This is a genomic window from Janthinobacterium sp. GW823-FHT06H09, assembly GCF_058794735.1.
Window position 1 is genome coordinate 170,391 of sequence record NZ_JBXAHC010000002.1, and the last position, 230,686, is coordinate 401,076.

165 protein-coding genes and 2 pseudogenes (2 of these 167 only partly in view) are annotated in these 230,686 nt (G+C 63.6%); 56 read left to right on the plus strand and 111 right to left on the minus strand.

Going from position 1 to position 230,686, the window contains the following annotated elements; genetic code table 11:
- Together AC1Q6X_RS03330 and AC1Q6X_RS03335 are read left to right on the plus strand one after the other, a co-directional pair.
- Nucleotides 1-2,465 carry the 3' portion of a response regulator gene (locus AC1Q6X_RS03330; protein ID WP_492495094.1) on the plus strand. It extends 973 nt beyond the left edge of the window, so only the last 2,465 of its 3,438 coding nucleotides appear in the window; the start codon falls outside the window, past its left edge; its stop codon occupies nt 2,463-2,465.
- Between the two features lie 33 nt (nt 2,466-2,498).
- The gene (locus tag AC1Q6X_RS03335) at nt 2,499-2,624 is read left to right on the plus strand and encodes a hypothetical protein (protein WP_268994148.1); all 126 of its coding nucleotides are present in this window, start codon (nt 2,499-2,501) and stop codon (nt 2,622-2,624) included.
- 7 nt (nt 2,625-2,631) lie between these two features.
- Here the strand turns inward: AC1Q6X_RS03335 and AC1Q6X_RS03340 are convergent, their stop codons facing one another.
- The 9 genes from AC1Q6X_RS03340 to AC1Q6X_RS03380 all read right to left on the minus strand — a co-directional run bounded on the left by AC1Q6X_RS03340 (nt 2,632) and on the right by AC1Q6X_RS03380 (nt 15,169).
- A complete protein-coding gene (locus tag AC1Q6X_RS03340) occupies nt 2,632-3,843 on the minus strand; it encodes an NnrS family protein (protein WP_492495096.1) in 1,212 nt (403 codons plus the stop codon).
- A gap of 133 nt (nt 3,844-3,976) precedes the next feature.
- Nucleotides 3,977-4,639 carry a response regulator gene (locus tag AC1Q6X_RS03345; RefSeq protein WP_034781594.1) on the minus strand — a complete coding sequence of 221 codons (663 nt, stop codon included), beginning with the start codon at nt 4,637-4,639 and terminating at the stop codon, nt 3,977-3,979.
- 24 nt (nt 4,640-4,663) lie between these two features.
- Entirely contained in the window at nt 4,664-6,550 is a 1,887-nt protein-coding gene (locus tag AC1Q6X_RS03350) for a type IV pili methyl-accepting chemotaxis transducer N-terminal domain-containing protein (protein ID WP_492495097.1), read from the minus strand.
- Nucleotides 6,551-6,687: 137 nt separating this feature from the next.
- Complete coding sequence (gene moaA / locus AC1Q6X_RS03355; RefSeq protein WP_070313637.1) at nt 6,688-7,674, minus strand: GTP 3',8-cyclase MoaA; 987 nt, start codon at nt 7,672-7,674, stop codon at nt 6,688-6,690.
- A 102-nt stretch (nt 7,675-7,776) separates the two neighbouring features.
- Nucleotides 7,777-8,523, minus strand: coding sequence for a peptidylprolyl isomerase (locus tag AC1Q6X_RS03360; RefSeq protein ID WP_492495100.1), 747 nt, complete (start codon nt 8,521-8,523; stop codon nt 7,777-7,779).
- 15 nt (nt 8,524-8,538) lie between these two features.
- Entirely contained in the window at nt 8,539-9,225 is a 687-nt protein-coding gene (narI, locus tag AC1Q6X_RS03365; RefSeq protein ID WP_072453802.1) for a respiratory nitrate reductase subunit gamma, read from the minus strand.
- A gap of 27 nt (nt 9,226-9,252) precedes the next feature.
- The gene (gene narJ, locus AC1Q6X_RS03370; RefSeq protein WP_083287560.1) at nt 9,253-9,897 is read right to left on the minus strand and encodes a nitrate reductase molybdenum cofactor assembly chaperone; all 645 of its coding nucleotides are present in this window, start codon (nt 9,895-9,897) and stop codon (nt 9,253-9,255) included.
- Between the two features lie 21 nt (nt 9,898-9,918).
- Complete coding sequence (gene narH / locus AC1Q6X_RS03375; RefSeq protein ID WP_492495103.1) at nt 9,919-11,469, minus strand: nitrate reductase subunit beta; 1,551 nt, start codon at nt 11,467-11,469, stop codon at nt 9,919-9,921.
- Nucleotide 11,470: 1 nt separating this feature from the next.
- The gene (locus AC1Q6X_RS03380) at nt 11,471-15,169 is read right to left on the minus strand and encodes a nitrate reductase subunit alpha (RefSeq protein ID WP_492495105.1); all 3,699 of its coding nucleotides are present in this window, start codon (nt 15,167-15,169) and stop codon (nt 11,471-11,473) included.
- 243 nt (nt 15,170-15,412) lie between these two features.
- Here AC1Q6X_RS03380 and AC1Q6X_RS03385 point away from each other — a divergent pair, with 243 nt between their 5' ends.
- Complete coding sequence (locus AC1Q6X_RS03385) at nt 15,413-15,784, plus strand: ribonucleotide reductase subunit alpha (RefSeq protein ID WP_070223625.1); 372 nt, start codon at nt 15,413-15,415, stop codon at nt 15,782-15,784.
- A gap of 140 nt (nt 15,785-15,924) precedes the next feature.
- On the opposite strand, the gene AC1Q6X_RS03390 is transcribed toward AC1Q6X_RS03385, so the two are convergent.
- The 3 genes from AC1Q6X_RS03390 to AC1Q6X_RS03400 are packed head-to-tail and all read right to left on the minus strand — an operon-like array spanning nt 15,925 to nt 19,300.
- Nucleotides 15,925-16,617, minus strand: a complete 693-nt coding sequence (locus tag AC1Q6X_RS03390; RefSeq protein ID WP_492495107.1) for a carbonic anhydrase — start codon at nt 16,615-16,617, stop codon at nt 15,925-15,927.
- 56 nt (nt 16,618-16,673) lie between these two features.
- Nucleotides 16,674-18,059, minus strand: a complete 1,386-nt coding sequence (locus AC1Q6X_RS03395) for a NarK family nitrate/nitrite MFS transporter (protein WP_230506046.1) — start codon at nt 18,057-18,059, stop codon at nt 16,674-16,676.
- Nucleotides 18,056-19,300 carry an MFS transporter gene (locus AC1Q6X_RS03400; protein ID WP_492495396.1) on the minus strand — a complete coding sequence of 415 codons (1,245 nt, stop codon included), beginning with the start codon at nt 19,298-19,300 and terminating at the stop codon, nt 18,056-18,058. Before AC1Q6X_RS03400 ends, AC1Q6X_RS03395 begins: the two co-directional genes overlap by 4 nt.
- 287 nt (nt 19,301-19,587) lie before the next feature.
- On the opposite strand from AC1Q6X_RS03400, the gene AC1Q6X_RS03405 reads away from it, so the two are divergent.
- Together AC1Q6X_RS03405 and AC1Q6X_RS03410 are read left to right on the plus strand one after the other, a co-directional pair.
- On the plus strand, nt 19,588-20,034 hold the full coding sequence (locus AC1Q6X_RS03405; RefSeq protein ID WP_492495110.1) for a GNAT family N-acetyltransferase: 447 nt from the start codon (nt 19,588-19,590) through the stop codon (nt 20,032-20,034).
- An 86-nt stretch (nt 20,035-20,120) separates the two neighbouring features.
- Nucleotides 20,121-20,498, plus strand: coding sequence for a SirB2 family protein (locus tag AC1Q6X_RS03410; protein WP_492495112.1), 378 nt, complete (start codon nt 20,121-20,123; stop codon nt 20,496-20,498).
- 15 nt (nt 20,499-20,513) lie between these two features.
- On the opposite strand, the gene AC1Q6X_RS03415 is transcribed toward AC1Q6X_RS03410, so the two are convergent.
- The 3 genes from AC1Q6X_RS03415 to AC1Q6X_RS03425 all read right to left on the minus strand — a co-directional run bounded on the left by AC1Q6X_RS03415 (nt 20,514) and on the right by AC1Q6X_RS03425 (nt 24,547).
- Nucleotides 20,514-22,976 (minus strand): TonB-dependent siderophore receptor, encoded by a 2,463-nt coding sequence (locus AC1Q6X_RS03415; protein WP_492495114.1) that lies wholly within the window; start codon nt 22,974-22,976, stop codon nt 20,514-20,516.
- A gap of 84 nt (nt 22,977-23,060) precedes the next feature.
- The gene (locus AC1Q6X_RS03420; protein ID WP_492495116.1) at nt 23,061-24,035 is read right to left on the minus strand and encodes a FecR domain-containing protein; all 975 of its coding nucleotides are present in this window, start codon (nt 24,033-24,035) and stop codon (nt 23,061-23,063) included.
- A complete protein-coding gene (locus AC1Q6X_RS03425; RefSeq protein ID WP_492495118.1) occupies nt 24,035-24,547 on the minus strand; it encodes a sigma-70 family RNA polymerase sigma factor in 513 nt (170 codons plus the stop codon). Before AC1Q6X_RS03425 ends, AC1Q6X_RS03420 begins: the two co-directional genes overlap by 1 nt.
- Before the next feature lie 249 nt (nt 24,548-24,796).
- On the opposite strand from AC1Q6X_RS03425, the gene AC1Q6X_RS03430 reads away from it, so the two are divergent.
- Nucleotides 24,797-25,309 carry a hypothetical protein gene (locus AC1Q6X_RS03430; protein ID WP_070223641.1) on the plus strand — a complete coding sequence of 171 codons (513 nt, stop codon included), beginning with the start codon at nt 24,797-24,799 and terminating at the stop codon, nt 25,307-25,309.
- A gap of 10 nt (nt 25,310-25,319) precedes the next feature.
- Here the strand turns inward: AC1Q6X_RS03430 and AC1Q6X_RS03435 are convergent, their stop codons facing one another.
- From AC1Q6X_RS03435 to AC1Q6X_RS03455, 5 genes are all read right to left on the minus strand, one after another.
- Complete coding sequence (locus AC1Q6X_RS03435) at nt 25,320-26,627, minus strand: DUF3472 domain-containing protein (RefSeq protein ID WP_492495120.1); 1,308 nt, start codon at nt 26,625-26,627, stop codon at nt 25,320-25,322.
- A 129-nt stretch (nt 26,628-26,756) separates the two neighbouring features.
- Nucleotides 26,757-28,148 carry a Gfo/Idh/MocA family protein gene (locus AC1Q6X_RS03440; protein ID WP_492495122.1) on the minus strand — a complete coding sequence of 464 codons (1,392 nt, stop codon included), beginning with the start codon at nt 28,146-28,148 and terminating at the stop codon, nt 26,757-26,759.
- Nucleotides 28,149-28,214: 66 nt separating this feature from the next.
- Nucleotides 28,215-31,256 (minus strand): TonB-dependent receptor, encoded by a 3,042-nt coding sequence (locus AC1Q6X_RS03445; RefSeq protein ID WP_492495124.1) that lies wholly within the window; start codon nt 31,254-31,256, stop codon nt 28,215-28,217.
- 491 nt (nt 31,257-31,747) lie between these two features.
- On the minus strand, nt 31,748-34,708 hold the full coding sequence (locus tag AC1Q6X_RS03450; RefSeq protein ID WP_492495126.1) for a TonB-dependent receptor plug domain-containing protein: 2,961 nt from the start codon (nt 34,706-34,708) through the stop codon (nt 31,748-31,750).
- 98 nt (nt 34,709-34,806) lie between these two features.
- Nucleotides 34,807-38,157 carry a TIM-barrel domain-containing protein gene (locus AC1Q6X_RS03455; RefSeq protein WP_492495128.1) on the minus strand — a complete coding sequence of 1,117 codons (3,351 nt, stop codon included), beginning with the start codon at nt 38,155-38,157 and terminating at the stop codon, nt 34,807-34,809.
- Nucleotides 38,158-38,514: 357 nt separating this feature from the next.
- Here AC1Q6X_RS03455 and AC1Q6X_RS03460 point away from each other — a divergent pair, with 357 nt between their 5' ends.
- The 8 genes from AC1Q6X_RS03460 to AC1Q6X_RS03495 all read left to right on the plus strand — a co-directional run bounded on the left by AC1Q6X_RS03460 (nt 38,515) and on the right by AC1Q6X_RS03495 (nt 48,634).
- On the plus strand, nt 38,515-39,651 hold the full coding sequence (locus AC1Q6X_RS03460) for an AgaS family sugar isomerase (RefSeq protein WP_492495130.1): 1,137 nt from the start codon (nt 38,515-38,517) through the stop codon (nt 39,649-39,651).
- Nucleotides 39,638-40,591 (plus strand): ROK family protein, encoded by a 954-nt coding sequence (locus AC1Q6X_RS03465; RefSeq protein ID WP_492495132.1) that lies wholly within the window; start codon nt 39,638-39,640, stop codon nt 40,589-40,591. The genes AC1Q6X_RS03460 and AC1Q6X_RS03465 overlap by 14 nt, the downstream gene beginning before the upstream one ends.
- A complete protein-coding gene (locus AC1Q6X_RS03470) occupies nt 40,591-41,934 on the plus strand; it encodes a D-tagatose-bisphosphate aldolase, class II, non-catalytic subunit (RefSeq protein WP_492495398.1) in 1,344 nt (447 codons plus the stop codon). Before AC1Q6X_RS03465 ends, AC1Q6X_RS03470 begins: the two co-directional genes overlap by 1 nt.
- A 35-nt stretch (nt 41,935-41,969) precedes the next feature.
- Entirely contained in the window at nt 41,970-42,737 is a 768-nt protein-coding gene (locus tag AC1Q6X_RS03475; protein WP_070223655.1) for a DeoR family transcriptional regulator, read from the plus strand.
- 3 nt (nt 42,738-42,740) lie between these two features.
- Nucleotides 42,741-43,835, plus strand: a complete 1,095-nt coding sequence (locus AC1Q6X_RS03480; RefSeq protein WP_492401625.1) for an N-acetylglucosamine-6-phosphate deacetylase — start codon at nt 42,741-42,743, stop codon at nt 43,833-43,835.
- Nucleotides 43,836-43,885: 50 nt separating this feature from the next.
- Complete coding sequence (locus AC1Q6X_RS03485) at nt 43,886-45,679, plus strand: MFS transporter (protein ID WP_492495135.1); 1,794 nt, start codon at nt 43,886-43,888, stop codon at nt 45,677-45,679.
- 211 nt (nt 45,680-45,890) lie between these two features.
- Nucleotides 45,891-47,288 carry a branched-chain amino acid transporter BcaP gene (bcaP, locus tag AC1Q6X_RS03490; RefSeq protein WP_492495136.1) on the plus strand — a complete coding sequence of 466 codons (1,398 nt, stop codon included), beginning with the start codon at nt 45,891-45,893 and terminating at the stop codon, nt 47,286-47,288.
- A 59-nt stretch (nt 47,289-47,347) separates the two neighbouring features.
- Nucleotides 47,348-48,634 carry a DUF445 domain-containing protein gene (locus AC1Q6X_RS03495; RefSeq protein ID WP_492495138.1) on the plus strand — a complete coding sequence of 429 codons (1,287 nt, stop codon included), beginning with the start codon at nt 47,348-47,350 and terminating at the stop codon, nt 48,632-48,634.
- Between the two features lie 34 nt (nt 48,635-48,668).
- Here AC1Q6X_RS03495 and AC1Q6X_RS03500 read toward each other — a convergent pair whose 3' ends face one another.
- The gene (locus AC1Q6X_RS03500) at nt 48,669-50,327 is read right to left on the minus strand and encodes a methyl-accepting chemotaxis protein (protein WP_492495140.1); all 1,659 of its coding nucleotides are present in this window, start codon (nt 50,325-50,327) and stop codon (nt 48,669-48,671) included.
- A 472-nt stretch (nt 50,328-50,799) separates the two neighbouring features.
- Between AC1Q6X_RS03500 and AC1Q6X_RS03505 the strand changes: the two genes are divergently transcribed.
- The 7 genes from AC1Q6X_RS03505 (at nt 50,800) to AC1Q6X_RS03535 (ending at nt 60,760) form a co-directional block, all read left to right on the plus strand.
- Complete coding sequence (locus tag AC1Q6X_RS03505; protein WP_070288158.1) at nt 50,800-51,702, plus strand: GGDEF domain-containing protein; 903 nt, start codon at nt 50,800-50,802, stop codon at nt 51,700-51,702.
- 60 nt (nt 51,703-51,762) lie between these two features.
- Nucleotides 51,763-52,266 carry a chemotaxis protein CheW gene (locus AC1Q6X_RS03510; protein ID WP_070313615.1) on the plus strand — a complete coding sequence of 168 codons (504 nt, stop codon included), beginning with the start codon at nt 51,763-51,765 and terminating at the stop codon, nt 52,264-52,266.
- A gap of 49 nt (nt 52,267-52,315) precedes the next feature.
- The gene (locus AC1Q6X_RS03515) at nt 52,316-53,374 is read left to right on the plus strand and encodes an HD domain-containing phosphohydrolase (RefSeq protein WP_070288156.1); all 1,059 of its coding nucleotides are present in this window, start codon (nt 52,316-52,318) and stop codon (nt 53,372-53,374) included.
- Nucleotides 53,375-53,388: 14 nt separating this feature from the next.
- On the plus strand, nt 53,389-54,531 hold the full coding sequence (locus tag AC1Q6X_RS03520) for an FIST signal transduction protein (protein WP_492495143.1): 1,143 nt from the start codon (nt 53,389-53,391) through the stop codon (nt 54,529-54,531).
- Complete coding sequence (locus AC1Q6X_RS03525) at nt 54,528-58,022, plus strand: PAS domain S-box protein (RefSeq protein ID WP_492495145.1); 3,495 nt, start codon at nt 54,528-54,530, stop codon at nt 58,020-58,022. The genes AC1Q6X_RS03520 and AC1Q6X_RS03525 overlap by 4 nt, the downstream gene beginning before the upstream one ends.
- Before the next feature lie 62 nt (nt 58,023-58,084).
- Nucleotides 58,085-59,890: a PHA/PHB synthase family protein gene (locus AC1Q6X_RS03530; RefSeq protein WP_492495147.1), complete on the plus strand. Its 1,806-nt coding sequence runs from the start codon at nt 58,085-58,087 to the stop codon at nt 59,888-59,890.
- A gap of 24 nt (nt 59,891-59,914) precedes the next feature.
- Nucleotides 59,915-60,760: a universal stress protein gene (locus AC1Q6X_RS03535; RefSeq protein ID WP_070288151.1), complete on the plus strand. Its 846-nt coding sequence runs from the start codon at nt 59,915-59,917 to the stop codon at nt 60,758-60,760.
- A gap of 456 nt (nt 60,761-61,216) precedes the next feature.
- Here the strand turns inward: AC1Q6X_RS03535 and corA are convergent, their stop codons facing one another.
- From corA to AC1Q6X_RS03555, 4 genes are all read right to left on the minus strand, one after another.
- Nucleotides 61,217-62,203, minus strand: coding sequence for a magnesium/cobalt transporter CorA (gene corA / locus AC1Q6X_RS03540; RefSeq protein WP_070313610.1), 987 nt, complete (start codon nt 62,201-62,203; stop codon nt 61,217-61,219).
- A 111-nt stretch (nt 62,204-62,314) separates the two neighbouring features.
- Nucleotides 62,315-64,720 (minus strand): TonB-dependent siderophore receptor, encoded by a 2,406-nt coding sequence (locus tag AC1Q6X_RS03545; protein ID WP_492495150.1) that lies wholly within the window; start codon nt 64,718-64,720, stop codon nt 62,315-62,317.
- Between the two features lie 95 nt (nt 64,721-64,815).
- Nucleotides 64,816-65,790, minus strand: a complete 975-nt coding sequence (locus tag AC1Q6X_RS03550) for a FecR family protein (protein ID WP_492495152.1) — start codon at nt 65,788-65,790, stop codon at nt 64,816-64,818.
- Nucleotides 65,787-66,305, minus strand: coding sequence for a sigma-70 family RNA polymerase sigma factor (locus AC1Q6X_RS03555; protein WP_070313604.1), 519 nt, complete (start codon nt 66,303-66,305; stop codon nt 65,787-65,789). Before AC1Q6X_RS03555 ends, AC1Q6X_RS03550 begins: the two co-directional genes overlap by 4 nt.
- 166 nt (nt 66,306-66,471) lie before the next feature.
- Between AC1Q6X_RS03555 and AC1Q6X_RS03560 the strand changes: the two genes are divergently transcribed.
- Nucleotides 66,472-67,086 carry a class I SAM-dependent methyltransferase gene (locus AC1Q6X_RS03560; protein ID WP_492495154.1) on the plus strand — a complete coding sequence of 205 codons (615 nt, stop codon included), beginning with the start codon at nt 66,472-66,474 and terminating at the stop codon, nt 67,084-67,086.
- Nucleotides 67,087-67,263: 177 nt separating this feature from the next.
- Here the strand turns inward: AC1Q6X_RS03560 and AC1Q6X_RS03565 are convergent, their stop codons facing one another.
- From AC1Q6X_RS03565 to AC1Q6X_RS03615, 11 genes are all read right to left on the minus strand, one after another.
- Nucleotides 67,264-69,780 (minus strand): ATP-binding protein, encoded by a 2,517-nt coding sequence (locus tag AC1Q6X_RS03565; protein ID WP_492495156.1) that lies wholly within the window; start codon nt 69,778-69,780, stop codon nt 67,264-67,266.
- 10 nt (nt 69,781-69,790) lie between these two features.
- Nucleotides 69,791-70,813: an ABC transporter substrate-binding protein gene (locus AC1Q6X_RS03570; RefSeq protein ID WP_492495158.1), complete on the minus strand. Its 1,023-nt coding sequence runs from the start codon at nt 70,811-70,813 to the stop codon at nt 69,791-69,793.
- On the minus strand, nt 70,810-72,447 hold the full coding sequence (locus tag AC1Q6X_RS03575) for a response regulator (protein ID WP_492495160.1): 1,638 nt from the start codon (nt 72,445-72,447) through the stop codon (nt 70,810-70,812). Before AC1Q6X_RS03575 ends, AC1Q6X_RS03570 begins: the two co-directional genes overlap by 4 nt.
- 125 nt (nt 72,448-72,572) lie before the next feature.
- Nucleotides 72,573-74,771 (minus strand): aldehyde oxidoreductase molybdenum-binding subunit PaoC, encoded by a 2,199-nt coding sequence (gene paoC / locus AC1Q6X_RS03580; protein ID WP_492495161.1) that lies wholly within the window; start codon nt 74,769-74,771, stop codon nt 72,573-72,575.
- A gap of 4 nt (nt 74,772-74,775) precedes the next feature.
- On the minus strand, nt 74,776-75,735 hold the full coding sequence (locus AC1Q6X_RS03585; protein WP_070300446.1) for an FAD binding domain-containing protein: 960 nt from the start codon (nt 75,733-75,735) through the stop codon (nt 74,776-74,778).
- Nucleotides 75,732-76,388, minus strand: a complete 657-nt coding sequence (gene paoA, locus AC1Q6X_RS03590; protein ID WP_070224338.1) for an aldehyde dehydrogenase iron-sulfur subunit PaoA — start codon at nt 76,386-76,388, stop codon at nt 75,732-75,734. The genes AC1Q6X_RS03585 and paoA overlap by 4 nt, the downstream gene beginning before the upstream one ends.
- 76 nt (nt 76,389-76,464) lie before the next feature.
- Nucleotides 76,465-77,190, minus strand: a complete 726-nt coding sequence (locus AC1Q6X_RS03595; RefSeq protein WP_492495164.1) for an RNA polymerase sigma factor — start codon at nt 77,188-77,190, stop codon at nt 76,465-76,467.
- Complete coding sequence (locus tag AC1Q6X_RS03600; RefSeq protein WP_492495166.1) at nt 77,187-89,807, minus strand: filamentous hemagglutinin family protein; 12,621 nt, start codon at nt 89,805-89,807, stop codon at nt 77,187-77,189. The genes AC1Q6X_RS03595 and AC1Q6X_RS03600 overlap by 4 nt, the downstream gene beginning before the upstream one ends.
- Nucleotides 89,808-89,960: 153 nt before the next feature.
- On the minus strand, nt 89,961-90,935 hold the full coding sequence (locus AC1Q6X_RS03605) for a FecR family protein (protein ID WP_492495168.1): 975 nt from the start codon (nt 90,933-90,935) through the stop codon (nt 89,961-89,963).
- A gap of 8 nt (nt 90,936-90,943) precedes the next feature.
- Complete coding sequence (locus AC1Q6X_RS03610; RefSeq protein ID WP_492495170.1) at nt 90,944-91,519, minus strand: RNA polymerase sigma factor; 576 nt, start codon at nt 91,517-91,519, stop codon at nt 90,944-90,946.
- Nucleotides 91,516-92,256, minus strand: a complete 741-nt coding sequence (locus AC1Q6X_RS03615; RefSeq protein WP_492495172.1) for a hypothetical protein — start codon at nt 92,254-92,256, stop codon at nt 91,516-91,518. The genes AC1Q6X_RS03610 and AC1Q6X_RS03615 overlap by 4 nt, the downstream gene beginning before the upstream one ends.
- Nucleotides 92,257-92,463: 207 nt before the next feature.
- On the opposite strand from AC1Q6X_RS03615, the gene AC1Q6X_RS03620 reads away from it, so the two are divergent.
- The 3 genes from AC1Q6X_RS03620 to AC1Q6X_RS03630 are packed head-to-tail and all read left to right on the plus strand — an operon-like array spanning nt 92,464 to nt 95,314.
- Complete coding sequence (locus tag AC1Q6X_RS03620; protein WP_492495174.1) at nt 92,464-93,480, plus strand: M14 family zinc carboxypeptidase; 1,017 nt, start codon at nt 92,464-92,466, stop codon at nt 93,478-93,480.
- Nucleotides 93,477-94,277 (plus strand): alpha/beta fold hydrolase, encoded by an 801-nt coding sequence (locus tag AC1Q6X_RS03625; protein WP_492495176.1) that lies wholly within the window; start codon nt 93,477-93,479, stop codon nt 94,275-94,277. The genes AC1Q6X_RS03620 and AC1Q6X_RS03625 overlap by 4 nt, the downstream gene beginning before the upstream one ends.
- Nucleotides 94,268-95,314: a serine hydrolase domain-containing protein gene (locus tag AC1Q6X_RS03630; protein WP_492495178.1), complete on the plus strand. Its 1,047-nt coding sequence runs from the start codon at nt 94,268-94,270 to the stop codon at nt 95,312-95,314. The genes AC1Q6X_RS03625 and AC1Q6X_RS03630 overlap by 10 nt, the downstream gene beginning before the upstream one ends.
- A 3-nt stretch (nt 95,315-95,317) precedes the next feature.
- Here the strand turns inward: AC1Q6X_RS03630 and AC1Q6X_RS03635 are convergent, their stop codons facing one another.
- Complete coding sequence (locus AC1Q6X_RS03635) at nt 95,318-96,448, minus strand: YbfB/YjiJ family MFS transporter (RefSeq protein WP_492495180.1); 1,131 nt, start codon at nt 96,446-96,448, stop codon at nt 95,318-95,320.
- Nucleotides 96,445-97,320, minus strand: coding sequence for a LysR substrate-binding domain-containing protein (locus AC1Q6X_RS03640; protein WP_492495400.1), 876 nt, complete (start codon nt 97,318-97,320; stop codon nt 96,445-96,447). The genes AC1Q6X_RS03635 and AC1Q6X_RS03640 overlap by 4 nt, the downstream gene beginning before the upstream one ends.
- A gap of 87 nt (nt 97,321-97,407) precedes the next feature.
- Between AC1Q6X_RS03640 and AC1Q6X_RS03645 the strand changes: the two genes are divergently transcribed.
- Complete coding sequence (locus tag AC1Q6X_RS03645) at nt 97,408-98,469, plus strand: NAD(P)H-dependent flavin oxidoreductase (protein WP_492495182.1); 1,062 nt, start codon at nt 97,408-97,410, stop codon at nt 98,467-98,469.
- A 42-nt stretch (nt 98,470-98,511) separates the two neighbouring features.
- Here AC1Q6X_RS03645 and AC1Q6X_RS03650 read toward each other — a convergent pair whose 3' ends face one another.
- The gene (locus tag AC1Q6X_RS03650) at nt 98,512-99,912 is read right to left on the minus strand and encodes an aminotransferase-like domain-containing protein (RefSeq protein WP_492417104.1); all 1,401 of its coding nucleotides are present in this window, start codon (nt 99,910-99,912) and stop codon (nt 98,512-98,514) included.
- A 294-nt stretch (nt 99,913-100,206) separates the two neighbouring features.
- On the opposite strand from AC1Q6X_RS03650, the gene AC1Q6X_RS03655 reads away from it, so the two are divergent.
- Nucleotides 100,207-100,452 carry a hypothetical protein gene (locus tag AC1Q6X_RS03655; RefSeq protein WP_070224327.1) on the plus strand — a complete coding sequence of 82 codons (246 nt, stop codon included), beginning with the start codon at nt 100,207-100,209 and terminating at the stop codon, nt 100,450-100,452.
- A gap of 127 nt (nt 100,453-100,579) precedes the next feature.
- Here the strand turns inward: AC1Q6X_RS03655 and AC1Q6X_RS03660 are convergent, their stop codons facing one another.
- From AC1Q6X_RS03660 to AC1Q6X_RS03670, 3 genes are read right to left on the minus strand one after another with little or no spacing between them, the layout of a single operon-like run.
- Nucleotides 100,580-101,029, minus strand: coding sequence for a VOC family protein (locus AC1Q6X_RS03660; protein ID WP_492495184.1), 450 nt, complete (start codon nt 101,027-101,029; stop codon nt 100,580-100,582).
- 35 nt (nt 101,030-101,064) lie between these two features.
- The gene (locus tag AC1Q6X_RS03665; protein WP_492495186.1) at nt 101,065-101,865 is read right to left on the minus strand and encodes a TOTE conflict system archaeo-eukaryotic primase domain-containing protein; all 801 of its coding nucleotides are present in this window, start codon (nt 101,863-101,865) and stop codon (nt 101,065-101,067) included.
- 47 nt (nt 101,866-101,912) lie between these two features.
- Nucleotides 101,913-102,086, minus strand: coding sequence for a hypothetical protein (locus AC1Q6X_RS03670; RefSeq protein WP_492495188.1), 174 nt, complete (start codon nt 102,084-102,086; stop codon nt 101,913-101,915).
- Nucleotides 102,087-102,183: 97 nt separating this feature from the next.
- On the opposite strand from AC1Q6X_RS03670, the gene AC1Q6X_RS03675 reads away from it, so the two are divergent.
- The 6 genes from AC1Q6X_RS03675 (at nt 102,184) to AC1Q6X_RS03700 (ending at nt 107,297) form a co-directional block, all read left to right on the plus strand.
- Nucleotides 102,184-102,903 carry an SDR family oxidoreductase gene (locus tag AC1Q6X_RS03675; protein ID WP_492495190.1) on the plus strand — a complete coding sequence of 240 codons (720 nt, stop codon included), beginning with the start codon at nt 102,184-102,186 and terminating at the stop codon, nt 102,901-102,903.
- Between the two features lie 185 nt (nt 102,904-103,088).
- Nucleotides 103,089-103,703 carry a glutathione transferase GstA gene (gstA, locus tag AC1Q6X_RS03680; RefSeq protein ID WP_121669246.1) on the plus strand — a complete coding sequence of 205 codons (615 nt, stop codon included), beginning with the start codon at nt 103,089-103,091 and terminating at the stop codon, nt 103,701-103,703.
- Nucleotides 103,704-103,771: 68 nt separating this feature from the next.
- Entirely contained in the window at nt 103,772-104,878 is a 1,107-nt protein-coding gene (locus AC1Q6X_RS03685; RefSeq protein ID WP_492495192.1) for an acyl-CoA dehydrogenase family protein, read from the plus strand.
- A 150-nt stretch (nt 104,879-105,028) separates the two neighbouring features.
- Nucleotides 105,029-105,826 carry an HDOD domain-containing protein gene (locus AC1Q6X_RS03690; protein WP_227741955.1) on the plus strand — a complete coding sequence of 266 codons (798 nt, stop codon included), beginning with the start codon at nt 105,029-105,031 and terminating at the stop codon, nt 105,824-105,826.
- A 92-nt stretch (nt 105,827-105,918) separates the two neighbouring features.
- A complete protein-coding gene (locus tag AC1Q6X_RS03695) occupies nt 105,919-106,350 on the plus strand; it encodes a hypothetical protein (RefSeq protein WP_070224319.1) in 432 nt (143 codons plus the stop codon).
- Entirely contained in the window at nt 106,347-107,297 is a 951-nt protein-coding gene (locus tag AC1Q6X_RS03700) for a DUF2145 domain-containing protein (RefSeq protein WP_492495194.1), read from the plus strand. Before AC1Q6X_RS03695 ends, AC1Q6X_RS03700 begins: the two co-directional genes overlap by 4 nt.
- Here the strand turns inward: AC1Q6X_RS03700 and AC1Q6X_RS03705 are convergent.
- The 4 genes from AC1Q6X_RS03705 to AC1Q6X_RS03720 all read right to left on the minus strand — a co-directional run bounded on the left by AC1Q6X_RS03705 (nt 107,294) and on the right by AC1Q6X_RS03720 (nt 111,211).
- Nucleotides 107,294-108,583, minus strand: a complete 1,290-nt coding sequence (locus tag AC1Q6X_RS03705; RefSeq protein WP_492495196.1) for a glycosyltransferase — start codon at nt 108,581-108,583, stop codon at nt 107,294-107,296. The genes AC1Q6X_RS03700 and AC1Q6X_RS03705 overlap by 4 nt on opposite strands.
- A 163-nt stretch (nt 108,584-108,746) precedes the next feature.
- Nucleotides 108,747-109,208: a GNAT family N-acetyltransferase gene (locus AC1Q6X_RS03710; RefSeq protein ID WP_492495198.1), complete on the minus strand. Its 462-nt coding sequence runs from the start codon at nt 109,206-109,208 to the stop codon at nt 108,747-108,749.
- 47 nt (nt 109,209-109,255) lie between these two features.
- Nucleotides 109,256-109,885 (minus strand): Rossmann-fold NAD(P)-binding domain-containing protein, encoded by a 630-nt coding sequence (locus tag AC1Q6X_RS03715; RefSeq protein WP_492495200.1) that lies wholly within the window; start codon nt 109,883-109,885, stop codon nt 109,256-109,258.
- Between the two features lie 45 nt (nt 109,886-109,930).
- Complete coding sequence (locus tag AC1Q6X_RS03720; RefSeq protein ID WP_492495201.1) at nt 109,931-111,211, minus strand: arsenic transporter; 1,281 nt, start codon at nt 111,209-111,211, stop codon at nt 109,931-109,933.
- A gap of 193 nt (nt 111,212-111,404) precedes the next feature.
- On the opposite strand from AC1Q6X_RS03720, the gene AC1Q6X_RS03725 reads away from it, so the two are divergent.
- Nucleotides 111,405-112,880 carry a phage tail sheath family protein gene (locus tag AC1Q6X_RS03725; protein WP_492495203.1) on the plus strand — a complete coding sequence of 492 codons (1,476 nt, stop codon included), beginning with the start codon at nt 111,405-111,407 and terminating at the stop codon, nt 112,878-112,880.
- A gap of 198 nt (nt 112,881-113,078) precedes the next feature.
- Here the strand turns inward: AC1Q6X_RS03725 and AC1Q6X_RS03730 are convergent, their stop codons facing one another.
- Entirely contained in the window at nt 113,079-113,837 is a 759-nt protein-coding gene (locus AC1Q6X_RS03730) for an IclR family transcriptional regulator (RefSeq protein WP_070312871.1), read from the minus strand.
- A 134-nt stretch (nt 113,838-113,971) separates the two neighbouring features.
- Here AC1Q6X_RS03730 and AC1Q6X_RS03735 point away from each other — a divergent pair, with 134 nt between their 5' ends.
- Together AC1Q6X_RS03735 and AC1Q6X_RS03740 are read left to right on the plus strand one after the other, a co-directional pair.
- The gene (locus AC1Q6X_RS03735; RefSeq protein ID WP_492495205.1) at nt 113,972-115,153 is read left to right on the plus strand and encodes an MFS transporter; all 1,182 of its coding nucleotides are present in this window, start codon (nt 113,972-113,974) and stop codon (nt 115,151-115,153) included.
- A gap of 4 nt (nt 115,154-115,157) precedes the next feature.
- On the plus strand, nt 115,158-115,844 hold the full coding sequence (locus AC1Q6X_RS03740) for a DAPG hydrolase family protein (protein WP_492495207.1): 687 nt from the start codon (nt 115,158-115,160) through the stop codon (nt 115,842-115,844).
- 8 nt (nt 115,845-115,852) lie between these two features.
- On the opposite strand, the gene AC1Q6X_RS03745 is transcribed toward AC1Q6X_RS03740, so the two are convergent.
- Genes AC1Q6X_RS03745 through AC1Q6X_RS03755 form a run of 3 tightly spaced genes read right to left on the minus strand, consistent with a single transcriptional unit; the run spans nt 115,853 to nt 121,563 of the window.
- On the minus strand, nt 115,853-117,226 hold the full coding sequence (locus tag AC1Q6X_RS03745; protein WP_492495209.1) for an efflux transporter outer membrane subunit: 1,374 nt from the start codon (nt 117,224-117,226) through the stop codon (nt 115,853-115,855).
- The gene (locus AC1Q6X_RS03750) at nt 117,226-120,372 is read right to left on the minus strand and encodes a multidrug efflux RND transporter permease subunit (RefSeq protein ID WP_492495211.1); all 3,147 of its coding nucleotides are present in this window, start codon (nt 120,370-120,372) and stop codon (nt 117,226-117,228) included. The genes AC1Q6X_RS03745 and AC1Q6X_RS03750 overlap by 1 nt, the downstream gene beginning before the upstream one ends.
- A gap of 33 nt (nt 120,373-120,405) precedes the next feature.
- On the minus strand, nt 120,406-121,563 hold the full coding sequence (locus AC1Q6X_RS03755; protein ID WP_070221490.1) for an efflux RND transporter periplasmic adaptor subunit: 1,158 nt from the start codon (nt 121,561-121,563) through the stop codon (nt 120,406-120,408).
- A gap of 133 nt (nt 121,564-121,696) precedes the next feature.
- Between AC1Q6X_RS03755 and AC1Q6X_RS03760 the strand changes: the two genes are divergently transcribed.
- Nucleotides 121,697-122,446 (plus strand): response regulator, encoded by a 750-nt coding sequence (locus AC1Q6X_RS03760; RefSeq protein ID WP_070221491.1) that lies wholly within the window; start codon nt 121,697-121,699, stop codon nt 122,444-122,446.
- The gene (locus AC1Q6X_RS03765) at nt 122,446-123,528 is read left to right on the plus strand and encodes an ATP-binding protein (RefSeq protein WP_492495214.1); all 1,083 of its coding nucleotides are present in this window, start codon (nt 122,446-122,448) and stop codon (nt 123,526-123,528) included. Before AC1Q6X_RS03760 ends, AC1Q6X_RS03765 begins: the two co-directional genes overlap by 1 nt.
- Here the strand turns inward: AC1Q6X_RS03765 and AC1Q6X_RS03770 are convergent.
- The gene (locus AC1Q6X_RS03770; RefSeq protein WP_492495216.1) at nt 123,525-124,415 is read right to left on the minus strand and encodes a LysR family transcriptional regulator; all 891 of its coding nucleotides are present in this window, start codon (nt 124,413-124,415) and stop codon (nt 123,525-123,527) included. The two genes, AC1Q6X_RS03765 and AC1Q6X_RS03770, sit on opposite strands and share 4 nt — an antisense overlap.
- A gap of 114 nt (nt 124,416-124,529) precedes the next feature.
- Here AC1Q6X_RS03770 and AC1Q6X_RS03775 point away from each other — a divergent pair, with 114 nt between their 5' ends.
- Nucleotides 124,530-125,528, plus strand: coding sequence for an aldo/keto reductase (locus tag AC1Q6X_RS03775; protein WP_492495218.1), 999 nt, complete (start codon nt 124,530-124,532; stop codon nt 125,526-125,528).
- 108 nt (nt 125,529-125,636) lie between these two features.
- Nucleotides 125,637-126,275, plus strand: a complete 639-nt coding sequence (locus tag AC1Q6X_RS03780; RefSeq protein ID WP_492495220.1) for an NAD(P)H-dependent oxidoreductase — start codon at nt 125,637-125,639, stop codon at nt 126,273-126,275.
- Nucleotides 126,276-126,330: 55 nt separating this feature from the next.
- Here the strand turns inward: AC1Q6X_RS03780 and AC1Q6X_RS03785 are convergent, their stop codons facing one another.
- The 5 genes from AC1Q6X_RS03785 to AC1Q6X_RS03805 all read right to left on the minus strand — a co-directional run bounded on the left by AC1Q6X_RS03785 (nt 126,331) and on the right by AC1Q6X_RS03805 (nt 130,261).
- Nucleotides 126,331-127,641, minus strand: a complete 1,311-nt coding sequence (locus tag AC1Q6X_RS03785) for an ATP-binding protein (RefSeq protein ID WP_492495222.1) — start codon at nt 127,639-127,641, stop codon at nt 126,331-126,333.
- Nucleotides 127,635-128,300, minus strand: a complete 666-nt coding sequence (locus AC1Q6X_RS03790) for a response regulator transcription factor (RefSeq protein ID WP_070221497.1) — start codon at nt 128,298-128,300, stop codon at nt 127,635-127,637. Before AC1Q6X_RS03790 ends, AC1Q6X_RS03785 begins: the two co-directional genes overlap by 7 nt.
- Nucleotides 128,301-128,550: 250 nt before the next feature.
- Entirely contained in the window at nt 128,551-129,213 is a 663-nt protein-coding gene (locus tag AC1Q6X_RS03795; protein WP_070221498.1) for a DUF799 domain-containing protein, read from the minus strand.
- Nucleotides 129,210-129,569 carry a DUF4810 domain-containing protein gene (locus AC1Q6X_RS03800; RefSeq protein WP_205602385.1) on the minus strand — a complete coding sequence of 120 codons (360 nt, stop codon included), beginning with the start codon at nt 129,567-129,569 and terminating at the stop codon, nt 129,210-129,212. The genes AC1Q6X_RS03795 and AC1Q6X_RS03800 overlap by 4 nt, the downstream gene beginning before the upstream one ends.
- A gap of 17 nt (nt 129,570-129,586) precedes the next feature.
- Entirely contained in the window at nt 129,587-130,261 is a 675-nt protein-coding gene (locus AC1Q6X_RS03805) for a CsgG/HfaB family protein (RefSeq protein ID WP_070313143.1), read from the minus strand.
- A gap of 306 nt (nt 130,262-130,567) precedes the next feature.
- On the opposite strand from AC1Q6X_RS03805, the gene AC1Q6X_RS03810 reads away from it, so the two are divergent.
- Nucleotides 130,568-131,767: a YbfB/YjiJ family MFS transporter gene (locus tag AC1Q6X_RS03810; protein ID WP_492495224.1), complete on the plus strand. Its 1,200-nt coding sequence runs from the start codon at nt 130,568-130,570 to the stop codon at nt 131,765-131,767.
- Nucleotides 131,768-131,806: 39 nt separating this feature from the next.
- Nucleotides 131,807-132,241, plus strand: a complete 435-nt coding sequence (locus AC1Q6X_RS03815) for an ankyrin repeat domain-containing protein (RefSeq protein ID WP_492495226.1) — start codon at nt 131,807-131,809, stop codon at nt 132,239-132,241.
- Between the two features lie 400 nt (nt 132,242-132,641).
- Here AC1Q6X_RS03815 and AC1Q6X_RS03820 read toward each other — a convergent pair whose 3' ends face one another.
- From AC1Q6X_RS03820 to AC1Q6X_RS03865, 10 genes are all read right to left on the minus strand, one after another.
- Entirely contained in the window at nt 132,642-133,427 is a 786-nt protein-coding gene (locus tag AC1Q6X_RS03820) for a hypothetical protein (RefSeq protein WP_492495228.1), read from the minus strand.
- Nucleotides 133,428-133,590: 163 nt separating this feature from the next.
- Nucleotides 133,591-134,385, minus strand: a complete 795-nt coding sequence (locus AC1Q6X_RS03825) for a hypothetical protein (RefSeq protein WP_492495230.1) — start codon at nt 134,383-134,385, stop codon at nt 133,591-133,593.
- A gap of 142 nt (nt 134,386-134,527) precedes the next feature.
- Entirely contained in the window at nt 134,528-135,319 is a 792-nt protein-coding gene (locus tag AC1Q6X_RS03830; RefSeq protein ID WP_492495232.1) for a putative type VI secretion system effector, read from the minus strand.
- Between the two features lie 17 nt (nt 135,320-135,336).
- The gene (locus AC1Q6X_RS03835; RefSeq protein WP_492495234.1) at nt 135,337-138,240 is read right to left on the minus strand and encodes a T6SS effector BTH_I2691 family protein; all 2,904 of its coding nucleotides are present in this window, start codon (nt 138,238-138,240) and stop codon (nt 135,337-135,339) included.
- Nucleotides 138,241-138,285: 45 nt separating this feature from the next.
- Nucleotides 138,286-139,224, minus strand: a complete 939-nt coding sequence (locus AC1Q6X_RS03840) for a DUF4123 domain-containing protein (protein ID WP_492495236.1) — start codon at nt 139,222-139,224, stop codon at nt 138,286-138,288.
- Complete coding sequence (locus tag AC1Q6X_RS03845) at nt 139,211-142,027, minus strand: type VI secretion system Vgr family protein (RefSeq protein ID WP_492495237.1); 2,817 nt, start codon at nt 142,025-142,027, stop codon at nt 139,211-139,213. Before AC1Q6X_RS03845 ends, AC1Q6X_RS03840 begins: the two co-directional genes overlap by 14 nt.
- Before the next feature lie 122 nt (nt 142,028-142,149).
- Nucleotides 142,150-143,424 carry a T6SS immunity protein Tli4 family protein gene (locus tag AC1Q6X_RS03850; RefSeq protein WP_492495239.1) on the minus strand — a complete coding sequence of 425 codons (1,275 nt, stop codon included), beginning with the start codon at nt 143,422-143,424 and terminating at the stop codon, nt 142,150-142,152.
- A 109-nt stretch (nt 143,425-143,533) separates the two neighbouring features.
- Nucleotides 143,534-146,584 (minus strand): phospholipase D-like domain-containing protein, encoded by a 3,051-nt coding sequence (locus tag AC1Q6X_RS03855; RefSeq protein ID WP_492495241.1) that lies wholly within the window; start codon nt 146,582-146,584, stop codon nt 143,534-143,536.
- A 55-nt stretch (nt 146,585-146,639) separates the two neighbouring features.
- The gene (locus AC1Q6X_RS03860) at nt 146,640-149,918 is read right to left on the minus strand and encodes a type VI secretion system Vgr family protein (protein WP_492495243.1); all 3,279 of its coding nucleotides are present in this window, start codon (nt 149,916-149,918) and stop codon (nt 146,640-146,642) included.
- The gene (locus AC1Q6X_RS03865) at nt 149,915-150,679 is read right to left on the minus strand and encodes a hypothetical protein (RefSeq protein WP_492495245.1); all 765 of its coding nucleotides are present in this window, start codon (nt 150,677-150,679) and stop codon (nt 149,915-149,917) included. The genes AC1Q6X_RS03860 and AC1Q6X_RS03865 overlap by 4 nt, the downstream gene beginning before the upstream one ends.
- A 217-nt stretch (nt 150,680-150,896) precedes the next feature.
- Here AC1Q6X_RS03865 and AC1Q6X_RS03870 point away from each other — a divergent pair, with 217 nt between their 5' ends.
- The 7 genes from AC1Q6X_RS03870 to tssA are packed head-to-tail and all read left to right on the plus strand — an operon-like array spanning nt 150,897 to nt 160,278.
- On the plus strand, nt 150,897-151,742 hold the full coding sequence (locus AC1Q6X_RS03870) for a M15 family metallopeptidase (RefSeq protein ID WP_230506120.1): 846 nt from the start codon (nt 150,897-150,899) through the stop codon (nt 151,740-151,742).
- Nucleotides 151,743-151,757: 15 nt separating this feature from the next.
- A complete protein-coding gene (locus AC1Q6X_RS03875) occupies nt 151,758-152,027 on the plus strand; it encodes a PAAR domain-containing protein (protein WP_230506121.1) in 270 nt (89 codons plus the stop codon).
- 31 nt (nt 152,028-152,058) lie between these two features.
- Entirely contained in the window at nt 152,059-153,495 is a 1,437-nt protein-coding gene (locus AC1Q6X_RS03880) for a hypothetical protein (RefSeq protein ID WP_492495248.1), read from the plus strand.
- A 46-nt stretch (nt 153,496-153,541) separates the two neighbouring features.
- A complete protein-coding gene (gene tssM, locus AC1Q6X_RS03885) occupies nt 153,542-157,438 on the plus strand; it encodes a type VI secretion system membrane subunit TssM (protein ID WP_492495403.1) in 3,897 nt (1,298 codons plus the stop codon).
- A complete protein-coding gene (gene tagF, locus AC1Q6X_RS03890; protein WP_230506123.1) occupies nt 157,435-158,415 on the plus strand; it encodes a type VI secretion system-associated protein TagF in 981 nt (326 codons plus the stop codon). The genes tssM and tagF overlap by 4 nt, the downstream gene beginning before the upstream one ends.
- 2 nt (nt 158,416-158,417) lie before the next feature.
- Nucleotides 158,418-159,212 carry an OmpA family protein gene (locus AC1Q6X_RS03895; RefSeq protein WP_492495250.1) on the plus strand — a complete coding sequence of 265 codons (795 nt, stop codon included), beginning with the start codon at nt 158,418-158,420 and terminating at the stop codon, nt 159,210-159,212.
- Nucleotides 159,213-159,231: 19 nt separating this feature from the next.
- Nucleotides 159,232-160,278, plus strand: coding sequence for a type VI secretion system protein TssA (gene tssA, locus AC1Q6X_RS03900; protein WP_492495252.1), 1,047 nt, complete (start codon nt 159,232-159,234; stop codon nt 160,276-160,278).
- A gap of 58 nt (nt 160,279-160,336) precedes the next feature.
- Here the strand turns inward: tssA and AC1Q6X_RS03905 are convergent, their stop codons facing one another.
- From AC1Q6X_RS03905 to AC1Q6X_RS03990, 18 genes and pseudogenes are all read right to left on the minus strand, one after another.
- Nucleotides 160,337-162,142, minus strand: a complete 1,806-nt coding sequence (locus AC1Q6X_RS03905) for a T6SS phospholipase effector Tle1-like catalytic domain-containing protein (RefSeq protein ID WP_492495254.1) — start codon at nt 162,140-162,142, stop codon at nt 160,337-160,339.
- A 376-nt stretch (nt 162,143-162,518) separates the two neighbouring features.
- Nucleotides 162,519-162,929: a DUF3304 domain-containing protein gene (locus AC1Q6X_RS03910; RefSeq protein ID WP_492495256.1), complete on the minus strand. Its 411-nt coding sequence runs from the start codon at nt 162,927-162,929 to the stop codon at nt 162,519-162,521.
- Nucleotides 162,930-163,233: 304 nt separating this feature from the next.
- On the minus strand, nt 163,234-163,644 hold the full coding sequence (locus AC1Q6X_RS03915) for a DUF3304 domain-containing protein (RefSeq protein ID WP_230506128.1): 411 nt from the start codon (nt 163,642-163,644) through the stop codon (nt 163,234-163,236).
- A gap of 140 nt (nt 163,645-163,784) precedes the next feature.
- Nucleotides 163,785-164,195 (minus strand): DUF3304 domain-containing protein, encoded by a 411-nt coding sequence (locus AC1Q6X_RS03920; RefSeq protein ID WP_492495258.1) that lies wholly within the window; start codon nt 164,193-164,195, stop codon nt 163,785-163,787.
- A gap of 139 nt (nt 164,196-164,334) precedes the next feature.
- Nucleotides 164,335-164,829 (minus strand): DUF3304 domain-containing protein, encoded by a 495-nt coding sequence (locus tag AC1Q6X_RS03925; protein ID WP_492495260.1) that lies wholly within the window; start codon nt 164,827-164,829, stop codon nt 164,335-164,337.
- Nucleotides 164,830-164,886: 57 nt separating this feature from the next.
- Nucleotides 164,887-165,297, minus strand: coding sequence for a DUF3304 domain-containing protein (locus AC1Q6X_RS03930; protein WP_230506134.1), 411 nt, complete (start codon nt 165,295-165,297; stop codon nt 164,887-164,889).
- 140 nt (nt 165,298-165,437) lie between these two features.
- On the minus strand, nt 165,438-165,938 hold the full coding sequence (locus tag AC1Q6X_RS03935) for a DUF3304 domain-containing protein (protein WP_230506135.1): 501 nt from the start codon (nt 165,936-165,938) through the stop codon (nt 165,438-165,440).
- Nucleotides 165,939-166,009: 71 nt separating this feature from the next.
- Nucleotides 166,010-166,471: a hypothetical protein gene (locus AC1Q6X_RS03940; RefSeq protein WP_492495263.1), complete on the minus strand. Its 462-nt coding sequence runs from the start codon at nt 166,469-166,471 to the stop codon at nt 166,010-166,012.
- Nucleotides 166,461-167,384 (minus strand): DUF4123 domain-containing protein, encoded by a 924-nt coding sequence (locus AC1Q6X_RS03945; RefSeq protein WP_492495265.1) that lies wholly within the window; start codon nt 167,382-167,384, stop codon nt 166,461-166,463. The genes AC1Q6X_RS03940 and AC1Q6X_RS03945 overlap by 11 nt, the downstream gene beginning before the upstream one ends.
- Nucleotides 167,381-170,183 (minus strand): annotated as a pseudogene (locus AC1Q6X_RS03950) (type VI secretion system Vgr family protein). Before AC1Q6X_RS03950 ends, AC1Q6X_RS03945 begins: the two are co-directional and overlap by 4 nt.
- 165 nt (nt 170,184-170,348) lie before the next feature.
- Nucleotides 170,349-173,021, minus strand: a complete 2,673-nt coding sequence (gene tssH, locus AC1Q6X_RS03955) for a type VI secretion system ATPase TssH (RefSeq protein WP_492495267.1) — start codon at nt 173,019-173,021, stop codon at nt 170,349-170,351.
- Between the two features lie 45 nt (nt 173,022-173,066).
- Entirely contained in the window at nt 173,067-174,161 is a 1,095-nt protein-coding gene (gene tssG / locus AC1Q6X_RS03960; protein ID WP_230506829.1) for a type VI secretion system baseplate subunit TssG, read from the minus strand.
- The gene (gene tssF, locus AC1Q6X_RS03965; RefSeq protein WP_230506830.1) at nt 174,125-175,969 is read right to left on the minus strand and encodes a type VI secretion system baseplate subunit TssF; all 1,845 of its coding nucleotides are present in this window, start codon (nt 175,967-175,969) and stop codon (nt 174,125-174,127) included. Before tssF ends, tssG begins: the two co-directional genes overlap by 37 nt.
- Nucleotides 175,970-175,971: 2 nt before the next feature.
- The gene (gene tssE, locus AC1Q6X_RS03970; RefSeq protein WP_230506831.1) at nt 175,972-176,460 is read right to left on the minus strand and encodes a type VI secretion system baseplate subunit TssE; all 489 of its coding nucleotides are present in this window, start codon (nt 176,458-176,460) and stop codon (nt 175,972-175,974) included.
- A 146-nt stretch (nt 176,461-176,606) separates the two neighbouring features.
- The gene (locus AC1Q6X_RS03975; protein WP_230506832.1) at nt 176,607-177,098 is read right to left on the minus strand and encodes an Hcp family type VI secretion system effector; all 492 of its coding nucleotides are present in this window, start codon (nt 177,096-177,098) and stop codon (nt 176,607-176,609) included.
- Between the two features lie 29 nt (nt 177,099-177,127).
- Nucleotides 177,128-178,612 carry a type VI secretion system contractile sheath large subunit gene (gene tssC / locus AC1Q6X_RS03980; RefSeq protein ID WP_230506833.1) on the minus strand — a complete coding sequence of 495 codons (1,485 nt, stop codon included), beginning with the start codon at nt 178,610-178,612 and terminating at the stop codon, nt 177,128-177,130.
- A 4-nt stretch (nt 178,613-178,616) separates the two neighbouring features.
- A complete protein-coding gene (gene tssB / locus AC1Q6X_RS03985) occupies nt 178,617-179,126 on the minus strand; it encodes a type VI secretion system contractile sheath small subunit (protein WP_492495271.1) in 510 nt (169 codons plus the stop codon).
- 69 nt (nt 179,127-179,195) lie between these two features.
- On the minus strand, nt 179,196-179,774 hold the full coding sequence (locus AC1Q6X_RS03990; RefSeq protein WP_230506835.1) for an outer membrane protein assembly factor BamD: 579 nt from the start codon (nt 179,772-179,774) through the stop codon (nt 179,196-179,198).
- 359 nt (nt 179,775-180,133) lie between these two features.
- Here AC1Q6X_RS03990 and tssK point away from each other — a divergent pair, with 359 nt between their 5' ends.
- The 4 genes from tssK to AC1Q6X_RS04010 are packed head-to-tail and all read left to right on the plus strand — an operon-like array spanning nt 180,134 to nt 186,542.
- Complete coding sequence (gene tssK / locus AC1Q6X_RS03995) at nt 180,134-181,480, plus strand: type VI secretion system baseplate subunit TssK (RefSeq protein ID WP_230506836.1); 1,347 nt, start codon at nt 180,134-180,136, stop codon at nt 181,478-181,480.
- A 9-nt stretch (nt 181,481-181,489) separates the two neighbouring features.
- Nucleotides 181,490-182,269 (plus strand): type IVB secretion system protein IcmH/DotU, encoded by a 780-nt coding sequence (gene icmH, locus AC1Q6X_RS04000; RefSeq protein ID WP_230506837.1) that lies wholly within the window; start codon nt 181,490-181,492, stop codon nt 182,267-182,269.
- Nucleotides 182,269-186,054 carry a type VI secretion system Vgr family protein gene (locus AC1Q6X_RS04005; RefSeq protein WP_492495274.1) on the plus strand — a complete coding sequence of 1,262 codons (3,786 nt, stop codon included), beginning with the start codon at nt 182,269-182,271 and terminating at the stop codon, nt 186,052-186,054. Before icmH ends, AC1Q6X_RS04005 begins: the two co-directional genes overlap by 1 nt.
- Nucleotides 186,055-186,104: 50 nt before the next feature.
- Complete coding sequence (locus tag AC1Q6X_RS04010; RefSeq protein ID WP_230506839.1) at nt 186,105-186,542, plus strand: hypothetical protein; 438 nt, start codon at nt 186,105-186,107, stop codon at nt 186,540-186,542.
- Nucleotides 186,543-187,686: 1,144 nt separating this feature from the next.
- Here AC1Q6X_RS04010 and AC1Q6X_RS04015 read toward each other — a convergent pair.
- From AC1Q6X_RS04015 to AC1Q6X_RS04040, 6 genes are all read right to left on the minus strand, one after another.
- Entirely contained in the window at nt 187,687-188,160 is a 474-nt protein-coding gene (locus AC1Q6X_RS04015; RefSeq protein WP_492495276.1) for an immunity protein RhsI2 family protein, read from the minus strand.
- Entirely contained in the window at nt 188,157-188,483 is a 327-nt protein-coding gene (locus AC1Q6X_RS04020) for a hypothetical protein (RefSeq protein ID WP_492495278.1), read from the minus strand. Before AC1Q6X_RS04020 ends, AC1Q6X_RS04015 begins: the two co-directional genes overlap by 4 nt.
- A 449-nt stretch (nt 188,484-188,932) precedes the next feature.
- On the minus strand, nt 188,933-189,328 hold the full coding sequence (locus tag AC1Q6X_RS04025) for a hypothetical protein (protein ID WP_492495280.1): 396 nt from the start codon (nt 189,326-189,328) through the stop codon (nt 188,933-188,935).
- Between the two features lie 176 nt (nt 189,329-189,504).
- Nucleotides 189,505-190,278, minus strand: coding sequence for a hypothetical protein (locus AC1Q6X_RS04030; RefSeq protein ID WP_492495282.1), 774 nt, complete (start codon nt 190,276-190,278; stop codon nt 189,505-189,507).
- A 627-nt stretch (nt 190,279-190,905) separates the two neighbouring features.
- A complete protein-coding gene (locus tag AC1Q6X_RS04035; protein ID WP_492495284.1) occupies nt 190,906-191,274 on the minus strand; it encodes a hypothetical protein in 369 nt (122 codons plus the stop codon).
- Between the two features lie 4 nt (nt 191,275-191,278).
- Nucleotides 191,279-207,697, minus strand: a complete 16,419-nt coding sequence (locus AC1Q6X_RS04040; protein WP_492495405.1) for a hemagglutinin repeat-containing protein — start codon at nt 207,695-207,697, stop codon at nt 191,279-191,281.
- Here AC1Q6X_RS04040 and AC1Q6X_RS04045 point away from each other — a divergent pair.
- The gene (locus AC1Q6X_RS04045) at nt 207,599-207,823 is read left to right on the plus strand and encodes a hypothetical protein (RefSeq protein ID WP_492401706.1); all 225 of its coding nucleotides are present in this window, start codon (nt 207,599-207,601) and stop codon (nt 207,821-207,823) included. The genes AC1Q6X_RS04040 and AC1Q6X_RS04045 overlap by 99 nt on opposite strands.
- Before the next feature lie 201 nt (nt 207,824-208,024).
- Here the strand turns inward: AC1Q6X_RS04045 and AC1Q6X_RS04050 are convergent.
- The 7 genes and pseudogenes from AC1Q6X_RS04050 to AC1Q6X_RS04080 form a co-directional block, all read right to left on the minus strand.
- Nucleotides 208,025-209,023: pseudogene (locus AC1Q6X_RS04050) on the minus strand (two-partner secretion domain-containing protein); the annotation flags it as partial.
- Between the two features lie 57 nt (nt 209,024-209,080).
- On the minus strand, nt 209,081-209,629 hold the full coding sequence (locus AC1Q6X_RS04055) for a toxin-activating lysine-acyltransferase (protein ID WP_070221506.1): 549 nt from the start codon (nt 209,627-209,629) through the stop codon (nt 209,081-209,083).
- A gap of 16 nt (nt 209,630-209,645) precedes the next feature.
- A complete protein-coding gene (locus AC1Q6X_RS04060) occupies nt 209,646-211,418 on the minus strand; it encodes a ShlB/FhaC/HecB family hemolysin secretion/activation protein (RefSeq protein WP_492495286.1) in 1,773 nt (590 codons plus the stop codon).
- Nucleotides 211,419-211,676: 258 nt separating this feature from the next.
- Nucleotides 211,677-213,287, minus strand: a complete 1,611-nt coding sequence (gene guaA, locus AC1Q6X_RS04065) for a glutamine-hydrolyzing GMP synthase (protein WP_070288027.1) — start codon at nt 213,285-213,287, stop codon at nt 211,677-211,679.
- Between the two features lie 70 nt (nt 213,288-213,357).
- The gene (guaB, locus tag AC1Q6X_RS04070; RefSeq protein WP_034752206.1) at nt 213,358-214,818 is read right to left on the minus strand and encodes an IMP dehydrogenase; all 1,461 of its coding nucleotides are present in this window, start codon (nt 214,816-214,818) and stop codon (nt 213,358-213,360) included.
- Nucleotides 214,819-214,942: 124 nt separating this feature from the next.
- Nucleotides 214,943-215,239 carry an RnfH family protein gene (locus AC1Q6X_RS04075; protein ID WP_070311808.1) on the minus strand — a complete coding sequence of 99 codons (297 nt, stop codon included), beginning with the start codon at nt 215,237-215,239 and terminating at the stop codon, nt 214,943-214,945.
- A complete protein-coding gene (locus AC1Q6X_RS04080) occupies nt 215,232-215,663 on the minus strand; it encodes a type II toxin-antitoxin system RatA family toxin (protein WP_035818194.1) in 432 nt (143 codons plus the stop codon). The genes AC1Q6X_RS04075 and AC1Q6X_RS04080 overlap by 8 nt, the downstream gene beginning before the upstream one ends.
- A 93-nt stretch (nt 215,664-215,756) precedes the next feature.
- Between AC1Q6X_RS04080 and smpB the strand changes: the two genes are divergently transcribed.
- Nucleotides 215,757-216,206, plus strand: coding sequence for an SsrA-binding protein SmpB (gene smpB, locus AC1Q6X_RS04085; RefSeq protein WP_034784131.1), 450 nt, complete (start codon nt 215,757-215,759; stop codon nt 216,204-216,206).
- A gap of 305 nt (nt 216,207-216,511) precedes the next feature.
- On the opposite strand, the gene AC1Q6X_RS04090 is transcribed toward smpB, so the two are convergent.
- The 5 genes from AC1Q6X_RS04090 to ppsA all read right to left on the minus strand — a co-directional run bounded on the left by AC1Q6X_RS04090 (nt 216,512) and on the right by ppsA (nt 222,057).
- Nucleotides 216,512-216,820, minus strand: coding sequence for an H-NS histone family protein (locus AC1Q6X_RS04090; RefSeq protein ID WP_010397665.1), 309 nt, complete (start codon nt 216,818-216,820; stop codon nt 216,512-216,514).
- A 607-nt stretch (nt 216,821-217,427) separates the two neighbouring features.
- A complete protein-coding gene (locus AC1Q6X_RS04095; protein ID WP_070221509.1) occupies nt 217,428-218,372 on the minus strand; it encodes an SPFH domain-containing protein in 945 nt (314 codons plus the stop codon).
- A gap of 15 nt (nt 218,373-218,387) precedes the next feature.
- Nucleotides 218,388-218,804, minus strand: a complete 417-nt coding sequence (locus AC1Q6X_RS04100; RefSeq protein WP_070221510.1) for an NfeD family protein — start codon at nt 218,802-218,804, stop codon at nt 218,388-218,390.
- Between the two features lie 176 nt (nt 218,805-218,980).
- Entirely contained in the window at nt 218,981-219,478 is a 498-nt protein-coding gene (locus AC1Q6X_RS04105; protein ID WP_034752224.1) for a Dps family protein, read from the minus strand.
- 146 nt (nt 219,479-219,624) lie between these two features.
- Nucleotides 219,625-222,057, minus strand: a complete 2,433-nt coding sequence (gene ppsA, locus AC1Q6X_RS04110) for a phosphoenolpyruvate synthase (protein WP_070221573.1) — start codon at nt 222,055-222,057, stop codon at nt 219,625-219,627.
- A 152-nt stretch (nt 222,058-222,209) separates the two neighbouring features.
- Here ppsA and ppsR point away from each other — a divergent pair, with 152 nt between their 5' ends.
- Nucleotides 222,210-223,058 carry a posphoenolpyruvate synthetase regulatory kinase/phosphorylase PpsR gene (ppsR, locus tag AC1Q6X_RS04115; RefSeq protein ID WP_070288024.1) on the plus strand — a complete coding sequence of 283 codons (849 nt, stop codon included), beginning with the start codon at nt 222,210-222,212 and terminating at the stop codon, nt 223,056-223,058.
- A 44-nt stretch (nt 223,059-223,102) separates the two neighbouring features.
- Here the strand turns inward: ppsR and AC1Q6X_RS04120 are convergent, their stop codons facing one another.
- The 9 genes in view from AC1Q6X_RS04120 to bamA are tightly spaced (at most 51 nt apart) and all read right to left on the minus strand, a layout consistent with a single transcriptional unit that may run on beyond the window.
- Nucleotides 223,103-224,317: an aminotransferase class V-fold PLP-dependent enzyme gene (locus AC1Q6X_RS04120; protein WP_492495292.1), complete on the minus strand. Its 1,215-nt coding sequence runs from the start codon at nt 224,315-224,317 to the stop codon at nt 223,103-223,105.
- Between the two features lie 22 nt (nt 224,318-224,339).
- Entirely contained in the window at nt 224,340-225,125 is a 786-nt protein-coding gene (locus AC1Q6X_RS04125; protein WP_099411119.1) for a TrmH family RNA methyltransferase, read from the minus strand.
- A complete protein-coding gene (gene rnhB / locus AC1Q6X_RS04130) occupies nt 225,122-225,760 on the minus strand; it encodes a ribonuclease HII (RefSeq protein ID WP_492495294.1) in 639 nt (212 codons plus the stop codon). The genes AC1Q6X_RS04125 and rnhB overlap by 4 nt, the downstream gene beginning before the upstream one ends.
- Nucleotides 225,761-225,804: 44 nt before the next feature.
- Nucleotides 225,805-226,989 carry a lipid-A-disaccharide synthase gene (gene lpxB / locus AC1Q6X_RS04135; protein WP_070288510.1) on the minus strand — a complete coding sequence of 395 codons (1,185 nt, stop codon included), beginning with the start codon at nt 226,987-226,989 and terminating at the stop codon, nt 225,805-225,807.
- Nucleotides 226,973-227,764 carry an acyl-ACP--UDP-N-acetylglucosamine O-acyltransferase gene (gene lpxA, locus AC1Q6X_RS04140; RefSeq protein ID WP_492495296.1) on the minus strand — a complete coding sequence of 264 codons (792 nt, stop codon included), beginning with the start codon at nt 227,762-227,764 and terminating at the stop codon, nt 226,973-226,975. Before lpxA ends, lpxB begins: the two co-directional genes overlap by 17 nt.
- Before the next feature lies 1 nt (nt 227,765).
- Nucleotides 227,766-228,260, minus strand: a complete 495-nt coding sequence (gene fabZ / locus AC1Q6X_RS04145) for a 3-hydroxyacyl-ACP dehydratase FabZ (RefSeq protein ID WP_034752234.1) — start codon at nt 228,258-228,260, stop codon at nt 227,766-227,768.
- Nucleotides 228,257-229,312 (minus strand): UDP-3-O-(3-hydroxymyristoyl)glucosamine N-acyltransferase, encoded by a 1,056-nt coding sequence (gene lpxD, locus AC1Q6X_RS04150; protein ID WP_070221516.1) that lies wholly within the window; start codon nt 229,310-229,312, stop codon nt 228,257-228,259. The genes fabZ and lpxD overlap by 4 nt, the downstream gene beginning before the upstream one ends.
- A 21-nt stretch (nt 229,313-229,333) precedes the next feature.
- Entirely contained in the window at nt 229,334-229,852 is a 519-nt protein-coding gene (locus AC1Q6X_RS04155; RefSeq protein WP_046684967.1) for an OmpH/Skp family outer membrane protein, read from the minus strand.
- 51 nt (nt 229,853-229,903) lie between these two features.
- Nucleotides 229,904-230,686 carry the 3' end of an outer membrane protein assembly factor BamA gene (bamA, locus tag AC1Q6X_RS04160; RefSeq protein WP_070221517.1) on the minus strand. Its footprint extends 1,554 nt past the window's final position, so the window shows 783 of its 2,337 coding nt (coding positions 1,555-2,337); its start codon lies off the right edge, out of view; it ends in the stop codon at nt 229,904-229,906.

A 230,686-nucleotide genomic window follows, 5' to 3' on the forward strand; every position in this document is an offset into this window, starting at 1 on the left:
AGCAGGCCGCCTGGCATGCGGAGCAGGAAACGGAGCGCCAGGCCATGCAAGCCGTGTCCGACAGCGAAACGCGCTTTCGCACCCTGATCGAAGACGCGCCCGTGGCCATCGCCATCCTGCGCCACGGCCGCTTCATCTACTCGAATCCCCGCTACCGCAGGCTGCACGGCTACACGGCGGATGACAATCTGAACGGCCTGCCCTGGTCCGCGATGATTTCCGCGCCATCGCTGGCGGCGCTGGCCGCCAATGAAGCGCTGATCGAGGCGGATTCGCCCAGCGAACAGGTGTTCGAGGCCGTGGGCTTGGGCAAGCAGGGCCTGCCCGTGCCCATGTACAAGACCACCACGCGCGTGGTGCTCAAGGATGGACCGGCGACCCTGATCTTTGCCCAGGATATTTCCACGCAAAAGCAGGCCGAAGAGGCCATGCTGCTGGCGCGCGACGCGGCCGAATCGGCCAACCGCAGCAAGGCGGAATTCCTCGCCAACATGAGCCATGAAATCCGCTCGCCGCTCAACGCCATCCTCGGCATGGCCTGGCTGCTGGAACGCGACGGCCTCGATGGCGAAGCGCTGCTCATGGCGCGCAAGATCCGCGCCGCCGGCCAGTCCCTGCTGGGCATCATCAACGACGTGCTGGACGTATCGAAAATCGAGGCGGGCCACATGACCATCGAACGGGCGCCGTTCCGCCTGGCCGACGTGATCGAAAAGATCGCCGCCAGCATGGGCGTGGCCGCGCATGACAAGCCGATCGAAGTGCGCATCGGGCCGCTGCCCGATGGCGTCGAGCAGGTGATGGGCGACGCGCTGCGGCTGGAACAGGTGCTGGTCAACCTGACCAGCAACGCCATCAAGTTCACCGCGCAAGGCGCGGTCGAGCTGACGAGCGCGCTGGAGAGCCGCGACGGCGACGCCGCGGTGCTGTGTTTCAGCGTGCGCGACACGGGCATCGGCATCGCGCCCGAGGTGCAGGAGGCGATCTTTTCCGCCTTCGCCCAGGCCGACAGCTCCACCACGCGCCGCTTCGGCGGCACGGGCCTGGGCCTGACCATCTGCCGCCAGCTGGTGCGCCTGATGGGCGGCGCCATGCGCCTGACAAGCGTCATGGGCCAGGGCAGCACATTCAGTTTCACGGTGCCGCTAGAGCTGATGCCCGCCAGCGCCCCGTCCTCGCCCGACATGCAGGGCTTGCGCGTCTTGCTGGCCGACGGCAAGGCCGACTCGCGCGCCGCCGTGGCCGCCGTCGCGCAGGGCCTGGGCTGGCGCGTGCATGCCGTCTCCGGCGGCCAGGCGGCGCTCGAGCATGCGCTGGCCTGCGCCGAGGACGCGCGGCCCGGCATCATCGTGCTGGCCGCGCGCATGCCGGACATGGACGGGGAAACCACGGCGCGCGCCCTGCGCGAGCACCTGCCGCCGCAGGATTGCCCCATCGTGATCCTGGCGGCCAGCGGCGCACCGGCGACAGCGCCCGCGCGCCGCCATACGGACCCGGCCAATCCGGCCGATGCCATCCTCAACGAACCGGTGACGGCTTCCAGCCTGTACAACGCGACGATGGAAGCGCGCCAGCGGCGTGCTGAAGCGGCCGGCCTGGACACGGGCCACGCAGCGCTGGGCGCACGCGTGCTGGCCGGCGTGCGCGTGCTGGTGGTCGACGACAGCGACATCAACCGCGACGTGGTCAACCATATCCTGTGCGACCAGGGCGCCCTGCCCTCGTTCGCCTGCGATGGCCAGCAGGCGCTGGACTGGCTGCTGGCCCACCCGTCCGATGTCGACATCGTGCTGATGGATGTGCAGATGCCCGTCATGGATGGCTTGCAGGCGACGCGCGCGCTGCGCCAGCTGCCGCAGTTCCAGGACTTGCCCGTGGTGGCCCTGACGGCCGGGGCGTTCCGGACACAGCGCACGGCGGCGCTGGAAGCGGGCGTGAACCATTTCATCAGCAAACCGTTCGACGTGCCGCAGACCATCGCCCTGATCGCGAGCGCGCACCGGCGCCATGCGCAAGGGCTACCGGCCCTGCCGCCGGCAGCGACCGAAGCGGCGACGCCCTCGCGGGCAGGCGGCGCGGCGCCCGTGATCGACCTGGCGCAAGGGATGGCGCAGTGGCTCGACGAAGCACCCTACCGCCAGCATCTGTCGCACTTCGGCAACACTTACCGCAATACGGTGGGCGCCATGCGCGCGCTGCTGGCGGCCAACGCACGCGGCGACGCCGCCGCGCTGGCGCACAAGCTGGCCGGCGTGGCAGGCAGCCTGGCCCTGCCCGCCACCCTGCAAGCCGCCCAGCAAGCCGAACAGCTGCTGCACGCGGGCGGCGATGCGTCTGCCGCGCTCGATGCCCTGGAACAGGCGCTGGCGCACGCCATCGATGCCGTCGCCGCATTCACGGCACAGACGCCGACGCCCGGCCAGCCGACCATGCCAGAAACACAACATGGCAGCGCATGCCAATGATAGACTTGCCAATATGGAAATTTAGGAGACGCCATGATCTGGTGCAGGGATTTGCTGTTGAGAGCCTTCATGCTGGGCATGCTGCTATTCGTCGTGGGCGAATCGCTGTCCTACTGGGCGCCGGAAATCAAGAAACTGCTGGCCTGGCGCCCGTTCTGACGCCAGGCTAGCCTTCGCGGCCATCCACCCTGGCGCGCCACAAATAAGGCGCATACACGCACGCATACAGGCCAAAGGCCAGCGACCAGCACGCGCCGGCTGCCAGCAGCAGCGGCATGGACAGCGAGGCGGGACCGACGGCAGCCAGCAGGCGCGCCAGCGCGCCAAGCTGGATCAGCCAGTACATCGCCGCTTCCGCCCTGCCGCCCTTGAGCGCACGTCCCGTGTGGCCCAGGGTGGTGCGCGTCATCATGCCGATGATCAGGCCCGCCATCGATCCCACCGTCAGCGCGTGCAAGGCGGCGCTGGCCGGCAGCAGACCCAGGCTGGCAGCCGCCAGCAGCGCAAAGCCGATGCCGATCCACGCATACGACAGGTGCAAAATCCACAGCAGCGGCACGCGCACCGTGCGCTGCGGCTGCCAGGCCAGCAGATTGGCCAGCGATACGCCTGCCGCGCACAAGGCCAGCGGCGCCGTCAGCCAGGCGGGCGCACCGGCCAGCCACGCAATCGCGGCCGCCGCCATGCAGGCCACGGCGACCAGCGCGCGTTTCGGGCTGGCCACCGGCGTGCTGCCAGGTGCGCCATTGCGGGTAAACATGGGAATGACGCGCGCGCCGATCACCGATTCGATCAGCACGATGATGAAGATGGCCGCCTGCACGGGCACAAACAGCGACAGCGGCAGCCAGCCCAGCACGGCCGCGTGGAACAGGCCATTGGCCAGCGCCAGCAAGGCCAGCAGACCGACGAGAAACAGATTGCGCGTATTGCCCGAGCGGCGCAGCACCTGGTACAGGGGCCAGGCGGCCAGCGGCAGGAACAGCCAGTCGATCAGCGCCGGCAGCAGGCCGGGACCGCACAGCATGGCCACGCGTCCCGCCAGCCACAGCCCCGCCAGCGCCATCAGCGGAGCGCCGTGCGGCGTGGGCAAGCCCGTCCAGTTGCGCCCCGCCGTGTAGAGGAAACCGACGACGACGGCCAGCGCGAAGCCGAACACCATTTCATGCATGTGCCATCCCAGGCCCACCTGCAGACCGCCAGGCAGCAGGCCCCCATAGCTGGCCAGCCACAGGGGAATGGCGATGGCCGCAAACACGGCCGCCAGCAGGTAGAACGGGCGGAAGCCCAGTTGCCAGACGGCGTGGCCGGCATGCCAGGGAGCGGCGCCTGCTGTCGTGGAAGGTGGAGAAGGTTCGCTGATCGGGGTGATGGCCATGATGGAGTCGCCTTTAAAGATATATTCAATATACTACTTTAAAAGCGCAGATGCCGGCATCGGCATAAAGGACTAGAGAGATAGCGAGAAGTCACCATGGGGTCTGACCCGGCGGGTCCGACCCCGACTCGGGCTACTTGCCCTGGCGGTGCTCGACCGCGTACACGGCCGCCTGCACGCGGCTCGTGAGGTTGAGTTTTTTCAGCACGTTCTGCACGTGGATCTTGACCGTGCTTTCGGCCAGGTCGAGGGTGCGGGCGATGCCCTTGTTGCTCTCGCCGCGCGACAGGCAATCGATGATTTCCTTTTCGCGCGGGGTGAGCTTGTCGAGCTCCGACACGGGTTCCTCGCGCCGCGTGCCCGCCTGCAGCTGCGCCACCAGCTTGCCCGTCATCGCTTCGGCGATGACGACTTCGCCGGCCGCCGCGCGGCGGATGGCGCGCACCAGGTAGTCGGCGTCGATATTCTTGATCAAATAGCCACAGGCGCCCGCGCGCAGGGCCGTGGCCAGGTCTTCGGCGTCTTCCGACACGGTCAGCATGACGATGGCCGTATCGGGGCAGTCGTGCTGCATCAGCTGCAGCGCTTCCACGCCGGACATGCCGGCCATGTTCAGGTCCAGCAGCACCACGTCGGGCTGCAGCTGGATGGCGCGCTTGATGCCTTCCACGCCATCGGCCGCCTCGCCCACGACGGAAAAGTCCGTATGGCGCTGCAGCAGCGAGCGTATGCCGCTGCGGAACAGCGCGTGGTCGTCCACCAGCATGACGGTGATCGGTTTATCGGGAGTCTCCATTTTTTTATACTTTCAGATAGTGGCTTAGGCGGCGCGGCGCTGCTCGCGCGACAAATGCAGTTCGACGGTCGTGCCGCCGCCGGGGCAGGCATGCACGTCGAACGTGGCGTCGATGCGCTGCGCGCGCTCGCGCATGATATGGATGCCGACATGGCTGTCGCCCTTTTCCAGCACGGCGGCAGCGTCGAAGCCGACGCCGTTGTCGCTGATCGTCAGCGTAAAATCCTGGTGATCGGCGAGGCGCACCTCGACGTGGCTGGCCTGCGCGTGCTTGCGGATGTTCGACAGCGCTTCCTGCACGATGAATAATAACTGCAATTGCTGCTCGCGGGGGAATGGCGCGCCGTCGACGTCGGCCAGCAGCTCGGCGTCGATGCCCGTCTGGCGGCGGAATTTGTCCAGCGCCGCGCGCAGGGAGCCGATCAGGTCATCCTCCATCAGGCGGCTGCGGAAATTGGCCAGCAGTTCGCGCACGTCCTCGTAGCTTTCCTTCACGCCCGCGTGCAGGGCCGGCACGATGCCCGCCACCTCGTCGAAACGCGCATTGCGCACGGAGTCGTCGAGCATCTGCACCTGCAGGTTGAGGAAGTTGAGGCTTTGCGCGATGCTGTCGTGCAGGCCCTGCGCCACCAGATTGCGCTCTTCGGAAATGGCCATCTCGCGTTCGCGCGCGACCAGGCGCAGGTTTTCCAGCGCGATGCCCAGCAGCTGGCCCAGGGTTTCCAGCAAGGCCAGCTCGCGCGCGGAAAACACGCGCGCATGGCGGAAATGCAGGTTGAAAAAGCCCAGGTGCTGTTCGTGCGCGTGGATATGGAAAACCGAGACGGTGGCAAAGCCCTCGCGGTGGCAGCGCAGCTCGTGCGCCTTGTCGATGCGCCGCATGTCGTGCACCTTCGCCACCTTCATCTCGACGGCCGTGCCGCACAGGCAGTCGCCCACCTTCAGGCAATGCTCGGACGCCACCAGTTCTTCGGACAGGCCCGTATGCACCACCATGTGCAGGTTGCCCCGCTCGGCGTCGAGCACGCGCACGGTGGAGCCGTCGGCCTCGAAATAATCGACGATGCGCTGCATGAAACCGCCGCAGATGTCTTCCAGCGGCTGCGGGCGCTGCAAAAAGGCGGCGCTTTCATACAGCAGCGCCAGCTCCCGGTTGCGGTATTCGAGCGTGGCCGTCTTGCTGCGCACGCCCTCTTCCAGGTTGCCGTACAGCGCCTGCAGGCGGTCGGCCATCTGGTTGAAGCCGCTGGCCAGCTGGCCGAATTCGTCATTGCTCTCGACGGCCAGGCGCACGCTGAAGTCGCGCTCCTTCATGCGCTGCATGCCCAGGCGCAGCCGCGTCACCGGTTCGATGATGAGCATGAACATCAGGTAAATCATGCTGACCGTGCCGATGACGGCCATGCCGACGAGGATCAGCTGCGAGGCGCGCAGCCAGAAGGTGCGCTGTTCGCTGTCGTGCTCGATCAGGCGCACCAGCTGGTCCACCTGTCCCACGAAGGTGTCGGCGTCATGCTCGAACTGGCGCGCGCGCACAATGGAATCGGCGGCCAGGGCGGCCGGACGCAAGGCACTGCGCCAGGCGACGCCGATGCGTTCGAATTCGGACTTGATAGCCGTGCTGGGGGGCAGGAACAGGGGACGCTGCGGGTCGCCGTGGCCGATCTTGGCCAGGGTCTCGTCGATCAGCAGCACTTGCTGGCGCGCCTGCTCGCGGGCGTCGCTGGCAAGCAGCAGGGTCAGGCGGTAGGTCTGCATGCGCAGCCGGCCCGTCTCGTTGATGGCGGCCGAACTGCCTTCGAGCTGCCACGACAAAAACAGGGTGCAGCCGATGGCACTCAAGGCCAGCACCAGCATGAGCAGCAGCGCGCCGACGATCTTGGTCGACAGCTTCTGCCAGGAGGAAAACATCGCCTTGAATTTCATACTACCCCTAATGAATGCCTGTTTGTGGCCCCTATGCAGTCAAGTCAGCGACATCACTCCACCCACAGGCAAAGATCCGGGGTCAGACCCGGCGGGTCTGACCCCAGCAGTGACACCTCCACTCAGCCGCCCGTCTGCGCCATGAACCTGATAATTTTATCGGGCTGCGTATTGAAATCATGCTGCTGCGGCTTCAGTTCGATGGCGGCGCGGATCGCCGCCTCGATCTGCGCATCCGTGGCCCCGCCGCGCAGCATGGGGCCAAACGCGAATTTCTCTTCCTGTCCCAGGCACAGGTACAGGGTACCATCGACGGACAGGCGCACCCGGTTGCAGGTGGCGCAAAAATGCTGCGACATGGGCGTAATGAAGCCGATGCTCGAGCGTCCGTCGGGGGTCGCCATGTAGCGCGCTGGCCCTCCCCCCAGTTCCATCGCCTGCGGCACCAGGCCGAAGCGGGCCGCCAGGCGTTCGCGAACGGGACCCAGCGGCATGTAGCTGGCATTGCGGCCCGTACTGCCCATCGGCATGGCTTCGATCAGGCGCAGGATGAACTGCTGCTCGATGCAAAAGGCCGCCATGGCCTCGATCTGGCCGTCATTGACGCCGCGCATGGCCACCATATTGATCTTGATCGGGTCGAAACCGGCCGCCTTGCCCGCCATCAGGCCATCCAGAATGGGCTGAAGGCTGTCGCGTCCCGTGATCTGCTGCATGCAGGCGCGGTCGAGCGAATCGAGGCTGACGTTGATGCGGTCCACGCCGGCCGCGCGCAAGGCCACGGCATGCTTGCCCAGTTGGGTGGCGTTGGTCGACAGCGACAGGTCGTCCAGACCGGGCAGCGCGGACAGCCTTTGCGCCAGCTGCGGCAGGTTACGCCGCAACAGCGGCTCGCCGCCCGTCAGCCGCACGCGGCGCGTGCCGAGGCGCACGAAAATGCCCAGCAGGCGCTCGATTTCGTCGAACGTCAGCCAGTCCTTCGGCTCCTCGAAGCCGCGAAATCCCTTGGGCATGCAATAACCGCAGCGCAAATCGCAGCGGTCGGTGACGGACAGCCGTACATAATCGATCGAACGGCCGAAACGGTCCTGCAACTTGACGCTACCCATGACGCTACTCCTGATTCTTCCGTGATTGTAAAGGCTGGGGCACAATCTGGCTGTGCCCCAGAAGGCCTAGCGGCCTACGCCTTTTTAGCTACGCATTTCTACTTACTGAACCAGCGGGCTGGCTGTGCCTTCGAGCTCGATACCGGCGATGTCCGCGCGCCCCACGAGCAGGTGCAGGTACTGGTGCACGGCGCGCTGCCACGCCGCCCGCGCCAGGCGGTCGGCGATCTGCGCCTGCACCGCTTCGTACGGGATGGCCTGGCCTTCGACCCGGCGCAGCACCTGCACGATGTGGTAGCCGAAGCGCGTTTCCAGCAAATGGCCGGCCAGCGCGCCTGCCTCCAGGCGGAACACGAGGGCGTCGAATTCCGGCACGCTCTGGCCCGGCGACAGCTGGCCCAGGCTTCCGCCCAGCGCGCCGGACGGACAGTTCGAATACTGCGCCGCCAGTTCGGCGAAGCGCTCGGGCGCCAGTTTCAGGGCATCGAGCACGGCTTGCGCCGTCGTGCGCAGCAGCTCCAAAGGCGCCTCCGGCGTCACCTGAAACAGGATGTGGCGCGCCTCGACCAGCGCGCCGCTGCGAAACAGCTGCGGGCGCTGCGCATAAAAGGTGCGGCAAGCCGCATCGTCGGCGGGCGGCACGCGCACTTCCTGCGCAAACAGCGCCTCGATGCGGTCATCAATACTGCCGCCCTGCACGCCGAGGCGTTCGGCCTCGGCCAGCAGCATCCGGCGCAGCACCAGTTCATGCACGGCCTGTTTCAGCGGATTGCCGGCACCGTCGTGATGCGGCAATTCCTGCGCGATGTCGGCATCGTCGATATCGATGCCATTGACGGAGATTCCCATGATGTGATTCCTTTCTTAACGGCGGCGCACCAGTTGATAGGCGCGTCCCAGGTAACCGATGGCGCCAAAGCCGCTCCATACGTGCACCAGACGGGTGAACGGGAAGATGACGAACAGCGACATGCCCATGAACAGGTGCAGCTTGAACACCAGCGGCGCATCGACGATGAAGCTGGCGGCGTCGCCGCGGAAGGTGACGATGTGCTGCGCCCAGTTCATCAGCAAGACCATCATGTGGCCATCCATGTGCGACGCCGAGACGAAGATAGACGACAGGCCCAGGAGCAAGGTCAGCAGTATCCACACCATCACCAGCTTGTCGCCGGCCGTGGTGACGGCGCGCAGCCGGTCGTTACTGAAGCGGCGCACCAGCAGGATCAGGATGCCGGCCAGGCACAGGCCGCCCATCACGCCGCCGGCCGCCATGGCCACGCCCTGCTTCAGGCTATGCGACACGCCCAAGGTATCCCACACCCAGACTGGGGTCAGCAAGCCGGCCGCATGGCCGAACAGCAGGCCGATGATGCCGATGTGGAACAGGATATTGCCCAAACGCAGGCTGCCGCGGTGCAGCAGCTGGCTGGAATCGGACTTCCACGTGTATTGCTCGCGGTCGAAACGGATCAGGCTGCCGAGAAAAAAGATGGCCAGCGCGATGTATGGATAAATGCCATACACAAATTGATGCAAATAATTACTCATGATGTACTCTCCTCATGCGGGCGCGCTTCAAGCGGCGCGGCGCGGCTGCGGGTGAAAATGCACGGGATGGACGCCGCCCGGGGCTTGACGCAGCAAGGGCTCGACGCCATCCGCACCGGGACCGAAGGTTTCCAGCGCTTCATCCATGTCGCGCACCGGCGGTTCGGCCAGCATTTCGGCCGCCACGGGACTCAGGCGTTCGAGCACGGTGAAGACGGGCGCATACGGGCTGCCGTTGGCCGTCAGCTTGCGGCCGATGTGGGCCAGCACGTGGACGGCGTCGCCCAGCAGCGGCGCCGAGACTGCCTCGTCGAGCTGCGCCAAAAACTCCAGGAACAGGGGCACGAAGTCGGGCAAGTCGTCGCCCACCATTTGCAGGCCGTGGCGCTTGTATTCCTCCATCAGGTCGACCATGGCCTGGCCCCGGTCGCGCGATTCGCCGTGGATATGCTCGAACAGGTGCAGCGAGTGCGAGGGATTGCGGTCGAACGTGGCCACGTACTGCTGCTGCAGGTCGATCAGGCTGCTGCTTTCCAGGTGCGCCAGCAAGGGCCGCAACAGCGCCTGCTGCTCCGGCACGGCCGCCAGCGCGGCCTCCAGTTGCGGCAGGTGCGCGATCAGCTCGGGCTCGGGATACAGCAGCAGGCGCGAGAGGACTTGATAGTGATGCATAGCGTTGTTCATATCGGTTCCTTAGGCGCCAGGCGCCGTTTTGCGCGACTTCGGCATCTGCATGAAGATGGCCGAACCGTGTTTTTTCTTGCCGAACAAGGTCGGTTCGCTGCTGCCGTCCGAGCAGCCGTTGCCGAAACTGAAGCCGCACGAACCCTTCTCGTTGAAGCTGTCCTCGGCCATTTCCTTGTGGCTGCTGGGGATAACGAAGCGGTCTTCGTAATTGGCGATGGCCATGATGTGGTACATGTCCTCCACCTGCGCCTGGGTCAATCCCACTTGCTTGAGCACCGTGAGGTTCTCCACCTTCTCGACCGTCTTGCTGCGCATGTAGGCACGCATGGCCAGCATGCGGTCCAGCGCCGTGACGATGGGCGGCTGGTCGCCGGCCGTCAGCAAATTGGCCAGGTACTGCACGGGAATGCGCAGGCTTTGGGTGTCGGGCAGCATGCCGTTGACGCCCAGCTTGCCCGATTCGGCGGCCGCCTGGATCGGCGACAGCGGCGGCACGTACCACACCATCGGCAAGGTGCGGTATTCGGGATGCAGCGGGAACGCCACTTTCCACTCGACGGCCATCTTGTAGACGGGCGACTTGGCGGCAGCATCGAGCCAAAGGTCCGGGATGCCCTGGCGGCGCGCCTCGGCGATGATGGCCGGGTCGTGCGGATCGAGGAACAGGCCCAATTGCGCCTGATACAGGTCCTGCTCCTGCGGCACGGAGGCGGCAGCCTCGATCTTGTCGGCGTCGTACAGCAGCACGCCCAGGTAGCGGATGCGGCCCACGCACGTTTCCGAGCACACGGTAGGCTGGCCGGCCTCGATGCGGGGGAAGCAGAACGTGCACTTCTCCGCCTTGCCGGACGACCAATTGTAGTAAATCTTCTTGTACGGGCAACCGGAGATGCACATGCGCCAGCCGCGGCACTTGTCCTGGTCGATCAGCACGATGCCGTCGTCTTCGCGCTTGTACACGGAGCCGGACGGGCAAGACGCCACGCACGTCGGGTTGAGGCAATGCTCGCACAGACGCGGCAGATACATCATGAAGGTGTTTTCGAACGTGCCGTACATCTCCTTCTGCATGTTGTCGAACAGCTTGTCCTTGCTGCGCTGGGCAAACTCGCCGCCCAGGTCATCTTCCCAGTTCGGGCCCCACTCGATTTTCTCCATCTTTTTCCCCGTCAGCACGGAGATCGGACGGGCCGTCGGCGGCGTCTGCGACAGCGGCGCGCTTTGCAGGTGCTCGTAGTCGTAGGTGAACGGCTCGTAGTACTCGTCGATGGCGGGCAGGTTCGGATTGGCGAAGATATTGGCCAGGATCTTCAGACGGCTGCCCTGGCGCGGCTCGATCTTGCCAGAGTCCGTGCGGCGCCAGCCGCCATTCCACTTGTCCTGGTTTTCCCACTGCTTCGGATAGCCGATGCCGGGTTTGGTTTCCACGTTGTTGAACCATGCGTACTCGACGCCGTCGCGGCTGGTCCACACGTTCTTGCAGGTGACGGAACAGGTGTGGCAGCCGATGCACTTGTCCAGGTTCAGCACCATGCCGATTTGCGCTCTGATTTTCATACTATGCTCCTTCTTCCTGCAACGGGCCTTCGAGCCAGTCGACCTTGTTCATCTTGCGCACCAATACGAATTCATCGCGGTTGGAGCCCACCGTGCCGTAGTAATTGAAGCCGTACGCCAGCTGGGCGTAGCCGCCGATCATGTGCGTCGGCTTGGGCACGGCGCGCGTGACCGAGTTATGGATGCCGCCCCGCTTGCCCGTCATCTCCGCGCCAGGCACGTTGATGATCTTTTCCTGGGCGTGGTACATCATCGTCATGCCGGCCGGGATGCGCTGGCTGACGATGGCGCGCGCCGTCAGGCTGCCGTTCACGTTGAAGACCTCGATCCAGTCGTTGTCGACGATGCCGGCAGCTTGCGCGTCGGTCTCCGACAGCCACACGTGCGGTCCGCCGCGCGACAGGGTCAGCATGCGCAGGTTGTCCGAATACGTGGAGTGGATGCCCCACTTCTGGTGCGGCGTCAAAAAGTTCAGCGCCAGTTCCTTGTTGCCGTTCGGCTTGGTGCCCAGCAGCGCTTCCGTCGTCTTCGTGTTGATGGCCGGCTTGTACACGCACAGCCCCTCGCCGAAGTCGCGCATCCACAGGTGATCCTGGTAGAACTGCTGGCGGCCCGTCAGGGTGCGCCATGGGATCAGTTCATGCACGTTGGTATAGCCGGCCGTGTAGCTGACTTCCTCGCTTTCCAGGCCCGACCAGGTGGGCGAGGAAATGATCTTGCGCGGCTGCGCCTGCACGTCGCGGAAGCGGATGCTGTCATGCTCGCGCGGCAGCGCCAGATGCGTGTGCTCGCGTCCCGTGATGGCGGACAGCGCGGCCCAGGCCTTGACGGCCACGTGGCCATTCGTTTCCGGCGCCAGCGACAGAATCATCTCGGCCGCATCGATGGCCGTATCGAGGCGCGGCTGGCCCTTCGACACGCCTTCATCGAGCACCGTGCGATTGATGCCGCGCAGGACCTCGACTTCATGGCCCGTTTTCCAGGAAATGCCCTTGCCGCCATTGCCGATGGTTTCCAGCAGCGGTCCGATCGAGGTGAACTTCTTGTAGACGTCGCGGTAATTGCGCTCGACCACCGTCATGTTCGGCATGGTCTTGCCGGGAATCGCATCGCATTCGCCGGCGCGCCAATCCTTGGGATCGAAGGGCTGGCCCAGTTCGCCCGGCGTATCGTGCATCAGCGGGGTGAGGATGATGTCTTGCTGGGTGCCCAGCAGCTCGCCGCCGATTTCCGAGAATTTCTCTGCCAGCCCCTTGTAGATTTCCCAGTCCGACTTCGATTGCCACAGCGGCTGCACGGCTTCGGACAGCGGATGGATGAACGGATGCATGTCCGACGTATTCAGATCGTCCTTTTCATACCAGGTGGCCGTCGGCAGCACCACGTCGCCATACAGGCAGGTGGTCGACATGCGGAAATCCAGCACCACCAGCAGATCGAGCTTGCCTTCGGCGGCCGGGCGCACTTTCACCTGTTTCGGCGTGATGCAGTCGTCTTCGTCGCTGAGCAAACCGTTCTGCGTGCCGAGCAGGTATTTCAGGAAGTACTCGTGGCCCTTGCCCGAGCTGCCCAGGATGTTCGAGCGCCAGACAAACATATTGCGCGGGAAGTTGGCCGGATTGTCCGGATCGTCGCACGAGAACTGCAGCTGGCCCGCCTTGATCTGGTCGAGCGCATACGCGGCCGGCGCCTGCCCTGCCGCCTTGGCGGCCTTGGCCACCTCCAGCGGATTGGTCTGCAGCTGCGGCGCCGATGGCAGCCAGCCCATGCGCTCGGCCTTGGCGTTGTAATCGAGCAGGGTCAGGTCTCCCGTGCCGCCGGCCGCCGATGGCGAGGCGATGTCGCCCGTTTCCAGCTTTTCGTGGCGCCACTGGCTCGTGTGGGCATAGAAGAACGAGGTGCCGTTCATCTGGCGCATCGGGCGTACCCAGTCCTGGGCGAAGGCCAAAGGCGTCCAGCCCGTTTGCGGACGCAGTTTCTCCTGGCCCACGTAATGGGCCCAGCCGCCGCCCGACTGGCCGATACAGCCGCACATCATCAGCATATTGATGATGCCGCGGTACGTCATGTCCATGTGGTACCAGTGATTCAGGCCGGCGCCCACGATGACCATGCTCTTGCCGCGCGTCTGATCCGCGTTTTCCGCGAACTGGCGCGCCACGGTGATGACGTCGGCGCGTTTCACGCCCGTGTGCTTCTCTTGCCACGCGGGGGTGTACGGCACGTCGTCGTCATAGCTCTCGGCCACGTTCTCGCCGCCCAGGCCACGGTCGATGCCGTAGTTGGCCAGGGTCAGGTCGAATACGGTGGTGACGAGGCCCGTCGTGCCGTCGGCCAGGCGGATGGTTTTCACCGGCACCTTGCGCAGCAGCATGTCGGACGCGTCCTTGCCGCCGAAGTAGGCAAAACCCACTTCCGTGACGGCGTCGCTGTCGTTGATCACAGAGAGCATCGGCACGATGGGCGCGCCGCTGCCGCCGGCCTTCTGTTCCAGGTTCCACTTGCCCGACTCGCCCCAGCGGAAGCCGATGGAGCCGGCCGGCGCGGTGATGGCGCCCGTGGTTTCGTCGATGACGAGGGTTTTCCATTCCGGATTGTTGGTTTCGTCGAGGTTGTTGTCCAGGTGCGAAGCGCGCAGGAAGTAATCGGGCACCAGGGTGCCGTTATGCTCCTTGAGCAGCACCAGCATGGGGAAGTCCGTGTACTGGCGCGCATAGTCGCGGAAGTAGGCGCTCTGGCCTTCCGAGTGGAACTCCTTGAGGATGACGTGGCCCATGGCCAGCGCCAGCGCGGCGTCCGTGCCCTGTTTCGGCGCCAGCCAGATGTCGCCGAACTTCACCATTTCACCATAGTCGGGCGAGATGGCCACGGTTTTCGTGCCCTTGTAGCGCACTTCCGTGTAGAAGTGGGCGTCGGGCGTGCGCGTCATCGGCACGTTCGAACCCCACACCATCAGATAGGTCGAGTTGTACCAGTCGGCCGATTCCGGCACGTCCGTCTGCTCGCCCCACACTTGCGGGCTGGCCGGCGGCAAGTCGCAGTACCAATCGTAAAAGCTCAGGGCCACGCCGCCGATCAGCGACAGGTAGCGCGTGCCGGAGGCATAGCTGACCATGGACATGGCGGGAATCGGCGAGAAGCCGACGATGCGGTCCGGGCCGTATTTCTTGATCGTCAGCGCGTTCGCGGCGGCGATGATTTCATTCGATTCTTCCCACGTGGCGCGCACGAAGCCGCCCAGGCCGCGGATGGATTTGTACTGCTGCGAGCGCACGGGGTCCTGGCTGATCCAGTCCCAGGCCGTGACGGGGTCCATGGTCTTGCGCGCTTCGCGCCACATTTCCATCAGGCGGCCGCGCACCATCGGGTATTTCACGCGCTGGGCCGAATACACGTACCAGGAATAGCTGGCGCCGCGCGGGCAGCCGCGCGGCTCGTGATTGGGCAGGTCGGGCCGCGTGCGCGGATAATCGGTTTGCTGGGTTTCCCAGGTGATCAGGCCATTCTTGACGTACACCTTCCAGCTGCACGAGCCGGTACAGTTCACGCCATGCGTGGAGCGCACGATCTTGTCGTGCTGCCAGCGCTGGCGGTAGGCGTTTTCCCAGGTGCGGTCTTCGTCGACCACGGTGCCATGGCCGTTGGAAAACGGCTCGGCGGGCTTGCTAAAAAATTTAAGACGGTCCAGAAAGTGACTCATGCTACCTCCACATTGCGCCGCCGGAGCGGCGCCAGGTCATAAAAACGCTGCAAGCCGGATGGCCCACGCGTCGATACAAACAGTCTATCGACGCGCCGTGCCCGGCGGTATTGGCAAGAAGTCGGTTTCCGGCACCAGGAATGCATAGGCGCGTAGTCACCCGGATAGTCACTATTGCCTATGGGCGCCGCGACCGTGCTGCGGTATACCTGTCGTCATCGTTCAACACAGAGAAAGAGCACCATGTCGATTACTGATTACGCCAGCCTGCTGCACAGCGCCCGCAACCAGGAGCAGCCTCAACGCCTGCTGTTCACGTTTACCCAAGCACAGGCCCAGCCTGGCGGCCAGGGCAAGTCCCTCACGCCCGTGATGTGCGCCGACAAGCTGCCCGATGAACTGGGCAGCTTCGAGACGTTGAAGGAGGAGTCGAAACAGATGCAGACGCACTGGGACGTGGTCTTCGTGGCGGGACTGGCGGGTCGCGAGGGCCAGCCGCCAGCCGCGCAGGAATGCGAAGCGCCCCTGCGCGCCATGGTGACGGCCATCGAGCAAGGCCGCATCGACAGCCTGCTGGCGTTTGACCGCAGCGGGGATTTATTGCGTTTTAGCTGAGGGAAGTTGTCGGATTACGGCCTGCGGCCTCGGCGGCCCCGCCCAATCCGACCTACCTTGCGTAATTGGCGGAAGAATGCCGCGACGTAGGTCGGATTAGCGTAGCGTAATCCGACACATTGTTGGCGGCACGTTTCGGATTACCTGGCCGCATCCGGCCAAGGGCGCTCATGCAGATGGCGCGCCCGCTCTATCGGACAGACGAGCGGCAAAAACTGCTGCTGGCGCGCCGAATAGGCCATCAGTGCCCCGCTGTCGATGTCGAAATACCAGCCATGCACTTTCAATACGCCCTGCTCCACCCGGCGCTTGAGCCACGGGTAGGTGAGCAGGTTGTCCAGCGACTGCAGGATGCTGGCCAGTTCGCACGCATGGTGCTGTTCCTCCGACGAGCGGTGCGCCAGGTCACGCCGCACGCGCTGCGCCACCGGTTCGGCGATGCGCATCCACTGTCCCACGAAGTCCGTTTCCTGCCCTTCCGCGCGCGGCTGCGGTTCCAGCAGCGCGCGGATGCCGCCGCAGCGTGCATGGCCCAGCACGATGACCCTGGCCACTTCCAGCTTGCAGACGGCGAATTCGATGGCCGAACTGACGCCGGGCGGCGCGTCTGGCGTGCACGGCGGCACCAGGTTGGCGATATTGCGCACGACGAACATGTCGCCCGGGTCGCTGCCCGTCAGCAGCATGGGATCGACCCGCGAATCGCAACAGCCGATCAGCAAGGTCGAGGGCCGCTGCCCGTCACGCAGGCTGTCGTACAAGGTTTGCGGCTCGCTGAAATACTGCTGCTGAAACAGGCTGAAGCCGTTGACGAATTTTTCCAGTTCTTCCATGACATACTCTCATTTCCTCAACGTCTGGCAAGAACGACTTGCCAGACATTCCAACTTTAGCAAGGCATCGGCGCATTCTTGCGCGCATAGCACCACCAGGTGATGGCGATGCAGCTGACATAAAAGCCGATGAAGCACCACAGGGCCGCGTCGGGGCTGCCCGTCAGCGCAATCGAGGTGCCATAGCTTTTCGGGATGAAGAAGGCGCCGTAGGCCGCCACGGCCGACGTGAAGCCCAGCACGGCAGCGCCTTCCTTGTTGGCGTCGACGATCGCCTGCTCCTGCGCCGCCTTGCCCTTGCCGGCCGCCGCGCGCTGGTGCTCCGTCAGGAAGATCACGGGAATCATGCGGAAGGTCGACGCATTGCCGATGCCCGTGCCGGCGAACAGCAGCATGAACATCCAGAAGAAGCCGCTGAAGCTTCCACCCACGCCGGCTTGCGGCATGAAGTACAGCACGCCCAGCACGGCGCCTATCATCAAGAGGAAGGACCACAGGGTGACGCGGGCGCCGCCCAGTTTGTCGGAAATCACGCCGCCGGCGACACGTGCCAGGGCACCGACCAACGGTCCCAGGAAGGCGTAATCGAGCGGGTTCACATCGGGGAACTGGATCTTGATCAGCAGCGGGAACGCGGCCGAGTAACCGATGAAGGAGCCGAAGGTGCCCGTGTACAGCCAGCACATGAGCCAGTTGTGCTTGCGCTTGAAGATCACGGCCTGTTCGGAAAACGAGGCCTTGGCCGACGCCAGGTCATTCATGCCGAACCAGGCCAGTAAAGTCGACAGCGCGATGAACGGCACCCAGATGAAGCCCGCGTTTTGCAGCCACATCTCCTTGCTCACGCCATTCTTGACCCAGGTGAGCGAATCGCCACCCCAGGCGCCGAAGACGGCGAACGTGATCACCAGCGGTACGACGAACTGCACCACCGACACGCCCAGGTTGCCCAGGCCCGCATTCATGCCCAGCGCGAAGCCCTTGCTGGCCTTCGGATAGAAAAAGCTGATGTTGGCCATCGACGAGGCGAAATTGCCGCCGCCGAAGCCGCACAGCAGCGCCAGGATCAGCATGGTCGGATAACCGGTGTTCACGTCCTGCACGGCCAGGCCGATGCCGATGGCGGGAATCAGCAGGGAACCCGTGGAAATGGCCGTCCAGCGCCGGCCGCCGAAGATTGGCACCATGAACGAGTAAAAGATGCGCAAGGTGGCGCCGGACAGGCCCGGCAAGGCCGTCAGCCAGAACAGCTGGTTGTTACTGTAGGTGAAACCGATGTTGGGCAGGTTGACCACCACCACGCTCCACACCATCCACACGGCAAACGCCAGCAGCAGCGCGGGAATCGAGATCCACAGATTGCGCGCGGCCGTGGCCTTGCCCGTGCTTTGCCAGAAGCTCGGGGTTTCCGGCTCCCAGGTATTGATCATATAGCGGCTCATGCTTTAACTCCTGCAGGTTGAGTAGTTGGTGCCGCACGCAGCGGCTTGAACGAGAAATGCATCCAGACGAGGGAAACGCAGACGGTGCCGTACAGGAGCATGAAGGAGCTCGAACGCACGCCCGTGAAGTCCACCAGGGCGCCGAACATCACGGGCAGGATGAAGCCGCCCAGGCCGCCGGCCAGACCCACCACGCCCGAGACGGCGCCGATGTTGTCGGAAAAATCATCGCCGATGAACTTGAAGACGGATGCCTTGCCGACGGCCATGGCGATGCCGACGATGAACAGCAGCACGGTGAACCACAGCGGCGACAGGCCGATATGGAAGGCCAGCGGCCCGGTGACGGTTTCCACGACCATCTGCGTTTGCGGATACGACAGCAGGAAGAAGCACACCCAGCACACCCACATCACGGCCCAGGTGACTTTCGCCGCACCGTATTTGTCGGAGATCCAGCCGCCCACCGCGCGCAGCACGCCGCCCGGCAGCGAGAAGCAGGCGGCCAGCAGCGCCGCGTGCTTCAGATCAAAACCGTATTCGGCCACGTAGTACTTCGTCATCCACAGGGCCAGCGCCACGTAGCCGCCGAACACCACCGAGTAGTACTGGCAGTAGCGCCACACGCGCGGGTCCTTCAGCACCTTCATCTGCGCGGAAAAGCTTTCGCCCGATGGCGCCAGGTGCGATTTGTCCGTGTACGAAAACAGCCAGAAGATGATGGCCGTGGCCAGCATGGCCACCGCATACACCTTGGGCAGCATCTGCCAGCCGAAGGCGGCGACGATGCCCGGCGCGACGAACTTGGTCAGCGCGGAACCGGAGTTGCCGGCGCCGAAAATGCCCATCGCCAGGCCGCGGCGCTCTTTTTCGTACCAGCGCGCCACGTACGGCGTGCCGACGGAAAACGAACCGCCCGCCAGGCCCACGAACATGCCCAGCACGAGGAAATGCCAGTAGGCGGTGGCGTAGGAAATCAGGTAGATCGGCACCACGCTGGCCAGCATCAGCAGGAAGAAGACGCGGCGTCCGCCGTATTTGTCTGTCCAGATGCCCAGCGGCACGCGCACGAGGGAGCCCGTCAGCACGGGCATGGCGGCCAGCAGGCCGAATTGCGTTTCAGTCAAGCCCAGGCTGGTCTTGATGGGGATGCCCAGTACGGCAAACATCATCCAGACTGCAAAGCAGATGGTAAATGCGAAGGTACTGCTGATTAATACGGACGCCTGCTTGCGCCGCATGCCCGGTTCGACTGCCTTGTTACTGCTGTTACTGTTCTTGTTAGTGCCATCTAGGGTAGCCACGATGTTTCTCCATGAATGCACTGGCCGTCTGGCCAGCCGTCCCGACCAGCTTACGTGGCAGCGGCGAAAGGCACTATCGGCCACAGGGTGATTCTGGGAAGGCAATCTGGATAGCCGCATCGGCAAAAGTGACTAGATGACGGGGTGCGCGCCTAGCCTGGATGGCGGGTGTTTTACAAACCGGCGCATTTTTGGCACACTCGGCGCCTGGAGAAAGGAGCGGCATGCAGAACAGGCACGAAACAGACGACATCATCACGCGCGTGGCCCAAGCTGGCGATGTGAAAGCCATGCTGGCCTGCGACGCCTATGCCCAGGCGCACCCGGAGCGTGGCGAGGCCGTGCGCGCCGCCGTCGGCAAGGGCCGCTGCCAGGTGGCCATCCGGGCGGCCCACGTGGCCGGCTATGTCCTCACGCACGACGACTTCTTCGGCCACGGTTTTGTCTCGCTGGTGGTGGTCGCGCCCGCGCACCAGCGCTGCGGCGTGGGATTGCGCCTGCTGGCGGCCGCCGCTACCACGTGCAAGACAGGGAAGCTATTCACCTCGACGAACCGGTCGAACGGCGCCGCGCAACGGCTGTTCGCCGGCGCGGGCTTCGTGCGCAGCGGCCGGATCGACCATCTCGATGAGGGCGATCCGGAGTTCGTGTACGTGAAATTCCTGCGTTAGCTGCATCTCGTCCCGACGGCGTATGGCGCAGGACGCCAAAGGCGGCTATGCTGGCGCCACCATCAATCAACGCCACCACATCACGCATGGATTATCTGAGCCTCAAACATTTCCACATGGGCTGCGCCGCCGCCAGCGGCGCGCTGTTCCTGTTGCGCGGCGCCTGGATGCTGCGCGCCTCGCCCGCCTTGCAGCAGCGCTGGGTGAAAATCCTGCCGCACCTGGTCGACACGGCACTGCTGGCCAGCGCGATCGCCCTGGCCGTGTGGAGCGGCCAGTCGCCGGGCAGCCAGCCCTGGCTGGCCGCCAAACTGTGCGCGCTGGTGGCCTACATCGCGCTGGGCACCATTGCGCTGAAACGGGGCAAGACGCCGGCCGTGCGCGGCGCCGCCTTCGCCCTCGCCGTGCTGGTCTTCGCCTACATCGTCGCCGTGGCCGTCACCAAGCAGGCCTGGCCGCTGTAGCACCAGGCAAGCGCATCAGAAGATGTAGCGCAGGGTAACGCTGGCGTTGCGCGGCGCACCCCAGTACCCCTGGTTGTACATGCCGAGCTGGCTGTAGTAATGCTTGTCGAACACGTTGCTGATGTTCGCCTGCAGGGACAGCTGGCGCGACAGCGCGTATTTCGCCATCAGGCTGGCCACGGCATAGCCGCCCTGCTCCACGCGCTCCGTGCCATCCGGCCCCGTGGCATCGCGGTAGGCGCCGCTCTGCCAGTTCACGCCGCCGCCCACGGACAAGGCGCGCCAGCCGCCAGGCAGCTGGTACGTGGAAAACACGCGCGCCAAGGTCTGCGGCACATAGCTGTTCAGGCGCGCGCCCGTGTTGTCCTCGGCCGCCGCATGCGACACGCTGGCCGAGACGTTCCAGCCCTTGACCAGCTCGCCCGACACGTCCAGTTCCACACCCTTGCTGGTGGTGCCCGAGGCCGCGTAGTACGCCTGCGTCAGCGAATTGCCGACAAAATGGCCCGTGTCTTCCTGCGCCAGGCCATCCTGCGCGATGCGGAACACGGCCAGCGCCGCATTGAGTTTGCCGCCGAAATACTCGCCCTTCACGCCCGCTTCCACATTCTTGCCTTGCACGGGGTCGAGATAGCGGCCGAACCGGTCCTGGTAGCCCTGCGGCTTGAAGATCTTGCTGTAGCTGGTGTACAGCGCATGCTGCGCATCGATATCCCATACCAGGCCAGCATATGGCGTGACGGCGTGCTTGGCATACGCATAGCCGCCGCCCCAGTCGTCGACGTGGTCCGCCTTGTAGCGGCTGTAGCGCGCGCCGACGATCAGCTTCAGGGGATCGGCCAGCGAAAAACGCGCCGTGCCATAGATGCCGCGCTGCTGTACCGTGTCGAGCAGCTTCCAGCGCGAGAAATTCGGATCGTTCCAGTCCGGCTCCGGCGTCACGCCCTGCCACTGATGAAAATTGCCGTAGTCGACGCTGCCGCCGGCAATGCCGGGGTTGCTGGCGAACTGGTTGCTGCCCGAGACGCCGAACGCCAGGTCGTGCGTGCGCCCCAGCAGCTGCAGCGGTCCCTGCACATAGGCGTCGACGCTGTCCTGGCGCCGCGTCCCCGAGTAAAAGCCGGCGTAGCCCGTCACGCCCTGGCCCGTGGCCTTATCCGGCCAGGTATTGGCGAAGAGTTCGGCCGCCGAGTAATTGCCCCAGCCATGATTCAGCATGGCCGTCAGGTTCCAGCCCTTGCCCAGTTCCTGCTCCAGGCGCAAAAAGGCAGTCTGGCTGGTGCTGAACCAGCGGCTCCAGGTGGTGGCCGTGGTGGTGGAGCGGGAAAACGTGGCCCGTTCGCCATCCGCGTACCACAGCGGCAGGCCGCCGTACATGCCGCCACGCGGGCGGTTGTCCTGGTATTCATAGCCGGCGATCAGCACGCTGCCGGGCGCCAGATCCGCCTCCACGGTGGCGTAAGCCATGGCCTTCTTGCCATGATACAGATTCACATACGATTCGCTGTCCTGGTAGCTGGCCACGACTCTTCCGCGCACCTTGCCATCGGCACTCAGGGGTGTGGACAGGTCCGCGCTGGCGCGCGCATTCTGCCAGGAACCCAGGCTCAGGGCCGCATTCCCGGCCAGCTGCGTCGACGATGCGCGCTTGCGCACCAGGTTGATGGTGGCCGACGGTTCGCCCGCGCCCGTCAGCAGGCCCGTGGCGCCGCGCACGATCTCGACCCGGTCGTAGGCCGTCATGTCCAGCGTGCTGTCGCCCACATTGAACGCATTGTCGACCGTGGTGGGAATGCCGTCGTACTGGTAGCTGGCGATGGAAAAACCGCGCGCGAAGAACGAGGTGCGGTCGCTGTCGTAGCGGTTGATGGCGATGCCGGCCGCGTTTTGCAGCACCTCTTCCACCGTTTGCAGGTTCTGGTCATCCATCTGCTGGCGCGTGACCACGCTGACGGCTTGCGGCGTCTCGCGCACGGACAGGCCCAGGCGCGTGGCCGAGCGCATGGTCCGCGTCGTATAGGCGCCGCTGCCTTCCGTCGCGCCGTTCGCATCAAAGCTGGCACTGACCTTCATCTCGGGCATGGTCTGGCCGCCATCGGCCGCTGCCACGTCGAGCACATAACCGCCATTGGCCTGCGGCACGGCGCGCAAGCCCGAGCCGGCGACGATGGCGCCCAGCGCTTCAGGCACGCTGTAGCTACCGGTCAGGCCGGCGCTGCGCTTGCCCGCCAAGGCGGCGGCCTGGTAGGAAATCATGGTGCCCGTCTCCTGGCCGAAACGCACCAGCACCTGTTCCAGGGAGCCGGCCGGTATCGCCAGCGCGATGCGCGCCGCATTCGCGGCCTGGGCCGCAGGAGCGAAGATGGTGGCGCCGCCGGCGGCGAGCAGCCACAGAGCTTGGCTGACGGCCAGCACCGCCACGCTGCGGCGGCAGGTACGGGAGGCGGAAGAAACGTGAATAAGTGTTGTGCTGGGCATGCGGACTGTTTTCCTGAAAGTGAATGAAGGGTTCACTTGCTATGTCACGCGAAAATCGCAAACCCCTCACTTTCCAGAAAATATTCATGTAGGCTGCCGATGCGGTACCACGCTCACCCAGAAGCGCGTGGTCTGGCGCACGTCGACGGCCAAGGTGCGCGTCAGCATGTCGAGCACCTGCCCCGTGTCGGCCAGCGGGTAGATGCCGGACACGCGCAAGTGGGCGATGGCCGGATCGCAAGCCAGGCGCCCAGGGCGGTAGCGGGCCAGTTCGCCGATAAATTCCGCCAGCGGCATATCGTGCGCCACCAGCATGCCGGCCGTCCACGCATCCGCACCCGCACCCAAGGTCCTAACGGCGCCGATCTGCGCCGCCGTAAAGCTGGTTTGCTGGCCCGCCTGCAGCCTGCGCGCCGCATCGGACGCCTGTTCCAGTTGAATGTCGACGGCACCGGCGAACACGCCCAGCTGCGTGCGCTCTCCTTCCACGCGCACGGCAAAGCGCGTGCCCACCGGTTGCAAGCGGCCTTGTGCCGTTTGCACGACAAATGGCCGGCCGGCCTGATCGCGCGCCGTGCTGACCATGATCTCGCCTTTGACTACCGTCACCAGGCGCTGGCCCGCGTCATAGCGCACATCGATGCTGGATGCCGTATTGAGCGCGATGCGCGTGCCGTCGTCCAGCACGACGTGGTGTAATTCTCCCGTGCCCGTGCGGTAGTCGGCAAGCCAGAAGCGCGCCTGCTCATCGCCGCCTGCCAGCCAGGCGCCGCCGCCCACGGCCAGCAGCGCCAGCAGCTTGAGCGACTGCCGGCGCGCCGCATTCGCCTGCGCATGGACCGGCTTGCGCGCCAGCGTGCCGTGCGCCAGCGGCGCTGGCAAGGCACGCATGCGCGCCATGCAGCCCTCCACATGCTGCCAGGCTTGCTCATGTTCGGGGTCGCTGTCGCGCCAGGCGCGCCAGGCCTGCTCCACTTCCGGCGTGGCGTCGCCGGCCTGCAGGCGCACCAGCCATTCCACCGCTTGCAGGCTGGCCGCTTCCGGCGTGAAGGCGCCCATCACGATGCCGGATGGGCAAAGAAACACTGATGCATGGCTTTGACCAGGTAGCGCTGCACGGTCGCCAGCGAGACATTCAATTCCAGCGCGATGGCCGCCTGCGGCATGCCATCGAGCTGCGACAGCAGGAACGCGCGGCGCACGGCAGGCGCCAGGCCATCGAGGCGGCGGTCGATGTCGAACAGGGCTTCGAGCAGGATCGCCTGCGCCTCGGGATCGGGCGCGTGCTGCGCCGGCAGGCTGGCCAGCGTTTCCAGGTAAGCCGCCTCCAGGTCGCGCCGGCGGTACAGATTGCCCAGCACGCCCTTGGCCACCGTCGTCAAAAAGGCGCGAGGCTCGCGCGCGGCGATGGCTTCGTCGCGATTGAGCAGGCGCATGAAGGTGTCGTGCGCCACGTCGGCCGCGTCAAAGGCGTTGCCCAGCTTTTGCCGCAGCCAGCCTTGCAGCCACCGGTGGTGTTCGTGATACAGGCTGCCCACCTCCTGGTGAGCGCCGGGTTGGGCAGCCGACACGTCGCATACTCCCTGATTCACAAATAATAATGATTCGCATTCTATATCCATGCGCTGCTGCGGCGCAAGCGCCCTGCCAGCGCTTGTTTGACGCGCTTCTTTCCAAAATTTCCTTGCTGATCGTATCCGGTGGCGTAGCCTGCATTGCAAATTCAGCAGAACGCTCCCGGCTACGCGGCAATGATAGTATCGGCAACATCATCGACAAGCCGGCCACCCTGGCCATGCATCCCCCATTGAAAGGCGAACATGCTGCTATCCGAATTGCTGACCAAACTGACCTGCGGTGACCTCGAAGGCGAGGAGCTCGACGAGGCCGTCGCCGCCATCACCGCTGCGCCCTCCGCGCCACGCGACGAGTGGATCGACAGCGATGCCCAGGCCTATGCGCTGGAGATCCTCTCGCAGCTGGGCGGCTATATGGCGTCTAGCGACAAGCTCGATGAGCTGCACGAACAGATACAGGACATGTTCGACGAATTCCCCGACTTCCCGTACGAACTGCTCAAGGCAGGCCGCGGCAGCGCGCTGCCGTACTTCGAGTGGCTCGATACGGAACTGGCGCAGCGCGCCGTGGACGAAGGCGGCTATGAGCTGATCCAGATCGACGGCAACGGCTCCGACGAAATGGATGCGCTGCTCGTGTACCGGCGCGATACAAACGACATCATCCAGGCGGCGGCCTTGATGGGCGTGACGATAGGCCGGCCGCTTACCTACTATCGCGGCATCGAAGCGATGGCGGGCAAGCGGCCGGGCTAAGCACCCACGCCTATTGCATCGGCAAGGCGCTCACATCGACGGCGGGCGCCTGGCCTGTCGCGGGGCGCGTGAAGTTCTGGCTGCTTTTCACGACATCGGCAAAGAAGCCGCCGTTATGCAGATAGAACCTGCCGTTCTCCACGCCGCCCGCGTAATCCATGCGCTGTGCATTGGTGGCCGTGGCGTCGCCCGTGAAGCGCCCCGCCGTCACTTCCGACCAGGTGCCGGCAACGTTCCTCGCCCACTGGTTGCCGAACTGGACGCGGCGCTCCGTGTAGCCCAGGGTATCGATGAAATTTTCGAGGAAGGAATGCACGCCCGTCAAATACGTGGAAATCGCCGGCCGCTTCCAGGTGGCGATGTAGCGCCACTTGCCCGTCTCGGGCGCGAAGAACCAGGCCGAGTAATCGCTGCCGCCATTGCCGTCGGGCCGCGCGCGCGTGATGAAACGGTAGGTCGTGCCGGCCGCCCAGTTATACGACAGATAGGTCTGGCCGCCCGTGCCCTCGCCGCCGAACGCATTGTCGACCACGCCGGCGCCCTTGCTGACCAGGGTGGTTTTCGCGCCATTGTCGGCATCCCACACGGAGAACAAGATCCAGCGCTCGCTCGGCGATTTCACCTGGATGCCCATGTAGCCCTGACTGAAGCCGTTGGCCATGAAGTAGGAGCCGATCGCGTCCTGGCCCTGGGGAATCGTCATCTCATTATAGAAATACTCGGTATTGGCGGGCACCGTGTAGCCCATGTGCACGGACGGGCCGCGCCGCGACCAGTAGTAATTGGCGGGATCGTTGGCGTAGGTGAGCGCGGCGCTGGCAGTCACCTTCAGCGCGGAGACGTCGCCGAACGTGTCCTTCACGCGCGACAGTCCCTGCAAGTCGACCTTCACATAGCCGGCCGCCGCCACGTTCACCGTGCCCACGGCATAGGTCTTGCGTTCCTTGCCGGCCAGCTTGACGTCGAACGGCGTGCCGTTGACCTTCACGCGGATGGTGCTGTTGCCGCCATCGGCCAGGCTGGCGTCGAGCGCCACCTGCACGGGTCCCGCCCCGGCCACGCGGAAGTAGGTGCTGGCGACGGCAGCGGGATTGCTCCAGCCGGACAGGCCGCGCTCGCTGATGACGGCGCCCTCGTTCCCGCTGGTGATGAAGGCGTTGCCGGCCAGTTCCACGGTGGCGGACGTGGCGGGCGCGGCCACGGTGGCGGCCAGCAAGGCCGTATTGCCGTTGCCCGTGGCGGTGGCGCCGCCGCAGGCCGCCAGCAGCAAGGGCATGACGGGAAGGATGGCATGGAATAATGCACTTCTGTGTTTCATCGACGTCTCCTGGTGGTGAAGCTTTGCGACGGGCGAACACGGGCCTGCGCACCTGCGCCGCGGTTGAAAAACGCATGGGGATAGAAAAAACCCGCTACGGCAACTGGTGCGGTAGCGGGTCGTTCAGGCTTAGTACTTGCCGTCGAGGGCGAAGATCGGCTTGCGCGATTTCCACTGCCCGCCCGTGAAGTCCGGGAAGTCCAGGGTCTGGAAGTTGGCGGCGATCGATTGCTCGGACAGCGGCGTGATGGCGCTCCAGGTGACGGCATCGTAGATATCGATCGGCATCGGCGCGTTGGCCTTCAATGCTTCGACAAAGGCGTGGATGACGAAGAAGTCCATGCCGCCGTGGCCCGCGCCCTCGGCTTGCGCCGCATACTTGCGCCAGACGGGGTGCTCATACTTGTCCTGGTAAGCCTTGAAGTCATCCCACTGGTGCGGCTTGCTGACGCCCTCGATATGGATGGAATTGTTCAAGTCCATCCACAGGCCGTCCGTGCCTTGCACGCGGAAACCCAGCGAATACGGGCGCGGCAGACTCGTATCGTGCTGCAGGATGATGGTTTCGCCGTTTTCGCACGCCAGGGTGGTGGTGACCACGTCGCCCAACTTGAATTTCACCTTGACGTTCGCATGCTGCGCGCCGCCCGGCTGCTTGACGATGTAGTCATGCAAGCCGCGCGCCTTGGTGGCGAAGGCGTTGATGCGCGTAAAACGGTTGCCGCGGTTGATGTTGGTGTACATGGCGCACGGGCCGATGCCGTGGCTCGGATACAGTTCGCCGTTGCGCTCGACCGAGTGCTGCGTGCGCCAATGGGCTTCGGACCAGCCCTTTTCGCCGAATTCGACGCCGCCGCCGTACGGCTTGGCCGGATTGCCGCTGTTGAATTTCACGGCGCGCAGATCATGCTGGTAGCCGCCCTGCAGGTGCAGCAGTTCGCCGAACAGGCCGGCGCGCACCATCTGCAGCGCCGCCATCACGTCGCGGCGGTAGCACACGTTTTCCAGCAACATGTAGGGCGTGCCCGTTTTCAGCTGGGTGTTCAGGACATCCCAGTGGTCTTGCAGGGTGATGCCGGCCACCACTTCGCAGCCGACGGCGATTTTCGCCTGCATGGCGGCGATGGCCATCGGCGCATGGAATTCCCACGGCGTGGCGATGATCACGCCATCGAGGCCGCCCGCGTCCAGCATGCGCTTGTAGGCTTTCTGGTCGCGGTCTTCGCCATATGTGCGCGGGCGCGGCTTGCCGACTTTTTCCACCTGGCCCAGCGCATGTTTCAGCATGATCGGTTCGATATCGCACAGGGCAACGACTTCCACGTCGTCGCGGCGCACCAGTTCGGCCAGCAGCACCTGCCCGCGCATGCCCGTGCCGATCAGGCCCAGGCGAACCTTGTCGCGGCCGGCGGCGGGTGCGGCGTTGGCCTCGCCAGGCAGCAAGGCGCTGCCTGCCATGGCGCCACCGACCAGCGCGGCGCTGGCGGACAGGAAATTGCGTCGATTGAATTGTGTCGTCATTGGTCTCTTCTCGCTTCCATTGGTAATGATCGTCGCCGGCCCGCCGCGCGGCGGGCCGGTTGCAATTTAATAAGTGTATTCCGCCGTGAAGCGCACGGAACGCGGCGCCGTGCGGCCGGCCACCTGCAGATAGCTGCGGGCGATGGCGCCGTGGTCTTCGCGCGTTTCGTTGTAGCGGGTCACGGTCTGGCTGTTGAACACATTGAACACGTCCACTTTCAGGCTCAGGCCCTTGACGGCGCTGGGAGTATAGGCCAGATTCATGTCCAGCTGGGCTTGCCATGGCAGGCGGCCCTGGCTGCCGCGCGGCGCCGGCTTGCCATTGCAATAGAAGTAGGAATCGCCGTAGTCGTTCTCGAACCTCAGGTTATCGGGCAGCGCGCCGATGCAGTTGCGCGGTGCGCCCGAGGTCAGCGACAGGTTGGCGCCGACCGTCACGTCCGGGATCACCTGCATGAAGCCGTAGGCCTTGAACGCATGGCGGTGGTCGCCCGGCAGGTAGCCATAGGCGTTGTACATCAGTTCCTTGTGGTCGTCGCTGACCGTCAGGCCCACGTCGCCGCCGCCGATGCTGTCCGTCTGGCCTTCCATATTGCCCTTCAGCGCAGACAGGGTGTAGGTCAGCTTGCCGTACCAGCCGTTCGTGTACGGGTGCTCGACGAACAGGTTCAGGGCGCGGTAGGTGCGCGATGGCAGCGGATTGCCCCACTCGGCCGCCGAAATATCCACGCGGCGCAAGCCCTTGCCGTCGTCGAAGTCCACCATCAGGCTGTTGTCGCGGCCCGGGTTGATGATGGCGCACTGGAAGCCGCCCCAGTTGCTCGTGTCGACGCTGTTGCGCGTGGCCCAGGCTTGCAGCGGACGCGCGTCGCAGGTGTCGTCGTTGGTGTCGTTCAGCTTGCGGTACAGGACGCTGGCGCCCACCACCAGCTTCTTGCTCAGGGCCCGTTCAAAACCGAGCGAGAATTCATCCTGCGACAGCGGCTTCAAGCCGATGGCCGTCACTTCGCGCGCATCGCGGCTCTGGCCATACGCGTTGTTGGCCGAATACGGCTTGCTGATCGCGTGCAGGCCCGTCGGCGCGCCCGTGACGGGATCGACGCCCGTGTAAGTGTATATCTCGCTGGTGGCCAGGAAAGGGCTGGCCATGTTGCTCGACAAATTCGATGGCACCGGCAGGTGGTAGCGGCCGCCGTTGGCGAAGAATTTCAGGGTGCCGTCGCCCAGGTAATCCCAGGTGGCGCCCACGCGCGGAGCGATCATATTGCGCTGCGAAATGAAGGCCACGCCATCGGTGCTGTAGTTGGTGAACTGTTCGCGGCGCAGGCCCAGGTCCAGCAGCACCCGTTCCGTGACCTGGTAGTGATCCTGGATGTATTGCGCCGATTGCACGCTGGTCGGACGCGCCAGGTTGGCGTTCAAGTCCTTGCTGACGTAGTAGCCTTGCGCGCCGTAGCCGCCGCCCTGGGCCGGCGTTTCAAACGCGCCGTTGATCGGGCGGTTCGGATCGGTCGCGCGCTGGTAGCTCCAGCGGTAGCCGCCGGCCAGGCTCAGGCCCACTTTCGATTCCACGTCGATGCGGTCGATGCCGCCGCGCAGCGAATGCTTGCCCAGCTTGTATTCGAGATCGAGTCGCTTGGCTTTCTGGCGGTCTTCCGACGACGGGTCGACCAGGGTGCCCGTCACCGTCTGCGGATTGGCGTACGTCAGGCCCGGCACCTGGGTCGATGCGTTCGACGACGTTTGCGCCAGCAGCGGATTGTAGCCATTCGGCGTGCGCGTGTGCGAGGTGCGCGATTCGCCCATCATGGCCGTCACGGTCAGGTTGTCCGTCAGGTAGCCCGTGTACTTGAAGATGTCGATATTGGCGCCCGGCGCGGCCGACGAGCCACAGCAGTTGACCGTCGTCTCGCCCTTGCCTGCCTGTACGCCGTTGCTCGCATGCGTGGCGTAGCTGTAGCCATACGCCTGGCTGTCCGTCTTCGTGCGGTCATACAGCTTGGTATATTCGAAGTGATGGTCGTCCGTCAGGTTGAAATCGAGCTTGGCCGTCATGCGGTCCACCTTGCTCTGGCTCGTGCTCCAGCCGCGCGCCAGGGCCGTGCCCGAGTCGGCGGCGGCGGCGACGGCCTGGCTGTCGGTGCGCGTCTGTTCCAGCGCCACGAAGGCGAACAGCTTGTTCTTGATCAGGGGACCGCTGCCGTACAGGCCCACCACCTTGCTGGTGCTGCCGTTGTCGCGGTTCCAGTACAGCAGATTGCCGTCCGTCTTGGGATTGGCGCCCGTGTTCGGGTAATACGTGTTTTCCGGCTCGCCTTTCAGCGAACGGGGAATGATGGAGACCTTGCCGCCGAATTCGACCTTGTTGCCGCCGCTCTTGGTGGTGATATTGATCACGCCGCCCGTGGAGCGGCCGAATTCCGAACCATAGCCGCCCGACAGCACCTGCAGGTTGGAGATCGCGCCAAACGGCAGTTCCGACGCGCCCACCTGGGTCAGGATGTTGGTGATGGGGAAGCCGTTGACGTAGAACGCGTTTTCCGACTGGCCCGAGCCGCCGATCGATGGCGCATTGCCGTACACGCTATTGGTGCCGCGCGACACGCCCGGCGTCAGCTGCACGATGGAGGCCACGTCATTGCCGACTGGCAGCGCCTTCAATTCCTTGGCCGTGAAGATCACGCCATTGTTCGTGTTCGACACGTCGATCGGATTGCGCGACGCCTTCACCACGACGGTCTGTTCCTGGCCCACGGGGCCGGCCGCGCTGGCCGGGCCGAAGTTCGCTTCGGCGCCCGCGCCGATCAGGGCTTCGACTTCCTGCGACGCTTCGACCGACCCGGCGCGCAGCACGCGCACCGCGTAACGGCCCGGCGGCATGGAGTTGGCCACATAGCGGCCCGACGTATCCGGCGTCAGGGTGCGCTGCACGCCCGTCGCCAGGTTTTCCAGCACCACGGTGGCGCCGGCGGGCGCGCTCACTTCGCCGAAGATGGTGCTGGTGGCGTTCGACTGTGCCCAGGCCTGGCCTGGCACGCCGGCCGCCAGGGCGATCACGATCGCGGCGGCGCGGCTGATGTCGCGCAATTTGAGTCGGGTGGTATGCATGTGTCTCTCCGTCTATATCGAGGGTTATACGCGCCCTCCCCGCTCCAGGGCGAAGTCGGGGGGATGCAATTTTTATGATGAGCGTCGGAAGGTAGAGCCAGGCAGCCGTCCCTTCCGGGAAATCAGTCCGTTTCGGCTTATTTTCGTTTTCTTGGGATTACTTTAAAAAGAAAAATAAGTATCGTCAACAAAAAGAAAGTTACAGCGCAAATTTATCGCTAAATTCAGTAAATAAAGACGTTTTATCTTTCGATTCAATCCGCGATGCGGCAGATAACTTTCGTTATCGTGGCGTGGCGGATACACGAGCAGGCAAGAAGGCGGCCTGCAGGAGACATTCCACACGGCAATCCTGATGGAAAAACGCGAAAGTAGCCATGGCAATCCCCTTTCACTTACGTTTATCTTTCGTATTATGCATTTCGGAATATTGTCTTTTTCTTTTCATGACGATACCCCGGCCCGCTGGCAGGCCGGGGCGGCGTCACGTCTTAAAAGAACTTGTAGCTGGCCGACAGGGCAAACTGGCGGCCGAACAGGTCCTGGCTATGGTTGTAGCCTTCCCAGCCGTTCGGGTCGTAGTACGGCTGCTTGTTGAACGCATTCTTCACGTTCAGGCCAACGTCCAGGTTCTTGAGCGGCTTCCAGCTGAAGGCCAGGTTCACCGTGGTGTACGACGGCGCGCCCTTGCACTGGCCGGCCGGCAGCGATAAGGAGGCGGCGGTGCAGTTTTCCGGCGTGTTGTCCTTGTCCCACGGACCGTAGGCCCAGCGCGTCTTGCCCGAATAGTTGATGAAGACGCTGCTGACGAAGTTGCGGTAGCTCCAGTCGGCGTTGACTGTCGCGCGGTAGCGCGGCGAATCGTAGTAGCCGACAGTATTGCCCTTGATGTCGCTGCCGTCTTCGCTGTCGTGGGTGTCGCGCTTGCGGATGGTGGCGGCGATGCCCGTGCTCAGCTTGCCCCAGTCGCCGAGCGCAAAGCGCGTGCGCGCGTCGATGTCCACGCCGTCCATCAGGGTACGGCCGCGGTTCGAATACGAGTTGATCAAGCCACCCAGGTTGCCCACCGAGTAGCCCGGCACGCCGCCCGCGCACACGCCCGCATTGGCGGGATTGGCGCACATGGCCGCCACCGCCGCCATATTGCCCCGGTCCGTGTCCGTCAAGTCGTTGCGGATGGCGCTGGACGTGCCGGCCAGGGTCGGGCCGTACTTGTCCACCAGTTCCGTAAACAGTTCGTTGAAGTCCTGGCGCACGATCTCGTCGCGGCGGTTGATGAACCAGTAATCGATGGAGATGCTCACGTCCTTGGCCGGCTGCAGGACCAGGCCCACGGTGGAAATCTTGGCCTTTTCCGGACGCAGGTTCTGGTTCGGCGGCGTCAGGCCGCCCACCGTCGTCGAGCAGTTCGAATTGAGCAGGCTCTTGCCCAGGTCCGCATCCGTCGCCACCCTGGACTTCATCAGGGCGCGCGCCATGGCATTCGTCTCATCGCAGCGCACCGTATCGCGGATGCCGCCCACCTGGGCAAAGACGCCGCCCGAGCCCGATTCAGCCAGGTTGGGCGCGCGGAAGCCTTCCGAATACGTCCCGCGCAGCATCAGGTCGGGCCGCGCGCGCCAGATCACGCCCAGCTTGGGCGCCAGGTTGGCCGAGAAATGCGGGTATTTGTCCAGGCGCGCGGCCGCATTGACTTCCAGGGTATCGCTGAGCGGCACCACCACTTCGCCAAACACGGCGGCGATGGTGCGCTTGCCATCGAACCAGGAACCGCCCTGCTGCGTGATCAGGCCATTGGCCGCATCCGCGTTGCCGGGCGTGAGGAAGCTCTCGCGCATCACGTTGGTGCCCACGGCGGCGCGCACTTCGCGCTCGCCCAGCTTGAACAGCGTGCCTTCCAGCTTGGCGTCCCACATCATCAGCTTGGTCCACGATTCGATGGCGAAGGTCGGATAGGCGGCGCGCAGCAGCGCCGCATTGGCCTCGCTGATTTCGCCGAACTTGTAGGCGGGATTGTCGGAGATATACGTGCGCCCGCTGACGGGATCTTTCGTGAACGGGCCGAACGCCTGCTTGAAGCCATTGATATTCACGTTCGCCGTCTGGAACAGCGTGGAATGGCTGCCAGCCACGCTGAGCGCCGTTTCAAAATCCCAGCCGCCGCCGATGCTGCCGCGCAGGCCGACGAGCGCGCGGTAGTTTTCATCGACATTCTTCTGGCCGAAGTGGCCCGTGGCATCCTGCAGCAGGTAGTTCAAGCCGGCGGCGCCACCCATCTTGGCCACCATGTCGGCATCGAGCTTGCCCTTCAGGTAGACGTTGTTCGGACTCAGGAAAGGCGTGGCGAAGGTGTTCAGGGTAGTGCCCGTATTGCGCGCGAACCAGTTGTTCGTGCTGCCGCTGTTGAAGCTGGACGGGCCATTCTCGCCGCGCATCTTGATGTGGGTGAACGCACCTTCCGCGAACGCTTCCATGTCGCCGCCCAGCTTCAGCCGGCCGCTCAGGTAGGCCGTGGCTCGCTCCGAAGTGGGGCCCGTATCGAGCTGGTTGGGCAGCGCATTCCACACGCAGCGCGTGCCCGACGCTTCGGTGATGCTGTTGTTGCAGCCGGGTGCGGCGCGCTGGGTGCGGGCATTGTTGTTGGCCTTGTCGAAGACAAAGAAGGTCCCCGGATTCATCACGCCCGGCTCGCTGCCCACGCCCACGCGCATGTTCGGGATGAAATTGGGATTGTTCACATAAAAATACGAGGGGCGCTTCTGCCAGGTATCGGCCAGCGCGATGCGGTCGCGCTGGTAGACGTTGACGGAACCGTAGACGTTGTAGCCGTCGCTGGCCAGGTCGCCCACGCCATACAGCACGCTGGCCTGGCGTTCGCCATAGGCTTTCACGCTGGGCGAAAACTCGCCGTTGGCGCGCGCCTCCAGCCCTTGATACGACTTCTTGGTGATCACGTTGATGACGCCGGCGACGGCATCGGAGCCATACACGGCCGACGCGCCGTCCGTCAGGATTTCCATGCGCTCGATGGCGGCGGCGGGAATGGCGTCGATATTGACGAACATGGTCTGGAAACCGGCCGGCGCGCCATAGAACGACAGGCGGCGGCCATTGAGCAGCACCAGCGTGCCCTGCGCGCCCATGCCGCGCAAGTTCGCCTGCGAGCCGCCATCGGAACCCGTGAACATAGAGCGGAAGTCCTGCTGCGCCGGACGGGCCGCGGGCAGGTTGTCCAGCACTTGCAGCAAGGTGAGCGCGCCCATGTTTTCGATCTGCTTGGCGTTGATCACCTGCACGGGCGACGCCGTTTCCGCATTGATGCGCTTCAGGCTGGAACCCGTCACTTCGACGCGCGCCAGTTTTTCCTCCTCCGCTGCCAGCGCCGTCGACGCCAGCGCGGTTGAGCCAAGTCCGACCGCCACCATGGCGGACATCAGTTTTTTCAAGTGCATTCCCATCTCCCTTTTATAAGTGATTTGTTTTCGTCAGGCTGCAAGAGCCCCTCCCCGGTCCGAAGAGGGGCTCGTTGTTAGTGAAATGATTGAAGTAGTTAGCGCGGCTTGACGGTCGCGCCCTCCGTGCCGGTCAGTACGGCGTTGGCCCAGTTGCCGCAGACCTGGGCCGGGTGGGCGCCGCGCGCGCCCAGGGTGCGCAAACTGAGCTGGCTCAGGCCGCGCACATCGATTTCGGGTTTGACCACCCCGGGAGCCGTGACCAGGCCGCTGTCATACAGCAGCCGCTCGCCGCTCCAGACCTGGAATTGCAAGCCGCCCGCGCTGCGGCAGCTATCGTCCACGCCCAGGTCGGCGCGCAGCAGATTCCAGTTGCCCGCCAGCTGCAAGTCGATGCGGCTGGCTGGTCCCACGCCGAGGCCCTTGCGGAACCACAGCCCGTTCATGCGCATCTCGGCGGCCTTGCCGGCCGGCCGGTCTTTCGCGACAGTCTTCGGCAGCGCCAAGTCCGACAGATAGCGCTGCACCTCTTCTGCTTCGGCCACGCGGTGCTCGAGCACGCGGAATGCGGACAAGGTCACGGGCGCCACGTCGGTCGCCAGCGCCGCGTCGAACGCGCGCGCCACCGGCCCGGCCTGCGCCGCCGTGACCATCGGGTCGGTGGATGCGGCGCCATCGCCTTCCGGATTTTGCGTGCTCATGACGCGGAAGCGCAGCAAGCGCCCGGCCGTGGCGGGGAAATTGATCGTCTGCGTACCCTCTTGCAATTTGAGCGTGCCGCGCGCAAGCGCCGCGCCCCACTCGCCGTTGTTGTCGCCGATGTAGATTTCGTAATCCAGCACCTGGCCATGCTTCCAGTGCTGATCGTTGCGCGGCGCCAGTTCGATGCCATCGACGAGGCGGCGTTCCGTAAAGCCGATCACCCATTCATGCGGTCCGCTTTTCACGGACGGGCTGCGCACGGTGCGGAACCAGGTCTCGGGCTTGCCGTCGAAGGCGTTTTCCAGCGGATAGCCGCTTTCTTCCGCAGGACGCGACACCACCTGCATGGCGTCGGCCGGCAAGGCGCGGCCCGGCACGGGGGCGGCGGGGAAGTCGGCATCGATACGCGCCACGTCCAGCGCGCCGGCCACCTGCAAGGCCAAGGGCTGGCGGATATCCTGCGCCGCCACTTTCACGTGCAAGGTGCCCTGGCGGTCGGCAGGATCGAAGAACCAGGCATCAAGCGCCTTGTCGTAGGCGGCGCGGTCGGCGGACGCCGCGAGCAGCCGTTCGCCCGCCTTGACGGCGGCAGGTCGCTGGCCCGCCAGCATGCGCAGCGCATAGCCGCGGCGCGCTTCCTGGCCCTGGTACTTGCCATCGACGGCGCCGATGTCGACCTGCACGTCGCCGCCCGTCTGGCGCATGCGGATGATTTGCTGGCTGAAGGCGCCGCCCTGGTACTGGCGCGTGTTGCCGTCGTCTTCATACAGGGTGTATTCGGAATCGCCGTGCGGGTAGATATCGAGGGTCAGCTGGTCCTTCGGTTTCTGGCCGTCGTACAGCATTTCCGGATACATGGGCAGGATGGCGCCGGCGCGCACGAACACGGGCAGCTTGTCCAGGGTCACCTGCATATCGAGGTCGCGCCCTTTCGCGTCCGCCGTGGCCTGGCGGCCATCCCAGTAGTCGTACCACGTGCCTTGCGGCAGGTGGATGCCCTTGCGCCAGCCGCCGCTGACGGCCTGGCTGCGGTAAACGGGCGCCACCAGCACGTCGCGCCCCAGCAGGAATTGATACTTATAGGCTTCCGTGTAGGCGGCCGGGTCTTGCGGGTAATCCCACATCAGGCCACGCACCAGCGGCGCGCCCGATTGCTCCGCTTCGCGCACCAGGGTGTACATATACGGCGTCAAACGCATCTTGAGCTTCAGATAGCGGCGGTTGATGTCGCGGTACGGTTGCTCGAACCACCACGGATGCTTGCGCTCGGCCGCGGCCCAGCCGGACATGCCCATCAGCACGGGCGTAAAGCTTTTCCACTGCAAGTCGCGCAGATAGGTTTCCGGGCTGCCGCCGAAGATGGCATCCACGTCGCCCGAGGCATATGCCTGGCCGGACAGGCCCGAGCCGATCAGGGTCGGAATGTGCCAGCGGATGTAGTCCCAGCTGGCGCTCTGGTCGCCCGTCCACGCCACGGCATAGCGCTGGATGCCGGCCCAGCCCATCACCGTCCACAGGAAGGGGCGGCTGTCGGAGTTGTTCAGGATGCCGTCATACGCGGACTTGTTCGCATCCATGGCAAACTGGTAGCCCTTGCCCGTCCACGCCACGTCCAGCTTTTGCACGCGGCTGCCCGCCTGGCCCACTTCCCAGGCGATCTTGTCGACGCCGTTTTCCGTCCACAGGCCCGTGCGGAAGCCATAGCCGGCCAGGCCCTTCACCGTTTCCGGCAAGTTCGTGTAGCCGCAGCCATAGCCGTCGTTGGGCAGTATCCAGCCGCCTGGCATGTCGTGTTCGCGGTACTGGCGCGCCACGGTTTCCACCACGTCCGGCGTCTTGCCGGTGGAGCCGTCAGTCCAGCCTTTGGGCACGGAACCGGGCTTTTTCACGTTGTCGCCATCGTTGTAGCAATCGGCGTCGCCGTATTCGAGCGCCCAGCGCGGCAGCATGCGCGCGCGGCCCGTCAATTCCGTGTAGCGGGCGACGACGTCGCGCAAGTCCTTGCCGACGAAGAAATACGCATCGAAGCGCCCTTCCGCGTGCTGCAGCGAGATCTGTTCCTTGTCGCGCAAATCGTAGTGCCCGTCGGACCAGGTATTGCGCAGCACGCCCCAGCCTCGTGAACTCATCAAGAATGGCGCGGGATTCGGGCGGTCGCCCTCTTCCCAGCCGCCCGAATACGACACGGGCACCTGCTTGCCCTTGAATTCGAAGCGCCCATTTTGCTGGCCGCCGCCGAAATAACGCTCGCCCGGCTGGCTCGACAGCACCTGCACGCCCTGCTTGTCGTCGAGCGACAGCGGCTGCACCTCGCGCCACAGCGGCACCGCATCGCCCTTGCGGTACAAGGTAAGGCGCAAGGGCTTGCGGTCGATGCGCAGGTTCAGGGCTTCGGTGCTGATCAGGATATGGTCGGGATGCTCGCTGATCTCGTATGCCACTTGTGCGGCGGGCTGGCCCACGACGATGGGCGCGGCCTTGTCGCCGGGACCCGTCAAGCCCCCCTTGCCGCCCGCCTGGATGCGCAACACGTCCGCCTGCGGCAGGCTGATACGCAGCTGCATGCCCGTGTCGCTGCGCAGATCCCAGCCCAGCGCCTCGCCCTTGGCCACGTCGGCCGCATGCACGGCGGAGAGCGACTGCAGATTGCCGATAGGCGCGGCTTGCAGGCCAGGAGCGGCCAGGGTGGCAAGGGCGGCGAGAACGCAGGCGGCAAGGGCGCGGCGGGGAAGCGGGAGAGGTTTCATCTGCGGGCTTTCAGAAAATCGAAGTGATGGAAATACTTTAAGAAGAAAAATAAATATCGTCAATCAAAAGAAAGTTCCTGGACCGATTTATTAATAAAATGCCCAGAATTGGCGCATTTTTCTTACGTTTCACCAAAATGTCACAAAACATACTTTCGTTATCGTCGCATTTCAGCGACAGGCGGCGGCACGACTGGGTTTCATGCGGCAGCGCAACATGATCGGCGTCCAGAAAAGCACCAGTAAGACGACATTATTCGCAAGCCACACAACTATTTACTTTCGTTTTACTTTCGTATTTGACTTTTCGAAATTTAGTATTTATGCTTTCTCCAACAAACACTTTACTGACCTCTCATGACTACCCTTCTTCAGCGTGACATTCAAACCTGGCGCGACATCGGCGGCCTGCACACGGCCGAGGAAATCGCCCATCAGCCCGCCATCTGGCGCGCGCTGGCCGGCATTTTGCGCAGCGAGCAAGCCAGCCTGGCCGCCTTTCTGGGCGATGCGCTGTCCCATCCACAGCAGCGCGTGATCCTGACGGGTGCCGGCAGCTCGGCGTATGTGGGCGAAATCGTCGTCGACACCCTGAATGCCGCCTGGCCCGCGCAGATCCGCGCCATCGCCACCACGACTTTGCTGACGCACCATGAGCTGTACCTGGAAGCGGATGCGCCCACCCTGCTCGTCTCGTTTGCCCGCAGCGGCGACAGCCCGGAAAGCCTGGCGGCCGTGGAACTGCTGCGCCAGGTCGTGCCCGGTGCGCGCTTCCTGAACATCACTTGCAACGCCGATGGCAAGCTGGCGCGCCAGGGCGCCAACGACAGCAATACATATAACTTGCTGATGCCGGAAGGCAGCTGCGACCGCGGCTTCGCCATGACCAGCAGCTTTAGCAGCATGCTGCTGGCGGCCCTGTCGGTACTGGGCAAGGACGTCGACGTGGCGCGCCTCGAGACCCTGGCGCAGCTGGGCGAAGACGCCCTGCGCGACTGGTCGGCTCCCGTGGCGGACCTGGGCTCGACACCCGTGCAGCGCGTGGTCTACCTGGGTAGCGGCCCGCTGGAAGCGCTGGCCAAGGAAGCGGCCCTGAAAATCCTGGAATTGACGGGCGGCCGCGTGATGGCGATGGCAAATACCCCGCTGGGTTTCCGCCATGGCCCGAAATCGGCCGTCACCACGGAGTCCCTGGTGATCCTGCTGCGCAGCAGCAAGCCACTGGCGCGCCAGTACGAATATGATTTGCTCAAGGAACTGCAGCGCGACAGCGTGGCGCAGACGTGCCTGACGGTCGGCATCGGCGGCGACCTGTCGGCCGACGCGCCGGCCTGGCCCGACGCCTGGCTGGCCCCGCTATGGCTGCTGATGGCGCAGCAATATGCGCTGCACCAATCCGCGCTGCTGCAACTGCGCCCCGACAATCCATTCGCCGGCGGCATCGTCAACCGTGTCGTGCAGGGCGTCACCATCTATGGCCATGACCAATTCTAATCACACGGCCGGCTACCACGGCATCGACATCGGCGGCAGCAAGATGGAGCTGGTCGCCTTTGCCGACCGCGACGGCGCACTGACCGAAACGTTCCGCGAGAGAGTCGCCACGCCGGGCGACGATTTTAGCGCCTTCGTGCAGGCGATCGTCGACCTGGTGGCGCGCGGCGACGCGGCGCTGGGCACGACGGCGCCCGTCGGCATCGGCTTGCCCGGCGTGATCGACAGCGCCAGCGGCCGGCAACTGAGCTCCAACGTGCCGGCCCTGAACGGCCGCCTGGTGGCGCAAACCCTGCAGCAAGCCTTGCAGCGCCCTGTCGCCATCGGCAACGATTGCCAGTGCTTCGCCTTGTCGGAAGCGCAAGGCGGCACGGCCGACCATGCCGCCAGCATGTTCGGCGCCATCCTCGGCACGGGCGCCGGCGGCGGCTATTGCGTGGGCGGCCAGCTGCTGCGCGGCTTGAACGGCGTGGCCGGCGAATGGGGCCACTGGAGCCTGCCCGCCTCCCTGCTGGCGCAGCATGGCCTGATCGATTACGCCTGCCCGTGCGGCAAGGCGGGCTGCCTGGAACGCTACGTTTCCGGACCCGCCATGAGCAAGCTCCACGCGCATTTCGGCGGCGACGGCGCCGAGCCGCTGGCCATCGTGGCACGCGCCAACATGGGCGACGCCGTGGCCGAACGCACGGTGGCCGTGCACCTCGACGTGCTGGGCCACGCGCTGGCCGGCCTGGTGCTGGCCTACGACCCGCACGTCATCGTGCTCGGCGGCGGCCTGTCGAAATTGCCGCACCTGTACGACAAGCTGCCGGCCGCCGTGAAGCGCCACCTGTTCCCCGGCGTGCACGTGCCGCCCATCCTGCCGCCCCGCTTTGGCGACGCCGGCGGCGCGCGCGGCGCGGCCCTTTTGATACGACAACATATAAAGGCGTCAACATGATGAAGCAAGCGGAAAACCCGAGTTTTACCCTGTCGCCCATCCAGCAAGTGATCAAGGCGCACCGCCGCGGCGAGCGCGTGGGCCTGTACGCCGTCTGCTGCAGCCACCCGAGCGTGCTGCGCGCCGCCATGCGCGTGGCCAGCGAGTACGACACCGTGCTGCTGGTCGAAGCGACCTCGAACCAGGTCGACCAGTTCGGCGGCTACACGGGCATGACACCAAACGTTTTCCGCGACACCATGCTGGCACTGGCCCGGGAACAGGGTTTCCCCGCCAGCCGTCTGGTGCTGGGCGGCGACCACCTGGGTCCGAACGCCTGGCAGCACCTCGACGCGGCCACCGCCATGGCCCACGCCGAGACCCTGATCGCCGCGTATGCGTCGGCCGGCTTCCATAAAATCCACCTCGATTGCAGCATGCGCTGTGCCGATGATCCCCTGCAGCTCGACGATGAAACCGTGGCCGCCCGTTCGGCGCGCCTGTGCATCGTCGCCGAAACGGCGGCCGCCGCCGCCGGCTTCGCGCCGCCCGTCTACGTGATCGGCACGGAAGTGCCGGTTCCCGGCGGCGAAGCGTCCTTGGCGCAGGCCGGCGCCGTCACCAGCCCGCAGGCCGCGCGCCGCACCCTCGACGTGCATTGCCGCGCCTTCCTCGACAACGGCCTGCACGACGCCTGGCGCCGCGTCATCGCCATGGTGGTGCAGCCGGGCGTCGATTTCGACCAGAGCAGCATCCAGCACTACGATGCGCAGGCCGCCGCCGAGCTGTCGGCCTTCGTGGCCGAGCAGCCTGGCCTCGTGTTCGAAGCCCACTCGACCGACTACCAGCGCGAATCGGCCCTGCACGCCATGGTGCGCGACCATTTCGCCATCCTGAAAGTGGGCCCGGCCGCCACCTTCGCCCTGCGCGAGGCACTGTTCGCCCTGTGCCAGATCGAGGAAGAACTGTTGCCGGCGCACGCCACCTCGCAGCTGATGCAGGTGCTCGACGACGTGATGGTGGCCAAGCCGAAAAACTGGATCAAGCATTACCTGGGCACGCCGGAAGAACAGCGATTGATGCGCCGCTACGGCTTGAGCGACCGTTGCCGCTATTACTGGGGCGAGCCGGAAGTGGCGGCCGCCGTCGGCAAGCTGCTGGCCAACCTCGATGCCGTGGCGATTCCACTGCCGCTGCTGAGCCAGCATTTGCCGGAACAGTATCTGGCCGTGGTGCAGGGCAGCCTGAAAGCGCAGGCACCGGCCTTGATCGAGCACAAGATCGGCAGCTTGCTGGCGCAATATGCGCGCGCCTGCAACCGCAATGCGGCAGTGGCTGTCATTGCCGAAGCGGCAATCTGTTAAGCTCGGTATTTTCATTTTTTACTGAGCCCGCCACCATGCGAAATACCAGCCAACGCCGTGAATCCATCCTCCAAATGCTTGCCCAGCAGGGCTCGGTGCAGGTGACCGATCTGGTGGAAAAGCTCGGCGTGTCCGCGGTCACCATCCGCAGCGACTTGAATGCGCTGGAAGCGCAAGGCATGGCCACGCGCAGCCACGGCGGCGCGACCCTGACGCGCACGCCGCCGCCCGAGCATACGATACGCCAGAAGGATGCCATCAACCACGAGCAGAAGGAGCGCATCGGCGCCTATGCGGCGCGGCTGGTGGAACCGGGCGACAACATCATCATCGACTCGGGCACCACCACCATCTCGCTGGCGCGCCATCTGCGCGACGCCACCGGCGTGACGGTGGCCACGAATGGCCTGAACATCGCGTGGGAGCTGGCCGACGCGCCCGGCGTGGACCTGATCCTCACGGGCGGCCTGCTGCGCAAGCAGTCGCTGTCGATCCAGGGCAGCCAGGCCGAAACCTGCTTGCAGGCCTACAGCTTCGACAAGCTGTTCCTGGGCGTGGACGGCTTCGACCTGCAGTTCGGCGTCACCACCCACCACGAAGCGGAAGCAAGCCTGAACCACAAGATGGTGGAACGGGCCAAGAAAATCATCGTCCTCACGGACGCCTCCAAGTTCGGCCGCGTCAGCCTGCACCGCATCGTGCAGCTGGACCGCGTCGATACCGTCATCACCGATGCCAGCATCAGCCAGGAATACCGCGAAGGGCTGCACAAGCTGGGCATCGAACTTTTTATAGCGGAATAACACATGCTGAGCGGCAGAATCCTTACCCCATCTGGCTGGATCACGGGCACCATCACTTTTGACCAGCGCATCGTCCAGATACAAGAAGACCCTGCCGCCGACAGCGCGCTCACCATCCTGCCCGGCTTCATCGACCTGCACGTGCACGGCGCGGCCGGCGTCGACATCATGGAAGGCGGCAACGCGGGCGCCACCGTGGCGCAGGTGCATGCGCGCCACGGCACCACGGCCTTGCTGGGCACCACACTGACGGCCAAGGAGCCGTCGATCGTGCGCGCGCTGCAAGGACTGGCCGGCGTTATCGCCGAACGTCCCGCCAACGGCGCACGCATGCTGGGCGTGCATCTGGAAGGACCGTTTTTGAACCTGCACCGCCTGGGCGCGCAGCCGCCCGACGTGGTGCAAGCGAGCCTGGCGCTGGTGCAGCGCTTCCATGCCATCGCCCCGATCAAGGTCTTGACCATGGCGCCGGAAATCCCCGGTCACCTGGAACTGATCCCGCAACTGGCGGCGATGGGCATCCGCGTGCAGATCGGCCACAGCGCCGGCACGTATGACGATGGCGTGGCCGCGCTCAAGGCCGGCGTGTCCGGCTTTACCCACCTGTACAACGGCATGACGGGCATGACGCACTACGACCCGGGCATGGTAGGCGCGGCGCTCGCGCATGCCGAATATGCGGAAATCATCCCCGACCTGCAGCACGTGGCCAAGGGCGCCCTGCGCGCGGCCCTGCGCGCCATCCCGCGCCTGTACGGCGTGACCGACGCCACCTCGGCCACCGGCATGCCCGACGGCGAATACGGCCTGGGCACACAGCGCGTCTATAAATGCATGGGCTGCGTGCGCCTGGCCACGGGCTCGCTGGCCGGCAGCGTGCTGACCATGGACCAGGCCCTGCGCAATTTCGTCGACCTGGGCCTGGACCTGGCCGACGCCTCGAACCGCCTCTCGCTGTACCCGGCCGATTATCTGGGCGAATCCGAACGAGGCCGTTTGGCACCGGGCGCCTGGGCCGATATCGTCGTCCTCGATTCCACACTACAGCCCGTGTCCGTCTTCGTCGAAGGCGCGGCCATCGATCTTTCCACCCGCTAGATTCCGTCTCTAGAACCAGCCCCCAACCTCAACCCCGTCCCGGAGTTACCATGCACGACACGTCACACAAGGCCCCCGTGTGGGCCATGCGCTACCTGCTATTTATTGCCGGCATGGGGGGATTGCTGTACGGCATAGACATCGGCATCATCGCCGGCGCCCTGCCCTACCTGGAATCGACGGCCTCCGTGGCCTGGAAACTGACGGCCCAGCAGCTGAGCTTTATCGTCGCCGCCGTGCTCCTGGGTTCGGTGCTGTCGTCACTGTTCGCCGGCGCCCTGGCCGACATCCTGGGCCGGCGCTGGGTGATGTTCCTGGCCGGCGCCCTGTTCAGCGCCAGCATCCCGCTGATCGCCCTGGCCGACGGCTACACGCCGCTGCTGCTGGGCCGCCTGCTGCAAGGCATCAGCGGCGGCTTGATCGGCGTCGTCGTGCCCCTGTACCTGGCCGAATGCCTGCCCGCGCAACAGCGTGGGCGCGGTGCCGCCCTGTTCCAGCTGCTGCTGACCATCGGTCTGGTAGCGGCCGCCCTGATCGGCCTGCTGCAGGCGCAAACGGTGGAAACGGCCACGCAAGCGGCGCAGTCGTTGCCGGAAGCGGGCCGCATCGCCGCCATCTTCGCGGCCAAGGACCACGCATGGCGCAGCATCTTCTGGGTCTGCCTGGCGCCTGGCCTCGTATTTACCGTCGGCGCCCTGCTGCTGGCCGAGTCGCCGCGCTGGCTGGCGCGCCGCGGCCGCGTCGAACAGGCGCGCCAGTCGCTGCTGCGCACGCGCCTGCCCGCCGCCGCCGACCTGGAACTGCGCGAAATGCTCGATACGCCCGAGAACGCGGCCAAGGCCAGCGGCCATGCCAGGGCAAAAGACCCGCTCTTGAGCCGCCGCTACGTGCTGCCCTTCCTGCTGGCCTGCCTGATCCTCGCCTGCACGCAGGCGACGGGCATCAATTCCATCCTCGCCTATGTCGTCAATATCCTGAACCAGGCGGGCCTGTCGGGCGCCTCGGCCAACATGGCGGACGTGCTGTTGAAGGTACTGAACGCCGTGATGACGGTGGTGGCCGTGCTGCTGGTCGACCGCAAGGGCCGCAAGTTCCTGCTGATGCTGGGCACGGGCGGCATCGTCGTCTCGCTGCTGGCGGCCGGCTTGCTGTTCCGCGGCGCCGAAGCCCACCTGGCCGACGTGCGCCCCGCCATCGCCGCCCAGGTGCAAAACGACGGCCTGGCCGTGCACCTCGATGCGGCCACCTTGACGGCCCTGGGCGCGGCCGCCGACGGCACGCCGCAGCAGCTGACCATCGCCTACGCCTACGGTCCGTTCACCAACGTGAAAAGCCTGCGCAGCGACGACCCCGTACTGCGCCAGGTGACGATCGCCCGCGAAGACGCCGTGCAGGCCGACAGCGTGATCGGCGTGTTCTTCCGCAAGCTGCACCTGAACCCGTTCGCCGACCCGGCCGCCGGACGCGAGGCGCCGCTGCGCATCGAGAAGGCCAGCCTGGGCCCCGTGCCCCCGTCCACGCACGGCTGGCTGGTGGCGATCGCCATCTGCGTGTTCGTCTCCAGCTTTGCCGTGGGACCGGGCGTGTGCGTGTGGCTGGCCCTGTCCGAGCTGATGCCGACCCGCATCCGCTCGAACGGCATGAGCATCGCCCTGCTGGTCAACCAGTTCGTCTCGACCGTGATCGCCGCCATCTTCCTGCCGACCGTGGGCTTGCACGGTTATTCGACCCTGTTCTTCTTCGGCGCCGGCTGCACCGTGCTGTACTTCCTGGCGGCCGCGTTTTTGTTGCCTGAGACCAAGGGCAAGACCCTGGAAGAGATCGAAGCGCACTTTTCCAAGTAAGCCCGAGTAACCAACTGTAGCAGTCTCCTTTCCAGCCCCGGCCCACCGTCCGGGGCTGTTTTTTTGCCTGCCGGGCAAGTTGACAGGGCTGGCGCGCACGGTAGCGTACGGTTTTCCTTCTGGAATCACGGGCGCGTGGGCTAGAATCTGGCTGCGTCGTGCTACTCACGAGGCGGCAATGGCGCCATGACAAAAACCACCAGGAGACACAGTGAGCTTATTTAGAACCAAGAATTTGGATGACATGATTGCCCACAGCAAGAAGCCGGGAGGTCTGGCCAAGGTGCTGGGACCGTTCGACCTTGTGCTCATGGGCATCGGCGCCATCGTCGGCACCGGTATTTTCGTACTCACCGGCACGGGTGCGCTGACGGCCGGCCCCGCCCTGTCGCTGTCCTTCGTCGTGGCGGCCGTCGCCTGCTGCTTCGCCGCCCTGTGCTATGCGGAATTCGCCTCCACCGTGCCAGTGGCCGGCTCCATCTACACCTACAGCTATGCCACCCTGGGCGAGCTGGCCGCCTGGATGATAGGCTGGGACTTGCTGCTCGAATACGGCCTGGCCGCGGCCGCCGTCTCCGTCGGCTGGTCCGGCTACTTCCAGTCGCTGCTGTCGGGCTTTGGCATCAGCTTGCCCGTGGCCCTGACGGCCGCACCGGGCGCCCTGCCCGGCGTGACCACCTTCATCAACCTGCCGGCCCTCGTCATCATGCTGCTGCTGACGGCCATGCTGGGCTGGGGCGTGCGCGAATCGGCGCGCCTGAACAACATCATGGTGGCCATCAAGGTGGGCGTGGTGCTGCTGTTTATTATCTTCGGCGCGCGCCACGTGCAGCCGGCCAACTGGCAGCCCTACATGCCGTTCGGCTACCACGGCATGCTGAGCGCCGCCGCCCTCGTCTTCTTCGCCTTCATCGGCTTTGACGCCGTCACCTCGGCCGCCGAGGAAGTCAAGAAACCGTCGCGCGACCTGCCCATCGGCATCATCGGCTCGCTGGCCGTGTGCGCCGTGCTGTACGTGGTCGTCTCGGCCATCATGACGGGCATCGTGCCGTACCAGAAATTCCTCGGCGTCGACCATCCCGTCTCCCTGGCCCTGCAGTATGCGGGCGAAAACTGGATCGCCGGCTTCGTCGACCTGGGCGCCATCCTCGGCATGACCACCGTGATCCTCGTGATGGCCTTCGGCCAGACGCGCATCATCTTCGCCATGTCGCGCGACGGCTTGCTGCCCAAGCGCCTGTCGACCGTGCACCCACGCTTCCACACACCGTTCTTCGCCACCTGGCTGGTCGGCATCGTCTTCGGCCTGATCGCCGCCACGATCCCGCTCAACATCCTCGCCGAGCTGATCAACATCGGCACCCTGGCCGCCTTCACCATGGTCTCCGTCGCCGTGGTGGTGCTGCGCAAGAAGCGTCCCGACCTGCCGCGCGCGTTCCGTTGCCCCGGCGTGCCGTTCGTGCCGGCGCTGGCCGTGATCCTGTGCGTAGGCCTGATGACCTTCCTCAGCTGGGTCACCTGGATGGCCTTTTCCATCTGGCTGGTGATCGGCCTGGCCATCTATTTCGGCTACGCGCGCCGCCGTTCGCTGCTGCATCCGCAACAGTAAGCCCGTCACTGCGCCATCGCAGTAAGATGGCGGTCACGCAACTGTGCAGACCGCCATCCATGCAACCTTCCCCCGACCTTATCGCCCAACTGGACCAGAGCACGGACCAGTTCAAGCGCGCGCGCCTGCGCAACATGCAGTGGCTGGCCGCCGGCCTGCTGCTGCTCGCCGCGCTGGTCTTCGCCGTTGCCCGCTCGCAACGGGGCGGCCATCCCGCATGGGGCTATGTGGAGGCATTCGCCGAAGCATCGATGGTGGGCGCGATCGCCGACTGGTTCGCCGTCGTCGCCCTGTTCCGCCACCCGCTCGGCATTCCCCTGTGGCATACGGCCATCATCCCGAACAGCAAGGCGGATATCGGGCGCAGCCTGGGCGCCTTCGTGGAAAACCATTTCATTACCGAGCAAGGCATCGCCGAGCGCATCGTGCAAGCCGATCCCGCTGCCCGCCTGGGCGCCTGGCTCAGTGACGAGGTCCATGCGCGGCAGCTGGGCATGGCCAGCGCCGGCGTGGTGAAACAGCTGCTGGCGATGGCCGACCATGACACGCTGGGCCGCCTGCTGCGCGAGCAGGCCAGCGGCTACCTCGGTCAATTGAATGTATCGGACGTGGCGGCCGACTGCATCGACGCGCTGATCGCGGACGGCAAGCCGCAGCAGCTGCTGGACTTCCTGCTCGACCGGGGCGCCGCCTACCTGGACGACGAGGCGCACCACGCCGCCATCGGCGACTTCGTGCTGGGCGCCTTCCAGATCGAAAACACGCTGGTGAAAAAAGCCGTGAAGGCGTACGAGCCGCGCATGATCGCCTCGCTGCAAAAATTCGCGCTCGCCGTGCGCATCGACCCCGCTCACCCGCTGCGCCAGCGCATCGCCGGCTGGATCGCCGACAGCGCGCTGCACCTGAAGGCCGACCCGCAGTGGCAGGACACGGTGCGCCGCTACCAGCTGCAGCTGATCGCCAGCGATACGGTGCAAGCGATGCTGGGCGAGCTGTGGGACGCCATCCGCGCGCGCGTGCTGGCCGACCTGCACGCCGACGCGCCCGTGCTGGCGCAAGCCGTCGCCAGCCTGGCGCGCAACACGGGTCAGGTGCTGGGCAAGGACGAGCATGCGCGGGCATGGCTGAACGGCGCCATCGTCGCCGGCAGCGGCGCGCTGGTACGGCGCTACCGGGGCGAAGTGGGCGCCTTCATCGCCGCCCGCCTGGACTTGTGGAGCAAGGAAGAAATGAGCGAGCGCATCGAACTGGCCATCGGGCGCGACCTGCAATTCATCCGCATCAACGGCACCATCGTGGGCGGCCTGGCCGGCCTGCTGATTCATGCCGTCAGCCAGGCGGTGTAAGCGGGCTTTTCCAGCGCCAGCGCCTGGCGCGGCATCACGCCAGCTGCGGTTTCAGCAGGCTCGTCACTGATAACTGCTTGCGCGGCGCGGCAGCCCGGGCTGCCGGCCGGGCTGCCGCGCCGGCCGCCACACTGCGCACCAGCTGGAAGGAATCGACCAGCGTCGCCAGTTGCACGGCCTGCTGCTGCATGCCGGCCGCGGCGGCGGCGGCCTGCTCGACCAGGGCCGCATTTTGCTGCGTCACGTCGTCCATCTGCGTGATGGCCTGGTTGATTTGTTCGATACCCTCGCTCTGCTCCTGGCTGGCCGCCGTAATGTCCGCCATGTAGCCGGCCACCTGGCGCACCGACTGCTCGATATCGCCCATCGTCTTGCCGGCGTCCTGCACCAGCCGGCTGCCCGCCCCCACCTTGTCCACCGAATCGCCGATCAGCACTTTGATTTCCTTGGCCGCCTGCGCCGAGCGGTGCGCCAGGCTGCGCACCTCGGACGCCACCACGGCAAAGCCGCGCCCCTGTTCCCCGGCCCGCGCCGCCTCGACGGCCGCATTCAGCGCCAGGATATTCGTCTGGAAGGCGATGCCGTCGATCACGCCGATGATGTCGACGATCTTGCGCGAGCTGTCCTGGATCGAGCCCATGGTGGCAATCACCTGCGACATGGCTTGTTCGCCCTTGTGCGCGGTCTCGGAGGCGGTATTGACGAGGCGGTTCGCCTCGCGCGCATTGTCGGCATTCTGCCTGACCGTGCCGGTCAGTTCTTCCATGGACGACGCCGTCTCTTCCAGTGCGCTGGCCTGCGACTCCGTGCGCCGCGACAGGTTCGCATTGCCTGCGGCGATTTCCTCCGCGCCGCGGCCCACCACGCCCGTCGATTCCTTGATTTGCCCGACCAGCAGCTTGACGTTCGTCTGCAGGACGCGCAGCGCCTGCGCCACCGCCGTCAGTTCGTCGTTGCCGCTGGCGCTGATGTTGCCCGACAGGTCGCCCGCGCTCATGCGCTCGATATCGCCGCGCATGCGCTCCAGCGGCACCACGGCCGCGCGCTGCACGGTGTAGCCGCCGGCCGCGCACGACACCACGCCGCAGAGAGTGCTGAACAGCATCGGCATGCCGGCGTGTCCCGACGCCACATAGGAGATGGCCGGCGCGGCAACGAACAGCAGCGCCAGCGAGCCGAACACGAGGGACATCCGGGCGCGCAGCGTCAATTGCGCCAGCGGATTCAGGCGCCGCACGAGCGAGCGGTGAATGGCCACGCCTTCGCGCACTTCCAGCGTCGTGCTGCCTTGCTTGATGGCCTGGTATGCCTGCTCGGCGGCGGCCACCTGTTCCCGGCTGGGCTTGACGCGGATCGAGGTGTAGCCCACCATCTGGCCATTTTCCAGCATCGGCGCGGCATTCGCTTCCACCCAGTAGTAATCGCCATTCTTGCAGCGGTTCTTGACCATGCCCGTCCACGCCTTGCCGCTCTTGATGGTGCGCCAGAAGTCGGCGAAGGCCTCGGCCGGCATATCCGGATGGCGCACGATGTTTTGCGGCGCGCCGATCAGCTCCTCGGCCGAAAAGCCGCTGATATCGATGAAATCCTGGTTGACATAGGTGATGTTGCCCTTCAGGTCAGTCTTCGATACCACCGTCTGACCGTCATGAAGCACATATTCCCTGTTCGTTACCGGCATATTTGTACGCATTTCTGTCTCCCCTGTCCTACACAAGCGAATGGCGGCGCCACCCGAAAAGAAGCGGGCTCGCGCCCTGGCCTGAACAACACTGCTCTTTCCTGTACAGATCCTGACAAGTGACGAGAGGCGCCTTGCCAACAACTTGCCTCTATTTGCCATCTTTTTGACTTAGATCAAATTCATTTTGCTCCATGATTTAACCAATTACAACATTTAAATAAAAAATTTAAACGAATTTATCACTTTTGAAATGATGACAAATGGATAGATTTTCGCCTCAACAGAGGAAAAACACAGCGTCTCGAGGCAATATTGCAAACAAGACGGCAGTTGCACGGCAAACACAAATCATTAAAATCATGAAATTCATTGCATTCTATTTTATTTGAGGTATGATGATTGATATGGGGAAACAAAAACGATGCGACGACATCGTGCCTTTCGCCACTCGGGAAATCCGCACCAATGTAGGGAGATACGCATGAACAAAGTCCTGGCCTTGCGCTTGCTCGACGCCGCAGAAGACGCTGCCGTCATCATCGACACCGCTTCACGCATCCAGTATGCGAACGACGCCATGTATGCGCTGAGCGGCTATGCGCAGGGCAGCCTGGCGGGCCAGCAGATCGAGGCGCTGCTGCCGGATGCCGTGCGCGAGCAGCATGGCGCGCAGATCGGCGCCTATCTGGCCGGCGAAAAGAAGTCCAGGGTACTCGGGCACAAACGCCATTTCGCCATTCGCCACCACGACGGCTCCATGCTGCCCATCGTGCTCAAGGCCATGGACCTGGGCAAGCTCGGCGACGAAAACTACATGGGCGCCTTTTTCATCGACCAGCGCCGCGAGCGCGCGCTCGAACAGCAGAATGCGGCCCGTTGGCAGCAGTTGCAGCGCATCGCCCTGAGCGACCCGCTGACCCATCTGCCCAACCGCCGCGCCTTCGAGGTCGAAGCCGTGCGCGCGGCCGCGCGTGCCAGACGCGCCCACACCCCACTGGCCATCGGCATCGCCGACATCGACTTCTTCAAACACGTCAACGACCAGCATGGCCATGCCGCCGGCGATGCCGTCCTGCAAACCATTGCCGCCGTGTTCCAGTTCCAGGCGCGGGCCTCGGACGTCGTCGCCCGCGTGGGAGGCGAGGAATTCGGTTTCCTGTTCCCGCATACGAACATGAGCATGGCCTGCCAGGTGGCCGAGCGCATACGCCGCGCCGTGGAAGAGACGCGTTTCGAGTTCGGCAAGCTGTCCATTCCGGTGACGATCAGCATCGGAATGGCGCCGCTGCCCGACAACGGCGACTGGAAGGCGGCCTTCATGCAAGCCGACGCCGCGCTGTACCAGGCCAAGAACAATGGCCGCAACCGCGTCGAGCAGGCTTGAATCCCGCCCGACACCCTTCGCAGTTTCATGCATCACGCAGCACCTGACAGGAGCAAGCACATGGAAACCATCACGACACATGCCGCAGCAGCGAGCCAGCTGGCGCAAGCGGATGCCCGGGAATTGCTGGTCTTCGGACTCGGCAAGGAAGAATATGCGATCGACATCGGCCTGGTGCAGGAAATCCGCGGCTACGGCGCCGTCACCCGCATCGCCAACGCACCCGCCTTCCTCAAGGGGTTCATCCACCTGCGCGGCAGCATCGTGCCGCTGGTCGACCTGCGCATCGCGCTGGGCCAGGCCGAACCCGCGTACGACGCCTCGACCGTGGTGATCATCCTGATCTTCGCGCATGGCGCCACCGGCATCGTGGTCGACCGCGTGGCTGACGTGGTGCCGCTGGCGCCGGCGCAGATCAAGCCGCGGCCGCAGCTGCACGGCTCGGCCATGGCCGGCCACGTGACGGCCATCGGCGCCCTCGACGAGCGCATGCTGATCGTGCTCGACATCGACAGCCTGCTGGCGGGCATGGGCATGCACGCCGGCGGAAAACTGGCGGCCTGAGCCAGCCACCAGCCACGCCACCACCCGAACCCGCCCCGCCGGAGACACCATGAGCATCCTGATCGTCGATGACAACGACACCAACCTGAGCCTGCTGGCGACCCTGGCGGGCAAGGCCAGCAGCATCGAACCCGTCTGCATGAACGATCCCGTCGATGCGCTGTACTGGTGCGAGTCGCATGTGCCGGACCTGGTCTTGCTCGACTACCGGATGCCCAGCCTGTCGGGCAACGAGTTCCTCAGCATTTTCCGCAAGATGCCGGGCATGGCCGACATCCCCATCATCATGGTGACCACCGAAAACGACCACGCCGTGCGCAAGCAGGCTTTTTCGCTGGGCGTGACGGAGTTCCTCACCAAGCCCGTCGACACCATCGAGTTCAGCCTGCGCGTGCGCAACCTGCTGGCCCTGCGCACGGCGCAAACCATGCTGGCCGACCGCGCCAAGCTGCTCGAACACGAAGTGGAACAGGCGATCGCCAACGTCACGGCCAGGGAGATGGAACTGGTCACGCGCCTGGCGCGGGCGGCCGAATTCCGCGACCCCGAAACGGGCGCCCACATCATGCGCATGGCGCGCTACTCGGCGCTGATCGCCAGGGAGCTGGGCCTCGACGCACAATGGCAGGACCTGCTGCTCAAGGCGGCGCCCATGCACGACGTGGGCAAGCTGGCCACGCCCGACCATATTCTGCTCAAGCCGGGGCGGCTGGACCCCGATGAGATGGCCATCATGCGCCAGCACGCGAAAATCGGCGGCCATATCCTCGCCGGCAGCGACTCGCCGCTGATCCGCCTGGCCGAGGAAATCGCCTGCGGCCACCACGAAAAATACGACGGCAGCGGCTATCCGGACGGCCTGGCGGAGGAGCAGATACCGCTGTCGGCGCGCATCGTCGCCGTGGCCGACGTCTTCGACGCGCTGAGTTCGGAGCGCCCGTACAAGCCGGCCTGGCCGTTGGCCCAGGCGCGCCAGTACCTGGAGCAAAACAGGGGCAGCCATTTCTGCCCGCGTTGCCTCGACGCCTTCCTGGGCGCCTGGGACGAGGTGCTGGCCATCCGCGACAGCCTGCCCGACCCCGTCCCGCAACACGCCCACCCACTGTAAGCGAGGAGCCCGCCATGCGCGTGCAACAACTGATCCTGAAAAACCATGCCGACTTCGATGCCGCCCTGGCGCCCCTGGCCACCATGGCGCCCGACCTGGTGCTGGTGTTCGGCGCCTGCCCCTACTTTGCCACGCCCGGCCTGAACGCGGCGCTGCGCCGCCAGCTGCCCGGCGCCGTCATCGCCGGCTGCTCCACGGCCGGCGAGATCGCCGGCAAGCGCGTCTACGACGACAGCTGCGTCATCACGGCCATCCGCTTCGCCCGCACGACGGTGGCGATTGCCGACGCCATCATCTGCGACATGGCGGACTCGCACGAGGCGGGCGAGCGCCTGGCGCAGGCGCTGCCGCAGGACGGTCTGACGGCCGTCTTCATGCTGGGCACGGGCGTGGCCATCAACGGCAGCGCCCTCATCGCCGGCCTGCAGGCGAACCTGCCGCCGGGCGTGACGGTGTCGGGCGGGCTGGCGGCGGACGGCGGCGCCTTTCGCCAGACCTGGACCCTGGGTCCGCGCGGCGCGGCCGACAATACCATCGTCGCCGTCGGCCTGTACGGCGAGCATATCCGCCTCGGCTACGGCAGCCATGCGGGCTGGGAAGCGTTCGGCCCCGCGCGCAAGGTGACGCGCTGCGTCGACAACGTGCTGTATGGCCTCGATGGCGCGCGGGCGCTCGACATCTACAAGCTGTACCTGGGCGACCATGCGCGCGATCTGCCCGCTTCCGGCCTGCTGTTCCCGTTTGAAATGCTCACGGCCGCGCATGAAAAAAGCAATGTCTTCCGCACCATCCTCGCCGTCGACGAAGACCAGGGTTCGCTGACCCTGGCCGGCGACATCCTCGCCGACGGCTACCTGAAGCTCATGCATTCCAGTACCAACCGGCTGATCGACGGGGCCGAGACGGCCGCGCGCGGCGTCGTGCCCCATGCCGATGCGCAGGGCGACCAGCTGGCCCTGCTGGTCAGCTGCGTGGGCCGCAAGCTGGTGATGGGCGACCGGGCCGAGGAAGAGGTCGAAGCGGTGGCCGACCTGCTGGGCGGCGCGTCCTGCATCGCCGGCTTTTACTCCAACGGCGAAATCGGCATCGCCCAGCCGCATGGCAGCTGCCAGCTGCACAACCAGACGATGACCGTGACTGTGTTGAGCGAAGCATGAACCGCACCCTCGCCCGCCAATTGAACCGCGTCTGCGATATCGACTCGGAAAGCGCCTGCGCCGCCTTGCTGGAACAGGCACAGGCACTGTGCGGGAAAGCCGACACGCCGCGTGAACTGGCCGGTTTCCTGGCCGGCTTGCCGGCCCTGCTGCAGCGCATCGACGGCGCCTACGATCAGTCCGAACGCGACCTGGACTTGCGCTCGCGCAGCCTGGAACTGAGTTCGAATGAACTGAGCATGACGAATGACCTGCTGCGTACGGAACTGGCCAGCCGCAACCGCGTGATCCAGTCGCTGCGCGTGGCGGCCGTGCGCCTGCTCGACAACGACGAATCCGGCCTGCACCTGCCGCAGGAAGGCGATATCGAGGGCCTGTCGGTGCTGCTGGCCGAACTGGTGGCGCAGCAGGAGCTGCGCCGCATCGAACTGCAGAACCAGCGCTTTGCGATGGACCAGCACGCCATTATCAGCGTCACCGATACGGCCGGCGTCATCATCTACGTCAACGACAAATTCTGCGCCATCAGCGGCTTCGCGCGCGAAGAGCTGGTCGGCCAGACGCACCGCCTGATCAACTCGCACACGCATACGGACGCCTTCTTTGCGCAGATGTGGCAAACCATTACGGCCGGCCGGGTCTGGCATGGCGAAATCTGCAACCACGCCAAGGATGGCGGGCAATACTGGGTGGACGCCACCATCGTGCCCTTCCTCGACGCGGCCGGCAAGCCATACCAGTACATCGCCATCCGCACGGAAATCAGCGACAGCAAGCGCATGGCCGAGACCATCGCGAAAAGCGAGCGCGAATACCGCAACGTCGTCAACAGCCTCAATGAGGTGGTCTTCCGCACGGATTTGCGCGGCGCCTGGACCTTCCTCAATCCCGCCTGGCACACCATCACCGGCTTCGACGCCGCCGACAGCCTGGGCAAGCATATCCTGCAATTCGTCGATGCGCGCGACCGCGAGCGCGCCGCGGCCGGCCTGGCCCAGCTGTTGGGCGGCCAGGTGGACAGCATGCGCCATGAAGCGCGCTATGTCACCCGCGACGGCGACGTGCGCTGGATCGACGTGTGCGCGCGCGCCGAACGCGATGGCCTGGGGCAGCTGGCCGGCATCACCGGCAGCCTGACGGACATCACGGAGCGGCGCCAGGCGGCGCGCGAGCTGCGGCACAACCTCAACTTCGTCGATGCGCTGATCGAGACCATTCCCATCCCCTTGTACCTGAAGGACGTGCACGGCCGCTACCTGCGCGCCAACCGCGCCTTTTGCGCCTTCTTCCATCTCGACCAGGCGCGCATCGCGGGCCTGACGGTGGCGGACATCCTGCCGCAGCAGCAGGCGCAGCAAGCGCGGCAGCACGACGTGGCGCTGCTGCAGGACCGGGGCAACCACACATATGAAGACCGGCTGATCGTCGGCACGCGGCAGGTCGATGTCCTGTGCAGCAAGGCGGCCCTGCTGAAGTCCGACGGCAGCCTGCACGGCCTGGTGGGCACCATCGTCGACATTTCCAGTCAGAAGGCGGCCGAGCGCGCGCTGCTGCTGGCCAAGGAAGTGGCCGAATCGGCCAGCCGCTCGAAGAGCGAATTTCTGGCCAACATGAGCCACGAGATCCGCACGCCGATGAACGGCATCCTGGGCATGACGGACCTGGTGCTCGATTCCGACCTCGATGCCCACCAGCGCAAGTACCTGGAAATCGTCAAGGCCTCGGCCGACGCCCTGCTGTGCATCATCAACGACATCCTCGATTTCTCGAAGATCGAGGCGGGCATGCTGACCCTGGAAAGCATCCCCTTCGACCTGCACCGGTTGATGCAGGAAACCATGCGCGCCCACGCCATGCGGGCGCAGGCCAGCGGCCTGGAACTGGTGCTCGACGTCGATCCCGCGCTGCCGCACACCCTGCTCGGCGACCCGGGCCGGCTGCGCCAGGTACTGACCAACCTGGCGGGCAACGCCATCAAGTTCACGCCGCAGGGCGAAGTGGTCGTCAGCGCCCGGCTGCGCGCCAGCGGCGACGGCATGGCCCGCCTGCGCCTGTGCGTGCGCGACACCGGCATCGGCATCGCCGCCGACATGCAGGAGGCCGTCTTCGACGCCTTCCAGCAGGAAGACGGTTCGACCACGCGGCGCTTCGGCGGCACGGGCCTGGGCCTGTCGATCACGCGCCGCCTGGTGACGATGATGGGAGGCCGCATCGGCCTGTCGAGCGAACTGGGCAAGGGCAGCTGCTTCACCGTGGACCTGGCCTTGCCCATCGGCGAACAGCAGCCCTTGCCGTCGCCCGGTGCCTCGCTGGCGGGACGCGCCATCCTGCTGGTCGACGACAATCCCAGCAGCCTGACCATCCTGCGCCGGATCTTCGAGCACAGCGGCGCCATGGTCACGGCCTGCGAGTCCGGCGAGGCGGCGCTGGAGCACTGCCGCGGCGCCTTGCCGGCGGACTGCATCATCATGGACTTCGCCATGCCCGGCATGAATGGCTTCGACACGGCATCGGCGCTGTCCGCCCTGCCCCACTGGAGCCAGGTCCCCGTCGTCGTGCTGTCGTCCTGCGGCAGCCTGGGCGACGCGGCGCGCTGCCGCGAACTGGGCATCGACGGCTACCTGCTCAAGCCTGCCAGTCCCGAGGAATTGCTGGCCATCACCATGAGCGTGCTGGGCACCTGCCGCGGCATGCCCAGCGCCGAGCCCGTGGCGACGCGCCAGACCGTAAGCGAAGGCACGCCCGGCCTGGACATCCTGCTCGTCGAGGACAACGCCATGAATCGCGAACTGGCCACCGTGCTGCTGTCGAACGCGGGCCACCGCGTCACGCATGCGGCCAACGGCCGCATCGCCCTCGATTGCCAGGCCGCCGGCCATTTCGACATGATCCTGATGGACCTGCAAATGCCGGAAATGGGCGGTTTCGAAGCCACCGCGCAGATACGCGCGCGCGAAGCGCAAGGCATGCCGAGAAGCGTCATCATCGCCATGACGGCCAGCGCCTTCGAAGGCGACCGCGAACGCTGCATCGCCGGCGGCATGGATGACTACCTGTCCAAGCCGTTCCGCGCGGCCGCCTTCCACAGTCTGATCGAGCAGCATGTGCTGAAAATAAACAAGCACACGCCGCGCTTCGGCTACGGCGCCGCGCTGGCCGAGGCCGACGCCGACGTGATCGACATCATCGGCGCATCGTTCCTGACCGCCCTGCCGGCGCAGCTGGCGGCCTTGCGGGCGGCCATGCAGGAAGGCGACCGGGCCACCGTGAGCCGGCAAGCCCACACCCTGGCCGGCCTGCTGGCCAACTTCCGCGCCGCGCCGGCCGTCGCCATCGCCGCAGCCATCGAGCGCGAAGCAGCCAAGGCGCCGCAGGACGCGTTGCTGGCGCGCCTCGATGCGCTGGAAGAGCAGTTGCGCCTGTTCGTGCAGGAAACGGAGGCGGCCATCCAGGCGGCAAGCCATATGCTGCACGCATCCGGCCAAACTTGATGTAGATCATAATTTTTTAAACAAGCTCTTGCTATCCTGTAAAAAAATGACAGGAGCCGTGGATGAGCAAGACGCAGCCGAGCGATGCGCAGCACAACGTGGAACATGAGCGCCTGGGCAGCGCCTGGCAAGGCGTACCGGCGCCCGACTACCCGGAAAGCGCGCCGGAAGGCGCCACCCTGGACCTGCTGCTGAATGCCTGGCTCGGCAAGTTTACGGGCGGTATTTCGCCGGCCGCGCTGGGCAACGCCTATGCCGACTGGCTCAGCCATCTGGCGCTGGCGCCATCGAAACAGCAGGCGCTGCTGCAGGAAGCGTGGAAGAAGATCGGCCGCTGGCAACAGTACGCCATGCAATCGGCCATCGCTGGCGGCGCCGCCGAGCCGCCGTGCATCGCGCCGCTGCCGCAGGACCGGCGCTTCGAAGACCCGGCCTGGCGGCGCTGGCCCTACAACCTGGTCTACCAGGGCTTCCTGCTGCAGCAGCAATGGTGGCACCGCGCCACCACGGGCGTGCGCGGCGTCGCGCCGCACCACGAGGATGTCGTCACGTTCACCGTGCGCCAGTGGCTCGACATGCTGGCGCCGTCGAACTTCCTGCTGACCAATCCCGTGGTGCAGCAAGCGACCCTGGCAAGCGGCGGCGCCAACCTGACGCGCGGCATGATCCACGCGGCCGAGGACTGCCAGCGCGCCGCCATGGGTGCGCATGCGCCCGACCGGCGCACGTATAAAGTGGGCGTGAACGTGGCCGTCACGCCGGGCAAGGTGGTCTACCGCAACGACTTGATCGAATTGATCCAATACGCGCCCGCGACCGCCCGGGTGCATGCGACGCCCCTGCTGTTCGTGCCGGCATGGATCATGAAGTTCTATATTCTCGACCTGTCGCCGCACAATTCGCTGGTGCGCTACCTGGTGGGCCAGGGCCACACGGTGTTCATGATTTCCTGGAAAAATCCGCTGGAAGAAGACCGCGAGCTGTCGCTGGAAGACTACCGTCAGCTGGGCGTGATGGAGGCGCTCGACGCCGTCATCCGCATCACGGGCGCGCCGCAGGTGCACGCGGCCGGCTATTGCCTGGGCGGCACCCTGCTGGCGATCGCCGCCGCGACAATGGCGCGCGACGGCGATATGCGCCTGGCCAGCCTGACCATGCTGGCCTCGCAAGTGGACTTCAAGGAGCCGGGCGAACTGTCGCTGTTCATCGACGAGAGCCAGGTCAGTTTCCTGGAAGCGGCCATGTGGAAGCAGGGTTATCTCGATACGAAACAGATGGCGGGCGCCTTCCAGCTGCTGCGCTCGAACGACCTGATCTGGTCGCGCCAGCTGCGCCATTATCTGCTTGGCCTCGACGAACAGGATAGTGACCTGATGGCCTGGAATGCGGATGCCACGCGCATGCCCTGCCGCATGCACTCGGAATACCTGCGCCGTCTGTTCCTGCACAACGACCTGGCCGAAGGGCGCTACCGCACGGCCGGCCGCCACATCGCCCTGCCCGACATCAAGGCGCCCGTCTTCGCCGTCGGCACCCTGACGGACCACGTGGCGCCGTGGCGCTCCGTCTACAAGCTGCAGCTGCTGACCGACACGGACGTCACTTTTTTGCTCACCTCGGGCGGCCACAATGCGGGCGTGGTCTCGCCGCCGGGCCAGCCGCACCGCAGCTACCAGCTGGCCACGCACCGCCACGACGCGCCCTACATCGACGCGGACAGCTGGCAGCGCGAGGTGGCGCACCATGACGGTTCGTGGTGGCCCGCCTGGCAAGCCTGGCTGGCAGAACGCCCTGGCGCGCAAGCGGCGCCGCCGGCCATGGGACCCGACTTGGGCGATGCGCCGGGCAGCTACGTGCTGCAGACCTGACAACCAACAACCGAGGAAAACGCCATGCCCTACACCACCCTGCTGGTCCACGTCGACAATTCCCGCCACTGCGCCCAGCGCATCCGCCTGGCCGTGCGCCTGGCCGTTGCCGAAGGCGCGCACCTGATCGGCTCGGCCATGAGCGGCATTTCGCGCTACGCATATGGCGGCGGCGTCAACGCGCTGCAGTTTGCACCGGCGCAGATGCAGGCGCTGCGCACCCAGGCCAGCGAGGCCTTGCACGACTTCGAGCGCATTGCCCGCGAGGAAGGCCTGGGCACCTACGAAACGCGCTTCGTCGACGACGATGCGCAAGGCGCGCTGCTGCTGCAGGCGCGCTATTGCGACCTGCTGATCCTGGGCCAGACGGATGCGCAGGATACGCCGTCGCGCGTCATCGCCGGCACGGCCGAATACCTGATGCTCCATTGCGGCCGGCCCGTGCTGATGGTGCCGCACGCGCCTTGCGCCGCGCCAGCGGGCATCGCGCAGCATCCGCTGCTGGCCTGGAACGGCAGCGCCGAAGCGCTGCGCGCCATCACCGATGCGCTGCCGCTGCTGCAACGGGCCCGGCAAGTGACCCTGGCCGTCGTCAATTCGCACGCCCAGCCGGCCGCACACGGCGAGCAGCCGGGCGCCGACCTGGCCCTGTACCTGGCGCGCCACGGCGTCAACGTCGAGGTGCTGCAGCACGACACGCCGCCGGGCCAGGACGTGGGCACGGCCCTGCTGGCCATGGCGGCCCAGCGGCACTGCGACCTGGTCGTGATGGGCTGCTACGGCCACATGCGCCTGCGCGAGGCGCTGCTGGGCGGCGTCACGCGCACGGTGCTGCAAGAGATGACGTTACCGGTGCTGGTGTCGCACTAGCGGGGCCGGCAGGCCATCGGCCTTCCTTCACGGGAGTACGGCATGAGCAGCGCATCGGCCGCCAGCACGCGTTGCCACGCCCGCCGCCTGCTATTGCCGGGCACAGCCGCATTGACGGCCCTTCTGCCTTCGGCGACCCGGACCGCAAGCATAAACCCAGCAGCCTCGCCTCGCTGACCTCGCGTCCCGTGGAGTTGGCCGCGCTGATCCTCGAGGCGGCTGCGGCGGTGCTGGTGAAATAGGCAAAAAAGAAGGCTCCCGGGTTACAGGAGCCTTGTGGCGCCGGACAGGCAATGTGGTCCGCACCGGCAGCTCTGGGGTACAGCGCCGGCCGGACACACCATCCACGCCAAGGAGGTTCAGCCACCTGCCGTCAACCGCATTGCCATGCCACTTCATCGTAGCAGCTGATTGCGCGGCAAAACTCTCCAATATTTGCATGCCGGCCATCTGCCGCTACAGCCACCCTTCGCGCTTCAGGCGCCGGTGCAGCCAGTAGCAGCCGGCGATGATGACGACGATCACGGCCGGATAGCTGCCGCGCCACTTCAGTTCCGGCATGAATTCGAAGTTCATGCCGTACAGGCTGAAGACCATGGTGGGCACGGCCAGGATGGCGGCCCAGGCGGCCAGGCGCTTGACGACCTCGTTCTGGCGGATCGAAATTTGCCCCAGCGCCACCTGCATGGCCGAATTGACCAGCTCGCGCATCTGCCCCGCCGTGTGCGTGACCCGTTTGACGTGGTCGAGGATGTCGCGGTAATAGATGCGGTTTTCCTTGGGCACTATGTCGCCATGGAAACGGATCAGCTGGGTGCAGATGTCGTGCAGGGGATTGACGGCCGCATCGAGTTTCAGCAGCTCCGTCTTGAGCTGGTAGAAATCCTGCAGCTTGTCTTCGCTCAGGCTGGGCTTGAACAGCTGCAATTCATAGTGCTGGAAACGGGCCTGCAAATGGTCGATGCACGGCTGGTACTGGTCGACGATGAAATCGATGATGGAATACAGCACGTAGCCGGGGCCGCTGGCCAGCTTCTCGGGCACGCTTTCCTTGCGCTCGCGCAGCTTCGCATAGCCGGCCGAAGGGCCGTGGCGCACCGTGATGATGAAGCGGGGGCCGAGAAAGACGTGGGTTTCGCCGTAGACGATGGCGTCGCCGTCCAGCGTGGCCGTGTGCATCACCATGAACAGCGTGTCGCCGTACTCTTCCAGCTTGGGCCGCTCATGCGCACCCTGCGCATCCTCGACGGCCAGTTCGTGCAAGCCGAAGGCCGATTGCAGCGCCTGCATGGCCGTGGCGTCGGGGCTGGCCATGCCGATCCAGACGAAACAATCGGGGTCGCCAAGAAAGTCGCCCACCTTGTCGATGTCGAAGTGGGCGATCTTCCTGCCGTCGCGATACGCTTCGCAATTGACGACGGCGGCGTGGGTACTGAGGTCCATGGTGATTTTCGGCTGGTGGCGGCAATATTATTGGGGGGCCAGTATAGCGGAAAGACCATATTCACTGTTCCGCCAGGCGGGCCAGTGCCAGGCTAACTGGCCCGTCCGGCATCAATAGCGGTAATTCAGGCTCAGCATGGCATTGCGCGGATCGCCGTAACTGACTCTGCGGCCCGTGCTGATGCCGTAGTAAGCGCGATCGGTCAGGTTGTTGAGGTTGAACGACAGGGCAAGCCGGCCGGAGAGCTGGTAGCGCACCATGGCGTCGAACACGGCATACGAGCCCTGGTGCACGGTGGTCAAGCCGCCGCGCACGGCCCGAGTGTTTTGCCAGGTGCGCGATTGCCAGCGGGCGCCGCCACCCACGGTCAGGCGCGGCATCGGCTGCCAGGTGCTGTACAGGCTCAGCTGGTCTTCGGGCGCCAGGGTATTGACCTTGCCGCCCGCATCGCGCGCCACCTTGTGCGTGTAGCCGGCCTGCAGCTGCCAGCCCGGCATCAGCTGGCCCGACACTTCCAGTTCCACGCCGCGCGAACGCACGCCGTCGATGGCGCGGTAGGCGTCCATGCCCGTCACCTTGTTGACCGCATCGACGGACTCGGCGAAGTTGTCCTGCCGCACCTCGAAGGCGGCCGCGCTGGCGTTCAGGCGGCCGTTGAGGAACACGCCCTTTACGCCCGCCTCGATATTCTTGCCCAGCACGGGGTCCAGGGTCCTGTTGTCGACGTCGCGGCTGTTTTGCGGACTGAAGATGTCGCTATAGCTGGCAAACGCCGTCAAATTCGGCGCGAAGTCCCACGTCAGGCCCGCATACGGCGTGAAGATGGACGACTCGTCGATATCGGCCGTGGGGTTGACGTAGGACGACAGGCGGCCGCCCAGAATCACGTGCACGCCTTGCGGCAGCGAAAAGCGGCCCGTCGCGTACACGGCCTTCTGGCGGATGACTTCGCGGGCCGTGTCCAATTCCCAGCGCGGTTCCGGCACGACGCCACGGTAAGTATAGATATTGTCGACCTTGATGAAGGTATACGGACTGAAGACGTCGTCCGATTGCTTGCGGTAGGCGTTCGCGCCCACCACCAGTTCATGCGTGCGGCCCAGCAGGGAAAACGGGCCCTTGGCGTACACGTCCAGGCCATTGCTGGTGGCGTCGCTGTTGTACTGGCGCGCCGTGACGGCCGTGCCGCTGCCGTCCGCCTTCGGAAAACCGTCAAGGTAGGCGACGGGCGCATACAGGGCGTTGGCCTGGTGGATCAGGCGCAAATTGGCCAGCCAGCCATTGTCGAAGGTGTGCTCGAGCGAAGCGAAGACGGATTTGGCCTCCGTCTGCTGCGTGCTCCAGGTGGGCGCGCCGTTGAACGAGCGGGACATGGTGAAACGCTTGCCGTCCGCGTCGAACAGCGGTGCGCCGCCCCAGTCACTATTGCGCGGCACTGTGTGCTGGTAGTCGGCGCCCACGGTCAGCAAGGTGCGCGGCGACAGATCTGCCTCCAGCGTGCCGTACGCCAGTTCGGAGCGACGCTGGTAGCGGTCGACGAACGAGTGCTTGTCCTGGTAGGACGCGACGGCGCGCGCGCGCACGCTGCCGCTGGCGTTCAGGGGACCGCCCACGTCCGCCATGCCGCGGTAATTGCTCCATGATCCGACCGACAGGTCGGCCAGCGCGCGCAATTCGCGCGTGGGTTTCTTGCGGATCAGGTTGACGGTGGCGCCCGGCGTGCCGGCACCGCTCATCAGCGCATTCGCGCCCTTCAGCACCTCGACCCGGTCGTACAGATCCATATTGGCCAGCGATTCGCCCAGGTTCAGCGAGGCGTCGCGCGTCCACGGCAAGCCGTCGTAGCTGAAATTGTCGAGCGAAAAGCCGCGCGCATAATAAATCGTGCGCTCGCTGTCGATGTGCTGCACATACACGCCCGGCGTGTGATTGAGCACCTCGCTCAGCTGCACCAGGCCGAAATCATCCATCTGCTGGCGCGTCACCACGCTGACCGCGTGCGGCGTCTCGCGCGGCGACAGCACCAGGCGGTTCGCCGTGCTGACGGCGCCCGTCGTGTAGGAACCCGTGTCCTCCGTCACCTGGCCCAGGTAATTGGTGGTGATGACCACTTCCGGCATGGTCGCCTCAAGCTGGGCGGCGACCTGCGGCGCGGCTTGCGCGGCGCTTTGCACGGCGCCTTGCACGGCGCTTTGTACGGTATACACGCCGCTGTCCGTCTTCAGCAGGGCCAGCCGCGTGCCCTGCAAGGCGCGGCGCAAGGCTTGCTCCGCCGTGAAATCGCCCTGCACGGCCGCCCCGCTGGCGCCGCGCGGCAGGTCCGCATCGATGGAAATGCGCACGCCGCCACGGCTGGCAATGGCGATCAGGCTGGCATTGAGGGGCTGCGCCGGCACATCGTAGCGCATGGTGGCCGACGCGACGTGGGCCGGTGGCGTCTGCGCCAGGACGGTGGGCGCGGCGCAGGAAAGTAACATTACAGCCAGGGGAATCTGGCGCATCAACAATGGTGGCATGCTGGGACTCTATCTTGATGGTGAAGGAAAAGTGGGGCTACACCAGGTATGAGTCGCGGCGCGCCGAAAGTGACAGTGCCGGCGCAAAAAATATGTCAGCTTGTCTTCAGGTCGAGTCCCGTCCACCAGCCGCCAGGGCCCTGGCGCAAGGTCAGGGGCAGGGTTTCGGCCAGGGCCAGCAGGGTGGCGCCGCTGTCGTCGAGCGAATAATTGCCGGACACGCGCAGCGCCGCCGCCTGCGCCGTGATGTCGATGTAGCCGTGGCGATACGGGCGCAAGGCGGCCACCACGTCGCCCAGCGTCTGGTCGACGGCCACCAGCATGCCCTGTTGCCACGCCGTCGCCTGCCCTGCCGCCATGCCGGGCAGCAGGGTCAATCGATCCTCGTCAAACCGCGCCGCCTGGCCCTGGCGCAGCACGCGCGCCAGGCCTTTGCCGGCCGGACGCACGTCGAGATCGCCCCGCACGGCCAGCGCCACGGTGCCGCGCGCTTCGCGCCGCAGCATCAGCTCGCCGCCCAGCGTCGTCACCGCGCCATGCGCGCTGCGCAGCACGAAGGGCGCGTTGGCGCCAGGCGCCACGCGCGCCAGCAACTGGCCCTGGCGCAAGGCGACTTGCCGGTGTTCATGACGGACATCCGTATCGGCCGAGGAGCGGGCGTCGAGGGTCAGCACGCTGCCATCGGCCAGCGTGTAGCGGCCCCGCCGGGCCGTGGCCGTGTGCAGGTCCGCGCTCCAGTCCGGCAAAAACGGGCTGCCGCGCAGCAGCCAGGCGCCGCCGAACGCCGCGCCCGCCAGGCACAGGAAGCCCTGCAGCCATTGGCGCCGCTGGTCATCGTGCCGGGCGGCGCGCGCCAGGGTGTGCCCGACGGCCGCCGCCCCGCCCGCTGCCTGCAGCGGGCCGACGCTGTGCTCGACAGCCTGCCCCAACGTACGCCAAGCGGCCGCATGGCGCGCATCGGCGGCCAGCCAGCGGGCGAAGGCCTGGCGTTGTCCTTCGTCCGCTTCGCCCGAGCTGAGTTCGACCAGCCAGCCGATGGCGGCATCCTGGACGGACGTAGCAACGCTCATGCCGCGTCCGCCACCGCCAGGCAGCAGCGCAAGCCCTGCGCCATGTACTGGCGCACCATGCTGGCCGACACGCCCAGGCGGGCGGCGATCTGCGCATACGTCAAGCCGTCGAGCTGACTCATCAGAAAAGCGCTGCGGGCCTTGGCGGACAGGGTATCGAGCGCGCGCGACAGGCGTTCCAGCGCTTCGAGCAGCACGGCGCGTTCCTCCGGCGACGGCTGGACGGCATCGGGCAGCAGCGCCAGGGTCTCCAGATACGCCTGCTCGATATCGCGCCGCCGCCACTGCTGCAGCAAGATGCTTTTCGCTACCGTCGTCAGGTAGGCGCGCGGCTCGCGGATGGCGGACAATCTTCCCGCATGCAGCACGCGCACAAAGGTTTCCGACACCACATCCTCGGCTTCCGCCCGATTACGCAAGCGCAACAGCAAGCGCTGCAGCAGCCAGCCCTGGTGGCCCGTAAAGAGGCTGGCGGCCAAGGCGGCGTCATTCGGGGGAAAAGAAAAGGCAGACAAGAGCGGATCCGGCGATATAAATGATAATGATTCTCATTATATGGCAGGGACTGGAAGATGTCGCGCAATTTTGCTAAAGTTGTCCTACGCAGGCAACACCACCGATCGCACGCGCCGCGCGCAGGGTGTTGATTTGACCTCCATCCCATTGGACACTCGCCATCGCATGCATGCATCCCCGGTCCCGGGCACCGAAGGATATGCCGACAATGCCGGACAGCTGATCACCCGGTATGCCGGCGTGATCGCCGCTGATAAATACAAAGTGGTCAGCCACCTGCTGCCACGCCGGGCAGGCGCCGTGCTCGACATCGGTGCCGGCACAGGCGCCGATTCGGCGTGGCTTGCGAGCCTGGGGCACAAGGTGGTGGCAGTGGAGCCCGTCGCCGCGTTCCGGGAAGCGGGCATGCAGGCGCATGCCTCGCCCGATATCGAGTGGGTGGACGACAGCCTGCCCGCGCTGTCAGTGATGACGGCGCGCGAAACCAGGTTCGACCTGGTTGTACTCGCCGCCGTCTGGATGCATCTTGCAGCGGAAGAAAGAAACGCGGCGATGGAAAACATCGGCCAGTTGCTCAAGCCTGGCGCGCTGCTCGTCATGTCGCTCAGGCATGGCCCCGCCCCGGAGAACCGGCGCATCTTTGACGTCTCTGCCAGTGAAACGATAGACCTTGCGGCACGCCACCATCTCGCAGTCGTTCTGAGTGCGCAGGCGCTGTCCGTTCAGCAGCAGAACCGCCACGCGGGAGTCAGCTGGTCCTGGCTGGTTTTTCAGCGATGAGAGATGCCGCAGCAGGCTAAGAGCCTATCCCAGTAGATGAATGCATCCCCTGCTGGCGCCCCTCGGAAGCGGGGACTGCGTTGATCGTCGTCGCGTGGCTCGCCACGCGTCCTCCTCACGCCTTGTCCGCACTCCTGATGAACTGCCAGCAGAAGACGCTCCCTGCTGGGATAGGCTCTACCCCGTCGACATGACCGCATTCAGGGCGCGCCGCAATTCTTTCAGCCGGGGCGGCTTGCCCAGCACGCAGTTGACGTGCTCGGGATAGTCGCTGTCGGCGGCCAGGCGCTGACCCCAGCCCGTGAGCATGATGATGGGCGTGGCCGGCGAGCACTGGCGCACGGCGCTGGCCACCTTGCGCCCGTCCACGTGAGGCATGCCCAGGTCCGTGATGACCACGGCGAAGTATTCGTGCCGCTCGTATGCGGCGCGGAAGCAGTCGATGCCGGCCTGGCCCCCATCGGCCGACACCACGTCGTGGCCATCGATTTCCAGGATGTCGCGCAGGGACTTGAGCACCATCGGGTCGTCGTCCACCACGAGGATGCGCAGGCGCGGCGGCACAAGGTAGGCCGTGTCGGGCGCTTCATTTTCCTCGTGCGCCGCGCAGGCGGGAAAAACCAGGCGCACCGCCGTGCCCTGCCCCGGCGCCGTGACGATGTCGATGCTGGCGCCATGGCGCTCCATCATGCCGTACACCATGGCCAGGCCCAGACCCGTGCCACGCTCGCCCTTGGTGGTAAAAAACGGTTCCAGGCAGCGGCGGCGCGTATTGTCGTCCATGCCGATGCCCGTGTCGGCTACTTCTATCCGCACCTGCCGCGCCGCCTCGCCCGCTACGTCGGCGCAGCTGGTGCGCACGCTCAGGGTGCCGCCCTCCGGCATGGCGTCGACGGCGTTGAAGACCAGGTTCGTCAGCGCTTCGCGCAGCTCGCCCGCGCTGCCGGGCAGCATGGGCAGGCCGTGCGCCAGCTCCGTGTGCAGGGAGATGACGATGCCGCGCTGCTGCGGCATGTCGCTCCAGCGCGCGCGGGTCAGGTCCAGCACCTGCTGCACCACCAGGTTCGCGTCGATGGGCGAGAGCGCCAGTTGCGGTTCGCGCTGGCGGTAGAATTCGCGCATGCGCGCCACGGTAGCGGCCACGTCGTCGATGGCGCGTTCGATCACTTCCAGGCAGTGCCGGCCCTGCGGACTGAGATTGGTTTCCGTCTCCAGCAGCGATTCCGTGTACAGGGCCACGGGGGAAATGGCGTTATTGATATCGTGCGCGATGCCGCTGGCCATCTGCCCCAGCGCGCGCAGGCGCTCCTGCTGCATTACCGACTGCTGCGTCTGGCGCAAATCGTCATACGCGCGCTGCAGCGCGCCGTAGAGCCGCGCCTGGTTGGCGGCCAGCGCCACGTGTTCGCTCAGCTGGCTGAGGAATTCGCACTCGCCGCTGGTAAAGCTGTGCGCGGCGCGGCGCGCCACGATGAGGATGCCGAAGACCGTGTTTTCGGCCGGCAGCGGGGCCATGACGAGGGCGCGCAGCCCCCCTTGCGCCAGGCGCTGCGGAAACGGGAACGCCACGTCGGCGATGTCGGCTTCATACACGAGCTTGCCGCGCACGCAGCTCGACAGGCCATTCTCGTCGATGGGAATGTGCGCGTGTTCACCCATCATGAACGATAGCGCCAGCGCCTCGCTGCGCACGCCCACGCACATCACCTGCAGCGCGTGTTCGGACGGTTCGTACAGGCAAATGCAGCTGAAATCGATGGGCAGCTGCTCTTCCAGGCTGCGCACCACCACCTGGAAAATGCTGCGCAAATCCTGCCGCTCGCCGATCGAGCGCGTGATCTGCTGCAGCAGATTCAGGCGCTCAAGCTGTTCATGCACCTTGCGCTCGGCCAGCTGACGTTCCTGTATCTGCGTTTCCAGGGCCGCATTCGCCTGCGCCAGTTCGTCGCGCGAGACGGTGGTGCGGCGCAGCTTTTCCGTCATGCCGTCGAAGGCGCGTGCGAGGTCGCCGATTTCATTCCTGGTATGCACGCCGAGCGCAAAATCGAGCTTGCCTTCGCCGACGATCAGGGTGCCCTGGCGCAGCTTCTCCAGCGGCCCCGTGACGCTGGTCATGGTGAAATAGATCAAACCGGCCACCAGCACGATGATCATGCCGCCGAACAATATCACGGCCACGTTGGCCTGCTGCTGGGCGTCCAGCACGCCTTGCCGGCTCAATGCGGACAGCCGCATCGCATCGGCGATCATGCCCTGCACCTTGCCCATGATCTGGCCGGACAGGCGCGACTCCAGCTCGCCCAGCACCTCGCGCCGCTGCGGGTCCTGACCCAGCTCGCGGTGATTGGCGACAAACAGCTCGAACAGGCCGTCCACGCTTGCCAGGTCGCGCCGCAATTCCCGCAGCAGCGCGCGCTCCTCGCCGGCGGCGAAGGCCGGCGTGGCCAGCAAGCCGGTGGACAGCGACTCGCTGCGCAGCTGCCACTGTGCCCGCGTGCGCGCACCATGGTGCAGCGCATATTCGATCGACAGGTAGCGCAGCGACGTGACGGCTTGCAGGATATCGGCCGCCGCCTTGTTCTTCGCCAGTTCGCGCTGCATCGCCATGCTGGTGGAGAACAGCACGGCGACGATGATGGCCACGAGCAGCACGCAAAACAGTTCTGCCAGCTTGAAGCGCGTGACGATTTTCACGGTGGCCTTCTCAATGGATGACCGTCACGGCCGACGGCGCCACGGCTTCCAGGCCGTCCAGGTAGACGGCATCGAGGAAGTTCGGCATCTCGCCGTTCCCGGCCAGGCGGTTCTTGATGGCCCAGCGCGCCTCGTCTTCCAGCGCCAGCAGCAAGCGCTGGTCGAGCACGATGCCGAACTGATAACCGTGCCAGGCCGCCTGCAGGCGCTGCGCCTCGCTGGCCGACGCCTTGGCAAACAGCGCCCGCGCGGCATCGGGCTCGTCCCGGCAAAAGCGCGCGCCGGCGATCAGTGCGCGCAGCACCTTGCGCATCGTCGCCGGGTGGCTGCGCACATAGCCGCCCGTGCCTGCCACGTTGAACAGGCCCGCATACACGTCTTCGCCATAGAAGATGGCCGCATTGCCGGCAATGGCGTGCGTCATGCCCGTCAGGAACGGTTCCCAGCCTGCCGCCGCATCGACCTCGCCCCGCGCCAGCGCCCCGGCCAGCTGCTCGGGCGCGTAGTTGCGCACGCTGACTTCGGCGGGCAGCAGCTTCTGGCGGTTCAAAAAGGCTTCGAGCGTGAACTGGCCGGATGTGCCCGACGTGACGCCGATGCGCTTGCCCTTCAGGCTCGCGGGCGTGGACACGCCGCGGTCCAGGCGCCCCACGATGCCGTGGTCGCGCTCGGCCTCGAAGATGCTGGCGATGATGACGACGGACTGGTTCTGCAGGCTGGCCAGCACCACAGGAATATCGGACACCGTGCTCAGGTCGGCCTTGCCCTGCAGCACGGCTTCCAGCGAGGCCTTGCCCGACGAATACGGCTGCACCAGCGCGTCGATGCCTTCGCGCGCGAAATAACCGTGCCCGCGCGCGGCCAGCACGGGGCAGCTGCCCACGTACTCCGCATTCACGGCCAGGCGCAGCACTTCCACGGGGCCGGGCGGCGGCGCGGGACGGGCAGCGAGCCGCCAGACGGCCACGGCGGCCAGCGCCAGCAGCGGCAGTGCGGCCGCCAGCCAGACCGTCCGCCGCGCCGGGCCGTTCATGCGTTGCACTGCGCCGTGGCCGACTCCAGCGCGCTGTTGACGGCCTCGGAAAACGCCGCCACGTCGATCGGCTTGGTCAGATAGCGGAAAAAGCCCGCCGCCAGGCCCTGGCGGATATCGCCGGGTCCGGCCACGGCCGTCAGCGCGATGACGGGGATGTGCGCGGTGCGGGCATCGGCACGCAGCAGCTGCATGACTTGCGTGCCGCTGATGTCGGGCAAGTCGCAATCCATCAGTATCAGCTGCGGCAGGTGGCGGCGCGCCATGTCCAGGCCCGTCTGCCCGTCGCCGGCAGACAGCAGGTCGAGATCGGGGCGAAAATGCACCAAGCCCGCCACCAGGGTCACGTTCAGGGGATTGTCTTCCACATACAGCAGCGTCTTGCGCTCCGGCAGGGGCATCGATTCAGCGGGCCGGGCAATGGCCGACAGGCGCGGGCTTTCCTGCAGCGGGTAGCGCGCGGGGCAACTGTCGATATCGAGCCAGAAAGTGCTGCCGCGCCCGGGCGTGCTGGTCACGCCTATGGTCGCCTGCATGGCTTCGGCCAGGCGCTTGCTGACCACCAGTCCCAGGCCCGTGCCCTCCTCGTCGCGCCCATCGCGTCCCAGGCGGTTGAAGGGCTGGAACAGCACCTCCAGCTGCGCGGCGCTCAGCCCGCCGCCCGTGTCGCGCACGGACAGGCGCAGCTGCCGTGCATCGACGGGCTGGCAATCGACGTGGATCTCGCCCTGATCGCGGTTGTACTTGACGGCGTTCGACAGCAGGTTGAGCAGCACCTGCTTGAGGCGCGTGCGGTCGGCCAGCACGTGCACGCTGCCCGCTTCGACGAACGTCAAGATGATGCCGCGCTTGCGCGCCAGCGGCTCCATCATTTGCCAGCATTCGTGGTAAATGCCGGCCAGACCCACGGACTCCATCGACAGCGCCATATTGCCCGACTCGATTTTGGCGATGTCGAGGATATCGTTGATCAAGGTCAGCAAATGCCGGCCGGCGCCGAAGATGTGCGAGGCAAAGGTTTTCTTTTCCTGCGCCGTCGAGGGGATGGAATCGGACGTGAGCATCTGCGAAAAGCCGAGGATGGCGTTGAGCGGCGTGCGCAGCTCGTGGCTCATGCTGGCCAGGAAATTGGTCTTTTCCTCGTTCGCCCGCTCGGCCACTTCGCGGGCCAGCCGCAAATCCCGGTTCATGGCGTCGAGTTCGGCCGTGTGCTGGCGCAGCAGCAGTTCCAGGCGCGCATTGGCGATGCGCAGCTGGCGCGTCTCCAGCGCCCGCGCCAGTATCAGCAGGATGCCCGACACCTTGAACGGCTTGACGACGTAATCGAGCGCGCCCGCCTTCATCGCTTGCACGGCCGAGGCGATCGTGCCTTCGCCCGTCATGATGATGCAGGCCAGGTCCGGATCGATCTTGCGCGCCGCTTCCACCACGGCGATGCCGTTCATGCCCGGCATCATCAGGTCGACCAGCAGCAGGTCGAACGATTCGACGGCCAGCAGGGCCAGCGCCGCCTCGCCCGAAGCGAGCCCCGTCGTGTCGTACGCCTGGCCGCGCAAGGTGTCGCACAGGGCGCGCACGTGCGCCAGCTCGTCATCGACGATCAGTATCCGGGGCGGCATTGATGATCTGTTCATGCATTCTCCTGGCGGCATGGCCTTGCGGAGAGGGAACTTGCCCCGCAGCATGCGTTCCGAGCATAGCATCTGGAAATTACCAAAAATACACGCTTTGTCACGCGCGAGCCGGCGCCGGGCAGATGTCAGCTCATGACGGGCAGTCCGCGCAGCAACTTGTCGAGGGCCAGCGGATAGTCGCGCACGCGCACGCCCGTCGCGTTGTAGACGGCGTTGGCGACGGCCGCCGCCACGCCGCAGATGCCCAGCTCGCCCACGCCCTTGGCTTTCATGGGCGAGGACATGGGGTCCGTTTCATCGAGGAAGATCACGTCCTGGTGCGGGATGTCGGCGTGCACGGGCACTTCGTAGCCGGCCAGGTCGTGGTTGACGAAGAAGCCACGGCGCCGGTCGACCACCAGTTCCTCCATCAGGGCCGCGCCCACGCCCATGGTCATGGCGCCGATCACCTGGCTGCGCGCCGATTTCGGGTTCAGGATGCGGCCGGCCGCGCACACGGCCAGCATGCGGCGCACGCGCACTTCGCCCGTGTCGCTGTCCACGCCCACTTCGACGAAATGCGCGCCGAACGTCGATTGCTGGAATTTTTTATCGAGCTCGCCGTATTCCATATGGTCTTCCGCGACGACGTCGCCATGGGCGGCGGCGGCGGCGAGCGGCACGCTGCGTTCGCCCTGGCTGACTTGGCCATCGGAAAAGCGCGCCTCTTTCTCGTCGAAGCCCAGCTTGCCGGCGATGGCCTGACGCAGGCGCACGCAGGCAGCGTACACGCCGGCCGTCGAGCTGTTGCCGCCCCACTGCCCGCCCGAACCGGCCGAGACGGGAAAATCCGAGTCGCCCAGACGCACGACGACCCGGTTCAAGGTCACGCCCAGCATTTCCGCCGCCGTCTGCGCGATGATCGTATAGCTGCCCGTGCCGATATCCGTCATGTCCGTTTCCACGGTCACGATGCCGTTGCCATCGAGACGCACCCTGGCGGCGGACTGCATGACGAGGTTGTTGCGGAAAGCGGCCGCCACGCCCATGCCCACGAGCCAGCGGCCGTCGCGCCGCATGCCCGGCTGCGCTGCTCTCTCTTTCCAGCCGAATTCCACGGCGCCCGTGCGCAGGCAGTCGATCAGGCGGCGCTGGGAAAACGGCCGGCCCGGTTTTTCCGGGTCCACCTTGGTGTCGTTCAGGATGCGCACGACGATGGGGTCCATGTTCAATTTCTCCGCCAGCTCGTCCATGGCGATTTCCAGCGCCATCAGCCCCGGCGCCTCGCCCGGCGCGCGCATGGCGTTGCCTTCTGGCAAGTCGAGCACGGCCAGGCGCATGGCCGTCATGCGGTTGCCCCCCGCGTACAGCAGGCGCGTCTGCATCACGGCCGTTTCCGGCTGACCGCCCTTCAGGTCGCCGGACCACGATTCATGGCCGATGGCCGTGATCTTGCCGTCGCGCGTGGCGCCGAGGCGCAGGCGCTGGATGGTGGCGGGCCGGTGCGTCGTGTTGTTGATCATCATGGGCCGCGTCAGGGCGACCTTGACGGGACGCTGCGCCGCCCGGGCCCCCAGGGCCGCCAGCAGCGCTTCGGCGCGCACGAACAGCTTGCCGCCGAAGCCACCGCCGATATACGGCGAGACGATGCGCAGCTTGTCTTTCGGCATTCCCAGGGTGCGGGCCAAGTCGCCCCGGCCCCAGTCCACCATCTGGTTCGCCGTCCACACCGTCAATTTATCCCCCTCCCAGGCGGCAATCGAGGCGTGCGGCTCCATCATGGCGTGCGACTGGTCAGGCGTCGTGTAGGTCGCGTCCAGCCGCACGGGGGCATGGGCAAAGGCGCCGGCGAAGTTGCCCGTCTTGCTGTCGGGCTTGCCGTCCTTCGGCTTGGCCGCCGTGCCCTTTGCTTTGGCCAGGTCGAAGGCGCCCGGCTGCTCGACATACTTGACGTCGAGCAACTGCGCGGCCGAACGCGCTTGCTCGAACGTTTCCGCCACCACCAGCGCGATGGCCTGGTGGTAATGCTCGATCTCCGGCCCGCCCAGCAGCTTCGCCGTGTTCATCTTGCCTTTGCCCAGCTTGCCCGCCGATTCCGCCGTCACCACGGCCAGCACGCCGGGCGCGCGGCGCGCGGCGCTGGTGTCGATCGAAGCGATGCGCCCCTTGGCAATCGCCGCGCCGACGACGTGGCCGTAGGCGGCATGCGGCGCGGCCTTGTTCTGCTCATACGCGTACGGCGCCGTACCCGTGGTTTTCAGGGGGCCGTCGATGCGGTCCGTAGGGCGCCCCACGACCTTCAGCTGGTCGATGGGATTGGTGGTCGCAGGTGTCGTGAATTTCATCGCTCTAGCCTTTCTTCGCTGGTGCTTGCGCCAGGACGGACGCCACGGTGCGCTGCGCCAGGATCAGCTTGAAGCCGTTATCGGCCGTCGGCCTGGCGCCGGCCAGCAGGCGTTCGCTGACGGCGGCCGCGCCAGCGGGCATGGCCTGCTCGGCGGCGGCAAGCCGCCACGGCTGCGGCGCGACGCCGCCCAGGGCCAGCCTGCCGGTGCCATCGGGCAAGATGATCGCCGCGACAGACACCAGCGCGAACGCGTACGAGGCGCGGTCGCGCACCTTGCGGTAGACGTGCGTGCCGCCGATAGGCCGGGGCAAGGTCACGCTGGTGATCAATTCGCCCGGCTGCAGCACCGTTTCCAGCTGCGGCGTACTGCCCGGCAAGCGGTAAAAGTCGGCGATGGGGATGCTGCGCGTGCTGCCGTCGGCCCGCACCGTGTCGATGCCGGCGTCGAGCACGCGCATGGCGACGGCCATGTCGCTCGGGTGCGTGGCGATGCACGCCTCGCTGCCGCCCAGGATGGCCAGCGGCCGGCTGAAGCCGGCTATGGCCGAGCAGCCGCTGCCCGGCACGCGCTTGTTGCACGCCTGGTTCGTGTCATAGAAATACGGGCAGCGCGTGCGCTGCAGCAGGTTGCCGGCCGTCGTCGCCTTGTTGCGCAATTGCGCCGAGGCGCCGGCCAGCAAGGCGCGCGACAGCACGGCATAGTCGCGCCGCACGGTGGCGTGCGCGGCCAGGGCCGTGTTGCGCACGAGGGCGCCGATGCGCAAGCCGCCGTCCTTCGTCGTCTCCACCTTGTCCAGCGCGAGGCCATTGACGTCGATCAAATGCGCGGGCGTCTCGATTTCCAGTTTCATCAGATCGAGCAGATTCGTGCCTCCCGCGATGAAGCGGGCGCCCGGCGTAGTCAAGGCGGCGGCCGCCGCTTCGGCCGGCGTGGCGGGCTTTTGATAGCTGAACACTCTCATGCGGGCCTCCCCGCCACCTCGGTGATGGCTTCGATGATGTTGGAATAAGCGCCGCAGCGGCAAATATTGCCGCTCATGCGTTCGCGCAATTCTTCGGGCGTCGCTTGCGGGGCCGCGTTCAGGTCCGCGCTGACGTGGCTGGGGATGCCCTGGCGGATCTCGCCCAGCGCGGCGACGGCCGAACAGACCTGCCCCGGGGTGCAGTAGCCGCATTGATAACCGTCATGCGCGATGAAGGCGGCCTGCATCGGATGCAGTTTCTCCGGCGTGCCCAGCCCCTCGATAGTGGTGACCTTGGCGCCGTCATGCATCACGGCCAGGGTCAGACAGGCATTGATGCGCTGGCCGTCGAGCATGACGGTGCAGGCGCCGCACTGGCCGTGGTCGCAGCCCTTTTTGGTTCCCGTCAGTTGCAAATGTTCGCGCAAGGCGTCGAGCAAGGTGGTGCGCGTGTCGAGTTCCAGGCTGTGGCGCCGGCCGTTGACGTTCAGGCCGACTTTCATCAGGACGGGCGGCGCCTGTCCGGATTGGGCCGCGCCATGGGCCGCTTCGGCTGCCCCCGTCACGCCGGGCACGGCCACCGCCGTGGCCGACAGCGCACCGGCGATCAGCAAGCCGCGCCTGCCGGCATTGATGTGATTACAGTCTGTCATCTCGCGCTTCCTCCTGGCTGTGGACTGGCTGGGTGGGCGCATGCAGGCCCGAAGCAGCAGTCTGACGGCCGGATGCCTAAGCGTCTGTACGCGAACGAACGTTCAGCCTCAAGCTGCGCCGGGTCGTGCCGACGCCGCCCTGCGCCGCGTAGCCCGTGTGGCGGGCGCAATGGTCGAGCGCCTGGCGCAAGGCCGTATCGACGTTGCGCAGCGACATGTCGTGCCGCTCGGCCACTTCCTGGCGGGTCAGCTCATCCACGCGCAGCGCTTCGAGCACTTGCCGGTGGCGCCGCGGCAGCAAGTCGACGGCTTGCGCCAGCCGGCGCACGTCGGCATGCAGCTCGGCCAGGCGCTCCGGTCCCGCCGCCGTATCGGCGAGGAAATCGACGAGGCCGGCGACGCCATCCTCCTCGTCCGCATACAGCCAGGCGCGATTGCGCCGCAGACTGTCCATGGCCGCGTTACACGCCACGCGAAACACATAGGCGACGGGGCTGTGCGCCAGCGCCGCACCGTCCCCGGCCGTCAGCGCGCCCAGGCGCAGCCATGCGTCGTGCAGGCTGTCGCTGGCCAGTTCGGCGCAGCCCAGGTGGCGCGCCAGGCGCCGGTGCAGGGCCGCGTAATTGCTTTCCAACACCGCCTGCAGCCTTGCGCCCTGCCCCGGCGCCGACGTTGGCACGGGCGCCATATCGTTGGCCGCCTGCATGCGGGGCCGGATGGCGGGCCGGTACCAGGCCATGCCTGCCTGCCGCATGGCACCTGTCATGCGCAAGGGCAAGGCGCCAGCCATGCCGGCCATCATGGCGACAACCTGCTGCGCTCTTGCGCCGTCAGCTGGCGCGTGGCCGATTCCGGCAGCGTGCCCAGACCCAGCACGCGCACGGCGCTGCGCGGGTTGTAGTCGGCCGCCTCGGTGCGTGCGCCATCCTGCGGCGCCGCTTGCGCGCTGTCGGGCGGGGCGTCGTTGCCAAAGCCCAGCACGCGCACCGTGAACACGGACGGCTGCGCGGCACGGGTGGCGGCGCGCTCGCGCTGCACCACGTCCTGCGCGGCGGCCGTGGCCTGCGTGGCGGCCGCGCTGGCGTTCGTCATGGCGGCCACGTTGACGGACGCCACCGTCGGCATGCCCTTCGCTTCGCCTTTGACCTGGATGTTCGCCGCGTTCACTACCGTCAGCGCGGCCAGGTTGACGCTGCCCGAGACGCGGATGCCCGCCTCGCCCGCGTCGATGGTGCCCAGCGGCGCCAGCAAGTCGACGTCGCCGGCCGGCACTTCCGCGATCGGCGCCAGGGTGGCGATGCCGGCGCCCGTGCTCGGCACGTCGGACGACAGGGTCACGTTGCCCCAGTTGTCATACACGCGCTTGGGCGGCGTGTAGACGATGGTCGACTTCGAGCCGCGCCCCGCGTTGATGTCGCCCTCCGACGACCAGCCTAGGATATCGCCGCCAAACGTCGTCATGACGCGGCTCTGGCCCAGCAGGATGCTGCCGCGCGAGAACAGCTCGATGTTGCCGCCGCCTTTAGTGATGACGCCCGAGGTCGACGGCGGCGCCTCGCCTTCGATGCCGAACACCTGCTTGCCGCCCGGCGTGAGCAACTGGATGCCGCCGCCGAAGTTGGTGTGCACGTAGCCGCTGCGGGGGAAATAGTCCCAGCGCTGCTCGCCGTCGTTCCGCTTGGCGTAGAGCCCGCGGTACATGACGATGTCGCCCGCATAATCGATGGCCTTGCCGCTGGCGTCCTTGGCCGGCGCCAGGGCCGCGATGGCATTGCGGCTGCGCAGGAAACTGCCGTAGCGGGCGCTGTCCGCATCGTTGAACTCGCGCCCGCCCGCCTTCAGTTCCGCGAAATACACGTCGCGGGCAAAGACGCGCTGCTGCGGCTCGGGCAAGGCCAGATAAAAGGCCTGCGCCTCGGCGGCCGTGCCCTTGAAGCCGTAGCGTTCATTCAGCCAGGTCGTCAATTCGGTCGCGTACGACTTCACCACCTTGCCGGCCTGCTCGGCCAGCGGCACGCCCGCCTGCGCCACGTTGGCCGGGTCCAGATACGGCTTGACGAAGCGCAGGTAGTCGAGACCGGCCGCGCCCACGCCCGCCTGCATCGCGATGCCGGCGCCCGGGCGTTTATCTCCGGCGACGACGGGACCGAGGCTGACGACGCTGCCCTTGTCCTGCATCAATATATTGCGTCCCGCGCTGATGTCGAGCGTGCCGGGGCCGGCCACGTTGAAGGAACTGTTCAGGATATCGCGCCCGGCCGAGACCACCGAGACGTCAAACGCATTGTTGTGCACGAACAGGTTGCTGTAATTCCTGAATATCATGCCGCTCGTGTTCTCGCTACCGTCTATCCCCTCAAGCAATGCCGTGCCGCTGCTGACGATATCGCGGCCCGCCTTCATCCACACCGGTTGCGCCCCCTCATACCAGGTGGTGCCCGCATGCCTGGCGTCGTAGAACGCGACCATGCGGCCGCTATTGACGCCGATCAAATCGCCCTTCACGGCATAGATGCGGGCCGCTTGCGTGCCGCTGTTGGCGGGTCCGGCGGCGGAATCGGGGCCGAAGGCGAACAGCGGGAAGTTCGAGCGCGTCGCCGGCGCGCCCGTGCTGGAAATGTTGCCCGTCACGGGATTAGCATCGGCCGCATTCGCGCTCCAGCCCACGAAGGCTGGCTTGAACGGCGTCGCCATGCTGTCCGCGCCGGCGCCGGACTGGCTGACGGCATAACCGCCCGCATAGATGGAATCGCCGGCCAGCCACTCCAGTTGGGCATTCGGCGATGGCGCCAGCACCAGCGGCTCGGCATAGCTGTTGGCGCTATTCCAGCTGGCGGTTGCCTTGCCGTAGTACAAACTGCCATTCGGCGCCGCGACGCGCACGATGGACGGGTAAACGATGGCCAGGTCGGTGGCCGTGCCGACCGGTGCCGTCAACGGCGTCATGTTGCCGCCGGCGGAGAACAGGTCGAGCGCCGTGCGCGGCGTCCACAGGCTGAACCAGCTGTAGCCGACGCCCGCCTCGCCGGCGGCGCTGGTGAACGGGGATGCGCTGAGCAAAGGCACGCGGCCGGGGTCGGCCACGTCCTGCAACACCTGGTCGCCCAGGGTCGCCACCGTGAAGGTGGCGTCGCCCGGCACCAGGGTCATGCCGCCCTTCGGCGCGGCGCGCGTCGCGGTGAAGGCATCGTAGGCGCGCGTTTCCAGCGGCACGTGCTGGGTAGGCTGCGAGCCGTATTCCAGCGCCACGCTGCCCAGTTGCGCGGCCGACGTGGCCGCGTGGCCGCGCACATCGACCAGCGCGCCATTCATGTGGTTGAGGCCTGCCGTGCCGGCCGGATTGAGGGCGCCGCCAACGCGCAGATCGAGGTCGCCGCCGCCCGTCAGCAGCAGGCTGCCATCGGCCTGCACGCGGCCCGTGCCGCCCACGGCCAACAGCAGGCCCTGCGAACGGGTATTGATATTGTTGTCAAAACTGCTGCCGGACAGCAGCGCCTGCACGCCCGCGTCGCCGGCCACGTCGGCGCGCACGTTGCCGCCGCCCAGGGTACCGAAGCCCGTAAAGCCCAGCAGCTTGTCGGCGCCCTTGTTGCCGCTGGCATCGCCCACATAGCTGCCGAAGTTGATCCACCACGCCGCCGGCTGCGCCTGGCCACCCGTGGCGACCGCGCCGCTGCCCTGGCGCCACAGCCAGTTGCCGACGGCCGCGCTGTCGTGGCCGCTGTCCGAACCGACGGGACGCAGATTGATCGCGCTGCTGCCCGTCATCAGCGAGCCCGTCAGGTTGCCCGCCACGTTCAGCAGCAGGTTGCCGCCCTGGTCCGGGTACCAGGCGCGGTACACGCTGTCGGCGCCGCCGTCGACCAGGTGTTCGTGCGCACCGTCAGGATTGCTCAGCACCTTGCCGTCGGCATTGCGGCCGCGCGCCTGGTTGTACGGATCGCCGGCCGATGTCGCCACGGACGACATGCCTGCCGTGTACACGCCATACAGGCTATCCATGCGCAGGTCGCCGCCGCTGACCAGGTCCAGGTCGCCCGTGCCCGTGCGCAGCACGCTGTGGCGCAGGCTCGAGGCCTTGTAGTCGAACGTGGCGTTGGCCGTGCCGCACCAGGTGGGCTTTTCCTCGCAAACCGTCGGCCACTTGAGCGCCACGGGGTCGAGCAGGTCGCCCGCCTTCACGTTGTCATCCGCAAACTCTTCCGCGCCGGCCTTGGTCCACACGTAGGCCACCTTCAGCACGCACAGGGACGGGTCGCTGGCGCAGAGCTCCGCCACAGTCTGGCCGAACTGGCTGGTGAATTCCTCGGTGATGACTTCGCCCGCCACGATGCCTTCGACGCCCAGTTCCGCAGCCGCTTCGCTCCAGTACTGCACGCCCTTCGGCGGCACGAGGATGCCATACATGCCGTAATGGCTGTCGGCCAGGCGCAGGGTGCCGTGGCTTGGGTGCGCCTGTACGCTGCGCGTGTCAGCCGCATCGAGGTCGGCACCGGCCACCAGGCGCATGCCCCAGGCTTGCGAGCCTTCGGCCAGCATGGGCGCGATGGCCCACAGCTTGCCCTGGCTGCCCGCCACTTCCGGGCGCAGCTGAATCGACTTCACATCGGGCATCAGCTTGACGTCGGTGCCGGACGGGATCAATGCCCCCACGGCCAGCGCCAGGTTGCCATCAAGTACGAAAACGCTGCGTTCGCCAGCCACGCCCGGCAGCGGCACGCCCTTGGGCCAGCTCATGGCGCGCACCTTGACCGCTTGCGCCAGCACGCTGCCCGCATCGAGGCGCATGCCGGGCGTAAACACTTGTTGCGTCGTCAGCAAGGTGCCGGCCGCGTGGACGATATTGCCGTCGCTGTCGCGCACGGCGGCGGCCAGCACGGTGCCCGCCCGCACCGTCATGGCCTGGTCCAGCACGACGGCCACGGGCAGGCGCGTATTGGCCAGCAGATTGAAACCCTTGACGGGCACGTCGTAATTGAGCGCGATCCCGCCCGGGAACAAGGTGCCGTCGGCCAGGGTCACGCCCTGGCCCGGGACGATGACGTCGCTGCCATTGATGTCGCGCCCCGGCAGCAGGACCCAGCCGCCGTCATCCTTGGTGGCGGGCGGCGGCGCGAAGCCGTCGTTGATGCTGCCGTAGATGCTCAAGTCGCCGCCGGCGCGCAGCAGCAGGCTGCCCACCTCGCCCGACCCGCGCACATTTGTTGCCTGAAAGCGCGGATTGAGGCTGGCGTAGCGCATGCCCGACAAGTCCAGGTCGCCCTGCACCACCAGGTCGCCGTCCGGCGTCTTGCTGACGATATCGACGCCGGGACGCAGATGCAGCGCATCGGCATACGCGGCCGTGGCCAGGCCCGCCAGCTTGATATTGCGCAAGTTCGTGTTGGCCAGCGCCGCGTCAATGAAGGCGGTGCTGTCCGCATGCTTGCTGTCAAGATATGCCTGGTTGATCACCTGGTAGGGGCGGCCGCTGGCCGACAGGTCCGCGGCGTAGGCCGCGTCGTCGTAGCGCTGCATGGCGTTGACGGCGATCGATTTCGCGCCGCGTATCGTCAAACCGCCGCCGGCCGCAATGGCGATGTCGCCGAAGGTGGCCGCGTCCGCATCCGTGCGGGAACTGCCGCTGCCCAGGCGCGGCGCGCTCAGTTCCACCGTGCCGCGCGCGGCGCCGTCGTATTCGCCCTTGCCCTTGCCGGCCACGGCTGCCGTGGCATGGCGCACGTCGATCTGCGCGCCGCCGGCCAGGCTCAATACGCCTTCGCCCGCGTTCAGTTCGACCATGGCCCGGTTCGGGCTGTCGATGATCTTGCCGTAGCTGTCAACGCGCAACAGCGTGCCATGCGCGTCGAGCACGGCGTTGCCGGCCAGGGTGAGACCATGCTTGCCGGCCAGGCGGATGCTGCCCACGCGCTCGCCGCTGGCGTCGATCGTGCCGGCCACCGTCAGGCGGCCGTTGTCTAGCGATACCTGCACTTCGCCCGCCTTCAGCTCATTGCCGATGGTCAGGTCGCCCTGCTTCAGCTGGAAGCTGCGCGCACCCGTCACGCCGCCTTCGTTCAGGCGCGTGTTCAGCAACGCGAACTGGCTGTCCGGCGCGCCGCCCGCGCCCAGGGTTTGCGCGCGCACGTCCACGCTGCCCTTCTTGTACGGGACCATGGTGCCGCCCGCGTCGTAGCTGCCGCTGGCGCCGCCCAGTATCTTGCCCTGCAAATCCACCATGCCGGCCGCGCCATCGAGGGCCACGGCCTTCAGGCTGCCGGCGCGGTTGTTCTCGGCCGACAGGTCGATCACGCTGCCCGCGCCCTGGCCGATATCGCCGGCGCGGCTGTCCAGGATCACGTCGCCGCCCCAGCTGTATTTGTCCACGTCGAAGAAGGCGCTCTTGCGGCCCGCCATGTCGATGCGCGCGCCGTCGGCCACTGCGATGTCGTGCTGCGCGTTGATGGTCAGCTTGCCGCTCGGCAGCACCACGGCCGTCGCCACGCTCACGCTGTCGCCGTTCAGCGCCAGCTGCGCGCCCAGCGCAGCGTTATTCTTGACGGGAGCCGCTGGCGCCATACCGGCCGGCGCCGCTACCTTCAGCGCGCCGCCCGCCGTGTAGCTGTGCGCCGAACCGGCCTCGCCCGTCAGCAGCGGCGTGCTGATATTGAGGTTGCCGCCGCTGTACTGGAAACCCTTGCCGGTTTCATATGCGCCCTGCGCCTGGTAGACGGACAGGCTGCCCTTGTGGTTGGCCGTCACCTGGCCCGACGCCTTCAGGTTGACGGAGCCAAAACCCAGGGCCAGGCGGTCGAACGAGGCGACGCCGGCCGGCTGCGTGAACGGGCCGAAGCCGAAATCGATGCGTTCCGCTTCCAGGTTCAGGGTGCCGCTGCCCGTGCCGGCGCCATGCGTGATGACATTGCCGGCCGGCGACAGGGCACCGCCCCAGATCAGGTTGGCAGTGCGGATGGTCGCCACGGTGTCGGCGCCGCCCTGGCCATACATGGCCGGCGTGGTCAGCACCAGGCGGTCCAAGGTGGATTTGCCCGAGCCCTTGTCGTAGGTGTCGAGCACCACGTCGCCATAGAAATTGACGCTGTCGGCCGCGTTCAGCATCAGCGCCTGCAGGGCTGGCGCGCCGGTGCTGGTGTCGCCGCGCAGCAGGCGGTCCAGCACGCCCTGGTTCATGGCCAGGCCGCTCGAGCGCGTACCGTTGGCCTGGGCCGCCGCCAGCGCCTCGCTGCTGCCCATGTTGATGGCGCCCACGGCCAGACTCAGGTTGCGCGTGCCGTAGCGGGCCGTGTCGTCCAGTGCGAAACTGCCGTTCGTCGACAACAGCAAGGTGCCTTCCGAGTACAGGCTCGCTGTTCCTTTGTCGGTGCAGGTGTCGCCGCACACGCCGATGCGGATGCCGCCGCGCGCCGTGCCGCTGACGGGCGCCACGTTGAGCAAGCCGTTCGAGGCGGCCAGCATGTGCACGTCCGCGCGGCCTTTTTGGTAGATAAAGCCGTCGTTGGCGTCGTACGCGGCCTTGCCGCGCCCCACAGTGCTGATGCCGGCGCCGGGCGCGATATCGATCAAGCCGTCGCCCAGCTGGTCATTGCCCGGGTCCTGGGCGACGAGGAACACTTCCGGCGCCGACAGGATGGCGCCCGCGCGCAGGTAGATGGCACGCGCCGAGTTGAAACCGAAGTTCACGTAGTTGCCGCCCTGGCCATATTCCACAGACGGTGCATTGCCCACCACAATACGGGCCGCGCCGATATTGTTCAGGCTTGAAGCACGCACGCTGAGCTGCCCGGCGACGCTGGTGGCCGGCGCGCCGTCGGCGAGGATTTCAATGTCGCCGTCGGTGACATTGCTCGACCCCAGCACCACGGTGCCGCCGTAGCCGCCCTCGGCCGTGGAGAATTTGCCCGTGCCCTTGAACTGGAACGTGTCCGGGCCGCCGCCTTGCGCCAGGGTCAGCTTGAGCGTTTTCGCGTCGGCAGGCAGCAGTGCGCGGGGAATGCCGCGCGTTTTCGCATCGGCCAGCGCGAACGCCGCATAGCCCGTTTCGTTGTATTGCGAATACGTGCGCAAGACCTTGGCCGGCGTGAGTATCAGCTGGCTGGCCAGCGGCGCGCGGATGTCCGTGCCGGCGATCGACAAGGTGCCGGGCGCGGCCCAGGAACCGTTGCGCAGCGGCTGCGCCAGCGAGCCGGCGCTGCCTTGCCCCGCCAGGCCGTTCAGTTCCACGCGGAAAGCGCCCGGCAGCAAGGCATAGGTCGACGGCATCAGGGTGTAGGTGCCGGCGGGCAGACCCGGCACGCCGCTGCCTATCGTCACCTGCCGGCCGATGGCCGCATCGGCGGCGCCCTTGTCGCCGCCCGACGGCGCCTGCGGCGCTTGCGCGCCCGGCACGATGGCGTACACGGGGTTGGTTGCCAGGCCCGGCAGGATGAAGCCGCCATTCGGGCCCACCTGCACCAGCGGATGGGTGCGCGCGTCGGTGGAGCCGCCGCGCCCGGAAATGAAACCTGCACCCGTCAGTTCGCCGCCGCCCGACAGGTCGAGCAGCGCGCCCGGCCGCACGTCCACGGCCACGCCGGCGATGTCCACGCCGATGCGCAGGCCGCCCTGCACATTGATGCCGCCCACGCCCATCAGGGTGACCGGCTTGCCGTTGACGTTCCAGGTCTGGCCATCGACGGTGCCGCCATACGGCATGACCAGGCCGGCGCCGCTGACGGAGGTGATACTACCTGGCAACAAGTTAACGGTCAGGCTCCTGTCGTTCTCATAGCCGGCCGCGCCGATGGCCAGGCGCCCCAGCGGCGCGCGCACGACGCCGCCCTGCTCGATGTGCGCGGCGGCCAGTTCCAGCGAGCCGAAAGCGGAATACGGCATGAGCGGCACGTCAGCCGTGCTGCGGGCGATGTTCAGGCTGTGGGCCGGATCGTAGCCAATCTTGCCGTTGACGATGCCATAGCCGGCCCGCACGGCGGCGCCGGCGCCCGTTTCCGGGTACAGCTGGGCCGCGCTGAGGGTCATGTCGCCCGGCGTGGACAGCACCGTCGTCGGCTGGTTGCCGTCCCAGCCCAGCGGCGACAGCAGGAAGCGCACGTCGCCGCGGCTCGTCAGGCGCACGTCGTCCGCCCGAATGTCGACCAGGCCGCGCACGTCGATCAGGTCGCCAGCTATGCTGACCTGGCCGGCCACCGGCGACTGGCCCGCCGTACCCGGCGTGACATAGAAATCGCGTCCTGCCGGCTTGACGCTGGCCAGGCGCACGTACGGCGCCGCGATGCCGACCTTCGCGCCGGGCTTGCTGCCTGGCGCCAGCACGGGCGCGCCATACAACTGGAAGCTTTGCTGCAGCGTCAGCGACACGTCGCCATCGAAGGAGGCGGCGCCCAGCAGGGCCAGGTTGCCGAAGCCGCCCGCCTCCACCTGCTCGACCGAGTAGCGGCCATGGCCGTACTGGAGCGCCTGCTGGCCGTCCTGCGCACCGATGCCTGCGGCCAGGTCGCTGGCAAGCTGGCGCTGCGAGAGGATCAGCTGGCGCCCCTGCAGCACCTTGTCCGTCGCCAGCGTTTTCAGGTAGACCGGGGTGCCCGTGGCCACGGACAGGCTGCCGCCCGCCGCGCCCGCGCCGCCCGCCCTGGCCAGCAGCTGGCCATCGAGGTACAAGCCATTGTTCGACGCCAGCGCGATGCTGCCGCCCGCGCTGGCCACGTCGATGGCCGCGCCGTTCACGTCCAGCACGGCGTGCGCGCCGGAAGCGTCGAGTACGGCACCGTCGCGCACGACGACGAACAGGCTGGCCGCCGACGTACTGCCCTGCGCGTGGTCGATTTCGCCGCCGACGACGATGCTGCCGCCGTCCGCCACCTTGCCGTAGCGCCGGCCCTGCGCATCGGTGGCCGTGACGGCGCGCGACGCGACGTCGAGCACGGCATTGTCGCCGATCCAGATGGAACGGCCATGGCCGGCCGCTTCCACCGCTTCGGACACGTTCACGTCCACGCCCACGCCGCCCAGGCTGATCTTGCCGCCCCACGCGTTCAGGCGCCCGTCCACCGTCAGCTGGCCCACGCTGGCCAGCCTGATGGACTGGCCAGCATCGACGCTCACCACGGCGCCCTTGCCTATCAGCAACTCGGCGCCGGCCATGTCGGCCGCGCCGGACAGGATATCGCCCACCTGCAGGGCCAGGCTGGCGCCCTTGCGCTGGGTCAAGGTGCCCTTGAGCGCGTTTTCCGTGACCGGCTCCGGCGTCCACAGGGCCAGTTTCTCATTGTCCACTACGCGCAGCACGGGCATGCGCACGTCGACTTGGCTGCCGTCCGCCACCGTCAAGCCCTGCTTGCCGACCAGGCTGTAACTGGAAAAACCCTGCTCAAAAAAGTCGCCGCCCAGCTGCAGGGTGCCGGCCCCGGGTTTTTCAATGTCGCCAATGACGATCTTGTTCGCCTGTAATTCCAGCTTGCCGCCGCCCGTCACGCCATGGCCGCGCACTTGTGCGCCCTCGCCCAGCACCAGGTCCGATGTCGTTCCATAGCTGGCCAGGGTCACGCTGCCGCCCTTGCCGCCCTGCTGCTTGCCCTGCGCCAGGATGGCCGCGCCCGAGCCGGCGTCGATCAGGCTGGCGCTGCCGATGCGCACATCGCCGTTCGCCCGCAGCGACACATTGCCGCCATTGATATAGGGCAAACCGGCGGCGGCCAGCGGATCGCGCAGCACATTACTGAGCAGCCCGCTGGTATCGAGCGTGACGCCATCGGCCAGCACCAGCTTGCCCGCTGGCCCGCCCGGATTGACGAACGTATCGACCATGCCCAGCGCGCCAAGCTGGTTCAGCACGTTGCCGGCCATGATGCTGCCGCCATGGCTGCGCAGGCTGGCGTTGATGGCCACGTCCTTGCCGTACAGGGTGATATTGCCGCCATCGGCCACCTGCAGCGCGCTGTCGACCGTAATCGCGCCTTTCGCGGCGAGGCGGATGGCGCCCAGATGTTGGTCATTGAGCAAGCCCGTGTCGAGCAGCAGCTTGCCCTGGCGTTCGGGTGCCAGCACGCCAGCGAGGTCGAGGCCGGCGGCGATGCCGTCCTGCACGCGCGTCAGGCGCACCTCGTCCATGACGGCCGACAAGGCGTGCTGCAGCACGCCCGTGCGCTTGTCGAACATGGGCTGGTACTGTCCGACGATCAATTGTCCCCGCTGCGCGGCGGCCAGCTGCGACTGCTGGTAGCCGTCGAGCAGCGCCTGCGGCGCCTGCGTCTGGCGCTCGCCCTGGAAGACATCGCCCGCGATGCCCCCTTCCAGTACGGCCGAACCGGTGGCGACCACCAGCTTGCCGGCGTCGCGGCCCACCGTGTAGCCGTTTTCCAGGCGCTGTTGCGCGGCGATCAATGGATTGGCGTAGAACGCGCTGGCATCCTTGCCCCAGCGCGCATGTTCTTCCTCGTAACCCTTGTACACGCCCGCGTACGGCAAGTCGGCCGGCGCGCTGCCCGCCTCATACAGCTTGCCGTCCAAGCCTTTGAGCCAGGTCTGGCGCAGTGCGCCCGTCTGCACGTCCAGGGTGCCGCCCGACAGGTTGATGGCGGAGCCGGCTTGCGTGACCACATCCTTGCCGCCGAAGCTGACGGTGCCGCCCTGCGCCATCCACTCGCTGACGGAGTGGCCCTGCGTGCCCAGGTAGCCGGCCACTTCCAGCAAGCCGCCGGCCGTGTACCAGCGGTCGCTGTCGTAGCCGTTCGTGCCTTTCGGTACGAATACCAGCTTGCGGCGGTCGACCCAGATACTGCTGTTGAGCAAGGCCTTGCCGTCGCGGTTGACGGGCGCGTCGCGCTGCTCGTTGCCCTGCACGTTGATCTCGACATTGTTCGCCTCCATGGCCACCTTGACGCCCACGGCGCCGGAGACGTCGAGCTGGGCGCCGTCGCGCAGCAGGCTGCGGCTGGCCGCGTTGACGGCGATCTGGCCGCCCGTGGCCAGGGTCAGCGAGTCGCCGAGGAATTCCACCGTGCCGGCGCTGCCGATCTCGATGCGCGACTGGTCGCGGCGGTCGTTGACGGCAACGATGTTTTCCGTGGACGTCGCGGCCGGGCCGCGCATGGCGTCGCGCTGGCTGTCGAGCGCCGTCGTCTTGCCGTCGTCCTCGATGACGATGGCCGTGGTGGCGCCCCGTCCCACGGTGACGGCCGCGTCGCTGCCCAGGGCGTTCAGGTGCACGGTGCCGCGCGTGGCGGCCGTGGTGGAGGCGAGCACGACGCCTTCCTGGCGCACGTCGCGCCCGGCCAGGGTAACGTCGCCTTCGCGCGCCTGGATCAGGCCCGTGTTGACGACCTTGCCCGCCGTGCTGCCGGCCGCGAACTGCGGCGTGACTTCGCTGCCGCGCGTGCTCGACAGCGGATTGCCATCCGTGCCCACGCCTTTTTTAATGGTAAAACTGTCGCCGGCGGCCAGCAGGGCCTGGCCCTTGGGCGTGGCGATCTCGCCCGCCTGGTGCACTTCCTTGCCCAGCAGCATCACGTAACCGCCGCCTTCCGTGCTGCCCTTGGGCGCATTGCTGGCCAGGCGCGCGCCCGCCTGTACCTGTACCTTGCCGGCCGCATCGGTCAACGTCGTGGCACCGGCCGTGCCGGCGCTGTAGATGCCGTTTTTCTGGAATTGCGTATCGCTGATGCGGGCCGCGGCCGCCACCAGGCTGCGCGTGTCGACCTGGCTCGTGCCGGTAAACACGATGCCGTTGCGGTTGACGAGCAGCACCGTGCCGTCGGCCTTGATCTGCCCCTGGATCTGGCTGGGACGCGCTTGCGGATCGTTGACCCGGTTCAGCACGGCCCAGTCCTTTTGCTGCTGGAAGGTCAGGGTCGTGTCCTTGCCCACATTAAATGTTTCCCAGTTCAGGATGGCCTTGTCCGCCGTCTGCTGCACCACCACGGTCGTCTTGCCGTTCGCCACCGTCTGCACGGGCGCCTGGGCATGGAGCCAGCCGGCAGTCAGGCTGTTGGTGTCGACCTGCAAGCCGCCCTGCGCCAGGCCGTTCGGCGCGCTGGCGCCGCCGGCGGCACTCTGGCGCGCCTGCGCCTGGGCCGCTTGCTGCGCGGCGATGGCGCGCGCGGCCAGGTTCAGGTTGTTGAGCGAGCGTTGCAACTGCTGATTGGCCTGTTGCTGGCCCTCGGGCCGGCTGCCCAACGGCAGCGGCTGGCCATTCGGCAATCGGCCCGAGGTGGCAGCCGTATTCTGCGCCGCCCCCTTGGCCGCGAACCAGCCGCCGCTGAACGCCTGCTGCGCCCGCGCCGGCGTGCTGAAGGCGCCCGCCATCAGCATGGTGGTCAGTGCGTAAGCAAGCGGCGTGAGCCGCAGGCGGCTGCCCAGCGTGGAAGTACGCTGCGCGCCCGTGTCAACGGTTGGGACTGGGCGCTGGGCAGTGTGAAGCTTAGTCATGGCAATGGTTTCCTGGCTAGTGGGATGGGAACGGAGCCTGGCGTTAGCGCAAGCGTCCATGCCTCCATGACGTAGCTGGGCGGCGGAAGGGATAATGTTTTTTGAAAAATATTTTGATACGCGTGCCGCCGGGGCATCCGGCATCCGCCGAGATCAGCTCAGCAAGACGATGCCGCCCGGCAAACTGATCATTTCTGCTCCCGTCAAGTCGCGTATCATCGCCAGCGCGCCATCCATCTGGCGGATGGAAAAGCGCATGCGCACCAGGCGGCGGCCCAGTTCGGGATTGCGCAGCAGCACGCGGCCGGGCCGGTAGCGGTTGATTTCATCGACGACCTGGGACAGCGGCTGGCCGGCAAACGACAACGCACCCGTGCGCCAGGCGCTCGCTTCGCCCTTTGGTGCGGCCGTGGCCGCCTGCGCGCCCCCGTCGTCGTACACCAGTTGCTGTCCTGCATCAAGAGTCTGGCGCCGCTGTTGCCAGACCACCTCGACGGCGCCCGCCAGGCAAGTCACGCAGACGGCATCGCCCGTGTGGCGCACATTGAAGCGGGCCGACTGCGCCAATAAACGCCCCGCGCCCGCCACCACCGACACGGGCTGGCGCGCGCCGCTGGCGAGGATTTCCGCTTCGCCGCCCAGCAGTTCGATCGACTCGGGCGCCCGCACATCGATGCGCGTCTGCGTATTCATCTGCACCGTCATCTGCTGCGACAGGGCCAGTTGCCGCTGCTCGCCCGTGCCCGTGCGGTAGTCGGCGCCAAGCTCCTGCAGCGACGGCCAGGCGCCCAGCGGCGGGCGCAGGGCCAGCACGGCCACGCCGGCCGCCAGCGCGCCGCCGAGAAAGGCGCGCCGTCCGTGACGGACGGGGAACGCCAGCACGTTCGCCTGCGGCGGCGCGGCGGCGGCGCGGGTCAAGGCGGGATCGAGCGCCTGCCACACCTGCCGGAGTTCGCGCCAGGCGCGCGCATGCGCGGGGCTGCGCGCGCACCAGGCGCGCAAGGCGTCGGCGTCGGCCTGCGTGAAATCGTCGGCACGCAGGCGTGCCCACCAGGCGGCGGCTTCCCGGCCGATGGCAGTGTCGTCATGTTCAACAAGGTCGCGTGGATCGCGGTCGGAAGCGGTCATGGGATTCATCAATATTTACGGCGGCCCGACACATCGCTGCGCTGGGCCGCATCGGCGTCGGCCATGCACGTTTTACAGTGTTGCATGGCGGCCTGCAATTCTTTCTTCACCATCGCCACGGAAATGCCGAAGCGCTCGGCGATTTCCGCATTGAGCATGCCGTCGATGCGCGCCGCCGTCAGGATGGCGCGGCGGCGCGGCGACAGGCCAGCCAAGGCCGCATCGAGCGCCTGCACGTCGAGCCGCGCCGAGACGATGCGCGCCGGGTCGCTGATGTCGTCGCCGGGTTCGTCGGCCATGTGCATCAGCTCCTCGCGTTCGCGCTCGGTGACGATGATGCGGTCGCGGCGGTAGGCATCGGTGGCGATATTGGCCGCCATGCGCAGCAGGTAGGCGTCGGGATTGTGGACGGGCGCGGCGGCGGGACCCGGCGACACCATCGCTTCGAGGCGCAGCCATGTTTCCTGCAGCGCATCGGCCGCATGGTGCTTGCAGCCGACGACCCTTTCCAGGCGCCAGCGCAGCACGGCGTAGCGCGCACTGAGGTGGCCTTTGAGCCTGGTGCGCAGGTCGGGCAGGCTCATGGCGCGGAGATTCCTTGCGCGCCAGCGGCGCAATCGACTTCGCTGCCCGGACCTTGCGGCAGCAGCAGGATGGAAACGGGCTGCGGCATTGACGGCAGCGGCGCGGCGCCCACGCGCATGCCCAGCACCACGCGCGCAATGGCCGTGTCGCGCGCGCGCAAACCCGTGCTGTCGAGCAGGTGCACGCGGTCGACGACGCCGGCGCGGTTCAGATACAGCTGCAGCGCCAGGCGGTAGCCGCCGGGACGCGTCTGCGCGGCGCGGCACAGCAATCCCAGCAGCACGTGCTGCAGCCGGCCCACATAGGCCGCATGGTCGCCGCCGCCCTGCGTGGCACCCGGGATGTCGGCGGCGGCCAGAATGGCGGCCGGCGGCACATCCGCTGCAATTGCCGCGGCACCGGCCGGGGCATACACGATGACGGCTTGCGCGTCGGACAGGCGCGATTGCAGTCCCGTGCCCTCCAGCAAGACTTGCAGGGCCGCTCCCGCCGCATAGGGGCCGCGCACGGCGGCCGACTGGCGCTGCGCGTAACGCTGGTCGATCAGCACGGCGATGCCCGTGCGGCGGCTGTATATATCCAGCGCGTCGCCGAGGTTTTGCGCGGCGATATCGAACTGCAAGACGGCGCCGTCGGCCGGGTGCGCCCGCACGGGCCCCACCGCGGCCAGGAAACCCAGCAGTACCAGGCATCCGGCCAGCGCAAGCACATGGACGGATGCCGGGCTGCCTGTCATATCGCTATCGTGTCGCTATCGTGTGAGGAGTAAAGCGGACGCCTGGGGTGTTTACAATGAACAATCCTTGCGTCAACTGCAACAGACTACACAGCAAACATGACGGCTTCGTGACATGCTTATCACCAATAAATTTCGCCATGCGGGACGTCGGACGCGGCAATGATTTCGGCTACACTGGCTGCTACTTTCCCTTTCAGACGCCTGATGATCGAAAAGAATCTGCCCGAGCTGGTCATGCTGAAGCGCCTCATCAACGAGGGCGGCAGTCACCTGGAAGTTGCCGCGCCCTGCAGCATCGCCATCGATGGACGCGCATTTCCCGTGTATTCGATCGCCATGGGCAATCCCAGCCCCGACGTGCCCGTGCTGGGCTTTTTCGGCGGCATCCACGGCCTCGAACGCATCGGCACGCAAGTGCTGCTGTCCTTTTTGGAAAGCCTGGTCGCGCGCCTGCGCTGGGACGCCACCTTGCACCAGCAGCTGGAAACCATGCGCCTCGTGTTCATGCCGCTGGTCAATCCGGGCGGCATGTGGCAAGCGACGCGCTGCAATCCGCGCGGCGTGGACCTGATGCGCAACGCGCCGCTGAGTGCGCGCGAAAAAGTGCCGTTCATGCTGGGCGGCCAGCGCTACAGCCCCCGCCTGCCCTGGTACCGGGGCGCGGCCGGAGGGCCGATGGAGGCGGAAAGCCAGGCCGTGTGCGACCTCGTCGAACGCGAACTGCTGTCGCGCCAGTTCAGCATCGCCCTCGATTGCCATTCCGGCTTCGGCTTGCGCGACCGCATCTGGTTTCCCCATGCGCATACCAAGGTGCCGATCGAACACCTGGCCGAGATCGGCGCGCTGGAAGAGCTGTTCAGCCAGAGCTACCCCAACCACAACTATGTGTTCGAGCCGCAAAGCCGGCAATACCGCACGCATGGCGACCTGTGGGACTATCTCTACCTGAACGGCACCAGCTACACGGGCCGCGTGTTCCTGCCCCTGACGCTGGAAATGGGCTCGTGGCTGTGGGTCAAGAAAAATCCGCGCCAGCTGTTCAACCGGGTCAGCATCTTCAACCCCACGGCCGCGCACCGCTTGCAGCGCGTGCTGCGGCGGCACCTGGTGTGGTTCGATTTCCTCATGCGCGCCGCCAGCAGCCACGGCCGCTGGATGCCGGAAGGCTTGCTGCGCAAGGCGCAGCGTCGGCGCGCCCTGGCGCAATGGTACGAATCATGAGCGGATCGCCTACCTGGGTCTTGCTGCGCGGCCTGATGCGCGAACAGCGCCACTGGGGCAGCTTCCCCGCCACCTTGGCGCGCGCCCTGCCCGGCGCCCGCATCGTCACGCCCGACCTGCCCGGCAACGGCACGCGCCACGACGAAGACAGCGCCACCCGCGTGGCCGTCATGGTGGAAGACTGCCGCCAGGACTTGCTGGCGCGCGGCATCCCCGCGCCATACCACTTGCTGGCCCTGTCCCTGGGCGGCATGGTGGCCGTCGAATGGGCAAGCCGCTATCCGCAGGAAATCGCACGCTGCGTACTCGTCAATACCAGCATGCGGCCGTTCAATCCGTTTTACCGGCGCCTGCGCTGGCAAAACTACGGCGCCCTGCTGCGCCAGTTGCTGGCCGGCGATGCACGCAGCCAGGAAGCGCTGATCTTGCGCCTGACCAGCCGCAGGCACGCCCATGGCAATCCGGCGCTGCTGGCCGATTGGCTCAGCTACCAGCAGCAATATCCGGTCAACCGCTGCAATGCGCTGCGCCAGCTGCTGTCGGCCGCCCGCTACCGCGCCCCCGCCAGCCGTCCGGCCATGCCCGTGCTGGTGATGGCCGGCGCGCAAGATCAATTGGTCGACCACCGCTGCTCGCAGCGCCTGGCGCGCGCCTGGCAAGCCGATTGCCTGATCCATGGCGACGCGGGCCACGACTTGCCGCTCGATGAGGGCGAATGGCTGGCGCAATCGGTGGCGCGCTGGCTGGGGGAAGAAATGACAGACCACGGCAGGACGGCACAATCATCATGCAGATAACAAGCAGCAGTACGGAGCAACTGGCAGCGCTGGCGGAGGCCGGCGTACGCGAGCACATTTTCCCGGGTGCGGCCTGGGCCGTGGGCACCGTCGACGACGGCGTGGCGGGCGCGGCCGGGCGGCTCACGCCCGATCCAGCCAGTGCCGCGATGCAGGTCGATACCCTGTTCGACATCGCGTCGCTGACCAAGATCATCAGCGTCTGGTCGCTGACGGGCCGGCTGCTGAAGCAGGAACGCCTGGGCCTGGACACCCGCCTGGCCGACGTGCTGCCCGGCACGCACGGTTATGCGCTGGCGCCCGTCACGATTTTCCAGCTGCTCACGCATACGGCCGGCCTGCCGCTGCGCGCCCGCCTGCGCGCCAGCTATGGCGAGGTGTACGACGATATCGTGCGCGGCGTATTGCGCGAGCCGCTCGAAGGCGTACCAGGCCAGGCGGTCGACTACACGGACCGCGCGGCCCTGATCCTCGGCCTGGTCATCGAGCGGCTGCTGGGCATGCCCCTGGACCAGGCCCTGGAAGAGCATGTGCTGCGGCCGCTGGGCATGGCCGCCACGCGCTTTGGCCCGCTGCCGGCTGCGCATGGCAAGCTGGTCGCGCCGACCGAGTATTGCGAGCAGGCGGGCGCCCATCTTGCCGGCGTGACGCATGATTTTTCGACGCGGCTGCTGGGCGGCGTATGCGGCATTTCCGGGCTGTTTTCGAATGTGCCGGACCTGCAGCGCTTCCTGCAGGCGATGCTGGCGCAGGACCGCCATGGCGAGGTGTTCGACGCCGGCTGGGTGCGTGATTCGCTGACGGTGCAGACGGGTTCCTTGAGCCCGTCGCGCGGCCTGTTCTGGCACCCGGCGACAGGCAGCGGGCCGCAGGACGACATCTGGTGCCACCAGGGTTTCACCGGCACGGCCCTGTGGATCAGTCCCCGGCGCGGCCGCTATGCGGTGCTGCTGACCAATAAACTGTACTACACGCGCGATTCCGCCAGGGTCAACGCGCTGCGGCACGCTTTCATGCGCCGCGCCTTCGGTCTTTGAACTTTATAGCCGCAAGCTCACGATGATGGCCAGCAGCAGCGCGCCGGCGGCCGCCAGCAGCGAACTATTAAAACTGTGCGACTGCGCATACAGGCTGCCGGCCAGCACGGGGCCGATGATCTGGCCCACGCCATACACCACCGTCATGATGGCCATCATGCTGGTGCCCGCCTTGACGGCGGCCCGCTGCGCGGCCGGCATGGCGATCGTGACCGTGCCGACGAACGTGCCGCCGACGAGGATGGCGCTGAGCAGGTAGCCGGCAGCCGAGGGCGCCAGCACGGGCAAGGCCACGCCCAGCGCCTGCAGCAGCAAGTTCAGCCTGAGCGCCTGGCGCGTGCCCAGGCGCTCGTGCAGCCGGTGCCACAGGAAGCACGAGGGCGCCGCCCCGAGGCCGAACACGGCCCACACGTGGGCGGAATTCAAGCCGGGCAAGGCCGCGCCGACCAGCACGGGCAAATACGTGGCCGTGACGATGTAGCCGAGTCCCGCCAAGCCGTAGATCAGCACCAGCGGCCACGGCGCCACGGACGCCAGCGCCGAAGCTGCCCTTTGCGCTGGCGCGTCCAGCGTCGCCAGTCCGCCAGCGGCAATCGCGGGTGCGGCCGCCAGCCCCGCCAGCGCGGCGACGCCGGCCAGCAGCAGCCACATGCCCGCGCTGCGCCAGCCCAGCTGCGATGCCAGCACCAGCAATTCGGCCGAGACGGCGATGCCCACGCCCACGCCCGCGTACAGCAGCGGCGCGCCGCGGCCATGCCGGCGCCGTTCCAGCAGCCACAAGGAAGCGGCCACCATGGCCAGGGCGCTGAAGACGCCCGCCACGCCCCGCACCGCCACGATGAGCCAGACGGGCATCGGCACTGCCAGCACGCCCAGGCACAGCGCCGTGCCGGCCGCCGACCACAGGCACAGCCGGTGCGCGTCGTGGGCCCGCGCGCGCATGGCCAGGATGGCGCCCAACAGGTAACCGGCATAGTTGGCCGAGGCGGCCAGGCTGCCTTCGCGCAAGCTCAAGACGCCTTCCTCGACCATCTGCGGATAGATGGCCGTGAAGGCGAAGCGGCCAAAGCCCATGCCGATGGCGAGAATGACCGCCGCGGCGATGGCCGCACGCAGCCTGGCCGCCCCGCTCACGGCGCCGCCTCGCCGAGCAGCGCCAGCAAATGCTGAAAGGCGGGCACGTCGAATCCGACTCTCCACACGAGCACCGTGTCGGCTTGCCCGGCGGACAGCATTGTCAAGGTGGCCGGCGCATCGGACAACGCCAGCACGCTGGCCGGCAGCACGGTCACGCAGGCCCCGGCCGCCACGCAGGCGATCATGGTGTGATACGAACTCAGCTCCTGCACCCGCCACTGCGTGCTGCCGGCCACGCCCAGCAGCTCTTCGGCGATGCCGCGGTAGGTGCAGCCCTGCGGAAAGGCTGCCAGCGAGCGCGTGCGCACATCCTCGGCGCGGCGCGCCTGCCCTTCGCTGGCCGGCAGCAGCAGACACAATTCCTCGCGCCACACGGCCGTCGATGCCAGGCCCAGCTCCGCCAAGGCGGCGGCGCCGCCGAACGCTGGCGGCAAGGCGACAAAAGCGCAGTCGAGCAGACCCGTGCGCACCTGCTCGATCAGGGGCCGCGACGGCCCCGTGCTCAGCGCCAGGCGCGTGTCCGGATGGCGGGCGTGATACGCGGCCAGCAGCGCCGGCAGGCGGCTGGCCGCCGTACTTTCCATGCTGCCGACGCGCAAGGTGCCGCCGTCGCGCCCGCCCGTGACGACGTGCCTGGCCTCTTCCGCCAGCGCCAGCAAACGCTGCGCATACTCGAGAAAGCGTTCGCCCGCCGCCGTCAGGGCCATGCGTTTATTGGTGCGCACGAACAAGTCCGCGCCGATATCGGCTTCCAGCTGCTGGATGCGCGTGGTGACGCTGGACGGCGCGCGGCCCAGCCTGGCTGCGGCCTGGGTGACGCTCAGCTCGCTGGCCACGGCACAGAAAATCGTCAGGGATTCCATGTCCATCATGTTCTCTATTTAAGAATTATTATGCTATTATATTCTTCAAATAAGAATATTGCGCAACATCCTTAATTTCATGAAGGAAACATCATGAGCACCTCCCAGCGCTTCCTCGACCATCTCGGCTTGCAGCACCCCATCATCCAGGCGCCGATGGCGGGCGTTTCCACGCCGCGCATGGCCGCCGCCGTCTCGAACGCTGGCGGCCTCGGTTCGCTGGCCATCGGCGCCGGCACCGTGGCGCAGGCGCGCCAGATGATCGAGGAAACCCGCGCGCTGACGGACCGCCCCTTCAACGTGAATGTGTTCTGCCATGCGCCGGCGGTACGCGATGCGCGGCGCGAAGCGGCCTGGCTGGCCCATCTGGCGCCCCTGTTCGCGGAACTGGGCGCGGCCGTGCCAGCGGAACTCGACGAGATCTACCAAACCTTTCTCGGCAACGAGGCAGCGTTCGCCCTGCTGCTGGAACAGCGCCCCGCCGTCGTCAGCTTCCATTTCGGCTTGCCGGCGCAGCAGCAGATCGCCGCCCTGCGCCAGGCCGGCATCTACACCATGGCCACGGCCACCAGTGTGCGCGAGGCGGCGCTGATCGAACAGGCCGGTATCGACGCCATCGTGGCGCAGGGCGTGGAAGCGGGCGGACACCGGGGCGTCTTCGACCCGCAGGCGCCCGACGAGCGCCACAGCACCAGCGTGCTGCTGCGCCTGCTGACGGGCCGCACTGCTCTCCCCCTGATCGCCGCCGGCGGCATCATGGATGGACAAGGCATCCGCGCCGCGCTGGACCTGGGCGCCGCAGCGGCCCAGCTGGGCACGGCGTTCGTGCTGTGCCCGGAATCGTCGGCCAATGCGGGCTACCGCGCCAACCTGCAAAGCGAACGGGCGGCAAGCACGCGGTTGACCAGCGTGCTCTCGGGCCGTCTGGCGCGCGGCATGGTGAACCGCCTGATCGAGCACGGCGAAGCGCCGGACAGCCCGCCGCCCGCCGACTATCCCGTCGCCTACGATGCCGCCAAACAATTGAACGCCTTGGCCAGCCGGCACGGCAACAGCGACTTCGCCGCGCAATGGGCCGGCCAGGGCGCGCCGCTGGCGCGGGAAATGGGGGCGGAGGAACTGGTGTCGGCACTGGCAAGGGAAATGGCGGCCTGATGCCAGGATGCTTCTGGCAATACGGAGGCGCATCCCGGCCAGTCACACCACGGCAGCGCTGAATGACTCGGGCCGCCGCGCAAGCAGGTGAGACAGCCGTTGAAGACCGGCCTGCAAGCGTCCACGGTCCTTGATGCTGCCCAAAGAGATGCGAATGGCGTTCACCGATGCGCTGCCCGTTGCGAACGCCTCCGCCGGCGTGACGGCGATGCCGTAGCTGGCGGCTGCGAGCGCAAGCTGCGAGGAGTTCCAATACGCAGGCAACTCGAGCCATACATGCAGACCGTCTCCGGCGCCGCTGTAGCGTCCCGCCAGTACATCGCGCGCCATCCGGTGGCGCAGGCGCGCCTCCTTGCGTACGCCTTCCATCAATCTGTCGGCCGAGCCGTCGAGTATCCACTGCGTGGCCAGGGCGGCCGTCAGAGGAGCGACCATCAGCGCAAATGATCTTAGCGCGACCAGGAAACGCTCGCGCTCCGCCGGGTCGCGTATCAGCACGAAGGCGACACGCAAGCCGGGCGTCAGGCATTTCGACAGCGTCGAGATGTAGAGCACCTGTGCCGGGGCAAACGCGGCAACGGGCGGCGGCGGCGCATCGGCAAGAAGCCAGTAGGGATCGTCCTCGACGATGCGTACATTGCAGCGCTGCGCAATGCCGGCCAGCTCCCTGCGCCGGCGTTCCGGCATGGTGATGGCGGTCGGGTTCTGCAATGTCGGATTGAGGTAGACCAGCGCGGGCTGGTGCTGGCGGCACGCTTCCTCTAGCAGCTCAGGCAGCATCCCGTGCTTGTCCGCGCCCACCGCGATGACGTGCCGGCCGAACTGGGCCGCTGCGGCACGCAAGCCCGGATAACTCGTCGGCTCCGCCAGGATCACATCGCCAGGCTCCGTCAGCGCAAGGATCAATGCGGCGATCGCCGCTTGCGCACCGGGACAGACAACCACCTGCCTTGAATCCAGAGGTCCGAACATCGGTTCCAGCCATCTTGCTCCGGCCTTGCGGTCGGAGTCGCTTCCCCCGCCCAAGTGATAGGTCATCAGCAACTCATTATCGGCGCGCATCAGTACTTGAGACAAACCTTGTCGCAACATGTCGTCGAAGTCCACGCCCTCCGGCGGTGGCGGCGTATTCATGCTCAGGTCGAGGATAGCGGTCAATTCGACTTTCGGCGCCGCGACATACGTGCCGCGCGCGCCGCGCCCCTCCAGCAAGTTGCGGCGTCTGGCTTCGTCGTAGGCGCGCGTGATCGTCGTCAGGTCGACGCCCAGCTGTGCCGCCAACTGGCGCTGCGTCGGCAGACGGTCGCCCGCTGTCAGCGAGCCGTCTGCCACCGCCACCTGCAAGGCATCCGCAATTTGCAAAAAACGGGGCCCCTTGTTCCCGGCCAATCGCGGCAACCAGCCCGTCAAATTTTCATCTTGTATGGTTTTTAACTGGGACATTTTGTCTCAATGTATGGAGATTGTTTTAAGGTAGTATGCCTTATAACGTGCAGCAACACCATCCTTGCATGGCAGTCGCAGACGTTTTTTCCTCACTCATCCGCATGCGGCACATCGCTGCGCTCGATACCGTCGTTATTTCAGAGCTGGCTATAATGAAAGAGTCAAACAGGATGCCTGGGGGGATAGTGGAAGAAAAAGTTGGAACAGAAGCTGCTGAAGCAGCAATTTGAGGCAGTGCGCCTCACGACAGATAGTGTCAAGTAATCAAGTAATAGACTGGAAATACGCAAAATGATCGATTGGACCCCTATAGTCTTCGTGACATTCAAGGCACTCGTGCTCGCCACGGGCATGTTCTTCGCCATCAAGTGGCATTACGATCAAGGCAAGAAGGATAAGGACAAGGCGAAGCAGAATCGCGCGGTGCTGCGCGCGAGCGGCAAGGTGGTCGCCATCTTCGCGCTATTGCTCCTGGCACTCGGGATCGTCACCTTCTTCGTCGTCAGCATGGTCGGTCTGGACATGACCATGCCCTGATGACAGAAAGGCGCCGGCCGATATGCGGCGATGCGGCAGCAATTTCCCGCCGCGGCGTTTCGCGCAGGCCTGCCTCAGCAAGCGATTGGACGGCGAGCCTTTGGCTTTCTACTTCCGGCGGCTTCCCTCAGGGCGTCTGCTGCGGGAGCTGTTCGGCAAGTCCGATGAGGATGCCTTCGGGACCACGGATGTAGCAGAGCCGATACATGTGCTCGTACCGGACGACTTCGCCGACCAGCTTCGCGCCGCGTTGGACGAGCCGGACGAGCGTATCGTCGATATCCTCGACGGTAAACATGACACGCAGGTAACCGAGAGCGTTCACTGGGGCGTCGCGATGATCGGCGACCACGGGCGGCGCGAGGAAACGGGATAACTCGAGACGGCTGTGACCGTCCGGCGTACGCATCATGGCAATCTCGACGCGCATGCCGCGCAGACCGGTGACGCCATCGGCCCAGTCGCCTTCAATTGGGGCGCGCCCTTCGAGAACGAGACCAAGTTCGGTGAAGAACGCAATGGCGGCATCGATGTCTTCCACGACGATGCCGACGTTGTCCATGCGCTTGACTGTCATATTGCCTCCTGGGTGTCTAAGCTAGCCTGCCCCCGCTACGGCAACCTGTGCCGGAACGTCGGCTCGATGTTACGCGCATGCAGCCAGCGCACGATGTCCTCCAGTGTAGCGTCCTGCAGCAGCAAGCCTGGCTGCGTAACGGGCTGTACCGCCGGTAATGGCGCGGCGACGGGCGCGAGAGCGGGCACGGCATCAGCCAGCCCCGCATGTCCCTGCAGCTTCGCCAGCGCCTGCGCGAATTGTGCCGGAGTGATGCTGCGCAAGCTTTCCAGGAAACCCAGCTGGGCGGCGGGCGGCGGCGGCATGTCCAGGCCCGGCTCGTCGACGAAGGCGGCGCCCATGCTGGGGTGGATGAAGGCGGCCCACTTGCCCGATGGCTGCAGGCATGGCGGCAGCGCCGCCTGCGTCACGTAGTCTGGCGGCGCTGCGGCGAGGATGTCGGTCGAAGCAGGCAAAAAGGTGGGACGCAGCAGCTGCACGAACTGGCGCGCCTGGGCAACGGGCACGGGCGTGGCCAGAGACAGCCATAACTGGAACGCCGTGCCCGAGATGCTGACGGCGGGCGCCGGCAAGTCCAGCTCGTGCTGCACGGCATTGGCGATCATGCACAGCGCGCTCCAGTGTGCCTCGCCGCCGCCCTTGCCGCCAAACTCCAGCACCAGCGCGCGCGTCAGGCCGCTCTCGGTCACGAGTTGCACGGCCACCGTCTGCTCGCCCGACAGGTGGCGTGCCAGCACGGCCGGCGTCAACGGCTGGACGCCGCCCTGCGCATCGACGTAGTGCTGCTGTTCCTCGAACAGGTACAGGCGGGTGAGTTCGGAAATCAGTTTATGCATGGGCAGCCTCGTAATGACGTTGAGCAACACTTGTCAACGTGCCCCGATTATAGCCTTCCCGCCCTTGACGCACCTTCCCTCCCGGCGCCAAACACCAGCCAGCTGGCCGCGGCGAACAGGCAGGCGGCCATGCCGCCGTACAGCATCACGGCACCAAAGCCTTGCGCGAGCGCAAGCTGGGCCACGCCGGCGCCACGGCGGCCGCCGAAGCGTTCGGGCAATTGCTGCGCGAATGGTCAGCCGCTGCGGCGACGTGACTTTGCAAAAAAGTGTAGCCTTCGCAGCTGGGCATTTTCAGGCCAAAGGACCTCCTCTCCCATGCAAACTCGTACTTTCCTCGTCACCGGCGCGACACGCGGCATCGGCCATGCCATCTGCACCCTGCTGCATCAGCAAGGCCATCGGGTGATCGGCATCGCGCGGCACGTTGCGGGCGTCGACTTTCCGGGCACCTTGGTGGCCTGCGATCTGGCCGATCTGGCGCAGACGGCGCAGGTTCTCAAGGCGCTGGAAAAACAGTTTGATATCGATGGCATCGTCAACAATGCGGGCATTGCCTCGCCCCAGCCGCTGGGTCAAATCGACTTTGCCACCTTGCAGAGCGTGTTCGACCTGAACGTGCGCGCCGCCATCCAGGTGACACAGCAGTTCGTGGATGCGATGAAGCAGCGCCGCTATGGCCGCATCGTGAATATCTGCAGCCGCGCAGTCTACGGCAGCGTGGACCGCACCGCCTATTCCGCCGCCAAAAGCGCCCTGGTCGGCTGCACGAGAACCTGGGCGCTGGAGTTGGCCCAGCACGGCGTGACGGTCAATGCAATCGCCCCAGGCCCCGTGGAAACGGCGCTGTTCCGCAAGACGCGCCCCGTCGGCAGCGAAATGGAACGCCAGGTGCTTGCCACGATACCGATGCGGCGGCTGGGACAGCCGGATGAAGTCGCTGCCGCCGCCGGCTTTCTGCTATCGGAGCAAGCCAGTTACGTGACAGGCCAAGTCTTGGCAGTGGATGGCGGAGGCAGCCTCGGCGGGCGCGCGTGAGCCATCCGCACCAGCAGCATGGCGTGCGCGTTTTTCTTGCTGCTTGCCCCCTTGCGCTATCCCGGGCTTTGAGCCAGCGCAATCGTTCGCCGGGCGTGACCAGCCACCACACGAACACGCATTTACCGGCGGCTCCCGCAGGACTATAGTGGCGTCTTCCCAACCTGTTCGAGGATAGGATCGCCATGAAACTCTTTTACTCGCCGGGCGCCTGCTCGCAAGCACCGCACATTATTTTGCGCGAAACGGGCATGCCATTCACCCTGGCCAAGGTCGACCTGGGCCAGCACCGCACGCAGGAAGGCGGCAATTACTATGAACTCAACCCGAAAGGCCAGGTGCCGCTGCTGGCGCTCGACGATGGGACGACCTTGAGCGAAGGCCCCGTCATCGCCCAGTACATCGCCGAACAGGCCGGCAGGCAGGACCTGCTGCCGCCCGTGGGCAGCTTTGCCCGCTACCAGGTGCTGGAGTGGCAGAACTACATCACGTCCGAGCTGCACAAATCGTTCAGTCCCCTGTTCGATCCCCGCTTCGACGCCGCCACCAAGGCCTTGTTCATCGAGCAATTGGGCAAGAAATTCAAGTGGGTGGACAGCCGCCTGGAAGGCCGGTCCTATCTGACCGGCGACACGTTCACGGTAGCCGACGCCTACCTGTTCGTCATCACGGGCTGGGCGCCGAACGTGGGCGTGGACTTGTCCGCGCTGGCAAATCTGCAAGCCTTCCTGGGCCGAGTGTCCCAGCGCGACAGCGTCAAGGCTGCTTGGGAAGCGGAAGGATTGAGCAAGGCCGCTTGAACGGCCGTGTCGCGGCACGCCCGGCTCTGTGCGAAAATGCCCGCCTTCGCCATTGCCGGACTTTGCCCATGCCGCACGCTGCCTTCGCTACCCTTGCTGCCCTTTCCGGGCGCGACGCCCGGCGCATCGCGCGCCACGCCCAGGCGGCCGACGCCGCCCGCTTTCTGCACCCAGTGCAGCAAGCCTTGCTGCACCGGCGCGGCTGGCTGACGATGCTGGCGCCGCGCAGCGCGGGCGGCGCCGAACTGCCCCTGCCGCAAGTGGTGCGCCTGGAAGAAGCCGTGGCCGCCGTCGACGGCAGCATGGGCTGGGTGCTGACCCTGTGCGCGGGCGCCGGCTGGTTCGCGGGCTTTCTGGCGCCCGACATGGCGCGCGCCATCATCGGCACGCCGCGCGCCTGCCTGGGCGGCAGCGGCGCGGCCACCGGATACGCGGAGGAAGAAGGCGACGGCTACCGCATCACGGGCAGCTGGGACTACGCCAGCGGCGCGCCCATGGCCACCCACTTCACCCTGAACGCCCGGCTGCGGCGCGCTGGCCAGCCCCTGGTCGACGAACAAGGCCAGCCGCGCATCCGCGCCTTCCTCGTGCCCGCCGCGCTGGTGCGGCTGGTGCCCTCGTGGAACAGCATCGGCATGCGCGCCAGCGCCTCGCACAGCTACCGCATCGACGGCCAGTGGCTCGGCAAGGAACACGGTTTTACCATCAGTCCCGCGGCCGCGACGACCGACGGCCCCCTGTACCGCTACCCGTTTTATTCGCTCGCCTACGTGACCCTGGCCGCCAACGTGGCCGGCATGGCCGCGCATTTCATGGAATTGGCCGAAGAATGCATGCGCCACCGCCGCCATGCGCGGGCCGGCCTGCCGCTGCTGGAGGTGCCGGAAGTGATATCCATATTGCAAGGCAAGCAAGACGCATTCATTGCCGCCCGCGCGCGCTTTTATGCCGTGCTCGATGACAGCTGGGCAACGGTGGCTGCCGGCGCAACGCTCGACGCGGACGCCATGCAGGCCGTGCAAGAGCGTGCGCTGGCCCTGGTCGCCGCGTGCCGCGCGGCAGTCGATGGACTGTATCCGTACTGCGGCCTGTACGCGGCCCGCGAAGACAGCGCCATCAACCGCGTGTGGCGCGATTTCCATACGGCCAGCCAGCACTCCTTGCTGCTGCCATAAGGCGCTGGAACGCAGCTCCCGATGGCGGGCATGGCCGGTTGGGCATGCGAACGCCATGCCAGCCGGATTGCCTGATAATATGGGGACATTGCTACTTCTCGCTCCCTCTTATCCATGCACGTCAACACGCTCAGCAGCCTTGCGCAACTTTTGGCCAGCGCCGAAACGGAAACCCTGGCCTTTCCCACCAGTATCAACACGGCCCTGCTCCTGCAAAAGGAACTGGCCAACCCGGATTGCCACTCGGCCGACATCAGCCGGCTGCTGCTGTGCGAACCCACCTTGTCGGCGCGCGCCGTGGCGCTGGCCAATTCGGCCATGTTCGCGTCCGGCCACACGCCCGCCATCACCAGCGTGCGCGCCGCCGTCGAGCGGCTGGGCCACCGCAACCTGTATGCGCTGGCGACGGCGGCCGTCATCCGCCAGCTGAACGCGGGCATCCGCGACGAAGCCTTGCGCGCACGCGCCACCCAGCTGTGGGCGCACACCGTGCATGTGGCGGCGCTGGCGCATGCGCTGGCAGGCGCCGTCACGCAGACGGATGCCGATACGGCGCTGTTCGCCGGTATCGTGCATGAAGTAGCCGGATTTTATTTGCTGGCCCAGGCCGACAAGACCCCGGGCCTGTACGCCGAGCTGGAAACGCAGATGGCCTCCACGCTGGAAGTGATCGGCCGCGCGCTGATGCGCCAGCTGGGCGTGCCGCTGTCGGTGGCCGATGCCGTCAACGCCTTGCCCGGCTCCACCATCATGTTGCCGCCCGAAGGCTTGCGCGACACCCTGCTGCTGGCCAAGGCGCTGGCGCCCGTGCCTTCGCCGCTGCCGCAGGCTTACGTCACCATCAGCGCGCCGCTGCAGGCCTACCTGGAGCACGACCCCGTGCTGCAGGCGCTGCGCACGCAGCCGTCGGCCGAAGCGAAGGCCCTGATCAAGGTGCTGCTCAGCTGACGGCCGATCTGCTATGATGGCGCAGGCCCGGACGGACCCGGCCCGCTTTCATTGACGTGCACTGGAAAACTGCCTTGACTACCTCCCTACGCATGCTCGGCCTGGCCGCAGCTCTGACCATGGCGTGCAACGCCAACGCCGACAGTTTCGTTTCCTCGGCCTCCAGCGCCGGCTCCCAGTCGAGCGGCAGCATATCCGATTCGCTCAACGGTTCGAGCAACAGCTCCTCGCGCGACAACAAGGTGGCCAATGGCCCCTACCGCATCATCGACGTGGCCGCCGTGCCGGGCCGCGACGGCATGACGCGCTTGACCATGCAGGCCGAGGCCACAGCCACGCCGCTGGTGCTGGACTTGCCGCAGGCGGCGCTCGACAAACAGCAGCTGGCGCAAGGCGACATGGTGCATGCGCAAAACCGCGCCTACGGCATCGAATTCTCGCGCAACGACACGCGCGCCGCCTTCTTCCTCGTGCTGGCCGACGACTGGTACGGCGAACTGGCCACGCGTCCCGTCAGCCTTTGATTCGTTTTCTCCCGCACCGCCCGGCACTGCTGCTGCTGGGCGTTTGCGCCATCTTCAGCGCTGGCGCCGCCCAGGCGGGTACCTCGCTGGCCTCGTCGCGCTTTTGCGACCGCGCGCAGGAACTCACGGCCACGGAACAGGACCGGCTGCTGCGCTTTGCCGCCGTCGTGCGCGAGGAACTGGCCGCCAGCGAAGGCAGCGTGGCCCTGATCAGCCGCTCCGGCCTGGACCTGGCCCGCTTCGGCATCCGCTATTCGCACGCGGCGCTGGCCTGGCGCCACGACAACGACAGCGGCTGGTCCGCCCGCCAGCTGTACTACGCCTGCGACGAGGGCCGTCCGCGCATCTTCGACCAGGGCACGGCCGGTTTCGCCATGGGCACGGCCAATCCATCGCTCGGCTACATCTCGCTCGTGAAACTGCCGGCCGAAACCGTGCCGCCCCTGCGCCGCGCCCTGCTCGACCCCGTGCGCGTGCAAGAACTGCTGGCAGGCCGCTACAGCGCCAACGCGTATGCCTTCAATTTGAAATACCAGAACTGCAATCAGTGGGTGGCGGAAATGCTGGCCGCCGCCTGGGGGGAGCTGGCCGCGGGCAGCGACTTGCGCGCGCGGGCCCAGGACTGGCTGCGCGCCGCGCCTTACAACCCCGCCGCCGTCGACGTGGGCGCCCGCTGGCTGATGCTCGGTTCCATCTTCGTGCCCCTGGTGCACATGGACGACCATCCGCCCGAAGCCATCGGCACGATGCGGCTGGCAGTGAGCCTGCCGGCCAGCCTGGAAGCGTTCGCGCGCCAGCGCCTGCCCGCCAGCGAGCGCGTGGAAATCTGTCACGATGGCAAACAGGTGGTGGTGCACCGGGGCTGGGAACCGGTCGCCGACGGCTGCGTGCCCGGCCCGCACGACCGCGTCATCGCCCTCGACGATACGCCGCACGACACGCCCTAAGCAGTCCGGGCGGCCAACGCCGCTTCGACCTGATCGAGCAGGTGCGCCGGCTGCGGCCCCTGCCCCATCCGGCGGGCCACCTCGCCGCACGCCAATTGAACCTCGGGCGCGGCCAGCAAACGCGCCAGCTGGCGCCGCATGCGCCCGGCCGACAAACGCCTGGCCAGCAAGACATCCCCCACGCCGAGCCGCTTGATCCGCCAGCCGTTGTCGAACTGGTCGTAGGCGAACGGCACGATCAGTTGCGGGATGCCCGCGCGGAAGGCATCCGCGCTGGTGCCGATGCCGCCATGGTGCACCACGGCCGCCACGCGCGGCAGCAGGGCCGCGAACGGCGCGTACGCCTGCCACATGACACTGGGGGGCAAGTGCTGCGGCAGCTGCGCCGCATGGGACGTGAGGAACAAGCCGCGCCGCCCCAGCCGCCGCAACACGTCCAGGGCGATGCTGAAATAGCGCTGCGCGTGCTGGTGCCCGGTCCCGGGCGTAAAGACGATGGGCGGCTCGCCCTCGCCCAGAAAGCGTTCCAGCTCCGGCGGCAGCGCCGCGGCGCCATGCGGGGCGGCGCCGGCGAAACCGGCTTGCACGAAATGCGGCGGCCAGTCCGCCTGCGGGGCGGCGAACCAGGCGGGAAACAGCCCCAGCGAGGCATCGGGCGCGGCCAGCATGTGCGCGAAAAAATGCGCTTCGGGCGGCAGTCCGTGCTGCGCGCGCGCACTGTTCAGGCCAGGCAGCAGCACCGGATCGACCATGCCGCGGTGGATCATCCGCCACAGGGCCTGGCGCCAGGCGAGCGGCACCCAGGCGGGAATGCGCAGCGAGCCGGCCGCCAGGAAATCATGGCTGCTGCACAGGTTCGATGGCGCCAGATAGGCCGCGACGATGCGCAGGTCCGGGCGTACCGAGCGTGCCAGGGCGGCCATCGGCACGAGGAAGGGATGGCACAGCACCACGCACTCTTCACCGTCCGGCAAGCCTTGCACGACGTCGCGCACGGCGCCCAGGTACGGCACGAGGCCGCGCCACACGACGCCCCAGCCCTTGCGCTCATCCCACAGGCCCGGGTCGCCCAGCATGGCCTGCCCCTCTTCCTGCGTGCCGAAGGTGCGATACGGCAGCCTTGACGCCTGCGCAGCCGCTTCCTGCCAGCCCGGCACCAGCAGCAGCACGCGCCGCCCCCGTTGCCGCAAGCCCTGCGCCAGCGCGATAAATGGTTGCATGTCGCCGCCGGTGCCGTTGCTGGCAACGATGACGAGCGGCGCCGACGGGTTGCTGTCATCAGCCATGCCGCCCTCCGTGCCTGGCGAAGCTGTGCGGTGCAAAATCGGACAAGAACGTAGGTTGCATGGGAATCTTTCCTAGTTGAAACATCCAACGATGGTAGGCGATGAAGGTTGGCATTTCAATCAATATCTGAGCACCGCTTGACGCCATGGCTGTCTGCAATGGCTACGCCGGCAGTTGCAACATCATGTCCCACTGGTCGATGCCGGGTCCGAAGCCATCGGGCGTCACCTTGACCGGCACGAAGCCGAAGCGCGCATAAAAGCCCTGCGTGTGCTGGCTGGTGTTCATGCTCACCCCGGCCACTTGCGGCACGGCGCGGATGGCGTCCAGGCGCGCCTGCGTCAGCGCGCGGCCCAGTCCCTGGCCGTGCACGTCCTGCGCCACCATGCCCCAGCACAGGCTGGCGACCGTGCCGCCCGCCTCGATCGCATGGCCGCCGCAGGCGACGATGCGCGTTGTTCCCTCGACCGCACGTTCGATGACCAGATACGGCTGCGTTGATGCTTCCAGCCAGGCGACGAAGGCCGCGCGCTCGGACGGGTCGAAAAAGCGCGGCGTATTGCCGTCGAAAAGAGCCAGGCAGGCGTCGCGGTCGCCGGCGCGGTAAGGACGTACTGTTTGCATTTTGCGTACTCAAAAGAACATGAACGCCGATTATACGGGCTGCGCGTTCAGGCCAGCTGTTCCGAACCGACGACATGCACGCCCGGCGCGGCGGCCAGCGCCGCTTCCAGCAGGGCGCCGGCGATGTGCGGCGCGGGATTGATGCGCCAGCGGCGCGGCAGCACGGGGCCCAGCACGCGCAGCAGGCGCAAGGCGGCGCCCTCGCCCGTGCGCGCCACGGCGCGCTCGCCGCCGATCAGCCCGGGCCGCACGCAGGTGAGCGACATGAAGCCCAGCTGCTCCAGGTCGCGTTCCAGTTCGCCCTTGACGCGGTTGTAGAAGATGCGCGAGCCGGGATTGGCGCCGGCGGCGGAATTGAGCGCGTACGCGCGCGTGCCGGCCGCCAGCGCCAGGCGCGCCACGGCCAGCGGATAGTCGTGGTCCACGCGCCGGAACGCCTGCCGCGTACCGGCCGCCTTCATGGTCGTGCCCAGGGTGCAGATGACGGCATCCATCTGCCACCACGGCGCGCCGGGCGGCAAGCGGTCGAAATCGACCAGGGGCGCATCGAGTTTGGGATGCGCGGGCAAGGGCTTGCGCACGGGGGCGACGATCTGGCTGACGCGCGCGTCACTGAGCGCCAGGCGCAGCACTTCGCGGCCCACGAGGCCGGTGGCCCCCACAAGCAGTAATTTCATGGCTTTCCCGTTAAAGTTGCTGTCAGCCACCACCATACACGGAACTCAGGACAGGCGCAGCGCCAGCGCCGCCAGGGTCGCCAGCAGCACGGGCACGGTCAGCACGATGCCGACGCGGAAGTAATATCCCCAGGAAATGTGGATATTCTTGCTGTCGAGCACATGCAGCCACAGCAAGGTAGCCAGGCTGCCGATGGGCGTGATCTTCGGGCCCAGGTCGCTGCCGATGACGTTGGCGTAAATCATCGCCTCGCGCACGGCGCCCTGCGCCGTCGTCGGGTCGATGGCCAGCGCGCCCACCAGCACCGTCGGCAGGTTGTTCATCACGGACGACAACAAGGCCGTCAACACGCCCGTGCCCATGGCCGCGCCCCACACGCCGTACTGGGCACAGTGGTTCAGCAGTCCCGTCAGGTAAGCCGTCAAGCCCGCATTGCGCAAGCCGTACACGACCAGATACATGCCCAGCGAAAAAACGACGATTTGCCATGGCGCATGGCGCAGCACGTGGCGCGTGGAAATCACGTGCCCCTTGCCCGCCACGCCCAGCAACAACGCGGCGCCCACGGCGGCGATCAGGCTGATGGGCACGCCCAGGGCTTCTTGCGAGAAAAAGCCCAACAGCAGCAGCGCCAGCACCAGCCAGCCGGCGCGGAAGGTGGGCAAGTCGCGGATGGCGGCGCCCGGGCGTTTCAGCTGCGCCACGTCATAGTCGCGCGGGATATCCTGGCGGAAAAAGATCAGCAAGGCCGCCAGGGTGGCGCCCACGGCGACGACGTTGACGGGCACCATCACGGACGCATACTCGGCAAAGCCGATCTTGAAATAGTCGGCCGAGACGATATTGACCAGGTTCGACACCACCAGCGGCAGGCTGGCCGTGTCGGCGATGAAACCGGCCGCCATCACGTAGGCCAGGGTGGCTTTGGCGGAAAACTTCAATGCCCGCAGCATGGCGATGACGATGGGCGTCAATATCAGCGCGGCGCCGTCGTTGGCGAACACGGCGGACACCAGCGCGCCCAGCAAGACCAGCAAGGTAAACAACTTGCGCCCGCTGCCGCCGCCCCAGCGCGCCACGTGCAGCGCCGCCCACTCGAAGAAGCCGGCCGCGTCGAGCAGCAGGCTGATGATGATGACGGCAATAAACGTGCCGGTGGCATTCCACACGATATGCCAGACGACGGGGATGTCGCCCCAGTGGATCACGCCGGCCAGCAGCGCCGCGCCGGCGCCGATGACGGCGCTCCAGCCGATGCCCAGGCCGCGCGGCTGCCAGATGACGAGGGTTAAGGTGGCGAGAAAGATCAGGAAGGCGGTGAGCATGGGGGCAGTGGTCCAGGAAAAAGCGCGAATAAATATTCAATATTTCAATAATACTGGAATTATCAAATAAATGTAAAGCGAGAAATGCCCATGCCCGTGCTATCACTGGCTATACTGGCCCAATGCGTGGCCCAATGCGTGGCCAGATGCGTGACCCGATGCAGCCCCGCTCCCTCTGACCAACCAGGAAAGCATGCACATGGCGCAATACAAGACTCCCGGCGTGTATATCGTGGAACAAAACGCGTTTCCCAATGCCGTCGTTCAAGTGGAGACGGCCGTGCCGGGCTTTGTCGGCTACACCGCCATCGCCAGCCACGACGGCCGCTCCCTGCGCAAGCAACCATGGCGCATCAGCTCGATGGCGGAATTTGAAGCCTGCTTCGGCGGCGCGCCCGTGCCCGAATTCATGCTGGAGGCGGGCCGCGCGGCTGGCGCGTCGTGCACGCTGCGCCAGGCCGCCGGCCGGTTCCTGCTGTATCACAGCATACTGCTCTTCTTCATGAATGGCGGCGGCGCCTGCTATATCGTCTCCGTCGGCGATTATCATGACACGCCGGACATCGGCGCATTGTGCGCCGGCATCGATGCGCTGCTGCGGGAGCCGGGCGCGACGCTGCTGGCCGTGCCCGACGCCATGCTGCTGGCGTTGGACGACTGCCATGCGCTGCAAAGGCACATGCTCATGCATTGCGGCCAACAGATGCGGAACCGCTTCGCCATCCTCGACATCCACCATGGGGCGGCGCCGCTGACGGATGGACCCGTGACCGCTTTCCGGGACGCTATCGGCAGCGACTCGCTGGCCTTTGGCGCCGCCTACTATCCGTGGGTACAGGCCACGGTCGTTTCGCTGGACGAACTCAATTTCACCCACATCCGCCGTAGCCAGTGGGGTGCGCTGCAAGACGTGCTGTTGCAGCCGCTGGACGCCGGCGGGCAGCGGCAAGTGTCGGCCCTGTTCGAGCAAATGGCCATCGCGCAGTCTTCAGAAAACGGTCAGGCCGGCCGCATCGCCGCCATCGATAACTCACTGCGCGCCATGAGTCCCCTGTACCGGCAACTACTGCTGGCCATGCACGGCCAACTCAATCTGCTGCCGCCAGGCGCCGCGATGGCAGGCCTGTACACCATGACCGACAACACGCGCGGCGTGTGGAAGGCGCCGGCCAACATCGGCCTGGTGGCAGTGAGCGCGCCGGCCGTCAACATCACGCACGAGGACCAGGAAGACCTCAACGTGAGCAGCAGCGGCAAGTCGGTCAACGCCATCCGCAGCTTCGAAGGCGAAGGCACCCTGGTGTGGGGCGCGCGCACCCTCGACGGCAACAGCCTCGACTGGCGCTACATCAACGTGCGCCGCACCATAATCATGCTCGAAGAGTCGCTGCGCCTGGCGATCCAGGCGTATGTGTTCGAGCCGAACGTGGCCGCTACCTGGGTCGCCGTGCACAGCATGGCGTGCAATTTCCTGACCGCCATCTGGAAGCGCGGCGGCCTGGCGGGCGCCACACCGGACGATGCCTTCAGCGTACACGTCGGCCTGGGTGAAACCATGACGCCCGACGACATCCTGGAAGGCATCTTGCGGGTCACCGTCCTGGTCGCCATCAGCCGCCCGGACGAGTTCATCGAGCTCACCTTCCAGCAGCAAATGCAGAAGTCGTGAGGCAGCGGGCGCAGCCTGCCGGGCTTACCCCGCTCACTTGAGGGCGATGGTGATATCTGTCAGTCAGCGAAATCGAGCTGGAAAGCCATCCCGACGACCTGCCGTCCGGTCAGTTCAAGCTGAACTTTAGGGAAATCCTCTGGAGCGACCACGTGCAGCAAGCGGGCTGAGCCTGGCGCGCAAGCGCCCGATCGGCGCTTACGGCTTGACGCCGAGCACGGCTTCGACTTCCGCCTTGCACTGCAATAGCGCCGACAGCAGCTGTTCCCGCTGGGCGTGGAAACGCAGGGCCGGCACGCCCAGCGACAGCGCGTAGCGCTCGCTCGTCCCCGTGTTCAGGGCCACGCCGATGCCGCACACGCCCGGCGCGTGCTCTTCCATATCGACGGCGTAGCCCTGCGCGCGTACCTGTTCCAGGTGCGGCAGCAGTTGCGCAAGCGCCGTGATGGTCTGGTCCGTGCGCGCTTCCAGGCGTTCGCCGAACAGCCGGGCCAGCGCGTCTTCCGGCATCCGCGCCAGCAAGGCCTTGCCATGCGCGGTGCAGTGGATCGGGTAGGCCGTTCCCACGGCCGACACGACGCGCAGTTCATGGTCGGAACAGTACTGGTCCACCGACACCGCATGCAGGCCGCGGTACACGCACACGTCCACCGTTTCGCGCGTGCGCCGGCCCAACGCTTCCGCATACGGCCGCAGGACCGCCACCACGTCCGTATGCGCCGACGCCGCCAGACGCGCGATGGCCGGACCCAGCTTCACCCCGCCGGCGCCGGAACTGACCAGTTGCTGGGCTTCCAGCGCGGCGACGATGCGGTGCACCGTGGTGCGCGGCAAGTCCGCGCCCTTGGCGATCTGCGCCAGGCTCAGGCCGCCCGTCTGGTTTTCCAGCGCGCGCAGCACCGCCGCCGCGCGCGCAATGACTTGCTTGCCGCTATTGCCTTCGTTTTCTTCACTCATTTCTTTACCCAATTGTGCATGACGATAGCTGCCGTGATGGCATTGACCGGCATTGTACATGGCCCTATAATTGTTCCATCATTCGGAACAGTGTTCCGATTAACGGTTTTTAACGTAAGCACCGGGGGAGGCGCATGTCCAGCCGCAGTATATCGAAGACAGCAACGTGCACGCTCCTTTCCGTTGCCAGCCTGACCATCATGGTGGGATGCGTGCTGGTCCCGGGATTGCCGTCCATCGCCGCGCGGCTCGGCGTGGCCGACGCCGCCAGCTGGCTCGTCACGCTGCCCTCGCTGGGCGTGGTGCTGTCCGGCCCCTTCGCCGCCATGCTCATGCAGCGCCTGGGACTGCACCGCAGCCTGCTGGCGGGGCTGTTCCTGTACGGTTTACTGGGGGCGTCGGGCATGTTCCTGCATGGGCACGTTGCCGTGTTCGCCAACCGTTTCCTGCTGGGCGCGCCGACGGCGCTGGTGATGGCATCGGGCACGGGGCTGATCTCGGCCCTGTTCAGCGGCCAGGCAAGGCTGCGCATGATCGCCAGGCAAGGCATGACGATCGAACTGGGCGGCGTGCTGTTCCTCGCGCTGGGCGGCCTGCTGGCCACGGCGGGCTGGCGCTATCCCTTCCTGCTGTATCTGGCTTCGTGGGTGCTGCTGGCATGCGCCTGGCGCTGCGTGCCGGCACCTGCCCCTGCCCCGGATGCCGGCATGGATGGCGCGCCGCCAGCGCCCGGCCCGTCGCGCGCCCTGCTCTTCGTCCATGCGCTGGCGGCGCTCTCCATGACGGTGTTTTTCGCCGCCATCATCATCCTGCCCCTGCGCCTGCAGCAGCTGGGCTGGAGCGAGGACCGGGCCGGGTATTTGCTGTCCTTCGTGTCGCTGGTGGCCGTGGCGGCCGCCTGGCTGATGCCCCAGGCGGTCCGGCGCCTGCATGAACACGGCACCCTGGGCGCCGCCTTCGCCTGTTATGCACTGGCACACCTGTTGTTTGCGGGGGCCGCCGCGCTGCCCATGCTGCTGGCCGGCGCCGTGGCGCTGGGGATGGGCTTTGGCCTGTCGGTGCCGCTGTGCACGCACATGACGGTCGAGCGCAGCCACTTGCCCAGACGCAACCGCAACCTCGCCTATCTGTCGATGGCCATCTTCGGCGGGCAATTTCTCTCTTCCTTCATGACGTATCTGCCCGGCAGCCACGCCACGATGTTTGCCGCCACGGCCGCGCTGGCCCTGCTGGGCGCGGCCGTGGCGGCCGCCCCGCTGCTGCGCCGCCGCCCGGCCGGCACCACCGCTGTTTCCACCACCCACACTGAAAGGTAAGACCATGGATCTCAACGACGTCCACGCCCTCCTGCAGCCCGCTCCCCTGGCGCTGGAAACGGGCTTTGAACGGCTGCCCAGCGGCGTGCTGCACGTGGCGTGCCGCACCGACTTGCCAAATTGCACTGGCGAGATGTTTGAATGGTGGTTCCGCTCGCGGCCCGACACGGAGCGCTACCTGATGTGGCACCCGGTCGACCACCTGGCCAGCGGCTGGGCTGAAGGCAGCGCCGGGACGCACATCGGCTCCATCCATCTGGCGGAAGAATTTTTCAGCGGCATGCCGGCCGAACAGCTGGCCATCCAGTTCCGCGATCCCCGTGAATTCTTCGAGGGACGGCAATACGAGGCGGCGCGGGCAGAGGGCCGCATTTCAGCCGCCGTGTGCGCCAGGGTGGGCATGAGCTATGCGCCGCCCCGCACCGCGGACGGCGCCGTCATCGGCGGGCGCCTGCTGCACATGGGCCGCGACACGGCCTGGGGCATGACCTTGCGCAGCCATTTCTACATGGGCCAGGACTTGCCGGACGCCGGCCACAGCCCGCAAGAGATCGCCGCCCTCTTCCCCGATGCATTCGCCCGCGCCCTGCTCATGCATTGCTACAACGAATTCACCTTCCTGGCGCAATTCCTGCGTTCCCACTACCAGGCGAAGCACCGCGACAGCGTGCCCGTGGCGCTGCCCTGGTAGACGGAGGTTTACTCCTCGAGGCCGCCACCCAGCGCCTTGTACAGCGCCACGGCCGACTTGAACTGGTCGCGCCGCGCGTCGAGCAGGGCTTGCTGGGCCGCATACGACTGGCGCTGCGCGTCGAGCAATTCCAGGCGGCTGTCCTGGCCCGCGTCGTAGCGCAGCTGCGACAGGCGCTGACGCTGCCGCGCCGCCGCCACCACGCGCTCCTGCGCGGCGATCTGCTGCGCAAACGTGGCACTGCCGGCCAGGCCGTCGCGCACCTCGCGGAACGCCGCCTGGATCGCCTGTTCGTACTGCAGCACGGCCACGTCCTTGCGCAGGCGCGACAGCTGCAGTTCCGCGCGCAGCTGGCCGCCCTGGAACAGCGGCTGCGTCACTTGCGGCGCGAACGACCAGCTGCGCGCGCTGCCGCGGAACAGGTCGCCCAGTTCCGGGCTGGCAAAGCCCAGCGACGCCGTCAAGGACAGGCGGGGGAAGAAGGCGGCGCGCGCGGCGCCGATTTCCGCATTCGCCGCCGCCAGCGCATATTCGGCTTGCAGGATGTCGGGCCGGCGCGCCAGCAAGTCCGACGGCAGGCCTGGCGGCAGCTGCGTCAGCACGGGCTGGCCATCGAGCGGCCGGCCGGCGGGCAAGTCCGTGGGCAGCGGCGCACCGAGCAGCAGTTCCAGGTTGTTGCGCGCCAATGAGCTGGCCCGGACGCGCGCCTGCACGTCCGCTTCCGCTGTCGCCGCCTGCCCTTCGGCTTGCGCCACGTCCAGGCCGCTGCCCTGCTGCGCGCCGTGCAGGCGCTGCGTCAGGAGCAGCGCCTGGCGCCAGTCAAGCAGGGTTTGCCGGGCCAGCGCCAGCTGTTCCTCGGCCAGGCGCTGCTCCAGGTAGGCGTCGGCCACGGCGCCGATCAGGGCCATATGCGCGGCGCGCTGGCCCTGCTGTGTGGCCAGATAGCGGGCAAACGCCGCGTCCGACAGCGAGCGCAGGCGGCCGAACAGGTCGATCTCGAACGCGCTCATGGCGATGCCGGCCGTGAACGTGTTTTGAACCTTGGCATCGGCGCCGCGCTGGCGCACGCCGCCCGCATTCGCGCCGACGACAGGATAGCGGCCCGCATCCTGGATCTGGTACTGCGCCCGCACGGCTTCCACGTTGAGCGAAGCCACGCGCAAGTCGCGGTTGTTTTCCAGCGCGATATCGACGAGGCGCTGCAGGCGCGCATCGAGCAGCATCTGGCGCCAGCCCAGGTCGGCCGCGGTGTCGGCCGCGGCTGGCGCGGCAATCTCTGCATAGCTGGCCGGTATCGGTGCCGCCGGCTTGACCAGCGGCGGCGTCAGGGAACACGCCGACAAGGCCAGCGCGGCCAGGGGCGTGAGAAAAAATAAACGCATTACAACTCTCCTTCCACCGCCTTGACGGCGATGCGATCACTGCGTTTGTTGAAGTACGTGCCCATCTTGTCGACGGCGCCCAGCACCACGACAAAGAACACGGGCACGAAAAATACGGCCAGCACGGTGGCGGTGATCATGCCGCCGAACACGCCCGTGCCGATCGCGTGCTGCGTCTCGGCGCTGGCGCCCGTGGCCAGCATCAGCGGCACCACGCCCAGCGCGAACGCCAATGACGTCATCAAAATCGGGCGCAGGCGCAGGCGGGCCGCTTCCACCGTCGCCTCGACCAGTCCACGCCCTTGCGCCTGCAACTGGCGCGCATACTCGACGATCAGAATGGCATTCTTCGCCGACAGGCCGATGATGGTGATCATGCCCACCTTGAAGAACACGTCGTTCGGCATGCCGCGCAGCATCACGGCCAGCACGGCGCCCAATAAGCCCAAAGGCACCACCAGCATCACGGAGACGGGAATCGACCAGCTTTCATACAGGGCCGCCAGCACGAGGAAGACCACCAGCATCGACAGCGCCATCAGCATGGGCGCCTGCGACGCCGATTCCTTCTCTTGCAGCGACTGGCCCGTCCACGCCAGCGCGAAGCCCGGCGGCAATTGCTTCACGAGCCGCTCCATTTCCAGCATGGCGTCGCCGCTGGACACGCCGGGCGCCGCGCTGCCGGAAATGCGCGCCGACGGGTAGCCCTGGTAGCGCACCAGCTGCAGCGGCGACTCGCTCCACACGGGGCGCACGAGTTCGCCCAAGGCCACCATGCCGCCCGCGTTATTGCGGATGCGCAAGGCCAGCACGTCGTTGAGTTGCATGCGCGACGGCGCGTCGGCCTGGATGATCACCTGCTGCATGCGGCCCGCGTTCGGGAAATCGTTGACATAGGTCGAACCCATGGCCGCCGTCAGCATGTCGGCAATCGCCGTAAACGATACGCCCAGCGCTTCGGCCTTGGTGCGGTCGATATCGAGGCGCACGCTGGCGCCGGGCGGCAAGCCGTCCGGATACACGCCCGCCACCTTGCTGCTTTGCGCGGCCAGGCCCAGCAGCTGATTCTGCGCCGCCTGCAGGGCCGCGATGCCCTGGCTGGCGCGGTCTTGCAGGCGCATCGAAAAGCCGGACGAATTGCCCAGTTCATCGATGGCGGGCGGCATCAGGCTCATGATCACGCCCTCCTTCGCCTGCGACATGGCCGCCTGCGCCAGCGCCACTTCTTCCTGCGCCGTGGCGCCGTTGCGCTGTTTCCAGTCCTTCAGCATGGTGAAGGCCAGGCCCGCGTTCGGTCCCGCGCCGGAAAAGCTGAAGCCGAGGATCGACTGGTTCACTTCGATGCCGGGGCGCGTGGCCACGTGCTGCTCGTACAGCTTGACGACATCGAGCGTGCGCTCCATGGTGGCGTCGGACGGCAGCTGGATCGAGGTGATGAAGTAGCCCTGGTCTTCCTCGGGCAGGAAGGCCGACGGCAGCTGCATGAAGGCCACGCCCAGCGCCGCGACGATGGCGCCGTACAGCACCATCGAGCGCCCAGCGCGTTTCAGCATCGCCACCACGCCTTTTTCGTAGCGGGCCGTCATGCGCTCAAATTGGCGGTCGAACCACAGGAAAAAGCCTTTTTTATCATGGTCATGCGGTCCGATTGGTTTCAACATCGTGGCGCACAGGGCCGGCGTCAGGGTCAAGGCCAGAAACGCCGAGAACAGGATCGACACGGCCATCGCCAGCGTGAACTGGCGGTAGATGGCGCCCACGGAACCGCTGGCCAGGGCCATCGGGATGAACACGGCCGTCAGCACCAGGGTGATGCCGACCACGGCACCTGTGATTTCGCGCATCGCCTTCGACGTCGCTTCCTTCGGCGACAGGCCTTCGGTCGCCATCAGGCGCTCGACCGCTTCCACCACGACGATGGCGTCATCGACGATGATGCCGATGGCCAGCACCATGCCGAACATGGTCAGCACGTTGACGGAGTAGCCGGCCATCAGCATCACGGTAAATGTGCCCATCAGGGCGATCGGCGCGACGATGGCGGGAATCAGGGTGTAGCGTATCTTTTGCAGGAACAGGTACATGACGAGGAAGACCAGCACCATCGCCTCCAGCAAGGTGACGACGACCTTTTCGATCGATATCTTCACGAACGGCGCCGTATCGAACGGCACCGAGTACTTGATCCCGGCCGGCATGGTGTGCGCCAGTTCGGCCATGCGCGCGCGCACGGCGGCCGCCGTCTGCACGGCGTTGGCACCGGGCGACAGCATGATGGCGGCGCCCGACGCGGCTTGGCCGTTTTCGCGTATGCTGAAATTGAAGCTTTGCGCGCCCAGCGACACTTTCGCCACGTCGCCGATGGTCACTTTCGAGCCATCCGCGTTCGCGCGCAGCACGATGGCGGCAAATTCGGCCGGGGTTTGCAGCTGGCCCTGCACCGTCAGCGGAATCGTCACGCGCTGGCCGTGCACGGCGGGCGAATCGCCGAGGCGGCCCGGGGCGATCTGCGCATTCTGCTGCGCGATGGCGGCCGTCAGCTCGCCCATGGCGATGTTGTACGACACCAGCTTGGCCGGGTCGACCCAGATGCGCATGGCCCGCTCGGAACCGAACAGCTGCACCTTGCCCACGCCGGGAATGCGGCGCAGCTCTTCCGTCACGTTGCGCGCCAGGTAGTCGCCCAGCGCCACTTCATCGTGCTGGCCATTCTCGGAAATCAGGCTGACGATCATCAGGAAGCCGGACGACGCCGATTCCACCGTCAAGCCGTTTTGCCGCACGGCTTGCGGCAGGCGCGGCTCGATGGCTTTCAGGCGGTTTTGCACGTCCACCTGCGCCATTTCCGGGTCCGTGCCCGGCTGGAAGGTGACGGTGATCGAGGCCGAACCCGAGGTATCTGTGGACGACTCGAAATACAGCAGGTGCTTGACGCCCGACAGTTCGCGTTCGATCAAGCCCACCACGGAATCGTTCATGGTTTGCGGCGTGGCACCCGGATACACGGCACTGATGCTGACGCTGGGCGGCGCCACGGAAGGAAAACGCGCAATCGGCAATTGCGGTATGGCGATCAGTCCGAACAGGACGATGAAGACCGCCACCACCCACGCAAAGACGGGGCGGTTGATGAAAAATTGAGGCATGTCGTTAGACTTTCATTGGATTCAAATGGCGCATCAATGCGCTTTGGCGGCAGCTGCGGCTGCCACGACGGCCGGCTTCCATGGCTGCGGCGCGGCGGTGGCGCCCGGCTGCAGGCGTTCCTGGCCTTCGATGACGACGGTGTCGCCCGCCTTCAGGCCGCCGCTGACCACATACTGGTGCTCGACCACGTCGCCCACGGCGATCGGTTTCAGGCTGGCTTTGTTCGTGCCGTCCAGCACCCAGGCCTGCGCCTGGCCGCCGCTGCTGCGCAAGACGGCTTGCTGCGGCAGCAGCACGCCGTTGGCCTGCACGGCGCGGGCGATGCGGGCGCGCACGAACATGCCGGGCAAGAGCTGGCGCTGCGGATTGTCGACCAGCACGCGGATGACGGCGTCGCCCGTGCCCGCATCGACGCTGATGCCCGAGAACAGGATGCGGCCCGTGACGGGATGCGGCTGGCCGTCGGCGCCCAGAATGGTCACGGGCAGCTTGTCCGCGCCACCCGTACCCGAGGCTTGCAGCGCGGCCAGCGCGGCGGCCGGCTGGCGCACGTCGACATACACCTTGTCGATCTGCTGGATGCGCGCCATCGGCGCAGCATCGGCCACGCCTACGAGCGCACCTTCGGTCACCAGTTCGGAACCGATGCGCCCGGCAATCGGCGCCTCGATGCTGGCAAAGGCCAGGTCCAGGCGGCGCCGCGCCAGGGTCGCGCGCGCCTGCGCCACGGTGGCCACGGCTTGCTCGCGCTGGGCCACGGCGTCGTCATACGCCTGGCGGCTGATGGCGTCCGCTTCCACCAGCGGTTTCAGCCTGTCTGCCTGGCTGCTGGCGCGGTTCGCCGTGGCCACCGCGTGCTGCAGGGCGGCGGCGGCCGAATCGACGTCCGCCTGGAATGGCGCCGGGTTCAGCTGGAACAGCTTCTGTCCCGCTGTCACGTCGGCGCCCTGCTTGAACTGGCGGCGCAGCACGATGCCGCCCACCTGCGGGCGGATATCGGCCGTGCGGAAGGCGGCCACCCGGCCCGGCAATTCGTCGCTGAGGACGACGGGCGCCGCTTGCAGCTTGAGCACGGTGACGGCGGCGGGCGGCGCGGCCGCCTCGTCCGGCGCGGGTTTGGAACAGGCGGCAAGGCTGAGCAGTGCCGCGGCGATCAACATGTTTTTCTTGGTGAAGTGGCTCGGATGCATGGTCTTTCTCTATGGCAGATCCCAACCGGCGGTCCGGTCGACAGATAAGCGCAGCATAAAAGGCCAAGGTGGACATTTCGTCAAAGAAATGTGGAGATTCGATGGAGAGAAAGAAGAATGCTAGACTATTTGCATGAACTATCATCACAGCGCCAGCCAGCCCTCTTTCCTTGCTACCACGCCCCCTTCCGCCCTCATCCTGATCGCCGAAGATGAACCGCAAATCGCCCGCATCCTCGCCGGTTATCTGGAGCGCGACGGCTACCGCACGGCCTTCGCCCTCGATGGCCAGGAAGCGCTGCAGCAGCACCTGGCGCTGGCGCCGGACCTGCTGCTGCTCGACGTGCAAATGCCCCGCGTCGACGGCTGGGCCGTGCTGGCCGAAGTGCGGCGGCGCGGCGAAACGCCCGTCATCATGCTCACAGCCCGCGACCAGGATGCCGACAAACTGGCCGCCCTGCGCGTGGGCGCCGACGACTACATCATCAAGCCCTTCAATCCGGCCGAAGTGGTGGCCCGCGTGGCGGCCGTGCTGCGCCGTTCGCGCGTGCGCCACCACCCGGTCGGCGGCCAGCGCCTGCGCTGCGGCCCCATCGAGATCGACCAGGAAACGTACGTGGCCAGCGTGCTGCGCGACGGCGCGCCCGTGCCCTTGAGCCTGACGTTGACGGAATTTCGCCTGCTGGCGCACCTGGCGCGCACGCCGCGCCGCGTCTGCAGCCGCCTGGAATTGCTGGAGTCGTGCATGCCCGAAAGCAATTCGATGGAACGCACGGTGGACAGCCACGTCAGCAAGCTGCGCAAGAAGCTCGAGGAAGCGGGCGTGATGAACATGCCGGCCAGCCTGCGCGGCGTGGGCTACCGCCTGGAAAGCGAGCTCTGATGCGCTTCACTGGCCTGAACCGGCAGATCGTGCTGTCGATGTCCGTGCTGATGGTGTGCAGCATCCTGATCATCTGGATCGGCTCGTGGATCTTCTTCGCCGTCGCCTTCAAGATCGATCCCGGCATGCTGTCCGAGCCCGACGACTGGTCGCCCAGCACCGTCGAATGGCTGTGGATCTTTGCCATCACCATCTTCGGCCTGGGGCTGGCCGCCTTTTTCGCCTTCAAGCTGGCCGCGCGCATCTTAAAACCGATCAATTCCGTGATGGACAGCGTGCGCCGCGTGGCCCACGGCGACCTGTCCGCGCGCGCCTTCGCGGGCGACCGCAGCCTGGGCGAGACGGCCATGCTGGTCGACGACTTCAACAGCATGGCCGAGCGCCTGCAGCGGGGCGCCAAGGAAAGCGAAACGTGGAATGCGGCCATCGCACACGAACTGCGCACGCCCGTGACCATCCTGCGCGGCACCTTGCAGGGCGTCGTCGACGGCGTCTTCAAGCCCGAGGAAGTGCCGTTTTCCAGCCTGCTGGCGCAAGTCGAGGACCTGGGCCGCCTGATCGAGGATTTGCGCACCCTGAGCCTGGCCGACAGCGGCCACATGCAGCTGCGCATGGCGTGGACGGACCTGACCCTGGAAATCGAGGAAGTGGGCCGCCTGCTGGCGCAGGAAATGGAAGCGGCCGGTTTTACGCTGCAATTGCACCTGTCCGACCATCCCGTCTGCTGCGACGCGGCGCGCATCCGGCAAATCGTGCTGGCACTGCTCGACAACGCGCGCCGCTATGCGCATCCGGGCCTGCTGCGCGTGCGCACCCGCGTGCAGGCCGGCCAGTACTACCTGAGCGTCGAGGATGCGGGCCCCGGCATTGCAAAGGAACTGGCGCCGCACGTGTTCGAGGCGTTTCGCCGCGGCGACAGCGACGGCGGCGACCCGCATGCGGGCAGCGGCCTGGGCCTGGCCGTGGTCGAAGCCATCGCGCGCGCGCATGGCGGCAGCGCGGCCTGCACGCGCGGCAAGGCGGGCGGCAGCGTGTTTACCGTCAAGTGGCCGGTCGAGCACGGCGCGCCGCCGGCCGCCTAGGCAAGACCGTCGGTGCGGACCATGTCGACAAAGGCGCGCAGCACGGGCGGCATCTGCCGCCGGCCCGGGTAGTACAGGAAGTAGCGGGACGGCGGCGGCAGGCAGCGCTCCAGCACGCACGCCAGCCGGCCCGCCGCGATATCGGCGCGCGCATCGGCTTCGTACACATAGGCCAGTCCCGCCCCGTCGCGGGCCGCGCGCAGCATCAGTTCATCATCGTCGAACACGAGCGGACCGCCGACGGCGATGCTGACGGCTTCCCCATCCTGCCCGAACTCCCACGCATACTGGCGCCCGCTGGGAAAGCGCCGGCCTATGCAGGCGTGCGCCAGCAAGTCGCGCGGCGTGCCTGGTGCGCCATGCGCCGCCAGGTAGGCGGGCGACGCCACCACCACGAACGGCTGCGGCGCGCCCACGGGCACGGCGATCATGTCGGCCGCCACCTGTTCGCCGAAGCGGATGCCCGCGTCAAAACCGTCGCGCACGATATCGATCATGCCGTCATCGGTGACCACTTCGACCTGCACGCGCGGATAGCGCGCGACAAAACCGGCCAGCATGGGCGCGAGCAGCAGCCGGGCGGCCGGACGGGGCACGTTCAGGCGCAGCGTGCCTGCGGGCACATCCTGCAAGGCGCTCAAGTCTTGCAAGGCATCGTCGATCTCGCGCATGGCCGGCGCCAGCCGCGCCAGCAGCTGCTGCCCCGCCTCGGTCGGCGTGACGCTGCGCGTGGTGCGGTTCAGCAGGCGCACGCCCAGGCGCTCTTCCAGCGCGCGCAATGCATGGCTGAGGGCGGAGGCGGACACGCCCCGCTCCAATGCCGCCTTGCGGAAGCTGCGCAGGCGGGCGACGGCGGCAAAGGCCGTCAATTCGTTGAGGTCAGCCATTGTCGAGGAAAAAATTCATGAGAATAATTCAGTAATGCATGCAGGATTAGCCATCTTATCGCATGCTGTTGCTTCATCCATACTCCTTGCATCTTTTTTTGAAAGGAAATGAACATGGAACACAGAACACTGGGCCACTCCGGCTTGCGCGTCGCCCCCATCGGCCTGGGCTGCATGGGCATGAGCTTTGCCTACGGCGGTGCCGACGAAGCCGCCTCGCTGCGCGTGCTGCACCGCGCCGTGGAGCTGGGCGTGACCCTGATCGATACGGCCGAAGTCTACGGCCCCTACGCCAACGAGGACTTGGTAGGCCGCGCCCTGAAACAGCTGCGCGGCAAAGTCAGCATCGCTACCAAGTTCGGCTTCAAGATATTGCCGCACGGCCAGGGCGTCGAACGCATGGCCGGTGTCGACAGCCGCCCCGAACATATTCGCCAGGCGGTGGAAGGGTCGCTGTCCCGGCTCGGCATCGAGTGCATCGACCTGTTGTACCAGCACCGCGTGGACCCGGCCGTGCCCATCGAAGACGTGGTCGGCGCCATGGCCGAACTGGTACGGGCGGGCAAGGTGCGCCACCTGGGGCTGTCGGAAGTGTCGGCCGCCACCCTGCGCCGCGCCCACGCCGTGCATCCGATTGCGGCCGTGCAGTCCGAATACTCGCTGTGGAGCCGCGACGTGGAAGCGGACGTGCTGCCCGCCTGCCGCGCGCTCGGCATCGGTTTCGTACCCTACAGCCCGCTGGGCCGGGGCTTCCTGACGGGCCGGCTGCCCTCCAGCGCCATGCTGGCGCCAGACGATTACCGCCACAGCCTGCCCCGCTTCCACCCGTCGGCGATGGCGGCCAACGCGCACATGGTTGCCGAGCTGCAGCGCCTGGCGGCGGCGCGCGGCGCCACGGCGGCCCAGCTGGCCCTGGCCTGGCTGCTGGCGCAAAGCGACGACATCGTGCCGATTCCCGGCGCCCGCAGCCTGGTACACCTGGAAGAGAACGTGGCCGCAGCGCAACTCACCCTGAGCGGCGCCGAGCTGGCCGCCATCGGCGCCGCCATCGCGCCCGCCAGCGTGCAAGGCGAGCGCTACCCGGCAGTGGAGCTGGCCATGGTGGGGCTGTAAAGGGCAAGAGACAGCTCATCTATACAACTCTCTTTGAGGGGCCCCACTTGAAATGGCTGAATCCGCTATCATTTCCAATCTGAACTATTCACTCTGAAAGGGATTCACATGTCCGATTTGCTCGAAACACTGCAATGGCGTTACGCCACCAAGAAAATGGACCCGACGAAAACGGTGCCGCAAGACAAGGTCGAGCGCATTCTGGAAGCCGTGCGCCTGACCGCCAGCTCCAGCGGACTGCATCCTTACGAAGTGTTCGTCGTGACGAATCCGGCCCTGCGCGAGCAGATCAAGCCGCATGCGTGGAACCAGTCGCAAGTGACGGACGCCTCGCACCTGCTGGTGTTTGCCGCCTGGGACAATTACACGGTCGAACGCATCAACGCCCGCTTTGACCTAGTCAACACCGTGCGCGGCTTCAAGAATGAAGGCTGGGAAGCGTACCGCCAGCAGATCCTGGCCACGTATCCGCAGCGCGATGCCGAGACCAACTACCAGCACGCGGCGCGCCAGGCGTATATCGGCGTGGGGACGGCCCTGATCGCCGCGGCGCAGGAAAAAGTCGATTCGACGCCGATGGAAGGTTTTGACCCGGCCAAGGTCGACGAGATCCTGAAGCTGCGCGAAAAAGGCTTGCGCTCCGTCGTCATGCTGCCGCTGGGCTACCGCGCCGACGCAGGCGACTGGCTGGTGGACCTGAAAAAAGTGCGCCCCGCGCGCGAGCAATTCATCACCGAGCTGGCCTAAGCGCCTCGCGCGTGACTGAAAAGCGGATGCCCTCGCCGGCATCCGCTTTTTTCGTTCAGGCCGCTTGCGGAAAGCGCACCGTCACCTGCAAGCCCCGCCCCGCCTCGCCTTCGGCCAGTGCAATGTCCGCCTGGTGGTGCTCGGCGATGTGGCGCACGATGGACAGGCCCAGGCCGCAGCCCCAGGCGTCGTTGCCGTCGGGACGGAAGAAGCGGTCGAACAACCGTGCATGGTGCTGGCGCGGCACGCCGGGGCCGTTGTCCGATACGCGCAGCAGGGGCCGCCCCTCTTCCAGCGCCGCCTGCAGATCGACCCGGCCGCCCTGCTGCGTGTAGCGCAAGGCGTTGTCGATCAGGTTATTCAGCAAGACCTGCAAGCCGTCGGGATCGGCCTGTACCAGCACCGGGGCCGGCAGCGTTTCCACCACGCCCAGGTCGATCGCGCGGCTGTCGGCCAGCGCGCTGTGGTCGGCCACGGCCGCTTCCAGCAACTGTCCCAGGTCCACCGTGTGCAGCTGACTGGCCGTGAGCGCCGTTTCATGGCGCGCCAGGCTCAATAGCTGGCGCACCAGGTGCGTGCTGCGGTCCAGCCGTTCATGCAGCCGCGCCAGGGCCACGCGGCGTTCTTCCTCGCTGCCGGCCCGTTCGGCCACCTGCAGCTGCAGTTTCAGCGCCGTCAGCGGCGAGCGCAATTCATGCGCGGCATCGGCGACAAAGGTACGCTGCGCCGTCAGCGCCGCCTCGAACTGGCCCATCAGGCTGTTCAGCGCCAGCGCCACGGGCCGCAGTTCGGGCGGCATGTCGTCGGCCGCCAGCGGCGTGAGCGCTTCCGGCGAACGGCCGGCCACGGATTCGGCCAGCCGGTGCAGCGGCGCCAGCGCGCGCCCCACGACGGCGACGATCAGCAGCGCCAGGATCAGGGCGAACACCAGCAGGGGCGCGCCGGCGCGCATGGTCATCTGCCAGGCCAGCTGGTCGCGCACGGCCTGCGCCTGCGCCACCTGCACGTAGCGGCCGCGCCGCGTCTCGCCGTACAGGCGCCAGTCCTCGCCGTGCAATGTGACATCGGCAAAGCCGGCCAGCGCATAGCGCGGCAATGCCGGCTGGCCCTGCAGGACGGGCAATGGCTGGCCCTCCTCGTCCCACGCCTGCAGCACGAACGCTTCTTCCGGCTCCTGCGCGGCGGCCAGGCCCGCCTGCGGCTCGAACTCGTCGGGCAAGGCCACGGCAAGCTGGCGCAGCTGCAAGTCGGCCAGTTCATTGGTTTCTTCCAGCAGCGAGCGGAACAGCGAAATGCCGGCACCGAGCACGCACAGCAAGGTGGCGGCCAGCAAACCGAGCAGTAATTGGCGGCGGATGGTCAGCAAGACGCCACCCGCATCTTGTAGCCCACGCCGCGCACGGTCTGGATGGCGTCCGCGCCCAGCTTCTTGCGCAGCTGGTACACGTACACGTCGACGGTATTGCTTTCCACTTCGCAATCCCAGCCGTACAGCTTCTCGCTCAGCTGGCGCTTCGACACCACCTTGCCCGGATGGTCGAGCAAGGCACGCAGCACGGAAAACTCGCGCGGCGGCAGCTTGATCTGCTCGCCCTCGAACGTGACGTCGTGGCTGGCCAGGTCGAGGATCAGCGCGCCATGCTCGATGACGGAGCGCGAACGGCTGACCCGGCGCCGCAGCAGCGCGCGGATACGCGCCAGCAGCTCGTCGAGGTCAAACGGTTTGACCAGGTAATCATCGGCGCCGCTGTCGAGTCCTTCCACGCGGGCCGGTGTGCCGTCGCGCGCCGTGATGATCAGCACGGGCAACTCGGCGCCCCGCGCGCGCATGGCGCGCAGCACGTCCATGCCCTGCTTGCCGGGCAAGCCCAGGTCCAGCAGCATCAAATCGTAGGCGAAGCCGGCCAGCGCCAGCTCCGCATCGTGGCCGTCGCGCACCCAGTCCACGGCATAGCACTCGCCGCGCAAGCCTTCGACCAGGCTTTCCCCGATCATCGGATCGTCTTCCACCAGCAACACGCGCACCTGGTCCCCTCGCAGTCTTGAAAATACCGCTATCTTAACGTGGCTGGGGAAAGTGGGCTTGCGCCAGTCGAAGTCTCACAGGCTCCGCGGACTGCGGGCTGCGTCATGTCCGGGTGCGCATCGCGCAGGCCGGGATGTGATGATCGTGGACGAACGGTTCGGCGCTGCCAGGCATGCCTTTCGACACGGGCCTGGCAGGCCTGCGACAGGCCCTGGCGGATGCAGGCCCTGTGCGGGTGCGGCAGGACGCTTACTGCGCCAGGTAGCGTTCTGAACGCGGGCCGTACAGCAAACCGTTCGGCACGCCGGCCGACAGCAGGCGCGCATTCGCCGTGCCGGCGATAGGATGGCTGGCATCGGTGCTGGTGTTGATGATCTGCTTGACCGCCGCCGTCACCAGGGCGCCGATCAGGCCGCCGCCACCGCTGTTGTTGCCTTCATTGCTCGATGCGCTGGCAGCGCCCTGCCACAGCAAGGCGCCCGTCTTCAGGTCGACCAGCTTGGCATCGACCGCCACCACCGTCACGCTGTCGATCACGGCGTACGTCGTGCCGTATTTGGAAATCGTCACGTACAGGCCCGCATCGGCGCCAAAGATCTCGTTGAGCTTCTTGGCATCGACGCCGTGGATATCGGCCGCGTTCGTCAAGCCGTTCTGCTTGAAGGTTTCACCGACCACGGCCACCGGCAGCACGTAGTAGCCCGCTTCGGCCAGCGGATAGGTCACTTGCGCGTAGACGCTGTTGCCGGCATTGACTTCCGGCGAGTTGTTCAACGGTGGCAAGACCACGATCGAGCGGGGCTTGGCCGCCTTGAAGGCGGTGTAATCGTATGCCGCCTGCTTGGTGGCGCAACCGACCATGAAGATGGCGGGACCCAGGCACAGGGCCATTTTCAACATGCGCGACATCATAATTTCTCGCCTTTTTTCAATTTACCCAACAGGAAGTCCATGTACGGCGTCGATTCCGGGAACAGTTTTTTCTCGTCTTCGAACTGCGCGGCGACCTGCTCCGGCTTGCCGGCGATCGAGTACAGCATGCCCAGGTGGGCGTGGAAGCCCGGCGGCGCATGATTACCCTTGGCAGCGATCACTTGCAGGTCTTTTTCCATGGCGGCCATCTGCTGCTCCGGGCTTTCGCCCTTCAGGTATTCGTACACTTGCGGCTGGTAGCCTTCCCATTGGTACAGGGTCTTCGATTGCGTGGCGCAACCGGTCAGGGCGGCACAGGCGAGCATGGCCAGCAGGGCTGCGCCCTTGTTCATCATTGTTGTCATGGGATACCTTATTGTTTGCGCAATGCGCCCGCTTCGACGCCAGCCACCAGGCGCTCGACCGCTTCGCGCATGGCCAGGTCCAGGACTTTGCCGTTGAGGGTGGCGTCATAGCTGGCGGTGCCGCCAAAGCCCAGCACTTCGCGGTTCGACAGGCTGTATTCGCCGGCGCCGCCGGCCGAATACACGACTTCCGAGGTGGCGATATTGACGACGTTCAAGGTGACCTTGGCATATGCCACCTGCGTCTTGCCGCGGCCCATGATGCCGAACAATTGCTTGTCGCCCACTTCCTTGCGGCCGAATTCGGTCACGTCGCCGGTGACGACGAAGTCCGCGCCCTTGATGTTCTGGCCCTGCTTCTTGAAGTCAGCTTCCTGCTTGAGCTCGGCCATATTGTCGCGGTCGAGGACGTTGAAGCGGTTGGATGTTTGCAGGTGTGCAATCAGAATTGTCTTCGACTGGCTGCCCAGACGATCGACACCATCGGAAAAGATGCCGCGCATGAAGTTGGAGCGGTTGTCGAACTTGCCGACAGCGATCAGCGTGCGTGGACCGACGTAAGGTCGGGCCGCACTGGCGACTGTGGGAACAGCCAGGGCTTGCGACGATTCGGAAGCGCAGCCAGCCAACGCCGCACCAATCAGCGCTGCCATCAACAACGCGCCAGGTTTATTCTTGTTCATAGTGCCCTTAAGATATGGAGGATCAGGAGCAACCCGCAAAATTGAATTTTGGCAAGTTAATTTCCTAATTGCAATTATATGAGATTGCATGTCTCACAATTCTCTCCAAAAGTAACGATGACAGAATTTGCATTGTTGACTGCCATGACAGGCGCGGCCCTGCTTGACTTCCAGGCTCCTGTTCATTAACTTGGCAGTAAAAAAGCGTGTCGTCAGCGCCACAGCCGCTGTCCCGCACAGACCTTGCCCGCCGATTGCCCCGCCCGGCGCCCACTCCACGCTCTCACATAAACGGGTATTGAGGCCATGCCGACACACGATCCTTCCCCGTCCCATCCGCTGGCCACGGCGCTGGCGCTCTCGCTGGGTGCCGCAGTCGCCCTGGGCCTGTCGCGCTTTTCCTATGGCTTGCTGCTGCCGCCCATGCGTGACGATCTGGGCTGGTCCTACCTGCTGGCCGGGGCCATGAACACCTTCAATGCGCTCGGCTATTTTCTCGGCGCGCTGGCCACGCCGGCGCTGATGCGCCGCCTGGGCGTGTGGCGCCTACTGATCGCCGGGTCCCTGCTGGCCAGCGTCTTCATGCTGATGTCGGGCCTGGTCAGCGATACGACCGCCCTGTTTCTGCAGCGCGTGTGCGCGGGCGTGGCCAGCGCCTTCATTTTCATCGCCGGCGGCGTGCTGGCGGCGCGGCTCGGTTCCATGCACAGCCAGCGCGCCGGCTTCTACATCGGTTTGTACTACGGCGGCACGGGCTTCGGCATCGCGCTGTCGGCCCTGCTGGTGCCGGCGGCATTGGCCGCCGCGCAAGACCACGGCGCCGCGCATGCCTGGCAATGGCCGTGGCTGGCCCTGGGACTCGCCTGCCTGGCCGCCACCGCCCTCATGGCCCTGCCGGCGAAGGCGATCGGCGAAACGCCGCGCGCCGTCGACACACCGCGGCGTTTCGCCTGGCGCGACTTTTCTCCCAGCCTGGCTGGCTATTTCATGTTTGGCGTCGGCTACATCGGCTACATGACTTTCGTCATCGCCCTGCTCAAGCAGCAAGGCATGCGTGCCAACTTGATCACCGTGTTCTATACGGTATTGGGCCTGGCGGTGGTGGCCTCGTCGCGCATCTGGGCGCGCATGCTCGACCGCTACAGGGGCGGCGAATCGCTGGCGATATTAAATGGCGTGCTGGGCGTGGTCACCATCCTGCCCGCGCTGACGAGCTTTGTGCCCGTCGTCTTCCTCTCCGGCCTGGTCTTCGGCGCCGTGTTCCTGTCGGTGGTGGCGTCGACCACGGCGCTGGTGCGGCATAACCTGCCGCAGCAATCGTGGACGGCCGGCATCAGCGCCTACACGACCGTGTTCGCGCTGGGCCAGATCGTCGGCCCCGTCGTGGTCGGCTGGATCGCCGACGGCCCGGCCGGACTGGAGCGGGGCTTGATCGCCTCGGCCATCGCCCTGTTCATCGGCGCGGCATTGGCATCGCGGCAAAAGGCGCTGGCGGCGGGCGCATAGTAGACTGCAAGCCTGGCCCAACCTCACAGAAAGCACACGATGACCGCCGATGCACGAAAACTCCCGGCAGCGATGGATGCCGAAACCCTGGCATTCATCCAGAGCCTGTTCGCCCTGGTGCGCGAAGGCGATACGCAGCAACTGGGCCCCATGCTTGCCCAGGGCGTGCCGGTCAACTTCCGCAACGAAAAAGGCGACAGCCTGATCATGCTGGCCAGCTACCATGGCCACCTGGAAACGTCGCGCCTGCTGCTAGCAGCTGGCGCCGACGCCAACGTCCCCAACGACCAGGGCCAGACGCCGCTGGCCGGCGTGGCCTACAAGGGCTATCTGGAGATCGCCGAACTGCTGCTCCAGCACGGCGCAAGCGTGGAAGGCGCCAGCCCTGACGGCAAGACCCCGTTGATGATGGCCGCCATGTTCAACCGCCTGGCCATCCTCGACCTGCTGCTGCAACACGGCCCAACCACTTGAACCGAATCCCCATCCTTAAAACCAACCTTCCAAAAACTCCCAATAATCAATTTTCCATTGACATTCATGGTGAACCCTGTAACGGGATCACCATCACTTGTCGCTGCCTGTGCGCTGTGAACGGCGCCAGGCTCCCCCGTCGCAGCCTGAACGACCGCCGCCAAACCGGACATGTTCTTGAATTGCTGGGAATTCTGCAAATAATTCACGCGAGTGTCGGAAATTATTAAAATCTCAACAACTCCTTGTATTAATTGATAGGATAATTCATGCATATATTTTCTTCAATCTCTGAGCTGGCAATATTTCTCTCTCGCAATGCCATCAATTTCGTGCGGGAAGCGGCTTAGATCGAACTTCAAAATCAATGGAAAATTTATCAAGATAATTGCCAGGAAGATTAAATTTTGTATTTTGATTTGTGTTTTTTCAAGGCCAATTCACAACTGTATCCGATAAAGCCATAACTGTGATCTTTGAATAAAGTAGCACCCTTTCGTATATCAAAGTCACTTGGCCTAGGAAAACCATGGGCAGCGAAAATTTCTGTCGCACATATTGAATAGTCACGCATGGTTCTGAAGGTCCAATATTCGAAAGGGAACCAAAAAATTAAAGGCACCAAGAATATAATTCCACATGCTACAATTAAATATTCTTTTTTTTCTACAGATACATCAACATATGAAAAAAGTGCAGCAAAAGCCATAATCCACATAAACAATATCATATTCCGCGCAAATTTCATGCAACTCCAAAAAAAAGCACGCTCCCCGCAATAGGTATTCAGAGGCATTAGCAACAAGCTATCGTCAATACGGAGCAAACTATGCACGTACAGCACATCCTTTTTCTTTGTGACTACCAATTTAATAAAATCGCCATCCTTGATCTTGTCAGCGTCTCTAAAAACCCCACAGACTACTTTCCCGTTAACCAAACCGGCAAAATTGAACATATCTTCGCCATCGTAAAAACTTAGCATGGCTGAATTTGCCAATGCCCCTGGCATGCCATTGATTACGGCGGCGATACCACCTGCCAGATTCTTTTCCGCAAGACTGTTTTCAATTTTACTGAGTAAATTGACATTTGTTGCAGCCATATGAAATTCTGTGATTTTTCCTTCCATAGTAAAAAAAACTTCCTCGGAAGAAGCATGTTTATTACTCTCTTCGGCCATCATGTGCACCCTGATAATTACGACTGATTTTATTTTTATGTTTTTTGCTATTTAATTATGCCGACAAGATGAGGATGCACCTCTATTTGACGTGAAACAATTCATTTCCGGCTCAATAATGCAACAAAACCTGCAAGAGGGAGTTGCAAATTTCCCACTCAAATAATCAGGCGGATGCTATCTTGCACTTCGACTTGTGTTTTTTCAGCGCCAGTTCACAATTAGTCGCAAAAAATTTATTGCCATCACTCTCGAAAAAAGTAATTCCGCGACGAGCATCAAACATTTCTGGCCTTGGAAATCCATAAGCGACGAATATTTTCTCAGCATATATTGAATAGTCACGCATGGTCTTATATGTCCAATACTCGAAAGGGAAACAGAAAAGCGGAGGCATCAATAATATTGCACCACATGCCGTTATTAAATCCTCTTTTTTCTCAAGCGACACATCGATAAGCAAGAAAAATCCGGAAAACAAAACAAGCCAAACAAATAGCGTCATGTTTCTTGCAAATATCATGCAACTCCAAAAAAAGGCGCGTTCTCCGCAATAAGCATTCAGAGGCATCAATAGCAGGCTGTCCTCAATGCGTAGCAAACTATGTACGTGCAAGACGTCACCTCTCCTTGTCACGACCAATTTGACGATATCGCCATCCTTGATTTTGTCCGCATCGTCAAAAGTACCACACACGACTTCTCCATTGACCAGTCCGGCAAAGTTATGCATATCTTCGCCATCGTACAAACTTAGCATGGCTGAAGTTGCCAATGTTCCAGGCATGCCATTGATTGCAGCAGCGCCACCACCCGCAAGGTTTTTTCTCTCAATATTTTTGTCTATTTTATTGAGTAAATTTACGGTTGTTGCCGCCATATGAAATTCTGTGAGTATCCCTTCCACAGTAAAAAAAACCTCTTCGGAACAAGTATGTACATTACTCTTTTCAACCGTCATACGCGTCCTGATAAGGATGACTGAATTTTTTTATTTTCTGCGTTTTCATTACATTAAACAAGGTGAGGATGCGGCACTATTTTTCTCAAAACAATTCATTTTTGGATCAACAATATAAAATTTAAAATTTAATTGAAATTTATCAGGCAGATTGAATATTGTATTTCGACCTGTGCTTCCTCAAAGCCAAATCACAATTCACGCCACCATATATATAGCTTTGATCTTTATACATGGTAATGCCGCCGCGTATATCCAAATCATCCGGCTTTGGAAAACCATATGCAGTGAAAATCGCTGATGCATATTCTGAATAATAACGCATGGACTTGTAGGTCCAGTATTCAAATGGAAAAATGATCAGCAAAGGAAGCAGCAATATAATACTGCAGGCTATCAAGGGCTTTACCAGGTCATCCATGGAAATATCGACGCTGTAAAAAAACCCGCCAAACATCACGATCCAGATGAATAAGGTAAAACGCCAAGCGACCTTCATACAGGCCCTGAAAAATGCCCGCTCTCCGCAATAGGTATTCAATGGCATTAATAACAAACTATCGCCGATGCGCAGCAGACTGTGTACATGCAGTATCTCCCGCCGTTCAGTCACAACCAGCTTGACAACATCGCCATCCTTGAGCTTATTAGCATTATCAAAGACACCACACACCACTTTGCCGTTAACTAGTCCGGCAAAGTTGTATGCATCTTCACCATCATACAAACTCAACATGGCTGAATTGGCCAATGCACCATACATGCCGTTGACGGCAGCCGCAACTCCGCCAGCAAGGTTTTTTTCCGCCACATTTTTCTCTATATCTTTGAGCAAATTGATGGTCGTCGCTGAAATATGCAGTTCCGTCAATATTCCTTCGACAGTAAATAAAATTTCATCGGAAAATCTGCTTGTATTTTTTTCTTTGCTCATCAGCCTACCCCTGCGTTTTAGGATTGAATTGCCTTGAAGGCCTTTTGCAGTTCCATTAATTCCTTTTCAGCCGTGTCATAAGGTTTTTCGCTGAACCATCCCCTATTTTTCCTGTAACTACATGCTTGAAACCAATTCTCCAAGTCATCATCCATGATCCACACGCGATATCCGACTTCCACCACCGTCACCGCTACGCCAATCAAATTAAATCTGGCCAGTCTGATCAACCACAGAGTGCGGCCTGCCCCCAATCTGCCCGCCAATGTTGCTGATTCGGCAAAAAAATGCGTCATTCTGAGGGCGAGGACAGAATTACTCATCAGCGTAGAACTGGCAATCCGCCACAACAAGGGTGCCGCATAAGAAAAAGCTGCAATCATCCCCAATCCTGTATTAAACAAACCGATAATGGCGCGTCCCACATATATTCCAAAGAGAATCCAATTCACCCGTTCTTTGTTGTACTCATCGTAAGCGGAAAGCATATCCAAGCACGATGCAATCGCGCCAGCACTGGCGCCTAACGTTCCGGCCGTCATTTTTAGGCCGCCACGTATGACGTCTGCCGCATTATTAATTCCGGCAATATTTTTGTAGGGTTCAATTTCCCTGATTGATTTTGCCACGGCATATACCAGATCGAAGGACATGCTACTCAGCGACAGGATAGATGCTGTAATTTCCGCCTTGATCCTTGGCGATTCCGTAAAATGCGTCAATTTCGTTGACAGCGAAATGCCTTCGATCGACATCAGAACAACGCCTAGCCTGGCGTGGCGGAAATTGTTGGTCGCAGGTCGTTTCCCCTTATCAAGTTCATCCAGCGTCAGCTTGATCTTGTTTTTGACTTTCAGCTGTTCATCCTGAATTAGCTTTTCTATGCTGCCCTCTACTTTTGCTGCATCTGCTTGGGCAATTCTGGTCGCTTCGGCCCGCGCCATGCGCGCAGCCTTTTTATCGATACCCTGTTCCAGCTTGTTTTTCTCGTTTTCTGTTTTAAGGGTGTCAGCATATTTTTTTGCCTTTTCCTGCAACTCTCCAACAAGCTTAGTTTTCAAGGGATTCATCAACTCCTCAAAGCCGATCTTTTCCGCCAGGTCGGTCAGCTTGGAGTACAGCAATGCACCGACGACGCTGGAAATCGCTTTATCAAGCCTGCTGCTGGTGCTGGATAAGGCTTGGGTCCACTCTGATATTCGCGCAAAGGCCATGCCTTCCGCGCTGCGATGATATTTAGACAAACTGTGTATTTTCGAACCGACCTTTGCCACTTCCTGGCCGGTATGAATCTTGATAACGTCCTTATCTCGTAACCATTCATCCCAAGCGGAGTCGATCTTCTTGAAGGAGTCGACCAAGCCTTTGCATGCCTTCAGCCATGGTGCGCTCTGGACCTTTGAAATATCGCCAGACGCCTCGACCTGGTCTTTCGCATCTTGAAAAGTTTTCTTCGCTTCCTCATACAGCGACTTAAGATTGTAAAAATTTGTGCGCATATACAAATTTTTCCGCTCGATCGTCGTTACGTCCATCCACTTTCTAAGTAGCGGTAAATTTCCCTTGTAGGCAAACATACCAAACGTACACAGTGAATGCTCCAAGGTAAAGCAAAAGCCGCTACCCAGGTTCTGCTCATCATAGGTATCGAAGGCATCGACGAGTTCGGCGGATGTCACCCATTTGATATGGTCCGCATTTCTTTTCTTTGTTTCTACATCCGCCTTTTTTGACAGATTTTCCAGGGTTTTCTTGAACAGATCGATTTCATCGAGCGCTATCAATGACTCATATTTGCTGCTGAATTTTTCACGTTCATTCTGCTCACTGGTCGCCAATATTTGCTCGCGCCGCTTCTCGCGCGCAGCCTCGTTTTTTCTCATCCTGTCCTCGATGATCTCTGCCTCCTTGACACGATTTAACTTCCTGAGTATCGCCGCATTATCTTTGTCGATCGTCGGCATCCTGCTCGCATCCATTTCAGCAAGGCTCTTCTTCCTGATTTCGACGCCATATTTGATGGCGGATTCCTTGACATCCTCGATCGCGATCATCACCTCCAGTTTTCGCCGGTTGCTGACTTTTTCCTTGTCCTCGCGATCGAGAAAATTTTCAAGCGGCTGCAGGGCGGCATTACGAAAATCATTCAATTCCTGCGTGATGCCGATCGGGTCAAACAGAACAAATGCTGCCGCCTTCGTCACCACCATTTTCTCTTCCAGCTTCCCCATCCGCCCGCCCGGCGTCGCCAGTGGAAGATTTGCCATGCCTACATATGCATCGGAACTTCCCATGTAGAGCTGCTGCATGAGATTCTTCCCCAAGGGGCTCTTCCAGGCATTGTGATATTGCCTGGCGAGTACGGCTTCGGGAACATACTTGCCAAGCTCTTCAGGTTTCAGGCTGTGGGGCTGCTCGGTACTGCCTGCAGCCCATTCCTTCGGCAGGAAAACCTGCATCTGTCCCTTTTCAGCTTTGGCGTCGGCATTGGCCGCATACGCATCGAGCCTGTCTTGCGTCATGGCAGTTGGCGTAAACAACAGATAAATTTTTTCGACAAACTCGATCTTGTCGATCGCGATCATGCTGGCATTGATGCCGCAGGTGCTGCGGTCACAGGAAAAATTCACTGCCGCCGAGGGGGGCGTATCGACGGGAAATTTGGACAGAAACGCGTCCTCGTCGGCAAAATAGCCTTCCCAGTACAACAGTCCGGCGCGCTTGATCAGCACGTACAGAAATCCCGAGCGCAGCAGGCGCGGCGCATAGCCAGCGTTCTCCAGCGTGATGTGCTTGACCTTGTCGCCCAACTTGCCTGGCAGTGCGGGCACGTTGCCGGCCGCGCCCTCGCCGACCACTGCCGCATAGCGCAAGGGCAAAATGAACAAGCCGTTTTTATCGCAAAATTTACAGTCTTTCATCGCTCTTCCTGTTGAGTGGGCGGCGCGCGTTCATCCTGCTGGGCATCAAGCCAGGAAATGAAGACGGGCATTTAATACTATGTCCAGCGGCAAGCCTTGCGTGGCGGCCATCCGCATCAGTTCCCCGAGGGCGGGGTGCAAGGTGAATGCCTGGCCGTGTTCGACGGCGCGCCAGGCATAGGCGATCTGATCATCCGCCTGCGCCAGGCCCGCATTTGCGCTGTCGACAAGATAGCGGTCGATCTGCGCATCGATGCCGGCGCCGATTGGCGTTTGCCTTGCGCGCAGGATGCGTACTACCAGGTTGATCTGCTCGATGCGGTCCATCGCCTGCGTGGTTGGCTCATCGATGCGCAGGGGAACGTCTTGTACTGCCGACACCAGCTGCGCATGGCCATGCCGGATCAGCTGCCCATCGCGATCGAGCTGGAACCAGGTCTCCACAGGACCGAGCAGATCGGCAAAACTGCTGTACCCCGGCGTGCCTGCCGCGATAGACGGCGGCAACAGTCTTGCCAGATGCGGCATGACGCGGGGGTCGAAATAGCGCAGGTAGACGGCTTCGCCGGACGGATAGCGCACATTCAGGCGCGCCAGCATGGCGCTGCGCAGGCGCGCCAGGGGCGCATTGCTAAAAAGCCAGGCGCAGATGCCGGGCACCGCGCCAGGTTCGGCATGCTGCTCTTGCGCCAGCTTCAGGCTGTGCTCGACCAGCGCATAGTGCTCGGGCAACTGATTGGACAAGGCGAGCAGCATCGGCGCGCGCTGCAGGTCATCCTCGAAGATCGGGTCATCGAGCAGCACGCTGGCCGCGGGCGGCGACAGGGCCGCAATCGCCTCGCGCAAAGGATTGTCGATGAACTGGTCGATCAGGACGAAGGTCCTGTCATAGCCGCGGGCCACGTTGTAGAGCACTTCATCGGCGCGCGCCGTCGGTACCGCGGCCGGAGACAGTGCCGGCGATGGCGCTTTATCGTTTGACACTGGCCGCTCCCGCCTGCGTGGCATCGAGAAGTTTCAGTGCACAGCCTTTCAATTTTCCTATCGGCAAGGCCAAGGGTGCAGGACTGGCGCTGGCCGGCCCCGTGAGCTCCTTCATGCCGGCCTTGAATTCCATCTTGCCGGGGCCGTGAATCTCGATATTGCCGCCTTCGAGCTTGATGTAGGCGCCCTGCACCGTCAGAAGCACATGCTGCTTGCCGCTCACGTTGACGCTCTTGCTGACGCTGGCCACGGTCACGGCCTTGTCTGCGGTTAATTTTGTTTCATCGGACTGGCTCTGGGTGCTGACTTTGCCGCTGGCCGCGTGCAGACGGATGCCGGTTTCCTGATTCGGTTTGTCGGCCTTGCTGGCCTTGCCGTAGGTAAACAGGCTGATGCCGGAACTGATCGCATGAAAATGGTTGCCTTGCGCGCCGAAGTTGATGTCCTGGCCAGCCGCGATGCTGCTGGTATTGCCGGCGGCAAAGAGCGCATTGAGCGGCGTTGTGGCGGCGATACCGGCCGGACTGGACAATTGCAGCTGCGGCGCGCCATAGGCCGTGGCCTGGCTGTCGCCAGCGCCTTCCGCGCCCTTGAGCATTTCTATGCTGTGCGCCAATCGTTTCAGCGCCGGCAAGGTGTCGGGCGCCGCGTCGGCCTTCCCTTGCCCGCCGTCCAGCACCGCCTTGTGCTTTTGCGCCGTCTCGGCAAGCGAGGTCAGCAGGGCCAGGCTTTGCTCGATCTGGGCCGTCGCCTCCTTGCTATCCATCTGCGTGCCGCTGGCGTTCGTGCGCCCGTCGGTCGACAGCAGCAACCCCTGCCCCGCGCGCAGCGCGGCGCTGTGCTCGGTTTTCAGCTCGGCGCCGAAGCCGGCGGCGGCCAGCCGCTGGTTGTCCGTCTGATGGCGCAGGTGCCCCAGGTTCAGCTCGGCAGTGCCCTGGTGTGCGCCGGCATGGCGCTGCAGGGCCACGCGCGGCTGGCCCGGGCTGTCGTCGAACACCAGCTGGCTGTACGCCGCGCCGCCCTGCTGGCTGGCCTGCATGGCCTGGCTCTTGATGCCGGACAACGCGGCCGGGTGGGCATGCGCGCCCGCTTCGCCGGGAAACCAGGCCGGCGCGTTGCCGGTGGCCGGTCCCGCGCCATGCGCCACGCGGTTATTCTGGGCATCGGCCGTGCCCTGGCCGTTGTAGACGGCGCCGATGACGACAGGCCGGTCGATATTGCCCTCAAGAAAATCGATCAATACTTCCTGGCCGATGCGCGGCAGCGCATGGCCGCCCCAGTTGGCGCCCGCCACCGGCGCCATGGTCGAGGCCACGCGCACCCAGGTACCGGCGCTGTCGTCGCCCGGCGCGCCCGTATGCCCGCCGCCTTGCGGATGCTCGAGGCGGCTGTGGCTCATGACGCCGCGCTGCCAGTGAAATTGCACCTTGATGCGGTGGTCGCGGTCGGTGTGAATCACGGCGCCGGCCGGCCCCACCACGACGGCCGTCTGCTGTCCATGCACGGTCGGGCGCGGATGCAGCAAGCAGCCATGCTGGTCCTTGCCGCTGGCGCGATAGGGAGTATTGCTGCGGATGGCGTCGATGCGGTTGCGGTACAGGGGCCGCTCGGCAATGGCGCCCAGCAGCGCGGGCATGCGATGCAGGCTGCCGGCGTGCTCCTTGCGGATGGCCGCATCGAGCAGGCCCGTCTTGAGCGTTTGCAGGATCGACGACTGCAGATCCGCGCTCAGGTTGTTGTGCATCAAGTGGACCGTGCGCACGACCAGGAAAGTGCGGTCGGCGTCGCTGCCGGCCTGGTCGCACACCGGCTGTCCCTGCAGGACAAACGTGGTGCCCGGCGACAAGGTACGCACGGTACCGGCCGCCACGTGAACCTCCTTGCCCGCTTCGAGCGCCTGCAGCTGGTTGCGCGCGATGCGCTGGCCCTGCTCGCGCGAAGCGTAGGCATAGGCGCCGGGCGCGTCGCGGCTGAGCAGCTCCACGCCCTGCGCCGGCCCCCCCGCTCCCGCCGCGCTGGCAACGCGCTGGTCGAGCGAGCGGTAATCCCAGCTGCCCATTTCGATGGCATTGGTCTGCTGGCGCAATTCGGTGCGCCAGCGGTCGATGCTGTCGACCTTCATGACGGCGCCTGGCTGCGTAAAATTGATACTGCCCTGGGCATTGGGCTTGAATGCGCCGTTATGGTCCGCGATCACCAGACAGTGGCTGCCCAGGCTGGGGCTGCCGGGATCGCCGCTGTGTTCATAGTAGTAAAACAGGCCTTCCTCGTACATCAGCCGCTGGGCGTAGGCCCAGTCGCTTTCCTGATACTGGGTGCTCAGACTGCGCTTCGGATATGCCGCGCGGTCGAGAATATCGAAACGCCAGGCCGGCGCCAGCTTGCCCTGTCCCTGGTAGGCGGCAAACAGCGCGTCGAGGATGTCGAATACCGTCATGTCCTGGAACACGCGGCTATCGCGGCCGTGCGCGAGAAAGGTGCTCCACGGTTCGATGGTCAGGTGATAGCGCGCCATGCCACCGTTCGCCCCGGCCAGCTCGACACCCGTGATATGGCCGTGGAACGGGCGCAGCGCGGCGGCGCTGGTGGAGGTTAGCAATTGCAGCAAGGCCGGCTGGCCGATCAGGGTACGCAGCGAAATGCCCGCGTCGGTCGACAGGGCCGCGATCTGGAACACGAAGCCCGTGCTCAGGCCTTCCTCGCCGCGCACGCATTCGGCCAGCAGGCGGTCGGCACCGAGGGGCGTGGTCAGCTGCAACAATCTGTTCGCTTGCGTGAAACTGGCGGGCAAGGACATCGACATCCGTAAACTCCATCACGCGGCTTCCCGCAAAAAATTAGTAAATAAGCACTTTTATCAAGGCATTACACCCTAGAAATTTCGTTATAGCAAGAGTGATTCGATTGAAATCGGGACCGCATCCATCACTGCGCGCCCTGCAGACCGCGTAATTCCGGCATGGCCGGTTCGGTCGGCCGCAAATGCGTACTCTTCAACAAGGTTTCCAGGCGCGCGTAGCTGGTTTTGAACGGCGGCGGATTCTGCTTCAGTTCCGGCGCCTGCTCCATGCTGCGGCTGCCAAGTTCGATCAGAATGTAGGGCAACACCGCCGTGCCCAGCCATCCCGCGTAACCGGTAAATACCGCATAGGTTTCAAACGGCGCGCTGCCCGGCCGGCTCACCTTCAGCGCCACGCCGCCCTGCTGCGCCGTCAGCGCGCCGATGCGGGCGCTACGGGGCGCGATGCGTTCGACGATGAAAGGCTGGGCTTCCTGTTCGCCGCGGCTGCCGAACTGGCCGATGCCGCCGGTGGCGGCCGCCTGGACCAGCGGCACTTTCAAGGCGCGCGGGTCGACGTTGCCGGTGCTGATCGTATACAGCACGCCCGGCGCATCCGGCCAGCGCAGCGACTGCTTGATGCTGCTGATGGTCTTGCCGTCGTCGGCGATGAAGCCATGCGGGATGCACAAGCCCAGCTCTTTCGGCACCTCGCCGGCGGCGCGCGGGCGAAATCTTTTCAGGAAGCGGGTAAAGCGCTGACCGTGGAGCGCCACGCTGTCCTGGCCGCGTATTTCCTCCATGGATTCAAACACATAGACATAGTCGCCGCGTTTCAGGTGGCTGCGATAGATGGAATAGCGCGTCGGATTGATCGTTCCCGAACCTTCGCTGGTGCGGTAGCCTTCGCTGTCGGGCAGGCCGGAATCAAATGTCTGGTAGTTGCTTTGCAGTTCCTTGAGCTGCGCCTGCCGGCCTGTGACGGACTTCTGCGCCAGGTAGCTCGCCTGGCGGGTCCTGGCATCGGCGGGCTGGCCTTTCAATTCGGCCAGTTCTGCCTCATCGTCCCTGAGCAGCGCCCGCAGGCTGTCGATCCTGGGTTGCGGCAAGGCTTCCCGCAAGGCGGCCAGGTCTTCCTTGCTCAACGGACCCAGCACGCCGATGCGGACATTGCCGACCTGTATCTCATCACCCTGGTGAAATACCTGTTCGCTGAACGAGCGGTAAAAGATGCCCGTGTCGGACGCGTCCCTGTAGCGGGTCGGCCACTGTACCGGCGCATGCACGTCGAACACCAGCCGCCCCAGGCATTCGCGCGCCATGCCGGCCGGCGTCACGTACCCGGGCGCCGTCGCTTGCGCCAGCTCCTGCGCGGTGGGCTTGCGCGACGGCGCCGCCGGATCGGCCTGCTTGGCGGCCATGCCTTCGCCATGCGCTCCGGCACACAGCAGAAGAGCGGCGAGATGGCGTGCGGAAAAATGCGGAAGACCAACTATCGTCATGGGTATCACTCAAAAAATACAGCGTTCGTCAAGCCGAGCTTTCGCGCTGCCCGGCTGGCAGGCGCCTGCCTGATTCAACTTGGGCATAGGTTTCTTGCGTCAAGGAATGGTCGGCATCGTGCAGCGGTTTCTTCTCCTGATGGGCCAGCAGGGTCAGATTCATGCCTGAAATATTGTTTTCGCCCGCCGTCCAGGTGACCGGCAAGGCCACGATGAAACCCTGCACGCCCACGGGAGCCGATTCGGGCGCGCGCGATTGCGCCTCCCAGGAATGCGATTCATCGCGCAAGATATCGGCATCGCGCCAGAAACGCTCGTGGAACGGCATGTAGTGCTGCAGGCTGCGCGTCCTGGCGTTCCACGTGGGCCAGATCGAACTGGGCTTGCCGCTTGGACGCGCCAGGAAGGCGAAGGCCTTGGCATACGCTTCCGCATTGGCCAGCGCCACTTTTTGGATCGCTTCCCAGGTGTCCGGGGCCGCCGGATGCAGCAGGTGCTTGATCAAGTCCTTGGCCGGGGTGGCGCCATCGGTCAGGCCAAAGAGTTTCTTCCACAGGCGCACCCGCAAGTCATGCACGTTGACGCTGACCTTGTCGCTATCGACACCGTCGAGCGCGACGTCGGTCTGATGGTCATCCCTGACGACGACCGCCAGTTCCGAATCGCGTCCGCCCAGCTGGCTGCGGTCGTTGATATTGGCGCTGCCCAGGATCGCCACCCGGTCGTCGGCGATCAGCAGCTTGGAGTGCACATAGATCTGCTCCGTCACATGGCGCTTGCCCAGCGTTTCCCACGAGCGCAGATTGAGCAAGGTCAAATAGCTGGTCCACTTGTCGCCGGCCAATTCGGCAAGCCGGTCCGTCGCATAGCCCGCGACGGTTTTCTTGGCCTCGTCCGCATCCAGTTTCTTGCTCTTGCGCAGGTCCCGCACCAGGATGGCGCGCCTGATCCGGTTGACCAGGCTATCCTTGCCGAACACCAGCGACTGCATCGTCAGATGCAGCTGTGTCATGATGTTGAGGGTGTCGAGAGTGCCTTCCGGGTGTACCGGCAGCACCATGTACACATGGAAGGGCAAGCCATCGTTGATGGCGCGTTCGATGCGCTGGGACAATGCCAGTCCGATCGGATTCAGAATGCCCGGCTCCTCCTTGCCCATCATGCGGGTCGAGGTGATATCGGCGTAGTTGCTCATCACATTGAACAGATCGGCCATGAAATCGCTGCCGCCGCCGGCAATGTCGGCCTTGACATCGTCGATCTGCGACCAGACCAGCTTGTCGATCATCTGTGCCGGCGGCACGCCATAGACGCCGAGCTGCTTCGCATACTTTTCATAGGCCGGCGACTTGCTGATGTCGAGCAGGGCCGCCATCGGACCGGACAGCGGCCTGGTCTTGCTTTCATCGCTGCCATATTCAGACTGGAAAAACTGGCCCTCGATATACATGAATTTCTGCGCGCCGTTAATCGCCGTCAACATCGCCTTCAGACAATTGTTCTGCGGCCATGCCGGCCTGGCCGCCGGCTGCCCCTTGCGCGCATGCGCCGCCATTTCGTCTTTGAGCAAGGTCATCGGCGCGCTGCGCAGCACTTGCACCCAGGCGTCGCCCGGCTGCGCATGCGTATTCGGCGGCGCGGCGGCGATGCGCTGCAAGACCAGCCTGGGCGTGCCGGACATGCCCAGCGCCTGGAACATCTTGACCAGCGCCGGCGGCACGCTGGCCTGGTACGATTTTTCATAGCGCTGGGCAATGCCATTCCAGCGCTCGATGAAATTGCGGCTCAAGTCGCTGACCGAGGGCCCGACGATCGCCGCATGCACATCGTGCCACGGCATGCGCGGCTGCGTCGCGGCGAAGGTCTTGGCCCCGGTCGGCATGATCTTGCGCAGTTTTTTCAGGTTTTCATAGCGCGTGGGGCGCGCGTCGGCCAGGGTCGACAGATAAGTGAGGACGCCGATCACGAACGTTTCGATCAGCCTGGCCGTGCCGCTGCGCAATTCGGGCGGCAGCTTGTTCAGCGAGCCCGCGTTCAGCCACGACATCAGCGCCGTGCCGCCGTCGATCACATGCGCGCTGCCCGTGGTGCGCACGCCATCGACCTTGTCGCGCAAGCCCTTGTCGAGCTGGCCGTAAGCCCAGCGCGACATATCCTGCGCGACGTCGATCGGTATGTCCTGCAGCTTGCCGATAAAATCGGGCATCAGGTCGATCGCCTTCCATTTCGCGGAAAGATTCTTCGATACCCGGGCGATGCCATCCTTGGCGCCCTGCACCACGTCGAGCGCGACGGCGATCGGCGCGGCCGTGGCCGAGGTGGCAAACGCGGCCGCGCCACCGACTTTTCCGCCGATGCAGCCGGCCAGCAGTTCCGCGCGCGTCAGGTACGCCGTTTGCGCTTCATTGCTCATGGGCTCGATGGCCGGGATGCAGGTGTTGTAGACCTCATTGCCCTTGCGCGTGCCGTGGCTGAGGGCGAACTTGCCATTGTCGCGCCGGCCATAGGCAAGGTCGATGCCGCCGACAAACGCGCGTTCATCGTCGATCACAACCAGTTTCTGGTGATGCGAAAAGCCGATGCCCAGCATCCCTTCCATGTCGCTCTGGGCGATCGCCGGCAAGGCGAATGCCTTGGCGGGGCCGCCGACGCCGGCATTGAGCTGGAAGATGGCCAGCACGGTTTCGAAGTCGCCCGTGTCGACCCCGACCTTGGGCGAAAGCCACGGCATGACATACACTGTCGGCGCGGCGGGGCTACTGATGGCCGTTTCCAGGCATTCGAACAGGGTCTTGCTCGCCGTCAGTTCCACATCGAAATTTACTTGCCAGCCTGTAATGAAAATCGATTTCTTGGCGCCTTCGATGGCCTTCGCCACGGCCGTGAAATACTCTTCGCCAGTCACATAGAACTCAACGCGGTTGCCCTTTTGCTGTTCGGAAAAGATACTGCCCCACTTTTGCTTGGGAAAATTGGGCAGCTCCTCGCCATCGTGCACGAAACAGCCGGGCGCCGAGGTTGCCGGCGCGCTCGGCGTACCGTCCTTGGCCGTCAGTTGGGAGATATTTTTATGTGTCATGACGCATGTCGCTGTCGATCGCCGAGGTGGCGTGCCGGGAATGAAATCGTCACCATCAGACTTTCACCTTCGGCAAGATGTTTTTCAGGGTAAGCGAGGCCAGCGCTTCTTTCGCATAGCGCGCCTGCGGCGCCGCGGCCGCCTCGAAGATGGTGCCGTAGCGCCCGGCGCTGAAGTCCGCCGCCTGCATCGCATGGAACAGCTTTTCCTTGTCGGTCCAGTCGGGCGATTCGGTTTCCACGTTCAGCCGCACGCTGTGGCCCGGATACACGATCCACGTATGGTCCGGATTGCTCGCATAGACGGCGGCGAGCTTTTTTTCCTCTTCATCGCTGAGCTTGATGTTGCCGGATGCATCGGTCTTGCCCTGCGCGACGAGCTTGTCGCCGTCGATGAAATCCATGCCGTCGGGCTGCGCGCCATGGGTGATCTTCCACGGCGTGTGCGCCAGCGCATGGCCTTTCAGCCCTGGCGTGTCGGCCAGGCGCAGCATGAATTTCAAGGGCCGCAACGCCAGCTCGGAACGGGGCAAGCGCGGCAAGGGATAGCCGAGCCCTTGCGGCCCAAGAAAACTTTTCTTGCCCGCAAACACGGTCATCTTGCCCGGGCACTGGATCGTGATATTGCCGCCCTCGATGGTGATGTTGGCCCCGCCCGCCGTCGACAGGCGGATGCTTTTCGCCGCCGCCCAATCGATGTGCGCGTTGGCACTGACGACGTTGACCTCTTCGCGCGCCTGCACCTTGATCTCGTCGGACTGGGCCTGTACCTCGATCGGCTGGCTGGCCGCCACCAGCTGCATGCCCAGCTCGCCCTCGCCCGGCTTGACCACGCCGCCCAGCAAGCCGATCGCCTGGCCCGTGTGCAATCGCCATGTGCCGCCGCTGGTGAACTGCGTGTCGAGCCCGCTCATCAGGGATACCGTTTCGCCGTTGGCCAGCTGGATATCCTGGCCGGCCACCACGCCCAGCCCCGCCTTGGCCGCCACGGCGAGGATGGCGTCGCTGCTGTGCGGCAGCTTGTCGTCGGCCGGCGCAGTGGGCTTGCCGGCCGCGTCGCTTCGGGCGGCGGCCACGCTCTCGCGGCTCAGCATGCCCGAGGCGCTGGCGAGAAAAGCAGGCAACGGCGCGGCCTTGGCGTCGAGCGCACTGCTGCCCGGCGCCGTCGCCCCCAGGTGCGCCGCATAGGCGACGCCCTGGTGCGTGACGGCCGCCTGGCTGAAGGTCTCGCCCAGCTTGGCCGCCTGCTTGAGCAGCGCCATGCCGGGCGCATTGTCGCCGGCCGGGTCGCGCGCGCCAGCATTGTGATTGATGACATAACTCGACACCAGCAGGCCGGCACCCGCCCGCACGGCGCCATACGCGTCGGTGCGCAACTCGGCGCCGGCGCCGCGCAGGCTGCCCCGGTAGTTGTCGGCGCCGTGGATCAGGTGGCCCAGGCTCAGTTCGCTAGCCGCGTGGCTGCTTTTCAGCTGGATGCGGCCCTGCTGGTCGGTGTCGTCGAACAGCAGCTGGTTGTAGCCGGCCGCGCTGCCCGCCTTGCCGAATTCCTTGCTGCGGATGCCCCACTGCGCCGCGCCATTGCGGTGCGCCGCGCTGGCGCCCGCGGCGCCATGCCACAGCGGACTGTTGCCGCCCGCCACATTGCCCTGGCCCGCGATGGCGTGGTCGTGCGCCGGCTGGAACACGCCGGCGTCGCTCTGATCGCGCGCCATGCCGCCCGGCGTGGGTACGGTGCCGCCCTCGCCCTGGCCGTTGTACAGCGCGCCAATAATGACGGGCCGGTCGATATCGTTTTCCAGGAACTGCACCAACACTTCCTGGCCGATGCGCGGCAGGAACTGGCTGCCCATGCCGCCGCCGGCGGCGCGCTGCGCCACGCGCACCCAGCAGGTCGCGCCCGTCTCCCGCTGCCAGTGAAAGCGGATGCGCACCCGGCCCAGCTTGTCGCAGTAAATCTCATCGGCGCCGCTGGCCGCGTCATGGCCGTCGGCGCCGACGACGATGGCGCTCTGGCTGCCCGGCGCGGTCGGCGTGGCATGCTGACGCGCCTCGCCGTCATCGTGCGCCGGACGCCACGGCGTTGCCGCGGCAAGCATATCGATGCAGTTGGCGTAGCCGCTGGCTTGCGCCTGGGCGATCGCGGCGGCGACATCGGGAAACCCTGCGCCCCACTGCGCCACTGTTTCTTCCAGCAATTCCGGTATCGGGCCGAACAGTTCCGCCAGTCCTTCCAGCGCCGGCAGCGGCAGGTTGTTGACGCCGATGCTGGCCACGCGCAGCACGACATACTCGGGCGCGGCCCCGTCGGCTGGCTGCAATGGTCCCTGCGTCAGGCTAAAGCGCGTGCCGGCGCGCAGGGTACGCACGGTCGAGCGTGCCTGCCACAGCTGGGCGCGCGCTTCGTGGGCCTGCATCTGCAAGCGGGCGTAGCGCTGCGCCTGGGCGCCATTCGCATACCAGTACTGGCCCGGTGTGTCGTAGCTTTCCAGCAGCGGCGCGTTCTTGCCGCCAAGCACCCTATTCGTCGGCACGCTGGCGGCGACCGCCTTTTTCGCCTTGTAATCGTAGCTGAGCACGCTACTCAGCCCGACGTGCAGGCTGCGCCGCGCGCGCAAGGCTTGCACGCTGTCGCCCGGCTCGCCGACGCGCGCGCCATGAAAGCGCAAGCCGCCGCCTTGCGCGCTGCTGGCGTCCTCGGGCGTGGCGCAAGCCTGGCTGCTATCGGCAAAGACGAGCAAAGTCTGACCGTCAAACCGCCAGGCCAGCCCCTCTTCCGTCAGCAGCCGGCGCACGAAATCGAAATCCGACTCGCGGTACTGGCAGCAATAGCTGCGTTCGCCCGCTTCCTGCATGAACGACGCGACCTCGTCGCTCCAGCGCCACAGCGCCGCCGGGGCATAAGACTGGAACACGGACTCGACGATCTCGATCACGGTCTTGTCTTGCCAGACGCGGCTGTTACGCACCTGGCCCAGCCGCCACAGCCAAGGCGTCAGGCGCAGCCGGTAGCGCGCCAGTCCGCCATTGCTGCCCAGCATGGCGGCGGCGCTGATGTAGCCGGAAAAGGACGTGCGCGTGCCGTCGGCCAGGCTGACCTGCAGGCTGGCAGGCTGGCCCAGCAGGGACGCCAGCGGCACATGGGCGCTGGTGGACAAGGCGATGATGTCGCGCGCGCCGACTTCCTGCAGCCGCTCGTCGCTGGCGAACGCTTCCACCAGCAGGGGCGCAGTCTCTTGCGCGCTGTCGTCTTCAAACTTGAGCTCGTACAAGCGCGTGATGCTGGAGAACGCGCCCAGCGCGGCGCCCACCTGGTCCAGCAGCGCTGCGCTCATCGCGCGCCTTTCGCCGCAACCCTGGCCGCCTTGCACAGGGGCTTGTCGACGCGGCCGGCGCAGGTTCTCTGGCGGCAGCTATCGGCCGCCGCCGGTTTCAATTTGCTGCATTGTTGTAACTGGGTTTGCAGGCTGGGCGGTGCTTTCCTGGGCGGCGTGCCCGCCTGGGCATGCGATACCAGCGCGGCCAGCAGGGCCACGTCGCTCTCCTGTTCCGGCGTGGCGGCGGGCTTGGCCGGATCAGCCGGCTTGAGCGTTTTGGCGGGCGGTTTTTTCTGCGGTGCGCGCGCCGGCCTGGGCGTGCTCTTCTGCGGGCTTTCCAGCGCCTTGCTCAGCACATCCCTGGGGCCCGGCACGGGCGCAGGGACTGGCATGCCTGCGCCCAGCATTTCGCTCAAGCTCTGCTGCGGCAGTGCCTGCTGCTCCTCCTCGCGTATGCTGGCCGCGGCGGCGGCGGGTGCGGCGGCCACCGCCGGTGCGTCCGGCACTGGCGCCGTGCTGGCCAGCGCCGGTTCGGCCTGCGCCGCCGTGTCGCGCTGCCCCAGCCAGGCGCCGGTGGCCAGCAACAGCAAGGCGCCGGCCACCATGCCGCCCCAGACGGTCCAGCGGCCGGTGCGACGGCCGCCATGCGGCACGGGCGCGGGCCGACGGCCACCTTCGAGATGGTTCAGGATACGGCTACGGTCGGCCTCGGCCTGCTGCGCGGGCGTCAATAAGCTGGGCCGTGTCGATGGCCTTGGGCTGTCGTCATTGCTTCGCAAAATTTTAACTCCTGTCAATATTTACAATACCTTACGACAATAAAAAAAAGCGTGACGCATGTTAGGAAATCAACAGTACCGACCCGGCGCACAATTGAAACATAGCCCCTGTACTTAGCAAGTTAGTAAGATATACTCCGAGGCAATATTAGCGCAAACGCTGGCACCGCGGCATTCCACTGCCCATGCATGGCGCCTTTTTTCGAACGGAGCGGGCGTGTTTTTACTGGCGGTGGCACTCTATTTTTTACTCGCATGCCTGATCAGCTGGCTGGCGCTGTTTCCATCCGGTCGCGAACTGGTGCTGCGGGCGCTTGCGACGGCTGAACAAGGCCTGGCGGCGCGGCGCGATCGGCTGGCCCGGCGCACGAACGCCGGCCTCGACACCTTGCGCCGTGGCGGCGCCAGCACCTTGCTCGGCAGCGCTGCATTCGTGCGCCGCCATTACCTGCTGTTCCTGGGCGGCGCGGCGGTGGTCTGCCTGCCGCCGGCAATCGCCTTGCTTGCAGGCAGCAAGAACATGCTGGGCGGCTACGAGGTCTCGACGCGCGAAATGAATACGCAGGTGTCGGCACTGCTGCAAGGCGAACAGCTGGTGCCGCCGGTAGACCTGCCGCCGCTGGTGTTCGCCACCGAGGAAGTGCAGCAGGTGCGGCCGATGCTGGTATCGGCCAGCCGCAACTGGACGCTGCTCAATGCCGAATACGCGCAAAGGCTGTTGCTGGTGTTCAAGATCATGAAGGAAAAACATGGCTACGACATGGCCATCCTGGAAGGCTACCGCAGCCCGGAGCGGCAAAACATGCTGGCCGGCATGGGCAGCAATGTCACCAATGCGGCCGCGTTCCAGAGCTGGCATCAGTATGGCCTGGCCGCCGATTGCGCATTTTTACGCGACGGCAAACTGGTGATCTCGGAAAAAGATCCCTGGGCCATGCGCGGCTACCAGCTGTATGGCGAAGTGGCCGAATCGGTCGGCATGACCTGGGGCGGCCGCTGGAAAATGATGGATTTCGGCCACACCGAACTGCGCATGCCGGGTGTCATGAAAAAACAACGATGACTGGAAGGAGCACATATGGCTGGTCCCGTAATCAGATTGGGCGATAAAACATCGCATGGCGGCAGCGTCCTGGAGGCCTCGGCGATGTCGGACAGCGGCGGCATCGGCATCGCGCGCGTGGGCGACAAAGTCTCGTGCCCGCTGCCAGGCCATGGCACCTGCCCCATCGTCAGCGGCGACGCCAGCTGGATCGTCGACGGCAAGCCGGTAGCCCGCCACGGCGACAAGACCAGCTGCGGCGCGATGCTGATCGCCAGCCAGCAAGCCACCACGGATCAGCTATGACGTCCCGCCGCCACTGCAAGGGAGCGCGCTGATGCGCCCGTGGCTGCGGCGCAGCCTGCTGATACTGGCCGTGTTCGCCTTATGCTGGGGCGGCGCAATCTGGTACTGGCGCACCAGCACGCGCATGCCGTCGACGGCCGACCTGGCCGGCACCATGCTGGCGTTGCCGCTGGTGCTGCTCATAAGCTGGTGGCTGGGCAAGAAACTGCTGCTCAGGCTGGCCACGCCGGCAGCGGCGCCGGCCGATGCCGCCGATGGCGGCGTCCACGCGGCCGCTAATGAAGCTGCGCCGCGCGCGCCGCTGCACCTGGCCGGCGCCGCGCTGCGCATGCCCGGTGGCGACTCGGCGTCGGAACTGGCGGCCGCGCTGCTGGACAAGCAGCAGCGCCCCGAACTCGATCCGGAACTGACCGACGCGCAGGGCTACCCCGTGATGAGCGCCCGCGTGGCCGACCTCGATGAACACGGCCAGAAGGAACTGCTGGACGACTGGCTGCGGACCCGGCCGGCTGATACGGCGCAGGATGGCGCGCCGCATTTCGAGGCCGAACACTTGCGCGCACTGGCGCTGGGCGCCGGCGTATTGAACGAACTGATGCAGGAAGCGGCGATGCACACGGCGCTCGACGGCTACAAGCCGGCGCAAACGGGCGCGCGCGCCGCGCTGCCGACCCTGCAACTGCATCTGCTGTTGCCGTCCGATTGGGACAAGCCGCAGCGCGACACGGGCGCCGCCTGGCTGCACGCGCAGGCGGAACAGCAAGGCTGGCCGTCCGACAAGCTCAGTACACACCTGGCCGGCGACAGCGGTCCGCTGGCGCTGATCGAACAGCTGGCCGCGCAGGCGGCCTTGCAAGAACTGCCTTGCCTGGCCATCGTGCTGGCTTGCGCTTCCCATATCGGCGAGCTGACCGTGCATGACTGGACCGCGCGCGAGCTGCTGTTCAATATCAGCCAGCCGGGCGGGCAGATTCCCGGCGAAGGCGCGGCCGGCCTGTTGCTGGCCGACGCGGCCCAGGCGGCGGCGCTGCAGGTGGACACGCCGGTACTGCTGCACCAGGCCAGCATGGCCGTGCGCGGCCGGTCGGCGGACAGCCGCGGCCATGGCGATGCCAGCTTGCTGGCCGAGCTGGGCGGCAAGGCGATGGCGGCGGCGTCTGTCGCCCCGGCCACGATCACCCGGCTCTACGCCGATGCCGACCAGCGCTCGAGCCGCATGATCGAATTGATGAACAATGCCGGCACGCTGCTGCCCGATATCGATCTCAGCAACGACGTACTCAGCGTGGCGGCGGCGTGCGGCCAGAGTGGCCATGTAGCCACCCTCGCGGCGCTGGTGCTGGCGCGGCACGAGGCGGCCGAGAATGCCAGCCAGGTGCTCTGCCTGAGCAACCTCGACGCCTTCCACCGGGCCGCCGTGATGGTGGGCCCGGAAGCCCTTGCCCTTGAATCCCTCGCCGCGACATGACTCCTTCCTCCACCATGCCTATCAACCTCTCGCCCCTCATACTATGATGCAACGATTCTGGCATTCCATTACTACCCGTTTCAGCCTGTTCGCCATCGGCTTCGTGGCGCTGGCCGCGCTGCTGGTCAGTTGCGCCGTCATCTTTGAATGGCCGCCGGTATGGATCGTGCCGCCGCTGGCGCTGGTCCTGCTGGTCGCCAGCGCGGTATGGTGGCTGCAGCGCAGGCGCCGCCAGCGCGACGCCGCCAGCTTCGGCGGCATGCTGGAACAGCAGACGGCCGGCGCGGTACCCAAGGCGGGGCCCACGCAGCGCGAGGAAACCGAAGCCATCCGCAAACGCATGCTCGAGGCGATCGGCACCATCAAGACGTCCAAACTGGGCCAGCTATCGGGCGACGCGGCCCTGTATGAATTACCCTGGTATATGATCATCGGCAATCCGGCAGCCGGCAAAAGCACGGCGATCGCCAATTCCGGCTTGCAGTTTCCTTTTGCCGACAGCAAGATCGTGCAAGGCATCGGCGGCACCCGCAATTGCGACTGGTTCTTCACCACCGACGGCATCCTGCTCGACACGGCGGGCCGCTATTCGGTCAACGACGAAGACCGCGCCGAATGGTTCGGCTTTCTGTCGCTGCTGAAAAAACACCGCAAGCGCGCGCCGATCAACGGCATCATCATCGCCGTCAGCATTGCCGAACTGACCGGCAGCCGGCCCGAATTCGCCATCAACCTGGCCAAGAACCTGCGCCAGCGGGTACAGGAACTGACGGAAAAACTGGAAGTGCACGCGCCCGTCTACGTGGTGTTCACCAAAGCCGACCTGATTACCGGTTTCAACGAATTTTTCCAGGACACGGAACGCGGCGAACGCGACCGGGTATGGGGCGCCACCCTGCCCTACAGCCAGACCAGTTCCAGGCAAGACGTGCTGGAGCAGTTCGACCAGCGTTTCGACGAGCTGTATGACGGCTTGAAAGAGCTGAGCCTGGCCAGCATGGCGCTGCAGCAGAACGAACGCATGCCGCCGGGCGTATTCACCTTTCCGCTCGAATTCAGCGCGATCAAGGGTGCGCTGCGGGCCTTCATCGCCACCCTGTTCGAGGAAAACCCGTTCCAGTTCAAGCCCGTCATGCGCGGCTTTTATTTTACCAGCGCGCTGCAGGAAGGCGTGTCCGTATCGGCCTCGTCGGAACGCGTGGCGCAGCGCTTCGACTTGAAACTGCAGCCGCAGCAACACAACGCGGTGCAGGACCAGCATGGCTATTTCCTGCTCAATCTGTTCCGCAAGGTGATCTTCGCCGACAAGGAACTCGTCGCCCAGTACGCCAGTCCAGCCAAGACCCGCGTGCGCTACGCCACCTTCTTTGCCGCCACCGCGCTGGTGGGCCTGGCGCTGGCCGGCTGGAGCTGGTCCTACATGGCCAACCGCCAGCTGGTGGCCAATGTACAGGCCGACCTGGACCAGGCGATCAAGGTGCAGGACAAGCGGCTCGACCTGCAATCGCGCTTCGAAGCACTGGAAATCCTGCAGGACCGGATCGAGCAGCTCGATTCCTACCGCAACAGCCGGCCCCTCTCGCTGGGCCTGGGGCTGTATCAGGGGGATCTGCTGGAGCGCAAACTGCGCGAGGAGTATTTCTCGGGCGTGCGTGAAGTGATGCTCAGCCCGGTCGCGCAATCGCTGGAAGCCTTCCTGGCCGAAGTCAACGCCGGCGCCAGCCGCTTGCAGCCGATGGCCAGCACGCCGCAGTCGGGCGCGGTATCGGCCGGCGCGGCAGCCACCCTGCCCGCGCCGGCCGGCACCCTGGCCACGCCCGTGGCCGCCACGCCGACGCCGGCCCTGGCCAGCGCCCCTGCCGCCGCGCCGCCCGCCACGGCCGCCGCCGTCAACCTGGGCGCGCAGCAGTTCAAGGATGCCTCGCCGGCGAATGTGGAAGATGCGTATAACGCGCTGAAAACCTATTTGATGCTGAGCGACAAGTCGCGCGCCGAAGCGAGCCACTTGAATGACCAGCTGACCCGTTTCTGGCGTGTCTGGCTCGACAGCAACCGCGGCAGCATGCCGCGCGAGCAGATGATACGCAGCGCCGAACGCATGATTTCGTTTTATCTGACCCAGATCAATGACCCGTCCTGGCCGCAGATCGACAGCAAGCTGGCGCTGGTCGAGCAGTCGCGCGACAGCCTGCGCCGCGTGGTGCGGGGCATGCCGGCGCGCGAGCGCGTGTACGCCGACGTCAAGGCGCGCGCCGCCACACGCTTCGCCTCGATGACGGTGGCGCGCATCGTCGGCGAGCAGGACAAGGAACTGGTGCTGGGCAGCTACGCCATTCCCGGCACCTTCACGCGCGACGCCTGGGAACAATTCATCCAGCAATCCTTCCAGGAAGCAGCCAACCGCGAACTGCAAAGCGCCGACTGGGTGCTGAAAACCGCCTCGAAGGACGACCTGACTCTCGAAGGCAGCCCCGAGCAGATCCAGAAAGCGCTGGTCGAACTGTACAAGACGGACTACGCCAGGGAATGGCAGAAATTCATCCAGGGCGTCAGCATCCGCGAGTTGAACGGCTTCGACAACGCGGCGGCGGCCATGAACCGGCTCGGCGATCCGCAAACCTCGCCGATCAACAAACTGATCGAAACGGTGTACAAGGAAACCTCATGGGACAACCCGTCACTGCTGGGCCAGGGCTTGCAGCGTGCCCAGCGCGGCATGATGGGCTGGTTCAAGGAAACCATCCTGCGCCAGAAACCCTCGGGCATCACCGTCAACGTCAGCACGGGCGCGCCCGCCGCCGGCGCCTTGCCGATGGGGCCGGTGGGCCGCGAGTTTTCCGGCGTGGCCCGCCTCGTGGTTACCAAGGACAAGGACGCTTCGCTGATGCGCGGCTACATGGAAGCGCTATCGAAGCTGCGCGCCCGCTTCAACCAGATCAAGAACCAGGGCGATACGGGTCCCGGCGCCAAGCAGTTCATGCAGCAGACGCTGGACGGCACCGGCTCCGAACTGGCCGATGCGCTCAAATACGTGGATGAACAGATGCTCACCGGCATGACCGATGCGCAAAAGCAGGCGATCCGGCCGCTGCTGGTGCGCCCGCTGATGCAGACGTTTGCCGTCATCATCAAGCCGACCGAGACGGAAATCAACAAGGTCTGGCTGGCGCAGGTGCTCGAACCGTTCCAGAAAACCCTGGCGCCCAAATATCCGTTCTCGCCCGCCTCCGGTAGCGAGGCCAGCAATGCCGACATCGGCCAGGTGTTCGGACCGGAAGGCAGCATCGCCAAGTTCTTCAATACCACCATCGGCCCGCTGGTGGTGCGCCGTGGCGACTCACTCAGCGCCAAGACCTGGGCCAACATGGGCATCGGCCTGGCGCCGTCCGTCGTGGCCAGCTTCCCCGGCTGGATCGCTCCGCTCAGCGCCAACGGCGTGGCCACGGCGGCCGGCGCCGGCGAAGCGCAAACCCGTTTCGACCTGCAGGCGCTGGCCGCCACCGGCGCCACCGAGTACACGATCGAGATCGATGGGCAAGCCCTGCGCTGGCGCGGCCAGCCGCAGCCGTGGATCCATATGGTCTGGCCGAATCCGCAAGGCACGCCCGGCGCGCGCATCAGCGCCATCACGCCGGAAGGCCGCACGATCGTGTTGCTCAACGAACCTGGCCATTTCGGCCTGAAGAAAATGATCGATTCGGCCAAGCGCAAGCGCAAGGATGGCGGCGTGTTCGAACTGAGCTGGGAAAACAGCGGCGTGACCGTCGCGGCCAACCTGAAGATCGTCGCCACGCCGGCGCCGCCCGTCGCGCCAGCCACCGCCTCGGGCGCCGCGGGCTTCCGCGGCCTGAAGCTGCCGGAAATCGTGGCCCAGAGCGTGCCGGCCGTCAATACTCCCGCGCCGGCAGGCGCTGCTGCGGCCAATGCCGCCGTCGCGCCATGAACCGCACCACCGCCACCCCCATCGGCTATTTCGGCAAACTGCCCAGCCGCGGCGACTTCGTCAAGGCCAGCGACAACCCGGCCCTGCTGAAGATCCTCGACGACTGGCTGGCGCAGGCGATGGACCTGCTCAGCGCCGACGCGCGCTGGAAGCTGACCTATGATGCGCTGCCGCCCATGCACTTCGCCTTCATCGGCCCGCGCCGCGGACGCGCCATCGCCGGCCATATCGCCGCCAGCAGCGATGCCTCGTCGCGCCGTTTTCCCTTCCTGATGATGAGCACCATGGAAGTGGACCAGCCGGCCGCGTTTGTCGCCAACAGCCCGCTGGTGCTGTCGCGCCTGTGGAACCGCTTCGAAGCGCTCAGCAACGACATGCGCGGTCCCGATGCGGGCAGCGCGCTGCACGCGGCCAGCCATGCCAGTATCGACCTCGACCTGCGCGCCGCCGCCTATGAGGCCGCCTTCAACGATTTCCTCGACATGCAGACCGTGGGTGAACTCGACGCGCTGCTGGCGCCCACCGGTTTCACGGGCACGGTGCGGCAGGTGCTGCTGGCGCTGGGCCTGCTGCTGCAGCCGGTGATGGCCAGCAGTTCCAGCCGGTTGGAAAAGAGCCTGGAACTGCCGCTGCCGGCCGACCCGCTCTACCGCAACATGGTGGCGGCGTTCTGGATGCACCTGATCACGCCCTTCCTGGCGCGTGCCGACTTCGAGCTGGCGCTGTTCATCACGCGGCTGCGCGGCCGCCAGACGCTGGTGCTGGGATTTTCCGGCGCGTCGGCGCAGACCCTGCATGTACTGATGAACCCGCAGGCGGCACTGGAACACCATATCGCGTTCGACGACCTGGACTGGGTCGAGGAACACGTCGGCAACGACTACGCGATCAAGAAAGTGTCGACCTATCTGGCGCAAGCCAACCTCTCGCTCAAATCGGCGCACGATTCCTTGCGCGCCGCCTTTATCGGAACCTGACCATGCGCGTATCCCGGATCGTTCTCCTCCTCGGCATGGCGCTAGCCGCCCTGTCCGCTTCAGCGCAAGCGCCCATATCGATACCCACGGCCGCCACGCCGCAGCCAGGCCAGGTGCTGGCCAGCGGCACCGTACCCGACGAAACGAGCAAGGCCGCCGTGCTGGCGCGCCTGCGCGAACTGTACGGCGCCGACAAGGTGGTCGACCAGATCGCCGTGGGCCAGGTGGTGTTGCCCGCCAATTGGAATGCGTATGTGCAAAAGCTGCTGTCGCCCAACCTCAAGCAGATCAGCCGCGGCCAGCTGAAGATCGACGGCAGCGTCGTCAGCGTGCGCGGCGAAGTGGCCAACGAGGCGCAGCGGCAAAAGATCGCCAGCGACATCGCCACCAGCCTCAATCCCACCTACACCGTCAACAATGGACTGCGCGTGTCGGCCAGCGAGCAAGGCGTGCTCGACAACACCCTGGCCAACCGCACCATCGAGTTTGAAAGCGGCAAGGCCGCGCTGACGCCGTCTGGCCGCGCCATCCTCGATGAAATGGCGGCCGCCATGCAAAAGCTGGCCGGCCGCAAAGTGGAAATCATCGGCCATACCGACAACCAAGGCTTGCGCGCCAGCAACCAGAGCCTGAGCCAGGCGCGGGCCGAGGCCGTCAAATTCTACCTGTCGTCGAAAGGCATCCACGGCGAACTGCTGACGGCATCGGGCCAGGGCTCCGACCGGCCGATCGCCAGCAATGACACGGCGGACGGGCGCGCCCGCAACCGGCGCATTGAATTTCGCATGGCGCAATAATCATCCATCAGGGGACCACATGTTTTCAGCCGAACAATTATTACTTCCGATCAGCAATGAACAACCGGCAGGCGTGGACCTGGCGTTTTCGCCCGAACTCGACGCTATCACTTTGGCGCGCAAGTTCGACGACCCCACGCTCGACCAAGGTGAATGGGTCGCCGACCTGAAAGAGGCCGACTGGGACTTCGTCGTGCGCAGCTGCGCCGGCCTGCTTGCCGGCAGCAGCAAGGACCTGCGCCTGGCGGTCTGGCTGACCGAAGCGGGCGCCAAGCGCTACCATCTGCGCGGCATGGCCGAAGGCTTGCTGGTGCTGGCCGGGCTGTGCGAAAAATTCTGGGACCGGGGCCTGTTCCCGGATGCGGAAGACGGCGACCAGGAGCAGCGCATCGGCAACCTGAGCTGGATACTCTCGCGTATCCCTGCGCTGCTGCGCGAGGTGCCCGTCACGGGCGGCCCGGGCGGCGCCTTTTCCACCATCGATTTCGAGACCGCGCGGCGCCAGGCCGGCCTGGGCGATTCCGCCAGGCAACATGAGGGCGTCAAGTTATCCGATATGGAAGCGGCGCGGCGCAACAACTCGGCCGCCTTTTGCGCCAGCTTCGCCGTCGACGCGCAAGATTGCCTGGAAGCGCTGCGCAAGCTCGAACGAGTCGTCGACGCCCGGCTGGGGAACGACAGCCCGGCCTTCTCCACGGCGCGCGAAGCCGTCGAAGCGATGCTGCGCATAATGCCTTCCAGCGCCGGCGTGGCACCGGCCGCCGTCCCTGCCACGGCCAGCGGTACGGCCATTGCAGAAAGCACGATGGCGCCGGCCCTGCCAGCGGTCCCGGCCGGCCCGCCCGGCACCGTCACCACGCGCGCACAGGCGATCGAGCAATTGCGCGCCGTGGCGCAGTTCTTCCGCCGCACCGAGCCGCACAGCCCCGTCTCGTATTTTGCCGACAAGGCCGCCAATGCCGCCGACCAGGACTTGCACAGCTGGCTGCGCTCGGTGGTCAAGGACGCCGCTTCGCTGGCGCATATCGAAGAGTTGCTGGGCGTGCAGCCCCCCGAGAACAGCTGAAACCGCTGCTCACACTCTGGCGGCGCGCCTGCCGCCGCCAGAGTGTTCAAGTTTTTGCCTATTTCGCTTTTTCCCGCTCTTCCTCGCGCCAGCGCTTTTCCAGCTGCGCCTTCCACTCGGCCTCTGCATTGGCATATTTCAAGATGACCTTTTTTTCGGCCTGATAATAAAGCCGGGCTTCCTGGCTGGCTTGCTGCATGGCGTTTTTTGCGGTCTTGACTGCGCGGTCCATTTTTTTTTCCGCCTCGACCCCGGCATCATGCATGCCGTGACCGGCGCGGGTGGCGCCATCGACGATCATCTTGCTCGTTTCCCTGTACGTCTCCACCGCCTGCCGCTCCAGCCGTTTTTCAGCCTCGGCCACCGCCTTCGCGGTCGCGGCAACCTTTCTGCGCGCTGCCCGGTAAGTGCTGACAGTATAGCCATACAACTTCTGGAAGTAGGTCACGGCCGCGTCGCCTGCTGCCTTGACGGCCTTCAAAGATTCATTGGCGATATTCGACATATTCGAATAATCATCGCTTTGCACGAAAACGTTGCGGAAGCGGCCATAGCCGCCGGTCAGCCATACCGGCTCGTGCTTGCCGAGGATGCGAAAGCCGGCGCGCGAATCGTGCACATAATCTTCAAACAGCGTGACGCAGGCAACCGGCGGCTGCGCGCCTTCCGTCATGATTTTCAAAAACCGCTCTTCCCAGTCGCTTAAGGGGTCTTTTCCGTCTTCGACAAACAGCATGCCAGCCGGGCTGACGCGATTCAAGACAGTCTTGGCACGTTCATTGAGCCACCCCGCCACGGTTGCGTTGGCCTTCTTTCGTTCGCGCCAGGAGCGCAGATAAATCCCCAGATCGGTATCGGCCTCCAGCAAGTCTTTCTGGCCCGGCTGGTCCGACTCCCTGAAAAAGCGCTTGTTCTTCAACTGCGCTTTTCCCTGCGCGTGCAACATGCCGCGCCAGCGCAGATATTGTTTTGTATGCGCCTCAGTAAAGGTCTTCACGTCCGCGCCCTTGATGCCGTTATGCGTCAGCCAGTTGTTGTAGGAGGCGATCAGTCTTGGGTCGGTGGAGAATGCATCCTGAATTCTCTTAAAACCTTTTTGTTTTATTTCGTTGATCGTTAACAATGGAACTCCCGCTTTCAGAGCTGCAAAATGCATGTCAATCAACGGAATCTGCGACAGATGTGGGGAAGCTCCCCAGGCCGGCATTGATCTGCCCTGCTCGCCTGGATAGTAGCCTCCGCCTACATCGGAGTGCATACCAGGATATCCTACATTGCCTCTACCAGTTGCCGATTCGAGAGGAAAGCTCGCGCGCTGCTCGTGCAAAGCGATAAAATGAGCGCACTCCTCCACGACAGGATGGATACTCTGTGTTCCATTCCCCCATGCCATGTGACCAAAAGTGACTGGCGTTACATCACCCACCCCGACTGCGGCAACGGTATCGAAAATCCCCAGAAAACCTATCCGAATCGGCACGCCTGCAAGCTCAAATGCACCAGTTTCCCGTTCAAATATCTGATGTAACCAATGAGCACTCGCACGTGCCTCCGCCGCACCACGGGAAAAACCAAAGATCGAAACGTTAATTTGTTTTAATTTACGTGGATGATTTTTTACAACCTTCGCGAGTTTTTCTTCGAGGGCTGTCAACATTGTCCAACGCTTAACATTTTCCCGCCCAAGAAGCATCTGGGAGCTCATCAAATTTACCAATATTTTCTGCGCCTTCGCTTCAAACAGAAAGGTACCGGTCAAATATTGATGCACTGCGTTAATCAGGGAAGTTATACCCCAATTAATGCGGTCAGCGCCCATATAACCAAAACCCCCGCCTGCATTATCAGTCAAAATATTGATCATATCGCCAATTTTCTCGAATGGGGTACCCACACCTGGTATGTAAACACGAAAAAAACCATTCTCAGGTTCATCCAGATGCGAATCCCATAATCTTGCCACATTACTATGCTTATTTCTTTCCCGCTGATTTAATTTTTTCGGATTTACTATTGGGTCTATTTGTTTCCAATCTTGATTATTGCCACTACCATCATAAAATACGCCAATATAAATTTGACCTTGACACTCTGTTTTATGGGGCGACCTTACACAAGCCATTGCTTTCGCACGTTGCGACGATTCTTTCCCGCTCAACCTCCGTCGACCGTCAATCGGAGTCTTACGTCCTGTATATATTATAGACATAATCCATCAATCCCTGTCAATTTTTCAATTTTCATTCCCAAATTATTTTCAAAGGGACGCCTGGTCGCAGTTCTGCTTCCTTTCCAGAAAGTGGATATTTCCGATGCCCCAACAGATATTTAGTTACGAATACTTTATAGCTTCCATTATGAAGAAAATGAACAACAAGCATGCCAACATCGTCGGGCGAATACTTTGGTACAGATACAATTTTCTCCTCCCTTATATCTTTTCCAGCTTTCACGCCATTCATTACAATAGATACCTTCATCCCTGGCTGCCATATATCAGGTATGGAAAGACAACAAGTTTGACCGCCACCGCCATTCCCAGGCGCCAGAAAGCCAACCTCAACCGAAGAGCTGTCAGCAAGCTTTACTTCATAGCTTCCAATGCCATTTTCGGTATGATTATAGGCAGTTACATTTACACTAATTTTCATTAACTCCTTACTGCATGCAATGTTTAAAATTGAAAAAAAAATACATATCACATAGAAAAATAAATTTTTTTTCGATATTATTTTCATAATTACCTCAAGAAAAATAAAAATAAGAAACTACGCAATTGAAAATTTATGAAAAACAAATAGTTTTTCAGTCATAAATAATCTCACAAATATATTAAAGCTATGCTATCCATGCAACCTATAAATTACAGCACTTCAAATATACGGCTTTCCCTATTCAAGTCGACCTGCTATTTTTTAGTGTATACGGAGCTTAAAATTTACTTATATCTAAAAATTATTCCCATATTATTTCAAGTGGAACGCCAAGCCGTCGCTCCGCCTGCTTGCCAGAAAGCGGATATTTTCGATGTCCCAGCAAATATTTTGTTACAAATACCTTATAACTTCCATCGTAAAGAAAATGGACGACAAACCTGCCGGCATCGGAAGAATTGTAACGAGGTATAGAAACCGTCTTCTCCACTCGGATCCCCTTACCATTTTTTACCGTATCCATGACAATAGTCGCTTTCATTCCGGGCCTCCATGTCGCAGGTATCGAAAGACAGCAAGTTTTCCCGCCCCCACCTTCACCTGGGTCCAAGTAGCCAGCTTCGGCTGAAGATCCATCATCAAGTGTCACGATATAGCTTCCAACACCATGTTCGGTGTGGTTATACGCAGTCATATTCACGACAATCTTCATTGGTTCCTTGCTACAAGCAATATTTGAAAATGATAGAAAAATACATAAAAAAAACACAACCCAATTTCTTTCCAAATAAATTCATCATTGCCTTTCAGGAATTTAAATAAATACCGCAAAGAACACTTACATAAAAATTTTTACTCCCATATTATTTCCAGCGGGACTCCCGGCTCCAGTTCTGCTTCCTTACCAGAAAGCGGATACTTTCGATGTCCGAGCAGGTATCTGGTAACAAACACTTTGTAACTACCATCGTGAAGAAAATGAACGACAAACATGCTGGCATCGGCACGAGAATACTGCGGCACCAACACTGTTTTTTCTACGCGGATAGCCTTCCCATTTTTTACTGTATCCATGACTATCGTTGCCTTCATGCTTGGTTTCCATACTGCCGGTATTGAGAGACAGCAAGTTTGCCCCCCACCCCCTTGTCCAGGGTCGAGGTAGCCAGCCTCTGCTGAAGAGCCATCTTCAAGTGTCACAATATAGCTTCCAACCCCGTGTTCAGTGTGGTTATAAGCAGTCAGACTCACGCTGATTTTCATTGATTCCTTGCTACAGGCCACATTTGAAAACAATAGAAAAACACATGAAAATAGGCAAGCAAATCGCTTTCCCAATAAATTCATTATAGCCCTCCCTGAATTGAAAATAAATTATCATAAGAACATTCACGTAAAAAATTTACTCCCATATTATTTCCAGTGGAACACCCGACTCCAGTTCTGCTTCCTTGCCAGAAAGCGGATATTTTCGATGTCCCAGCAAATATTTTGTTACAAATACCTTATAACTTCCATCGTAAAGAAAATGGACGACAAACCTGCCGGCATCGGAAGAATTGTAACGAGGTATAGGAACCGTCTTCTCCACTCTGATCCCCTTACCATTTTTTACCGTATCCATGACAATAGTCGCTTTCATTCCGAGCTTCCATGTCGCTGGTATCGAGAGACAGCAAGTTTTCCCGCCCCCACCTTCCCCTGGACCCAAGTAGCCAGCTTCGGCTGAAGATCCATCATCAAGTGTCACGATATAGCTTCCAACACCATGTTCGGTGTGGTTATACGCTGTCATATTCACGACAATCTTCACTGGTTCCTTGCTACAAGCAATATTTGAAAATGATAGAAAAATACATAAAAAAACACAACCCAATTTCTTTCCAAATAAATTCATCGCGGCCTTCCATTAATTGGAAATATTCATTCGAAAAGAATATTCACATAAAAATTTTTACTCCCATATTATTTTAAGGGGCACGCCTGGGTGCAATTCAGCTTCTTTTCCAGAGAGCGGATATTTTCGATGTCCGAGCAGGTATCTGGTTACAAAAACCTTGTAGCTACCATCGTAAAGAAAATGCACGACAAACATGCTGGCATCGGCGCGAGCATACTGCGGCACCGGCACCGTTTTTTCTACGCGAATAGCCTTTCCATTTTTTATCGTATCCATGATTATGGTTGCCTTCATACCCGGCTTCCATACGGACGGTATTGAAAGACAGCAAGTTTGCCCGCCGCCGCCTTGTCCAGGGTCGAGGTAGCCAGCCTCGACTGAATATCCATCATCGAGTGTCACGATATAGCTTCCAACACCATGTTCGGTATGGTTATACGCGGTAAGACTCACAGCGGTTTTCATTGACTCTTTATTACAAGCCACAATTGAGGATAAAATAAAAATAGAAAAAATAGCACAACTTAATCGCTTTTTAAATTGATCTATAAAAATAATTTACAATAAAAGCCAAAGTAAATCTAATCAACTGCATTCATTAAAAGCTACTTCCATATTATTTCAAGCGGCACTCCTGGTTGCAATTCAGCTTCTTTTCCAGAGAGTGGATATTTTTGATGCCCAAGTGAATATTTAGTTACAAATACTTTGTATCGTCCATCATGTAGGAAATGAACGACAAATCTACCAGCATCAGAGGCTACATAAGGTGGCACCGGCACTACTTTCTCCACTCTGACATCTTTTCCGTCTTTTATAGTGTCCATGATAACGGTGACTTCCATCCCCTTTTTCCATACAGCAGGGATCGAAAGACAACAAGTTTCACCTCCCCCTCCCTGACCTGGAGCAAGAAATCCAGCCTCAGTCCAGGAACCGTCCGCAAGTTTTACAATATAGCTACCAACTCCATGTTCGGTATGATTGTAGGCGGTGAGATTCACGCTAATTTTCATATCTTCCTTGCCACATGCCGTATTTGAAAATGCCATCAAAATACATAAAAATACATTGAGAAAATTTTTCGGCAATAGTTTTTTTATCATATTAACTCCTGAAATTCGCTGACCGAATAATTCTTGAAATTAAAATTACATGAAAATAATTTCAGGAATCATTATCCCTTGGGCTCATACGCCTCCCACAGCGGCGGCCCCGCTTCCCAAACGGTTTTCGGCAAGGCTTGCAGCGCGTCGTAAAAAGCATCGAGCGATGCGGGTGTGTTTTTCATGAAGGCAATAAACAAGGGCTGTTCCATCGCCTTGCCGGAGGTATATAGCGCCAGCAAGACATACTGTGTTTGCCGGTCGAGGTCATCGATCCCGGCATCGAGCGCGCGTTGCTGGTATTTCGCGACAAAGGCGTTCAGCACGCGGGGCGGCGTGTCATTGGTTTCATCGGTGATCACGCGCCGCAAATGGCTGACCAGGTTGGCGGTGTCGGCCGGTTTCAGCTTGGCGTGCTTGACGGCGCTTGACGCCTGCGGCGCGGCTTTTACCGCTGTCTGCGCTGCGACGTTGCCGCCGGCAAATGCCAAGGCCAGGCATAGTGCCAGCGCCGGCAGCCGGTCAAGCTTCAACCTGTACGCCCCATAAAGGTGGGCCGGCTTCCCATACGTCGTCGTGCAAGGCTTGCATGGCTTCATAAAAACTTTCGATAGAGGTGGGTGGGTCTTGCATCAGGGCGATGAAATCGGGGTGTTCAATGCCGGCGCCGGACGTGTACAGGGCCAGCAGCAGGTATTGCGTCTGACGGTCCAGGTCGTCGATGCCAGCGGCCAGCGCGCGCTGCTGGTAGCGGGCGACGAATTCGTATAGCAGCCGGGGTGGGGTATCGTTGGTTTCGTCCGTGATCACCCGCCGTAAATGGCTGATCAGCGTATCGGCGTCGCCCGCATCGACCAGCATGCCGTATTGCGCATCGTCCAAGTGGATGAGTGGCGAGTCCATGAGCGCAGCGTCCGGCGCAGCGCCGGCAGTGTCGACCTCCAGCAGGACGGCAACGTCGCCAAAACGGTTGATGTACTGCAAGCTCAACATTCCAGCCACAAACTGCTCGCGCTGTAGCGGCTCCAGGCAGGCCAGCCAGACCGGCAGGATGCGCGTGTCATACCAGCGCAGCATCATCTGCTGCTGGTCGCTCAGGCCGACGGCATGAAACTGGCGTAAATGCCGCGCCAGTTCGGGCAAGGGCCAGGGACTTTCCATCCAGCTCAGGCAAGGCGCGCCATAACCGAGCTTTTCGGCCCAGTCGCAGACTTTTTCCAGCATGGCCGGCGCAAGGCCGGATAGCCGTATCAGCAGGGGCGCGATCTCCGGCAGGCTCGCTTCGTGGGTTTCCTCGAACAGCGACGCATACGGCACTTTCCAGCGTTGCAGCGTCAGGTGGCTGTTTTCGGCTTGCGCGCTGTCGAGCAACAAATAAGGCAGGCGTTGCCGCTCAAGACTGGCCCGGACCCAGCCGTGCAATGCTGAAACGCTGTCGGGCTTCACCGCAGCACTCCCGCTGCACCCTGTTGCATGGCGCTCAAAATGCAGTTTTTGCAGGTGCTTGATGGCAGTGGCGGCATCACATACGGCGCGCGCGTGGGCCCGATAAAACTTTTCTTGCCGGCAAACACGGTGATCTTGCCCGGACATTGAATGGTGATATTGCCGCCCTCAATGGTGATGTTGGCGCCGCCCGCCGTCGACAGGCGGATGCTTTTCGCCGCCGCCCAGTCCACATGCGCGTTGGCGCTGATGACGTTGACCTCTTCGCGCGCCTGCACGTTGAGCACGTCGGCCTGCGCCTGCACGTCGATAGATTGACTGGCTGCAATCATCTGCAGGCCGATATCGTTCTCGCCCGCCTTGACCACGCCGCCCAGCACGCCGATGGCCTGGCCGGCGTGCAGGCGCAGCTTGCCGCCGCTGGCAAATTGCGTATCCTGCCCGCTCATCATGGTGACGGTTTCGCCATTCGCCAGTTGTAGGTCTTGCCCCGCGACAACGCCCAGTCCGGCCCTGGCGGCTATCGCGATGATGGCGTCCTTTGTTTGCGGCAACTGGTCGTGCATGCCGGAAACGCTGGCCAGCATCGCTTTCAAAGGCGCCGCCTGCTCGTCGAGTTCGCTGGCATTGGGTGCGCTGGCGCCGATGTGGCTGGCGTAGGCCACCGTCTGGTGCGTCTTGGCGGCATTGTTGAATGTGTCGCCCAGCATCACCGCCTGTTTCAACAATGCCATGCCGCCGGCGTTGTCGCCGGCCGGGTCGCGTTGCGCGGCGTCGTGCCTGAGCACATAGCTGCTCACCAGCAAGCCAGCCTTGGCGCGCACCACGCCATACGCGTCGGTGCGCAACTCGGCGCCGGCGCCGCGCAGGCTGCCCCGGTAATTGTCGGCGCCGTGGATCAGGTGGCCCAGGTTCAGTTCGCTGGCCGCGTGGCTGCTTTTCAGCTGGATGCGTCCCTGCTGGTCGGTGTCGTCGAACAGCAGCTGGTTATAGCCGGCCGCGCCGCCCGCCTTGCCGAACTCCTTGCTGCGGATTCCCCATTGCGCGCTGGCATTACGGTGCGCCGCGCTGGCCCCTGCTGCGCCATGCCACAGCGGACTGTTGCCGCCCGCCACATTGCCCTGGCCCGCGATGGCGTGGTCGTGCGCCGGCTGGAACACGCCGGCGTCACCCGGTTCGCGCACCATGCCGCCCGGCGTGGGTAGCGTGCCGCCCTCGCCCTGGCCGTTGTACAGGGCGCCGACGATGACGGGCCGGTCGATATCGTTTTCCAGAAATTGCACCAGCACTTCCTGGCCGATGCGCGGCAGAAACTGGCTGCCCATACCGCCGCCGGCGGCGCGCTGCGCCACCCGCACCCAGCACGTCGCATCCGTCTCGCGCTGCCAGTGAAAGCGGATGCGCACCCGGCCCAGCTTGTCGCAGTAAATCTCATCGGCGCCGCTGGCCACGTCATGGCCGTCGGCGCCGACGACAATGGCGCTCTGGCTGCCCAGGGCCGTCGGCGTGGCGTGCTGGCGCGCATTCTTGGCCATCGTGCAGCGGACGCCATGGCGTGCTTGCCTCGATCATCTCGATGCAGTTAGCGTAGCCACTGGCTTGCGCCTGGGCGATCGTGGCGGCGACATCGGGAAACCCTGCGCCCCACTGCGCCACGGTTTCTTCCAGCAATTCCGGCAGCGGGCCGAACAGTTCCGCCAGTCCTTCCCGCGCCGGCAGCGGCAGGTTGTTGACGCCGATGCTGGCCACGCGCAGCACGACATACTCGGGCGCGGCGCCGTCGGCTGGCTGCAACGGTCCTTGTGTCAGGGTAAAACGCGTGCCGGCGCGCAGGGTGCGCACGGTCGAACGGGCTTGCCACAGCTGGGCGCGCGCTTCGTGCGACTGCATCTGCAAGCGGGCGTAGCGCTGCGCCTGGGCGCCATTCGCATACCAGTACTGGCCCGGTGTGTCGTAGCTTTCCAGCACCGGCGCGTTCTTGCCGCCAAGCACCATATTCGTCGGCACGCTGGCGGCGACCGCCTGCTTCGCCTTGTAATCGTAGCTGAGCACGCTACTCAGCCCGACGTGCAGGCTGCGCCGCGCGCGCAAGGCCTGCACGCTGTCGCCCGGCTCGCCGACACGCGCACCATGAAAGCGCAGTCCGCCGCCTTGCGCGCTGCTGGCGTCCTCGGGCGTGGCGCACGGCTGGCTGCTGTCGGCGAACAAAACCAGCGTGTGCCCCTCGAAGCGCCAGGCGATGCCCTCTTCCGTCAGCAACCGGCGCACGAAATCGAAATCCGACTCGCGGTACTGGCAGCAATAGCTGCGTTCGCCCGCTTCCTGCATGAACGACGCGACTTCGTCGCTCCAGCGCCACAGCGCGCGTGGCGCATACGCCTGCAAGACCGCGTCGACGATGGCCGTCACGCTCCGATCTTGCCAGACGCGGCTGTTACGCACCTGGGTCAGCAGCCACAGCCAAGGCGTAATGCGCAGCCGGTAGCGCGCCAGGCCGCCATTGCTGCCCAGCATGGCTGCGGCGCTGATATAGCCGGAAAACTGGGTGCGCGTGCCGTCCGCCAGGCTGATATGCAGGCTGGCCGACTGGCCCAGCAGGGACGCCAGCGCAACATGGGCGCTGGTGGACAAGGCGATGATGTCGCGCGCGCCGACTTCCTGCAGCCGCTCGTCGGCGGCAAAGGCCTCGACCTGCAGGCCGCTGTCCTGGCCTTCACCGACGGTCAGTTCGTACAACCGGGTGACGCTCATGAAAACAGCCAGTGCGTCCGCAATCTTGTCGCTCGAGGTGGATGACATGCGATTCCCGTTAGTCTGTTACCACATTTATATATTTGATAATTATTGTGGCTAGGAATGTTTATCGCAGGAGTGCGATTGAAACCGGGTGTGCAGAGTGCTCCGTGCCGTCGCGGGCACATTGCGTCCGCCACCCCTCCTTTCCACGCACCATGGCTGCAGTGTTTACCTGATCGTGTACTTGAACTGCCCCTGCTTGTTGGCGCTGACCTTGATCTTCGTGATGGCGGCGCCTTCGGCCATTTTGGCCAGCACCGACTCGGCGATCTCGGGCAGCACGGTGCCGTTAAGGATATTGTCGACATTGCGTGCGCCCGAGTCGACTTCGGTGCAGCGCGCCAGAACGGCGTCGACCAGCGCTTCGTCGTGGCTGAATTCGGCCTTGTGATTGGCCGCGATGCGCTGGGCGATCTTGCCCAGTTTCAAGCCGATGATATTGACCAGCACATCGTCCGAGATCGGATAGAAGGGAATCACTTTCAATCGTCCCAGGAAAGCCGGCTTGAAGGTCTTCACCAGTTGCGGGCGGATCTTTTCCTCCAGCTGTTCCGGCGTCGGCAGGTCGGCCGCCACCACGTTCAGGCAGGCCTGCATCAGGGTGCTCGAACCGACGTTCGACGTCAGGATGATGATGGTGTTTTTAAAGTCGATCTCGCGTCCTTCGGCATCCTCCATCACGCCCTTGTCGAACACCTGAAAGAACAGTTCGAGCACGTCCGGGTGGGCTTTTTCCACTTCGTCGAGCAGCACCACGCTGTACGGGTTGCGCCGCACCGCCTCGGTCAGCACGCCCCCTTCGCCGTAGCCGACATAGCCGGGCGGCGAGCCTTTCAGGCCCGACACGCTGTGCGCTTCCTGGTATTCGCTCATGTTGATGGTTATGAGCTTGCGTTCGCCGCCGTACAGCACATCGGCCAGCGCCAGCGCCGTTTCCGTCTTGCCCGTGCCGGACGGGCCGACGAACAGGAACACGCCCTTCGGCTTGTTCGGGTCGTCCAGGTTGGCGCGCGAAGTACGCACGCGCTGCGCCACCGCCTCGATCGCATGCGACTGGCCCAGCACGCGCTCTTCCAGCATATCCTTCAGTTTCAGCACCGTGCGGATTTCATCCTTGACCATTTTTCCCAGCGGGATGCCGGTCCAGCCAGCGATGATTTCCGCCACCACGTGGCCGTCGACCTGCACCGGCACCATCGGCGTCTCGCCCTGCAGTGCACGCAAGTCCTTCAGCAGGGCTTGCAGGTCGCCGCCCTGGCTGGCGTCCGGTTTTTCGCCAGCACTTTCCAGGTCCTGGCGGGCCGCCCTGACCTTCCCGGTCAATGTCTTTTCGCTTTCCCAGCGCGCGGCCAGCACCGCATGCTCGCCAGCGGCGCTACTGCGCTGCGCGCGCAAGTCTTTCAGACGCACCGGGTGGTTCCCGCCGCTCTTTTCCTCGCGCTCGAGCGTCGCCACTTCGGCGTCGATGCGGTCGAGCTTCTTGACCAGGTTTTCCAGCAGGGCCGGCGTCGCGTTCTGGCCCAGCGCCACCTTGGCGCAGGCCGTATCGAGCACGCTGATGGCCTTGTCGGGCAACTGGCGGCCTGAGATGTACCGGTGCGACAGGCGTACCGCTTCGGTGATGGCTTCGTCGTAGATGCGCACATTGAAATGCTTTTCCATCAGCGGCGCCATGCCGCGCAACATGGCGCAGGCCAGTTCTTCGCTCGGCTCCTCGATCTTGACGACCTGGAAGCGACGCGCCAGCGCGGCATCCTTTTCAAAATATTTCTTGTATTCGCCCCAGGTGGTGGCGGCGATCGTGCGCAGCTCGCCGCGCGCCAAGGCCGGCTTGAGCAGATTGGCCGCGTCGTTCTGGCCGGCCGTGCCGCCAGCGCCGATCATGGTGTGCGCTTCGTCGATGAACAGGATGATGGCGTGCGGGCTTCTCTTGACTTCGTCGATGACGTTTTTCAGGCGGTTCTCGAACTCGCCCTTGACACTGGCGCCGGCCTGCAGCAGGCCCATGTCCAGCGTATGGATTTCGACGCCCTTCAGCACCTCGGGCACGTCGTCCTGCGCGATGCGCAGGGCCAGTCCTTCGACCACGGCCGTCTTGCCCACGCCCGCCTCGCCCGTCAGGATCGGGTTGTTCTGGCGCCGGCGCATCAGGATATCGATCGCCTGGCGGATCTCGGCATCGCGCCCGATCACCGGATCGACCTTGCCGTCGCGCGCGCGCGCCGTCAGGTTGGTGGTGAACTGGTCCAGCGCCGGGGTCTTCGATGCGGCCGCGCGCCCTTCGAGTTCGCCGACGGGGTCTCCTCCTCCCTCGCCGCCCTCCCCGGCCTCGCCATCGGAAGCCGCAGCGCCGGCTGCCTCCTGCGAGCCTTGCGTGATCTTGTCGAGGTTGTGCTTCAGGTCGTCGAGCTTGAATTTGTTGAACAGTTTCGAGCCGCGGTAAGCCAGTTGCGCCAGTTCCGGGTCGGTCAGCAACGCCTGCAGCAGATGGGCGCTGCGGATACTGGCCTGGCGGCCGGCCTGCACGTCGAGCGACGCGATCAGCCAGGCGTTTTCAAACAGCTTCGGCAGCCTGGGCGAAAACACGGGGGTGCGCGCATTGCCCGTCTGCAGGCGCGCCACTTCGGCTTGCAGGTCCGCTTCGAGCATGCTGACGCTGATGCCGCTGTGGCGGGCGATCAGCGCAAAGTCGCTGGCCGGCTGTTCCAGCAGGGCCAGGAACAGATGTTCCAGGTCGACCTCGTATTGTCCGAGGCCGACGCAGATGCCGGCGGCGCGGGTGGCGGCGGTGCGGCTGGTGTCATTGAGCTTGCTGATCAGCGTCTTGAGGTTGATGCTCATGGGGCAAAAGTCCTTGTGTGGAAACGGCTAAAAAAAGAAGATGGTTCATGTCAGCGCATGCAGTTCGTAGCGCACGTCGCTGCGGTCTTGCGCGGCGCCGGCGGTAATCAGGAAACTGTCCCAGCCCAGGCGCCCGCCGCTGCGCGGCTGCTCCAGGGTGACGCCATGCACATCGTCGGCGCGCAATACCAGCTGCACTTCGTATTCGAGGCACAGGCCAGTAAACATGGTAAGCATTTTTTCCAGCGCGCGCGCCGCCGCCCCGCCCGGCAGGAAGGCGTCGAAATGGGCGCGTGCCAGCGGTCCGACCACCAGCCGCATGCGCAAATCGCGCTGCCAGACGCGCGCGCCGACCAGCGCTGTCGAACCCAGCATGGCGTTCATACCGCCCAGGCTGCTTTGCTGATCGCGCGGCACGTCGTACCAGCAACCGATAAACTGGGTCACCTTGATGGGCTGGCCGAAATACGCGGACAATACCTGCCCCATCGCCACCGCCGATGGCGGCCGGTGCCGCATGGCGGCGACAAAAAATCCCACCGACTCATCGAGCACGCCATCGCCACCGTCGTACAGGCGCTGGCGCAGCGACGCATGGCCCAGTCCCGCCAGCGACAGCAGCAGCGGCAGGAACTTGTCCTTGCCATCGAGCTGGTATTTGAGTTCCAGGCGGTACTTGCGCCACGCTTCGTAGAACAGCGCCAGCGCGCGATTGGAAAACGTGTCGAGAAAGGCGCGCGGTCCCTCGTCTTTCTCGTACAGCTGGTGCGCGGCGATGCGTTCCGTGTAATGGGCCGGCAGCGCGCCGGCCACGCCAAGAAAACCCATGAAGGCCGGCGTGATGCGGACGTATTTCAGTTCGGCGCGCCGCACGGCCTCGCCCAGCGCGCGCATGTCGGCCGCCAGCGCGCCCAGCTCGCGCGGTTCGGTTTGCACCGCTTCGAGCTGGCTGGGCGCGAAATTGAGCGACACCGAGTTTTGAAAGCGCAGGAAATTGGCCACCGCGCCTTCGCGCGCCATGCCGTTGCGGGCCAGCCAGAGTTCGAGCATGCGCACCGCCTGGAAGTACTGGAAGCGGTAAGGCTCGGCGAACAGGCGCTCGATTACACTAGGCTCAAATCGCCGCTGCGTGGTTTGCATCGCAACAACTCCTCTCCCGATTTTTTCGATAGCACCACCAGTTGCGTGAAACTGTTGGCATGCACGTACAGGCCGAGAAAACACTCGACGATATGGGCAAACGCATGGATGCCGCTGCCGACAAAAGCTTCTTCGTCCAGCGTCAGCCGCACTTCGATGCCGCGCACCAGGCAGGCGAAGGGATTGCCGGGCAGCCAGGCATTGGCCGCCTTGTGGTCGATCGCCGCGATGCCGCTGATCTGCCGTTGCGACGTCGCCGAACGGGGCAAGTCATACAGTGTCAACATTTCCTGGAACGCTTCCAGGCCGCCGCCCGACAGCGACAGATGGTTCAGCGACAGGTGCGAGATCAGGCGCCAGTGCGCGCCGCGGCCCCGCTCGAAGCGGTGCGACTCGGTCGGCTTGCGCAGGAAACTGATGCTGCGCACGCTGGAGCCGCCTTCCAGGAACAGGTCGCCGCCGCGCAGGCCATAGGTGAGTTGGGCCGGCAGATCGCGGTTGGTACAGCTCAGCTCCAGGCTCAGGGTGTCCGTTTCAATCGCGGCCGGGTCGAAATCGATGTCGACGATGGAAATCTCGGTCTCGTAGCCGGGGCTTTTTTCGCTGATGGTGTCATCGCGCCGCATCACCCAGTAATGGCCATCCCTGGCGGGCGTCTGGCCGTGGCGCAGCGAATAGAAAGGACGAAATTCGGTGATCGTCTCCCCTTGCGGCGTCTGGCGCACCAGCTTCACCGACTCGATTGCCTGCACCTCGAAGGCATAGGCGCGGCGCGCATCGGCCAGCACCGGATAGCTGGCGGCCGTGTGCGTCAGCCGGATCGGCTCGCCGCGCTGGCGGAACAGGTTGACCACCGGCGTGCAGCCCAGCAGCAGGTTATTCGTCGACATGGTGCCCAGCATGCGCGCCGTATTCGAATCGGTGCGCAGGCCGGCGAGGGCCAGGTGCAGCGTGATGCGCCGGCATCCGGACGGCAGCGGCGCGCACAGCGCGGCCAGGTCGATGTCGAAAAAATTGAATTTTTCGGGAAAGCAGAAGTATTCGGTCAGCAGCCGGTAAGCCGGATGCGAACGGGCGGAAAACGGGATCAGCGCATCGTCCTCGGCATAGCCGGCCGTGCTGACAGGGATATGCGCCAGCGCGCTCCAGCGGCCGCTGTCGTCGGCTTCCACATAGGCCTTTACCGTGCGCATGAACAGCGCGTCGCGCAGCGCCGCGCAAAACGACGGTTCGCCATCGATGAACACGCGCAGCTTCGCCACGCCCAGCTGCGCCAGCGAGATCTGCTCGGCAGTCGCTTCGATGACGATGCTGATGCTGGAGGTGGCGTTTGGCGGCAGTTGCATCTGCTCGGGCGCGTCGATGATGGCGGAAAATGCCGCATGCGTGAGCGCCAGCGGCGCCACGGTGACGGGATAGGCGGTGCGAAAGGTGCACGCGACGCCCTTGACGGGGCGCGTCGCCAGTTCGGTGCCGCGCGCAATCTCGGTGGCGGCCGTCAGCTGCGCCGCCGCGCCGCCGTAGTCGAAGCGCGCGATCGAACACGAGGGAAACGGCCGCAAGTAATGCGGATACAGCACCTCGAACAGCGCTTCGGTAAACTCCGGGTAATCGTCATCGAGGCGTTTCGAGATGCGCGAATTGAGCAGCGCGAAGGACTGGATCATGCGCTCGATATGCGGGTCTTCGCAGACTTCGCCGCCGATCAGCAGCCGTCCCGCGATCTTCGGATAGCGCTCGGAAAACTCGCGCGAATAGCGGCGCAGGAAACCCAGCTCACGTTCGTAATACGGTAACAAATCTTCCAAGTTCAGGCTCCTTGCGCCGCACGGCGTGCCTTGCTGATAGTGTAATGCAGGCTGGACGGCTGCAGGATGGCGTCGAAGTTGACGGGTTCCTGGGCCGAGTGCACCACCAAGAGCGCGGTGATGGCAAAATTGAGGCGGTTGATCGAGCCTTCCTGGATTTCCAGCGAAGCGCGCACATTGCGCAGGCGCGGCTCATGGCGCGCGATGGCTTTTTCCAGGCACTGGCAGATATACGCGCGGTCATCGGAACTCGACAAGCTCAGGCCGGCGAAATCATTGAGGCCGTAGGTGACGATCGAGCGGCCGCATTCGGGAAATTTCGTCAGCAGCGCTTCCGGGATCACGGTGCGCGTGTTGAGCAGCGCCTCCAAGTCGCGCGCCACGGTGTCTTTCAAATCTTCCAGCGACAGGCGCGAGACGGTGCTACTGGAAGCGCCCTGGACTGGCGTGTCCATCAGGCGGTCGAACAATCCCGGCGTAAAACCCTTCATCGGTATCCTGTGGTTGGCAGTAGGAAGGAACAAAAGGGCGGCCTGCGGCGGCCCTTTGATTCGGCAGAATCAGTCACGCTGGCACAAGCCGGAGTCACCGCCGGCGGCTGGCCGGAACGGACTCATCCGGCAAGGGCCGTTGTCGGTCAAATCGTCTTGTTGGCCGACAGGTCCCAACCGCCGGAGGTATTGCCGCCGGAGCCACCGCCGACTTTTTGCTGCGTGTATTTCCACTTGACCTTGGAATACTTGATCGACAGGTTTTCGCCGAGGATGTCGCCCGGTGCGACGGATGGCGCCACGCTGCTGATCAGCACGTTTTCCAGCTCGATCTCGAAGTATTTGATGCGCTCGCCCTGGCCGTCAGCGCGCAGGAATTCGAACTTGGCTTTCGGAATCGTTTTACCGGATGAGCAATTTTGCAGCAGCAGCGGCGTGGCGAGGTCGGCCAGCTTGGCCACCACGATATCCTTGTGCTCGGTACGTTCGGCGGTATGCCCGCCGCCCGTCGACGCGGTGGCGGACTTCGGCTGCAGCACTTCCCACTGAACCGACTTGCATTCGATCCAATCTTTATGGGAGGTGTCGGTGGATTCGCCTTTAATACCATCAATTTGCAAGTAAACGTCGATTGCCATGTCATTCCTTTCGGTTGTTGATGAAAAAATCAGGATTTGGTCGATTGCGGCAGCTCCGCGACCAAACGGAGTGAAACGGACAGCTCATCGAGCTGGAAATGGGGACGCAAGAAGGAAACGGCGCGGTAGACGCCCGGACGCCCCGGCACCTCCGACACCTGCACCGATGCTTCGCGCAGGGGGAACTGGGCCTTCTGCTCCTGGCTGGCGTTATCGTCGAGCAGCACGTACTGCATCAGCCAGCGGTTGAGGAACTCTTCGACGTTGGACGCGGCGGCAAAGCTGCCGATCTTGTCGCGCATCATCGCCTTCATGTAGTGGGCGATGCGCGAGACGGCAAAGATGTATTGCAGCTGCGACGACAGCACCGCATTGGCATTGGCCGAATCGGTGTTGTATTTCTTGGCCTTCTGCGCCGACTGGGCGCCGAAGAACGCCGCGTAATCCGTGTTCTTGCAATGCACCAGCGAAATGAAACCCAGGTCGCTCAGTTCCTTTTCGCGCCGGTCGGTAATGGCGATCTCGGTCGGGCATTTCAGCGCCACTTCGCCTTCGTCCGTCTTGAATGTATGGGTCGGCAAGTCTTCGACCAGGCCGCCGCCTTCCACGCCGCGGATCGCCGCGCACCAGCCGTAGTCGTCGAAGGCCGCCGTCAGCTTCGTGCCGAAGGCATAGGCGGCATTGCACCACAGGTATTTCTGGTGGTCGGTGCCGTCGACATCCTCGACGAAATTGAAGCCGTCGACGGTGGCGCCATCGGCCGGATTGAACGGCAGCCGCCCCAGGAAGCGCGGCAGCGTGAGGCCGACGTAGCGCGCATCTTCCGATTCGCGGAACGACTTCCACTTCGCGTATTCGACCGTATCGAACACCTTGGCCAGGTCGCGCGGCTTGCCGAGGTCGGCATAGCTCTCGAGACCGAACAGCTCGGGCGATGCGGCCGAGATGAAGGGCGCGTGGGCTGCAGCGGCCACATGCGACATCTGCTCGAGGAAATACATGTCTTCCGGCTGGCGCGTGAACTCGAAGTCGCCCAGCAGCGCGCCGAACGGAGCGCCGCCGAAAGTGCCGAACTCTTCTTCATACACTTTCTTGAACATGGTCGACTGGTCGAATTCCAGCGCGCTCTGGAAATCGCGCACCAGCTCGCGCTTGGTGGCGTTGAGCATCTTGATCTTCAGGTTGGTGCCGGTGGGCGTGTTGTCCACCATGTGATGCAGGCCAGTCCAGCTGCTTTCCAGCTTCTGGAATTCGGGCGCATGCATGATGGCGCTGAGCTGCCGCGAAATGAGCCTGTCCAGTTCGGCAACGCGTGCATCGATGGTGGCCGCCAGGTTATCCGACACCACGACGGTGCCTTCCATCACCTGGCTGACCAGTTCTGAAATCAGATCCTTGGCGCGTGCATGCTCGACGCTGGATTTGGCAACCTTGCTTTGTTCTACGATCTGGTCGAGCAAGCCGATATCGGTAGTCGCGGCGGCGCCGGACGCGGGGGTCAGTTGAGCGGACATGGGATCAGCCTTTCTTGGCGGTGGATTGCTGTTCCAGCTGGGCCAGCTTTTCAGTGCTGTTGAGCACGTCGTTGAGGATATCTTCCAGTTTGTCATTGCCGGCCAGCTTGTTGCGCAGGTCGGCCAGCTTGGTGCGCGCTTCGAGCAGCCGTCGCAGCGGCGCCACCTGTTCCACCACTGCCTCGGGACGGAAGTCGTTGAGCGACTTGAAGCGCAGGTCGACCCGCAGCTGGCCGGCTTCATCGCTGAGCTCGTTGGATACGCCAAACGCGGCGCGCGGCTCCACCCCCTTGAGCACCTCGTCGAAATTGTCGCGGTCGATGCCGATGAACTTGCGGTCCTTCAGGCGTTTTTGCTCGACTTCGGAATTGCCGCCGAAATCGCCCACGACGCCCATCACGAAGGGCAATTCCTTGTTTTCAATCGCATCGCCGATTTCCACGTCATACGTCATCTGCACGCGTGGCGGCCGGACCTTTTGCAGGCGTTTTTGAACACTTTCTTTTTTTGACATGACATCATTCCTTTACGAATAATCGACGGCATCGGCGATGCCCCAGGTAAATACTTTGCTGCCTCAGTTTTACTTCAATCCATCGAAGGGATTGGCGCTGCTTTCGGCAGCCTTGGCCTGCCCTTTGCGCGGCGGACGCGGCGGCTTGTCACGCACCTGCGCCGCGGCCGGCGCCGGTACCAGCACGGTTTCGCCCAGGCTTTCGCGCAGCAGCTTGGCCAGATCCTGCGATTCGGTGCGCAGCGGGCCGGACAGGTTGTTCTGGCGGCTCAAGTCGGCCAATGCACGCGTCGACAGGCGCAGTCCGCTGATCGCAATGACGCTGTTGGCCAGCTTGTCGGCCGGGTCGCGCACCAGAACTTCCTGGGCATTGATGATGGCGTCGCCGTACTGGCCCGCCTCATAGCGGGTCTGCGCCATGCGGGCCCACGGATTTTTGTCGGCGGGAAATGCCTCAGCAGCTTGTTTCCACAAACCGATGGCCGCTTCGTTGTTGCCGGAACCGGCAGCCTGGGTCGCCTTTGCCATCAGTTCGTCGAGCGAGGGCGGCGGCGGCGGCGTCTTCACGGCAGGAGTGGTGCTGCAGGCACTGAGCGTCAATGCGCAGGCAACCGCAGCAAGAAAATGGCATGTGAATTGGCGAGACATGGTCTGATTTCCCTCAAAAAAAAAGATGACGCGGTCATTAAGAAAGGTTGCAATTTATAGTTGCTAAATTCTTATTTTTGCGACACTAACACGAATTTAATATTGACTCCGTTCAATAGAAAATACGCGAAATCTCACATTCCGATCCTCCGCTAAGGCAGCAACCATGCGGGAAACGTACCGTACGCACCTTTCTTTCAGATAATGTTAATGTTGTTGCAGTTGCGAAAAAAGCACATAGTTTCTTGTTGCAAATATTGGATGATCGGCCGCGCCGGCAAGACGGCGATCGCGCGTCAAGAGAGCCCGGGAGCGCCAGCGTTCTCCGCGCTTTTATTCCTCAGGCAAAAGGGCAATCGATGAGCATTACAAGCAAATTGTTATGGGGTGAAGGCCTGTTTCTGCGCCCCCAGCACTTCCAGCAGCAAGACCGCTACCATGAGCACCGCCTGCACGAAAGCATCAAGGCGCTGCACCCCTATGCCTGGGGTGTCAACCACGTGCAGATCGACCGCGATGCGCTGAGCAATAACACCCTGCGGCTGCTGGAACTGTCGCTGGTGTTTCAGGACGGAGAAATCTACAACGCGCCCGGCGCCGATGAGTTGCCCGACGCGCTGGACTTGAGCACGCTGCAGCAATCGCAGCAAACCGTCACGTTTTATGCCGCCCTGCCCGCCTTCAAGCATTTCGGCGGCAACTTTGCCGCGCTTGGCCACCCCAACAGCGCCGCGCGCTACGGCCAGGCCAACGTGGAAACGCCCGACCTGTACACCCATGCGGCGCAGGCCGAACTGGCCTACTTGCAAAAATTGCTTCGCGTGGTGGCCGAATCGGAACCGCGTGATTCGTATGTGAATTTCGCCCTGCTGCGCCTGCGGCGCCTGTCGACCGGCGGCTTCGAGCCCGACCCGTCGTTCGTGCCGCCCAGCCTGTCGATCCGCAGCGCGCCGCTGCTGTTCCTGCAGCTGCGCCGCCTGATCGATGCGCTGCAGGCGAAGGTGAACGCCCTGTACGGCCACCACCGCGAGCCAAGCAAGAATGTGATCGAATTTCGTTCCGGCGACATGTCCTCGTTCTGGCTGCTGCACACGGCCAGTTCGGCGTTCGCCTCGCTCAGTCATTATTTCCATCATCCGGCGCTGCACCCGGAGCGTCTGTACGAAGCGCTGCTGGCGCTGGCCGGCGCGCTGATGACGTTCTCGAAAACCCATGCGCTGGCGGACCTGCCAGCCTACCAGCACGCCGATCCGGGACCGTCGTTCGCGCGCTTGCACGCGATCATCCGCGAGCTGCTCGACACGGTGATTTCTTCAAAATATTTCGCCATCGCGCTTACCGAAGTCAAGCCGTCGTACCACCACGGCAAGCTCGATTCGGGCAAGATCGACGACAAGACCGCGTTTTACCTGGGCGTCTCGGCCGACATGCCGGGCGTGGAACTGGTGGACGTGGTGCCGCTGCGCTTCAAGATCGGCGCGCCGGACGACGTGGAAAAATTCGTGCTGTCGGCCCTGCCCGGCGTGCGCCTGCAGCACACGCCGCAGGTGCCGGCGGCCGTGCCGGTACGGCCCGATACGTATTACTTCACCATCGAAGCGAAGGGCCAGATGTACGACCGCATGTTGCAGGCCCAGTCGATTTCGATCTACGTCCCGTCCGGCATGCGGGACCTGAAACTTGAACTTGTCGCCATCACTTCCTGAAGATAAACGATGAATGCAAACGCCCCCTCCCTGATGTCCGGCGGCTCCGCCGCGTACGCATCGAGCGTACCGGCCGGCCCAGGCACCGAACATACGCTGAGCGACCTGATGTACGACGGTTTCTATGCGCTGTTCATGCTGAAGAACGGCAGCGGCCCCCAAGACAATGCCGATTTCATCAGAAAAATGACGCAGTTTCTCGACGAGTTCGGCCACGCGGCGAAAAAACATGGCGCCTCGGCCGATGATATCGATGCCGCCAAGTACGCATTTTGCGCGGCTGTCGACGAAATCATCCTGCGCTCGCCGTATGCCATCCGCGACGACTGGGCGCGCCGGCCGCTGCAGCTGGTGCTGTTCGGCGACCAGCTGGCCGGCGAGAACTTCTTCATCCGTCTCGAGGCGCTGCGCGCGCGCGGCAGCGCCCACCTGCAGGCGCTGGAAGTGTTCCACATGTGCCTGCTGCTTGGCTTCCAGGGCCGCTATATCCTGGAAGGCTCGGAAAAACTGGCCTACCTGACGGCCCGCCTGGGCGACGAGATCGCCCAGATGAAGGGCAAGAAAGCCGGCTTCGCACCGCATGCGGAACGCCCCGACCAGATCGCGCACAAGTTGCGCAACGACGTGCCGCTATGGGTGCTGTGCTCGGTATTCGCGCTGATCTGCGCACTGGGCTATCTGGGCCTGCGCACCATGCTTGCCAAGAACACGCAGCGCCAGATGAACGCCTATAGCGATATCGTCAAGCTGGCGCCGCGCACGGCAAACCTGACCATCACGTTGCCGTAATGAGCGGCCCGGCAACGACAGACGCGGCCCTGGGCGCGTTCGGCACCGGCCTGTCCCAGCATGCGCGGCTGATCACGTTGACCACGGCGCAGGCATCGAACCTGCCCGAATCGCTGATGGCCGAGCAGGTGACGGGCCGCGAGGCGGTCAATGAGCTGTTCCGCTTCGAAGTCGATGCCTTGAGCACGGCGGCGAGCCTGGACCTGGTCAGCTTTCTCGGCGAAGAAATCACGCTCAAGCTGCTGCAGCCCGACGGCAGCTGGCGCGCCTGGCACGGCCTGTGCACCGACTGCGCCTTTGCCGGCGCCGACGGCGGCGTGGCGCGCTACCGGCTGCGCCTGGAACCGGCCCTGGCCTTGCTGGACCTGCGCCGCGACAGCTATATCTTCCAGGACAAGAACGCGCGCGATCTCATCACGGAACTGCTCGGCGACTATCCGCAGGTCCGCTTCGAATTCGATGTCAGCCAGGAACTGGCGCCGCGCCCGGTGTGGACGCAATACCGCGAAAGCGACCTGGCCTTCCTGGCGCGCGTGCTCGCCTTCGAAGGCCTGAACTGGCGCTTCGAGCACGAGCAGGATGGCGCGGCGCAGCAGGACGCGCAGCAGGCCAAGCACAAGCTGGTGATTTTCGACAGCAAGGCCGTCGCGCCGGCGACACCCGGCGTGGCCGACCTGCGCTTTCACGGCATGCGCGCCAGCGATACCGATGACGCCATCGACAGCTTCAGCGCGCGGCGCCAGGTGCGCCCGAATGCGGTCGGCATCAGCAGCTGGGACCCGCAGCAGCTGGCGGCGCCGGCCGCCGAACACAGCTCCAGCCTGGCGGCGGGCGAATTGCCGCCCCTGCCGCTGTACGACGGCGCCGGCGAGCGGCGCCATGCGGACAACACGACGGCCGATCCGCACGGCCTGCGCATGCTGCAGGCGCTGGAACTGGAGAACAAGCAATTCACGGGCGCTGGCGCGGTGCGGCGCATGGCGGCCGGCCACGCCTTCGACCTGTTGCAACACGAACATTATCCCGGCGGCGCCAACCAGTTCACCGTGCTGTGGGTCGAACACCAGGCACGCAACAACCTGGGGCCGGCCGGCGGCGCGCTGACGGCGGTGTTGTCGAAACTGTCGAAAATAGCCAGCCTGGGCGACGTTGCCAGCCTGCTCGATAGGCAGCTTGAGGCCGGCACCTACCGCAACACCTTCGGCTGCGTGCGCACCAGCGTGGCCATCGTGCCGCGCGCTACCGCCGCGCGCCAGGCCAGCAGCGCGCTGGGACCGCAGACGGCACTGGTGGTCGGCCTGCCCGACAGCGTGGCCACCACCGGACGCGACCATCAGGTACGCATCCAGTTCGCCTGGCAACGGGGCGCCGCCGCCAATCCCGGCGGCATGGCGCACAACACGGATCAACAAGGCAACGCGCCCGGCAACGAAGCGTCAGGCACTTGGGTGCGCGTTGCCGAAGCCTTGGCCGGCCCGAACTGGGGTTCGCAATTTACGCCGCGCATCGGTACCGAAGTCCTGGTCGATTTCATCGAAGGCGACATGGACCGTCCGCTGGTGGTGGCCCAGCTCTATACGGGCAACGACATGCCGCCGTACGCGGCCGGCGTCGATTCGGACGTCAACCACGCCGGCGTCATTTCTGGCATCCACAGCCATAATTTCGATGGCGGCGGCTATAACCAGTGGGTCATCGACGACACGCCGGGCCAGTTGCGCACCCGCCTGGCGACGAGCAGCGCGGCCACGCAGTTGAACCTTGGTTACCTGATACAGCAAGGCGTGGGCACGGCCCAGCGCGGCAGTTACCGCGGCAGCGGCTTCGAACTGCGCACCGACGCCTGGGCCGTGCTGCGCGGCGGCGAAGGCGTGCTCATCTCTACCACCGCCCGCGCACAGACGGGGGCGGGCGTGGCCTCTACCCAGCTCGACACCATGGAAGCACTGGGCCAGCTGAAAGGCGCCGCCGAGCTGAACAAGACGTTGGCCGAGGCCGCGCAACAGCAAACCGCCCTGTTCAGCCAGGATGCGAAACAGGCCCAGCTGGACCTGATCAAGCAGATCGACCCGCAGCAGGACGGCAAATACCAGGCCAGCGTGGGCGGGCAGGGAGCGCTGAAGGCCAGCGCAGGCGAGCGCAAGCAGGCCACCGACCAGCCGGTGGAAAAATTCGGCCAGCCCCTGGTCTTGATGGAAGCGCCCGCCAGCATCAACTGGGCCACGCCCGGCTCGACCGTCCTGTTTGCCGCACAGCAGCTGCAATGGACCTCGCAGTCGGATCTGCACATGACGGCCGCACACACTTTTTCCTCCGTGGCGGCCAGTGCGCATGGGCTGTTTACCCACTCCGGCGGCATCCAGGCGATCGCCGCCAACGGCCCGGTATCGCTGCAGGCGCATACGGGACAACTGGAAATCCTGGCCGACAAAGCCATTACCGTGATCTCGGTCAACGACAACATCGACATCAAGGCCAACCAGAAGATCACGCTGCAGGCTGGCCAATCGTCGATCACCTTAGAGGGCGGCAATATCACGTTCACCTGCCCCGGCAACTTCACGGTCAAGGGGGGCCAGCACGTCTTCAACGGCGGCGCCAGCGCGGCCGGCGTGCTGCCGGCACTGCCCGATACGCGCATCAAGCTGTTCGATGAAGGCTTTGTGCTGCGCGACCGCGACACGGGCGAACCGATGCCGCGCCAGCCCTACCGCATCAAGCGCGAAGATGGCAGCTATGAGAGCGGCATGACCGACGAAAAGGGCTTGACGCATGTGATAGCAGCGGCCGCCGCCGAGGCGCTGGTGATCGAGCTGCTGAAAACGATGGGCGGCCAGGGTTCGGCATCGGCACCGGCACCCGCCCCCTCTTCGGCGCCGGTACCAGGTTCGCCAGGACAGCCGGCGGCCAAGGCAAACACCCCGCCGGAACCGAGATACAAGCCGGCAGGCGACTCCAGCACCACGCCGGTGGACAACAAGCGCCGCAAGGAAGTACTGGTCAAGCTGCCGGCCTGCTGGATCGAGGACTACGAAAAGGAAATCGCCGGTCCCTCTTATGGCCGCTATGCGCAGCCTTACCAGCACGACGGCACGCCACACAAATACAGGGACAAGATCTGGTTCAAGCTGTACATACCGGCAAAATCGGACGGTCCGGTGGTGGTGGAAGTGCGTTTCAAAGCCATCCCGGTACTGGACGCCGTAGGACAGGCGCTGGAAGAGAGCGACAAGGGCACCGAATCGGCGGCGCTGCGCGTCAAGCAGCGCGCCAACGTCGTGGCGCTGGCGCAGAAAAACGCGACGGCCGGCATCGAAGGCAACTGGAACAACAAGTTCCGGCTTGAAATCAATGATCCGCAATGCGGACAAAAAGTGTTGCCCGTGGTTTTCCGCGTCCTCTGGGTCGACGAGAATCAGCACTACACGCTGCAGATCCACAAGCGCTATGACCGCGAAAACGTGACCGGCGACGTCATGAACGTGTCGCTGGCAACGGCACTGACCACGTATGCGCATGAATTCGGGCATTGCGTCGGCATGCCCGACGAATACTCGTACACGGAGTTCGAAGAAACGGTACGCTATTTCAAGCCGGACGGCACACTCGACGCGCCTATCGTTTGCCACGTCAACGGCACCTCGCCGGAAGACCTGACGCAATCGATCATGTCGTATGCGGAAGGCGCACTGATATTGAAACGCCACGGCTGGAATATCGCGATTGAAGCGCAGGAATTGCTGAGCAAAAAAATCGGCAGGAAGATACGATGCGATATTGTCTGACACTGCTTATCTATGCCATGCTGATGGCACTACCATTGAAAGCCAATACCATGACGAGCACTCATGCGCCCCTCTCCATCTCCCTGCAATGCCTGGGCAACGCTGGCTGCGTCTACCAGCGCAAGCCGATCGACGTGCTGGTCACCATCCGCAACGATGGCAGCCGCGATATCGGTTTTCCGCTCGACTACCTGCGCAAGTCGGGCCCGATCGTCAAATTCATCGATACCGATACGGGCGCCGTCACCTACGCCCGCCGTGGTCTGGCGAATCCGGCGCTGAGAACGAAATTCACCACGATTGCGCCAGGCGCCTCGATCTCCATGGAAATAGATATACATCCAACCGACATTGAAACGTTTCGCATCAAAAGAGTCGATATCAGCGTGGAGGTGATATTGAAGGGCAACATACGCATCGATGGCGAAGCGGAACTGCAGGACTACCAGGGCGGCGCGAAGATCCGCATCTTTGAAAAAGATGAGTAAGACCATGCTGGCGCGAATGGTGCTGTAGAGCATCCGCGTCTGTCAGCAAGTGCCGTCGTCACGGAAACGATATCGCTGTGCGATCACTTGCTGGCCGGCCGCTACAGTTGTCCGGCCCCGCATAAAAAAGCCCCTGAAAAATCAGGGGCTTAGCTGTTGCATTGACCCGGCGTTACCTTACGCTGCCGGACGGGAGATTATCTCCACTCGATGATCAATGAGGTGGCTAAGCGTTTGATTTTTCAGTCTTTTCCAAACCATTCAGTTACTGATACCCTCAAAAATACCCTCACCTGCAAAATCCGCTATTGCCGGTTTGTCGTGGCCGGGATAGGAGACACCAGTCCGCTTGCTCGCACTTGTTATCCGATTCTTCTGGCCGAGAACGCATTCATTTCAGCACAGCAGCAATCGAAGCGCTTCGATGAATTTAAGGATACGCCGATCTTCAGAGCCACGCTGTCCCCCTGTCACTCGCGTAATATCACGCCCGCTATAGCGACAAAGACGAAACAATGGGACGCACTTATCTATCTACCGCTTTTACCATGCCCCACATTACCTCCGCTTTTCACGTCTCGAGCTAGACAGTCAGTCGAGCCGTCTCAGCATTTAATAAAGGGCAACTTGCTGCAGATCGCAACGGCCAAGGCTGAGATCGTGTACGAATGGCGGACCTGACCCGGCCGGACTCGCTACCGCATAGCGTTTGAACTCATCTGTGAATGTGGCGCGCAACTTAGGTGCTGACTCCGGTGAAGTGGGAATGATCTCCCCCTTCGAAGGTAATTGTGTCTTCTTCATGAATATCCTGCGGGGCACATTGTCCCCTATTAGAATGTCCATGAAAACCGGACTAGCTCAACTTGACCCTGGTTCCCGTATCGAGCAAAACAGTCAGCCGGGCCGTATCGGCATTGAATCAAGCGAATAAAGCGCAACTTGCTGCTGATCAAGACGGCCAAGGCTGAGATCGTGTACGAAAAGCGAACCTGCCCCCGCAGCCGCGTCCCCCTTTGCCGCTCACAGCGTTCCGAAACTTTCCCAGTACGCCTAAGGCACGACGCAGAGCAGTGACACTATCATTAGCCAATATCAGGACCGCTATGGCGATCGAGCCGAGGCAATGGTACGCGCTTATTTGTCACAGGGGACATATTTCTACTTTAACAACAACTGCATCAGAGTAATTGCAGCCATTCTTAATATGTAAATATTCAGGCAAATCAAAAGCATAAAGAATATTTATCCTAGCGCCTTCTTTATAAAGAAAAAAATCTTCTTTATCATTGAAATACATTCCCTCCTTGACCACACAGCCATTCTCCATCAAACAATTAAATGCATTTACCTCATCATCAAGATGATCATCCTGTCCAGAAAAAAAATGACGTCCAACAACACCAGAGACAAGCACCGTTGGAATTTCCCCATCCATTAAATGTTTTTTCCAACGCACCGAACCAAATGCACCAAAAGTTTTAAAATTATCATCTCCCTCATCCTCAAACAAATCCTCACGTCCACTATTCTTCTTCTCTCTCTCAAGAAAATCAAACAAAGAATATACAACCTTAAAACAATGCTCCTCATTCAAACCTTCAAAGTAACTCGTCATTTCCTCGAATCCCCTTCCCCAACCTTCTCAATCATTAGTATATTATCATTGAATATCTTTAAGCCAGGCCCAATCCCAAGCTGCGTATTCATAACACCAAGACCATTATTAATTTTCATTTCTTTAAAAGGATCATTCCTCTTAGGTTTAGCCTCCACCTTAAATCTAACGCTATTACTCCCCCACCCACTTCTCCCCTCCACCATATCGGGGAATTCGATAAAGGCTGCGGAATTTGCAAAATTTCCTATTTCTTGCAATTTTTCCGAAGTTCCTGGCTTTACTACTATTTTAAAAACATAACCTTCATATTTTTTTTGCATAATCAAAAAATGGAGATAGTGATGTCTCTGTGGTGCCAGAAATACTTGAAGTCCTAACAAGGGGGGACGGGGTCAGGTCCGGTATTCAGACACACTCGCGCAATATCACGTCCGCTATAGCCACAGATACGAGGCAATGGCACGCGCTTATCTGTCACCGCTTTTACCATGTCTAACATCGCCGCCGCTTTTCACGTCTCAAGCAAGACAGTCAGTTCGGCCGTATCGGCATTTAATAAAGCGCAACTTACAGATCGCAACGGCCAAGGTTGAGCTCGTGTACGAATGGCGGACCTGACACCGCCCCCACCGCCACCGCCCCTGCCGGCTCTCCATGCATCAATTATTTTTTTAAAAACAAATTTCATTAATTATTAACACGCCAACCAAACCACCAAATCACCAAATCACCAAATCACCAAACCAAAGAAAATATCAGTTTTTCTTAACTACTCATAATTCGAATTAATAAATTCCTCCTCAGTCATTTTATCCGCACGGCATCCCTTTATGCAACCTATCACTTCCCCTTTATCTTTTATAATATACACACCAATCATCAATCCGGATGTTAGTAAATAATCAATCCTGGAAATTTTAATATAATCTTGGATTTCTATTAGCACATCATAAATTTCCTGCGTTTTCCCCAATACATACTCAACATAATTATTATTTTTTCGTCTTTTCACAGAACGGAAAAAACCTTCAGCAGCTCTAACATAATCACCAGCATTTATATCATGAACAAAATACTTTTCTATAACAGAATTTAATATTATGGACATTTCAATGGGTAGCGAACAAGGCAATTCAAATTCCATTGGATGCAATATTTCAATCATAATCTTCCTGACTTTATTATCGCTTAGTTGTTTTTAATGACGTCATCATATCCAGGGGGATGGGGTTAGGTTGAGCTAGTCCGTGCGTGACACCGGCCGTGCGGGCTCGAGCGACGCGCCAGTCGACCATTTGGCTCGCCAAAACTCGCTACGAAAGCGAATTGATCAGCACTTACTTAGGTGATCAATACGCTGCTGGTTGCAAGCATATTTCGAAGATCATCTAAACCACCTAGCTGGACTTCCCACAACCAAAGCTGACGATCGCCAACACGCCGCAAAGAAGAGAATGAATCTGCACGAATAATATCTTCCAAGGTCTGAGAAGCTGAAACCTGTGCATTTAATTGTGTATCATTTAGGACGTTTACTGGATACACATCTCGAATTTTTTGGAAGCGTACTTCAGGCAGTGACGCATACCATTTATTTAAACGCTTTCGATCCTCAGCAGTCAGCTTTCCACCGTCCAGACCCAGGACATGGAATTCGGGTTTCTTTTCAATAAATTCAGAAAGAGCATACCCAAAATTCCAGTGCCTCAGACCAATACACGACATTAAAATTCTTTCAAAAATATCGCCGCCAAACTCCAAGAAGCGCTCTTCAATTGCCAAACAAAACAACGTCTCACCAATCTCTTCAACATAACTTAAAGAGGCCGAAGCAAAACTATCATAACCAGGCTCTGCGCTGCCTTCTGGATTTGCAACCAATGACATAACATGAATATCAGAGAAGCCAGATTTCAGCGCCTTTGTGTATACTCTTCCACCAATTTTTGTTAACTCGCCCTTATAACCTAAACCTTCGGCCGCAAAATATGTTGGTGCAATCCCGATACGATGGAAAATTGACGTAACTAAATCGTGGAATGCCTTCAAGCCATCAGCACCTGGAGCTGGAGTCGTGTAACTATAAAGTCCTATTGCAAATGCTTTCTCAGTCATTCAATTCTCTTATCATGGCTTTGGTGTGCGTGTAGGAACGACCACTTTTGGTGGAAGCGGCGTGAAGCCCTGTGCTCTGATCTGCGCATCCAAGGCGGCTCGCACCTGCCACCAGATTCTTCTAGGCGATGAGGCCTTCATTTCAGCACATCAGCAATCGCAGCGCACCGAGACGCCCAGAGATACGCCAAGGTCGCAGCGCTGCGCTGTCATGCTGTCATTAGAGCAGTTTCGGGCGCACTATAGCGACAGAGACGAGGCGATGGCACGCGCTTATCTATCGAGCGCTTTTACCATGTCCCATATCGCCGCCGCTTTTCACGTCTCGAGCAAGACAGTCAGTCGAGCCGTATCGGCATTTAATAAAGCGCAACTTGCAAAAAAAAGAGACGGCCAAAGCTGAGATCGTGTACAAATGGCGGACCTGACCCCGGGATCGTGACCCCGGGATCGACGGTTTGCCGCGTAACATTGTAACGACGCACCAGCTCGGCCTGCGACTCGGTCGATTCCCGTATTAGGCGGAAGGAAAGAGTGTACTCAAAACATGCCGAGCCTTGAATAGGGGGCCAGCTACGGATGGGGCCATAATCACACAAATCTAAATACTTAGATTATCGGAGAAACTCAATTTTTCATTATTTCACCCTCCCATTTTTTCAAAAGAGTAGAAAATTTTTCCCTGTCAGGATTTGAAAATGGGCACGCCGATATTGATCTAGACACTATGAGGAATAATTTTCTCCTCAATACCTCATCATCATTAAAGCCGCCCAAACCTGCAAGAGTTTGAAAGTATCCATCTCTATTTTTAATTATTTCAAAAAAATCATCCCCTTTTGAATCAGTCACACCAATTAATATTGCCTCATGAATTGGATTGATTAAATCCACCAATGAGAAATCATCAAAAAAACCTTCAAAGTCCGATCTAATTCGGCGTATTTTTTTTAAAAATTGAGGGTTTTTTGCTGCAAAACTGAGAGAAATTTTCATATCACTAATGGTTTACTGGGTTATACGGAGGGCGTTTTCCGAAAGTTTTAGTATAGGTTTGTATATATTTTAACTCAAGCTCCTTTGCATTTTTTTTCCCCTCTACCGTACGCAATAAATCGACATCTAGTGCTATATCTTTTTTCGCGAAAACACGCTGATGCTCTGTAAACCGTGTAAGGTAGTCACGACCTGTTTCCCCGAAGTGAAGTAACTCTCCCGATTTTGCATCCCGAATTACATAAACATCATGTGGGCCAGACGCCGATAAACTATTTCCGTGAACACCATCTAAACTATTTGACCATTTCGCATATCCACTTTGATAGCCACCTGAAACCCCACCATACTGTCGCTGAGTTGCCGGCACCCATTCCTGCAGTGTCATTTTTCCACCATTTTGCTGATACGAGCGCCAAGCATCCAATCGAGCAGTTAATCGGGGGGAGATATCTGAAACTGCATTCGTGGAACCTTGATTGGAAATGGAGTCTGCACTTGAATACTTTCCATTATTTAACCTTCCATCGGAATTTGATGAGAAAAATGGATCTTGATTCCCGCCATTTTTTATATCTCGATTCTTCCCCTCATTAACAACATTAATTTTATTATTAGAGTTTTCATTCTTGGTTTTTGGAGATATGCCCTGTGGGTCCATTAACATCCCCCCCAACAACCAAGCATCCTCCCGGGACATTTCTGAGAAAGATTTTTGCAGAGTATCTGAAATTCTCTCGTTCTGCACCTGCAACGTCTTTAAATTATACTGCATTGATATGGCCATATCACCTGCAACATATGCAATTTTTGCTAAACCTCTATAATAACTAGAGGTTTCGTTACCGACCATTTCCCCTATTGTTTCAACAGCTTTGGCGAGAGTTTTTTTACTCTCCATTTTATAAGGAGCACCAACTTCAGTTCGCCCCAATCGCTCAATCTCAGCATTTGCAGATCTTACGTCATAACGCAAATTTTGACACTTCTCACTATTATCTCCACTACATGCAGCCAGCTGTACATCCCTTTCCATACTCTTCGCCTGCAACTGCTTTTCTCGTTCCTTATCACAGCCACTCCCTTTCGGGTCCTTCGAGCATGCTTTTGATATGACACTAAGTTCGAGAATTTCTTTGTGTTTCAGATAATTATTCGCCACCTCATTTGCCGCAGTAGCCGCTCCCGTTGCCCCACCAGCTGCGGCACCCACCGCAGCGCCCGCCGCCAGCGTCAACGCATCACGCAGCGTTTCAGGCATATCAAGTTGCTTCAACTCCTTAGCGATTCTATCTGTCGACAACGCCGCCGCGCCTGCGCCCAAAGCACCATTGGCGCCGCCGGCAAGCCCGCCAATCGCCGCGTGCAAGGCAACCCGCGCAAGTCCATCCTCTTTCCAGTTCTTGGTTAGCTCATCACTTTGGCGCATTAGCTCTGCGCTTCTTTCAGGATCGGTTTCACGGAGATTATGTGCTTTAGCTGCCAATACTTCCGCCTCTTTCAGCTTGTCGGAAGCATAAGTCCCCAGCTTCTCAGCAGCAGCTGCCGCAAACGCCGCAGTCACATCCATCGTCGCCTGCAGCGCGGCCTTGTCAAAATTATTGCCGATCTTGCCGCTAGAATCCACTCCAGTCGTCACGTCTCGGTTCACACCGGCAATAGCTTCGTCCACGCCCTTGCCCGTCGCCGTGCGCTGAGCCGCATCGTCGGTGATGACGATTGTGCCGCCGCTAATGCCGCTGCGGGTCGTGCTGGTGGAATTTTCACTGAGGGAAACGATAGCTGGCAGGCCCACTGTAGTAGCATCTTTTTTGCCAGCGATATCCGTCAGGTTCTCATTTCGTGTGCCCGTGCCTGCAAAGGACATGCCACCCGACACCCCCACACTGCTACCCTTCGATATCGCATGATTGGCAATATCGCTGTGCGTCAAGGTCGACGTAATCAGGCTGCTGTGCAGCTTACCCGACTCCGTGGCACTGATGACGGCGCCCTTCAAGTCCGTATTGCCGCCCACCTTGATCTGGAAGCCGCCGTCGCCAGCCTTGAAGCCGCTTTGCTCCTGCACGCTGGCGTAGTCGTTGTGCATATTGCTCTGGCTATAACTGCCGCTGACGCTGGCGCCAAAGCCGACGGTACCGCTGGCGGAGATGCTCTGGCTCTTGCTGTCGAACTTGGCCGTGTCCTGCAGGCTTTCCAGGTTCAGGTTGCCCTTGATGTCGGCAATCACCTGGTTGGCGCTGGCCACGGCGCCCTTGATATTGGTGTCGCCGCCGCTTGTGATGATCAGCTTGTCGCCCGCATTCACATGCGTATTGAGCTGCGTCGTGCCATCGCCGTCCTCATGCCCCTTGCTGCCGCTGACGCTGGCCGTGAAGCCGAACGAGGTGCCCTTGGTGCTGACGATGGCTTGCACGCCCACCGATGCACTCATGCTTGAGCTCTTGCTGTGCTGGCTTTCCGTATCCTGCGCGGCCAGCAGATTGACGTTGTTGTCGGCATGCAGGCGGATATCGTTCTTCGCGTTCAGGTCGCTGCCCAGGATGGTGATATTGCTATCCTTGCCGCCACCCGTGGCCGTGATGTTGATATTGTTGCCCGTCAACACGCTGCCGCTGTGCGTGGTGCTCGCCGTCGTTTGCGTCTGCTGGCTTTCCGAATGGCCCGCCGTCAGGCTGATGCTGATGCTTGGTCCGCCTTCCTTCATCATGTCCTTGGCCGCGGCGTTCGCCGCCATGGCCGTGGTCGCCGCAGCCATGGCCGTCACCCGGCTGTTCTTCGCCGTGCTGGCTGCCGTGCTCATGGTTTGCAAGGTCTGGATGGCGCTCACCACGCTGCCGCCCAAGGCGACGGTAAAGCCATCCTGCGTGGTCTTGGTCTCGAATTTCCCCTTATCACTATCTTGTCCCGGCGTAATTTTCACGCTGGTGCCCGCCAGGTTCAGGTCAGTGGCCGCGACAATATCGCTGCCGCCGATCTTCAGGTCCTTGCCTGCAACGATGGTCAAGGCGCCGCTGGTTGAACCCACGGTGCTGCGCGCCTGGCCGCTCTGGATGACGGCGTCACGCTCCTGGTCGGTAGTCGTGGTGCGCGTGCCATAGCTGAAGCCAAAGCCGCCACCGCTCATGAAGCCGCTTTCCTTGACGTCGCGGTGGTGCAGTTCCTTGCTCGTTTCGCTTGCCGCGGCTATGCTGATATCGTTCTTCGCCAGCAAACTGGCGGAGCCATCGCTGAGAATTTGCGCGCCCGTAAGCTTGATGTCGTTGCCTGCAGCAAACGCCACCGTAGCGCCGCCAAAAGCACTGCCGGCCGAGGTACCCAGGTCCAGCATGTCGCGCGTGGTGATGGTCTTCTTGTTCAGGAAACCCTTGCCGGTCTGTACATGTCCCTCGTCGACGGTAAGCTGGTTCGTGCCAGCGCTCAGCACGATGTCATGGCCCGCCGTCACAGACAGGTCCACGCCTGCCTGCACATCGGCTGCCCGGGCAGTCAGATCGTTGCCGGCCTGCAGCACAATGCTGCCACTGCCCTGGATCTGGCTACCCACCTCGGTACTGCTGCTGTCCTTGCGGTAGTTTTTCGCATCCCAGCTCAGGCTGCTGCTGCTGGCCGTCGTCAAGGTTCCCAGGTTGATGTCGCGGCCGGCGTTGACGATGGTCTGGCCATCCTTGCCGGCATTGCCGATGACCCCGGCAAGCATGCTCACGTCGCGGCCCGCAGACACCACCAGCGTTCCGCCGCCACTGCTGCCATCACCGGTCACGTACAGCCCCGCCACCCGGTCGATATCCGTGCGGCTGAAACTGTTGCCTCCAGCGCTGCTGCTGGCACTTTGCGTGGTACTGGCAATATGGATGTCGCGCCCGGCGGTAGCGATCAACTCGCTGTTGGCCGAGATCGTGCCGCCGATATTGTTCAGATCGTTCCTTGCGGCCACGGCGACGGCGTCGCCGTTCAGGCGGCCACCCATGTTTTCCACATTGTCCGCGGTCAGCTTGACAACACTGCGCCCGGCAATCGTGCCACTGTTGGTCAGGTCGCCCGACAGATTGATATTGATGTCCTTGCCGGCGAGCAGTGCTCCGCTACCGTCCAGGTCTCCTTCACGCAGGCGCAGATAAATTTGCGGTACCAGCGCTTTCTGCACCGAGCCATCTGGCAGCGCCACGTCGCGTTCGACCAGCCAGACAATATCGCTCGTCAGCGCTGCCATTTGCTCGGCCGTCAATGCAACACCAGGATGCAGATCGTAATTCTTCGCATATGCCACGCCGGCGTCCATCAAGGCACGGTATTGCTGCTCGTCGTTCGTGTAGTCGCCGACAAAGCGCTGCCCCGTCAACTGCGCCACCTGTTCGCGGATCAGCTTTTGTTCATAGAAGCCGTCGCCCAGGCGTTTTTGCGTCACCGACGGGTCCACCTTGACCTGATTGAGCAGATAGTCGGAACCTGTCCATTCGCGGAAATTGGCAAAGCGCGGATCCGTCTCGACCAGGTAACGCGACGACAACGACGGCAAGGTGCGGAACAGGCTTGCATTGGGCAAGGCCGTTGACGGGCTGCTGGTGCGCACGAACTGCGCCCGGCCGGAAGCGTCCGTAAGCGCCACTTGCGCAATGCCGGGCAGGCGTGTCTGGCCCGGTACGCCACCCAGGCCGGCAGCCTGCGCGGCGGTGCCGGATGCATTGCCGATGCTGGTGCTGCCCGCCGGCGCCAGGCTGGCCTGGCCGTGTGCATCCGCCCCCGTCACGCGCCCCACCTGCATGTCGGCGGGCAGCACGCCCAGTGTCGCTTCCGTGACGCCGGCCCCGCGCGCCGCACCCGGCACGCCACCGACGCCGGTCGCCGCGGAAACGCCTCCGGAGGCATTGCCGATGCTAGTCGTGCTCCCGGACGCCAGGCTGACCTGGTCAAGCTGATTCGAACCTGTCACGGTGGCGGCAAGCGCGCCGGCGACCGTACGAACGAATCCCCCCTGGCCGGCCTGGCCGAGGCGATCCGTGCCAGTAGTTGAAGCTGTACCGCCGACATGCTGCACCTCTTGGGCCATGGCACCCGTTGCCGCCGTGCCAAGCGCAATGGCGCTCGGGTAAGCACCAGTCGGGCCATTGCCTTGTTGAACCGCATCGACTGCGCTCCCGGAGACGCTGCCGACAGTGCCGCCCAGGCCGGCCCCCGCCACCCGCGTCGTTCCGTTCGGCCCACTGCCGCCGCTGGCCGCGCCGGCCTGACGGCCTGCCGCATTGTCAACCCCGGCCAGGCCTGCCAGCACGCTGACAATGGCCTTGCCCTGCACTTGCGCGCTGGCCGCGCCGGCCGCGCTGGTGGATGCATTGACGCCGCCAGTAGCGGCGCCGGACAAGCTGATGCCGCTGCCCTGCGGCGTGGCAAACTGTTCTTCCCGCGCAATGTTAAGAGTGATGCTCTCGGTTTTCTCGGCCCCGGTAAAAGCCGCCGGTTTTCCAATGCTGGTACTATCGCGCCCTTTTTTGAACTTTCGCTTGTATAGGGTCGCCGTACCTTTGTCAGTACTGATTTTCTGTCCCTGCGTCTGTCCATTCCTGATGCGGCTGCCATGCATGTCCAGCAGCCCGCCCGCGATGATATGGCTGTCTTCGTTGGCAACCAGGTCGGCACTGATGGAGATATTGCCGCCAGCAATGATGCGCCCGGGGTCGGAACTGACGATCTCGCTCTGGCGCGAAGTACGCGTGGTCTTGTAGAGCGTCCACACTTCATACGTGCCATCTGGCGTGCGCAGATGCAGCGACTCATCATCATATGTCTCCACGCCCGGCGTGCCGGCGACATAGCGTTTCGCCGCGCCGGCGCCCTGGTACTCGGTCACGGACTCCTGTTTCGTTGATGAGGACATTTTCATCTGAATATGCTTATTCAGATTATTGATCTGGGCAGCGCTCATGCTCAGGCTGCCCAACGCTTCGATGGTGGCGCTGGCGTTATTCAAGACCGCCGTGCGCCCGGTCGCCTGGCGATTGCCGTCAATACTGCCGCCGATAGACAGGCTGTTGGCGCTGAAAATCAGCGCGTGTTCGAAGTTATTGATGGTTTGTGCGCCAATCTGCAGGTCGTTGCGCGCAGCGATGGTCGCGGCAACACCATTTTCCACATCATTGTTCAGGGTCCCGGCACCAATGCTGAGCTGATCACCATAGATGCGTCCGGTGCCAATGTTATGAATGATGTTTGCATTAATCTCAGTGGCAACACCGTCGATCACGCCCCGATTCACCAGCAGACCGCCGGCACTGAGGCGTGTGATGGTCGCGCTGATGTCACCGTAGGCCGTGTTATCGATGTTGGAATTGGTACGCAGGGTCAATGTGCCGCCCGCACGCACTTTGCCCATGTTCAGGAATTGACCACCGGTGGCGATGCCAAGGTTGCGGTTGGCGACGAGCTCCGCACCGGCGCCATGGCTATAGCCACCGCTCAGATCGAGGTTCATGTCCAGCTGCGACAACAGGCGTCCATCGCCCGTCAGACTGGCGGCACGCACATCGGCCAGCGCGCCGGCAATCACCGTCCCTCCCGTATTGATGATGGCAAGGCTGCGGTTCGCCGCCAGATCGGCCACGCTCAGCGCCGTGCCGGCGCTGGCCAGACCTTGTGTATTATCAAAAACACCTGAGCCGACGATATCCAGATTGCCATCGGTGCGCAACGCTCCCGCCCGGTTGCTCAGCGAGCCCGTCGTCAGGATGGCGTTAATCGCCTCGATACCCTGGTTACTGCCTTGCGTCGTGCTGTTGTCGATCGTGCCCGCCGTCAGGCTGACCGTGGCGCCGGAGCGTATCAATCCATTCCGGTTGTCGATGCCGCCGGGAGTAGCGAACGACAGCTTGCCCACCACCTGTATCTGGCCATTCTGGTTATCGAGGCCAGCGCCAGACAACGCCAGGCTGGATTGGCCGACGATCTGCCCACCCGCATTGTTGATCAAACCGGTGGTGCCGCTGATCGCCCCTGCCGCACCGAAATAACCTGCCGTGTTGTTCCAGCTGCCTATCGACAGAACGGCGTCGCCACCGCTGACGATGCCGCCGGCATTGCCCTGGTTGCGCGCAGCATAGGCGCCCGCGCTACCGTTGCTCAGGACCTGGCCGCGCGTGTCGATGCGCATGCCTGCGCCAGACTGCAACAGGCCGCCGTCATTCGTCAACGGGCCGGAGTACACGCTCAGCGTCTCGCTGGCGGCGATGGTGCCCAGATGGTTATCCAGCGCCCATAGGCCCGTATCGATCCGGATATTCTTGCCAACAATCATACCGGCGGCGCCTTGTCCGGCAGCGACCGTATTGCTCAAGTCAGCACTCCGAAGCGTGATGTCGCCAACGGCCTGCAGCGTGCCGCCGTCGTTTTTCAAGACGCCGCCGCTGATGATATTCAAGTTACCTGCCACTGTGGCAACCTTACCGCCGGTATTGTCCAGGAACCCAGCCGCCAGTTCGACGTTACCCGTCGCGGCCAGCAAGCCGGCCTCGTTGCGCAGCACCTGGGCCGCGCTGGCGTGCAGCGTACCGCCAGCCGTCAGTTTGCCGCCCTGGTTCAACAGCTCGCCCACCGCCGCCGTGAAATTGCCGCCGGCTGCGATCACGCCACTCTTGCTGTTGTCCAGCGTGCCGCCACCGCGAATATCCAGGCTGCCGCTGCCAGCCGCCTGCAGCGTGCCGCCCTGGTTATTCAAGGAGTAGGCAGCGATGCTGGTGCTGCCATTGCTGGCGATCGTGCCGCCGCGGTTATCCAGGCTCTGGCTGGCGCCGATAGCGGTCTGTCCGAGGCCGAGTTGGGTAATATTTCCTTGACGATTGTCGAGCGTATCGGATGAGATCGTTACCTGCTGCGCGATGGTGCTGGCATTGCGATGGTCAAGCGCCGCCGCGGTCATGTCCAGACTGCCATTCGAGGTGATCTGGCCCCGCTGGCCGCTGATCTGGCCTGCATGCATCGTCAATGTTCCGCTACCCGCATGTTCGATCTTGCCGTCCGTATTTGCCAGCACGCCAGCGTTCAGGTTCAAACTGACGCTGTTGACGGCGATGCGTCCGCTCGTATTATCGAGTACGCCGCCGGGCGAAGTAAGGTTGAGCGAACTGGCGCCACTGCCCGTCTGGATGATGCTGCCCTGCACATTGCCCAGGTTCGCCACTTGCACGGTCAATTGACCTGCGCTGACCTGGCCGCGGCCGTTCTCCCAACGCTGGCCATAGTGATTGGCGGCATGGACTTCGAGTGTGCCAGGGGTCGTTACCACGGCGCCGCTGGTGGAGACGTCACCCGCGCTCGCGTTCAGCGCGATGTTCGACGCACTGGTTTGGCTGCCCGCCACATCCACCGTAGCACCGCTGAAAACCATGTTGCCCGCAGCCAGATTCTGACCGGAGGCGCGCAAGGCCTGGGCCGTCGTCACGTTCAGGTTGCCTGCGGCCAACAAACTGCCATCGGCCTTGACGCCCGCAGCCAGCAGACTCGACGCGGAACCGGTCAGACTGCCTGCATTGATCGTGTTGTGTCCTTGCGCCAGAATAGTGCCAGTATTGCTGACATCGCCCGAGGCACGCAGAGTCTGGTTGGCACCAGCATACAGGCTGCCGCTGTTGACGACGTTGGCGGCAACCATATTCAGGTCGATACTGGCAAACACCTTGCCGCCATTATTGTTCAGGTCGCCGATAACCAGCTCCGCATTGCCATCGAGCGCCTGGATCTGGCCGCGCGTATTATCCACTGCACCACCGCGCAGTGTCAGCTTGCGCCCACCCAGAATATTTCCCTCAGTATTGTTCAAAGCCGTACTAGCGTTCACACCGAGATTCTGTGCCGAAACAAGACGGCCATGGTCGTTGAGCAGGGTCGCCGTTTCGACCTGCACATCGCCATTGCCCTCGATCTTGCCGCCGCTGTTGTCCAGACTACGCGTGGCAACGATGCTCGCCAGGTCGGTTCCTAACTGGATGATCTCGCCCTGACGATTGTCCAGGGCACCGCTCGTCACCGTCAGCTGGCGCGCAATGGTGCTGGCATTGCGGTGATCGATGTAATCGGCCGCCACTTGCAGCGCGCCATTACCCGTGAGCTGGCCACGCTGGCCGTAAAGATTCGTGGCGCGGATATCCAGCAAGCCCTTGCCCGCATGTTCGATCTTGCCATCGATATTCGTCAGGTCGCCCGCCTGCAGGCGCAGATTGGCGCTGTTGACGGCGATGCGCCCGCCGGTGTTATCCAGCTTGCCCGTCTCGATGACCGTGTCGCCCGTGCCCGTCTGTATCAATGTACCCTTGGTATTGTCCAGATTGGCAACGCGCAAGGCCAGCTGCCCGGCGCTCAGGCTGCCGCTTTGGTTCACCAATGCCTGCCCATTGGCGGCATTCGCCGTGATGGCCAGCAAGCCATTCGTCGATACGATGGCCTTGCTGGTCGTCACATTGCCCGCCAAGGCCGTCAAGCCGACATTGGCTGCGCTGGTCTGGCTGCCGCCCACGTCGACCGACCCGCCCGTCAATTGCAACTGGCCCGCCGCCATGTTCTGGCCGCCAGCTTGCAAGGCGCCGGCCGTTTTCACCGTCAAATCGCCAGCCGAGGCAAAGCTGCCATCGGCGCGCATGCCTGCCGCCAGCAATCCATTACCGCCCAGGCTGCCCGCCATGATCGCCGTATTGCCCAGGGCCGCCAGCGAGCCGGTATTGCTGAGCAAACCACCGATCTCCAGGGTCTGATTGCGGCCCGCGTACAGCACGCCAGCGTTGAGGACGTCGCCGCTGACCTTGGCCGTGATATCCGTGCCTGCGCCGAGTGTGCCTTGTACGTTGCGCACGCTGGCCGCATCCAGGCTCAAGGCACCCGTGCCTGCCTGCAGCAGGCCGCGCGTATTGTCGATGGCGCCGCCCAGGTGCAGATCGGTCGCCGCCGCGATCACGCCGTCGGTATTGACGAGTGCGCCAGTGCTGACGATGTCGGCGGACGTTGCCGAGGTGATTTTGCCCTTGGTATTGTCCAGGCTGCCGGTCTGCAGCGACAACACGCCGTTGCCGGCCATCTCCCCATTCGTATTATCGAGCTGGCCAGTGACGGCCACCGTCATACCGCCCGCGCCCGTCTGCAGCAAATGGCCACCCCGGTTGCTCAAGCTGTCAGCCTGCACGCTCAGGGACCGCCCCGTGGTGGTGGCGTTGGCATGGTCAAACAGGCCGGCCTTGAGATCGACGGCGCCATTGCCGATGATGCCTCCCCCGGCGCCCTGCAAGCTGGCCGCCGTGATGGCCAGGGTACCTGCACCCGCATGCTCGATCTTGCCGCCCGCATTCGTCAAGCTGGCCGCGCCCAAGATCAAATTATTACTATTGACGGCGATGCGTCCCACGCTATTGTCCAGTTTGCCCGTCTGGATGACTGTATCGCCCGTGCCCGTCTGGATCACGGTGCCCTTGGTGTTATCCAGGTGACCCACGTGCAGGTCAAGCTGGCCGGCACTGAGTTGCCCTTCCGTATTGCGCAAGGTATCGTGCGCGCGGACCGTCAGCGTGCCCGGCGTGCTCACCACGGCCTTGGCGGCCAACACATCGCCGCTCGTCGCGGCCAGGCTGATCTGCGTTGCACCGGTCTGGCTGCCCGTGATATCCACATTGGCGCCCGACAGGTTCGCCGCGCCGGCCGCCAGGTTCTGGCCATGTGCGGCCAGCGTGTGCGCGGTATTGATCGTCAAGTCACCAACCGTGCCCAGCTTGCCATCGGCCTGCATGCCTGCACCGATCAAGCTGCTTGCACTGCTATCGAGGCTATTGGCCGTAAGACTGGTATTGCCTTGCGCCGCAATCACACCCGTATTGGCGACGCCGCCGCTGGCGGTAATGGATTGATTCCCGGCAGCATACATGCTGCCCGTGTTATTCAAGCTGGAAAGCGTGGCGTTCAAGTTGGCGCCTGCAAACACGCTGCCAGCAGTGTTGTGGAGCTTGCCGACGTTCAGGGTCGCGTTACCGGCAACGGCTTGCAATTGCCCCTTGGTATTGTCGATGTCACCACCGTTCAAGACCAAGTGACGCCCGGCCGCCACCGTGCCTTCCGTATTGTCCAGGCTTCCCGCTTTCAATTCGACATCTTGCGCCGCCACGACGCGGCCCGTATTGTTCAGCAAGGCGCCAGCTTTCACCAATGCATCGCCATTGCTCTCGATCTTGCCGCCCGTATTGTCCAGCTGCCCGGTGGCAGTCACCGTCAGCATGCCCGCGCCCGTCTGCGCCAGACTGCCGGCGCGATTATCCAGACTGCCGGCGTTGACGGTCATCTGATTCGCCACCGTCGTCGCATTGCGGTGATCGAAGGCGACTGCCGTGATGTCGAGCTTGCCATTGCCCGTGATCTTGCCGAACTGGTTGTTGAACTGGCCCGCGTTGATGGCCAGGATGCCCGCACCTGCATGCTCCAGCTTGCCGTTAAGGTTCGTCAACACCGTCGCGTTCAGGGCCAGGTTATTACTGTTGACGGCGATGCGGCCGGCCGTGTTGTCCAGCTTACCGGTGGTAATCACGGTATCGCCTGTGCCCGTCTGCACGATGTCGCCGCTGGCGTTGTCCAGATTCGCCACATTCAACTGCAATTGGCCCGCCACCAGCTGGCCCTGGCTGTTCACCAACGCCTGGGCATTATTGGCATTGGCGGTGATGGCCAGCACGTTGCTGGCGGAAATGACTGCCTTGTTCGTCAGTACGTCGCCGCTGCGCGCGGTGATGGCGATATTGCCGGCGCCCGTTTGGCTGGCCGACATATCCACGCTGGAACCCATTAGCACGGCGCTGCCCGCGGCCAGGTTCTGCCCGTTCGCTTGCAGCACGCCATCCGCGTTGACGGTCAGATTGCCTGCCGTACCCAGGCTACCATCCGCTTTCATGCCGGCACCCAGCAAGCCGCTGCTGGTAACGCTGCCAGCGGAGATCGTTGTGTGATTGGCGGCGGCGATGGAAGCCGTGTTGTTCAGCAGACCGCCCACGGTCAGCTGCTGGTCGCGGCCCGCATACAGCAAGCCGGAGTTGTTCAGATCCCCGCCGACCCTGGCCGCCAGGTCCGTGCCGGCGCTCAGCGTGCCCTGCTGGTTCAGCAGGCTGGCCACATCCAGCGCCAAGGCACCGGTGCCCGTTTGCACGACACCACGCGTATTGTCCAGCGCGGCACCGCCGACCTGCAGGTCGGTGGTCGCCGCCAGCACGCCATCGGTATTATTCACAGCGCCCTTGCTGGCGACAGATGCCGCAGCCGCGGACGTGATGCGGCCCTTGCTGTTGTCCAGCACGCCTGCCCGCACCTGCACGCCGCCGTTGCCGCCGATCTCGCCGCCGCTGTTGTCGAGCTGTCCCGTCGTGGCTACCGTCATCGCCGCATCGCCCGTCTGCAGCACATGGCCGCCACGGTTGCTCAGGCTATCGGCCTGCAGCGTCACTTGCTGCCCCACCGTGCTGGCCTGGTCATGCCGCATGATGCCCGCGTCGATGCGCACCAGGCCATTGCCGAGGATGCTGCCGCGCTCGCCATCGAGCGTTGCCGCGTGGAGCGCCAGCGTGCCGTTGCCCGCATGTTCGAGCTTGCCATCCGTATTCATCAGCTTGCCGGCATCCAGGGTTGCATTCGCGCTGTTGACGGCGATGCGGCCGCTGGTGTTGTCCAGTACGCCGGCCGGCGTGCTCAACACGATGCGCATATCGCCGGCGCCCGTCTGCACCACGGTGCCGCGGCGGTTGTCCAGGTTACTCAGTTGCAAGTCCAGCTGCCCCGCGCTCAGTTGCCCCTGTTCATTGACCAGGGTCTGGCCCGCATGTGCTCCCGCCGTCACCGCCAGGGTGCCCGGCGTCGTCAGCAGTGCCTGGCGCGTCAGCACATCGCCCTGTGTCGCCGTCAATGCGATGTTCGCCGCGCCCGTCTGGCTGCCCGTCAGGTCCAGCGCCGCGCCGCTCAGGGCCAGCTGGCCCGCCGCCAGGTTTTGTCCCTTGGCCAGCAGCGCCTGTGCCGTCGTCACGCGCAAGTCGCCCGTCGCCAGCAAGCCGCCATCGGCCTTCACGCCCGCACCCAGCAGGCTCGATGCCGAACTGTCCAGGCTGGCCGCCTGGAGCGTCGCATTGCCCTGCGCCGCGATCACGCCCGTGTTCACAATGGCGCCCGTCGCCTTGAGCGTTTGATGCGCGCCTGCGTACAGGCTGCCGCTGTTGTCGACCTTGCCGGCCGCAATCGCCAGGTCGCCCGCTGCAAACACGCTGCCGGCCGTATTCTGCAAATCGCCGATGGCCAGGCTGGCCGCACCGGATACCGCCTGGATCTGGCCGCGCGTATTGTTCACGTCGCCGCCACGTATATTCAGGCCGCCTGCCAGCACGCCTCCATCGGTATTGTCCAGCGAGCCAGTAACGATCTCGGCCGCGCCGGCGAACGCCAGGCGCCCGTTCTGATTCAACAGCATGTCGGCGCTCAGCGCCATGTCGCCATTGCCTTCAATCTTGCCGCCACGGTTGTCCAGATGACCGGTGGCCGCCACGCTGCCACTGCCAGTTCCCGTCTGCGTGACGCTGCCCTGGCGATTATCCAGGGTGCCGGTATGCAGCGTCACCTGCCTGGCCAGCAATGCGCCGTCGCGGTGGTCGAAGCTATCGGCCGTCACGACCAATGCACCGTTGCCTGAGATCTGGCCCCGCTGTCCATACAGGTTCGTGGCGCGAATCGCCAGCGTGCCCGTGCCCGCATGTTCGATCTTGCCATCGATATTCGTCAGCGCGCCTGCGCCCAGACTCAAGTTGCCGCTGTTGACGGCGATGCGCCCACCCGTATTGTCCAGCACGCCCGTGTCGATGACGGTACTGCCCGCGCCCGACTGCACGATCGTTCCCTTCACATTGCGCACATTGGCCGCCGCCAGCGCCAGTTGTCCCGCACTCAGCTGGCCGCCCGCATTCACCAGTACCTGTCCATTGTTGCCATTGGCCGTGATCGCCAGCAAGCCTGCCGTGCTCACCTGCGCCTGGCTGGTGAGGACGTCGCCTGCGCGCGCCGTCAGCGCAATATTCGCAGCACTGCTCTGGCTGCCCGTCAGGTCCAGCGCGGCGCCGTCCAGCACTGCGTCGCCCCCTGCCAAGTTCTGGCCTGTCGCCCGTAAAGCCTGCGTAGCCGTCACGACCAGGCTGCCTGCCTGGCCCAGCGTGCCATCGGCCCGCATGCCCGCGCCCAGCAAACCGCTGCTGTCGATGCTGCCTGCTTGCACACTGACATCGCGTCCCGCCGCCAGCGAGCCGCTGTTGCCGAGCGTGCCGCCGACGACCAGGAGCTGGTCGCGGCCCGCATACAGCAAGCCGGAGTTGTTCAGATCCCCGCCGACCCTGGCCGCCAGGTCCGTGCCCGCGCTCAGCGTGCCCTGCTGGTTCAGCAGGCTGGCCACATCCAGCGCCAAGGCACCGGTGCCCGTTTGCACGACACCACGCGTATTGTCCAGCGCGGCACCGCCGACCTGCAGGTCGGTGGTCGCCGCCAGCACGCCATCGGTGTTATTCACAGCGCCCTTGCTGGCGACAGATGCCGCAGCCGCGGACGTGATGCGGCCCTTGCTGTTGTCCAGCACGCCGGCCCGCACCTGCACGCCGCCGTTGCCACCGATCTCGCCGCCGCTGTTGTCGAGCTGTCCCGTCGTGGCTACCGTCATCGCCGCATTGCCCGTCTGCAGCACATGGCCGCCACGGTTGCTCAGGCTATCGGCCTGCAGCGTCACTTGCTGCCCCACCGTGCTGGCCTGGTCATGCCGCATGATGCCCGCGTCGATGCGCACCAGGCCATTGCCGAGGATGCTGCCGCGCTCGCCATCGAGCGTTGCCGCGTGGAGCGCCAGCGTGCCGTTGCCCGCATGTTCGAGCTTGCCATCCGTATTCATCAGCTTGCCGGCATCCAGGGTCGCATTCGCGCTGTTGACGGCGATGCGGCCGCTGGTGTTGTCCAGTACGCCGGCCGGCGTGCTCAACACGATGCGCGTATCGCCGGCGCCCGTCTGCACCACGGTGCCGCGGCGGTTGTCCAGGTTACTCAGTTGCAAGTCCAGCTGCCCCGCGCTCAGTTGTCCCTGTTCATTGACCAGGGTCTGGCCCGCATGTGCTCCCGCCGTCACCGCCAGGGTGCCCGGCGTCGTCAGCAGTGCCTGGCGCGTCAGCACATCGCCCTGTGTCGCCGTCAATGCGATGTTCGCCGCGCCCGTCTGGCTGCCAGTCAGGTCCAGCGCCGCGCCGCTCAGGGCCAGCTGGCCCGCCGCCAGGTTTTGTCCCTTGGCCAGCAGCGCCTGTGCCGTCGTCACGCGCAAGTCGCCCGCCGCCAGCAAGCCGCCATCGGCCTTCACGCCCGCACCCAGCAGGCTCGATGCCGAACTGTCCAGGCTGGCCGCCTGGAGCGTCGCATTGCCCTGCGCCGCGATCACACCCGTGTTCACAATGGCGCCCGTCGCCTTGAGCGTTTGATGCGCGCCTGCGTACAGGCTGCCACTGTTGTCGACCTTGCCGGCCGCAATCGCCAGGTCACCCGCCGCAAACACGCTGCCGGCCGTATTCCGCAAATCGCCGATGGCCAGGCTGGCCGCACCGGATACCGCCTGGATCTGGCCGCGCGTATTGTTCACGTCGCCAGCATTCAAGGTCAGGGAAAGTCCAGCAGCCAACACACCGCCCGTGTTGTTCAGGCCCCCGGCAACGTTCATGTTGACGGCCTGCGCTGCGGCAATGCGGCCATGCTCGCTCAGCACACTGGCTGCCGACAGGCCAAGACTGCCGTTGGTTTCCAGCCTGCCGCCGCTATTCTCCAGCCCCCGCGCAACATCCACCGTTGTTTGCTCGGTTCCCGTTTGAATGAGGCTGCCACCGCGGTTATCCAGCGTACCTGCTTGCACAGTCAGATGCCTGGCCAGCGTTGTCGCCTCGCGGTGGTCCACTGCGTCAGCCGCGAGCGCAAGGTCGCCATTGCCGGTTATCTGTCCACGCTGATTTGCCAGCGAGGCGGCATGAATAGCAAGGGCACCCGTGCCCGCATGTTCGATCTTGCCGCCTGTATTGACCAGCGCCGCCACATCCACGGTCAGGTTGTGGCTATTGGTGGCAATCCGTCCAGCACTATTATCGAGTTGACCAGGCAGACGAAGCGCAAGGTCGCCTTCGCCAAGTTGCAAAATCTGGCCCCCCACATTCGATATGTCATGCGCAGCAATACTCACCTCTCCGCCCGTTGCCTGCGCACCATCGGTACGCAGTAAACGCGTGGTCTGCAGCGCCAGCGTGTCGCGCGCGGCCAGCCCGGCGTGCCGGGCATCCAGGTCTCCCTGGCTTGCCACGGCAGAAAGCTGTCTGGCGGACAGATTAGCCCCGGCGAGATCGACTGCGGTTGCCGCAATCCGCACCGTATTGCCCGCGGCGCCGATGCCATGGATACCTGCACCGGCATTTGCCTCGACGGTCAAATCGCCCGTTGGACGAAGCATATTGTCAGCATTCAGGCCAGCAGCCAGCACCGCACCGGCGGCTGAATCAACGCGGCCGCCTCCATGCAGCGCAGTATTGCCAGCAGCAGCGATCACGCCGTTGTTGCTGATATCACCACCGCTTGAAATACCAGTATCGCCTGCGGCATAAATCGTGCCCGCATTTTGCAAATCCCCCGCTGCGCTGGCCTGTACCTGGCCACCTTCAGCACCAGACTGAATATAGCCACTGTTGCTGATCCAGCCATCCGAATGCAGCACCACATTACCCACCGATGCGGCCACGGTTCCGGCGTTACGCGTACCGATACCAGCCTCGGTGCCTATCAGTGTAATTTTTCCGGCATACATGCCGCCCAACTGGCCGACGTCCAATGCAAACGCAGGCTTCGCGCCATCGCCAGATGCGGCAGCCTCGACCGCATGATTTGCATCCATCCGGTTCGCGCCCGTGACGACCCGCAGATCGTTGGCCCATATGCCAGCATTCACTTGCACAGCCCGCGCCAGAATGGACGTGTAATCGCTTTGTGACGTATCCAGTCCCCTGCCGCTGACGGTGACCATGCCCCGCTGCACCACATAGCCGTCGAGATTGCCGCCATTGACAATGGGAGAACCTGTCGTCAACGTCACGCGGCTGGCGTTGATAAAGCCGCCGCCATCCACAGCTACCCCGGAAGGATTGGCGATGATGACCTCTGCGCGTTGTCCCGCCACTTCGACATAGCCGCGCAACTGGCTGGGATTGGCGGAATTGACTTCGTTCAGGATGACGCGCGCGCTGCCGCCGGCCAGCCACGGATTGCCTTGTACCCAGCCACCGGTCTGGGTTTGCGTATTGCCACGGCTGTTATTCAGGATGACGCCATTGCTCTGCACGTCAAACTGGCTATACGTATTGCGCGACACGCCTGCCCCGCTCGGCGTCTGGATATTCACTTGCGGTATGCCATTTGCTGTCTGCAACACGGTTGGACGCTGGCCTCCCGGGGCATTGCGATCCGCCACGACCTGACCATGCGCAGCACCGGTCACAAAAAGCAGCATGCCCAAGGCACTGAATACCGCGAGGCAGGCCGGCCGCAACGTTGCCAGCGTCAATTCCGCGCCACCTCCCCCTGCACCGTCGTTCATGACACTTTCGCCGCCAGGAGCTTTACCTTGCGACGTGGCATTCTCCCCCACCACCATCAATTGGCCACGGCGTTGATTGAATATGATGCGGTACAGGTGCTTATTCATGGATTCTTCTCGTTGAGAACACCTAACAAAACTTGCTGCGCTAGGTGTTATAAATATTTAAATGGATGTCGTTTTGGCGTAATTGGCATGCATGGGCCTGGCGCTCCACCAGCTGGCCGCCTGCTCCTTGGAAACCGCGCAACCGCGGGATGTTTTTACTTGCAAACCCGTCTCGTCTCCCTTGTGATACAAAAACCGGTAACAGGATTCGGAAAGGCGTGTAGAAACTTCGCGTACGAACGATGCCGTGTGGCCAAATGGAGCGACCCAGTCCGTAATCCACATGCGGTCGCCGCTATTCCAGTCTTCCGGGCGCATCAAGGTATGGTTACCGTCTGCCAGATAGCGGCTTTCGGCATCGGCATCGAAATTTGCCCAGGCCACGTAAGCCACCGGCTGCTGAACGCCATCGAGCGACGTCAACGCCAGCATGAACTGCTGCTGTTTGATCGGATTCAACAAAGTCTGGCTGAAAGACGCTAGCGGCAGATCGCGATGATTCTTAGAATGCATGCAAAGCCATGTCAGCGCGCCAAACAGTTCTGCCTCGCTGTGCCCAGGCAAGCCCAAGGCGGGGGCGATAATGTCCAAAGAAGAGGTACTCATGGTGTCGGATATATGATTAAAAGCTCGCGTTCAAATTGAAGCCGGCCGTATGGCTGGCCGTACGGAACAGCTCAGGTTTGCGCACGGGCCAGCCGACAAAGGCGTCGTACTGCACGCCCAGCCACTGGCCGCGCAAGCCCACAAAAGCGCCCGTCAGGCGCCGCGCGATCAGCCATTCGGCGGACGGTCCCGCTACTTCGCCGTGGTCCAGGCCCGCATACGCTTCCTGGCCGCTGCTGCCCAGCGGCACGCCGAGCTCGTTGCGCAGCAGCCAGCCGCGTTCGGCCGACAGGCTGCTTTCGCCGTCGTAGCCGCGCACCGTGTAGCGCCCGCCGATGGCAAAGCGGTCCTGCGGCACCAGCGGCGTGCGGTTGTGCTGCATGCGCCAGCTGCCGGAATAGCGCAGCGGCTGGCCGGCCAGCTTGAACGGCGCCGACAGGGCCGCGTCGGCCAGGATCAGTTTGAAACGCGACGTACCCTCGCCAAACGCTTCCTCTGGCGCCGCCATCGCATGCATCGCGCCCGTGCCGCGCCGGTATTGCAGGTTGAGGTCCAGGGTGGCCTGCCCCAGGAATTCGCGGTGGCCGAGACCCAGCTCCCAGCCCGCCATGCGGCGGCGCTGCACTTCCACTTCCGTGTCGTCGATGAAGTTTTGCGCGGCACGCTGCCAGCCGCGCAGGGACAGCGTCGTCTTGCGCGACGCGTCGCGGTACACCAGACGCGACAACTTGACTTCGCGATTCTGGCTGGCGCCGCTGTAGTTGTAATCCTGGCTGATGCCGGCCACGGACTGGTGATAGCGGCTGTCGCTGGCTGTGAAGGCCAGCAGCCAGTAGGCGTAGGGAAGCGAATAGTGGGCCACCATGCCGCCCGTGCCGCGCGGACCATTGCGGTTGCCGTCGACGTTCTGGTTCAGGCTCAGGTAAAACAGATCGTTCAGGGTCAGCCAGTGGTCATACGACAGCGTCACGCTGCCCTGCAGTTTGCCCGTCGAGCGCGAACCGCCGTCGTCCAAGCCCAGCGCCAGGCGAAACGGCAAGCCCTGCTTCCACTGGATCTGCAGGTCGCTCTCGCCCGGCTTCGCATTGCCGCCCTCGGCCGGCATGATCTGGATATCGGCTTCGGCCGTCGGCACGCGCTTGAAGTTTTCCAGCGCCTGCTCCGTATCGCGCACATTGAGCAAGTCGCCCGGCCGCGCCGGCACGGCATTCCACCAGGTGGCGCGGGGGTTGGTGCCGGGCGCAAAGCCGATCTGGCGGATACGCCCCGGTATCAGCGTCAAGGCCAGGGTGCCACGGCTCAGGTCCTGCGGCTCGGCCAGCACGCGCGTGGTGACGTAGCCGCGCGCGATGATGGCGTTCTGCATGCGCCCCATCAGTACATTGATGGCCTGCGTGCCCAGGCAGCGGCCCAGCGGCGAGTCCGGCGCCCCCAGGTCGTCGTGCCCGGCGACGGCCAGCGCCCACTGGAACCGGGCGGCGTCCTCGCCCCGCAATTGCAGATGATCGATGGTAAAGCACGGCGATTCGCCTGTGGGCAGGCGGTTGACGGAAGCGGCCGCGGGCGCCTTGAGCAGGCGCACGTCGGGCGTGCGCTCCTGCTGCTGGCGCAGGAGGCGCTCGCGTTCTTGCTGGCGGATCAATTCTTGGCTGGCATCGTCGCGCTGGCTGCTGCCAGGCGGGGTGGGAAGGGGCGGCGCGATTTCGGGACGGGTCTGCGCGGACACGGCGGCACACAAGGTGCCGCTGAACAAAAATACACCGCACCATGGCGTCAAGCGCAGGTGCATATGTTGCCTTAAGTAATTATTTACGTAAGGAAATTATAAATTAATTATTTCTATAGGGCAACTTTATTTATTTCTTGAGAACTTTACCTGTTTGGTAACTGTCTTTCAACTATCCAATTACCACTAGTAAAGCCCCACGCGGCCCGGCGGCGGCACAGCAGGCAATGGCGTCCGGCATTGATGCATAAAAAAAGCCCTGTAAAAACAGGGCTTTGGCTTACTCGCTTATTCGGAAATGCAAAGTTTCCTTATGGGGACTCACTCCCACTCAATGGTCGCCGGCGGCTTGCCCGAAATATCGTAGACGACGCGGTTGATGCCGCGCACTTCATTAATGATGCGGTTCGAGACCTTGCCCAGCAGACTGTGCGGCAGGTGCGCCCAGTGGGCCGTCATGAAGTCCTGCGTCTGCACGGCGCGCAGTGCCACCACGTATTCGTAGGTGCGGCCATCGCCCATCACGCCCACCGATTTGACGGGCAGGAAGACGGCAAAAGCCTGGCTCGTCGCTTCGTACCAGTTGGTCGGCACGCTATCCTGGTCGAAGCCAGGCACCACCACCGGTTCATACGGCGTATTGCGCAGTTCTTCGATGAAGATGGCGTCGGCGCGGCGCAGCAGGTCGGCGTAGTCTTTCTTGACTTCGCCGAGGATGCGCACGCCCAGGCCCGGGCCCGGGAACGGGTGGCGGTAGACCATGTCATGCGGCAAGCCCAGGGCCACGCCCAGTTTGCGCACTTCATCCTTGAACAGTTCGCGCAGGGGTTCCAGCAGCTTGAGCTTCATGGTGTCCGGCAAGCCGCCCACGTTGTGGTGGCTCTTGATGGTCTGGCCTTTTTTACCTTTACCCGCCGATTCGATCACGTCCGGGTAGATCGTGCCTTGCGCCAGCCATTTTGCGTTGACCAGCTTGCCCGATTCGACCTGGAACACTTCGACGAACTCGCGGCCGATGATCTTGCGCTTTTGCTCGGGGTCGGTAACGCCGGCCAGGTGGCCCATGAACTGGTCTTCCGCGTCGACGCGGATGACTTTCACGCCCAGGTTCTTGGCGAACATGTCCATCACCATCTTGCCTTCGTCCAGGCGCAGCAGGCCGTGGTCGACGAAGACGCAGGTCAGCTGATCGCCGATGGCGCGGTGGATCAGGGCAGCGGCCACGGACGAATCGACGCCGCCGGACAAGCCCAGGATGACATCATCGGTACCGACTTGCGCGCGGATCTTTTCCACCGCTTCGCTGATGTAGTCAGGCATGTTCCAGTCCGACTTGCAGCCGCAGATTTCATGCACGAAACGGCCGATCATGGCCTTGCCCTGCACCGTGTGCGTTACTTCCGGGTGGAATTGCACGCCGTAGAACTGGCGCTCTTCATCGGCCATGGCGGCGATCGGGCAGCTCGGGGTGTTGCCCATCAGCTTGAAGCCTGGCGGCATTTCCAGCACCTTGTCGCCATGGCTCATCCACACTTTCAGCATGCCGTGGCCTTCGTCTGTGACGAAGTCGGCAATACCGTTGAGCAGCTTGGTATGGCTGCGGGCGCGCACTTCGGCGTAGCCGAATTCGCGTACCAGGCCGTTTTCCACCTTGCCGCCCAGCTGGGCCGCCATGGTTTGCATGCCGTAGCAGATGCCCAGTACGGGCACGCCCAGCTCGAACACGGCTTGCGGCGCGCGCGGCGAGTCGCCGTCCAGCGTGGAGTTGTGGCTGCCCGACAGGATCACGCCGGCGGCGCCATAGTTGCGCACGAATTCGTCGCTGACGTCATACGGGAAGACTTCGGAAAACACGCCGGAATCGCGCACGCGGCGGGCGATCAGCTGGGTGACTTGGGAGCCGAAATCGAGAATGAGGATTTTAGAATGCATGGTCGGAGCTTTATTCAGGGTCAATTGCAAAACCGGCGCACTGGGCGCCGGTCTGGACTTTCGTTACCGCTTACTCGGAGCGATAATTTGGCGCTTCTTTCGTGATCTGCACATCATGGACATGCGACTCGCGCATGCCGGCCGAGGTGATTTCCACGAATTCCGCCTTTTCGCGCAGCTCGTCGATGGTGGCGCAGCCGCAGTACCCCATCGATTGACGCACGCCACCCACCAGCTGGAAGATGATCGCCAGCACGCTGCCCTTGTAGGCCACGCGGCCTTCGATACCTTCAGGCACGAACTTGTCGGCCTTCATGGTGGCATCCTGGAAATAACGGTCAGCCGAACCGTCGGACATCGCGCCCAGCGAACCCATGCCGCGGTACGATTTGTAGCTGCGGCCCTGATACAGGATCACTTCGCCTGGTGCTTCTTCCGTACCGGCAAACATGGAACCCATCATGACGGTCGAGGCGCCAGCGGCCAGCGCTTTCGAGATATCACCCGAGAAACGGATACCGCCGTCGGCGATACATGGCACGCCCGTGCCTTCCAGTGCTTCGGCAACATTCGAGATGGCCGTGATTTGCGGCACGCCCACACCGGCGACGATACGCGTGGTGCAGATCGAGCCAGGACCGATGCCGACCTTGACCGCATCGGCGCCGTATTCCACCAGCGCCTTGGCGGCGGCGGCGGTAGCGATGTTGCCACCAATCACTTCGACTTGCGGGTACTTGGTCTTGATCCAGCGTACGCGGTCGAGGATGCCTTGCGAGTGGCCGTGGGCCGTGTCGACCACCAGCACGTCGACACCGGCGGCGACCAGCAGGTCGATGCGCTCTTCATCCTTGGCACCGACGCCGACGGCAGCGCCGACCAGCAGTTTGCCCTGGCTGTCTTTCGACGCGAACGGGTGCGAGGTCGACTTCTGGATATCCTTGACGGTGATCAGGCCGCGTAATTCGAATGCGTCATTGACGACCAGCACGCGCTCGAGGCGGTGCTTGTTCATCAGGCGCTTGGCTTCGGCCGTATCGGCGTCTTCCTTGACGACGACGAGTTTTTCGCGCGGGGTCATCTTGGCGGAAGCTTCCGCGTCGAGTTCCTGCTCAAAGCGCAAATCGCGGTTGGTGATGATGCCGACGACTTCCTTGCCTTTGACGACAGGGAAACCGCTGATGCCGTATTGTTCCGTCAGTGCGATCACGTCGCGGATTTTCATTTCCGGCGGAATCGTGATCGGATCACGCAGCACGCCAGCTTCGAAACGCTTTACGCGGGCCACTTCACGAGCCTGATCCTTCGGATTCAAATTCTTGTGGATGATGCCGATGCCGCCTTCCTGGGCCATCGCGATCGCCAGACGGGCTTCCGTCACCGTATCCATGGCTGCGGACAGCAAGGGAATATTCAGGGTGATGTTGCGGGTCAGGCGAGTTTTGAGGGACGTATCGGCGGGCAGAACGTTGGAGTAGGCTGGGACGAGCAGCACGTCATCGAATGTGAGTGCTTTTTGAAGTAGACGCATAGCATTTCCTATTGGCGCAAAAGCAGATTATACAGAAAAAAGCGCCCTTCGTCCTTGCAGCATAGAAAAGATATTTGAAAATAGCAAAAAATGGCGCTCGCCAGGCAGCGGCCGCCCTGCCCGCTCAGCCCTTCGCAGGCTTGTTGCCGGCCCTGCGCCGGCGCGCCTCTTTCGGGTCCGCCTGCAGGGGACGATACACCTCCACCCGGTCATGCTCGTGCAATACGGTATCCAAAGGCTTCTTCTTGCCATAGATGCCGACCATGTTCACGGCCAGGTCGATGCCGGGCATTTCCTGCAGCAAGCCGCTCAGCGCCACCGCCTGCCCGATGGTGGTGCCGGCAGGCACCGTCAAGGTGCGCAAAAAGCTGCTGTCCGGCAGCGCGTGACACACTTGCACCTGCATGCTGGTCTCAGCCATACACGGTCTCCGCGCGCTTGCAGAAGGAATCGACCATGCTGTTGGCAATCATGCCGAAGACGGGGCCGATGATCTGTTCCAGTACGCGGCTGGAAAACTCGTAGTGCAGGTCCAGTTCGATCTTGCAGGCGTCTTCGCGCAGGGCCTTGAAGGTCCACACGCCGTCGAGGGTCTTGAAAGGACCGTCCACCAGCTTCATCTTGATGGAAGTCGGCGGCACGTTCTCGTTGGACGTGGTGAAGCTTTGGCGCACGCCGTGGTAATGTATGCCCACGCTGGCGACGACAGTGTTCTCGCCCCGCTCGCGAATCTCGACCGCACCGCACCAGGGCAGGAATTTGGGATAATCTTCCACCGCCGCCACCAGCGCGAACATTTGTTCGGCGCTATAGCCGAGAAAAACTGATTTATGTACTACTGCCATTGAAGAACCATTTGCTATGATGTTGGATACATTTGATTTTATCGCGCTTGCGCGAGACAGTAGTTTAACCGACCCGCGCACATTTACCATCTCATGACCATAGCAGACAACAGAAAAGCCTTCCACGACTACTTTATCGAGGATCGCTACGAAGCGGGCATCGTGCTGGAAGGCTGGGAAGTCAAAGCCATCCGCGACGCCCGCGTACAAATCAAGGAAGCCTACGTCGTCGTCCGCGGCGATGAACTCTTCCTGTTCGGCGCGCATATCAGCGCCCTGCCGACCGCCTCCACCCATATCCACCCGGAAGCCGTACGCACGCGCAAGCTGCTGCTGCACCGCGCTGAAATGGATAAACTGATCGGCAAGGTGGAACGCTCCGGCTATACCCTGGTGCCGCTCAACCTGCACTACAAGGGCGGTCGCGTGAAATGCGAAATCGGCCTGGCCAAGGGCAAGAAACAGCACGACAAACGCGCTGCGGAACGCGACCGCGATGGCGCGCGCGAAGTGCAAGCGGCCATGAAATCGCACCGCCGCTGATCCGGCACCGCGCGCAGCGTGCTGCGCCAATACCAACAAGCCCGGCTATATGCCGGGTTTTATTTTGCCGATTGCCTGCGGCAAGCGGGAAAAACTCAGCGCGACGGAATAAAGCAGGGAAAAGAAAGAGGTAAGGCGGGAAATAAAGCGGTATTGGCGAAAAAGCCATGGAGATACGGCGAAGGACATCAACTCGGCCTGCCTGGCCAAAGACAAAAAACGAGGAAAGTTCCGGATGCTTGCATGCTGCCTTGTACACCTGTATTACCGCTCAGGACAAGCATCCGAATGAATGGCGTATTACATTACACCTTCAGCAGGTCACGCGACTTGCCCGAATCGGTCCACTCTTTGACCCATTTCGGTTGACGGCCACGGCCAGTCCATTGCTGCGTCGCATCATCCGGATTGCGATAGCGTACGGCAACCGTGCCGGTTTTAGCGCGGATACCCGTACCAACCAGATCTTTTACGGAAACGCCGACGCTCTGTGCGATCGCCAGGATTTGTTCACGCGCTTTGGACAGATCGTCTTGTTCGCGTTTTTTCATTTGCTTCTTGATGTCGTCCTGCAAGGTGCGCAGTTCGGACAGGGATAAGCTGGACAGATCCATGATATTTCCTTGTGTGAGTTGAAAAATATAACTGAACAGTTAAATTCTATCCAATTGTAACGCGATTGAGGTGATTTTTTCTGAAGATTTGATTGTTTTTTACAATTCTTTTCCCAAAAACCCCACTTCCCGGCTTTCAGGCGATGCAAGTCTTCAATCAAGGGGACGGACACCGCAGTGTACCGTCTGCGCCAGTACCTGTATTTTGTGCGGCGGCGATTCAATACAGCGCCATCGGTCACATTTATTCTGCAGTATTTTTTGTTTCATTGCAATTTATAGTAATTAAAAATTGCAATTCAAAACATACACGGGGCCAATACTATCGGCCACCATGCACCGGCCTCCAATCCCGCGTCGTCGTCCATCGCGGACATCGGTGCAGCAGATTCCACTTCAATCAAAAAGATAAGCGTCGCACGACAACATATAACCCAGAAAGTGCGCACAGCATAGCATAAAGAAAATATTCTCAGCGCTACTGATTCCAACGCTGATACTCCAGCTCTGCTGCTGCCATATATTCCAGTGGCGCAAATGAAAACTGCCCGCGATATGGCGGGCAGTATTGACGAAAACTTGCTACGAGTTTGCTATTCACCGGCAATCAAGGAATCGCCACGCCACCTTTCGGCTTCTGGGTTTTGACCACCTGCATTGCCGCGGCGATCAAACCACTCATATCGCCCAGATTGGCCGGCACAATAATCGAGTTATTTGTCTTCGCCAATTGCGCGAAGGCGCCCACATACTGTTCGGCCACTTTCAGGTTGACGGCATCTTCGCCGCCCGGCTCGCGGATAGCGGCGCCGACCTGGCGCAGCGCCTCGGCACTGGCCTGTGCCAGCGCAACGATGGCTGTGGCCTGACCTTCGGCGCGGTTGATCGATGCCTGCTTCTCGCCTTCGGAGCGGGCAATGTTCGCTTCGCGCTCGCCGCTGGCGATATTGATCTGCTCCTGCTTGCGTCCTTCCGAGGCGGCAATCAGCGCGCGCTTTTCGCGCTCGGCCGTGATCTGCGCCTGCATCGCATGCAGGATTTCCTTGGGCGGCGTCAAATCCTTGATTTCATAGCGCAATACCTTGACGCCCCAATTCGCCGCCGATTCATCGATGGCATTCACGATGGCAGTATTGATATGGTCGCGCTCTTCAAATGTCTTGTCGAGTTCCATTTTACCGATCACCGATCGCAAGGTCGTTTGCGCCAATTGCGTAATGGCGGCAATATAATTCGACGAACCATATGAAGCACGCATCGCATCGGTAATCTGGAAATACAGAATGCCATCGACCTGCAATTGCGTATTGTCACGCGTAATGCACACCTGCGGCGGCACGTCGAGTGGAATTTCCTTGAGTACATGCTTATAAGCGATGCGGTCAACAAAAGGCACGACGATATTCAGGCCAGGCCCCAATACCGCATGAAACTTGCCCAGCCGTTCCACCACCCAGGCATGCTGCTGCGGCACCACATTGACCGTCTTGAAGACAAATACCAACGCCAGCAATAACAAGATCAGCGACACGCTTCCGATGCTTACTTCCATAATCTATTCTCCAGGTTATCCAACAATCAAACGGCTGCCACGCACGGCACGTATGGTGTAATGACCGGCCTGCGTATCGCTGCCGGGAATCAATTCCACATCCCACAAGGCGCCGCGATACATGACGCGCGCCGCGCCATCGACCCAGTGCGCGACCGCCACGCTTTGGCCGATATCGAGATTCACATTCGGATCCTGCGCCGCATCGCGCCGCGCCGCCCTGCCAAAACGGCTGCGCCGCAATAACAGCGTAGCCGCCACGCCGACAATGGCGGCCGTCAGGGCCTGCCAGCTGCCATTTCCGCCCGCCAGCGCCACCAATCCTCCGGCGCTGACGCCGATGGCGATCATCAGCAGATAAAACGTGCCCGTAAACAGCTCCAGGATCAATACCGCGCCAGCCGCGACAAACCAGCCCACCCATTCAGCCATGATGCCTCCATCCTTGTGAATCCAAAATAAAAAACCCCGCAGCCTATATAAGCGACGGGGTTTAATGCGCTGCACTGCCTGATATTATTCTTGCCAAACACCTATATACAAGCAGTCTAACGCAATTCCGGATGGCGTCAATAGCCCGCGGCGAATTAGCGCCGCCGGCCCGGCGTTTATTCCTCGAGCAGGCTGCGCAACATCCACGCCGTCTTCTCATGCAAATCGAGGCGCTGCGTGATCAAATCGGCCGTCGGCTGGTCATTGGCTTTCTCGAGCAGCGGGAACAAACGGCGCGCCGTGCGCGCGGTCGCTTCCTGTGCCGACACCAGGTGGCTGACCATGTCCAGCGCCGGCGGCACGCCGTCGATTTCCTTGATCGAAGCGAGCTTGACGAATTCCTTGTAGGTGCCCGGCGCCGGATAGCCGAGGGCGCGGATACGCTCGGCGATCAAGTCCAGCGCGGCCCACTGCTCCGTGTATTGCGTCATGAACATCAGGTGCAGGGTGTTGAACATCGGCCCCTTGACGTTCCAGTGAAAATTATGGGTCATCAGGTACAAGGTGTAGCTGTCGGCCAGCAGGCCGGACAGGCCTTCCGCAATTTTCGCGCGGTCCGCTTCGGAAATGCCGATATCGATCTTTGCCACTTTGCTCGGTTTCTTGCTTGCCATGTGAACTCCCGTTTCAATGTATTGGTGGAATCATTTTAGCTGATCTGGCGCAAGCCCATCGGATACTGCCGTGCACAGCATGGCAGGCGTAAAAAAACCCGCTGCCGGGTCAGTGGCAGCGGGTTTTCAAGGGGCAATAAAGAAGCTTACGCTTTCAGCGCAGCGAGCTTTTGCCAGGTGTCGATCACCGAGTCGGGATTCAGGGACATCGATTCGATGCCCTGCTCCATCAGCCAGACGGCGAAGTCCGGATGGTCGGAAGGCCCCTGGCCGCAGATGCCGATGTACTTGCCGCGTGCCAGGCAAGCCTTGATGGCCAGGGCCAGCAGGGCTTTCACGGCGGGATCGCGCTCGTCGAAATCGGCGGCCAGCAATTCCATGCCGGAATCGCGGTCCAGGCCCAGGGTCAGCTGGGTCAGGTCGTTCGAACCGATCGAGAAGCCGTCGAAATGGTCGAGGAACTGGTCGGCCAGGATGGCGTTCGACGGCACTTCGCACATCATGATGACGCGCAGGTCGTTCTCGCCGCGCTTCAGGCCATTCTTTGCCAGCAGGTCGATGACTTTCTCGGCCTGGCCCAGGGTGCGCACGAATGGCACCATGATTTCCACGTTCGTCAGGCCCATGTCATTGCGCACGCGCTTCATCGCTTCGCATTCCATGTTGAACGCTTCGGAGAAGTCGGCCGACAGGTAGCGCGCCGCGCCGCGGAAGCCCAGCATCGGGTTTTCCTCGTCCGGCTCGTAGCGCGAACCGCCGATCAGCTTCTTGTACTCGTTCGACTTGAAGTCGGACAGGCGCACGATGACTTTCTTCGGCCAGAACGCGGCGGCGATGGTGGCGATGCCTTCGGCCAGCTTGTCGATATAGAAAGCTTTCGGCGAAGCGTGGCCGCGCGCCACCGATTCCACGGCCTTTTTCAGGTCGGCATCGATGTTCGGATATTCCAGGATCGCGCGCGGATGCACACCAATATTGTTATTGATGATGAATTCCAGGCGCGCCAGGCCCACGCCCGCATTCGGCACGGACTGGAAGTCGAACGCCAGCTGCGGATTGCCCACGTTGAGCATGATCTTGGTATCGAGCTTCGGCAATTCGCCGCGCGACACTTCCGACACTTCCGTTTCCAGCAAGCCGTCGTAGATCTTGCCTTCGTCGCCTTCGGAGCACACGACGGTGACGAACGTGCCGTCTTTCAGCACGTCGGTCGCGTCGCCGCAGCCGACGACGGCCGGCACGCCCAATTCACGGGCGATAATTGCTGCGTGGCAAGTGCGGCCGCCACGGTTGGTGACGATGGCCGATGCGCGCTTCATGACCGGTTCCCAGTTCGGGTCCGTCATGTCGGCAACGAGCACGTCGCCTGGCTGCACGCGCTCCATGTCGGCCGGGTCGTGGATCACGCGCACGGGGCCGGCGCCGATCTTCTGGCCGATGGCGCGGCCGGACGTCAGCACGGTGCCCGTGCTTTTCAGCTTGAAGCGTTCCTGCACGTCGGTCGCCTTTTGCTGCGACTTGACGGTTTCAGGACGCGCCTGCAGGATATACAGCTTGCCGTCGCGGCCATCCTTGCCCCACTCGATGTCCATCGGACGGCCGTAGTGGTTTTCGATGATGACGGCGTACTTGGCCAGCTCCACCACTTCGCTGTCGTTCAGCGAGTAGCGGTTGCGCATTTCGACCGGCACGTCGACGGTTTTCACGGAACGGCCGGCTTTCGCTTCGTTCGTGAATTCCATCTTCAGCAGCTTCGAGCCGATATTGCGGCGGATCACAGGCGACTTGCCTTTTTCCAGCATCGGCTTGTGCACATAGAATTCATCGGGATTGACGGCGCCCTGCACCACGGTTTCGCCCAGGCCATAGCTGGAAGTGACGAAGACCACGTCCTTGAAGCCCGACTCGGTATCGATGGTGAACATCACGCCGGCCGCGCCCAGGTCGGAACGCACCATGCGCTGCACGCCGGCCGACAAGGCCACTTCAGCGTGCGTAAAGCCCTTGTGCACGCGATACGAGATGGCGCGGTCGTTGTACAGCGACGCGAACACCTGTTTCATGGCTTCGAGCACGTTGTCGATGCCGACCACGTTCAGGAAGGTTTCTTGCTGACCAGCAAAAGAGGCGTCCGGCAAGTCTTCCGCCGTGGCCGAGGAACGCACGGCAAACGACATTTCGGTGTCGGAATCGGCCACCAGCTTGGCGTAGAACTGATCGATTTCAGCGGCCAGGCGTGGCTGGAACGGCGTTTCGACGATCCATTGACGGATCTCGGCGCCGGCTTGCGCCAGCGCGCGCACGTCATCGATGTTCAGCCCTTCGAGGCGCTGGGCGATGCGTTCGGCCAGCGGCAAGCCGCCGTTGGCGCTATACGAGAGGAAATCGCGGAATGCCTGCGCCGTGGTGGCAAAGCCACCGGGCACGCGCACGCCGGCTTCCGCCAGCTGGCTGATCATTTCGCCCAGGGAGGCGTTCTTGCCGCCGACGGATTCGACATCCGTCATGCGCAAATGCTCGAACGAGGCAACATACACCGCGTCCTTGTCTTCCTGCTGTTGCGATACTGCGTTGGTCATAATGACACCCTTACTGATGATAGAAATCTTTACGCGCGGCGCACAGACAGTCTTCTTGTTATTCTTGGCGTCGTGCAGCACAATCATACCGTTGCAGCCATTTTACCTTGTGCGGCGCAAATTGACGACGCACAATCTTGATCCGAAAACCCATGACACAAGAACCACGCCCTCCTCTGCCCTCCGCGGCCCGCACCGTCTTCTTCGTTTCCGACGGTACCGGCATCACCGCCGAGACGTTCGGCCACTCGGTGCTGACGCAGTTCGACCTGCGCTTCCGTCAGATCCGCCTGCCCTTCATCGACACCATGGACAAGGCATACGATGCGGCGCGCAAGATCAACGAAGCCTTCGCCGCCGATGGCCAGCGCCCGATCATTTTCTCCACCCTGGTGAAGAACGACCTGTCGGCCGTGATCCGCAAGTCCAGCGGCATGCACATGGACCTGATCCAGACCTTTGTGGCCCCGCTGGAGCAGGAGCTGGGCGTGATGTCGACCCATACCATCGGACGCTCGCACAACATCGTCGACAGCGAGGAATACAAGAACCGCATCGAGGCGATCAACTATTCGCTGGCGCACGACGATGGCCAGTCGCACAAGAACCTGTCCTCGGCCGATGTCATTCTGGTGGGTGTTTCGCGCTCTGGCAAGACCCCGACCAGCCTGTATCTGGCCATGCAATACGGTATCAAGGCGGCCAATTATCCGCTGATTCCCGACGATTTCGAGCGCGACAAGCTGCCATCGGCCCTGCTGGAATTTAAGAATAAAATTTTCGGATTGAGCATTACGCCCGAACGTTTGTCGGAAATACGCAACGAAAGACGCGCTGGAAGCAAGTATGCGGCAATTGAAAACTGCCGTTACGAGGTCAACGAGGCGGAAAAAATGATGAAACGCGAAGGCATCCGCTGGCTCTCCTCGACCACCAAGTCGATCGAGGAGATCTCCACGACGATCCTGCAAGAGATCAAGCCGAACCGCCGCGAGTACTAGAACACCTGACCAAACCTGCTGCGCGTGCGCTCGCGACGGTTTTGTCAGGCGTTCGCCTCGCGGGACAGCACCGTCAGCGCCGTCACCAATTGGTCAAGTTCAGCGGTGGTGGTGGTGATTGCCACCGTGGCGCGCACGATGTCGGCATCGCCGATATTGCGCTGCACGGTGAATATGCCAAAACGCTGCAGCAAGGCTTGCTGCAGATCGCGCGCGCTCATGCAGTCGACGGCAAAGGCGACCAGCGCCGTGCCGCGTTTGGCATCGAGCGGCGACAGGATGCGCACGCCGGGCAACTGCGCCGCCCGCTCGACCCAGTAATTGCGCAGCCAGGCCAGGCGTTCGTTCTTGGCCGGCGTGCCGCCCAGGCGCGCATGGAAGTCCAAGGCGGCAGGCGCGGCCAGGATGGCGCCGATCGGCGGCATGCCCATGTGCAGGCGGCTGCGGATATCGTCCAGCGGATAATCGTCGTCGCCACAATGCGGCTCGATCTTGTGCAATTGCGAGGCGCGGATATACACGACAGCGAGTCCCACCGGGGCCCCCAGCCATTTGTGCAGATTGAAACCGGCGAAATCGACATCCATGGCCTGCACGTCGACGTCGACCTGCCCCAGCGCATGAGCGCTGTCGAGCAGCACGTCGATACCGTGTTCGCGCGCCAGCGCCATGATGGCCTTCAGCGGCATTTGCTGCCCATTGGCCGGCGTCACCTGCGACAGCAGCAGCAACTTGGGCTTGACGGCCTGGCGCATGGCTTGCGCGTAGCGGGCTATGATCTCGTCATCGCCGATGGGCAAATTCAATGCGACTTGCGTGCTGGTGACGCCACGGCGCTGCGCCAGCCAGCGCATGGCCGTGCGCATGGCCGAATAGTCGAGATTACTCCACAGCACGGTATCGCCGGGCGCCAGGCCGTGGTATTGCGTGATCAGCACCTGCATCGACTCGGTGCCGCTGCGGGTCAGCAGGATTTCATGCGGTTCGGCATGGATCAGCGCGGCGACGCGCCGGCGCAGAATATCCACATGCGTGCGCGTGAATTCGCCGCGCACGAAAGGACTCAGTTGCTCGTTGGTGTAGCGCACGGCCTGCTCGAAGGCCGCTTGCACCGGCGCGGCCATGGCGCCGAAATAGCCGTGTTCGAGATTGACGATGGCGTCCGGCGGCGCGGGATAGAACGCGGCGACCTGGCGCCACCAGGCCTCGTCGCGTGCGGCACCGTCGGCGAGCAAAGGAAAAACCGGATGATCAGGCATGGCGGGCCTTGGTGTGAAAATGTCAGGACTGGCCCTGGCGCAGCTGCTCGAAGAAGCACACGGCGGCGCAGGCGGCCACGTTCAGCGATTCGATCTGGCCCAGGTGGGGAATGACCACCTGGTGCGTCGCCATCGACAGCAGGTCGTCGGCGACGCCCTGCCCTTCATGGCCGAACAGCCATGCGACGGGCTGGCGCAGGTCAACGTCGTACAGACGCTGCGTGGCGTAGCCGCTGGTGGCCAGCGTCGCCACCTTGGCGTTCGATACGAGTGCCGCCAGGTCGACGTTTTCAAAGATGTCGAGCACGAAGTGCGCGCCCATCGCCGCGCGCAGCACCTTCGGCGACCAGCAGAAAGCCGTGCCGGCGCTGCAGTACACCTGCGTGATGCCGGCGGCGGCCGCGCTGCGCAGGATGGAGCCCACGTTGCCCGGGTCTTGCAGGTTATCGAGCAGCACGGCCGACACGCTCAGAGGCTGCGTGACGGCCCGTTCCGGCGTCTCGACGAGGAACATCACGCCCACGCCATGTTCGACCTGGCTCACCGCGTTATACAGCGCATCGGGCAAGCCCAGTACGTGCGCGCGCTGGCTTTCCAGCTGGCCGACGATCTCCGCCACTTCCGGATTTTGCAAGGCGCTTTCGCTGACGATGCACTGCTCCGGCATGCCGCGCAGCTGCAGGTAGGATTGGCACAGGTGCACGCCGTCGAGCAAAGTGCGGCCCGACTTTCGGCGCGCCTGCGAACTGCCCGCCAGCTTCAATAAATCCTTGTATTGCGCATTGTCGCGCGAGGTGATCGTCTTCATGCCGCCACCTCCTGTCCGCTGAACAGGGCGATCACGTTGCGCACGGGCGCGAACGAGCGGCGGTGCACGGGCGAGGCGCCGTGCAGGTGCAGGCGCTCCAGGTGCAGCTTGGTGCCATAGCCCTTGTGCTGGTCGAAGCAGTACTCGGGATAGGCCGCATGCAGGTGCACCAGGGCCGCGTCGCGCGCCGTCTTGGCCAGGATCGAGGCGGCGGAAATCGAATCGACCTTGTCGTCGCCGCCGATGATGGCCATGCCGCGTATCGGCATCACGGGGCAGCGGTTGCCGTCGATCAGGGCCAGGGTCGGCACGGTCGCCAGGGCCTCGACGGCGCGGCGCATGGCCAGCATCGACGCCTGCAGGATGTTCAGGTTGTCGATCTCTTCTTCCGACGCTTCGGCGATGGCCCAGGCCAGGGCCTTGGCCTTGATTTGCGGCGCCAGCAGGTCGCGCCTGGCTTCGCTGAGTTTTTTCGAATCACGCAAGCCGTCGATGGGCTGGTTCGGATCGAGGATCACGGCGGCGGCGAAGACGGGGCCGGCCAGCGGACCGCGGCCTGCCTCGTCGACGCCGCAGATGATTTCATCGAGCGAGAATGGCAAGTCGTCAAACAGGCCGGGATAGATATTTTTCACGTTGAATCTTTGGTTGGTGCTGCGGTTGAAGCGGTGATTCGAGCTTACTTGCGGTTGGCGGCGATGACCTGCATGACGGCGTTGGCGCTTTCGCGCGCGCTGTCGCGCAGCAGGCTGTGGTGCATGTCCGTGAAGCGCTGCACCAGGCGCAAACGGCCCGGCACGTCGCTCAGCTGCTGCCACATGGCGTCCGCCAGCGCTTGCGGGCTGGCCGCGTTTTGCAGCAGCTCGGGCACCAGGTAATCGCGCGCCAGGATGTTCGGCAAGCCTATCCACGGCTGGTAGCCCATGTGGCGCATGATTTCCCACGAAGCGCGCATCATCTTGTAGGCGATGACCATCGGTTTCTTGTACAGCGCCACTTCCAGCGACGCCGTTCCGGAAGCCACCAGCACCGCATCGGCGGCGCAGATGGCCGTGTGCGAGCCGCCATCGGTGAGCAATATCTCGACGTCCTGCAAGCCCGCCTCACGGATCAGTTGCAAAAAGTACTGGCGCTGCTTTTCGCCGGCCATGGGCGCGACGAAACGCAGGGAGCGGTCGCGCGCCAGCAGCAGTTTGCAGGCGCCGACAAACGCCGCGGTATTGTATTTGAGTTCGCCCATGCGGCTGCCCGGCATCAGGGTCACGACATTCGCGTCTTGCGGCAAGCCCAGGACACGGCGCGCGGCCGCCTCGTCGGGCTGCAAAGGGATCATCTCGGCCAGCGGATGACCGACATAGGTGACGGGCACGCCCGCCTTGCGGTAGATCTCTTCCTCGAACGGGAAAATCACCAGCATGTGCGAAACGGCCTTGATGATTTTCTTGATACGGCCGCCGCGCCAGGCCCATATCTGCGGCCCGATGTAGTGCACGGTAGGGATGCCGCCTTCCTTCAGCTGCTGCTCGAGGCCCAGGTTAAAACCCGGGTAGTCGGCGCCGATGAAGACGGCGGGACGCTCCGCCAGCAGCTGGTCGCGCAGCGCGTTCTGGATGCCCTTGATTTCGCGGTAGCGGGGAATGATCTCGAACAGGCCGCGCACGGTCAGTTTGTCGAGCGGCCAGTCGGACACGAAGCCCTGCCTGGCCATGTGCTCGCCGCCGATGCCGTGGAAGCGCGCGCCGGGCAGCTGCGGCACGAGGCCGGACAGCAGCCGGCTGGCCAGCAGGTCGCCCGACACCTCGCCGGCGACGATGGCGACATTGGCGACACCGAGGCCGCGGTCCTGGTCAGCGGACGATGCCACGCGACGCCACGCCAAGGAATTCGCGCATGGCGCGAATGTGTTGCGCCACCTCGGACGAGGAAGCCTGCTCTTCTTCGAACAGGGCCGCCTTGGACTCTTCCAGGGTCAGTCCCGCGCGGTAGATGAGCTTATACGCGGCGCGGATGCCGTTGATCTGCTCGCGCGTAAAGCCGCGGCGTTTCAATCCTTCGATGTTGACGCCATGCGCCTGTGCCGGATTGCCGTTCAACAGGACGAACGGCGGCACATCCTGCGTCAGGCTGGTGCTCATGCCGACAAAGGCGTGCGCGCCGATCTTGCAGAACTGGTGCACATTGGCGAAGCCGCTCATGATGACCCAGTCGCCGATTTCCACGTGGCCCGCCAGCTGCGCGTTGTTCGAAAAGATAGTGTTGTTGCCCACCAGGCAGTCGTGCGCCAGGTGCACATACGCCGAGATCCAGTTGTCATTGCCCAGGCGCGTCACGCCGCCGCCCTGCACGGTGCCCGTGTTGAAGGTGCAGAACTCGCGGATGGTGTTGCGGTCGCCGATTTCCAGGCGCGTCGCCTCGCCCGCCCATTTTTTATCCTGCGGCTGCGCGCCGATGGAAGAAAACTGGAACAGGTGGTTGTCGCTGCCGATCGTCGTATGGCCGTCGATCACCACGTGCGGGCCGACCCTGGTGCCGGCGCCGATGCGCACATGCGGACCGATGATGGTGTACGGACCCACCTCGACCGAGCTGTCGAGCTCGGCCTTCGGATCGATGACTGCCGTGGAGTGGATGGCCGCCATGTTACTGCCCCGCTGGCTGGCTCGCAGACTGGCTGGCATCTTGCGCGCTGCGGATGGTGCACATCAATTCCGCTTCCACCGCCAGCTTGCCGTCGACCGTACCGACGGCCTTGTATTTCCAGATGCCGCGCGAGACGCGCAGGATTTCCACATCCATCTTCAATTGGTCGCCCGGTTCGACAGGACGCTTGAAGCGCGCATTGTCGATGCCGACGAAGTACACGACCGAATTTTCATCCGGTTTCACGCCCATCGACAGGAACGACAGCAGGGCCGCCGTCTGCGCCAGCGCTTCGATCATCAGCACGCCGGGCATGACCGGCTTGTGCGGGAAATGGCCCTGGAAGAACTCTTCGTTGACCGTCACGTTCTTGATGGCGGTGATGGTTTTATCGGCTTCCCAGTCCAGCACGCGGTCGACCAGCAGCAGGGGGTAGCGATGCGGCAGCAGCGATTTGATGGCGAGGATGTCGAGGGTCTTTTTTTCAGTAGTCATTTTTCGTCTTGCGTGGTCAGTGTTTTAATTGTTTTTTCAAGCGCGCGGATCTTCTCGCGCATGCTTGACAGGTTGCGCACGATGGCGGCGCTCTTTTCCCAGTCGGCGTTCTTGGCCAGCGGATAAAAGCCCGTGTACTGGCCCGCTTCCAGGATCGAACGCGAGACCATGCTGCCCGAGCCCACGTGGACGCGGTCGGCAATGGTCAGGTGGCCCAGCACCATGGCGGCGCCGCCAAAGGTGCAGTACTTGCCGATGATGGCGCTGCCGGCCACGCCGACACAGCCGGCCATGGCCGTGTGCGCGCCGATATGGCAGTTGTGGCCGATCTGGATCTGGTTATCGAGCTTGACGCCATCTTCGATGATGGTGTCGGCCAGTGCGCCGCGGTCGATGGTGGTGTTGGCGCCGATATCGACATCGTCACCGATCACCACCCTGCCCGTCTGCGGTATCTTGATGTAGACGCCGCCTTCGTTGGCGAAGCCGAATCCGTCGGTGCCGATCACGGCGCCCGAATGGATGATGCCGCGCTGGCCGATCACGCAGCGCGCGTGAAAGGTCACGTTGGCGAACAGCTGGGTACCGGCGCCGATGACGGCGTCGCGCCCCACCACGCAACCGGGTCCGATGACGCAGCCGGCGCCGATCACGGCGCCCGCTTCGATCACCGCATGCACGCCGACGGAGGCGCTGGCGTCAACCTGCGCGCTGGCGTCGACAAAGGCGCCCGGATGTATGCCGATTGGTGCCGTGATCTCGTGCAGGGCGGCGAAATACTGCGCCGCGCGCGCGAAATACACATAGGGATTCGGGGTGACGATGCGCGCGCCGGCGTAGTCGACGCCGATCAGCGCATCGTCGGCCGGCGTGAGGATCAGCGCGGCAGCGCCGCTCTGGGCCGCCTGTGCGCGGAATTTGCTATTGCTGAGAAAGCTGATGTGCGAAGCGCCGGCGTCGGCCAGCGGTGCGATACCTGACACTTCCAGGTTGGGATCGCCCGCCAACTGCCCGCCGAAGCGTTCGACCAATTCTCCTAGTCGAGTGCCCATCTAATTACCTCTATTCTAATATCACTTGTCCAGCGCCTTCAATACCTTGTCGGTAATGTCGATGCGCGGGCTGGCCCACAGGGCTTCCTGCAGCACGATGTCATATCCTTCGATATGCGCCATCTGCTGGATGATGGTGTTGGCCTTTTCCGCGATGGCGCTGCGCTCTTCATTCGTGCGCTGGCTCAGGTCTTCGCGAAACTCGCGCTGGCGGCGTTGCAGTTCCTTGTCCAGCTCGAAAAACTCGCGCTGGCGCTTGGCGCGCTCCGCCTCGCTCAGGGTCGGCATGTCCTTTTCCAGGGCTTCGTTGGCCACCTTGAAGCGGGCAGCCAGTTCCTGCACGGCTTTTTCGCGCGAGCGGAACTCTTCGGCCAGCTTGGCGCTGGCCAGCTTGGCCAGCCTCGATTCGTTATAAATACGTTCGCTGCTGATCCAGGCGATCTTCGACTCCTGAGCCTGCGCCTGCACCGGCAACAGCGAACTCCAGCACAATGCGATCACGGCAAGGGTCTTGGGCAGGGTAGCGGATGCGGTGTTCATGATACTCCATGGTCAAAAAGTAAAAGCTGTCGCCCCCGTTCAGATGGCCGGTTAGAAACCGGTGCCCATCTGGAACTGGAAGCGCTCCAGGCGGTCCGTCGGCTTGGCGTTCAGCGGCTTGGCGTAGCTCAGCTTGAGCGGGCCCACCGGTGAAATCCAGCTGATGCCCAAGCCAGCAGAATAGCGCAATTGCGAGATCCGCATTTTTTCGCCTTCCTGGTAGACCTGGCCGCCGTCAAGGAAACCGAACCAGCGCAAGCTGCGGTCATTGCCCGAACCGGGGAATGGCATCTGCAGTTCCGCGTTACCGATCAGGCGCGAAGCGCCGCCCAAGGCATCGTTGGTGCTCGGTTCGACCGCGCCCAGCGAGGAACTCAGGTAGCCGCGCACCGAACCGATGCCGCCGCCGTAGAAGTTCTTGAAGACCGGATACACGTGCTTGCCGATACCGTGGCCGTAATCGATCTCGCCCTTCAGCGCCAGGGTGACCTTGCTGAACAACGGACGGAAATACTGGTGTTCATAAATGGCGCGGAAGTATTTCTGGTCGCCGATCAGGTCGGCCTCGAGGTTGACGCGCTGGTAGCGGCCGATCGATGGCGTCAGGGCGCTGTCGCGGCTGTCGCGCTGCCATGCCGCCGTCAGCGGGATGGAATTCGTGGTGGCCGAACCGATACCGTCGGACGGGCCGCCATTGTCGATCACGTACTGCTTGAAGCGGATCGGGCTGGTGATGTCCGTTTCGATGCGCGAGCGCTCGGCGCCGATGCCGAAGAAGACGGTGTCGACTTCCGAGAACGGCACGCCGAAACTGACGCGGCCACCGGTCTGCTT

Excerpts from the sequence above, each read along its gene's own strand:
- AC1Q6X_RS03335 (WP_268994148.1), top strand. The coding sequence starts at position 2,499 with ATGATCTGGTGCAGGGATTTGCTGTTGAGAGCCTTCATGCTGGGCATG.
- AC1Q6X_RS03340 (WP_492495096.1), bottom strand. The coding sequence starts at position 3,843 with ATGGCCATCACCCCGATCAGCGAACCTTCTCCACCTTCCACGACAGCA.
- AC1Q6X_RS03345 (WP_034781594.1), bottom strand. The coding sequence starts at position 4,639 with ATGGAGACTCCCGATAAACCGATCACCGTCATGCTGGTGGACGACCAC.
- AC1Q6X_RS03350 (WP_492495097.1), bottom strand. The coding sequence starts at position 6,550 with ATGTTTTCCTCCTGGCAGAAGCTGTCGACCAAGATCGTCGGCGCGCTG.
- moaA (WP_070313637.1), bottom strand. The coding sequence starts at position 7,674 with ATGGGTAGCGTCAAGTTGCAGGACCGTTTCGGCCGTTCGATCGATTAT.
- AC1Q6X_RS03360 (WP_492495100.1), bottom strand. The coding sequence starts at position 8,523 with ATGGGAATCTCCGTCAATGGCATCGATATCGACGATGCCGACATCGCG.
- narI (WP_072453802.1), bottom strand. The coding sequence starts at position 9,225 with ATGAGTAATTATTTGCATCAATTTGTGTATGGCATTTATCCATACATC.
- narJ (WP_083287560.1), bottom strand. The coding sequence starts at position 9,897 with ATGCATCACTATCAAGTCCTCTCGCGCCTGCTGCTGTATCCCGAGCCC.
- narH (WP_492495103.1), bottom strand. The coding sequence starts at position 11,469 with ATGAAAATCAGAGCGCAAATCGGCATGGTGCTGAACCTGGACAAGTGC.
- AC1Q6X_RS03380 (WP_492495105.1), bottom strand. The coding sequence starts at position 15,169 with ATGAGTCACTTTCTGGACCGTCTTAAATTTTTTAGCAAGCCCGCCGAG.
- AC1Q6X_RS03385 (WP_070223625.1), top strand. The coding sequence starts at position 15,413 with ATGTCGATTACTGATTACGCCAGCCTGCTGCACAGCGCCCGCAACCAG.
- AC1Q6X_RS03390 (WP_492495107.1), bottom strand. The coding sequence starts at position 16,617 with ATGGAAGAACTGGAAAAATTCGTCAACGGCTTCAGCCTGTTTCAGCAG.
- AC1Q6X_RS03395 (WP_230506046.1), bottom strand. The coding sequence starts at position 18,059 with ATGAGCCGCTATATGATCAATACCTGGGAGCCGGAAACCCCGAGCTTC.
- AC1Q6X_RS03400 (WP_492495396.1), bottom strand. The coding sequence starts at position 19,300 with ATGCGGCGCAAGCAGGCGTCCGTATTAATCAGCAGTACCTTCGCATTT.
- AC1Q6X_RS03405 (WP_492495110.1), top strand. The coding sequence starts at position 19,588 with ATGCAGAACAGGCACGAAACAGACGACATCATCACGCGCGTGGCCCAA.
- AC1Q6X_RS03410 (WP_492495112.1), top strand. The coding sequence starts at position 20,121 with ATGGATTATCTGAGCCTCAAACATTTCCACATGGGCTGCGCCGCCGCC.
- AC1Q6X_RS03415 (WP_492495114.1), bottom strand. The coding sequence starts at position 22,976 with ATGCCCAGCACAACACTTATTCACGTTTCTTCCGCCTCCCGTACCTGC.
- AC1Q6X_RS03420 (WP_492495116.1), bottom strand. The coding sequence starts at position 24,035 with ATGGGCGCCTTCACGCCGGAAGCGGCCAGCCTGCAAGCGGTGGAATGG.
- AC1Q6X_RS03430 (WP_070223641.1), top strand. The coding sequence starts at position 24,797 with ATGCTGCTATCCGAATTGCTGACCAAACTGACCTGCGGTGACCTCGAA.
- AC1Q6X_RS03435 (WP_492495120.1), bottom strand. The coding sequence starts at position 26,627 with ATGAAACACAGAAGTGCATTATTCCATGCCATCCTTCCCGTCATGCCC.
- AC1Q6X_RS03440 (WP_492495122.1), bottom strand. The coding sequence starts at position 28,148 with ATGACGACACAATTCAATCGACGCAATTTCCTGTCCGCCAGCGCCGCG.
- AC1Q6X_RS03445 (WP_492495124.1), bottom strand. The coding sequence starts at position 31,256 with ATGCATACCACCCGACTCAAATTGCGCGACATCAGCCGCGCCGCCGCG.
- AC1Q6X_RS03450 (WP_492495126.1), bottom strand. The coding sequence starts at position 34,708 with ATGCACTTGAAAAAACTGATGTCCGCCATGGTGGCGGTCGGACTTGGC.
- AC1Q6X_RS03455 (WP_492495128.1), bottom strand. The coding sequence starts at position 38,157 with ATGAAACCTCTCCCGCTTCCCCGCCGCGCCCTTGCCGCCTGCGTTCTC.
- AC1Q6X_RS03460 (WP_492495130.1), top strand. The coding sequence starts at position 38,515 with ATGACTACCCTTCTTCAGCGTGACATTCAAACCTGGCGCGACATCGGC.
- AC1Q6X_RS03465 (WP_492495132.1), top strand. The coding sequence starts at position 39,638 with ATGACCAATTCTAATCACACGGCCGGCTACCACGGCATCGACATCGGC.
- AC1Q6X_RS03470 (WP_492495398.1), top strand. The coding sequence starts at position 40,591 with ATGAAGCAAGCGGAAAACCCGAGTTTTACCCTGTCGCCCATCCAGCAA.
- AC1Q6X_RS03475 (WP_070223655.1), top strand. The coding sequence starts at position 41,970 with ATGCGAAATACCAGCCAACGCCGTGAATCCATCCTCCAAATGCTTGCC.
- AC1Q6X_RS03480 (WP_492401625.1), top strand. The coding sequence starts at position 42,741 with ATGCTGAGCGGCAGAATCCTTACCCCATCTGGCTGGATCACGGGCACC.
- AC1Q6X_RS03485 (WP_492495135.1), top strand. The coding sequence starts at position 43,886 with ATGCACGACACGTCACACAAGGCCCCCGTGTGGGCCATGCGCTACCTG.
- AC1Q6X_RS03495 (WP_492495138.1), top strand. The coding sequence starts at position 47,348 with ATGCAACCTTCCCCCGACCTTATCGCCCAACTGGACCAGAGCACGGAC.
- AC1Q6X_RS03500 (WP_492495140.1), bottom strand. The coding sequence starts at position 50,327 with ATGCGTACAAATATGCCGGTAACGAACAGGGAATATGTGCTTCATGAC.
- AC1Q6X_RS03505 (WP_070288158.1), top strand. The coding sequence starts at position 50,800 with ATGAACAAAGTCCTGGCCTTGCGCTTGCTCGACGCCGCAGAAGACGCT.
- AC1Q6X_RS03510 (WP_070313615.1), top strand. The coding sequence starts at position 51,763 with ATGGAAACCATCACGACACATGCCGCAGCAGCGAGCCAGCTGGCGCAA.
- AC1Q6X_RS03515 (WP_070288156.1), top strand. The coding sequence starts at position 52,316 with ATGAGCATCCTGATCGTCGATGACAACGACACCAACCTGAGCCTGCTG.
- AC1Q6X_RS03520 (WP_492495143.1), top strand. The coding sequence starts at position 53,389 with ATGCGCGTGCAACAACTGATCCTGAAAAACCATGCCGACTTCGATGCC.
- AC1Q6X_RS03525 (WP_492495145.1), top strand. The coding sequence starts at position 54,528 with ATGAACCGCACCCTCGCCCGCCAATTGAACCGCGTCTGCGATATCGAC.
- AC1Q6X_RS03530 (WP_492495147.1), top strand. The coding sequence starts at position 58,085 with ATGAGCAAGACGCAGCCGAGCGATGCGCAGCACAACGTGGAACATGAG.
- AC1Q6X_RS03535 (WP_070288151.1), top strand. The coding sequence starts at position 59,915 with ATGCCCTACACCACCCTGCTGGTCCACGTCGACAATTCCCGCCACTGC.
- corA (WP_070313610.1), bottom strand. The coding sequence starts at position 62,203 with ATGGACCTCAGTACCCACGCCGCCGTCGTCAATTGCGAAGCGTATCGC.
- AC1Q6X_RS03545 (WP_492495150.1), bottom strand. The coding sequence starts at position 64,720 with ATGCCACCATTGTTGATGCGCCAGATTCCCCTGGCTGTAATGTTACTT.
- AC1Q6X_RS03550 (WP_492495152.1), bottom strand. The coding sequence starts at position 65,790 with ATGAGCGTTGCTACGTCCGTCCAGGATGCCGCCATCGGCTGGCTGGTC.
- AC1Q6X_RS03560 (WP_492495154.1), top strand. The coding sequence starts at position 66,472 with ATGCATGCATCCCCGGTCCCGGGCACCGAAGGATATGCCGACAATGCC.
- AC1Q6X_RS03570 (WP_492495158.1), bottom strand. The coding sequence starts at position 70,813 with ATGAACGGCCCGGCGCGGCGGACGGTCTGGCTGGCGGCCGCACTGCCG.
- AC1Q6X_RS03575 (WP_492495160.1), bottom strand. The coding sequence starts at position 72,447 with ATGAACAGATCATCAATGCCGCCCCGGATACTGATCGTCGATGACGAG.
- paoC (WP_492495161.1), bottom strand. The coding sequence starts at position 74,771 with ATGAAATTCACGACACCTGCGACCACCAATCCCATCGACCAGCTGAAG.
- AC1Q6X_RS03585 (WP_070300446.1), bottom strand. The coding sequence starts at position 75,735 with ATGAGAGTGTTCAGCTATCAAAAGCCCGCCACGCCGGCCGAAGCGGCG.
- paoA (WP_070224338.1), bottom strand. The coding sequence starts at position 76,388 with ATGACAGACTGTAATCACATCAATGCCGGCAGGCGCGGCTTGCTGATC.
- AC1Q6X_RS03595 (WP_492495164.1), bottom strand. The coding sequence starts at position 77,190 with ATGATGGCCGGCATGGCTGGCGCCTTGCCCTTGCGCATGACAGGTGCC.
- AC1Q6X_RS03600 (WP_492495166.1), bottom strand. The coding sequence starts at position 89,807 with ATGACTAAGCTTCACACTGCCCAGCGCCCAGTCCCAACCGTTGACACG.
- AC1Q6X_RS03605 (WP_492495168.1), bottom strand. The coding sequence starts at position 90,935 with ATGACCGCTTCCGACCGCGATCCACGCGACCTTGTTGAACATGACGAC.
- AC1Q6X_RS03610 (WP_492495170.1), bottom strand. The coding sequence starts at position 91,519 with ATGAGCCTGCCCGACCTGCGCACCAGGCTCAAAGGCCACCTCAGTGCG.
- AC1Q6X_RS03615 (WP_492495172.1), bottom strand. The coding sequence starts at position 92,256 with ATGACAGGCAGCCCGGCATCCGTCCATGTGCTTGCGCTGGCCGGATGC.
- AC1Q6X_RS03620 (WP_492495174.1), top strand. The coding sequence starts at position 92,464 with ATGATCGAAAAGAATCTGCCCGAGCTGGTCATGCTGAAGCGCCTCATC.
- AC1Q6X_RS03625 (WP_492495176.1), top strand. The coding sequence starts at position 93,477 with ATGAGCGGATCGCCTACCTGGGTCTTGCTGCGCGGCCTGATGCGCGAA.
- AC1Q6X_RS03630 (WP_492495178.1), top strand. The coding sequence starts at position 94,268 with ATGCAGATAACAAGCAGCAGTACGGAGCAACTGGCAGCGCTGGCGGAG.
- AC1Q6X_RS03640 (WP_492495400.1), bottom strand. The coding sequence starts at position 97,320 with ATGGACATGGAATCCCTGACGATTTTCTGTGCCGTGGCCAGCGAGCTG.
- AC1Q6X_RS03645 (WP_492495182.1), top strand. The coding sequence starts at position 97,408 with ATGAGCACCTCCCAGCGCTTCCTCGACCATCTCGGCTTGCAGCACCCC.
- AC1Q6X_RS03650 (WP_492417104.1), bottom strand. The coding sequence starts at position 99,912 with ATGTCCCAGTTAAAAACCATACAAGATGAAAATTTGACGGGCTGGTTG.
- AC1Q6X_RS03655 (WP_070224327.1), top strand. The coding sequence starts at position 100,207 with ATGATCGATTGGACCCCTATAGTCTTCGTGACATTCAAGGCACTCGTG.
- AC1Q6X_RS03660 (WP_492495184.1), bottom strand. The coding sequence starts at position 101,029 with ATGACAGTCAAGCGCATGGACAACGTCGGCATCGTCGTGGAAGACATC.
- AC1Q6X_RS03665 (WP_492495186.1), bottom strand. The coding sequence starts at position 101,865 with ATGCATAAACTGATTTCCGAACTCACCCGCCTGTACCTGTTCGAGGAA.
- AC1Q6X_RS03675 (WP_492495190.1), top strand. The coding sequence starts at position 102,184 with ATGCAAACTCGTACTTTCCTCGTCACCGGCGCGACACGCGGCATCGGC.
- gstA (WP_121669246.1), top strand. The coding sequence starts at position 103,089 with ATGAAACTCTTTTACTCGCCGGGCGCCTGCTCGCAAGCACCGCACATT.
- AC1Q6X_RS03685 (WP_492495192.1), top strand. The coding sequence starts at position 103,772 with ATGCCGCACGCTGCCTTCGCTACCCTTGCTGCCCTTTCCGGGCGCGAC.
- AC1Q6X_RS03695 (WP_070224319.1), top strand. The coding sequence starts at position 105,919 with ATGCTCGGCCTGGCCGCAGCTCTGACCATGGCGTGCAACGCCAACGCC.
- AC1Q6X_RS03705 (WP_492495196.1), bottom strand. The coding sequence starts at position 108,583 with ATGGCTGATGACAGCAACCCGTCGGCGCCGCTCGTCATCGTTGCCAGC.
- AC1Q6X_RS03710 (WP_492495198.1), bottom strand. The coding sequence starts at position 109,208 with ATGCAAACAGTACGTCCTTACCGCGCCGGCGACCGCGACGCCTGCCTG.
- AC1Q6X_RS03715 (WP_492495200.1), bottom strand. The coding sequence starts at position 109,885 with ATGAAATTACTGCTTGTGGGGGCCACCGGCCTCGTGGGCCGCGAAGTG.
- AC1Q6X_RS03720 (WP_492495201.1), bottom strand. The coding sequence starts at position 111,211 with ATGCTCACCGCCTTCCTGATCTTTCTCGCCACCTTAACCCTCGTCATC.
- AC1Q6X_RS03725 (WP_492495203.1), top strand. The coding sequence starts at position 111,405 with ATGCACATGGCGCAATACAAGACTCCCGGCGTGTATATCGTGGAACAA.
- AC1Q6X_RS03730 (WP_070312871.1), bottom strand. The coding sequence starts at position 113,837 with ATGAGTGAAGAAAACGAAGGCAATAGCGGCAAGCAAGTCATTGCGCGC.
- AC1Q6X_RS03735 (WP_492495205.1), top strand. The coding sequence starts at position 113,972 with ATGTCCAGCCGCAGTATATCGAAGACAGCAACGTGCACGCTCCTTTCC.
- AC1Q6X_RS03740 (WP_492495207.1), top strand. The coding sequence starts at position 115,158 with ATGGATCTCAACGACGTCCACGCCCTCCTGCAGCCCGCTCCCCTGGCG.
- AC1Q6X_RS03745 (WP_492495209.1), bottom strand. The coding sequence starts at position 117,226 with ATGCGTTTATTTTTTCTCACGCCCCTGGCCGCGCTGGCCTTGTCGGCG.
- AC1Q6X_RS03750 (WP_492495211.1), bottom strand. The coding sequence starts at position 120,372 with ATGCCTCAATTTTTCATCAACCGCCCCGTCTTTGCGTGGGTGGTGGCG.
- AC1Q6X_RS03755 (WP_070221490.1), bottom strand. The coding sequence starts at position 121,563 with ATGCATCCGAGCCACTTCACCAAGAAAAACATGTTGATCGCCGCGGCA.
- AC1Q6X_RS03760 (WP_070221491.1), top strand. The coding sequence starts at position 121,697 with ATGAACTATCATCACAGCGCCAGCCAGCCCTCTTTCCTTGCTACCACG.
- AC1Q6X_RS03765 (WP_492495214.1), top strand. The coding sequence starts at position 122,446 with ATGCGCTTCACTGGCCTGAACCGGCAGATCGTGCTGTCGATGTCCGTG.
- AC1Q6X_RS03770 (WP_492495216.1), bottom strand. The coding sequence starts at position 124,415 with ATGGCTGACCTCAACGAATTGACGGCCTTTGCCGCCGTCGCCCGCCTG.
- AC1Q6X_RS03775 (WP_492495218.1), top strand. The coding sequence starts at position 124,530 with ATGGAACACAGAACACTGGGCCACTCCGGCTTGCGCGTCGCCCCCATC.
- AC1Q6X_RS03780 (WP_492495220.1), top strand. The coding sequence starts at position 125,637 with ATGTCCGATTTGCTCGAAACACTGCAATGGCGTTACGCCACCAAGAAA.
- AC1Q6X_RS03795 (WP_070221498.1), bottom strand. The coding sequence starts at position 129,213 with ATGATGTCGCGCATGTTGAAAATGGCCCTGTGCCTGGGTCCCGCCATC.
- AC1Q6X_RS03800 (WP_205602385.1), bottom strand. The coding sequence starts at position 129,569 with ATGATGAACAAGGGCGCAGCCCTGCTGGCCATGCTCGCCTGTGCCGCC.
- AC1Q6X_RS03805 (WP_070313143.1), bottom strand. The coding sequence starts at position 130,261 with ATGAACAAGAATAAACCTGGCGCGTTGTTGATGGCAGCGCTGATTGGT.
- AC1Q6X_RS03810 (WP_492495224.1), top strand. The coding sequence starts at position 130,568 with ATGCCGACACACGATCCTTCCCCGTCCCATCCGCTGGCCACGGCGCTG.
- AC1Q6X_RS03815 (WP_492495226.1), top strand. The coding sequence starts at position 131,807 with ATGACCGCCGATGCACGAAAACTCCCGGCAGCGATGGATGCCGAAACC.
- AC1Q6X_RS03820 (WP_492495228.1), bottom strand. The coding sequence starts at position 133,427 with ATGATGGCCGAAGAGAGTAATAAACATGCTTCTTCCGAGGAAGTTTTT.
- AC1Q6X_RS03825 (WP_492495230.1), bottom strand. The coding sequence starts at position 134,385 with ATGACGGTTGAAAAGAGTAATGTACATACTTGTTCCGAAGAGGTTTTT.
- AC1Q6X_RS03830 (WP_492495232.1), bottom strand. The coding sequence starts at position 135,319 with ATGAGCAAAGAAAAAAATACAAGCAGATTTTCCGATGAAATTTTATTT.
- AC1Q6X_RS03835 (WP_492495234.1), bottom strand. The coding sequence starts at position 138,240 with ATGAAAGACTGTAAATTTTGCGATAAAAACGGCTTGTTCATTTTGCCC.
- AC1Q6X_RS03845 (WP_492495237.1), bottom strand. The coding sequence starts at position 142,027 with ATGTCGATGTCCTTGCCCGCCAGTTTCACGCAAGCGAACAGATTGTTG.
- AC1Q6X_RS03850 (WP_492495239.1), bottom strand. The coding sequence starts at position 143,424 with ATGGCCGCCAAGCAGGCCGATCCGGCGGCGCCGTCGCGCAAGCCCACC.
- AC1Q6X_RS03855 (WP_492495241.1), bottom strand. The coding sequence starts at position 146,584 with ATGACACATAAAAATATCTCCCAACTGACGGCCAAGGACGGTACGCCG.
- AC1Q6X_RS03860 (WP_492495243.1), bottom strand. The coding sequence starts at position 149,918 with ATGAGCGCAGCGCTGCTGGACCAGGTGGGCGCCGCGCTGGGCGCGTTC.
- AC1Q6X_RS03875 (WP_230506121.1), top strand. The coding sequence starts at position 151,758 with ATGGCTGGTCCCGTAATCAGATTGGGCGATAAAACATCGCATGGCGGC.
- AC1Q6X_RS03880 (WP_492495248.1), top strand. The coding sequence starts at position 152,059 with ATGCGCCCGTGGCTGCGGCGCAGCCTGCTGATACTGGCCGTGTTCGCC.
- tssM (WP_492495403.1), top strand. The coding sequence starts at position 153,542 with ATGCAACGATTCTGGCATTCCATTACTACCCGTTTCAGCCTGTTCGCC.
- tagF (WP_230506123.1), top strand. The coding sequence starts at position 157,435 with ATGAACCGCACCACCGCCACCCCCATCGGCTATTTCGGCAAACTGCCC.
- AC1Q6X_RS03895 (WP_492495250.1), top strand. The coding sequence starts at position 158,418 with ATGCGCGTATCCCGGATCGTTCTCCTCCTCGGCATGGCGCTAGCCGCC.
- tssA (WP_492495252.1), top strand. The coding sequence starts at position 159,232 with ATGTTTTCAGCCGAACAATTATTACTTCCGATCAGCAATGAACAACCG.
- AC1Q6X_RS03905 (WP_492495254.1), bottom strand. The coding sequence starts at position 162,142 with ATGATCAATATTTTGACTGATAATGCAGGCGGGGGTTTTGGTTATATG.
- AC1Q6X_RS03910 (WP_492495256.1), bottom strand. The coding sequence starts at position 162,929 with ATGAAAATTAGTGTAAATGTAACTGCCTATAATCATACCGAAAATGGC.
- AC1Q6X_RS03915 (WP_230506128.1), bottom strand. The coding sequence starts at position 163,644 with ATGAAGATTGTCGTGAATATGACTGCGTATAACCACACCGAACATGGT.
- AC1Q6X_RS03920 (WP_492495258.1), bottom strand. The coding sequence starts at position 164,195 with ATGAAAATCAGCGTGAGTCTGACTGCTTATAACCACACTGAACACGGG.
- AC1Q6X_RS03925 (WP_492495260.1), bottom strand. The coding sequence starts at position 164,829 with ATGAATTTATTTGGAAAGAAATTGGGTTGTGTTTTTTTATGTATTTTT.
- AC1Q6X_RS03930 (WP_230506134.1), bottom strand. The coding sequence starts at position 165,297 with ATGAAAACCGCTGTGAGTCTTACCGCGTATAACCATACCGAACATGGT.
- AC1Q6X_RS03935 (WP_230506135.1), bottom strand. The coding sequence starts at position 165,938 with ATGATAAAAAAACTATTGCCGAAAAATTTTCTCAATGTATTTTTATGT.
- tssH (WP_492495267.1), bottom strand. The coding sequence starts at position 173,021 with ATGAGCATCAACCTCAAGACGCTGATCAGCAAGCTCAATGACACCAGC.
- tssG (WP_230506829.1), bottom strand. The coding sequence starts at position 174,161 with ATGCAAACCACGCAGCGGCGATTTGAGCCTAGTGTAATCGAGCGCCTG.
- tssE (WP_230506831.1), bottom strand. The coding sequence starts at position 176,460 with ATGAAGGGTTTTACGCCGGGATTGTTCGACCGCCTGATGGACACGCCA.
- AC1Q6X_RS03975 (WP_230506832.1), bottom strand. The coding sequence starts at position 177,098 with ATGGCAATCGACGTTTACTTGCAAATTGATGGTATTAAAGGCGAATCC.
- tssC (WP_230506833.1), bottom strand. The coding sequence starts at position 178,612 with ATGTCCGCTCAACTGACCCCCGCGTCCGGCGCCGCCGCGACTACCGAT.
- tssB (WP_492495271.1), bottom strand. The coding sequence starts at position 179,126 with ATGTCAAAAAAAGAAAGTGTTCAAAAACGCCTGCAAAAGGTCCGGCCG.
- AC1Q6X_RS03990 (WP_230506835.1), bottom strand. The coding sequence starts at position 179,774 with ATGTCTCGCCAATTCACATGCCATTTTCTTGCTGCGGTTGCCTGCGCA.
- tssK (WP_230506836.1), top strand. The coding sequence starts at position 180,134 with ATGAGCATTACAAGCAAATTGTTATGGGGTGAAGGCCTGTTTCTGCGC.
- icmH (WP_230506837.1), top strand. The coding sequence starts at position 181,490 with ATGAATGCAAACGCCCCCTCCCTGATGTCCGGCGGCTCCGCCGCGTAC.
- AC1Q6X_RS04005 (WP_492495274.1), top strand. The coding sequence starts at position 182,269 with ATGAGCGGCCCGGCAACGACAGACGCGGCCCTGGGCGCGTTCGGCACC.
- AC1Q6X_RS04010 (WP_230506839.1), top strand. The coding sequence starts at position 186,105 with ATGACGAGCACTCATGCGCCCCTCTCCATCTCCCTGCAATGCCTGGGC.
- AC1Q6X_RS04015 (WP_492495276.1), bottom strand. The coding sequence starts at position 188,160 with ATGACGAGTTACTTTGAAGGTTTGAATGAGGAGCATTGTTTTAAGGTT.
- AC1Q6X_RS04020 (WP_492495278.1), bottom strand. The coding sequence starts at position 188,483 with ATGCAAAAAAAATATGAAGGTTATGTTTTTAAAATAGTAGTAAAGCCA.
- AC1Q6X_RS04025 (WP_492495280.1), bottom strand. The coding sequence starts at position 189,328 with ATGATTGAAATATTGCATCCAATGGAATTTGAATTGCCTTGTTCGCTA.
- AC1Q6X_RS04030 (WP_492495282.1), bottom strand. The coding sequence starts at position 190,278 with ATGACTGAGAAAGCATTTGCAATAGGACTTTATAGTTACACGACTCCA.
- AC1Q6X_RS04035 (WP_492495284.1), bottom strand. The coding sequence starts at position 191,274 with ATGAAAATTTCTCTCAGTTTTGCAGCAAAAAACCCTCAATTTTTAAAA.
- AC1Q6X_RS04055 (WP_070221506.1), bottom strand. The coding sequence starts at position 209,629 with ATGAGTACCTCTTCTTTGGACATTATCGCCCCCGCCTTGGGCTTGCCT.
- AC1Q6X_RS04060 (WP_492495286.1), bottom strand. The coding sequence starts at position 211,418 with ATGCACCTGCGCTTGACGCCATGGTGCGGTGTATTTTTGTTCAGCGGC.
- guaA (WP_070288027.1), bottom strand. The coding sequence starts at position 213,287 with ATGCATTCTAAAATCCTCATTCTCGATTTCGGCTCCCAAGTCACCCAG.
- guaB (WP_034752206.1), bottom strand. The coding sequence starts at position 214,818 with ATGCGTCTACTTCAAAAAGCACTCACATTCGATGACGTGCTGCTCGTC.
- AC1Q6X_RS04075 (WP_070311808.1), bottom strand. The coding sequence starts at position 215,239 with ATGGCTGAGACCAGCATGCAGGTGCAAGTGTGTCACGCGCTGCCGGAC.
- AC1Q6X_RS04080 (WP_035818194.1), bottom strand. The coding sequence starts at position 215,663 with ATGGCAGTAGTACATAAATCAGTTTTTCTCGGCTATAGCGCCGAACAA.
- smpB (WP_034784131.1), top strand. The coding sequence starts at position 215,757 with ATGACCATAGCAGACAACAGAAAAGCCTTCCACGACTACTTTATCGAG.
- AC1Q6X_RS04090 (WP_010397665.1), bottom strand. The coding sequence starts at position 216,820 with ATGGATCTGTCCAGCTTATCCCTGTCCGAACTGCGCACCTTGCAGGAC.
- AC1Q6X_RS04095 (WP_070221509.1), bottom strand. The coding sequence starts at position 218,372 with ATGGAAGTAAGCATCGGAAGCGTGTCGCTGATCTTGTTATTGCTGGCG.
- AC1Q6X_RS04100 (WP_070221510.1), bottom strand. The coding sequence starts at position 218,804 with ATGGCTGAATGGGTGGGCTGGTTTGTCGCGGCTGGCGCGGTATTGATC.
- AC1Q6X_RS04105 (WP_034752224.1), bottom strand. The coding sequence starts at position 219,478 with ATGGCAAGCAAGAAACCGAGCAAAGTGGCAAAGATCGATATCGGCATT.
- ppsA (WP_070221573.1), bottom strand. The coding sequence starts at position 222,057 with ATGACCAACGCAGTATCGCAACAGCAGGAAGACAAGGACGCGGTGTAT.
- ppsR (WP_070288024.1), top strand. The coding sequence starts at position 222,210 with ATGACACAAGAACCACGCCCTCCTCTGCCCTCCGCGGCCCGCACCGTC.
- AC1Q6X_RS04120 (WP_492495292.1), bottom strand. The coding sequence starts at position 224,317 with ATGCCTGATCATCCGGTTTTTCCTTTGCTCGCCGACGGTGCCGCACGC.
- AC1Q6X_RS04125 (WP_099411119.1), bottom strand. The coding sequence starts at position 225,125 with ATGAAGACGATCACCTCGCGCGACAATGCGCAATACAAGGATTTATTG.
- lpxA (WP_492495296.1), bottom strand. The coding sequence starts at position 227,764 with ATGGCGGCCATCCACTCCACGGCAGTCATCGATCCGAAGGCCGAGCTC.
- fabZ (WP_034752234.1), bottom strand. The coding sequence starts at position 228,260 with ATGACTACTGAAAAAAAGACCCTCGACATCCTCGCCATCAAATCGCTG.
- lpxD (WP_070221516.1), bottom strand. The coding sequence starts at position 229,312 with ATGGGCACTCGACTAGGAGAATTGGTCGAACGCTTCGGCGGGCAGTTG.
- AC1Q6X_RS04155 (WP_046684967.1), bottom strand. The coding sequence starts at position 229,852 with ATGAACACCGCATCCGCTACCCTGCCCAAGACCCTTGCCGTGATCGCA.